This window comes from Sinimarinibacterium arenosum (assembly GCF_005047655.1).
Classification (GTDB): domain Bacteria; phylum Pseudomonadota; class Gammaproteobacteria; order Nevskiales; family Nevskiaceae; genus Solimonas.
This window is the reverse complement of sequence record NZ_SUKF01000002.1, coordinates 112,975-341,234: the sequence shown is the minus strand read 5'-3', so window position 1 is coordinate 341,234 and position 228,260 is coordinate 112,975. Positions and strand designations below refer to the sequence as shown.

Annotated in this window: 216 protein-coding genes and 2 tRNA genes (2 of these 218 only partly in view); 122 read left to right on the top strand and 96 right to left on the bottom strand. The window is 63.6% G+C overall.

All coding sequences use genetic code 11. The features are described 5' to 3' along the window. A protein-coding gene (locus tag E4T66_RS05095; protein ID WP_136847821.1) for a peptide MFS transporter crosses the window boundary here: on the top strand, nt 1-827 show its 3' portion. The gene continues 916 nt to the left of window position 1, outside the view; 827 of the gene's 1,743 nt are visible here — the last part of the coding sequence; its start codon lies beyond the left edge, outside the window; it ends in the stop codon at nt 825-827. Between the two features lie 18 nt (nt 828-845). On the opposite strand, the gene E4T66_RS05090 is transcribed toward E4T66_RS05095, so the two are convergent. The 3 genes from E4T66_RS05090 to ygfZ form a co-directional block, all read right to left on the bottom strand. Further along, nucleotides 846-2,327 carry a trypsin-like serine peptidase gene (locus E4T66_RS05090; protein WP_136847820.1) on the bottom strand — a complete coding sequence of 494 codons (1,482 nt, stop codon included), beginning with the start codon at nt 2,325-2,327 and terminating at the stop codon, nt 846-848. A gap of 46 nt (nt 2,328-2,373) precedes the next feature. After that, complete coding sequence (locus tag E4T66_RS05085) at nt 2,374-3,912, bottom strand: trypsin-like serine peptidase (RefSeq protein ID WP_136847819.1); 1,539 nt, start codon at nt 3,910-3,912, stop codon at nt 2,374-2,376. A gap of 147 nt (nt 3,913-4,059) precedes the next feature. Then, nucleotides 4,060-4,983, bottom strand: coding sequence for a CAF17-like 4Fe-4S cluster assembly/insertion protein YgfZ (gene ygfZ, locus E4T66_RS05080; RefSeq protein WP_136847818.1), 924 nt, complete (start codon nt 4,981-4,983; stop codon nt 4,060-4,062). A 117-nt stretch (nt 4,984-5,100) separates the two neighbouring features. On the opposite strand from ygfZ, the gene E4T66_RS21525 reads away from it, so the two are divergent. The 7 genes from E4T66_RS21525 to E4T66_RS05045 all read left to right on the top strand — a co-directional run bounded on the left by E4T66_RS21525 (nt 5,101) and on the right by E4T66_RS05045 (nt 9,451). Then, complete coding sequence (locus E4T66_RS21525) at nt 5,101-5,277, top strand: DUF1674 domain-containing protein (RefSeq protein WP_441347694.1); 177 nt, start codon at nt 5,101-5,103, stop codon at nt 5,275-5,277. 45 nt (nt 5,278-5,322) lie between these two features. After that, nucleotides 5,323-5,724: a succinate dehydrogenase, cytochrome b556 subunit gene (gene sdhC, locus E4T66_RS05070; RefSeq protein WP_136847817.1), complete on the top strand. Its 402-nt coding sequence runs from the start codon at nt 5,323-5,325 to the stop codon at nt 5,722-5,724. 12 nt (nt 5,725-5,736) lie between these two features. Then, the gene (gene sdhD / locus E4T66_RS05065; protein WP_136847816.1) at nt 5,737-6,126 is read left to right on the top strand and encodes a succinate dehydrogenase, hydrophobic membrane anchor protein; all 390 of its coding nucleotides are present in this window, start codon (nt 5,737-5,739) and stop codon (nt 6,124-6,126) included. A 14-nt stretch (nt 6,127-6,140) separates the two neighbouring features. Continuing rightward, entirely contained in the window at nt 6,141-7,934 is a 1,794-nt protein-coding gene (gene sdhA, locus E4T66_RS05060; RefSeq protein WP_136847815.1) for a succinate dehydrogenase flavoprotein subunit, read from the top strand. A gap of 19 nt (nt 7,935-7,953) precedes the next feature. Then, nucleotides 7,954-8,739, top strand: a complete 786-nt coding sequence (locus tag E4T66_RS05055) for a succinate dehydrogenase iron-sulfur subunit (protein ID WP_136847814.1) — start codon at nt 7,954-7,956, stop codon at nt 8,737-8,739. Between the two features lie 69 nt (nt 8,740-8,808). Next, entirely contained in the window at nt 8,809-9,045 is a 237-nt protein-coding gene (locus E4T66_RS05050; protein WP_136847813.1) for an FAD assembly factor SdhE, read from the top strand. Then, on the top strand, nt 9,008-9,451 hold the full coding sequence (locus tag E4T66_RS05045; protein ID WP_169577480.1) for a protein YgfX: 444 nt from the start codon (nt 9,008-9,010) through the stop codon (nt 9,449-9,451). Before E4T66_RS05050 ends, E4T66_RS05045 begins: the two co-directional genes overlap by 38 nt. An 86-nt stretch (nt 9,452-9,537) precedes the next feature. Here E4T66_RS05045 and E4T66_RS05040 read toward each other — a convergent pair whose 3' ends face one another. Beyond that, nucleotides 9,538-10,167: an OmpW/AlkL family protein gene (locus E4T66_RS05040; RefSeq protein WP_136847811.1), complete on the bottom strand. Its 630-nt coding sequence runs from the start codon at nt 10,165-10,167 to the stop codon at nt 9,538-9,540. Nucleotides 10,168-10,287: 120 nt separating this feature from the next. Beyond that, the gene (nadB, locus tag E4T66_RS05035) at nt 10,288-11,877 is read right to left on the bottom strand and encodes an L-aspartate oxidase (RefSeq protein ID WP_136847810.1); all 1,590 of its coding nucleotides are present in this window, start codon (nt 11,875-11,877) and stop codon (nt 10,288-10,290) included. Nucleotides 11,878-12,119: 242 nt separating this feature from the next. Here nadB and rpoE point away from each other — a divergent pair, with 242 nt between their 5' ends. From rpoE to acpS, 14 genes are all read left to right on the top strand, one after another. Then, nucleotides 12,120-12,692, top strand: coding sequence for an RNA polymerase sigma factor RpoE (gene rpoE / locus E4T66_RS05030; RefSeq protein WP_136847809.1), 573 nt, complete (start codon nt 12,120-12,122; stop codon nt 12,690-12,692). Nucleotides 12,693-12,788: 96 nt separating this feature from the next. After that, nucleotides 12,789-13,412, top strand: coding sequence for a sigma-E factor negative regulatory protein (locus tag E4T66_RS05025; RefSeq protein ID WP_136847808.1), 624 nt, complete (start codon nt 12,789-12,791; stop codon nt 13,410-13,412). Then, a complete protein-coding gene (locus tag E4T66_RS05020) occupies nt 13,409-14,494 on the top strand; it encodes a MucB/RseB C-terminal domain-containing protein (protein WP_136847807.1) in 1,086 nt (361 codons plus the stop codon). Before E4T66_RS05025 ends, E4T66_RS05020 begins: the two co-directional genes overlap by 4 nt. A gap of 22 nt (nt 14,495-14,516) precedes the next feature. After that, complete coding sequence (locus E4T66_RS05015) at nt 14,517-15,002, top strand: SoxR reducing system RseC family protein (protein WP_169577479.1); 486 nt, start codon at nt 14,517-14,519, stop codon at nt 15,000-15,002. Between the two features lie 143 nt (nt 15,003-15,145). Beyond that, complete coding sequence (locus tag E4T66_RS05010) at nt 15,146-16,651, top strand: Do family serine endopeptidase (protein ID WP_136847805.1); 1,506 nt, start codon at nt 15,146-15,148, stop codon at nt 16,649-16,651. 2 nt (nt 16,652-16,653) lie between these two features. Next, entirely contained in the window at nt 16,654-16,890 is a 237-nt protein-coding gene (locus E4T66_RS05005; RefSeq protein ID WP_136847804.1) for a glutaredoxin family protein, read from the top strand. An 85-nt stretch (nt 16,891-16,975) separates the two neighbouring features. Continuing rightward, complete coding sequence (gene lepA / locus E4T66_RS05000; RefSeq protein ID WP_136847803.1) at nt 16,976-18,778, top strand: translation elongation factor 4; 1,803 nt, start codon at nt 16,976-16,978, stop codon at nt 18,776-18,778. A 101-nt stretch (nt 18,779-18,879) separates the two neighbouring features. Continuing rightward, complete coding sequence (lepB, locus tag E4T66_RS04995) at nt 18,880-19,665, top strand: signal peptidase I (protein ID WP_136847802.1); 786 nt, start codon at nt 18,880-18,882, stop codon at nt 19,663-19,665. A gap of 39 nt (nt 19,666-19,704) precedes the next feature. Continuing rightward, a complete protein-coding gene (locus E4T66_RS04990) occupies nt 19,705-20,085 on the top strand; it encodes a DUF4845 domain-containing protein (protein ID WP_136847801.1) in 381 nt (126 codons plus the stop codon). Further along, a complete protein-coding gene (rnc, locus tag E4T66_RS04985) occupies nt 20,082-20,780 on the top strand; it encodes a ribonuclease III (protein ID WP_136847800.1) in 699 nt (232 codons plus the stop codon). The genes E4T66_RS04990 and rnc overlap by 4 nt, the downstream gene beginning before the upstream one ends. After that, nucleotides 20,773-21,660: a GTPase Era gene (gene era, locus E4T66_RS04980; protein WP_136847799.1), complete on the top strand. Its 888-nt coding sequence runs from the start codon at nt 20,773-20,775 to the stop codon at nt 21,658-21,660. Before rnc ends, era begins: the two co-directional genes overlap by 8 nt. A 13-nt stretch (nt 21,661-21,673) precedes the next feature. Further along, on the top strand, nt 21,674-22,402 hold the full coding sequence (gene recO, locus E4T66_RS04975) for a DNA repair protein RecO (RefSeq protein ID WP_136847798.1): 729 nt from the start codon (nt 21,674-21,676) through the stop codon (nt 22,400-22,402). A 54-nt stretch (nt 22,403-22,456) separates the two neighbouring features. Further along, entirely contained in the window at nt 22,457-23,188 is a 732-nt protein-coding gene (pdxJ, locus tag E4T66_RS04970; RefSeq protein WP_136847797.1) for a pyridoxine 5'-phosphate synthase, read from the top strand. Beyond that, nucleotides 23,185-23,631 carry a holo-ACP synthase gene (acpS, locus tag E4T66_RS04965; protein ID WP_136847796.1) on the top strand — a complete coding sequence of 149 codons (447 nt, stop codon included), beginning with the start codon at nt 23,185-23,187 and terminating at the stop codon, nt 23,629-23,631. Before pdxJ ends, acpS begins: the two co-directional genes overlap by 4 nt. Here the strand turns inward: acpS and E4T66_RS04960 are convergent. Continuing rightward, nucleotides 23,628-25,904, bottom strand: coding sequence for an ATP-binding protein (locus tag E4T66_RS04960; RefSeq protein ID WP_136847795.1), 2,277 nt, complete (start codon nt 25,902-25,904; stop codon nt 23,628-23,630). The two genes, acpS and E4T66_RS04960, sit on opposite strands and share 4 nt — an antisense overlap. Before the next feature lie 34 nt (nt 25,905-25,938). Here E4T66_RS04960 and cysM point away from each other — a divergent pair, with 34 nt between their 5' ends. The 8 genes from cysM to E4T66_RS04920 are packed head-to-tail and all read left to right on the top strand — an operon-like array spanning nt 25,939 to nt 32,265. Beyond that, on the top strand, nt 25,939-26,829 hold the full coding sequence (cysM, locus tag E4T66_RS04955) for a cysteine synthase CysM (protein WP_136847794.1): 891 nt from the start codon (nt 25,939-25,941) through the stop codon (nt 26,827-26,829). Nucleotides 26,830-26,834: 5 nt separating this feature from the next. Continuing rightward, a complete protein-coding gene (locus E4T66_RS04950; RefSeq protein ID WP_136847793.1) occupies nt 26,835-27,623 on the top strand; it encodes a 3'-5' exonuclease in 789 nt (262 codons plus the stop codon). Between the two features lie 2 nt (nt 27,624-27,625). Further along, a complete protein-coding gene (rlmD, locus tag E4T66_RS04945; RefSeq protein ID WP_136847792.1) occupies nt 27,626-28,957 on the top strand; it encodes a 23S rRNA (uracil(1939)-C(5))-methyltransferase RlmD in 1,332 nt (443 codons plus the stop codon). After that, complete coding sequence (locus E4T66_RS04940) at nt 28,957-29,442, top strand: CYTH domain-containing protein (RefSeq protein ID WP_136847791.1); 486 nt, start codon at nt 28,957-28,959, stop codon at nt 29,440-29,442. Before rlmD ends, E4T66_RS04940 begins: the two co-directional genes overlap by 1 nt. Next, nucleotides 29,430-29,927: a L,D-transpeptidase gene (locus E4T66_RS04935; protein ID WP_136847790.1), complete on the top strand. Its 498-nt coding sequence runs from the start codon at nt 29,430-29,432 to the stop codon at nt 29,925-29,927. The genes E4T66_RS04940 and E4T66_RS04935 overlap by 13 nt, the downstream gene beginning before the upstream one ends. After that, nucleotides 29,911-30,891 (top strand): beta-N-acetylhexosaminidase, encoded by a 981-nt coding sequence (gene nagZ, locus E4T66_RS04930; protein WP_248679441.1) that lies wholly within the window; start codon nt 29,911-29,913, stop codon nt 30,889-30,891. The genes E4T66_RS04935 and nagZ overlap by 17 nt, the downstream gene beginning before the upstream one ends. 28 nt (nt 30,892-30,919) lie before the next feature. Next, nucleotides 30,920-31,477 carry a hypoxanthine-guanine phosphoribosyltransferase gene (locus E4T66_RS04925; RefSeq protein WP_136847789.1) on the top strand — a complete coding sequence of 186 codons (558 nt, stop codon included), beginning with the start codon at nt 30,920-30,922 and terminating at the stop codon, nt 31,475-31,477. Next, nucleotides 31,474-32,265, top strand: a complete 792-nt coding sequence (locus tag E4T66_RS04920) for an S-methyl-5'-thioinosine phosphorylase (RefSeq protein ID WP_136847788.1) — start codon at nt 31,474-31,476, stop codon at nt 32,263-32,265. The genes E4T66_RS04925 and E4T66_RS04920 overlap by 4 nt, the downstream gene beginning before the upstream one ends. Before the next feature lie 60 nt (nt 32,266-32,325). Here the strand turns inward: E4T66_RS04920 and E4T66_RS04915 are convergent, their stop codons facing one another. The 9 genes from E4T66_RS04915 to clpB form a co-directional block, all read right to left on the bottom strand. Beyond that, complete coding sequence (locus tag E4T66_RS04915) at nt 32,326-33,897, bottom strand: choice-of-anchor I family protein (RefSeq protein ID WP_136847787.1); 1,572 nt, start codon at nt 33,895-33,897, stop codon at nt 32,326-32,328. Between the two features lie 112 nt (nt 33,898-34,009). After that, complete coding sequence (locus E4T66_RS04910; RefSeq protein ID WP_136847786.1) at nt 34,010-34,540, bottom strand: hypothetical protein; 531 nt, start codon at nt 34,538-34,540, stop codon at nt 34,010-34,012. A gap of 26 nt (nt 34,541-34,566) precedes the next feature. Next, the gene (locus E4T66_RS04905; RefSeq protein ID WP_136847785.1) at nt 34,567-35,196 is read right to left on the bottom strand and encodes a CsiV family protein; all 630 of its coding nucleotides are present in this window, start codon (nt 35,194-35,196) and stop codon (nt 34,567-34,569) included. 14 nt (nt 35,197-35,210) lie between these two features. Further along, entirely contained in the window at nt 35,211-38,621 is a 3,411-nt protein-coding gene (mfd, locus tag E4T66_RS04900) for a transcription-repair coupling factor (protein ID WP_248679439.1), read from the bottom strand. Between the two features lie 117 nt (nt 38,622-38,738). Then, nucleotides 38,739-38,981, bottom strand: a complete 243-nt coding sequence (locus E4T66_RS04895) for a DUF6587 family protein (RefSeq protein WP_136847784.1) — start codon at nt 38,979-38,981, stop codon at nt 38,739-38,741. Then, a complete protein-coding gene (gene feoB, locus E4T66_RS04890) occupies nt 38,978-40,846 on the bottom strand; it encodes a ferrous iron transporter B (RefSeq protein WP_136847783.1) in 1,869 nt (622 codons plus the stop codon). Before feoB ends, E4T66_RS04895 begins: the two co-directional genes overlap by 4 nt. A gap of 6 nt (nt 40,847-40,852) precedes the next feature. After that, nucleotides 40,853-41,095 (bottom strand): FeoA family protein, encoded by a 243-nt coding sequence (locus E4T66_RS04885; RefSeq protein ID WP_136847782.1) that lies wholly within the window; start codon nt 41,093-41,095, stop codon nt 40,853-40,855. Nucleotides 41,096-41,179: 84 nt separating this feature from the next. Next, the gene (locus tag E4T66_RS04880; RefSeq protein ID WP_136847781.1) at nt 41,180-41,437 is read right to left on the bottom strand and encodes a hypothetical protein; all 258 of its coding nucleotides are present in this window, start codon (nt 41,435-41,437) and stop codon (nt 41,180-41,182) included. A 269-nt stretch (nt 41,438-41,706) separates the two neighbouring features. After that, a complete protein-coding gene (clpB, locus tag E4T66_RS04875; protein ID WP_136847780.1) occupies nt 41,707-44,301 on the bottom strand; it encodes an ATP-dependent chaperone ClpB in 2,595 nt (864 codons plus the stop codon). 259 nt (nt 44,302-44,560) lie between these two features. Between clpB and E4T66_RS04870 the strand changes: the two genes are divergently transcribed. Then, nucleotides 44,561-45,157, top strand: coding sequence for an HNH endonuclease (locus tag E4T66_RS04870; protein WP_211242767.1), 597 nt, complete (start codon nt 44,561-44,563; stop codon nt 45,155-45,157). A 144-nt stretch (nt 45,158-45,301) separates the two neighbouring features. Beyond that, nucleotides 45,302-47,512 (top strand): DUF1631 family protein, encoded by a 2,211-nt coding sequence (locus tag E4T66_RS04865; RefSeq protein ID WP_136847779.1) that lies wholly within the window; start codon nt 45,302-45,304, stop codon nt 47,510-47,512. Between the two features lie 42 nt (nt 47,513-47,554). Here the strand turns inward: E4T66_RS04865 and E4T66_RS04860 are convergent, their stop codons facing one another. From E4T66_RS04860 to E4T66_RS04850, 3 genes are all read right to left on the bottom strand, one after another. Next, entirely contained in the window at nt 47,555-47,779 is a 225-nt protein-coding gene (locus E4T66_RS04860) for a hypothetical protein (RefSeq protein ID WP_136847778.1), read from the bottom strand. Between the two features lie 116 nt (nt 47,780-47,895). Then, a complete protein-coding gene (locus E4T66_RS04855; RefSeq protein WP_169577478.1) occupies nt 47,896-48,618 on the bottom strand; it encodes a TIGR04282 family arsenosugar biosynthesis glycosyltransferase in 723 nt (240 codons plus the stop codon). After that, nucleotides 48,615-50,810: a S8 family serine peptidase gene (locus tag E4T66_RS04850; protein ID WP_211242766.1), complete on the bottom strand. Its 2,196-nt coding sequence runs from the start codon at nt 50,808-50,810 to the stop codon at nt 48,615-48,617. The genes E4T66_RS04855 and E4T66_RS04850 overlap by 4 nt, the downstream gene beginning before the upstream one ends. 76 nt (nt 50,811-50,886) lie before the next feature. On the opposite strand from E4T66_RS04850, the gene E4T66_RS04845 reads away from it, so the two are divergent. Beyond that, nucleotides 50,887-50,962, top strand: a tRNA-Ala gene (locus E4T66_RS04845). Between the two features lie 180 nt (nt 50,963-51,142). Here the strand turns inward: E4T66_RS04845 and E4T66_RS04840 are convergent. Continuing rightward, entirely contained in the window at nt 51,143-53,026 is a 1,884-nt protein-coding gene (locus E4T66_RS04840) for an MFS transporter (RefSeq protein ID WP_136847775.1), read from the bottom strand. Nucleotides 53,027-53,132: 106 nt separating this feature from the next. Between E4T66_RS04840 and E4T66_RS04835 the strand changes: the two genes are divergently transcribed. Beyond that, nucleotides 53,133-54,419 (top strand): DUF2157 domain-containing protein, encoded by a 1,287-nt coding sequence (locus E4T66_RS04835; RefSeq protein ID WP_136847774.1) that lies wholly within the window; start codon nt 53,133-53,135, stop codon nt 54,417-54,419. Then, entirely contained in the window at nt 54,416-55,000 is a 585-nt protein-coding gene (locus E4T66_RS04830; RefSeq protein ID WP_136847773.1) for a GDYXXLXY domain-containing protein, read from the top strand. The genes E4T66_RS04835 and E4T66_RS04830 overlap by 4 nt, the downstream gene beginning before the upstream one ends. 7 nt (nt 55,001-55,007) lie before the next feature. Here the strand turns inward: E4T66_RS04830 and E4T66_RS04825 are convergent, their stop codons facing one another. Then, on the bottom strand, nt 55,008-56,771 hold the full coding sequence (locus E4T66_RS04825; protein WP_136847772.1) for a DUF885 domain-containing protein: 1,764 nt from the start codon (nt 56,769-56,771) through the stop codon (nt 55,008-55,010). Between the two features lie 53 nt (nt 56,772-56,824). After that, complete coding sequence (rsmI, locus tag E4T66_RS04820) at nt 56,825-57,730, bottom strand: 16S rRNA (cytidine(1402)-2'-O)-methyltransferase (protein WP_136847771.1); 906 nt, start codon at nt 57,728-57,730, stop codon at nt 56,825-56,827. Between the two features lie 63 nt (nt 57,731-57,793). On the opposite strand from rsmI, the gene E4T66_RS04815 reads away from it, so the two are divergent. The 3 genes from E4T66_RS04815 to E4T66_RS04805 all read left to right on the top strand — a co-directional run bounded on the left by E4T66_RS04815 (nt 57,794) and on the right by E4T66_RS04805 (nt 60,073). Continuing rightward, nucleotides 57,794-59,032 carry a penicillin-binding protein activator gene (locus E4T66_RS04815; RefSeq protein WP_169577476.1) on the top strand — a complete coding sequence of 413 codons (1,239 nt, stop codon included), beginning with the start codon at nt 57,794-57,796 and terminating at the stop codon, nt 59,030-59,032. 19 nt (nt 59,033-59,051) lie between these two features. Beyond that, the gene (locus tag E4T66_RS04810) at nt 59,052-59,393 is read left to right on the top strand and encodes a YraN family protein (protein ID WP_136848066.1); all 342 of its coding nucleotides are present in this window, start codon (nt 59,052-59,054) and stop codon (nt 59,391-59,393) included. A gap of 74 nt (nt 59,394-59,467) precedes the next feature. Continuing rightward, entirely contained in the window at nt 59,468-60,073 is a 606-nt protein-coding gene (locus E4T66_RS04805; protein WP_136847769.1) for a phosphoheptose isomerase, read from the top strand. An 83-nt stretch (nt 60,074-60,156) separates the two neighbouring features. On the opposite strand, the gene E4T66_RS04800 is transcribed toward E4T66_RS04805, so the two are convergent. The 11 genes from E4T66_RS04800 to E4T66_RS04750 all read right to left on the bottom strand — a co-directional run bounded on the left by E4T66_RS04800 (nt 60,157) and on the right by E4T66_RS04750 (nt 69,653). Then, entirely contained in the window at nt 60,157-60,576 is a 420-nt protein-coding gene (locus E4T66_RS04800; RefSeq protein WP_136847768.1) for a ClpXP protease specificity-enhancing factor, read from the bottom strand. A gap of 32 nt (nt 60,577-60,608) precedes the next feature. Next, nucleotides 60,609-61,214: a stringent starvation protein A gene (locus E4T66_RS04795; RefSeq protein ID WP_136847767.1), complete on the bottom strand. Its 606-nt coding sequence runs from the start codon at nt 61,212-61,214 to the stop codon at nt 60,609-60,611. A 186-nt stretch (nt 61,215-61,400) separates the two neighbouring features. Beyond that, nucleotides 61,401-62,150: a cytochrome c1 gene (locus E4T66_RS04790; protein ID WP_136847766.1), complete on the bottom strand. Its 750-nt coding sequence runs from the start codon at nt 62,148-62,150 to the stop codon at nt 61,401-61,403. Then, entirely contained in the window at nt 62,137-63,387 is a 1,251-nt protein-coding gene (locus E4T66_RS04785; protein WP_136847765.1) for a cytochrome b, read from the bottom strand. Before E4T66_RS04785 ends, E4T66_RS04790 begins: the two co-directional genes overlap by 14 nt. Continuing rightward, on the bottom strand, nt 63,387-63,983 hold the full coding sequence (petA, locus tag E4T66_RS04780) for a ubiquinol-cytochrome c reductase iron-sulfur subunit (protein ID WP_136847764.1): 597 nt from the start codon (nt 63,981-63,983) through the stop codon (nt 63,387-63,389). Before petA ends, E4T66_RS04785 begins: the two co-directional genes overlap by 1 nt. A 217-nt stretch (nt 63,984-64,200) precedes the next feature. Then, nucleotides 64,201-64,845, bottom strand: a complete 645-nt coding sequence (locus E4T66_RS04775; RefSeq protein WP_136847763.1) for a response regulator — start codon at nt 64,843-64,845, stop codon at nt 64,201-64,203. Nucleotides 64,846-64,855: 10 nt separating this feature from the next. Then, on the bottom strand, nt 64,856-65,698 hold the full coding sequence (locus tag E4T66_RS04770; RefSeq protein WP_248679435.1) for a sensor histidine kinase: 843 nt from the start codon (nt 65,696-65,698) through the stop codon (nt 64,856-64,858). Between the two features lie 26 nt (nt 65,699-65,724). Next, entirely contained in the window at nt 65,725-66,246 is a 522-nt protein-coding gene (locus E4T66_RS04765; RefSeq protein ID WP_136847762.1) for a GAF domain-containing protein, read from the bottom strand. A 224-nt stretch (nt 66,247-66,470) separates the two neighbouring features. Then, the gene (locus tag E4T66_RS04760) at nt 66,471-67,790 is read right to left on the bottom strand and encodes a sigma-54-dependent transcriptional regulator (protein WP_136847761.1); all 1,320 of its coding nucleotides are present in this window, start codon (nt 67,788-67,790) and stop codon (nt 66,471-66,473) included. 6 nt (nt 67,791-67,796) lie between these two features. Beyond that, on the bottom strand, nt 67,797-69,416 hold the full coding sequence (locus tag E4T66_RS04755; RefSeq protein WP_136847760.1) for a sensor histidine kinase: 1,620 nt from the start codon (nt 69,414-69,416) through the stop codon (nt 67,797-67,799). A 33-nt stretch (nt 69,417-69,449) separates the two neighbouring features. Further along, nucleotides 69,450-69,653 (bottom strand): PP0621 family protein, encoded by a 204-nt coding sequence (locus E4T66_RS04750; protein ID WP_136847759.1) that lies wholly within the window; start codon nt 69,651-69,653, stop codon nt 69,450-69,452. A 170-nt stretch (nt 69,654-69,823) separates the two neighbouring features. On the opposite strand from E4T66_RS04750, the gene sucC reads away from it, so the two are divergent. From sucC to E4T66_RS04735, 3 genes are all read left to right on the top strand, one after another. Then, nucleotides 69,824-70,990 carry an ADP-forming succinate--CoA ligase subunit beta gene (gene sucC, locus E4T66_RS04745; RefSeq protein ID WP_136847758.1) on the top strand — a complete coding sequence of 389 codons (1,167 nt, stop codon included), beginning with the start codon at nt 69,824-69,826 and terminating at the stop codon, nt 70,988-70,990. A gap of 30 nt (nt 70,991-71,020) precedes the next feature. Then, nucleotides 71,021-71,893, top strand: coding sequence for a succinate--CoA ligase subunit alpha (gene sucD, locus E4T66_RS04740; RefSeq protein ID WP_136847757.1), 873 nt, complete (start codon nt 71,021-71,023; stop codon nt 71,891-71,893). A 72-nt stretch (nt 71,894-71,965) separates the two neighbouring features. Continuing rightward, the gene (locus E4T66_RS04735; protein WP_136847756.1) at nt 71,966-73,591 is read left to right on the top strand and encodes an NAD+ synthase; all 1,626 of its coding nucleotides are present in this window, start codon (nt 71,966-71,968) and stop codon (nt 73,589-73,591) included. 55 nt (nt 73,592-73,646) lie between these two features. Here the strand turns inward: E4T66_RS04735 and E4T66_RS04730 are convergent, their stop codons facing one another. Continuing rightward, nucleotides 73,647-74,558: an outer membrane protein assembly factor BamD gene (locus E4T66_RS04730; protein ID WP_136847755.1), complete on the bottom strand. Its 912-nt coding sequence runs from the start codon at nt 74,556-74,558 to the stop codon at nt 73,647-73,649. Between the two features lie 51 nt (nt 74,559-74,609). Here E4T66_RS04730 and rluD point away from each other — a divergent pair, with 51 nt between their 5' ends. From rluD to E4T66_RS04710, 4 genes are all read left to right on the top strand, one after another. Then, complete coding sequence (gene rluD, locus E4T66_RS04725) at nt 74,610-75,593, top strand: 23S rRNA pseudouridine(1911/1915/1917) synthase RluD (RefSeq protein ID WP_136847754.1); 984 nt, start codon at nt 74,610-74,612, stop codon at nt 75,591-75,593. Continuing rightward, on the top strand, nt 75,593-76,324 hold the full coding sequence (pgeF, locus tag E4T66_RS04720) for a peptidoglycan editing factor PgeF (protein ID WP_136847753.1): 732 nt from the start codon (nt 75,593-75,595) through the stop codon (nt 76,322-76,324). The genes rluD and pgeF overlap by 1 nt, the downstream gene beginning before the upstream one ends. Before the next feature lie 92 nt (nt 76,325-76,416). Further along, nucleotides 76,417-77,802, top strand: coding sequence for an oxygen-independent coproporphyrinogen III oxidase (hemN, locus tag E4T66_RS04715; RefSeq protein WP_136847752.1), 1,386 nt, complete (start codon nt 76,417-76,419; stop codon nt 77,800-77,802). 183 nt (nt 77,803-77,985) lie between these two features. Further along, nucleotides 77,986-79,173, top strand: coding sequence for a low temperature requirement protein A (locus E4T66_RS04710; protein ID WP_136847751.1), 1,188 nt, complete (start codon nt 77,986-77,988; stop codon nt 79,171-79,173). A 12-nt stretch (nt 79,174-79,185) separates the two neighbouring features. On the opposite strand, the gene E4T66_RS04705 is transcribed toward E4T66_RS04710, so the two are convergent. The 4 genes from E4T66_RS04705 to E4T66_RS04690 are packed head-to-tail and all read right to left on the bottom strand — an operon-like array spanning nt 79,186 to nt 84,547. After that, nucleotides 79,186-80,391: an efflux RND transporter periplasmic adaptor subunit gene (locus E4T66_RS04705; RefSeq protein WP_136847750.1), complete on the bottom strand. Its 1,206-nt coding sequence runs from the start codon at nt 80,389-80,391 to the stop codon at nt 79,186-79,188. Continuing rightward, nucleotides 80,388-82,742: an ABC transporter permease gene (locus E4T66_RS04700; RefSeq protein ID WP_136847749.1), complete on the bottom strand. Its 2,355-nt coding sequence runs from the start codon at nt 82,740-82,742 to the stop codon at nt 80,388-80,390. The genes E4T66_RS04705 and E4T66_RS04700 overlap by 4 nt, the downstream gene beginning before the upstream one ends. 31 nt (nt 82,743-82,773) lie before the next feature. Further along, nucleotides 82,774-83,520 (bottom strand): ABC transporter ATP-binding protein, encoded by a 747-nt coding sequence (locus E4T66_RS04695; protein WP_136847748.1) that lies wholly within the window; start codon nt 83,518-83,520, stop codon nt 82,774-82,776. Between the two features lie 49 nt (nt 83,521-83,569). Continuing rightward, nucleotides 83,570-84,547, bottom strand: a complete 978-nt coding sequence (locus E4T66_RS04690; protein WP_136847747.1) for a universal stress protein — start codon at nt 84,545-84,547, stop codon at nt 83,570-83,572. A 149-nt stretch (nt 84,548-84,696) separates the two neighbouring features. On the opposite strand from E4T66_RS04690, the gene E4T66_RS04685 reads away from it, so the two are divergent. The 18 genes from E4T66_RS04685 (at nt 84,697) to E4T66_RS04610 (ending at nt 98,530) form a co-directional block, all read left to right on the top strand. Further along, nucleotides 84,697-85,515: a GGDEF domain-containing protein gene (locus E4T66_RS04685; RefSeq protein ID WP_136847746.1), complete on the top strand. Its 819-nt coding sequence runs from the start codon at nt 84,697-84,699 to the stop codon at nt 85,513-85,515. A 152-nt stretch (nt 85,516-85,667) separates the two neighbouring features. Then, complete coding sequence (locus E4T66_RS04680) at nt 85,668-87,179, top strand: thymidine phosphorylase family protein (protein WP_136847745.1); 1,512 nt, start codon at nt 85,668-85,670, stop codon at nt 87,177-87,179. After that, the gene (locus E4T66_RS04675) at nt 87,161-88,072 is read left to right on the top strand and encodes a ribose-phosphate diphosphokinase (RefSeq protein ID WP_211242765.1); all 912 of its coding nucleotides are present in this window, start codon (nt 87,161-87,163) and stop codon (nt 88,070-88,072) included. Before E4T66_RS04680 ends, E4T66_RS04675 begins: the two co-directional genes overlap by 19 nt. A gap of 103 nt (nt 88,073-88,175) precedes the next feature. After that, nucleotides 88,176-89,627, top strand: coding sequence for a cytochrome-c oxidase, cbb3-type subunit I (gene ccoN, locus E4T66_RS04670; RefSeq protein WP_136847744.1), 1,452 nt, complete (start codon nt 88,176-88,178; stop codon nt 89,625-89,627). Further along, the gene (gene ccoO, locus E4T66_RS04665; protein WP_136847743.1) at nt 89,624-90,265 is read left to right on the top strand and encodes a cytochrome-c oxidase, cbb3-type subunit II; all 642 of its coding nucleotides are present in this window, start codon (nt 89,624-89,626) and stop codon (nt 90,263-90,265) included. Before ccoN ends, ccoO begins: the two co-directional genes overlap by 4 nt. Further along, nucleotides 90,262-90,453, top strand: a complete 192-nt coding sequence (locus E4T66_RS04660; RefSeq protein WP_136847742.1) for a cbb3-type cytochrome oxidase subunit 3 — start codon at nt 90,262-90,264, stop codon at nt 90,451-90,453. The genes ccoO and E4T66_RS04660 overlap by 4 nt, the downstream gene beginning before the upstream one ends. Next, the gene (locus E4T66_RS21285) at nt 90,450-90,590 is read left to right on the top strand and encodes a hypothetical protein (protein WP_169577475.1); all 141 of its coding nucleotides are present in this window, start codon (nt 90,450-90,452) and stop codon (nt 90,588-90,590) included. Before E4T66_RS04660 ends, E4T66_RS21285 begins: the two co-directional genes overlap by 4 nt. Beyond that, nucleotides 90,587-91,465, top strand: coding sequence for a cytochrome-c oxidase, cbb3-type subunit III (ccoP, locus tag E4T66_RS04655; protein WP_136847741.1), 879 nt, complete (start codon nt 90,587-90,589; stop codon nt 91,463-91,465). Before E4T66_RS21285 ends, ccoP begins: the two co-directional genes overlap by 4 nt. A 10-nt stretch (nt 91,466-91,475) precedes the next feature. Beyond that, entirely contained in the window at nt 91,476-91,787 is a 312-nt protein-coding gene (locus E4T66_RS04650; protein ID WP_136847740.1) for a hypothetical protein, read from the top strand. 30 nt (nt 91,788-91,817) lie between these two features. Beyond that, complete coding sequence (gene ccoG, locus E4T66_RS04645) at nt 91,818-93,242, top strand: cytochrome c oxidase accessory protein CcoG (protein ID WP_136847739.1); 1,425 nt, start codon at nt 91,818-91,820, stop codon at nt 93,240-93,242. Continuing rightward, nucleotides 93,232-93,396: a hypothetical protein gene (locus E4T66_RS21280; protein WP_169577474.1), complete on the top strand. Its 165-nt coding sequence runs from the start codon at nt 93,232-93,234 to the stop codon at nt 93,394-93,396. Before ccoG ends, E4T66_RS21280 begins: the two co-directional genes overlap by 11 nt. A 25-nt stretch (nt 93,397-93,421) precedes the next feature. After that, the gene (locus tag E4T66_RS04640) at nt 93,422-95,656 is read left to right on the top strand and encodes a heavy metal translocating P-type ATPase (protein WP_136847738.1); all 2,235 of its coding nucleotides are present in this window, start codon (nt 93,422-93,424) and stop codon (nt 95,654-95,656) included. Beyond that, nucleotides 95,656-95,796 (top strand): cbb3-type cytochrome oxidase assembly protein CcoS, encoded by a 141-nt coding sequence (gene ccoS, locus E4T66_RS04635; RefSeq protein WP_136847737.1) that lies wholly within the window; start codon nt 95,656-95,658, stop codon nt 95,794-95,796. The genes E4T66_RS04640 and ccoS overlap by 1 nt, the downstream gene beginning before the upstream one ends. Nucleotides 95,797-95,914: 118 nt before the next feature. After that, a complete protein-coding gene (locus E4T66_RS04630) occupies nt 95,915-96,241 on the top strand; it encodes a TraR/DksA family transcriptional regulator (protein ID WP_136847736.1) in 327 nt (108 codons plus the stop codon). Nucleotides 96,242-96,251: 10 nt separating this feature from the next. Then, complete coding sequence (locus tag E4T66_RS04625; RefSeq protein ID WP_136847735.1) at nt 96,252-96,707, top strand: hypothetical protein; 456 nt, start codon at nt 96,252-96,254, stop codon at nt 96,705-96,707. Nucleotides 96,708-96,717: 10 nt separating this feature from the next. Continuing rightward, nucleotides 96,718-97,383: a sulfite exporter TauE/SafE family protein gene (locus E4T66_RS04620; RefSeq protein WP_136847734.1), complete on the top strand. Its 666-nt coding sequence runs from the start codon at nt 96,718-96,720 to the stop codon at nt 97,381-97,383. 38 nt (nt 97,384-97,421) lie between these two features. Then, nucleotides 97,422-97,898: a thioredoxin TrxC gene (trxC, locus tag E4T66_RS04615; RefSeq protein ID WP_136847733.1), complete on the top strand. Its 477-nt coding sequence runs from the start codon at nt 97,422-97,424 to the stop codon at nt 97,896-97,898. Nucleotides 97,899-98,068: 170 nt separating this feature from the next. After that, on the top strand, nt 98,069-98,530 hold the full coding sequence (locus E4T66_RS04610; protein WP_136847732.1) for an OsmC family protein: 462 nt from the start codon (nt 98,069-98,071) through the stop codon (nt 98,528-98,530). Here E4T66_RS04610 and E4T66_RS04605 read toward each other — a convergent pair. From E4T66_RS04605 to E4T66_RS04585, 5 genes are all read right to left on the bottom strand, one after another. Continuing rightward, a complete protein-coding gene (locus tag E4T66_RS04605) occupies nt 98,511-99,806 on the bottom strand; it encodes a hypothetical protein (protein WP_136847731.1) in 1,296 nt (431 codons plus the stop codon). The genes E4T66_RS04610 and E4T66_RS04605 overlap by 20 nt on opposite strands. Continuing rightward, on the bottom strand, nt 99,803-100,708 hold the full coding sequence (locus tag E4T66_RS04600) for a CE1 family esterase (RefSeq protein WP_136847730.1): 906 nt from the start codon (nt 100,706-100,708) through the stop codon (nt 99,803-99,805). Before E4T66_RS04600 ends, E4T66_RS04605 begins: the two co-directional genes overlap by 4 nt. 196 nt (nt 100,709-100,904) lie before the next feature. Next, entirely contained in the window at nt 100,905-102,161 is a 1,257-nt protein-coding gene (locus E4T66_RS04595; protein WP_169577473.1) for an MgtC/SapB family protein, read from the bottom strand. Beyond that, nucleotides 102,128-104,503 carry a bifunctional acetate--CoA ligase family protein/GNAT family N-acetyltransferase gene (locus tag E4T66_RS04590; RefSeq protein ID WP_136847728.1) on the bottom strand — a complete coding sequence of 792 codons (2,376 nt, stop codon included), beginning with the start codon at nt 104,501-104,503 and terminating at the stop codon, nt 102,128-102,130. Before E4T66_RS04590 ends, E4T66_RS04595 begins: the two co-directional genes overlap by 34 nt. A gap of 36 nt (nt 104,504-104,539) precedes the next feature. Next, the gene (locus tag E4T66_RS04585; RefSeq protein WP_136847727.1) at nt 104,540-105,490 is read right to left on the bottom strand and encodes a histone deacetylase family protein; all 951 of its coding nucleotides are present in this window, start codon (nt 105,488-105,490) and stop codon (nt 104,540-104,542) included. Between the two features lie 241 nt (nt 105,491-105,731). Between E4T66_RS04585 and E4T66_RS04580 the strand changes: the two genes are divergently transcribed. The 5 genes from E4T66_RS04580 (at nt 105,732) to E4T66_RS04560 (ending at nt 109,881) form a co-directional block, all read left to right on the top strand. Beyond that, entirely contained in the window at nt 105,732-106,169 is a 438-nt protein-coding gene (locus E4T66_RS04580; RefSeq protein ID WP_136847726.1) for an Hsp20/alpha crystallin family protein, read from the top strand. A gap of 37 nt (nt 106,170-106,206) precedes the next feature. Beyond that, nucleotides 106,207-107,724: a PAS domain-containing sensor histidine kinase gene (locus E4T66_RS04575; protein WP_169577472.1), complete on the top strand. Its 1,518-nt coding sequence runs from the start codon at nt 106,207-106,209 to the stop codon at nt 107,722-107,724. Beyond that, nucleotides 107,721-108,335 (top strand): response regulator transcription factor, encoded by a 615-nt coding sequence (locus E4T66_RS04570; protein WP_136847724.1) that lies wholly within the window; start codon nt 107,721-107,723, stop codon nt 108,333-108,335. The genes E4T66_RS04575 and E4T66_RS04570 overlap by 4 nt, the downstream gene beginning before the upstream one ends. Before the next feature lie 180 nt (nt 108,336-108,515). Next, entirely contained in the window at nt 108,516-109,265 is a 750-nt protein-coding gene (locus tag E4T66_RS04565; protein WP_136847723.1) for a cyclic nucleotide-binding domain-containing protein, read from the top strand. Between the two features lie 55 nt (nt 109,266-109,320). Continuing rightward, nucleotides 109,321-109,881 carry a hypothetical protein gene (locus E4T66_RS04560; RefSeq protein WP_136847722.1) on the top strand — a complete coding sequence of 187 codons (561 nt, stop codon included), beginning with the start codon at nt 109,321-109,323 and terminating at the stop codon, nt 109,879-109,881. On the opposite strand, the gene E4T66_RS04555 is transcribed toward E4T66_RS04560, so the two are convergent. The 3 genes from E4T66_RS04555 to E4T66_RS04545 all read right to left on the bottom strand — a co-directional run bounded on the left by E4T66_RS04555 (nt 109,878) and on the right by E4T66_RS04545 (nt 113,682). Further along, complete coding sequence (locus E4T66_RS04555; protein WP_136847721.1) at nt 109,878-111,260, bottom strand: MBL fold metallo-hydrolase RNA specificity domain-containing protein; 1,383 nt, start codon at nt 111,258-111,260, stop codon at nt 109,878-109,880. The two genes, E4T66_RS04560 and E4T66_RS04555, sit on opposite strands and share 4 nt — an antisense overlap. Further along, nucleotides 111,260-112,234, bottom strand: a complete 975-nt coding sequence (locus E4T66_RS04550; RefSeq protein WP_136847720.1) for a universal stress protein — start codon at nt 112,232-112,234, stop codon at nt 111,260-111,262. Before E4T66_RS04550 ends, E4T66_RS04555 begins: the two co-directional genes overlap by 1 nt. 86 nt (nt 112,235-112,320) lie before the next feature. Then, complete coding sequence (locus E4T66_RS04545; RefSeq protein WP_136847719.1) at nt 112,321-113,682, bottom strand: sensor domain-containing diguanylate cyclase; 1,362 nt, start codon at nt 113,680-113,682, stop codon at nt 112,321-112,323. Nucleotides 113,683-113,790: 108 nt separating this feature from the next. On the opposite strand from E4T66_RS04545, the gene E4T66_RS04540 reads away from it, so the two are divergent. Next, on the top strand, nt 113,791-114,990 hold the full coding sequence (locus E4T66_RS04540) for an MFS transporter (protein ID WP_136847718.1): 1,200 nt from the start codon (nt 113,791-113,793) through the stop codon (nt 114,988-114,990). Nucleotides 114,991-115,022: 32 nt separating this feature from the next. Here E4T66_RS04540 and E4T66_RS04535 read toward each other — a convergent pair whose 3' ends face one another. Beyond that, nucleotides 115,023-116,117, bottom strand: coding sequence for an MBL fold metallo-hydrolase (locus tag E4T66_RS04535; RefSeq protein WP_136847717.1), 1,095 nt, complete (start codon nt 116,115-116,117; stop codon nt 115,023-115,025). An 87-nt stretch (nt 116,118-116,204) separates the two neighbouring features. On the opposite strand from E4T66_RS04535, the gene E4T66_RS04530 reads away from it, so the two are divergent. Then, nucleotides 116,205-116,921, top strand: coding sequence for a TetR/AcrR family transcriptional regulator (locus tag E4T66_RS04530; protein ID WP_136847716.1), 717 nt, complete (start codon nt 116,205-116,207; stop codon nt 116,919-116,921). A 60-nt stretch (nt 116,922-116,981) separates the two neighbouring features. Here E4T66_RS04530 and E4T66_RS04525 read toward each other — a convergent pair whose 3' ends face one another. Continuing rightward, nucleotides 116,982-118,043, bottom strand: a complete 1,062-nt coding sequence (locus tag E4T66_RS04525) for a YeiH family protein (RefSeq protein ID WP_136847715.1) — start codon at nt 118,041-118,043, stop codon at nt 116,982-116,984. Nucleotides 118,044-118,171: 128 nt separating this feature from the next. Here E4T66_RS04525 and E4T66_RS04520 point away from each other — a divergent pair, with 128 nt between their 5' ends. Then, complete coding sequence (locus E4T66_RS04520; RefSeq protein WP_211242763.1) at nt 118,172-119,071, top strand: LysR substrate-binding domain-containing protein; 900 nt, start codon at nt 118,172-118,174, stop codon at nt 119,069-119,071. Between the two features lie 100 nt (nt 119,072-119,171). On the opposite strand, the gene fabR is transcribed toward E4T66_RS04520, so the two are convergent. Further along, nucleotides 119,172-119,861, bottom strand: a complete 690-nt coding sequence (gene fabR, locus E4T66_RS04515; RefSeq protein ID WP_136847714.1) for an HTH-type transcriptional repressor FabR — start codon at nt 119,859-119,861, stop codon at nt 119,172-119,174. A gap of 143 nt (nt 119,862-120,004) precedes the next feature. Here fabR and E4T66_RS04510 point away from each other — a divergent pair, with 143 nt between their 5' ends. From E4T66_RS04510 to E4T66_RS04500, 3 genes are all read left to right on the top strand, one after another. Then, nucleotides 120,005-121,150 (top strand): ferredoxin reductase, encoded by a 1,146-nt coding sequence (locus E4T66_RS04510; RefSeq protein WP_169577471.1) that lies wholly within the window; start codon nt 120,005-120,007, stop codon nt 121,148-121,150. Between the two features lie 62 nt (nt 121,151-121,212). Beyond that, nucleotides 121,213-122,301, top strand: a complete 1,089-nt coding sequence (locus E4T66_RS04505) for a fatty acid desaturase family protein (protein ID WP_136847712.1) — start codon at nt 121,213-121,215, stop codon at nt 122,299-122,301. 167 nt (nt 122,302-122,468) lie between these two features. Continuing rightward, a complete protein-coding gene (locus E4T66_RS04500; RefSeq protein ID WP_211242762.1) occupies nt 122,469-123,089 on the top strand; it encodes a trimeric intracellular cation channel family protein in 621 nt (206 codons plus the stop codon). A 7-nt stretch (nt 123,090-123,096) separates the two neighbouring features. On the opposite strand, the gene E4T66_RS04495 is transcribed toward E4T66_RS04500, so the two are convergent. Both E4T66_RS04495 and E4T66_RS04490 read right to left on the bottom strand, forming a co-directional pair. Then, entirely contained in the window at nt 123,097-123,570 is a 474-nt protein-coding gene (locus E4T66_RS04495; RefSeq protein WP_169577470.1) for a PaaI family thioesterase, read from the bottom strand. A gap of 89 nt (nt 123,571-123,659) precedes the next feature. Further along, nucleotides 123,660-124,280, bottom strand: coding sequence for a TetR/AcrR family transcriptional regulator (locus E4T66_RS04490; RefSeq protein ID WP_136847710.1), 621 nt, complete (start codon nt 124,278-124,280; stop codon nt 123,660-123,662). Nucleotides 124,281-124,412: 132 nt separating this feature from the next. Between E4T66_RS04490 and E4T66_RS04485 the strand changes: the two genes are divergently transcribed. The 4 genes from E4T66_RS04485 to E4T66_RS04470 are packed head-to-tail and all read left to right on the top strand — an operon-like array spanning nt 124,413 to nt 127,315. Next, complete coding sequence (locus E4T66_RS04485; RefSeq protein ID WP_136847709.1) at nt 124,413-125,594, top strand: lipid-transfer protein; 1,182 nt, start codon at nt 124,413-124,415, stop codon at nt 125,592-125,594. Between the two features lie 12 nt (nt 125,595-125,606). Next, the gene (locus E4T66_RS04480; protein WP_136847708.1) at nt 125,607-126,047 is read left to right on the top strand and encodes a MaoC family dehydratase N-terminal domain-containing protein; all 441 of its coding nucleotides are present in this window, start codon (nt 125,607-125,609) and stop codon (nt 126,045-126,047) included. An 11-nt stretch (nt 126,048-126,058) separates the two neighbouring features. After that, entirely contained in the window at nt 126,059-126,481 is a 423-nt protein-coding gene (locus tag E4T66_RS04475) for a MaoC family dehydratase (protein ID WP_136847707.1), read from the top strand. Between the two features lie 15 nt (nt 126,482-126,496). Next, entirely contained in the window at nt 126,497-127,315 is an 819-nt protein-coding gene (locus E4T66_RS04470; RefSeq protein WP_136847706.1) for an SDR family NAD(P)-dependent oxidoreductase, read from the top strand. A gap of 98 nt (nt 127,316-127,413) precedes the next feature. Here the strand turns inward: E4T66_RS04470 and E4T66_RS04465 are convergent, their stop codons facing one another. From E4T66_RS04465 to E4T66_RS04450, 4 genes are all read right to left on the bottom strand, one after another. Next, nucleotides 127,414-128,208, bottom strand: coding sequence for a glutathione S-transferase family protein (locus E4T66_RS04465; protein WP_136847705.1), 795 nt, complete (start codon nt 128,206-128,208; stop codon nt 127,414-127,416). A 229-nt stretch (nt 128,209-128,437) separates the two neighbouring features. Continuing rightward, nucleotides 128,438-128,899, bottom strand: coding sequence for a host attachment protein (locus E4T66_RS04460; protein ID WP_169577469.1), 462 nt, complete (start codon nt 128,897-128,899; stop codon nt 128,438-128,440). 95 nt (nt 128,900-128,994) lie between these two features. Beyond that, the gene (locus E4T66_RS04455; RefSeq protein ID WP_136847703.1) at nt 128,995-129,657 is read right to left on the bottom strand and encodes a DUF2238 domain-containing protein; all 663 of its coding nucleotides are present in this window, start codon (nt 129,655-129,657) and stop codon (nt 128,995-128,997) included. Between the two features lie 58 nt (nt 129,658-129,715). Then, nucleotides 129,716-129,910, bottom strand: a complete 195-nt coding sequence (locus tag E4T66_RS04450; protein ID WP_136847702.1) for a hypothetical protein — start codon at nt 129,908-129,910, stop codon at nt 129,716-129,718. A gap of 226 nt (nt 129,911-130,136) precedes the next feature. On the opposite strand from E4T66_RS04450, the gene E4T66_RS04445 reads away from it, so the two are divergent. Next, nucleotides 130,137-131,267, top strand: a complete 1,131-nt coding sequence (locus tag E4T66_RS04445) for a cytochrome-c peroxidase (RefSeq protein ID WP_211242761.1) — start codon at nt 130,137-130,139, stop codon at nt 131,265-131,267. A gap of 82 nt (nt 131,268-131,349) precedes the next feature. Here the strand turns inward: E4T66_RS04445 and E4T66_RS04440 are convergent, their stop codons facing one another. Continuing rightward, nucleotides 131,350-131,922 carry a nuclear transport factor 2 family protein gene (locus E4T66_RS04440; protein WP_136847701.1) on the bottom strand — a complete coding sequence of 191 codons (573 nt, stop codon included), beginning with the start codon at nt 131,920-131,922 and terminating at the stop codon, nt 131,350-131,352. 55 nt (nt 131,923-131,977) lie between these two features. Between E4T66_RS04440 and E4T66_RS04435 the strand changes: the two genes are divergently transcribed. Then, on the top strand, nt 131,978-132,325 hold the full coding sequence (locus tag E4T66_RS04435) for an ArsR/SmtB family transcription factor (protein WP_136847700.1): 348 nt from the start codon (nt 131,978-131,980) through the stop codon (nt 132,323-132,325). After that, entirely contained in the window at nt 132,322-132,777 is a 456-nt protein-coding gene (locus E4T66_RS04430; protein WP_136847699.1) for an SRPBCC domain-containing protein, read from the top strand. Before E4T66_RS04435 ends, E4T66_RS04430 begins: the two co-directional genes overlap by 4 nt. Nucleotides 132,778-132,882: 105 nt before the next feature. On the opposite strand, the gene E4T66_RS04425 is transcribed toward E4T66_RS04430, so the two are convergent. From E4T66_RS04425 to E4T66_RS04415, 5 genes are all read right to left on the bottom strand, one after another. Beyond that, the gene (locus E4T66_RS04425; RefSeq protein WP_211242760.1) at nt 132,883-133,434 is read right to left on the bottom strand and encodes a Cif family virulence factor; all 552 of its coding nucleotides are present in this window, start codon (nt 133,432-133,434) and stop codon (nt 132,883-132,885) included. A gap of 248 nt (nt 133,435-133,682) precedes the next feature. Next, on the bottom strand, nt 133,683-134,150 hold the full coding sequence (locus tag E4T66_RS21910) for a DUF6941 family protein (protein WP_441347693.1): 468 nt from the start codon (nt 134,148-134,150) through the stop codon (nt 133,683-133,685). Then, entirely contained in the window at nt 134,147-134,476 is a 330-nt protein-coding gene (locus E4T66_RS21835) for a helix-turn-helix domain-containing protein (protein WP_367396746.1), read from the bottom strand. The genes E4T66_RS21910 and E4T66_RS21835 overlap by 4 nt, the downstream gene beginning before the upstream one ends. A gap of 91 nt (nt 134,477-134,567) precedes the next feature. Continuing rightward, a complete protein-coding gene (locus E4T66_RS21275) occupies nt 134,568-134,993 on the bottom strand; it encodes a hypothetical protein (protein WP_211242759.1) in 426 nt (141 codons plus the stop codon). A 267-nt stretch (nt 134,994-135,260) separates the two neighbouring features. Further along, nucleotides 135,261-137,198 (bottom strand): alkaline phosphatase D family protein, encoded by a 1,938-nt coding sequence (locus E4T66_RS04415; RefSeq protein ID WP_248679430.1) that lies wholly within the window; start codon nt 137,196-137,198, stop codon nt 135,261-135,263. Nucleotides 137,199-137,388: 190 nt separating this feature from the next. On the opposite strand from E4T66_RS04415, the gene E4T66_RS04410 reads away from it, so the two are divergent. Beyond that, entirely contained in the window at nt 137,389-139,062 is a 1,674-nt protein-coding gene (locus E4T66_RS04410; protein ID WP_136847696.1) for an alpha/beta fold hydrolase, read from the top strand. Nucleotides 139,063-139,128: 66 nt separating this feature from the next. Here E4T66_RS04410 and E4T66_RS04405 read toward each other — a convergent pair whose 3' ends face one another. Both E4T66_RS04405 and E4T66_RS04400 read right to left on the bottom strand, forming a co-directional pair. Continuing rightward, a complete protein-coding gene (locus E4T66_RS04405) occupies nt 139,129-139,398 on the bottom strand; it encodes a hypothetical protein (protein WP_136847695.1) in 270 nt (89 codons plus the stop codon). 93 nt (nt 139,399-139,491) lie between these two features. After that, complete coding sequence (locus tag E4T66_RS04400) at nt 139,492-140,847, bottom strand: alkaline phosphatase family protein (protein ID WP_136848059.1); 1,356 nt, start codon at nt 140,845-140,847, stop codon at nt 139,492-139,494. A gap of 217 nt (nt 140,848-141,064) precedes the next feature. On the opposite strand from E4T66_RS04400, the gene E4T66_RS04395 reads away from it, so the two are divergent. Next, on the top strand, nt 141,065-144,112 hold the full coding sequence (locus E4T66_RS04395; protein ID WP_136847694.1) for a DUF748 domain-containing protein: 3,048 nt from the start codon (nt 141,065-141,067) through the stop codon (nt 144,110-144,112). A gap of 31 nt (nt 144,113-144,143) precedes the next feature. On the opposite strand, the gene E4T66_RS04390 is transcribed toward E4T66_RS04395, so the two are convergent. The 9 genes from E4T66_RS04390 to E4T66_RS04350 all read right to left on the bottom strand — a co-directional run bounded on the left by E4T66_RS04390 (nt 144,144) and on the right by E4T66_RS04350 (nt 151,421). Beyond that, nucleotides 144,144-145,154, bottom strand: coding sequence for a M14 family metallopeptidase (locus E4T66_RS04390; RefSeq protein ID WP_136847693.1), 1,011 nt, complete (start codon nt 145,152-145,154; stop codon nt 144,144-144,146). A gap of 96 nt (nt 145,155-145,250) precedes the next feature. Further along, the gene (locus E4T66_RS04385; protein ID WP_136847692.1) at nt 145,251-146,681 is read right to left on the bottom strand and encodes a glutamate-cysteine ligase family protein; all 1,431 of its coding nucleotides are present in this window, start codon (nt 146,679-146,681) and stop codon (nt 145,251-145,253) included. 138 nt (nt 146,682-146,819) lie between these two features. After that, nucleotides 146,820-147,092, bottom strand: coding sequence for a DUF2164 domain-containing protein (locus tag E4T66_RS04380; RefSeq protein ID WP_136847691.1), 273 nt, complete (start codon nt 147,090-147,092; stop codon nt 146,820-146,822). Between the two features lie 98 nt (nt 147,093-147,190). Beyond that, a complete protein-coding gene (locus E4T66_RS04375; RefSeq protein WP_136847690.1) occupies nt 147,191-147,550 on the bottom strand; it encodes a hypothetical protein in 360 nt (119 codons plus the stop codon). A 669-nt stretch (nt 147,551-148,219) separates the two neighbouring features. After that, on the bottom strand, nt 148,220-148,435 hold the full coding sequence (locus E4T66_RS04370) for a hypothetical protein (protein ID WP_136847689.1): 216 nt from the start codon (nt 148,433-148,435) through the stop codon (nt 148,220-148,222). Between the two features lie 118 nt (nt 148,436-148,553). Continuing rightward, the gene (locus E4T66_RS04365) at nt 148,554-148,958 is read right to left on the bottom strand and encodes an LIC_13387 family protein (protein WP_248679428.1); all 405 of its coding nucleotides are present in this window, start codon (nt 148,956-148,958) and stop codon (nt 148,554-148,556) included. A 321-nt stretch (nt 148,959-149,279) separates the two neighbouring features. Then, nucleotides 149,280-150,116, bottom strand: a complete 837-nt coding sequence (locus tag E4T66_RS04360; RefSeq protein WP_136847687.1) for an alpha/beta hydrolase family protein — start codon at nt 150,114-150,116, stop codon at nt 149,280-149,282. A gap of 578 nt (nt 150,117-150,694) precedes the next feature. Then, on the bottom strand, nt 150,695-151,012 hold the full coding sequence (locus E4T66_RS04355; RefSeq protein ID WP_169577466.1) for a YceK/YidQ family lipoprotein: 318 nt from the start codon (nt 151,010-151,012) through the stop codon (nt 150,695-150,697). Nucleotides 151,013-151,214: 202 nt separating this feature from the next. Continuing rightward, nucleotides 151,215-151,421, bottom strand: a complete 207-nt coding sequence (locus tag E4T66_RS04350) for a CopG family transcriptional regulator (RefSeq protein WP_136847685.1) — start codon at nt 151,419-151,421, stop codon at nt 151,215-151,217. 148 nt (nt 151,422-151,569) lie between these two features. Between E4T66_RS04350 and hyfB the strand changes: the two genes are divergently transcribed. From hyfB to motB, 9 genes are all read left to right on the top strand, one after another. Beyond that, nucleotides 151,570-153,561: a hydrogenase 4 subunit B gene (gene hyfB, locus E4T66_RS04345; RefSeq protein ID WP_136848058.1), complete on the top strand. Its 1,992-nt coding sequence runs from the start codon at nt 151,570-151,572 to the stop codon at nt 153,559-153,561. Continuing rightward, nucleotides 153,558-154,508: a respiratory chain complex I subunit 1 family protein gene (locus E4T66_RS04340; protein WP_136847684.1), complete on the top strand. Its 951-nt coding sequence runs from the start codon at nt 153,558-153,560 to the stop codon at nt 154,506-154,508. Before hyfB ends, E4T66_RS04340 begins: the two co-directional genes overlap by 4 nt. A 4-nt stretch (nt 154,509-154,512) precedes the next feature. Next, nucleotides 154,513-155,175, top strand: coding sequence for a formate hydrogenlyase (locus E4T66_RS04335; RefSeq protein ID WP_136847683.1), 663 nt, complete (start codon nt 154,513-154,515; stop codon nt 155,173-155,175). 1 nt (nt 155,176) lies between these two features. After that, nucleotides 155,177-156,631: a hydrogenase 4 subunit F gene (locus tag E4T66_RS04330; protein ID WP_136847682.1), complete on the top strand. Its 1,455-nt coding sequence runs from the start codon at nt 155,177-155,179 to the stop codon at nt 156,629-156,631. Nucleotide 156,632: 1 nt separating this feature from the next. Then, nucleotides 156,633-158,162, top strand: coding sequence for a hydrogenase large subunit (locus tag E4T66_RS04325; RefSeq protein WP_136847681.1), 1,530 nt, complete (start codon nt 156,633-156,635; stop codon nt 158,160-158,162). 7 nt (nt 158,163-158,169) lie between these two features. Beyond that, nucleotides 158,170-158,682 carry an NADH-quinone oxidoreductase subunit B family protein gene (locus tag E4T66_RS04320; RefSeq protein ID WP_136847680.1) on the top strand — a complete coding sequence of 171 codons (513 nt, stop codon included), beginning with the start codon at nt 158,170-158,172 and terminating at the stop codon, nt 158,680-158,682. Further along, nucleotides 158,679-159,554 carry a spermine/spermidine synthase domain-containing protein gene (locus E4T66_RS04315; protein WP_136847679.1) on the top strand — a complete coding sequence of 292 codons (876 nt, stop codon included), beginning with the start codon at nt 158,679-158,681 and terminating at the stop codon, nt 159,552-159,554. Before E4T66_RS04320 ends, E4T66_RS04315 begins: the two co-directional genes overlap by 4 nt. Nucleotides 159,555-159,751: 197 nt before the next feature. Then, complete coding sequence (gene motA / locus E4T66_RS04310) at nt 159,752-160,606, top strand: flagellar motor stator protein MotA (RefSeq protein ID WP_136847678.1); 855 nt, start codon at nt 159,752-159,754, stop codon at nt 160,604-160,606. A 6-nt stretch (nt 160,607-160,612) separates the two neighbouring features. Next, complete coding sequence (gene motB / locus E4T66_RS04305) at nt 160,613-161,572, top strand: flagellar motor protein MotB (protein WP_136847677.1); 960 nt, start codon at nt 160,613-160,615, stop codon at nt 161,570-161,572. Nucleotides 161,573-161,586: 14 nt separating this feature from the next. Here motB and E4T66_RS04300 read toward each other — a convergent pair whose 3' ends face one another. Beyond that, the gene (locus tag E4T66_RS04300) at nt 161,587-163,728 is read right to left on the bottom strand and encodes an FAD-dependent oxidoreductase (protein ID WP_136847676.1); all 2,142 of its coding nucleotides are present in this window, start codon (nt 163,726-163,728) and stop codon (nt 161,587-161,589) included. Between the two features lie 32 nt (nt 163,729-163,760). Continuing rightward, on the bottom strand, nt 163,761-164,603 hold the full coding sequence (locus E4T66_RS04295; protein WP_136847675.1) for a peroxiredoxin family protein: 843 nt from the start codon (nt 164,601-164,603) through the stop codon (nt 163,761-163,763). 311 nt (nt 164,604-164,914) lie between these two features. Between E4T66_RS04295 and E4T66_RS04290 the strand changes: the two genes are divergently transcribed. From E4T66_RS04290 to E4T66_RS04260, 7 genes are all read left to right on the top strand, one after another. After that, the gene (locus E4T66_RS04290) at nt 164,915-169,768 is read left to right on the top strand and encodes an NAD-glutamate dehydrogenase (protein WP_136847674.1); all 4,854 of its coding nucleotides are present in this window, start codon (nt 164,915-164,917) and stop codon (nt 169,766-169,768) included. Further along, on the top strand, nt 169,765-170,745 hold the full coding sequence (locus E4T66_RS04285) for an NAD-dependent epimerase/dehydratase family protein (protein ID WP_136847673.1): 981 nt from the start codon (nt 169,765-169,767) through the stop codon (nt 170,743-170,745). The genes E4T66_RS04290 and E4T66_RS04285 overlap by 4 nt, the downstream gene beginning before the upstream one ends. Before the next feature lie 227 nt (nt 170,746-170,972). Then, entirely contained in the window at nt 170,973-171,362 is a 390-nt protein-coding gene (locus E4T66_RS04280) for a MarR family winged helix-turn-helix transcriptional regulator (RefSeq protein ID WP_211242757.1), read from the top strand. Between the two features lie 117 nt (nt 171,363-171,479). Then, nucleotides 171,480-172,211 carry a DUF4386 domain-containing protein gene (locus E4T66_RS04275; protein WP_211242756.1) on the top strand — a complete coding sequence of 244 codons (732 nt, stop codon included), beginning with the start codon at nt 171,480-171,482 and terminating at the stop codon, nt 172,209-172,211. 18 nt (nt 172,212-172,229) lie between these two features. After that, nucleotides 172,230-172,673, top strand: coding sequence for an ester cyclase (locus E4T66_RS04270; protein ID WP_136847671.1), 444 nt, complete (start codon nt 172,230-172,232; stop codon nt 172,671-172,673). A 62-nt stretch (nt 172,674-172,735) separates the two neighbouring features. Beyond that, nucleotides 172,736-173,131: a GFA family protein gene (locus tag E4T66_RS04265; RefSeq protein WP_136847670.1), complete on the top strand. Its 396-nt coding sequence runs from the start codon at nt 172,736-172,738 to the stop codon at nt 173,129-173,131. Between the two features lie 142 nt (nt 173,132-173,273). Next, nucleotides 173,274-174,095, top strand: a complete 822-nt coding sequence (locus tag E4T66_RS04260) for an alpha/beta fold hydrolase (protein WP_136847669.1) — start codon at nt 173,274-173,276, stop codon at nt 174,093-174,095. A gap of 72 nt (nt 174,096-174,167) precedes the next feature. Here the strand turns inward: E4T66_RS04260 and zapE are convergent, their stop codons facing one another. The 3 genes from zapE to E4T66_RS04245 are packed head-to-tail and all read right to left on the bottom strand — an operon-like array spanning nt 174,168 to nt 177,406. After that, nucleotides 174,168-175,262: a cell division protein ZapE gene (zapE, locus tag E4T66_RS04255; protein ID WP_136847668.1), complete on the bottom strand. Its 1,095-nt coding sequence runs from the start codon at nt 175,260-175,262 to the stop codon at nt 174,168-174,170. Between the two features lie 11 nt (nt 175,263-175,273). Continuing rightward, nucleotides 175,274-176,593: a D-arabinono-1,4-lactone oxidase gene (locus E4T66_RS04250; RefSeq protein WP_136847667.1), complete on the bottom strand. Its 1,320-nt coding sequence runs from the start codon at nt 176,591-176,593 to the stop codon at nt 175,274-175,276. 57 nt (nt 176,594-176,650) lie between these two features. After that, the gene (locus E4T66_RS04245) at nt 176,651-177,406 is read right to left on the bottom strand and encodes a lysophospholipid acyltransferase family protein (RefSeq protein WP_136847666.1); all 756 of its coding nucleotides are present in this window, start codon (nt 177,404-177,406) and stop codon (nt 176,651-176,653) included. An 89-nt stretch (nt 177,407-177,495) separates the two neighbouring features. On the opposite strand from E4T66_RS04245, the gene xerD reads away from it, so the two are divergent. From xerD to E4T66_RS04225, 4 genes are all read left to right on the top strand, one after another. Continuing rightward, nucleotides 177,496-178,407, top strand: coding sequence for a site-specific tyrosine recombinase XerD (gene xerD / locus E4T66_RS04240; protein ID WP_136847665.1), 912 nt, complete (start codon nt 177,496-177,498; stop codon nt 178,405-178,407). Between the two features lie 42 nt (nt 178,408-178,449). Further along, entirely contained in the window at nt 178,450-179,322 is an 873-nt protein-coding gene (locus E4T66_RS04235; RefSeq protein WP_136847664.1) for a DsbC family protein, read from the top strand. Nucleotides 179,323-179,467: 145 nt separating this feature from the next. Continuing rightward, nucleotides 179,468-182,272 carry a PD-(D/E)XK nuclease family protein gene (locus E4T66_RS04230; RefSeq protein WP_136847663.1) on the top strand — a complete coding sequence of 935 codons (2,805 nt, stop codon included), beginning with the start codon at nt 179,468-179,470 and terminating at the stop codon, nt 182,270-182,272. Continuing rightward, a complete protein-coding gene (locus tag E4T66_RS04225) occupies nt 182,269-185,688 on the top strand; it encodes a UvrD-helicase domain-containing protein (protein ID WP_136847662.1) in 3,420 nt (1,139 codons plus the stop codon). The genes E4T66_RS04230 and E4T66_RS04225 overlap by 4 nt, the downstream gene beginning before the upstream one ends. Before the next feature lie 67 nt (nt 185,689-185,755). On the opposite strand, the gene fdxA is transcribed toward E4T66_RS04225, so the two are convergent. Continuing rightward, nucleotides 185,756-186,079, bottom strand: coding sequence for a ferredoxin FdxA (fdxA, locus tag E4T66_RS04220; RefSeq protein ID WP_136847661.1), 324 nt, complete (start codon nt 186,077-186,079; stop codon nt 185,756-185,758). Between the two features lie 127 nt (nt 186,080-186,206). Continuing rightward, nucleotides 186,207-186,692 carry an Lrp/AsnC family transcriptional regulator gene (locus tag E4T66_RS04215; protein ID WP_136847660.1) on the bottom strand — a complete coding sequence of 162 codons (486 nt, stop codon included), beginning with the start codon at nt 186,690-186,692 and terminating at the stop codon, nt 186,207-186,209. A gap of 146 nt (nt 186,693-186,838) precedes the next feature. Between E4T66_RS04215 and E4T66_RS04210 the strand changes: the two genes are divergently transcribed. The 8 genes from E4T66_RS04210 (at nt 186,839) to E4T66_RS04175 (ending at nt 196,300) form a co-directional block, all read left to right on the top strand. Further along, nucleotides 186,839-187,924: a Glu/Leu/Phe/Val family dehydrogenase gene (locus E4T66_RS04210; protein ID WP_136847659.1), complete on the top strand. Its 1,086-nt coding sequence runs from the start codon at nt 186,839-186,841 to the stop codon at nt 187,922-187,924. 93 nt (nt 187,925-188,017) lie between these two features. Beyond that, a complete protein-coding gene (locus E4T66_RS04205; RefSeq protein WP_136847658.1) occupies nt 188,018-189,247 on the top strand; it encodes a thiamine pyrophosphate-dependent enzyme in 1,230 nt (409 codons plus the stop codon). A gap of 12 nt (nt 189,248-189,259) precedes the next feature. Further along, complete coding sequence (locus E4T66_RS04200; protein ID WP_136847657.1) at nt 189,260-190,273, top strand: alpha-ketoacid dehydrogenase subunit beta; 1,014 nt, start codon at nt 189,260-189,262, stop codon at nt 190,271-190,273. 3 nt (nt 190,274-190,276) lie between these two features. After that, nucleotides 190,277-191,599: a dihydrolipoamide acetyltransferase family protein gene (locus tag E4T66_RS04195; protein ID WP_136847656.1), complete on the top strand. Its 1,323-nt coding sequence runs from the start codon at nt 190,277-190,279 to the stop codon at nt 191,597-191,599. A gap of 1 nt (nt 191,600) precedes the next feature. Then, the gene (lpdA, locus tag E4T66_RS04190) at nt 191,601-193,028 is read left to right on the top strand and encodes a dihydrolipoyl dehydrogenase (RefSeq protein WP_136847655.1); all 1,428 of its coding nucleotides are present in this window, start codon (nt 191,601-191,603) and stop codon (nt 193,026-193,028) included. Nucleotides 193,029-193,151: 123 nt separating this feature from the next. Continuing rightward, nucleotides 193,152-194,411 carry a YncE family protein gene (locus tag E4T66_RS04185; RefSeq protein WP_211242755.1) on the top strand — a complete coding sequence of 420 codons (1,260 nt, stop codon included), beginning with the start codon at nt 193,152-193,154 and terminating at the stop codon, nt 194,409-194,411. A 435-nt stretch (nt 194,412-194,846) separates the two neighbouring features. Beyond that, entirely contained in the window at nt 194,847-195,743 is an 897-nt protein-coding gene (locus tag E4T66_RS04180) for a fructose bisphosphate aldolase (protein WP_136847654.1), read from the top strand. A 119-nt stretch (nt 195,744-195,862) separates the two neighbouring features. Beyond that, complete coding sequence (locus tag E4T66_RS04175; protein WP_136847653.1) at nt 195,863-196,300, top strand: CoA-binding protein; 438 nt, start codon at nt 195,863-195,865, stop codon at nt 196,298-196,300. Between the two features lies 1 nt (nt 196,301). On the opposite strand, the gene E4T66_RS04170 is transcribed toward E4T66_RS04175, so the two are convergent. Further along, on the bottom strand, nt 196,302-196,961 hold the full coding sequence (locus tag E4T66_RS04170; protein WP_136847652.1) for a TetR/AcrR family transcriptional regulator: 660 nt from the start codon (nt 196,959-196,961) through the stop codon (nt 196,302-196,304). A gap of 149 nt (nt 196,962-197,110) precedes the next feature. Here E4T66_RS04170 and E4T66_RS04165 point away from each other — a divergent pair, with 149 nt between their 5' ends. The 3 genes from E4T66_RS04165 (at nt 197,111) to E4T66_RS04155 (ending at nt 201,897) form a co-directional block, all read left to right on the top strand. Then, on the top strand, nt 197,111-198,274 hold the full coding sequence (locus tag E4T66_RS04165; protein ID WP_136847651.1) for an isovaleryl-CoA dehydrogenase: 1,164 nt from the start codon (nt 197,111-197,113) through the stop codon (nt 198,272-198,274). 67 nt (nt 198,275-198,341) lie between these two features. Further along, nucleotides 198,342-199,886, top strand: coding sequence for a carboxyl transferase domain-containing protein (locus E4T66_RS04160; RefSeq protein ID WP_136848055.1), 1,545 nt, complete (start codon nt 198,342-198,344; stop codon nt 199,884-199,886). Nucleotides 199,887-199,920: 34 nt separating this feature from the next. After that, nucleotides 199,921-201,897, top strand: coding sequence for an acetyl-CoA carboxylase biotin carboxylase subunit (locus E4T66_RS04155; RefSeq protein WP_136848054.1), 1,977 nt, complete (start codon nt 199,921-199,923; stop codon nt 201,895-201,897). 1 nt (nt 201,898) lies between these two features. Here the strand turns inward: E4T66_RS04155 and E4T66_RS04150 are convergent, their stop codons facing one another. Beyond that, nucleotides 201,899-202,498 carry an NUDIX hydrolase gene (locus E4T66_RS04150; protein ID WP_136847650.1) on the bottom strand — a complete coding sequence of 200 codons (600 nt, stop codon included), beginning with the start codon at nt 202,496-202,498 and terminating at the stop codon, nt 201,899-201,901. 113 nt (nt 202,499-202,611) lie between these two features. On the opposite strand from E4T66_RS04150, the gene E4T66_RS04145 reads away from it, so the two are divergent. After that, complete coding sequence (locus E4T66_RS04145; RefSeq protein ID WP_136847649.1) at nt 202,612-203,652, top strand: hypothetical protein; 1,041 nt, start codon at nt 202,612-202,614, stop codon at nt 203,650-203,652. Nucleotides 203,653-203,829: 177 nt separating this feature from the next. Then, nucleotides 203,830-205,041, top strand: a complete 1,212-nt coding sequence (locus E4T66_RS04140; RefSeq protein ID WP_136847648.1) for an aspartate aminotransferase family protein — start codon at nt 203,830-203,832, stop codon at nt 205,039-205,041. A 155-nt stretch (nt 205,042-205,196) separates the two neighbouring features. On the opposite strand, the gene E4T66_RS04135 is transcribed toward E4T66_RS04140, so the two are convergent. From E4T66_RS04135 to E4T66_RS04105, 7 genes are all read right to left on the bottom strand, one after another. Continuing rightward, a complete protein-coding gene (locus E4T66_RS04135) occupies nt 205,197-206,108 on the bottom strand; it encodes a general secretion pathway protein GspB (protein WP_136847647.1) in 912 nt (303 codons plus the stop codon). Continuing rightward, nucleotides 206,105-207,859 (bottom strand): ExeA family protein, encoded by a 1,755-nt coding sequence (locus E4T66_RS04130; RefSeq protein WP_136847646.1) that lies wholly within the window; start codon nt 207,857-207,859, stop codon nt 206,105-206,107. The genes E4T66_RS04135 and E4T66_RS04130 overlap by 4 nt, the downstream gene beginning before the upstream one ends. A 62-nt stretch (nt 207,860-207,921) precedes the next feature. Continuing rightward, entirely contained in the window at nt 207,922-208,380 is a 459-nt protein-coding gene (locus E4T66_RS04125; protein ID WP_248679424.1) for a GNAT family N-acetyltransferase, read from the bottom strand. 5 nt (nt 208,381-208,385) lie between these two features. Beyond that, nucleotides 208,386-209,744 carry an N-succinylarginine dihydrolase gene (gene astB / locus E4T66_RS04120; protein WP_136847645.1) on the bottom strand — a complete coding sequence of 453 codons (1,359 nt, stop codon included), beginning with the start codon at nt 209,742-209,744 and terminating at the stop codon, nt 208,386-208,388. A gap of 12 nt (nt 209,745-209,756) precedes the next feature. Continuing rightward, complete coding sequence (astD, locus tag E4T66_RS04115) at nt 209,757-211,226, bottom strand: succinylglutamate-semialdehyde dehydrogenase (RefSeq protein ID WP_136847644.1); 1,470 nt, start codon at nt 211,224-211,226, stop codon at nt 209,757-209,759. A 36-nt stretch (nt 211,227-211,262) separates the two neighbouring features. Continuing rightward, nucleotides 211,263-212,285 carry an arginine N-succinyltransferase gene (astA, locus tag E4T66_RS04110; protein WP_136847643.1) on the bottom strand — a complete coding sequence of 341 codons (1,023 nt, stop codon included), beginning with the start codon at nt 212,283-212,285 and terminating at the stop codon, nt 211,263-211,265. Nucleotides 212,286-212,325: 40 nt separating this feature from the next. Further along, nucleotides 212,326-213,540: a hydrolase gene (locus E4T66_RS04105; RefSeq protein ID WP_136847642.1), complete on the bottom strand. Its 1,215-nt coding sequence runs from the start codon at nt 213,538-213,540 to the stop codon at nt 212,326-212,328. A 61-nt stretch (nt 213,541-213,601) separates the two neighbouring features. On the opposite strand from E4T66_RS04105, the gene E4T66_RS04100 reads away from it, so the two are divergent. The 5 genes from E4T66_RS04100 to E4T66_RS04080 all read left to right on the top strand — a co-directional run bounded on the left by E4T66_RS04100 (nt 213,602) and on the right by E4T66_RS04080 (nt 218,241). Continuing rightward, on the top strand, nt 213,602-214,417 hold the full coding sequence (locus tag E4T66_RS04100) for a transporter substrate-binding domain-containing protein (protein WP_136847641.1): 816 nt from the start codon (nt 213,602-213,604) through the stop codon (nt 214,415-214,417). 10 nt (nt 214,418-214,427) lie between these two features. Then, nucleotides 214,428-215,375: an amino acid ABC transporter permease gene (locus tag E4T66_RS04095; protein ID WP_136847640.1), complete on the top strand. Its 948-nt coding sequence runs from the start codon at nt 214,428-214,430 to the stop codon at nt 215,373-215,375. Continuing rightward, nucleotides 215,368-216,111, top strand: coding sequence for an amino acid ABC transporter ATP-binding protein (locus E4T66_RS04090; protein ID WP_211242753.1), 744 nt, complete (start codon nt 215,368-215,370; stop codon nt 216,109-216,111). The genes E4T66_RS04095 and E4T66_RS04090 overlap by 8 nt, the downstream gene beginning before the upstream one ends. Before the next feature lie 43 nt (nt 216,112-216,154). Continuing rightward, nucleotides 216,155-216,230 (top strand) — tRNA-Arg (locus tag E4T66_RS04085). Nucleotides 216,231-216,372: 142 nt separating this feature from the next. Next, nucleotides 216,373-218,241 carry a hypothetical protein gene (locus E4T66_RS04080; protein ID WP_136847639.1) on the top strand — a complete coding sequence of 623 codons (1,869 nt, stop codon included), beginning with the start codon at nt 216,373-216,375 and terminating at the stop codon, nt 218,239-218,241. Between the two features lie 94 nt (nt 218,242-218,335). On the opposite strand, the gene E4T66_RS04075 is transcribed toward E4T66_RS04080, so the two are convergent. Beyond that, entirely contained in the window at nt 218,336-218,689 is a 354-nt protein-coding gene (locus E4T66_RS04075; protein ID WP_211242752.1) for a hypothetical protein, read from the bottom strand. Nucleotides 218,690-218,831: 142 nt separating this feature from the next. On the opposite strand from E4T66_RS04075, the gene ald reads away from it, so the two are divergent. Further along, nucleotides 218,832-219,950, top strand: coding sequence for an alanine dehydrogenase (ald, locus tag E4T66_RS04070; protein ID WP_136847637.1), 1,119 nt, complete (start codon nt 218,832-218,834; stop codon nt 219,948-219,950). Nucleotides 219,951-219,957: 7 nt separating this feature from the next. Here ald and nth read toward each other — a convergent pair whose 3' ends face one another. The 8 genes from nth to metG form a co-directional block, all read right to left on the bottom strand. Then, entirely contained in the window at nt 219,958-220,611 is a 654-nt protein-coding gene (gene nth / locus E4T66_RS04065) for an endonuclease III (RefSeq protein WP_136847636.1), read from the bottom strand. Further along, on the bottom strand, nt 220,608-221,282 hold the full coding sequence (locus tag E4T66_RS04060; RefSeq protein WP_136847635.1) for an electron transport complex subunit E: 675 nt from the start codon (nt 221,280-221,282) through the stop codon (nt 220,608-220,610). The genes nth and E4T66_RS04060 overlap by 4 nt, the downstream gene beginning before the upstream one ends. Beyond that, nucleotides 221,279-221,911, bottom strand: coding sequence for an electron transport complex subunit RsxG (gene rsxG, locus E4T66_RS04055; RefSeq protein WP_211242751.1), 633 nt, complete (start codon nt 221,909-221,911; stop codon nt 221,279-221,281). The genes E4T66_RS04060 and rsxG overlap by 4 nt, the downstream gene beginning before the upstream one ends. A 4-nt stretch (nt 221,912-221,915) precedes the next feature. Then, nucleotides 221,916-222,893, bottom strand: a complete 978-nt coding sequence (locus E4T66_RS04050; protein WP_136847634.1) for an RnfABCDGE type electron transport complex subunit D — start codon at nt 222,891-222,893, stop codon at nt 221,916-221,918. Next, entirely contained in the window at nt 222,890-225,196 is a 2,307-nt protein-coding gene (gene rsxC / locus E4T66_RS04045) for an electron transport complex subunit RsxC (protein WP_136847633.1), read from the bottom strand. Before rsxC ends, E4T66_RS04050 begins: the two co-directional genes overlap by 4 nt. Then, on the bottom strand, nt 225,193-225,774 hold the full coding sequence (rsxB, locus tag E4T66_RS04040; RefSeq protein WP_136847632.1) for an electron transport complex subunit RsxB: 582 nt from the start codon (nt 225,772-225,774) through the stop codon (nt 225,193-225,195). The genes rsxC and rsxB overlap by 4 nt, the downstream gene beginning before the upstream one ends. A gap of 114 nt (nt 225,775-225,888) precedes the next feature. Then, nucleotides 225,889-226,464 (bottom strand): electron transport complex subunit RsxA, encoded by a 576-nt coding sequence (gene rsxA / locus E4T66_RS04035; protein ID WP_136847631.1) that lies wholly within the window; start codon nt 226,462-226,464, stop codon nt 225,889-225,891. Nucleotides 226,465-226,668: 204 nt separating this feature from the next. Then, nucleotides 226,669-228,260, bottom strand: the 3' portion of a protein-coding gene (metG, locus tag E4T66_RS04030; RefSeq protein WP_136847630.1) for a methionine--tRNA ligase. The gene runs 457 nt beyond the window's last position; 1,592 of the gene's 2,049 nt are visible here — the last part of the coding sequence; its start codon lies beyond the right edge, outside the window; its stop codon occupies nt 226,669-226,671.

The window sequence follows — 228,260 nt, the reverse complement described above, 5'->3', positions numbered from 1 at the left end:
TCCTCGCCGTGCTGGTGTTCTTCGCGCTGTACGAGCAGACCTATGGTTCGTGGATCACGTTCACCGACCGCCTGCTGACCAAGGACCTGTTTGGTCTGACGACCGAGGCGGTCGGTGCGCTGCCGTGGGCCACGTATTCGCTGGCGGTGAGTCCGGTGCTGATGGTCGCGGCATTGCTTGCGTCCGATCGCGGCAAAAAATCCGTCTCGATAGTGATGGTGATGCTGATGGGGGCGGGACTGGTGCTGGCGCTGGCGCACGACGTGGTGCTGGTGCCGCAGACGGCCGGTTCGCTGACCTTCCTTGGAGCCTTCTTCATCGTGGCGCTGGCGCCGGTGTTCGCCTGGCTGTGGCCCTGGCTGGCACGGCGCGGCCTGAATCCGAGCACGCCGCTGAAGATGGCGATCGGACTGGTGATCGCGGGCCTGTCGTTCCTGCCGCTGGTGGCGGCGTCAAACATTGCTGCAGGTGGCACGATGGCCAGCGTCTGGTGGCTGGTGCTGGCCTATCTGATTCTGGAGGTCGGCGAAGTCTGCCTGTCGCCGATCGGCTTGTCTGCGGTGACGCAGCTGTCCGTGGCGCGGGTGGTCGGCGTGATGATGGGCGCGTTCTGGCTGGCCACGGCCTATTCGGAAGTGCTTGCTGCGCAGTTGGGCAAGCTGTCGTCTATAGAGATCCCCGAAGGCGAAGCCATCAACATGCTTGAAGCCGCCAGCAAATACACCGACCTGTTCTGGCTGTCATGCTGGATCGGTCTGGGCGCCGGTGTCGTGATGCTGGTGCTGACCCCCGTGATCCGTCGCGGTATGGGCAGCGTTGCCGACTGAGCGGTGCCTGGGTCTTCCTCAGTGTTTGCCGAATTTCGGCGTACGGCGACGTCCCAGCGCTAGCAGGCCCAAGGTCAGCAATACCGCGGGACTGATGGCGCCACCCCCACCGCTGCCACCGCCGCCGCTTGCGCCGCCGCCGGAGCTGCCGCCCGAAGTGCTGCCGGCGCCCGCATTGCGTCCAGCGACCTGGTTTTGACCGCTGCTGTCCGGATCAAGCCATGCCTTGAGCTGACCGGAAGCCGCGTTGTTCGCCTTCCACTGGGTTGCGATGCGTGCGTAATAGTCATCAAGGCCATTGCCAGAACTGCCGTCGCAGCCGGAGCTGCCGCCGGACAAAGTACCCACCAGCCGGTGATTCTGGTTCCACAGGCCGGAGCCTGAGGAGCCGGGTTCGGTGACGCCCTGGGACCAGGACGGGACGCGCCAGGCCGGAATGTTGGGGCCCAGCAACTGCAGCTGCACGCTGCTGGCCTGCAGGGGCTGGGTGAAGACGCTGATCTTTTTGGCATCGCCGGAAGGATGATGCAGACCGACGCCGGAGTTGCCGCCGCTGCCGCTGGCGTCCCAGCCCGCGTAGTAGACGTTGTAGCTGGACGGCGGTTTGCTGCCCAGTTCGATCAGCGCGAAATCGGTGCCATTGTCATTGGCGCGCAAGGTCGATCCAGTGATGCTTTGCGCGTCGCTGGCATCGTCGACGCCCCCGCAACTGCTGTTGTCAAAATTGAAATAGCTCACGACGCCTGAAGCCGGGCTGCCCAGCGTGCCAATTCCGCAGTGGTTTGCCGTCAGCACATAGGGTGTGCCGTCGCCGCGCAGGGTGTTGACTAGGGTGCCGGAGCACAAGCCGACCGTCAGCGTGGCCGGGATCTGCAGCTTCACTTCCGATCTGATTTCGGCACGCCACTCATTGCCCTGGCTACAGGCGGTGTCGATGTTGCATGAGCCCGAAGCGCCCAGATCCCGCGCATTGCGAAAACCGTGGGCCAGCTTGCCGAGTTCCAATGCGACGGCGTCGCGGTCGGCGTCGGGCACGCGCAACTCGATGACGGCGGTATCGCCGGCGACCCAGGGGGTCCACAGAGTGCCCTCGTCGGTCTGATTGGCTTGGGTGAATGGGCCGCGCACGCTATGCCCGTCGGCGGCATAGATCCAAAGGTCGGCGCCGGCGGGCAGTTCGAATTGTTTGAATTCGAGAATCAACATCTGCGCGCCGGCCGAGTAGGCGCGTGCGCGCCAGCGCGCACGACCATCGTCGCTGCGATCCCACAGGCCCATATTCAGCGAGACGGGCAGATCGACATTGGCGGCGATCGGGTAGGGGCCGGCGCCCTTGACGGCTTCCGCCGCTGCGACGGCCTTGCTGCTGATGGCCTGGGGAACCGCGTGCATCGGGACGAGATCGAGATCGTCGACGCTGGGGCTCATCGCCATTGCATTGGCGGCCAGCATCAGGGCACTGCCAGAGGCGGCGGCGCGGATCGCGTGCAGGAGGTTCATCGGCAGGCTCCGTAGATCGGCCTGAGATGTTGCACCAAATAAGTGCTTACCGCGACTGCGGGCGTCGCCGCCTTGCCAACGCGGCCAGCATCAGCATCAGCATCAGCATGCCCGAGCCCATGCCGCCGCCGCTGGATCCTGACGGGGTCGGGGTCGGGGTCGGGGTCGGGGTCGGGGTTGGCGTTGCAGTCGGTGTCGGACTGGGCGTTGGCGTCGGTGTGGGCGATGCTGTCGGAGTCGGAGTCGGAGTCGGAGTCGGAGTGGCACCGGGATTCTTGCCGTCCAGTGTCAATGCCCCGCTACTGTCTGGGTCGAGCCAGGCCTTGAGCTGACCGTCCGGTGTCGCATTGGCCGTCCAGCCGCGTGCAAAACGGGCGAAGTAGTCGGGCTCTCCTGGGGTGCTGCAGGAGGCACCGCCGCCCGAGAGCACGCCAACAAGACGATGATTCTGATCCCACAAACCGCCACCCGACGAGCCGGTTTCGGTGGTGCCCTGATTCCAGGTGACTTCCCAGGTATCGACTGAGCGTGTGCAGGCGGGGAGGATGCCATCAATGCAGACGCTGTCGACTGCAGTTGCAGGCTGGGTGAATTCGCTGATGCTCTTTTCGTCGCCGCTGGGGTGATGAATCGCCACGCCAGACTGTGGTGCGGTGGTCCGTGCGGACCAACCGGCGTAGTAAACGTCGAACGTCGCGTTCGGCTTCTTGTTCAGACGGACCAGGGTGAAGTCTGAACTCACGTCATCGGCGAGGAAGGTCGAGCCGCTCTGATTCTGGCTGAGTGAGCCATTGCGGCTGCCGCCGCAGCTGCTGGCTTCGAAGTTCCAGTAAAACACCACCGATGACGCCGGGCCGCCATCCACATCGCCAATGCCGCAGTGGTCCGCGGTAATGAAGAGCGGGTCATCGTTCTGGCGAACATTGTTCAGCAGCTCGCCACTGCACAGGTAGGTGTTGCCGATGGAAATCCGAGCTGCGGAGCGGATGTCGTCACGCCAGTTGTCGCCGAGCGGACAGACTACGTCAATGTTGCAGCTGCCGGATTTGGCAATGTTGCTGGTCTGGTCGAAGCTGCGAAAGCCGTAGAACACCTGCGCGATCTGCAAATCCACAGCATTGCGCTGCTGTACTGGAACCTGCAGCTCGATCACCGCGGTTTCGGCTGGCACGATCGCGGTCCACAGGCCGCCTTCCGGGTTCTGATCGCTGGCGTCGTACGGGCCTTGCACCAGCGCTCCGGCGCCATCGTATATCCACAGTCGAGCGCCTGACGGCAGGCCGAAGCGCGCGAACTCAAAGCTGATCGACCGCGCACTTGCCGAGTAGACACGGGTGCGCCAGCGCGCAGTTTTCGCGTTGGTTTGATCCCACTGGCCGTCGGCGAGGGTCAGCGTGGCCGGCATCGCAACCGCGTAACGTCGCGGCTCGGCGCCCGCGAGTGCTGCCTTGGCGATGCCCTGCTGGCTGATGCTCGGGCTGACCACGTTCAGCGGCAGCTGGTCGAGATCGGACAGGTCTGGGCTGAATGCATGCGCCGCAAATACCGGGACGAGCAAGAGCAGGAGCAGTGATCGAATGCGCATGGAGCGGGGTTTCCAGGGGCGGGCAGGGCCAAGGGGCCAGATGGGCTTGAAGCGATTTGCTTCCGGATAGATAGCAGACCCGATCAGGCCACTGCAGTTCCGGAGGGGTAATCGGGTGACATCGACGGTTTGAGCGGCATTGCTGCTTCAGGTCGATCTACTTGAAATGCGCGGGCGCAGGCTTGCTCCGCTGCGCAGTCGCAGATCCTGCGCTGCGACATGTTCGAGCTGTAGCACGGCACTGGCGATGGCGCTGTGGCCATCGCCGACGGCATCGACGATTTCGCCGACGGTGCTGTCGCCGGACAGCACGTCGTCACCGGCCTGCGGCGCCGCGCCGTCGAGGTCGCAGACGAACAGGCGCCGCTTCAAATTGCCGAGGTAGTGCAGACGGGCGACGATCTCCTGGCCGGTGTAGCAGCCTTTGTCGAAGGCAATGCCGCCGAGCTGGTCCAGATTGGCCATCTGCGGTACAAAATGATCGCTGGTGGCCGTGACCACGACCGGCTCCCCGGCTTCGATCTGCGCCCGACGCCAGACCTCGAATGGTGCGTCCAAATTGAGGGTGCAGCTCCGGCTCAGTGTCTGTGCAGCCGCTTCGACGGCCGCGCCAGGGCCGACAACGCTGTAGCGCGGCGTGGCGCCGTGGCGCCGTAATGCGCACAGGCCATCACCATTGCGGCTGCAGGCCATCGCAGCGTCTGGCGTGCTCAGGCCCAGGGCGGCCAGCGCGGATGCGGCGTCTGGCCCGATCAGGCCAATACTGCGCAGTGCAGGGCCTGGTTCGTCCAGCGTCACACGGGAGCGCAACACGAACATGCGCAGTCGCCCGATGACCGCCGAGGCGATCGATGCATGCAGCTCGATCAGGACCGATTCCTCGTCCTGAATCAGGTGCAGGACTGCCAGCATGCGCCCCTTGGGGCTGTTGTAGCTGCTGATCTGTGCCGCCTGGGGACTCAGCTTGCGCAGATCGCTGCTGAGCTGGCCTTGCAGAAACTCGCGCGCGTCGGCGCCACTCGCGCGCAGCAGCGTCAGCTCGTCAAGAGGGAGTCCAATGGTCGTATTCATTGCCGGAAGCAGTCTAAATTTGTCACACTATTACGGCTAAGCCGCCTCGATTATCCAGTGTCCGACCATCAGGATCTCAAACCAAGCGCCGTTCCGCCTGCTCCGGCAGACGAACCGGTGCCGTTGTCTGCGCTGCTGAAGCAGATGCAGAAGCAGGATCCCGCATCAGAAGAACAGCTCCCGGCAACGGCGCCGAAACAGGAGCAGGTTAGGGAAATTGGCGGCCGCAGCGACGGATTGGAACCGACGCGCTATGGCGACTGGGAAAAAAACGGTCGGTGCATCGATTTCTGATACTTCTAGTTTCACGTCTTCACGTCCCTTCGTGGGGGAGCCGGAATGAGCAGCAAAACACCCGCGGACCCGCGTCCGCTATCGCCCTTCATGCTGGGGCAGTACTACCGTTTCCAATGGACTTCGCTGCTGTCGTTCGCTCACCGGATTACCGGAATCGGACTGACCGCAGGTGCGCTGTTGGTGGTTGGCTGGCTGACCGCGATGGCAGGAGGCCCCAAAATTTACGCGATGGTCGGTCCGCATATCACCGCGTGGTACGGCCAGATCCTGCTGTTCTGCTGGACCTGGGCGCTGATGTATCACCTCGGTAACGGCGTCCGTCACCTGTTCTGGGATGTCGGCATGGGCTTCGATCTGAAGACCGCCGAACGCTCCGGTTACGCGGTGGTGCTGGTTTCGCTGGTTCTCACCGTGGCGGCCTGGGCGGTCGCCCGCTTGGCATAAGGGAGACCCGCCATGAGCAATGATTTGCGTTCTCCGCTGTCGCGTGCGCGCGGCCTCGGTTCGGCCAAGGATGGTGTCCACCATTTCTGGGTGCAGCGCGTGTCCGCGCTGGCCCTGGTTCCGTTGTCGCTGTGGTTCGTGTTTTCGATCGCCAAGCTGGCAACTGGAAATACCAGCTATGCCGCGCTGGCGTACTGGATTTCAGCGCCATCGGTGGCTGTGACCCTGGTGCTATTCCTCGCAGCCACGCTGTATCACTCGATGCTGGGTGTGCAGGTTGTGATCGAGGACTACGTGGCGGCTCCGGCATCCAAACTGACGGTGCTGATGCTGAACAAATTCGTCCACGCCATCGCTGCGGCTGCCGGCATTTTTGCCGTGCTCAAGATCGCGCTCGCCTGAGGAAACACCTGAACATGGCTGCTTACGAGATCATTCATCACGAATACGACGCAGTGGTTGTCGGCGCCGGTGGTTCCGGATTGCGCGCGACCCTGGGTCTGGCCGAATCCGGCCTGAAGACGGCGAACATCACCAAGCTGTTCCCGACGCGTTCGCACACCGTCGCGGCACAGGGCGGCATCTCCGCGGCGCTGGCCAACATGGGCCGCGACGACTGGCGTTGGCACTTCTATGACACCGTCAAGGGTTCCGACTGGCTCGGCGACCAGGACGCGATCCAGTACATGACGCGCGAGGCGATCCCCGCAATCATCGAGCTGGAACACTACGGCGTGCCGTTCTCGCGCACCCCGGACGGCAAGATCTACCAGCGTCCGTTCGGCGGCATGACCACCGAATTCGGCAAGGGGCCACCGGCGCAGCGCACCTGCGCCGCCGCTGACCGCACCGGTCACGCAATGCTGCACACGCTGTATCAGCAGTCGCTGAAGTGCAAGGCGCAGTTTTTCATCGAGTATTTCGCGCTCGATCTGCTGATGGACGAGGACGGCAGCTGCTGCGGCGTGCTGGCCTGGGATCTGGCGACCGGACAGTTGCACCGCTTCCGTTCGCATCTGGTGATCCTGGCGACCGGTGGCTACGGCCGTGCGTTCTTCTCGGCGACCTCGGCGCACACCTGCACTGGTGACGGTGGCGGCATGGTGCTGCGTGCCGGCCTGCCGCTGCAGGATCTGGAGTTCGTGCAGTTCCACCCGACCGGCATCTATGGCTCGGGCTGTCTGATTACCGAAGGCGCGCGTGGTGAAGGCGGCTACCTGACCAACAAGGACGGCGAGCGCTTCATGGAGCGCTACGCGCCGAGCGTGAAGGACCTCGCCCCGCGTGACATGGTGTCGCGCGCGATGGCAACCGAAATCCGCGAAGGTCGCGGTGTCGGCGCCGAAGCCGACCATATTCATCTGCACCTGGAGCACCTGGGGCCGGAAGTGCTGCACGCACGCCTGCCGGGGATCTCCGAGTCGGCGAAGATCTTCGCCGGCGTCGACGTGACCAAGGAGCCGATCCCGGTGGTGCCGACCGTGCACTACAACATGGGCGGCATCCCGTCGCTGTACACCGGTGAAGTTGTGACCCTGAAGGATGGCAATCCGGACAGCGTGGTGCCGGGGTTGATGGCGGTCGGCGAAGCGGCCTGCGTGTCGGTGCACGGCGCCAACCGCCTGGGTTCGAACTCGTTGCTGGATCTGGTCGTGTTCGGCCGCGCTGCGGCGATCCGCGCCGCCGAGCTGGTCAAGCCGGGCACACCGCACAAGAAAATCTCCGGCGCTTCGGAAGAGAAGGCGCTGGCGCGTCTGGACGGCTTCCGCAACGCCAAGGGCGGCAGCTCGACCGCGCAGATCCGTCTGGACATGCAGAAGACCATGCAGAAGCACTGCGCGGTGTTCCGCGAGGGCGATCTGATGCGCGAGGGCATTGAAAAGCTCAAGGGCGTCATCGACAACTTCACGCAGGATCTGGGCGTGACCGATCGCGGCATGATCTGGAACTCCGATCTGGCCGAGACGCTGGAGCTCGACAACCTGATGGGCCAGGCGCTGCTGACGATCGTCGGCGCCGAGAATCGCGAAGAGTCTCGCGGCGCGCATGCACGCGACGACATCAAGGATCGCGACGACCAGAACTGGATGAAGCACACGATCGCGTGGCGGACCGACGACAAGGACGTGAAGATCGACTTCCGCCCGGTGCACATGCAGCCGCTGGATGCCGAGGTGGAACATATTCCGCCGGTGGCCCGCAAGTACTGATCAGCAGGACGATATCGACATGGCTCAGTTTTCGCTTCCGCAAAATTCGAAGATCGACAAGGCTGCCAGCAAGACCTTCAAGGCTCCAGCCGGCAGCAAGAACGTCAAGACGTTCAAGATCTACCGCTACGACCCCGAGACCGGCGCCAATCCGCGCGTCGACAACTACGAGGTCGACATGGACAGCTGCGGGCCGATGGTGCTCGACGCGCTGATCAAGATCAAAAACGAGACCGACGCGACGCTGACGTTCCGCCGCTCGTGCCGCGAAGGGATTTGCGGCTCATGCGCGATGAACATCGACGGCACCAACACGCTGGCGTGCATCAAGTCCTGCGACGAGATCAAGGGCGACGTCTCGATCTATCCGCTGCCGCACATGCCGGTGGTCAAGGATCTGGTGCCCGATCTGACGCATTTCTATGCGCAGCTGGCATCGATCGAGCCTTGGTTGAAAACCGACTCGGCGGCGCCGACGCGCGAGCGTCTGCAATCCGAGGCGGATCGTGCCAAACTCGACGGTCTGTACGAGTGCATTCTGTGTGCGTGCTGTTCCACCAGTTGCCCGAGCTACTGGTGGAACTCCGATCGCTACCTCGGCCCGGCAATCCTGTTGCAGGCCTACCGCTGGCTGGTCGACTCGCGCGATGAAGCGACCGGCGAGCGCCTGGATGCACTGGAAGATCCATTCAAGCTGTATCGCTGCCACACGATCATGAATTGCTCCAAGACCTGCCCGAAGGGACTCAATCCCGCCAAGGCGATCGCGGAGGTCAAGAAGATGGTCGTTGAGCGCAAGATCTGAGCGTGACGCTGGATTATTTTGGATCGAACGGGGCGGCTTGGCCGCCCTTTTCGTTCACAGGAGACAAGCATGAGTCATGACGGACGACTGCGCTGGCTGCTGCGGCGCGGCATGAAGGAACTCGATGTCATGATGGAGCGCTACTACGCCGCGCGCTTTGAGCAGGCGCCACCGGCGGAGAAAGCGGAGTTCCTGCGACTGGTCACTCTGGCCGAGGATCCCGACATCTGGGCCTGGACCATGGGCTATGAACCGGTGCCCGAAGACTATGCCGTCATCATCGAACAGCTTCGCATCTACCGTTGATCTGAGTCTGCGCCCGTCATTCCGGGCGCTGCGATGGCTGTTCGGCTTGCATGCACTGATGCTGGCGCTGTTGATGGCGAGCGGACTGCCAACCGCACCGATGCTGACCCTGCTGGCGGCGATCGCTGGTTCTTGGCTATGGTTGAGGCGTCACCCGTCGCTGGGCTTTGGTCCGCAGGCGGTGACTCGTCTGATCTGGCATGCCGATGGCAGTTGGACCGCGGTGCATGCCAATGGCGCGCAGTCCGAGGTAGAGCTTGCGGAAGACTCGATCGTGCATTCGTCGCTGTTGCTGTTGCGCCTACGGCACGCTGGTCGTCGGCGGAGCATCTCGCGCCTGATTCTCGGTGACGAACTGGACGGCGAGTCCTTGCGCCGTTTGCGAGCGCGTTTGTCGTCGGTGTGACCGGCAGCAGAAAAGGGGAACGACCAGAGGTCGCTCCCCAAATGACGGGCGCATAACGCGCCCGATCAGGCGCTCTGTACGCAGGTCTAGTAGCGGTATCCGACGTTGACGCCGTAGGCCAGCGGATCAATCTGGACAGTGCCGACATCGGCGCCGCCGACTTTGACGTCGGTGTCGATGTCGATGTAGCGCACATCCACTCCCAGCACCCACTTGCGGTCCGTGCTCAGCGCGAAGTCGACGCCGACCTGACCTGCAAGACCCCATGAATTGTCCAGTTCCAAGGCGGGCCCGTTGTTATCGAGCTTGTCTTCCCAGAACATCGTGTAGTTCACGCCGATGGCGACGTACGGATCAATCGCGGCAGTCGGCATGAAGTGATACTGCACAGACACGGTCGGCGGCAGGTGTTTGGTTGAGCCGGCCTTGGCGCCGTTGAGATTGATATCGTGCTTGAACGGCAGTGCACCGAGGACGTCGATCGCGAGATTCGGCGTCAGGTAATAATCGATGTTGATCGTCGGACCGACCTGACTGTCGACAGTAACGTCGTACGCGCCACCGGCAATCGTGCCGTTGTCGGATTTCGGGTCAACATTGTGCACGCCAACGCGGAACATCAGCGGACTTTCGGCCGCAGTTGCAGTTGCGCTTCCCAATGCCGCAACAGCGGCCAGCGCGGCGAGGGCGATCCCCATGGGTTTCATCGTTTTCATCGCTTCATCTCCGATCACGATATCTGTCGATATCTGGTGCGAGATGATGGTGCGATCTGAGCGAGCGCGAACTGATCCGTGTCAATGCGCCGTACGCACCGGAAAGGGGCGGACAGGCGTTCAGCCGCGGCCGGGCAGGACCGTAATGACCGACTCGGTGCGGGTGTCCGGATAGTCCAGCGTGTAGTGCAGACCGCGGCTCTCAGGTCGAGACAGTGCCGAGCGCACGATCAGATCCGCGACTGTGACCAGATTTCGGAGTTCGATCAGGTCCGCACTGATGCGATAGTTGCCGTAGTACTCTTGGATCTCTTGCTGCAGCAAGTCGATACGGTGCTGCGCGCGCTGCAGGCGCTTCGTGGTGCGCACGATGCCAACGTAGTCCCACATGAACGTGCGCAATTCCAGCCAGTTGTGTGAAACCACGACATCCTCGTCGGAATCGGTGACGCGGCTTTCGTCCCAGGGCGCCGCGTCCGGCTGCGGCGGGACCCCGGGCAGATTCGCGATCAGGTCTTCGGCCGCCGCCTGGGCGAAAACCAGGCATTCGAGCAAGGAGTTCGAGGCCAGACGATTGGCGCCGTGCAGGCCGGTGCAGGCAACCTCGCCGACGGCATACAGCCCGGCAACGTCGGTACGGGCTCGCAGATCGGTGAGAACCCCACCACAGGTGAAGTGGGCCGACGGCACCACCGGAATCGGCTCCTTCGTGATGTCGATGCCGAGTTCCAGACAGCGTGCATGAATGCTGGGGAAGTGGCTGCGGATGAAGTCGGCGGGCTTGTGCGTGATGTCCAGCAGCACATGCTTGAGGCCGAGTCGCTTCATTTCATGGTCGATCGCGCGTGCAACGATGTCGCGCGGCGCCAGCTCCGCGCGCTCGTCGAAGCGCGGCATGAAGCGTTCACCCGGGCTGCCATCGTCGTTCGGGAGGCGCAGAAGCGCACCCTCACCGCGCAAGGCTTCGCTGATCAGGAAATTACGCGCGTCCGGATGAAACATGCAGGTGGGATGAAACTGCATGAACTCCATGTTGGCGATCCGGCAACCGGCGCGCCATGCCATGGCAATGCCATCGCCGGAGGCGCCGTTGGGGTTGCTCGAGTACAGATAGACCTGATTGGCGCCACCAGTGGCCAGGACCACCGCGCGTGCAGTAACGGCGCGGACGCCCCCGGCTTCGACGTCGAGCAGATAGGCGCCAACGACGCGTTTCAGTCCGGCGTCGACGATCAGGTCGACCGCAAGCGTATTTTCCAATGCCTGAATGTTCGGGTGGGCGGCGGCGAGGCTGGACAACGTGGTTTCGACGGCGCGCCCGGTCGCATCGGCTGCGTGGACCACGCGGCGGTGACTGTGGCCGCCTTCGCGGGTCAGATGCAGTTCGCGCTGATCGTCCTCGTCACGGGTGAATTCGACGCCCTGGTTGATCAGCCAGCGCACGCTGCTGGCGCCGCGCTCCACGGTGAAGCGGACCGCCTGTTCGTCGCACAGTCCGGCACCTGCGACCAGCGTGTCATGGACGTGATGTTCGACTGAATCCTCGGCGTCCAGCACCGCGGAAATGCCGCCCTGCGCCCACAGCGTGCTGCCCCCGCTCAACGGTCCCTTGGATACCACGGTGACCGCGATACCGGCTTGCGCCAGGCGCAACGCGCAGGACAAGCCGCCGGCGCCGCTGCCGATGACCAATACGTCGGTTCGCTTCATGCGGAAGATCTGTTGTCGATGAACGGGCTGCAAGCGTTGCCGCGAGGTGCCGCAGCGCTTGAGGTTGGATACTGCCAGATTGGTACAATCAGCGGATTATGCGGTTGTCGCGCCGGTTTGGGGGCGATGCCTCGGCGCGGCACCAAGTTGGGTGACGCGATGTTCGGCGATCGCATAACGACACACGAACCGCTGACCACCTTACGCGGCCCACGAGCTGACGTTTACTAGACTACGCGCGCATGTCCGAAACGAGTATCGACGAACAACTGGTGACCCGGGCACAGTCCGGCGACCAGCGCGCGTTCGAACTGCTGGTGCGCAAGTACCAGTACAAGATCGTCCAGCTGGTGGGGCGACTGGTTGGCGACGCCGATGCGCCTGATGTGGCGCAGGAGACGTTCATTCGCGCCTGGCGCGCCCTCCCAGGGTTCCGCGGCCAGTCTGCGTTCTACACGTGGCTGTACCGGATCGGCATCAATACGGCCAAGAACTACATCGTCTCTCGCAATCGCCGGCCGGCCGATCAGGACATCGATATCGCTGACGCTGAACTTTACGGCCACACTGAGCATCTAAGCGACGTGGACACGCCTGAGGCGGAGTTGCTGACGGATGAGATCAGACAGCGCGTTACCGAGACGATTTCGGAACTGCCTGACGATTTGCGTACGGCGATCACGCTGCGCGAGCTGGAAGGTTTGTCCTACGAAGAGATTGCCAGCGCGATGGATTGTCCGATCGGCACTGTACGGTCCCGTATTTTCCGGGCACGCGAGGCGATCGACGTCGCATTGAAGCCTTTGCTGGAGTGAACATGCGACGGCAGGGTTGGCAGCAATTTCTGGAAATGGCGGAACTTTTCCGTGTTTCCGTGGTAATGCGTTTAGGTACTGGATCGAGGTGGCCCCATGGCTAAAGACACACTGTCCGCGATTTTCGATGGCGAGTGCAGTCCGGCAGAGCTGGACCGGTTTCTCGATGAGTTCGAGCAGTCGCCAGAGCTGAAGCAGGCCTGGAGCCGGCTGTGTCTGTCGCGCGACGCGGTGGAAGGCGTTCGCGTGGGGGCCGATCAGCGCTGCATCTGCAGCGACGTCATGAGAGGCATTGACGCCGCGCCGGCCTCGTTCGGAGCCAAGGTCGTGCCGATCGTGCGCCGCCGCCTCAGCAGCTACTGGAAGCCCGCTATCGGCTTGGCGGCCGCGGCGTCGTTTGGTGCGATTGCCGTTTCGCTGAATTTTTCCGGCCACGACAGCTTGGGTGGTGGGGCTTCGCCGGGCTTGATGCCGCAGGCCAGCAGTTCGCCGGTGTCGATGCCGATCCTCAGCCGTCCTTCGCGTAATCTGCTGGCGGTTTCCGTGACGCCGCAGGATCTGCAGCAGATGGAGCAGGAAGACGATTTGCGCGCTTACCTGATCGAGCACAGCAGCGCGATTGCCGATCGCGGCATGGGCGGCGCCTTGTCCTACGCGCGGTTTGCTGCTCACACGGGTGATCAGATGCTGCAGCCGGCGACCCTGGAGACCCAGCCTTGATCGAAGGCCTGGCTGACAGGGCGCGTGCCGTTCGCAGTCTCGCGATCGGCCTGCTGCTGAGTGCATCGGGCAGTGCGGTGGCTGCGACGGCCGATCCGGCCGAGCTGTTGGTGCAGATCAGCGATGCCTCGCGTAAGGCGAATTATCAGGGCGTCATCTTTTATCAGACGCGTGATCGTCAGGAGACGCTGCGGGTCACGCACGGCCACGGTGAGCAAGGCGCGATTGAGCGTGTGTCGACGCTCGATGGCGCGCCGATGGAAATCATCAAGAAAGACGGCAAGGTCATCTGCCTGCTGCCGAAGGATCGCAAGGTCACTTTGGATCAGCCGACCCCCCAGGCGTTGTTTCCATCGCTGACACCGGAACGTGTGGCGCAGATGGCGGCGGTCTACAAGTTCGAGTCGATGGCTCCGGATCGTGTGGCCGGGCGCAAGTGCCAGGGTTTGATGATTACGCCGCGCGACCAGTTCCGCTACGGGTATCAGATCTGGGCCGACGAGGAAACGCAGGTGCCGCTCAAGGTCAACCTGTTGGCGCCCAATGGCGTGGTCCTGGAACAGATGTTCTTTACGCAGGTCGAGTTTCCGGAGGTCATTCCGGAGAGCGCTTTCCATGTTGATGTCGATCCGGAGAAGTATCGTCAGATCACCCGCTTGGAACGACCGCCTGAACCGGCGCCGATGCCGGCAGAAGCCGATGTCCAAGCACGCCTGCACAACTTGCCGCCCGGATACCGCATCACGATGCGTGAGGTGCGTCCCACGGTCGATGGCAAGGGTTGGGTGGAGCATCTGGTTCTGAGTGATGGGTTGTCGGCGATTTCCGTGTTTCGTGCGCGCCGGCCGCATCCCTCGTTCGAGGGTCAATCGCAGATCGGCGCGGTGCATGTGTTTGGTCGCACGGTGGGTCGTGTGCACATTACCGTGGTGGGCGAGGCGCCCTCCGAAACCGTGCAGATGATTGGCCAGAATGTTGGTGACGGTGATAGTGACGACGATGACGACACTGTCCAGAAGCCATCGGCTGCTGCGGCTCCTGAAAAGGTTCCTTCGCCAGCCCGCGAAGGCGCAACGCCTTGAGCGAACACCGGACGATGCGTGCATGATTGAAGAGCGCGCAATCGTCTCGCGTATTGAACGCGATCAGGGCCAGGAACGGGTCTGGGTGCGCGCATTTGGCCCGGAATCCTGCCCGAAATGTGCAGAGGGCCGCGGGTGCGGCGGCGGGGTGTTGGCCAAGCTGGTGAGTCGGCGTCGGCCGGAAGTCCAGGTGGGTGGCACGCTGCCGCAACTTCAGGCCGGTGAAACGGTGATTGTCGGCATCGACGACGGGGCCATCATGCGGGCTTCGCTCTGGGTCTATCTTGTGCCATTGCTTGGCATGTTCGGATTCGGCGCGTTTGCGCAGCAGGTGCTGCATACGCATGACGTGCTGGTCGCGGGATTTGGTCTGACCGGACTGGTCGCTGGATTCCTGCTGACGTCGATCGCTTCACAGCGCGCCGGGGTGTCCGGAAACTATCGGCCTTCGCTGCTGCGACGCGAAATCGGGGCAGAGCGCGTCTGTGCACGCCTGCCTGAGTTCTGATCCGGTCGTTACGCGATTTCAGTCCGACGGAGTGCTTTTTCAGGCGGGGATTCTGATATCCGGCCCAGCCCCGGTTTGATATTCCTGCGCGAATACTTTGAAATTCGTGCATTCATTCCCTGTCCGTCCTGGTTCGAGCCCTCATGCCCCCTGTGTCCCGCATCGTGCGCAGCGTACTGTTGATCTGCGCGCTGGCGATCTGCGTGGGTTGCCGTCAGGCGCCGCCACCGGCCGTCGGTGGCTACCCCGATTTTGCCGATCTGGTTGAGCGTGTTTCGCCGGTGGTGGTCAACATCAGCACATTGCCGGCTGAGCCGGCGGTCGACGACGACGCGCAAGCGCCACCGGAAACCCTGGATCCGGAGGCATTGCAGGAAGCGCCGGAGTGGTTCCGGCGTTTCTTCGATCAGCAGCAACAGGATGGCGCAGACGATGGGGCTTACCCACCTGAGCAGCAGTCGCTGGGTTCTGGCTTCATCCTGTGGGATGACGGCTACATCCTGACCAACTTTCATGTGGTTCGCGGCGCCCGCGAAGTGGTCGTGCGCCTGCTCGATCGCCGCCAGTTCACCGCGCAGATCGTCGGCAGCGATGAAGCCAGCGATCTGGCCCTGTTGAAGATCGACGCGACAGATCTTCCGGTTGCAGCGCTTGGTAATTCCGAGCGCCTGCGTCCGGGACAATGGGTGCTGGCGATCGGGTCGCCGTTCGGTTTCGATTACTCGGTCACCGCTGGGATTGTTTCGGCGAAGGGGCGCGCGCTGGAGACCGAACAGTACGTGCCGTTTATCCAGACCGACGTTGCGATCAACCCGGGCAACTCGGGCGGACCGCTGTTCAACCTCGCCGGCGAAGTGGTTGGCGTCAATTCGCAGATTTACTCGCAGTCCGGGGGGTACCAGGGCGTATCGTTCTCGATCCCGATCGACGTCGCTGCCAAGGTCGCGCGGCAGCTGCGGGATACCGGCGTGGTCACGCGCGGATGGCTGGGCGTTGTGGTGCAGGAGGTCGACCGCGATCTGGCGATCCAGCTTGGGCTCGACAAGCCTGAAGGGGCGCTGGTGGCGCGGGTGTTACCGGACAGCCCGGCATCGCGAGCGGGCATTCAGGAGGGTGACGTTATCCTCGAGTACGACGGCGCGCCTTTGCCGAGTTCGTCGACGCTGCCGCATCGGGTGGGTATTACCGATCCGGGTCAGACGGCCGAGATCAAGATCATGCGCGGTGGCAAGACGTTGAAGCTGACGATTGAAGTGGGCACTTTGCGTCCGGAGGTGACCGCTGCGGAGCCGCAACCGGTGCCGACCGCAGCGCCTGCTGCAAGCTCCGGCAACATTCTCGGAATGAGCGTGCGGCCGTTGAGTGCCGATGAGCGCCGTGACGCCCAGGTACTGGCAGGCGGCATGCTGGTCACTGAAGTGGTCGACGGCGCGGCGGCACGGGCCGGTATCCGGGCGGGCGACATTCTGCTGCAACTGTCGGGGCAGGAGGTTGACAGCAGGGCGCGTTTTGACGAGGTGGTCGATCGCCTGATTCATGGTCAGACCATTCCGGTGCTGGTCCAGCGCGGCCGCGCGCCGCGGTTCATGACCCTGGACGTTCCCAATGCCGCTGCAACACCGGAAACCTCGCCGGATCGAGCGCCCTGAATATGCGGCTTCTGTTGTTGGGGCGCCCCGGATGCCATCTGTGCGAGGACTTTGCCGAGGATTTGCAGATTCATCTGGCTGGCAGGGCGTTTGAACTGGAACACGCCGATGTCGATTCCACCGGGGAATGGCGAATGCGCTACGGCCGGCGTATTCCGGTGCTGCTCGATGCTCAGGGGCGTGTCCTGTCCGAGGGCCAATTCGACGCGGAGCGGTTTGAGCGCAGTCTGGCCGCTTAGTCGCTATACTGCCGCGCTATTTTTCGGCCGTCTGGCGGGCCGTTGTAGCTGATCTCGCCGCCCTATGCCGGCTACGCGGAACTCCATGAAACAGGACAACATTCGCAATTTCTGCATCATCGCGCATATCGACCACGGCAAGTCCACCTTGGCCGATCGATTCATCCAGCTGACCGGCGGATTGCAGCAGCGCGAGATGACCCAGCAGGTGCTCGATAACAATCCAATCGAGCGCGAGCGTGGCATCACGATCAAGGCGCAGGCTGTGCAGTTGCACTATCGGGCGCGTGATGGTGAGTTGTATCAGTTCAATCTGATCGACACGCCAGGGCATGTCGATTTCTCGTATGAGGTGTCGCGCTCGCTGGCCGCCTGCGAGGGGGCATTGCTGGTCGTAGACGCGTCGCAGGGCGTTGAGGCGCAGTCGGTCGCAAACTGCTACACCGCGATCGAGCAGAATCTCGAAGTGGTTCCGGTGCTGAACAAGATCGACCTGCAGAACGCCGAGGTTGAACGCGTCTGCGACGAGATCGAGCAGATTATCGGGATTCCCGCGACGGACGCGTTGCGTATCTCGGCCAAGACCGGTCTGAATGTCGAGGAAGTACTCGAAGCGGTGGTTACGCGTCTGCCGCCGCCCAAGGGCAATCCGGACGAGCGCCTGCAGGCGCTGATTGTCGATTCCTGGTTCGACAACTATCTGGGCGTTGTCTCTCTGGTGCGTATCGTCAATGGTTCGCTGCAGAAGGGCCAGAAAGTTCGCGTGATGTCGACCGGGCGTGACCATGAGGTCACGATGATCGGTGTGAATGCGCCGAAGCTGACGCCCAAGGATCGACTCGAATGCGGTGAGGTTGGCATTGTCGTGGCCGGCATCAAGGAGATTTTCGGGGCGCCGGTCGGCGATACGCTGACCTTGTCGGTCAAGCCCTGTGAAACGCAGTTGCCGGGCTTCCGTCAGGTGCAGCCGCGGGTTTATGCCGGCATGTTCCCGGTCGATGCCGACGACTTTGAAGATTTCCGCGAATCGCTGCAGAAGCTGCGCTTGAACGATTCGGCACTGCAGTTTGAGCCGGAGAATTCAACAGCACTCGGATTTGGCTTTCGCATTGGCTTTCTGGGCATGCTGCACATGGACATTGTGCAGGAGCGCCTGGAGCGCGAATACAACCTGAATCTGATCACGACCGCGCCTTCGGTGATCTACGAGGTGCTGAAGACCGATGGCAGTGTGATCAAGGTTGATAATCCTGCTGAACTCCCGGAGCTGGGCTCGGTCAGTGAGATACGGGAGCCGATCATTGACGCACGTATCCTGATGCCGCCGGACTACGTCGGCTCGGTCATGCAGCTGTGCATGGAGAAGCGCGGTGTGCAGAAGAACCTGCGTTATCTGGGGTCACAGGTGCAGATGGAGGTCGAGATGCCGATGGCCGAGGTCGTGCTGGACTTCTTCGATCGCCTGAAGAGCGTCTCGCGTGGCTATGCCTCGTTCGAATATGAGTTTGTGCGCTTCCAGGCGGCGGATCTGGTGCGGCTCGATGTGCTGGTCAACGGCGACAAGGTCGATGCGCTGGCCAGCATCGTGCATCGCGATGTTTCATACCCGCGCGGCCGCGATCTGTGCGAGCGCATGAAGGAAGTGATTCATCGACAGATGTTCGATATCGCGATCCAGGCTGCGATCGGTTCCAAGGTCATTGCCCGCAGCACGGTCAAGGCGCTGCGCAAGGACGTCATTGCCAAGTGCTATGGTGGCGACGTCAGCCGCAAGCGCAAGCTGCTGGAAAAGCAGAAAGAGGGCAAGAAGCGCATGAAATCGGTGGGCAATGTCGAGATTCCGCAGGAAGCCTTCCTGGCGGTGCTCGGCGTGGACCGCAAGAAGTGAGTCCAGAAGCCGTGATTCCTGGAATGTCGACGGGACGGTCGCCGGATAGCGTGGCCATTGCCAGCTTGCGCAAGCAGGCCACAGCGTGAGAGCTTTTCCACATGGCTGATTTTCACTTTGATTTTGCTGTCATTTTGAGCCTGCTGACGGCGGTTACCGGCGTTTTCTGGGCGCTCGACAAGTGGGTGCTGGCGCCGCGGCGTGACACGGTTGGGGCTGGTGACAAGCCCAACGCCTTCGTCGACTTCTGTCGGTCGTTCTTCCCCGTGATCTTCGTTGTGCTGATCCTGCGCTCGTTTCTGGCCGAGCCGTTCCGCATTCCGTCCGGTTCGATGATCCCGACCTTGCTGGTCGGCGACTTCATCCTGGTCAACAAATTCACTTTCGGTCTGCGCGATCCGGTGTTTAATCACAAGTTCGTCGACTTCGGCGAGCCTGCGCGGGGTGATGTCGTCGTGTTCCGGTGGCCGGTCGATCCGAGCAAGGACTTCATCAAGCGTATTGTTGGCGTCCCTGGGGACAAGATCACGTATATCGACAAGCAGCTATACGTGAACGGGGAGCGCGCTTCGGTGCAGCCGGGCGGCGTCTATTCCAATCCGGGAACCTATCCTCCGGGGGTGGTCTATCGCATGAGCGAGGATCTGGCTGGGGTCGAGCACAACATTCTGATCAATCCAGGGCGCCCGGCTGAGGATTTTGAATTCATCGTGCCGCCTGGCGAGTACTTCGCCATGGGCGACAATCGGGATGGTTCCGATGACAGCCGCCGCTGGGGCACAGTGCCGGAACGCAACCTGGTCGGCAAAGCATTCCTGATCTGGATGTCTTGGGACGGCGCGCGGACGCGCATCGATTTCTCCCGGATCGGAACTCTGATCAAATAGCGCTGCGCGCCCGGCAACGGGTGATCGAAGGAGGCCAGTATGCGTATGCGGAATCGTCAACGGGGCTTGGGCTGGTTCGGCCTGCTGTTCGTGCTTGGCATCATCGCGTTCTTTGCGATCGTGGTGGTCAAGTGTCTGCCGATCTATCTGAACCAGATGAAGATCGCCAGCTCGATCAACAAAGTCGCTGCGGATCCGGAAAACGGCAAGGCTGAAGTCGTTGTGCTGCGCAAGGCTCTGGGACGATATTGGGATATCGAGAGTATCGATTATCTGACTCCTGCCGAGGTCAGAGTCCGCCGGACTGAAGGTGGGCGCTTTCTGAGCTACGAGTACGAAGCCCGCGAGCATCTGTTCTACAACATCTCGCTGGTGATCGAGTTCGCTGACGATGTTCCTCTGAGCAACGTCGGGTCTTGAGCGAGTTACTGAACAGACTGCAGCAGCGGCTGGACTATCAGTTTGCGGAGCCCGAATTGCTGCAACAGGCGCTGACCCATCGCAGCTATTCCGGGCATAACAACGAGCGACTTGAATTCCTGGGCGACGGATTGCTGAACTTCGTTATCGGTGACGCGCTGTACGCGCGCAAACCGCGGGACGAGGAGGGGGCACTGTCGCGGTTGCGTGCGAGTCTGGTTCGCGAAGAGACGCTGGCGAAGCTCGCCCGCGAGCTCGAGCTGGGTGAGTTTCTGAAGCTGGGCGAAAGCGAGTTGAAGTCGGGTGGCTTTCGTCGCGATTCGATTCTTGCTGATGCGTTTGAAGCCATCCTCGGAGCCATCTTTCTCGACGGCGGTTTTGAAAAAGCACGCGCAGCGGCCCTGCGCCTGTACACGGCGCTGCTTGATACGCTGCCGGATCCCGAGCGTCTGAAGGACGCCAAGACACGGCTGCAGGAGTGGCTGCAGGCGCGGGCGCGGCCGTTGCCGTTGTACACGGTGCTGTCTGAGGACGGGCCGCCGCATGCGCGGAGGTTTCATGTGCGCTGCGCCTTGACGGATGCCGAACTCGGGTCCGAGGCGCGCGGCGGTAGCCGGCGAATCGCCGAGCAACGTGCGGCGGAAATGCTGCTGAAGCAGTTGGAACAGATCGGATCAGGACCAGACCATGCATAGCGGGATCGTGACCATCGCCGGACGGCCAAATGTCGGCAAGTCGTCGCTGCTCAACGCGCTGGTCGGGCGCAAGGTCAGCATCGTTTCACACAAACCGCAGACGACACGGCACCGCATTCAGGGCGTGCTGCACCGCGCGCACGGTCAGGTCGTGTTTGTCGATACGCCGGGTTTACACAGCCTGCAGAAGCGGGCTTTGAATCGTGCAATGAATGAGTCGGCAGCGGGTGCGCTGCATGATGTCGATCTGGTGCTGTTCGTGGTCGAATGTGGTCACTTCACCGCAGAGGACGAAGCCGTCCTGCAACGCTTGCAGCGGTGCAATGCGCCGGTGGGACTGGTGGTCAACAAGGTCGATCGCATCTCTGAAAAGGAAAAGCTGCTGCCTGAACTGCAGCGCCTTGGTGCAATGCGCGATTTCGCCTTCGTGATTCCGGTGTCTGCCACCAAGTCCGACAATCTGCGCAGTCTGGAAGCCGAGATTTTCAAGCATATTCCGGAAGGGCCGCCGTTCTATCCGGAAGGGCAGGTCGTGGCGCATGACGATGCATTTACCGTCGCCGAAACCGTGCGTGAAAAACTGACGCGGAATCTGCATCAGGAGTTGCCGTACTCGTTGACGGTTGAAGTCGAACACTACGAGCGCGACGGCAATCTCGACAGCATCAGTGCGGTGATCTGGGTCGAGCGCGCCAGTCAGAAGAAGATTGTTATCGGCGAGAACGGCGAGACGCTGAAAAAGATCGGGACGGCAGCGCGCCGCGATCTCGAGCGGGAGTTCGGACGCAAGGTGTTTCTCAAGCTGTGGTGCAACGTGCGCGAGAACTGGAGCGACGATCTCAAGGCGCTGCGCCGCTTTGGCCTGAGCGGTCGCGACTGAGGTTGCGGCTGCGATGAGTGGCCGTGTGCTGCTGCAACCGGCATACCTGCTGTCCACGCGCCCTTACGGCGATACCAGTCTGCTGATTGAGGCATTTACCCCGGACCATGGCCGTGTTGGTCTGGTGGCCCGCGGCGCGCGTGCGCCCCGGGCCAAGCTGCGTGGCCAGCTGCAGGCGTTTACGCCGCTGCTGTTGTCCTGGCGATTGTCTGGCGAAGTCGGGACCATGACGGCTGCCGAGAGTTGTGCGCCGCCGGTGGCGCTACGCGGTGAGCGCGTGTTTTTCGGCTGGTATCTGAACGAGCTGATCTTGCGTCTGTTGCAGCGCCACGATGCGCATCCTTCTGTGTATGCCAGCTATGCGGAATTGCTGCCGCTGCTGGCGCTCAGCGACGCCCAGGCCCAGGCCGCACTGCGCGTGTTCGAAAAACGTCTGCTGGCGGATATCGGCTATGGCCTGATGCTGGGCGCCGAATTGCGCTCCGAACGTCGTTATCGCTACGACTGGGATTCCGGACCGATCGTCGTGGATGACGATGATGCGCCCGCCTATGCCGGGAGTCATTTGATCGCCCTGCGCGACGAATGTCTGGACCACGAGGCCGCGCGCCGGGATGCGCGGCATCTGTTGCAGGGGGCGTTGCGGCGCCAGCTTGGAGGCCGTGAGCTGCGTACGCCGCGTCTGCTGCGTGAGCTGCGTGCCGGCCGGCCGGCACCCCCTGGTGATGTGCCGGCCACGTGATTCGGCGCGTGGCTTGGGCTATTGTTCTGCGCCAGTCCAACCCGGTTCAATCAGATGTCGCGCCTCCGTCTCGGTATCAACGTCGATCATGTCGCCACCTTGCGACAGGCGCGCGGTACGGCTTATCCGGATCCGGTCGAGGCCGCATTGCTGTGTGCCGGCGCCGGCGCCGACAGCATTACGATCCACTTGCGCGAGGACCGGCGTCATATCCAGCCTGACGATGTCAGGCGGCTGCAGAAGCGCTCGCCGGTACCGGTTAATCTGGAAATGGCGGTGACGGACGAGATGGTCGCGTTTGCCTGCCGCGTAAAGCCGCGCTACGCCTGTCTGGTGCCGGAAAAGCGCGAGGAATTGACGACCGAGGGCGGGCTGGATGTTGCGTCGCTGCAGGCGTCAGTGGCGGTCGCGTGTCGTCGTCTGCAGAAGGCCGGGATCGAGGTGTCGCTGTTCATTGATCCGTCGCCCGCCCAGCTCAAGGCGGCGCTTGCGGTGGGGGTGCCGCATCTGGAGATCCACACCGGCCGTTATGCCGATACCCGCGGTCGTCAGCGGGATGCCGAGCTGAAACGAATTGTGGCGTTTGCGGCTGCGGCGGCGGACGCCGGTTTCGAGGTGCATGCCGGCCACGGTCTGACCTGTGACAACGTCGGGTCGATCGCCAGCATCCGGCAGATTGTCGAACTCAACATCGGGCATAGCATCATCGCGCGCGCAGTATTCGTCGGCTTGCCCGCTGCGGTGGCGGAGATGCGGCAGGCGATGACTGCTGCGCGCGGCGCGTGAAGCCCCGCGCGCCGGCGGTGCCCGCTGCCACGGATGGCGTTGCCGGCCAGCTGCACGGCGTCGGCGTCGATATCCTGCGTGTCGAACGGATGGAACGTCTGCTCGATCGCCATGGCCGGCGTGTGCTGGTCAAGTTGCTCTGTGCGGCCGAGCTGCGCGAGGTGCGCGCGCGAACCAATACCGCCCGTGCGCTCGCGATGTGCTTCGCGGCAAAGGAGGCTTTCGTCAAGGCGCTGGGGACCGGGTTTTCCGGGGTCGGCTACCGCGATGCAGGGGTCATTCGTGAGCACAGCGGGCGTCCCAAGCTGATTTTCAGCCGCAGCATGCAGGCCCGCTTGCGACGCGAAGGCATTGGCGCCGCACATCTTTCGCTCAGCGACGATGGCGGTATGGTTTGCGCCTATGTCGTGCTGGAGCGTGCGCGCCAGCCCGACCGCGGTTAGGGACGCTGGATCGCGGCCAAGGTGTCGTCGACGGCACGCCGCACGTTGTCTAGCTCGCGACGGCTTTGCATGCCCGGCTGCAGTCCGGTGGTGCGCAGCAGCCACTGTTCGAGCGCCGAGGTGGTTTGGCGCAGGCTCGCCAGATGATAGAACGCCGCGGTGCCGCGCAGCGTATGCGCCGCGTCTCGTGCGGCCTCCAGATTGCGTTCGCCGAAGGCGCGTTCCAGATCCAGGAACTGCTGCGGCAACTCTTCCCGCAGCAGCTGCAACAGCTCCGGGTCCGTGGTGAGCTGGGCCGCGACCGGTTTGGGTCCGGACAGCCCGGGTTCCAGACTGCGCAGCAGTTCGCGCTCGTCAAAAGGCTTGATCAGAATGCTGTCCGCGCCGGCCTGGGTAAAGGCGCTGCGTTCCTCAGGCTCCAGATGCGCACTGACGGCGAGGATACGGCAGCGCGGAGGGCCTGTTTCAGCCTTGCGGATGGCGCGGGCGCATTCGATGCCGCTCATCTTCGGCATGTGCGCATCCAGCAATACGATCGGTGGCCGCGTTTGCAGCCAGAGCTGCAACGCGGCATCGCCGTCGGCCGCCTCGACGACTTCGAGACCCAGACTGCGACAGAGTGTGCTCAGGTAGCGGCGGTTGATCGCATTGTTGTCGGCGACCAGCGCGCTGCGTCCTTGCAACGGCTTCACCTGCGGAGCGCCGCGGTCGAGGGTCAGGCGCAGGATCTCGTCATGCAGCCGTCGGCGTCCGACGGATTTCGGGTGACATGCCGCGGCGCCCGCGTCGCGCAGAGCGTCGTGCAGCGGTAGCGCCGACGACGCGACCAGCGCCAGTAGCGGGGGTTGATGTTCGGCGCAGGCGGCAAGAATTCTGCGCACGTTGGCATCCTTGTCGGCGTCGTCCGGCTTCAGTCCCAGGATGATCAGGTCAGGTCGTGACTCTGCGGAGACTTGCTGCAGCGAATCCGCCAGGCTCTTGGCGGCGCTGAAGCTGCGCACCTGCATGCCCCAGAATTCGAGCCAGTGCACCAGCGCCAGCCGCGCGGTTGCGTGGGGCTCGAACAACCAGACCAGTCGATCGCGCAGACGCGCGTCATGGGTTGCCGCCGATTCGGATTCGGCCACCAGCCGGAATGGCAGCAGCACGCTGAAGGTCGAGCCTTTGCCGGGCGTGCTTTCCAGCGCGGTTTCGCCGCCCATCAGCTCCGCAAGCTTGCGCGTGATCGACAGGCCGAGGCCGGTGCCGCCGCTGGATTTTCCAACCTGCCGATAGGGCTGAAACAACCGTGCCTGCTGGTCCGGCGAGATGCCGATGCCTGAGTCCGATACGGAGAACCGCAGCCACACACGGCCACCATCTTCGCGCTCGCGCATCACGCGCAGGACAACTTCTCCGGCGTCAGTGAACTTGATCGCGTTCGATAGCAGATTGGTCAGGATCTGGCGCAGCCGCTGTGGGTCGCCGCGTAGCTGACGCGGAACGTCGTGATAGACGATGCGCACCAGCTCCAGCGACTTGTCGTAGGCCAGCGGCGCAAGCAGTGCGCAGGTGTCTTCGGTTGAATCCAGAACGTCGAAGGTTTCGGCATTCAGGCGCAGGCGCCCGGCTTCGATCCGGCTCCAGTCGAGCAGATCGTTGATCATCGTCAGCAGCGCCTGGCCGGACTTTTCCAGCGTATCCAGCTGCTGCGACTGCTCGCCATTGAGACCTGATCGACGCAGCAGGTCGGCATAGCCGAGGATGCCGGTCAGCGGGGTGCGCAGCTCATGCGACAGGCTGGACAGCAGCTCGCTCTGTGCGCGCGCTTCGTCCTGGGCCTGAGCTGCCGCGCCGCGCAGCTTCTGATTCATGTCCGCCAGACGGTCCCGCTCCTGGCGCAGGTGCAAAGTCTGCTCTGTCACCTGGTCGTCGAGCCGGGTACGTAATTCGTTCAACTGCTGGGTGATGCGATTGGTCGCGCGGGCCAGTTCGGCGGCATTGCCGGGCAGGTCCTCCGGCAGGCGGCCGTCGGTGCGTTGTTGCGCGAGCGCGTGCAAGCCGCGCGAAATGGTTCCCAATGCACGTCGCGAACTGGTCGCAGCAGCGGCGATCAGCATCAGTGCCAGCAGCAGCAGGCTCAGCACCGCCAGCCGTTGCTGATCCGGATCGAGCGTGGTCAGCGGTACCCACAGCAGAACTCCAGCCGCGACCAATGCTGCAGCAGCCAGCAGCAGACGTCGCGAGCCCGGTGGCCAGCGGCTGGGATACCCCATGGTTTCGGTTCGTTTCACCCGTTTCAGGTCCGTGCCAGCTAAAATCCGTCCGATGAGCTATCCCACACTCGCCGACTTTATCGGCAATACGCCCCTGGCCCAACTGCGTCGGTTGCCGGGGATTGGCAACAACACGCTACTCGTCAAACTCGAGGGCAACAACCCCGCCGGCTCGGTCAAGGACCGGCCTGCGTATTCGATGATCCGTCGAGCCGAAGAGCGCGGGGAGATCAAGCCGGGTGACGTGCTGATCGAGGCGACCAGCGGCAATACTGGGATCGCGCTGGCGATGGCCGCAGCGGTCAAGGGCTACAAACTGACGCTGATCATGCCGGAACACATGTCAGCGGAACGGCGTGCGGTGATGAAGGCTTTCGGCGCGGAGATCCGGCTGGTCACGCAGAAGCAGGGCATGGAGGGTGCGCGCGATCTGGCGTTGCAGATGCAGGCCGACGGCAAGGGCCGGGTGCTCGACCAGTTCGGCAACCCGGACAATCCGCGGGCACATTACGAAGGCACTGCTCCCGAAATCTGGAAGGCCACCCAGGGCAAGATCACGCATTTTGTTTCGGCGATGGGAACGACCGGCACGATCATGGGCTGCGCGCGTTACTTCAAGGAGCAGAACCCGGAGGTGCAGATCGTCGGTGTGCAGCCGGACGGTGATTCGTCGATTCCGGGCATCCGGAAATGGCCGGAAGCCTATCTGCCGAAGATTTTCGAGGCCGAGCGCGTCGACCGCGTGATCGAGGTCAGCGCGGTCAATGCCGAGGATACGATGCGCGCCGCCGGCCAGCTCGAAGGCCTATTCTGCGGCCCCTCGTCCGGTGGCGCCCTGTGGGCTGCGCTGGAAGTCTGCAAGCAGGTGGAAAACGCGACCGTAGTGAGCATCGTCTGCGATCGTGGCGACCGCTATATTTCCACTGGCGTGTTTCCGTCCTGAGCGGTATGGCACATCCACTGCGCGAACCGGTTCTGGTGTTCGATATCGAGACGATTCCCGATCTCGATGGTGGGCGCCGCATTCATGATCTCGAGGCGATGGACGATGCCGAGGTCTGGGCGGCGATGAAGACCCTGCGCCAGGCGCACAAAGGCAATGACTTCATGCCCGCGCACCTGCAGCGCGTGGTGGCGATCTCGGTCGCATTGCGTCACGGCGACAGCTTCCGGGTCTGGTCGATCGGTGACGAAGACGCCGAGGAAGGTGAGTTGATCCAGCGTTTCTTCGACGGCGTTGAAAAGTATCGCCCGGTGCTGGTGTCGTGGAACGGCGGCGGCTTCGATCTTCCGGTGCTGCATTATCGCGGTCTGATCCATGGCTGCGTCGCCCCCAAGTACTGGGACAGCGGCCAGTTTGATCGCGAGACCAAGTGGGACAACTACATCAGCCGCTACCAGTTCCGCCATACCGATCTGATGGACGTATTGGCGATGTATAGCGGGCGCCAGAATGCGCCGCTGACCGAAATCGCCCAGTTGCTCGGGTTCCCGGGCAAGCTGGGCATGGATGGATCCAAAGTCTTCGATGCCTACCGCGAAGGTCGCCTGCGCGACATCCGCGACTATTGTGAAACCGACGTGCTGAACACCTATCTGGTCTACCTGCGTTTTGAGCTGATGCGCGGACATCTGAGTCACGAGGCACATACCCAGGAGGAAGCTCGTGTGCGCCAGCTGCTTGAAGCCAGCGATGCCCCGCACTGGGCCGAATTTCTCGAAGGCTGGGTTGCCTGACGATGCGCAGACGCAAGCCGATGCCGGCCGGGGACTTTCCGGCCGAGATCGTTGATCTCAATCATCTGGGCCGTGGCGTTGCCCGAGTGGACGGCAAGGCCACATTCATAGCCGACGCGCTGCCGGGCGAGCAGGTTCAGTTCCGCTATGTGCAGATGGGCAAGGACGCCGACGAGGGCCAATGCGTTGCCGTCGAGCGCGCCAGTCCGCATCGCGTCGAGCCACGCTGCGCACATTTCGGACTGTGCGGAGGCTGCTCGATGCAGCACCTGGATCCACCGCAGCAGGTCACGTTCAAGCAGAAGCAGATGCTTGATCAGCTGGCGCGCATCGGCAAGGTGCAGCCGGCCGAAGTTGCAGCGCCTGTCGTCGGGGTCGGTGCAGACGCGGTCTGGGGTTATCGCCGCCGCGCCCGCCTTGGCGTCAAGCTGGTGCCGAAGAAAGGCGGCGTGCTGGTGGGCTTTCGCGAACGTAGCAGTCATTTTCTGGCAGCGCTCGACAGCTGTGTGGTACTGGATCCGCGGGTCGGGCAGAAGCTGCGTGTGATCGGGGCAATGATTGAGACACTTTCAATCGCAAACCGGATTCCGCAGATCGAAATTGCCTGTGCCAATACCGTTGCGCTGGTGTTCCGTGTGCTGGACCCGCCGACCGAGGCGGACTGCGCACGCTTGCTGGCGTTCGGCGAGGCGCAGGGCTTTTCGATCTATCTGCAGACGGGCGGTCCGAACACGATCCGGCCACTGTCCGATGACGCGCCGGCGCTGTGCTATTCGCCGGATGGCTCCGAGCTGTCGCTGCAGTTCGAGCCGACCGATTTCATCCAGGTCAATGGCGCGATCAGCCAGCAGACCGTCAATCAGGCGCTGGACTGGCTGGATTTGCAGTCCGGCGATCGTGTGCTCGAACTGTTCTGCGGCCTGGGCAATTTCTCGCTGCCGCTGGCGCGGCGTGGCGCGCGCGTGATTGCAGTCGAGGGCGAAGACGGACTGGTACGCCGGGCCCGCGCCAATGCTGCGCGCAACCGCCTGGATGTGCGCTTTGAAAAAGCCGATCTGTTCACGACCGGCGCCGACGTTGACTGGCTGCGCGATGATTTCGACAAGGTGCTGCTGGATCCGCCACGCGCCGGGGCCCGCGAGATTCTTCCGATCGTCGCGGCGCGCAAGCCGTCGCACATCGTCTACGTTTCGTGCCATCCCGGCACACTAGCCCGCGATGCCGGCATGCTGGTGCATGAGCACGGCTATCGACTGGTTCGTGCAGGCGTGATGGACATGTTCCCGCATACCGGTCATGTCGAAAGCATGGCCTTGTTCGTCCGGGGCGTCTGATGGCGCTGGAGATCGAACGCAAGTTTCTGGTCCTCGGTGACAGCTGGCGCGCCGAAGTTTCACGCTCCAGCGAGTTGCGTCAGGGCTATCTGTCAGGCGCGGGCGGTCGCGCCTCGGTGCGTGTGCGTCTGCATGACCGTCATGCCAACCTCAACATCAAGGCGGCGGTCATCGGCAGCGCGCGTGCCGAGTACGAATATCCGATTCCCTATGATCAGGGCCGTGAGATTCTGCAGACCCTGTGTCTGGGGCGACTGGAAAAAATCCGGCACTACATCGAACGCGATGGCGTCACTTGGGAGATTGATGAGTTTCTCGGCGATAACGCCGGCCTGATCGTCGCCGAGGTCGAGTTGAGCGATCCGGACCAGGACTTTGTGCGCCCCGATTGGCTGGGGCGGGAAGTCACCGACGCCCGGCGCTACTACAACCACGATCTGGCGCTGCAGCCCTATTGCGGTTGGCCGGACGAATGGTGCCGTTGACCGTGGCGCGGCATGTCGAAGTGGATCTGCGCGCGCAGCGGCTGCGCGCCTGGAATGCAGAACATCTGGACGCCGAATATGTGATATCGACCGGGGTGACCGGCAACAGCGAAATCAATGGTTCTGGCGGAACGCCGCGCGGACGACACATTGTCCGTGCGAAAATTGGCGCTGGCTTGCCCTCGGGCGCCGTACTGCGGGCGCGTCGCTGGACCGGCGAGGTTTGGAGTCCGGAGCTGGATGCACAATTTCCGGGCCGCGACTGGATTCTGAGCCGGATCCTGTGGCTGTCGGGAACCGAGCGGGGACGTAACCGGCTCGGTTGTGTGGATACGTTCAGGCGTTACATTTATCTCCATGGCACCCCACATGAAGAGAGTCTAGGGGTGCCGGGGTCGAAGGGCTGTGTGCGGATGCGCAATCGCGACATCATCGAGCTGTATGAATGGATCAGTATCGGAACCGAAGTTGAACTCCACGAATAACAAAAGCAAAGGCCTGTTGGGTCCGCTGATGGTTGATGTCGGCGGTCTGGAATTGACCGAGGAGGACCGCGAAGTTCTGCGCCATCCTCTGGTGGGCGGCGTGATTCTGTTCACCCGCAACTACCGAGATCATCAACAGCTCAAGGCGTTGTGCGACGAGATCCTGTCGCTGCGCAGTCCGCGGTTGTTGTTGGCGGTGGATCACGAGGGCGGGCGCGTACAACGCTTTCGCGTCGGGTTCTCGCGCGTGCCTTCGATGCGTGGCTTTGGTCAGCGCTACTGCGAAGACGCGCAGCAGGCGTTGTTGGATGTGAAAGCGGCGGGGCTTGCGATCGGCACCGAGCTGTCGAGCTTCGGCATCGACCTCAGCTTTGCGCCGGTGCTCGATATCGATCACGGTGTCAGTACCGTGATTGGTGATCGCGCATTTTCGGATCGCTGCGAGATCGTGGTTGAGCTGGCGCGGGCGTTTCGTGCCGGGCTCAATGCCGCCGGGCATGCCGCCACCGGCAAGCACTTTCCGGGACACGGCGCGGTGACCGCCGATTCGCATGTCGAACTGCCGATCGATCGGCGCTCCGAGGCCGAGTTGCGGGCGACCGAGCTGATGCCGTTTGCAGCGCTGATCGCCGATGGCATTGAATCGCTGATGATGGCGCATGTGCGCTACCCCAGCGTCGACGAAACGCCTGCGTCGCTTTCGCGTAAGTGGATCCAGGACATCCTGCGGCGCGAGATGGACTTTGCCGGCACACTGTTCTGCGATGACCTGTCGATGGGCGGTGCGGCTGCGGTCGGCAGTATGGAGGAGCGTGCGCGCATGGCGCTGGCCGCGGGTTGCGACATGCTGCCGGTGTGCAACGATCGTCCCGCCGTGCTGGAACTGCTCGAAGCGCTGAAGGATGTGAAGCCGGGCAAGGTTGCTTCCGATCGCATCAAGCGCATGTACCGACGGCCGCAGTGATGTCGCGGTCTGTGAACACGGAGGCCACATGAGTGTCAGCATCGAACAGGCGCATGCGGTGTTGCGCGAGGCCGATTGTCTTCACGATGCCGCATCGGTGCAGCAGGCTTACGATCGCGTTGCCGCGGCGCTGACGGCGGACTATGCGCAGCGCAATCCGCTGCTGCTGTGCGTGATGATCGGTGGCGTGCAGGCCACGGCCGAGATCAGCGGACGGCTGCAGTTTCCGCTGGAAATCGATTACCTGCACGCGACGCGCTATCGCGGTGCCACTGAGGGTGGCGGCCTCGAGTGGAAGCGACGTCCGGCTCCTGAACGCATTCGCGGTCGCCACATTGTTGTGATCGACGACATCCTCGATGAAGGTCACACACTGGTCGCGATTCGGGCCGAGTTGCAGGCACTGGCGCCGGCGTCGCTGGCCGTTGCGGTGCTGGCGGAAAAACATCATCAGCGTCGTGCGACAGGGGCCCACGCCGAGTACATCGGGCTGTCAGTCGAAGATCGCTACGTCTTCGGTTGCGGCATGGACTACCACGAGTACTGGCGGCAGCTGCCGGCCATCTACGCGGTCAAGGGACTATGAACGAGCAAGGGGCCAACACGCAGCGCGCTGCGGCGCGGGTCGCTGTCATCGGCGGGACTGGCATGAATCAGTGGCCCGGGCTGCAGGTTATCGCACAGCACGCGGCGCAGACCCCGTATGGTGCCCCCAGCGCGCCATTGCTGGACGGCATGCTGGATGCGACGCCGGCGATCTTTCTGGCGCGACATGGCGAGGGTCACAAAATTCCCCCGCACGCGATCAACTACCGCGCCAACCTGCGGGCACTGGCCGATGCTGGTGTGCGCTCGGTGATCGCAATTGCTGCGGTCGGGGGCATCGCCGACTGGTTCGCGCCGGGCGAGATCGCCATTCCCTACGATCTGATCGACTACACCTGGGGTCGCGAGCACACCTATTCCGACGGCAGCGAAGGCGCGCCGCTGGATCACGTCGAATTCACCCAGCCGTATGCGCCGGCACTGCGCTCGGTGCTGCTCGATACGGCGCGGGCATCCGCCACGCGGATCGCCGGGCAGGGAGTGATGGCGGTGACGCAGGGGCCCCGGCTGGAGTCAGCGGCTGAAGTGCGCAGGATGCAACGCGATGGGGCTGACATGATCGGCATGACCGGCATGCCGGAAGCGGCGCTGGCGCGCGAACTGGGTCTGAACTACGCGTGCATTGCGGTATCCGTGAACTGGGCCGCGGGGGTGAAAGGTCTGGGCAATATCCACGCGGAGATCGAGCAGTCGATCGAAAACGGAATGAGCAAGGTGCGCGCGCTGTTGACGGCCGCATTGCCGGAAATTCACTCCGAATCGGTCTGATCTCTGCTCGAATTGCAGGCAGGCCGTAGACACCGATGTCGCCGGCCTGCCTGATCGCACTTACAGGTCGATGCCGCCGATATTGATCTGGTACACCGTGGTGGTGCCACTGATTTCGTTGCCTACGATCAGCAGCGGCTGGCCATTGGGACTGTCTTCGGCGTTGATGAAGTGCAGACCCTCAGGTCCCAGATCGCCGGCTTGTGCGAGATTCTCCTCGGGATCGACATCAAAATCGCGCGGATTGATGTACTGCACAAATTCCGGTGCAATCGGGTTGCTGATGTCGTAGACCATGATGCCGCCAACCCGTTCCAGGCCGATGAACGCGTAATCGCGACCGTCGATACGTCCCAGCGCAACGCCTTCCGGTTCCGGTCCTTTGTTGTCGCTGCGGTTGTCAGCCTTGTTGCCGTCGTTGTTGGCGTTGAAATGCTCGGTCAGCACCTCGGCCGTGATCTGTTCGAACGCGTCACCGGAGTCGTAGACCAGATCGCCGCTCTCGGTCCAGATCGAGAACGAGCGCGCGCCGAAAACATCGAGCCGATCGAAATCGCCATCGCCGTCGATGTCTCCGGACGCCGTGCTGACCGTCAGACGACCAATCGCATCGTTCTGCTGAAGAGCCTCGGCGTCGGGGAATGCTGTTGGATCGAGCAGCAGATCCTTGATCCGCGCCTCCTCGACATAATCGCCGTATTCACGGGCATCGCCTTCATTGGCGGTGACCAGATAGCGCTCGCTGCCCACGACATACATTGCAATTGAGTCGGGCATGTACATGCCTTGGACTGGCCAACTTGCGATGTTGATCGCGTCGTCCTTGTCGCTGGCATCCAGTCCGTTACCGGGCAACCGGTGATCCTTGCGGCCAAGTGCGTGTATGGCCTGTACGTTGCCGCGCCGAAGATCGATCACCGCAATGGCATTGTTCTCCTGCAGTGTGACATAGGCGTAGCGGCTGTCCGGACTGATTGCGATGTACTCGGGCTCCAGATCCTGGGCAACGCTGGCTCCAGGTCCGAAGATGCGGACGCCGGACGCTTCCAGAACCTGGCGTCGCTGGCCGCGATCGATATTGTCGAAGCGCACCTGCCGTGCCCGCATGCGCCGCCGCTTGATGTCAATGATGCTGACCGAGCCTTCAGGGTCAATACTGTAGTCGGCACTGGGTTCGCCTTCGTTGGCGACCACTGCGTAGCGGCCGTCCGGGCTGAACGTAACCATGTCGGGGAGCGCGCCGACGTCGAAAGTGCCTTTAAGTGCCAGCGTGGCGGTGTCGAAGAAGGCGACAACGCCTGGGTCGGTCCTGACCTCAGCCTCGATTGCGGCAGCGAGCAGCCCTTGACTGACCGCGACGCTGTTTGCCGCGGCGCCAAAAGGACTGACGTCGATAGCTGCGATCTTCAGTGGCTGGCCGGGATCGCTCAGATCCAGGACATCAATGGCGTGATCGGCAACGTTGACCACGAACGCGCGCTGCGTTTGCGGATCGAATGTTGGGATTTCAGCTGCGCCGGCGTCGAACAGGCCAGTCGAATGACGTCCGAGCACGCTGAGTTCTATTGAAGGCTGTGCGCCGGCGAGTGCCGGAAGCAACAGGAGTGCAGCAAAGCCACTAAGCTTTCGCATAAAGGGTTTCCGTGAATTCAGCCGGATACCCTAGGGTCACACTATGACAACGGCTTGACGCTAGCGCCGGATGTGGCTGCGCGGGTCAGCGTGGGCCCAGCCGCGTCAGCAACTAATGTGTCGCCAATGCCTCGATCAGGCGGCCGCGGAACTCGACGCGGCGGAAGCTTGGCGCCCAGACCTGGATATCGAGCGTGTCGCCCTTGATCGCGGAGGTCCACAGCTGCCCTCCCGTGGCTTCGCGATAAGGGCCATGGCGCTGGCGTCCATCAGCAGAGCAGACCCAGATCTGCGCGTCACGTGGAATCTCCACCTCGTTCAGATAGAGCGACAGCGTGGCGGCATGATCCGAATGCAGACGCAGCACCAGCGTTGACCATCCGTCTGCGTGATCGAACCAGCGCCCGGCGCTGATCAAGGAGCGCTCGATGCGCAGCGACTGTGGCGGTGGCAGTGCGGTGTCTGTTTCCGTTGCGTGGGTTGCCGCGAGCTTCAGCGTGGGCGCGTTGGCGGGAAATGCCACGCCGCAGGCTTCCGGAGGGAACGGTGTCGATGGCGGTGGGGTCGACGATGTCGACACCCCGGCGCAGGACGACAACAGGATTGCCGTCAGAATGGCGACGATGGCCGCGACTCGATGCATGGCGCGTCTCCGGGACTGCATCAGGGTTACTTGCTGACCCTGGCAAGGATGCCCAGCTTCGGACTGTCCATGTGGTGGATCTCATCCCGCCGCATGCGACGCTTTTCGTCAAGCCGGTAGCTGACCGGATTGCCGCTGCTGCCAACCGCGGTGTACTGCAGCTCGGCGTCGAGATGCAGGTAGCGGTTCATCAGCAACCGGACGATGCCGTCGACCGGATACAGCGCCCCGCCATCTGCACCGACGACGGCCAGCGGCTGACCGTAGCGCAGATGCAACGCCGGTCCCTGCGCGGATGGTGGATCGCGCTGAATCCAGGCGAGTCGGATCATGGGTTTGAAGCGGGAGGCGTTGCGCAGACGATTCCACTGCTCCTGCAACGCAAAGTCAGACTCCGGCAGAACCCGAATGCCGGCACTCGCCAGTGCGGCAGCGTCATCCAGCGAAATTCCGTTCAGGCCGACTGCGCGCGGCGCGGTACCGGCTTCGCCGGCATTGGCGCTGTCGAGAAAGACGATCAGGTCGACCCGATAATCCTCGGCGAGCGCAGGACCGCTGAGCAGCGCCAGCACCAATGCCACTGGCAGCAGGCCGCGATTGCGCGCTGCAGCGACGCGATTGGGGGCGGAGAACAGGCGTCTGAGCGATGTGATCATGGGATTCCGTAGAGTCAGCTCGGCTGCAGTTTAGCCAACAGCTCGGCGCTGCGTTCTGCGCGCAGCTCCGGTGTTTCGAACGTGCCGAGCAGATGCAGACGCTGCTGCCCCTCGAGCTTGTAGTTGCGGGGTTGTGCCTGGATCAGTTTGAACAGCTTGGCCGGATCGATATTCGGAGTCTTTCCAAACTCGATCGTGATCGAGGCACTGCCGGCGCGTAATTTCAGCAGGCCGAGCGCCTGCGCCTGCACGCGCAGTTCGGCGGCTTCAAACAGGCGCTCGGCCGGTGCGGGCAGCAGGCCGAAGCGATCGATCATCTCGACCCGCAGTTCGCGCAGCGCTGCGTCATCGCTGGCTTCGGCGATGCGCTTGTACAGGGTCAGTCGCGTGTGCACGTCGGGGATGTAGTCGTCCGGGATCAGTGCGGATGCCCCCAGATCGACTTCGCAGGCGGCGTGCCCGAATGGCTCGTCGTTCAGCTTGCCGCTCTTGATGGCGCGCACCGCGCGCGCCAGCAGGTCGGCGTACATCGTGAAGCCGACTTCTGAAATCTGCCCGGACTGCTCGTCGCCCAGCAGCTCGCCGGCGCCGCGGATTTCCAGATCGTGGGTTGCCAGCGCAAAACCGGAGCCGAGTTCTCCGAGCGTCTCGATCGCGTCCAGACGCTTCTCGGCGTCCGGGGTCAGTGCGCGCCGGCTCGGGACCAGCAGATAGGCGTAGCCGCGATGGTGACTGCGGCCGACGCGTCCGCGCAGCTGGTGCAGCTGGGCCAGTCCGAGTTGATCGGCGCGGTCGATCAGAATGGTATTGGCGGTCGGCACGTCGATGCCGGATTCGATAATCGTGGTGCAGACCAGAATGTTGAAGCGCTGGTGATAGAAATCCAGCATCACCTGTTCCAGCTCGCGCTCGCGCATCTGGCCGTGCGCATAGCGCACGCTGCCCTCGGGAATCAGTTCCTGCAGCTTGCGCGAGAAATTCTCGATATCGCGCACTTCGTTGTGCAGGAAGTAGATCTGGCCGCCGCGACGCAGTTCGCGCAGGCAGGCTTCGTACACCAGCGGATTGCTCCACTCCGAGACGAAGGTCTTGATCGCCAGCCGCGATGCCGGTGGCGTCGCGATGATCGACAGATCGCGCAGGCCGGCCAGGCTCATGTTCAGCGTGCGCGGAATCGGCGTCGCGGTCAGCGTCAGCATGTCGACTTCGGCGCGCAGGTTCTTCAGGCGTTCCTTGTGACGCACGCCGAAGCGATGCTCTTCGTCGACGATGACCAGGCCGAGATCCTTGAAGCGGACATCGGGCTGCAACAGCCGGTGCGTGCCGATGACGACGTCCAGGCGGCCGTCAGCCATTTCGGCCAGCATCGCGTTCTGTTCCTTGGTCGAGCGCATGCGCGACAGCGCGCCGACGCGCAGCGGCCAGCCGGCGAAGCGGTCGGTGAAATTCTTCGCGTGTTGTTCGACCAGCAGGGTCGTCGGTGCCAGTACGCAGACCTGGCGGCCGCCGCGTGCGGCAACAAAAGCGGCGCGCAGGGCGACTTCGGTCTTGCCGAAGCCGACGTCACCACAGATCACCCGGTCCATGGTCTTGTCGGAGCGCAGATCGGTCAGGACGGCGTCGATGGCGGTCTGCTGGTCCGCGGTCGGGGTGAACGGAAAGCCCTCGCAGAACAGCTGGTAGTCGGCCTCGTCGAACTCCAGTTTCATTCCCGGTTTGGCGATGCGCCGCGCCTGGATCTGCAGCAACTCGGCCGCGACGTCGTGTGCGCGTTCGCGCGCCTTGGCCTGCGCCTTCGCCCAGCGGTCGGAGCCGAGGCCATGCAGGGGTGCGCTGTCAGGTTCTCCGCCGGTGTAGCGGTGGATCAGGTTCAACGACGCCACCGGCACATAGAGCTTGCCGCCGCCGGCGTACTCGAGCACCAGATACTCGGCGCTGACGCCGCCGGCATCCAGCGTCTGCAAACCCAGATAGCGGCCGACGCCGTGCTCGACATGCACCACCGGCGCACCCGGCACCAGCGACGACAGGTCACGCAGCACCGTGTCCGGGTCGCGGATGCGGTTCTTGCGGCGCAGCTGCTGCGTCGGTGCGCGCAGGCCGAATATCTGCGCTTCGGAGACTACAGCGATGCCATCGCCGGGCAGGACGAAGCTGTTCTGCAGCGGCGCCAGCACGATGCCGTAGCGCTTGTCGTCCGCGACGAACTCGGCCCAGCTGGTGTAGCTGCGCGGCAGGATGCCCAGTGGCTTGAGCCAGTTCAGCACGGCTTCGCGGCGTCCCGCGGACTCGGCTACCAGCAGGGCGCGGTGGCTACCGCTGCGCAGCAGTTCACGCAGCGCTTCGGCGCCTTCAGGCGCCAGCTGAGCTGCGTCGGCGTCAGGCGCGGCAGCGCCGACGTCGATGCGTTTGAACGATGCGATGCGCTCCATTGCCGCGCCGGGTTGCAGGAACAGATCGTCCGGGCGTATCAGCGGCCGTTCGATATCACCGTGGTAGCGCTCGTGACGCTCTGTGATCTGGCGCCAGTCCTCGTCTAGTGCGGCGTGCAAATCATCCAGCGCGATCAGCAAACTGTCGGCCGGAAGGTAGTCGACCAGCGTGGCGGTGCCGAGCGCGCCTTCGGCAAAGAACAGCGGCAGCCAGGATTCGATACCACCTGGCATCAGACCTTTGCTGACTTCGCTGTAGATGCGCGAACGCGCCGGGTCGCCCGGGAAGTACTCGCGATAACGGCGACGGAACTGCTCGATGCCGGCCTTGTCGGTGGGAAACTCGCGTGCCGGCAGCAGACGGATTTCGTCGACTTTGTCCTGGCTGCGCTGGGTTTCCGGATCGAAGGTGCGGATAGTTTCGATCTCGTCATCGAACAGATCGATGCGAAAGGCCTGATCACTGCCCATCGGGAACAGGTCGATCAGCGCGCCGCGCACGGCGAATTCGCCCTGCGCCTGGACTTCTGACACCGACTGATAACCGGCGGCGACCAGGCGTTCGCGGAAGCGCATGGGATCGAGACGTTCACCGACCGCTAGCTGGAACGCGCGACTGTCGAGCCAGCTGCGTGGCGGCAGCCGCTGGATCAGCTGATCGGCGGTAGTCAGCAGCACGCCGCGGCTGAGCTGCGGCAGCCGGTGCAGTGCTGACAGTCGCTGCGACAGGATTTCCTGATGCGGCGAGAACTGGTCGTAGGGCAGGACTTCGGCGTCCGGCAGATGCAGCAGCGCCAGCTCCTGCGGCAGGAAGAAGCGCAGTTCTTCTTCGAGCCGGTAGGCGTGCTGTTCATTCGCAACCAGCACGACCGTCAGGCTGCGATGCTGGGCTGCCGCGCTGGCGACGGCGAGCGCGGCGGTCGCGCCGGGCAGCGACGGCCAGTGCGACAGGCTGTCGTCGTCCGCGGTTGGCTTGAGAGGAGAGAAGCTCACGAAAGTCTGGATGGCGGCGGAGTCAGCGGTGCTGCGGCCGCCTGGCGTCGAATGGGGCGGCGATTATCTCATGCCTCGACTCGAGTGCTGCGGCGAGATACCCCCGCAGCGGTGAATTCAGTGCTTCGGCTTGTCGAAACGGATCGGTTGTTCGACCGCTGCACGACTGACCCCGCAGCTGTTGCAGCTGCTGCAGCCTGAATCGCAGCCGGATGCCGCGGTGGGTGTTGCAGGGCGGTATCCCAGTGCCGCCAGCAGGCGCAAACGCAGTTTCGGTGCGAGCTTGCCGAATGCGGTCCACGCACTCAGGGCAACAATGGCACCAATGATGACCAGCTGCAGAAGATCGTAGGCGCTCATGTCAGCAGCCGTGCGATCTGGTAGGTCAGAAGTGAGGCCAGATAGGCCAGTCCGAACAGGTAGCCGGCAGTGATGCCGACCATCTTCCACGACTGTGTCTCGCGACGGATCACGGCCAGCGTCGAGATGCACTGTGGTGCAAACACGTACCAGGCCAACAGTGACAGCGCGGTGGCCAATGACCATTGCGAGGAGATGATCGGCAGCAACTGTGCGGAGGCGTCGTCACTGGTGGAAGCCAGCGCATACACCGTCGCCAGCGCGCTGACAGCGACTTCGCGTGCGGCCAGGCCGGGCACCAGGGCGATGCAGATCTGCCAGTTGAAGCCGACCGGAGCGAACACCCATTCCAGCGCATGACCGATGCGGCCGGCGAGGCTGTACTCGATTGCGGCGCCGGTGGCATCCGCTGGCGGTGCCGGAAAACTCGACAGCACCCACAGCAGCACCGTCAGTGACAGGATGATGGTGCCGACGCGCTTGAGGAAGATCGTCGCGCGCTCCCACAGGCCGATCGAGATATCGAATGGATGCGGAATGCGATAGCTCGGCAGCTCCAGTAGCAACGCATGCTCGGTGTCGTCCTTGCGCAGGGCTTTCATCAGCCAGGCGACACCCAGCGCCGCGACGATGCCGGCGATGTACAGTGCGAACAGCACCAGACCCTGCAGATTGAACCAGCCGCCGATCGTACGTTGTGGAATGAATGCGCCGATCAGCAGCGCGTAGACGGGCAGGCGTGCCGAGCAGGTCATCAGTGGCGCGACCAGGATCGTTGCGAGACGGTCACGCGGGTCCTGGATTGTGCGTGCGGCCATGATGCCGGGCACGGCACAGGCGAAGCTGGACAACAGCGGAATGAACGAGCGTCCGGTCAGACCGGCGCCGACCATCAGGCGATCAAGCAGAAATGCCGCACGCGGCAGATAGCCGGATTCCTCCAGCATCAGGATGAACAGGAACAGGATCAGGATCTGTGGCAGGAAGATGATGACGCTGCCGGCACCGGCAATGATGCCGTCGACCAGCAGGCTCTTCAGCGGTCCGTCCGGCAGCAGCGTTGAAACGGCGGTGCCGATCCAGCCGACGCCGGCGTCGATGCCGTCCATCAGCGGTGCCGCCCAGGAGAACACCGCCTGGAACATGAAGAACATCAGCACCGTCAGGATCGCCAGGCCCCAGCTTGGGTGCAGCAGCACACGGTCCAGCGCATCGTCGATCTGTGCAGTGCGGCGCGGAATGCTGACGCAGTCGCTCAGCAGGCGTCCAACTTGCACGTGCAGATCCGCATTTGCGTCCGGTGCCAGCGGCAGGTCCGGCAATGCTGCGTCGAGCTGGCGCACCAGCGCTTCGGTGCCGCGATGCTTGACCGCGATAGTTTCGACCACCGGCATGCCCAGACGCTGGCTCAGCTTGTCCGTATCGATCAGGATGCCGCGTCGTGCTGCCACATCGCACATGTTCAGCGCCAGCACCATCGGCAGGCCGATCTGCTTGAGCTCCAGCACGAAACGCAGGTGCAGCCGCAGGTTGGTGGCGTCGACTACGCAGACCAGCAGGTCGGGCCGCGCCTCGCCGTCAAAACGTCCCATGCAGACATCGCGGGTTACCGCTTCATCAGGGCTGGTGGCGTTGAGACTGTAGGTCCCGGGCAGATCGAGCACGCGGATGGTGCGGCCGGACGGTGCGGCGAAACGGCCTTCCTTGCGCTCGACGGTGACGCCGGCATAGTTCGCGACTTTCTGGCGGCTGCCCGTCAGGCGATTGAACAGTGCGGTCTTGCCTGAGTTCGGATTACCGACCAGGGCAACATGCAGCACACCGTGCAGTGCTGATGGCATCGAGTCGCTGACCGGTGCGTTCATCGCCGCTCAGGCCTGCGCCGGTTCGACATGCACGCGCTGCGCTTCGGCGCGGCGCAGGGCAAAACGGGTGAAGCCGATCTGGACCAGCAGCGGGTCGCGCCGGAACGGTCCGTGCGCCAGTACCCGCACCGGTTCGCCCTGCACGAAACCCAGATCGCGCAATCGATGCGCAATCGAGTCGATTTCGCCGGCGGATTCGACGTGCAGCACGGTAGCGGCTGCGTGGTGGGGGAGTTCGGATAGACGCATCAGGGACCGCAATTCAAAGGGTAGATAAGAATCATTTTCATAATACATCGGATGTTGCGGGCTGTCTCGTCGGCTCGGCGGCCATTAAAAGGTCAAGGCCAGATTTGCCGACAGCACCCGTCCCTGATCGCTGCGGATTGCCGCGAAATTACCGGGCGCCAGCGGCTGATCCAGCACCTGCTCCAGAATGACCTCGCCGGTCAGATTGCGCGCCGCCAGATTGACCAGCCATTTTCCGGTCTGTGCTGCCAAGGTGATCCGGCCGTTGATTTCAGTGGTTGCGGGCTGGTTCGTGCGCTGATCCAGATCAACATCGAGGTAACGGTCGCCCCGAGAGAACATGTCCAGTTCCACGGTGGCGGTGGCCAGGACAGCAGTGTGGTGTACGACGGCGCCAGACCCATGTCTAGTGAGGCGCGATGGATAGGCGTTCTCCGCGCGGATCCTGCGATGGCGTGACGGCGTCGATGCGCAGGTGATGAATCGCGAAGCCGGAAGCCCAGCTGACCCACACTGCGCTGAGACGGTTCCACCGGGTATCGGCGTATCAGAGTTGCGTCCGTGCAAGACCGCCAGTTTGGCAGCCCTGCACGGACGCGGGGTAGAGCGCTTCAGCCGCTGCGGGTGAACGTGAGTGCGTCGCCCTGGACGTCCGCCATGACCGTATCGCCGTGACCGAACTGGCCGTCGAGGATCATCCGCGCCAGCGGGTTTTCGATCATGGCCTGCACCGCGCGCTTCAGCGGACGTGCGCCATAGACCGGATCGAAGCCGGCTGCCGCGAGCCTATCCAGCGCCGCGTCGCTGATCGTGAGCGTGATGCCGCGTTCAGCCAGGCGTGCAACCACGTGCCGGGTCTGGATCGCGGCGATTGAACGGATATTGCCGGACCCCAGCGGATGGAACACCACCGATTCGTCGATGCGGTTGATGAACTCCGGGCGGAAGTGCTGCGAGACCACGGCCATCACGGCTTCCTTGATCGCGCTGTAGTCCTGATTGTTGCCCTGGCTCATCATCTCCTGGATCAGCGAGCTGCCCAGGTTCGAGGTCATGACGACCACGGTGTTGCGGAAGTCCACGGTGCGGCCCTGGCCGTCAGTCAGGCGGCCGTCATCCAGCACCTGCAGCAGCACGTTGAACACTTCCGGATGCGCTTTTTCGACCTCGTCGAGCAGGATCACCGAATACGGACGGCGGCGCACGGCTTCGGTCAGATAACCGCCCTGGTCGTAGCCGACGTATCCCGGCGGCGCGCCGATCAGACGGCTGACCGAATGCCGTTCCATGAACTCCGACATGTCGATGCGTACCATCGCGTCGTCGGAATCGAACATGAACGAGGCCAGTGCCTTGCACAGCTCGGTCTTGCCCACGCCGGTCGGGCCGAGGAACAGGAACGAGCCAATCGGCCGGTTCGGGTCCGACAGGCCGGCGCGCGAGCGGCGGATCGCGTTGGACACCGCAACAATGGCTTCGTCCTGGCCAATCACACGCTCGTGCAGTGCGTCTTCCATGCGCAGCAGCTTGTCGCGCTCGCCCTCGAGCAGTTTGGACACCGGAATCCCGGTCCAGCGGCCGACGATTTCAGCGATCTCGTCTTCGCCGACGCTGGTGCGCAGCAGCTCGAACTTCTGTGGCTCGGTCGCGCTGGTGGCGGCCTGTGCCACACGTTTTTCCAGCTCCGGAATCACGCCGTACAGAATCTCCGAGGCGCGGCCATGATCGCCAGCGCGCAGTGCGACCTCGTATTCCTGGCGCGCGCGCTCAAGCTCTTCCTTGGTCCCGGCGCTACCGGCGACCGAGGCTTTTTCGGCGGTCCACTTTTCTTCGAGGTCGGCGTATTCGCGTTCGAGTTTGGCGATCTCTTCTTCCATCGCTGCCAGCGACTTGCGCGCGCCTTCGTCGTCTTCCTTCTTCAGTGCCTCGCGTTCTATCTTCAGCTGGATCAGGCGGCGATGCAGCCGGTCCAGCGCCTCCGGCTTGGAGTCGATCTCGATGCTGATGCGGGACGCGGCTTCGTCGACGAGGTCGATCGCCTTGTCCGGCAGATTGCGGTCCGTGATGTAACGGTGCGACAGCTTGGCGGCGGCGATCAGCGCGCCGTCGGTAATGTCGACCTTGTGATGAACCTCATAGCGTTCCTTCAATCCACGCAGGATCGCAATGGTGTCCTCGACACTGGGCTCGCCGACCAGAACTTTCTGGAAGCGGCGCTCCAGCGCGGCATCCTTCTCGATGTACTTGCGGTATTCATCCAGCGTGGTGGCACCGACGCAATGCAGCTCGCCGCGCGCGAGTGCCGGCTTCAGCATGTTACCGGCGTCCATGGCGCCGTCGCCCTTGCCGGCGCCGACCAGCATGTGGATTTCGTCGATGAACAGGATGATGCTGCCTTCCTGCTTGGACAGGTCGGTCAAAACGGCCTTAAGGCGTTCCTCGAATTCGCCGCGGAACTTGGCGCCGGCAATCAGTGCGCCCAGGTCCAGCGACAGCAAGCGCTTGCCCTTGAGTGATTCGGGCACTTCACCATTGATGATGCGCTGGGCCAGGCCTTCGACAATGGCCGTCTTGCCGACGCCGGGTTCGCCGATCAGCGCGGGATTGTTCTTGGTCCGGCGCGACAGCACCTGGATGACGCGGCGGATTTCCTCGTCGCGCCCAATGACCGGATCAAGCTTGCCGTCCGCCGCGCGGGCGGTCAGGTCGATCGTGTATTTCTCCAGCGCCTGGCGCTGCTCTTCGGCGTTGGGCGAGTCCACGCGCTGACCGCCGCGAACCTGTTCGATCGCCTTCTCGATCAGCTCTTTGCGCGCGCCAGCAGCGCGCAACATGTCACCGATCGCACCCTTGTCTTCCGTTGCGGCGAGTACGAACAGTTCGGTCGAGATGTATTGGTCCTTGCGCTGCTGCGCCAGCTTGTCGGTCAGGTTCAACAGACGCGACAGCGCCTGGGAGACGTTGACGTCACCGGTGGCATGACCAATGCGTGGCAAGTCGTCGATCGCCTTGGCCAGCCTGGAGCGCAGCAGGTCGATATTGACGCCGGAATTCTGCAGCAGCGGCAACGTGGTGCCGCTGGTCTGCTGCAGCAAGGCGCTGAGCAGGTGCTCGGGCTCGATCGCCGAATGATCGCGTCCGACGGCGATTGACTGGGCGTCGGCTAGGGCCTGCTGGAACAGGCCTGTGAGTTTGTCCATGCGCATGGTGCGAGTTCCAAATGTCTGAGGTCTGCTCTCCAAATTGCGGACTGCGTTTGCGCTTTCAAGAGCGGGCCGTCTTCGCGCCGGCGAACGGTTGATTCGCCGTCAGGGGGTGCCCGCACCTGCCGCGCCCTTCCGGATTCGGCGTCCGTGCTGTTGTTGCCGCTGCTCTGCTGGACATATAGTGTCCAACGGATGTCATATCGATGCGCTGTAGTGCGGACAGGACGGTACCTGATGCGCGAGCGACACTGAGGCGGGCATGGACACAATCCCAGCCATCTTGAAGATCGATCGAGGCGGCCAGCCAGTGGCCTGGGTTCACTGGCAAACCGCGGTATGCCTGTACGCCCGCGATCGGGTGTGCTGGGAGGCCGGCGCGGAGCGGTTTGTCATCCACGGTGGCATCAATGCGCGCAGTGGTTTGCAGTCTCACATCGAGATCGGCTCGATCATTGCGGTGGCCGAGCACAGCCGGCGTCAGCGCCGCAGCATTCCGAACCTGACCAACCGCACGCTGTTCCAGCGGGATCAACACCTCTGCCTCTACTGCGGACTTCAATTCCCCACGCATCTGCTGACCCGCGATCATGTGATCCCGGCCTCCCGCGGAGGCAAGACCGTATGGGAAAACTGCGTCACGGCGTGCCGTCACTGCAATCAGCGCAAGGACGACCGTACGCCTGAAGAGGCTCAGATGCGATTGCTGGCGGTGCCGTATATCCCCAACCGGGCTGAGTACCTGATCCTGTCGAACCGGCGCATTCTGGCGGACCAGATGGAATTTCTGCTGGCGCATGCGCAGAAGGGTCAACGGCAGCGCGCTGAGCGCAACTTCGACTGCCGCCCGGCGGCATGATCCCGGCTTTGGGCGGTTGTAGATAAAACATCTGCTCAGCTGTGGTAAAAGTGACGCCTTGTTCACTAGAATCACCCACAGACCACGCCCGCCTTGGAACTGTCGCATCCGGGGCATGTTTGATTGGAATCCAAGCATCTACCGATGACTGCCAGCTCCACTGCCCAGGCAAAAAGCGACGCGCCGCATCGGGGGACCGACGGTGGCAGTAATCCGATTGTTTCCGCGCTCTATCAGATGGCGGTGTCGGTACTGGGTGAGCAGTTGCGCGAGATGTTCGAGAAAGCCGACGACATCCTGTTCGATTCGGCGGAGAAGGCCCGCGGCGGAGACGAACAGCGGCTCTATCTCGACACGATGCGCATTGTCCGGGTGCAGCGCGCCAAGATCATCGAGGCTTTCCAGGAATCACTGACGCACGCGCTGTCGAAAATCGAGACATCGACTGAAACTGCCGACGGTGTGGCAGACCTCAATGATGTGTCGCAGTGGTCGCTGCAGGATGGCGACGCTCTGGAAGAGCGCATCGCTGTGACCAATATGGAGACCAAGGCGTCGAGCCTGCACGCGCACGAGCTGGTCGAACTGCAGCGCCGGCTGAGCCGATTGGCCCAGCTCAGCGGCGGCGGACTGTCGCCCGATGCGATGTCGCCAGCGCGGATCATCCGCGCCTTCCAATCGTCGGTCCGCGATCTTCATGTCGATTTTCCGATCAAGCTGGTGATCTACAAACTGTTTGATCGGGTGGTCGTCGGACGTCTGTCGGAGGTCTTTGTCGGCGCCAATCAGCTGCTCGCAGTACATGGCATCGAGCCCAGTCTCGATCCGCCGAAGACCCGCAAGCCGACCGTGGCTGCGGGTCGCCCGGTCAACGACCCGGCGGCCGCCAGGACGTCCTGGGCTGAGGCGCTTGATCCGACCACGCTCGGTGCATTTGGCGCGCCAAGCATGTCTTCTGTGCCGGGTGCTGCGATGTATCCCGGTGGTAGTGGTGGCATGGCATGGCCGGAAGGGATGGCGATGACGGCCGGTATGGCGGCTGCGGCCCAAGCGGGTGGCTATCCCCAGTGGCAGCAAGCCTGGAGTCAGGGTGCGGCTGCAATGCAGTCCGGCGCGGCGGCCGGTACCTATTCTGATGCGCTGCTGTCGAACGACATTGCACACATTCTCGGCGCTTACGCTCATGGCGAACGTCCGCAGGCGCCAGCGTGGTTGCCTCCCGAGAATGTGGCACTGGTTGCACGCATGTTCGATGGCTACTACCGCGACCCACGCCTGTCGGACAATCTCAAACAGCTGCTTTCCCGCCTGCAGCTGCCGGTTCTGAAGACCGCGCTGGCGGATCAGCGCTTTTTCTCCGATCCGGAGCATCCGGCACGCCGCGCGTCCAATGACCTGTTTGACATGTTGCTGCAATTTGGAGGCAGCGACGCGGCGGCATCACCACAGATGGTCAGCGAGGTCCAGGGTCTGGTCGAGGCGCTCGTGCGCGCATTCAATCTTGATCCGAACCGGTTGCGCCAGGCGCCGTCGGAATCCGTGGATGAGCAGACTGCCGAGGGCTTCCTGCGCGATCAGGAGGCACAGCAGCAGCAACAAAAGAACCGCGGCAAGGTTGAACGCATCCGTCGTATCGTCGCGCACGAGCTGCGTCGCCGCATTGGTGAGCGTGAGCTGCCCTCCGGCGTCATGCGGTTGATGCTGTCTGGGTTCGGCCCCTTGCTGTGCCTCGACTACATCCGCAACGGTGTCGAGGGCTCGTCGTGGAACCGGACCATGCAATTGGTCGATCGCGTGATCGAGAGTCTGGAGCCGTCACGGGACAACTCTTCCGTTTCGGCGCGAGCTGAAGTTACGGCGGCGGTATCGCGGCGACTGGCAGATATCGGCTTCTCCGAGCAAAAGCTGGAGGAAGTGATCTCTGGACTGCTATCGGCCTATGAAATCGCGACAGTTGCGGCTCCAGCGGACGGATCAACCGCGCCGTCCCGCCGCCCCGCAGCGCTGGCGCCGGAAAAAGAATTGCAGGGGCTGCTGTCGATTCTGCTGGTGCAAGGCGGCTGGTTCACCTTGTGGGATCCAAAAACGCAGACCAAGCACTGGCTGCGGGTCAAGTCCTACTATCCCCAGCAGAACACGGTCGTGTTCAGCCATTACATGGAAGAACGCTTCCTGCGCATGCACGCGACAGCATTCGCCACGGATCTGGTTGAGGGGCGCGCTGCAGCGATAGACCCCGCTGCCGAGCTTCAGACCGCGATTGCCCGGATCAGTGATCTGCCGTTTGAGCGCGTCTCGGATCCGATTCAATGGACCCAAGGCGACGGCAAACCGGTCGCCGCAACGCTGCACTGAGCCGTCGCGGTGATCAGTCCGCCGGGAATGGCTGTCCGGCGCCTAGAGATCGTCCAGATCGAAATCGTCGTCGACCAGACGCTTGAGCGCGCGCTCTTCCTTGTATTTTTCGACGTCACGCCAGTCGCGTGACTTGTCGTCACTGATTTCCAGAGCATCGTCGACGGTCAGAACTTCGTCGTCGATCACATCGGAGTCGTCGACGAACTCGTCGTAGCTCTTGGTGGGCTCGGTTTGCGCTGGCTGCTTTTTCGGCTTTCGCGGCATGCTCGCAGATTCCTGATGGGCCGGTCCACGTGCTTCTGGGGACCTTTCGCGCCGGTTTTTAGCAGGCTTTGCGATGCTCGGGAAGACCCTTTTGTAAGGTCATCTGAATCAAGGATTTAGTCCGCTGTCTCCGGACTGTGACGAGCGCTTTGCGCGGCGATCTGGCGTTGCCCTGCGTAGCTTCGGTGTGACACGACGCCACGCTGTGCATGATTAAGCGGCGGCAATAGTTTTTGCTGCCGCGCCCGGCGCACATCCTGCGGGTGGTCGACGTCCCACAGGGTCTCCATCAGCGCGAGTTCCAGGCGGGCGCCGCGAATGCGCTGCACGCTTTGTTTGAACTCCTGTCCGCTGCTCCAGTCGACTCCGCGCAGCAGCTGCGGCGGCAAGGGCCGGTTCGTGCCGATCAACACGAAACCGCCGTCCGATGCCGGCTGCAGTACACAGTCTGCTCCGCGTGCCAGTTGCAGTGCGGCAACCTGCAGATGCGCAGGGTTCAGTGCCGGGCAGTCGGTCCCGATCAAGAGCCATGGGCCGGGTGTTCGGGATTGCGCATGGTTCAGGGCGTGAATCATGCGGGTGCCCAGATCGCCCTGTCGTTGCGGTCGCAAGGGAATGCGGTGTTGACGGTGTAGTGACCGAAAAAACGGATGCCGCGTGTCCGGCGCGCACCATAGTTCCACAGCGGTTTCCAGCTGCAGGGCCGTATGCAAGGCAATGCGCACCAGGTTGCGATGCCACTGCGCCGCGCCGGCAGCGCCGTAGACCGGCATCAGTCGTGTCTTGCACGCGCCGGGGACCGGTGCGCGCGCAAAGACCTGTACCCCGAACTGACTCAAGCCGCGAGCCGGAGGCGCCGACGGAATGTCGTGGCCGCGAAGCCGATCGACAGCAGGATCAGCATGACCGGACTCAGTGCGCCACCGCCGCCAGATCCACCGCCTGCGCCGCAGGCACTGGCGGAATCCGGTTCGATGGCGGCCGTCAGTCGATAGTCGAGGTTTTCTTCGAGGCTGTAGTTGACCACCGTGACGTAATAGGTGCCGGCCTCCGGGGTGCACAGGGTAATGATCTCATTGCCCGACTCGTCGCCCCCGATCTCGTCGGCATCGGTGAAGAACGTTGGATCGTCGGCGGCGTCTGCGCCGAGGTCAATATCGTATTGCGCCGGCGTGCCCTGCTTGATCAGCAGGTCGATGTCCCTGGATGCGAGCGAGCGGAATGTCAGATGCGTGCCGGCTTCCGGTATCTGTGCCAGATCGAAGTGATAGGTGTGGAATTCATCGTGAAGGCCAGTCGACAGCTGCGACTGCGCGCTGACACCGTCGCGCAGCGGGGCAATCTCCTTGAGAAAATGACGCTGCACCGAATAGGTCCCGGCATTGGCTTTGATCGTTGCGGTGAAGACGACCTCGCGATAGCTGTCGGCTTGCGGCAGCACCTGAACGGAGAAGCTGGCCTCTCCGTTCGCGCCAGATGCCAGCGGGCCGACCACAACCGTCGGCGTCAACACCTCGACAGCGTCACTGGGCGCTTCGAGTGTTACAGCGACATCGGCAGCGCCAAGCCAGATATTGTCCAGTGTGAGCTTGATCTGCAGGGTTTCGCCAGGATCGAGCCGGTGATTGCCGTCGTCGACCAGATCTACCGACCGAATCAGAATCGACGGTCGCGCACTCAGGTCGAGACTGGCCGCCGCGTCGACGCGGCCGCTCGCGGTCAGCTGTCCGGCGTCGGCACCGTCAACGCCGGCGCTGGCACCTTCGATCAGGCGCGCGCGGGTTTCGACCGCGCTGGCGTTCGGATACTCGCCGCGGATCAGTGCCGCGATGCCGGCGGTATAGGGGGCCGCGAAGGAGGTGCCCGAAACGCCACAGCTGCCGCCATCGCCACAGGCACTGGGCGTCGAATAGCCACCATCGACCGTGGTGGTGACGATCTGCAGTCCGGGTGCGCCGACGTCGGTGGAAATGGGTCCGAACTGGCTGAAGCTGGCGACGTTGTCCTGGCGATTGGTCGCGGCAACATTGAGGATGTTCGGCAAATCGTAGTTCGCGGGATAGGAGGCGACCGAGTCATCCAGGTTGGCGTTGTGATTGCCGGCCGAGGTCACGAAAAGCACATCGGCATCGGCCAGATCGTGCAGTGCATTGACCTCTGCCTGCGAATAGCTGGGGCCGCCGAAGCTTGCATTGATGATCTTCGCCCCGTGCAGGCGCGCGTAGTCGTAGGCCTGGATGATTGAGGCGGTGTCGAGTTCGACCGCACCATTGACGATCTGGCCCACCTTGAGTGGCATCATCTTTACATTCCAGATGGTTCCGGTAACGCCGATGCCGTTGTTGCCGACGGCGCCGAGGCTGCCGGCGACCAGCGTGCCGTGATCCTGCAGGCTGGCGTCGTCGGGACTCGGATTGTTGTCGCTGCGGCCGGTCAGATCGCGCCCGGCGATGAAATTGTCCTTGAGGTCGGGGTGATCGAGATTGAACGCATCGTCAATGATTGCTACCACTACGCTGCCGTCGCCGGTACGGTCCGCGACGCCATCGCCGTTGGCGTCCCAGGCCTCGATCATGTTCAGGTCCGCGCCAGGGATACTGTCGAACTCCGACGAGTCCGGTACGAAGTTGGCCTGACCGGTGCTGCGCAGTCCCCACAACAGATCGAACAGCGGGTCGTTCGGCACGACGCTGCGACGGGCGCGCAGATAGTTGGGTTCAGCGAACGCAATATCCGGGTCGGCGCGCAGCAGATCCAGCGTGGCCTTCACATCGGTCATCGCCGCGATCCGCATCAACGCGGTACGGTGCTGTCCGAACTCTTGAACCAGAGTCAGCCCCAGTGGACTAAGTCCGGCCTTGGCATGGTTCAGCGCCAGGTCGTTGCGATAGCCGACCAGAATCTCGTCTGCGCGATACAGCGGCGCCGATCCCTGAAGGGGCAATGCCGCGCTTGCAGGCCATGCCCAGACGCACGCGAGACTCAGCGAGCAGAGGCGGAGGAACCTCAGAATGCGAAGTGGGGCGTTCATCATCATGTCGGTTCAGGTTCCGGTGGGACAACACTGGCGTTTTGCGTGCCGATCAGTAGAATACGCCTCCTTGTGTGGGGCGGTAGCTCAGCTGGGAGAGCGTCGCGTTCGCAATGCGAAGGTCGAGGGTTCGATCCCCTTCCGCTCCACCATTTCTTCTTTACATCACGGCCGTGCAGACGCTTTGTACCGGCACGCCCGAGCCTGGCTCCCAGCGCTCCTGAAATTCCAGCGACCGAATCATTCGGACTCAGCCCGGTAGGGCTCGTCAGCTTGCGGATGGATTCAACATGCCGTATGCCGGGAGAACGCGTTGTTCCAAGGGCGGTGAATTACGCCATCTCTCCGCGTAGCGCGCGCACCCGTCGTTCCAGATCCGCGGCGCTGACCATTTCAGCTGCGATCGGCGCTTCAGCCACGATCTCGATCTTCGACCAGAACCGGCGCGGTAGCCGCGAGCGACCCAAATAGGTGTCGCGCCGCGAGAAAAGACTGCCCCAAAGCCCGCGCAGGGCCATCGGAATCACCGGCACCGGCCGTCGCGCGATGATGCGCTCGATGCCGGGGCGGAAGGTCTGGATCTCGCCGTCCAGGGTCAAACCGCCTTCCGGAAATATGCCGACGACGTCGCCGTTGGCCAATGCAGCATCAATCTCGTCGAAGGCCTTGTTCATCAGCGCCTCGTCTTCCCTGGCGCCGGCGATCGGGATCGCGCGGGCGGTGCGGAAGATGAAGTTCAGCACCGGGATGCGGAAGATCTTGTAGTACATGACGAAGCGCACCGGCCGACGGATGTTGCCGCCGAGGATCAGCGCGTCGACGAAGCTGACGTGATTGCAGACGACCACGCAGGGGCCCTCGTCCGGAATGTTGTCCAGACCGGTCTTGCGAATGCGGTACAGCGTGTTGATCAGCGCCCAGACCAGGAAGCGCATCAGGAACTCGGGCACCAGCGAGTAGATGAAGACGGCGACCGCGGCGTTCATCAGCGCGGTCGTCAGCAGCAATTGCGGGATGCTCAGCCCGGCCTGCAGCAACACGATGGCCATGATCGCGGCGGTGACCATGAACAGCGCATTGAGGATGTTGTTGCCGGCAATGATGCGTGAGCGGTGGCTGGCTTCCGACCGCGTCTGGATCAGCGCGTACAGCGGTACGATGTAGAGTCCGCCGAAGATGCCGGTCAGCAGCAGATCCCACAGGACGCGGTGATTTGCCGCGCTGCTCAGAAAGGCACCGGCCGAAAGGCCGACCGCGGTGCTGGCCGCGGGCTGGGCCAGATACAGATCGATCCCGAAAAAGGTCAGGCCCAGCGAACCCAGCGGAACCAGACCGATCTCGACCTTGTGTCCGGACAGGCGTTCGCACAGCAGCGATCCGATCCCGATGCCGAGCGAAAACACCGTCAGCAGAAGGGTCACAACGGTCTCGTCGCCGCCGAGGATGGTCTTGGTATAGGCCGGCAGCTGCGACAGGAACACAGCGCCGTAGAGCCAGAACCAGGAGATGCCGAGGACCGACAGGAATACCGTGCGATTGCCGCGCATGAAGCTGAAATTGCGCCAGGTTTCGGTCAACGGATTCCAGTTGATGCGCAGATCCGGTGCGGTCGCGGCCGCCTGAGGAATCCGGCGTGAGGTCAGATAACCCAGGACTGCAACGCCGACCACCGTCGCGCTAATCCATTGCGCGCCGCCATGTTGCGCCATCAGCCAGCCGCCCAGCATCGTGCCCAGCAGGATGGCGAGAAATGTGGCGGCTTCGACCAGAGCGTTGCCGCCGACCAGCTCGTCTTCGCGCAGGTGCTGCGGCAGGATCGAGTACTTGACCGGGCCGAACAGCGCCGACTGCGCACCCATCAGGAACAGCACGCCGAGCAGTACGTGGATGTTGGCGCTGATCAGGCCGAACACCGCGGTCAGCATGATGATGATCTCAAGCAGTTTGATCGCGCGGATCAGCGCGGCCTTCTCGTACTTCTCCGCAATCTGTCCGGCTGTCGCGGAGAACAGGAAGAACGGGAGAATGAACAGACCGCCGGCGAGGTTGACGTAGATGTTGATGTCCTCGGGCGACAGGCCGGCGATGCCGAACGTGACCAGGATGATCAGCGCGTTCTTGAACACATTGTCATTGAACGCGCCCAGCGTCTGCGTCGCGAAGAACGGGCCGAAGCGTTTGGCGCCTAGCAGGCGAAACTGGCTGTGTTCACTCATGAACGGTTCTGGCCCCCTGCCATATCGATAGCGCTTGATCGGTACAGCATACCGGTTCGGCCGGGGTGGACGAATCGGCTTGCGGCTCTGTTACGCTGCGCCGGTCATGGCAAGCAAAACGGACTGGCTGATCGGCGAGCTGCCGGCACTGGAGCGCGCCGGCGTGATCGACGCCCAAACCGCGCAGCGCCTGCGTGCGCACTACAGCGCAGTGGCGTCCGCATCCGGCTGGGCGCGCTGGTTGTTCCCGGTACTGGGTGCGCTGCTGATCGGGCTCGGTATCGTCTTGCTGGTTGCGCATAACTGGGACCAACTGTCGCGTCCCTTGCGCCTGCTGTTTGCCTTCGCCCCGATGACGCTGGGCCAACTGGCCTGTATCGCCGTACTGCGACGGCCGGCAGTGTCCAGTGGCACGCGTGATGCGGCGGCGCTGTTGACGGCGCTGGGGTTCGCCGCCGCCCTGGCCCTGGTTGGCCAGATCTTTCACTTTCCGGGGGATCTGGATGCCTACCTGCTGAGCTGTGCGCTGGCGGCGCTGCCGCTGGTCTATCTGATGCGATCGGCCGCAGTCGCCGTGCTCTACGCCGCGGCACTGCTGGGCTGGTCGGCGGCGGTCGCCAGCCTTCAGCGACATCCGCTGGCGGTGGTCGGAGGGTACGCGCTACTGCTGCCGTTTCTGCTGCTGATGCCCGCCGCCTGGCGTGGGCCCTGGCGCGGAGGACTGATGCTGTCGGCGCTGGTTCCGATGTTCTTCGCCGCCGTGATGCTGAGCTTTCCGTCTGTACCGCGACTGGGGGTGCTGTGGGCCACTGCGTTCGGTGTCGTGCTGGTGTGGCTGCAGCGGCGTGAGTCCGCGACCGCAGGCACTGGCGCTGGCTCCGGTTTTGGCATTGCCGTACCGGCCTGGGGCTACGCGGGCGTTGCGATCGCCAGCCTGATCGGAACGGTGCCGGAGATCTGGCATGGCTGGTTCTGGGACCTGGGGCCGGTGGATGCGGTCGAGGCGTGGATCGTGGTTGCGGCGATGCTGGCCGCTGTATTCGCCGCCGCCTGGTGGGCGCTGCGTCACCGCGACATCCTGCTGCTGACGATGTGTGTGCCGGCCTGGGTCATGGCCGTGGTGGCGCTGATGGACACCCGCGATATCGCCGTCGGTCTGGCGCTCGGCTTCAACGTGCTGACATTGGCCATCGGGTTGCTGACGGTGCGTGACGGCGTCGCGGCGCGGCGGCTGGATCGGGTCAATGCCGGCATGCTGCTGCTGCTGGCGCTGGTTGCGCTGCGCTTTTTCGACAACGACTGGTCGTTCACGGTTCGTGGCGTGGCCTTTGTGATGGTTGGCAGCGGGTTCCTGCTGGCCCACGCCTGGTTGCGTCGGCGGGTGCGCACATGACCGCGCGCTGGATGTGGGGCGCACTGGCGCTGGTCTTCGCGCTGCACTGGACAGTGCCGGCGGCCTTGATCCAGCGCGGAACCGCGACGTTGGAGCGCGGAACGCAGTATCGCTTTCGCACCGCGCCAGTCGATCCGGTCGACCCGTTCCGGGGGCGCTACGTTGCCCTGGATTTCGATGCCGCGCGCATCGCCGTGAATGCGCAAGCCGAATATGCCGAAGGTGAGACGCTGTACGCAGCGATTACTGTGGGGGATGACGGCTTTGCACATCTGCTGCCGCCGCAACACGGGTTGCCGAAGACGGGCGATGCGCTGAAGGTCACCGTGCTCTGGAACAACGAGGGCGAATTGGGTGTGGCGCTGCCGTTTGATCGCTATTACCTGGACGAAGCGCTCGCCCCCGAGGCCGAGCAGATCTATCGCGAGCGCAATCGCCGCGTGAATCCTGACGAAGCCGACGATGCAGATCCGCGACGCCCGGCCTATGTGACGGTGCGGGTACTCGACGGCTACGCAGTGCTGGAACAGTTGTACATCGACGGGATGCCGGTTCGGGCGCTGATCGATTCGCAGCCCTGATTGCTGCTCAGCTCTTCATGCTGCGTTGTGCTTGGATCCAGGCATCGACGTTGCGTTCGAGCAGATCCAGCGGAATTGCACCGCTGCCGAGCACGACATCGTGGAATTCGCGGACGTCGAACTTCTGGCCTAGCGCCTTTTCCGCGCGTGTGCGCAGCTCGCGGATTTTCAGCTGACCGATCTTGTAGGCGAGGGCCTGGCCCGGCCAGGCGATGTAGCGGTCGATTTCATTGACGATGTCGAGTTCCGCTTTCGGCGTGTTGGCCTTGAAATAGTCAATCGCCTGCTCGCGAGTCCAGTGCTTGTAGTGCATGCCGGTGTCGACCACCAGCCGTACCGCGCGCCACATCTCGTAGGTGAGCGCGCCGTATTTCGAATAGGGATCCTGATACAGGCCCAGCTCGTCCCCAAGCGATTCGGCGTATAGACCCCAGCCTTCGACAAATGCGGTCATGCCCCAGCCGTTCTTGCGGAACTCCGGCAGCGCGCCCAGTTCCTGCGCACGCGCGATCTGGAAGTGATGGCCGGGCACCGACTCGTGCAGGGTCAGCGCCTCCATCTCGTATTTCGGGCGCGACTCCGGCTTGTACAGATTGACGTAGTAGTACCCGGCACGCGTGCCGTCGGCGGCGCCCGGCAGGTAGTACGCCGTGGTCGTGTCCGGCGCGATATTGTCCGGAATCGGGCGTACGCCGTAGGGCAGGCGCGGAGTCGTCTTGAACAGACGCGGCAGTTCCGGATCGATGCGCTTGGCCAGTGCGCGATACGCTTCGAGGAGCGCGTCGCCATCGGTGTAGTAGAACTGCGGGTCGCTGCGCAGATGTGCATTGAATGCGGCGAAGTCTCCGTCGAAGCCGACCTGGCGGATGATGGCCTGCATCTGTGCGCGGATGCGCTTGACCTCGGACAGGCCGATGGCGTGAATTTGCTTGGGCGTCAGCTGCGTCGTTGTGAACTGGCGCGTGCGAAACGCATAGAGCTTGTCGCCGTCGGGCTGCACCCAGGCGCCGACCTGCTGCGGGCATGCTGGCAGGTAGTCGTTGACGAAGAAGGCGCGGAAGCGCTGATAGGCGGGTACAATCTCCTTGGCGATCAGGCGTTGCGCGCGCTCTCGATAGGCCTGCTGCTGCTCGGGAGCGATGTTCTCCGCAAATTCGATAAACGGCTTGAAGAACGGGCTGCTGCTCGGATCGTCAACGATCTGCTTGTCGATCTGTGCCGGCACCCGTTGCATGACGATCTGCGGCTGCATGCGTTTTTCGCGCAGACCCTCGCGCATCAGGGCCTCGGTCTGATCGATCAGCGTCGGCAGCGCTTCCAGGCGCGCCAGCCAGTCGTCGTAGTCCTTGGATTTCTCAAAGCGGAGCACTTCGAGGATCTCGTCCTGCGTCTGGATGCCACCGCGCTGGTTCAGCGGCATCAGGAAGGGATGAAACGCGTAGCCCTCGAGAGCTTCCGTGTACTGGCGCCGGAACAGGTCGTAGTTGATCTGTTCACCGGCGGGCAGAGCATCGCGATCGATCGCGTCGAGCGCCTTGAGGGCGGCTTGATCCGCCGCATGCGAGGCGGCAATGGCCGTCAGACTGCGGTCCGGCCAACGGTCGTTGTAGCGCGCATCGCCCAGATAGCTCGCGCCTTCGGGGTCCTCCTGCAGGCCGCGTTGCCATTCGCGGTCGAACAGTGCGTGCAGCTCGGCTGTGGCGTCTGCGCGTGCCGTGAGGCTGCAGAATGCGCAGATTGAGGCAAGGCCAGCAATGATCCAACGGCGCATGTCGTGTTTCCTCAGCGGTCAGGCGGTCAGGCGGTCAGGCGGTGGTCAGGCGGTCAGGTCGGCGGCGTGCCGTGGCCGGCGGTGGCCTGGCTCAGGGTCAGTGCCAGGTCATACAGGACTTTCTTGCGTTCGCCAGTGATCTGCGCGGCGACTCGCGCCGCCGACGAGGCCGGCATCTCCTGCAGCAGGATGCGCAGGACCCGTTCGGTTTCGGCGGCATTGCCGGCGGGCTCGCCCGGCTGACCGCCGATCACCAGCACGAATTCGCCGCGGCTGCGATTGGTGTCGGCGGCGAGCCACGTCGGCAGCGCAGCGGCGTCCATCACCACGCTCTGTTCATGCAGCTTGGTCAGCTCGCGCGCCAGACACACGCTGCGCCCGGGCAATAGCTCGGCGAGATCCTGTGCGGTGTCAGCGATGCGATGACTGGATTCGTAGACGATGAAAGTCTGCGGCAGGGCTGCGAGTGTCTGCAGGCGTTCGCGTCGCGCACCGCGCTTGGCCGGCAGAAATCCCTCGAACAGGAAGCGGTCGCTGGGCAGGCCGCTGAGCGACAGCGCCGTGATGGCGGCGCAGGGGCCAGGGATCGCGATGACCGGCACATCGGCGGCGCGGGCGGCGCGGACCAGCACGAATCCCGGGTCGGAAATCAGCGGAGTGCCGGCGTCGGAGACCAGGGCGAGAGTCGCACCACCCTGTAACTGTTCGATCAGCGCCTGGCTTGCCGCCGACTCGTTGTGCTCGTGCAGCGCGGTCAGCGGCTTGCGGATGCCGAAGTGCGACAGCAGATGCCCGGTCGTGCGGGTGTCTTCGGCACAAATACGGTCGACCGAACTCAGCACGGCCTGGGCCCGCGGCGACAGATCGCCGAGATTGCCGATCGGCGTCGCGACCACGTAAAGGTGGCCGGCCGCGACGTTGGCGCGCTCGTGACTCACGGCGTCAAACAAAGTGGGCATGTCATACTTGCAATTATGAGCGCGCGCCCTTCATCCGCCAAAACCGTTCGATCGACACGACGCATGACACTGGCATTTCTGCTGGTCGTCAGCCTGTTCGGATGTGCATCGAGTCCGCAATCCCGTCCCGCCAATCCCCAGTCGCAGGTCCTTCCGTCGCCTGCAACGGCAGTTGGCACTTCGCCTGATGCTGGAGTGGTTGCGCAATCGGATCAATCTGAATTCTGGACACCGCCGCCAGCGATGACGCGTGGTAGCCGGATTGCGCTGTTGCTGCCGATGACCGGACCCTACGCGACCACCGCCGAGGCCGCGCGCGACGGTTTCCTGGCCGAGTACTTCAATGCTGGCGCGCAGGGTGAGGTGCGGGTTTACGATGTCGGCGACAGTCCCGAGTGGCTGCTGCGTGCCTATCAGCAGGCGCTGAATGACGGCGTCGACATGATCGTCGGACCCCTGAAGAAGGAAAGCGTCGCGCAGCTGGCGGCGATGGCGCCGCCGGTGCCGGTGCTCGGTCTGAATTACATGGATGCCGGGTATCAGGCCCCGTTCAATTTCTATCAGTTCGGGCTCGCGCCCGAGGACGAAGCCCGTGCGGTGGCTGACGATGCCGGAAGCAAGCGCCTGCTCAATGCCGTGGCGCTGGTGCCGGAAGGAGACTGGGGCACCCGGGTGCTGGGCGCGCTGGACGAGCGTCTGCGGCAATGGGGTGGCCGCGTGATTTCATCGGGCCGCTACCGGCAAGGTGTCAGCGACCAGAAGGAAGTGATCTCCAGCATCATGGGTGTCAGCGCGAGCCAGGAGCGTCACAACGCACTCACCCGCGCTCTGGGCGAGCGTACCGAGTTCGAGGCTGGTCGTCGTGGCGATATCGACTTCATTTTCATTGCCACGCGTGCGCAGGATGCGCGCGTGCTGCTGCCCCAGTTCCGCTTCTATCGTTCCAGTGGCTTGCCGCAGTACGCCACCTCGATGATCTATAACGGCCGCCCCGATGCCGAGCTGGCGTCGCTGCGGTTCTGCGACATGCCATTCACGGTGGATTCTTCCGGTGTCTGGGCCGACGAGCGTAGCCAGGCATCCCGTCTGCCCGCTGTTGCGGCCTATCCACGTCTTTATGCGCTGGGCGCCGATGCCTATCGTGTGGCCACGGCGCTGCACAGCGGACGATTCCGTTCAGGTGAACTGCTGCCTGGCGCGTCAGGCTGGATGGAGTGGACCGCCAGAGGAACATTGACGCGCCGGCTTGAGTGCGTGGAGATGCGTGCTGACGGGCTGGTGCCGACAACGGCGCAGCGCTGAATCGCCGAGCATCGACATGATGCGTGGCGATCTGGCAGAAGACGCGGCGCTCAAACTGTTGAAGCGGCATGGATTGCGGCCGCTGATGCGCAACTTTCGCTGTCGCGGCGGCGAACTCGATCTGGTCATGCTCGACGGCGAAGTGCTCGTTGTGATCGAGGTGCGCGCCCGAACCCACGGTGCCTGGGGCGGTGCGACGGAGTCCATTGATGCGCGCAAGCAGCAGCGGATCGTGCATGCGACCCAGCTGTTTGTTGCCGCACGTCCCGAACACGCGCGCCGCGCGATCCGCTTCGACGTCGTGTTGTTTGAGGGTGACGCCGCGCCGCAATGGATTGCTGCTGCGTTCGATGGATTCTGAGCTGTGCTCATGGCATTGGCCTGACGCCGCGCGGGGTTCACAATCGCGCTTCTGTAGCCGAAACCGGAACAACGATGGATCTCGAAGCCCGACTGCGTACTCACTTTGAAGCCAGCATCGCCGCCAAGCAGGCGACTTTGGCGCAGTCGTTACCGGCGTTGACTGCGGCGGCGAAGTTGCTGGCGCAGCAGCTGCGTGAGGGCCACAAGGTACTGTCTTGCGGGAATGGCGGTTCGGCCGGTGACGCGCAGCACTTTGCCGCTGAACTGACCGGACGTTTTGAACGTGAGCGTCCCGGGTTGCCGGGCATCGCCTTGACCGTCGACAGCTCGGCGCTGACGGCAATCGCCAACGATTACAGCTACGAGCAGATCTTTTCCAAGCAGGTCCAGGCACTGGGCCGCGCAGGCGACGTGCTGCTCGCAATCTCCACATCCGGGAACTCGCCCAATGTTCTGCGCGCGATTGAGGCGGCGCATGCGCAGCAGATGGACGTGATCGCATTGACCGGTCGTGACGGTGGTCGCATTGCCGCAGCGTTGACCCCCGGTGACGTCGAATTACGCAGCGTGTCGGATGTCACTGCGCGGATTCAGGAAGTGCACATCCTGTTTCTGCACTGCCTGTGCGATGCCATCGATGAGCAGCTGTTCCCGCAGGCAGGTGAATCTGGTTCGTAGCGTCAGCCGTGCTTGATGGATGACTGCGACGTGACTTCCTGACTACAGTCTGCGTGACAGCAACAACAGCGTCGTATCGGCGCCTACTTGACTACGCGCAAGGTCGGCCGGCCTGTCCGCGGTGGACGCGGCGGTTCCGGGTCGGTGCCCGGCGTTGGGCTCGATGCGGAGCCTGCTGATTCTGCTGGGGGTTCCACCTCACCGAACATCACGCCTTCACCGTTTTCGCGAGCGAACGCGGCGAGGACAGCGCCAGGCGGAAATTGCACGTCAAACGGGCGGCCGTTGAAGCGTGCCGAAAACCAGATCGGGTCGCCGGTGAGATCCAGATTCTGGATCGCGACAGGGCTTACATTCAGCGTGATCCGGCCTTCGTGGACGAACTCCCGTGGAACAATGACTCCAGGATAATCGGCGGCGACCAGGATGTGCGGTGTATGCCCGTTGTCACAGCACCAGTCATAGATGGCGCGGATCAGGTAAGGGCGGCGGGATGCGGACATGATCAGTAAAAAGTCTGTGATGCTGCGCCGGATCAGCGCATCACCGATTGTACGCTGCGACGCCCCAGCAGCTGCTGTGCGTAGCGCAGAAGATCGGGGTCTTTCGGCATCGGAACCTGCAGCGCGGGGAGTTGCGTCAACAGCGCTGCCCAGGCGCAGTCCGCCAGATTGAAATCCAGGCCGAGACACCAGCCGCGCCGCGGGAAAACCTGCGCGCTCGCAATCAGGTATTCGCCGAGGCGCTTGCGTGCCGCCTTGGCGTCAGCTGACTTGGGCGCCTGCTGAATCGTCTGTGCCAATGGAAACAACTCGGTTTCCAGGCGCAGCAGCATCATGCGGATGCGGGCGCGCGACGCCGGATCGGGGGGCAGCAGTCTCGGGTGCGGATAGCGATCGTCGAGGTACTCGGCCACGATTGCGGCTGGAAAGATCACGCAGTCTCGATCTGACAGCGTCGGCAGGCTCAGGCTCGGATTGAGCACCATCAGGTCAGGATGCGGTCTGCTGCCGGTAATGGTTTCGATCCGGACATTGTCGACGTCTTTCTCCGCCAGAACGATGCGTGTCCACAGGCTCGGCAATTCATTGGGCGCGAGAAACAGCGTTGCGCCGGCGCGGGCGCCTGGCCGCACATCCATTACGTATTTGCTTTTAGCCGGAATTGCCACCGCATGCCTCGAACGTCAACGCCGGGCCATGTGGCCCGGACACCCAAGCATGGCACGCATGGCCGGCTTTTGCAGCCCAATCCAGGGTCAATGGGCACAAAAAACGGCGCCGCTCGGGTGGAGCGGCGCCGTTGTTCGACTCAATTGGCGGGTCGATCAGTGCACGTCTTTCCAGTATTCGCGCTTGAGCAAATACAAGAACGCGGTCAGAACGAGCAGATACAGCAGCACCTTGCCGCCCATGGATGTGCGCGCGGCACGGCCAGGCTCGGCGGCGTAGGCCATGAAGTTGACGGTGTCCGCGACGAACTTCTCGAACTCCGGCTCAGACAATGCCCCTTCCTGGACGACCTTGAACGTCGGGCCGCCATGACCTTCGGCCGCTGCAGCCCCGCCTTCTGCCGCGTGCGCAGCTTCCATCACCTGAACCCCCTGCAGCGAGCCCAGCACGTTGGGCATTGCTGCGCCCGGCAGCATCAGGTTGTTGGTGCCGTTCTGCCGCGTCGCGTCGGTGTAGAAGGTCATCAGGTAGTTGTAGACCCAATCCGGCCCGCGCATGCGGGTTTCAACGGTGAGGTCCGGCGGCTGTACGCCGAACCATGTCACTGCCGTTGCCGGCATGGCCGAGACGATGTGGTCCCCCGGTTTTTCCGAGGTGAACATCAGATTGGCCTTGAGCTGATCTTCGGGAATGCCGAGATCCTGTCCCATGCGGGCATAGCGAAGATGCTTCATCGAATGACAGCCGGAGCAGTAATTCATGAAGTTGCGCGCGCCACGCTGGACCGACGCTTCATTGCCGAGGTCCGGGGTGAAGGCGTGCGGCATGGCCAATTCGCTTGCCGATGCGGTTCCGGCGGCGGCCAGCAGCGCAGCAGCCAATACTACGAACTTAATGCGCTTCATAGGTCACCCGCTCCGGTACTGGCGTGGTTTTGTCGAGCTTCGAGTAAATCGGCATGAACAGGAAGAAGCCGAAGTAGATGAAACTGCCGATGCGTGAAATCAGCGTGCCTTCCGGTGTGGGCGGCTGCATGCCGAAGTAGCACAGCAGGATGAAAGCGATCGTGAAAAGCGCCAGTGCGGTCTTGTACATCCAGCCTTTGTGGCGGATCGACTTGACCGGCGAGCGGTCCAGCCACGGCAACGTGAACAGCACCAGCACCGCCGCGAACATGCCGATAACGCCCATCAGCTTGTTCGGAATCGCGCGCAGAATCGCGTAGAACGCACCGAAGTACCACGCCGGGGTGATGTGATTCGGCGTGACCAGCGGATTGGCCTCCTGGAAGTTCGGCTTTTCGAGGAGATAGCCGCCACCGTCCGGGGCCAGGAACACGACGCCGAGGAAGATGATCAGGAACACGCCAACACCGAGCATATCCTTGACCGTGTAGTACGGATGCGACGGGATGCCGTCGAGCGGGTAGCCCGTCTCGGGATTGGTGAGTTTCTTGATTTCGACGCCGTCCGGACTGCCGGATCCCACTTCGTGCAATGCGATCAGATGCGCGACGACCAACCCGACCAGTACGAACGGCACGGCGATCACATGCAGCGAGAACAGGCGGTTCAGCGTCGCGTCGGACGGGATGTAATCGCCCTGGATCCAGATCACCAGATCACCGCCGATGACCGGAATGGCGCCGAACAGCGAAATGATCACCTGCGCGCCCCAGTACGACATCTGGCCCCACGGAAGTACGTATCCGCAGAAGGCTTCGGCCATCAGGCACAGGAAGATCAGGCATCCGAAGACCCAGATCAGTTCCCGCGGCTTGCGGTAGGAACCGTAAAGCAGGCCGCGATACATGTGCAGGTAAACGACGATGAAGAACGCGGAGGCCCCCGTCGAATGCAGATAGCGGATGATGTTGCCCCAGGGCACATCACGCATGATGTATTCGACGCTATCCCATGCCTTGGCGGCGTCGGGCTTGTAATGCATCGTCAGGAAGATGCCGGTCAGCAACTGATTGACCAGCACCACCAGCGACAGGATGCCGAAGATGTACCACCAGTTGAAGTTCTTCGGCGCGTAGTAATCGCCCCACTGGTCCTTCCACAGCTTGGTCAGCGGGAAGCGGTCATCAATCCAGCCGAGAATCCCGGTGGTCTTGTACGGATTTTGGACTGTCGCCATCACGCAGCTCCCACGGGATCAACGCCAACGACAATGGTGTTGTCGCCTTCGAAATGGTGCGGTGGCACCAGCAGGTTCAATGGAGCAGGTACGCCCTTGTAGACGCGGCCAGCCATATCGAACTTGGAGCCGTGGCAGGGGCAATAGAAGCCACCTTGCCAGTTGGGGTCGACCTCGGGTGCCGGATGATCCGGACGGAACGTCGGCGAGCAGCCGAGATGGGTGCAGGAGCCCACCATGACCAAGACATCCGGTCTGATTGAGCGAGCTTCGTTCTTTGCGTAGTCGGGCTGCTGCGCCTCATCCGAGTTCGGATCGCGCAGTTCTGCATCGACCTTCGGCAGTGACTCGAGCATCTCCGGCGTGCGACGCACGACCCATACTGGTTTGCCGCGCCACGCGACGGTTACGCGCTGACCAGGTTCAACCTTGCTGATATCGATCGAAACCGGTGCGCCGAGCGCCTTTGCACGCTCGCTGGGCCGCAGCGACGCGAGAAATGGCCAGGCCGCTGCGACCGCTCCCGCACCGCCGACCACTGTGGTCGTCAGCGTCAGGAAGCGGCGTCGACCGGGATCCACGCCTTGATTGCTCATTGAACAAAGCCCCTTGAGGAGTTGGTTATCAAATGGTGCAAGGGCGAGCGCTTTACATCGGCACGGTCAGTCGCCTGGCAGTGCGGGGCTCGGCCTAACCGCGGCATTATAGCGGCAGGCTCCGTACACGGGTAAGACTTTGGTCAGTGGAATGCGCTGATGAAAGGAGCAAAATCGCCGGCTCGATTGCAGCGGCGATCGGGTATCGAAGCCAGGCTCAGGAGAGCAGGCCGCGCAGGGCGGCGAAGCGCACGACTTCGGCAGTGTTGCGCAGACCCAGTTTTTCCATCATGCGGGCACGGTGGTTCTCGGCGGTCTTGACGCCGATATCGAGAATCTGCGCGATTTCCTTGGTGGTCTTGCCCTGGATCACCAGATGAAATGTCTCGCGCTCGCGCGCGGTCAGCGTGTCGTAGGGGTCGGTGCTGATTGAGCGGCCACGGCTCTGGCGATCCGCCAGTGCCTTGGCTGCACGCGGTCCAAAGTACGACTGGCCGACATGGATAGTCTTGATCGCCGTCATCAGTTCGGCTACCGAGGTGTCCTTATTAAGGAAGCCGTTGGCCCCGGCACGCAGGATCGGCAGGATGTACTCATCCTCTTCGTGAACCGTCAGAACCAGTGTGCGGGTTCCGGGCAATTCAGCGCGTACCCGTTTGACGACCTCAAGTCCGGACATGCGGGGCATCGAAATGTCGGTGACGACGACGTCGGGCCGTGTTTTCAGTGCCATTTCCATTGCATGAAAGCCGTCGGCGGCCTGTGCAACGACTTGACATTCGCCGGTCTCCTCGAGCATCGAGACCAGTCCTTCACGAACTATGGTGTGGTCGTCAGCGACCAACAGCCGAATCGGGTTCATCGTCAAAGCATCATCCGTTGATTGGCGGGCTGGCGTCAGAGGCGTCCAGCACCAAAGTGAGCTGGACGACCGTACCGCGACCTGGTGCTGAACGCAGCTCGATACTGCCGCCGAACAACTCGGCGCGGTCCCGCATGCCACGAACTCCGCTGCTGGTGCCGCTGCGCTCGGCCGCGGTCAACAGTGCGGTATCAAAACCGGAACCATCGTCCTCGATCCGCAGGACCAGGGCCGACGTCTTCAAGGCAAGCACGATTCGCGCCGATTGTGCGCAGGCATGACGTATGACGTTAGTCAGCGCTTCCTGCGTGATGCGGAACACCAGCGTCTCCACGTCCGGATGCAGGCGTCGCTCGTCCAGTGCTGACTGCAGTTCAATGTCCAGTCCGGTGCGTTCGGAAAGTGTTCGCGCCAACCAGTTCAGAGCGGCGTCTAGCCCCAGGTCGTCCAGCAGCGTCGGCCGCAGCAGCCGCGACAGCTCGCGAGTGTCGTGCAGCGCGCTGCGGGTCAGGTCGAGCGCGTCGCCGAGGCGGTGTTCCAGCCCCAGATTGCCGGCGCCTCGGGCGTCGTCGAGGATGCGCTGGACCTGATTGGCCAGTGCCGTCAGGGTCTGGCCAATGCCGTCATGGAGCTCGCGCGCCAAGCGGCGGCGTTCTTCCTCCTGAACATGCCAGACCGATTTGGCCAGAGTGCGGAAGCGGCGTTCGCTGCGCACCACGGATTGCAGAAGGCGCTGGTTGTCTGCGGTCAGCGCCTCGACTTGCTGCAGGACCGCGCGGCGGAAGTCGTCAGCTTCTGTTTCGCGCGTACCCCCCGAAATCGGCGGCGGCGAGGGTTCGGGGACAGGCGTCACGCGCAGGCCTCAATGGCGATGGAAACTCAGGCGGGCTGGGGCGTGAAGGCTCTCAGGCTTGCCGCGAGGCGATTCAGTGCCGAATGCTGGTTGGCTGCGCGCATGGCCAATGAAGCCTGCTCTGATAGTGCGCCGAGAATTTCCAGATCGAGCGTCGACAAAGTTCGCGGAGGCTCTCCACTGAACAGGCACAACGCGCCTCGATGGAGGGGGTCGATTTCGATCGGCATGGCGATGATCGAGGGACTTGGGCGTTCACCGTCGGCGCATGGCTTCAGTAGCGCGCCGTCAACGCCGGCTAGGCCGGGGGTGTGATCGGTGAGAGCATGGTGCAGGGCGCGCGAGGCCTTGCCGAGGACGAGATCCAGCAGCAGAGTGGGATGAAGATTCTGCGCGCAGGCGACTTCCAGCGTGCTGTCGTTGCTCAGCAGCAGAACGAAGCCCTGCTGAGCGCCGATGACCGCGCACGCCGAATGCAGTGTGTTCTGCAAAACGGACTGTGCGGGCTCGTCGCCGCAGGCGTCGTTCCAGGCAATCGAATCGTGCAAGGCTCTATGAGCCACGGGTCGCCGACGGCTCGCGTCAGCAGCATACATCTGCAACATCCCCGAAATCGGTGAAAATTGCGGGCGGTGGGTCGACAAGGTCCTGTCCTCCAGGCTAAGGCGCGTCTACCGCAAACTCCATGCCATGGGCCGCAACTACTTGGTTTTAGCGGTCTCCGGGATCGAGTGTACCAAAAGCGGGCGCTCTGGCGACCTATGTTGGGGCGTTATTCCTCATCCAGGCCCAGTTTCTTGATGCGATAGCGCAAAGATCGAAAGGACATGCCCAGCAACTCGGCTGCGCGGGTCTTGTTGTATCGGGTCTTGACCAGCGCATCGCGGATGGCCTGACGTTCGATGTCCTCGATTTGTTGACCGAGGCCATGACCAGCGATCGCGGTTGACGGGCTGCGCAATTGCAGGTCCGATCGATGGATGTGGCCGTTGTCACACAAGGTCATCGCGCGCTCGAGGATGTTTTCCAGTTCCCGCACGTTGCCGGGGAACGGGTAGTTCTGCAGCGCGTCGATCGCGTCGTCTTCCAGTCGGGGTATTTCCGGTAAATCCAGCGTCTGCGCCAGATGAACCAGAATGTGACGCGCCAGTTGTGGGATATCGCCGGGCCTTTCGCGCAGCGCAGGCGTGCGCACTTCAATCACGTTGAGTCGGTAGTACAAATCCTGACGGAAGCGCCCCTGCTCGACCAGGGCGTTGAGGTCACTGTGCGTCGCGGAGATGATCCGGACGTTGACCGCCAGTTCGGTTTCGGCACCGACCGGCCGCACCGTGCGTTCCTGCAGTGCTCTCAGCAGTTTGACCTGCATGTGCAGGGGCAGTTCTGCTACCTCGTCGAGAAACAAGGTGCCGCCCTCGGCCGCCTGGAACAGGCCGGCCTTGTCGCGATGGGCGCCGGTGAAGCTGCCTTTGAGGTGGCCGAAAAACTCACTCTCCATCAATTCCGATGGAATTGCTCCACAGTTCACCGGCACGAAAGGGCCGGAGGCGCGGGGGCCGCGTAGATGGATCAGGCGCGCAACCAGCTCCTTGCCGGTTCCGGATTCCCCTGAGATATGCACGGGGGCCTGGCTGCGACTGAGACGATCGATCAGGGCGCGCAACTGGCGCACGCTCTGATGTTCGCCGAGCAGTTGCGGTGCCGTATCGGTGGGCTGCTCGGCGCCGCGCAGCTTCAGCGCTGTATCTACCAGTTTGCGCAGCATGCCGACGTCGACAGGCTTGGATACAAAATCGAACGCGCCGGCCTTCAGGCTTTCCACAGCGGCTTCTGCGCTGCCATACGCAGTGATGACAGCGACCGGTGTTTGTGGTGAGTGTTCCTGGATGTATGCGACCAGACTGATGCCGTTGCCATCGGGCAGGCGCATATCGGTGATGCAGACATCGTAGCGTTGCTGCGTGAGTTTCGCGCGCGCTTCCGACAGCGTGGCCGCGGCGTCGGTGCGCAGTCCCATGCGTGTCAGCGTGATCTCGATCAGCTCACGGATATCGGCTTCGTCATCGACGATCAGGACGCTGGGAGTGGTCATGTCCGGTCAGGCAGAAATGGCGCCAGCGCGGTTGGCGCCGAAGCGGATGCAGAAACAGGCGCCGCCGGTGCTGCGGTGTACGTAGCTCAGACGTGCTCCATTGTATTCGCACAGTTCGCGGCACAGGTACAGCCCGAGTCCCGTTCCGGACGCGGCCGTCGTGAAAAACGGTTCGAACACGCGGTCGTTGAGCGATTGTGGAATACCGACTCCGTCGTCGGCGACGCACAACTGGACCGCATCGTCCTCGACTGACGCCTGCAAGCTGACGTGGACGGGGCGGGCACCGCCGCCGCCGTGAGCGAAGCTGTTATCCCAAAGATTGAATAGGACTTGCTGCAGATGATCCGGGTCGAACATGACTTGCAGCTCGTCCATGTCATCACTCATCTGAATCGGGCGCACCTGGTGCGGATGACTTTCGCGATACAGCTGGATGATGCGCTGTAGCGTCTTTCCGAGCGGCAGCGCCGTGCGGCCGCCGGGATCGCGGCGGCTCAGGTCGAGCACGTCGCGAACGATGCGGTCAATGCGTCCGGCGTGTCGCAGGATCATGGCGAGCAGATGTCGATCCTGGGCTTCGAGCGTGCTGGATTCGGTCAGCAGCTGGCTGGCTTGGGTAATCGCAGACAGCGGATTGCGGATTTCGTGCGCGATGCCGGCGGACAGGCGGCCCAGTGACGCGAGCTTCATCTGTTGTGCTTGCTGCCGCAGCAGTGCCGCATCCTCGATGAGGATCAGCACCTGTGCCTGTTGGCCCCAGCCGAGCTGGGTGAAGCGCGGCAGGATTTCGTGATCATGCATGCCGACCAGGGCCGGGCTGGCCTGATCGTCCAGACCCCGGCGCCACAGCTGCAGCGCTTCGGCCAGTCGCGGCAGTTGTGCTTCAAGCGATTGTCCGGCGCTGAGGGGCAGGCCAGTCAGGCGTTGCGCGGCGAGATTGGAGACTCTAATCAAACCGTCTGAATCGATCACCAGCACGCCGGTCTGCATCGTCTCGATGATGTTTTCACTGAGCCGCGACAAGTTCACAAACTGACTGCCGACCCGTTCGACCATGGCCTCGCTGCGCCGGGCGCGCTGCGCCACGGTGTTGGCGACCAGGCCGGAGACGAAAAACATCAAGCCGAGCAGTCCGGCCTGCGACATGTCGCTGGAATCCCAAGTCGGCGCGTAGAACTGATGAATCGTTTCGGCTGCAAACACAGCGAGCGTGGCAATCGACGCATGCACCGCGGCCATGCGTGGACTCAGCACCAAGCTGCAGCCGACCACAGGCGGCACCAGCAGGATCCCCATGCCGCCACCGACGCCGCCAGTCCCTGTCAGCAGTGCGCCAATCGTGATGCAGTCAGTCGCCAGCTGGAGGTGCGCCTGGATGCGCAGTCCCGGCGTTCGATAGACCCCAAGCAGCAGCAAGACCAGCGCTGCCAGGGCATAGCCCAGGCAGCCGTAGTAGAACCATTGCGCGGGCAGCGGACGGAAGAAGTCCGGCGCATATCCGCTCGAATACAGACTCAGCAAGGCAGCAACGATGCTGAGGCGATACAGGCCCAGCACTGCGAGAATGCGCCAGTCTTCCAACCGGTCCGGCGCAGTCGCTGTCGGTGCGGTGAGCGTGGTCATCGACGAATCAATGGCCGCCCGAGCGGTACGGGGTCATTCGCTGCAACGCCCGCATTGACCCTGGGAGTTCAACGAATTCGCCGGTAGATAGGTGCCGCAGCGGGCGCAGCGTGCCATTTTCTGGAACGCTTCAGGCTCCTGGGGCGGGCGCTGACCCAGTTGTGCACGGACCTGATGGATCAGGCGCCAGATCAGCCAGCCGGCGGCGGCAATCAGTAACAAACGCAGGAGATTCATGGGCGCATTTCTCGGATATCGCTCCATTCTAGGGGAGCCGGAGTGCGGTGTCTGGCCTGAAAGCTGCTACGACCAAAGGCGAATCTACTGCAATTGTGCTTTGCGTCGAGCCGTACGGTAAGCGAGAATGCCGCGCGTTCAAATCGACCCGGCCGAGAGGATGATGTGGCATGAACCTGCACGAGTATCAGGCAAAGGAAATTTTCACGCGCTACGGCATTACCGTACCGCAGGGGCAGTTGGCGTCGAGTCCTGAGGGCGCGCGTGCCGCGGCCAAGCAGCTGGGCGGTGACAGGTTTGTCGTCAAGGCGCAGGTCCATGCCGGTGGTCGCGGCAAGGCGGGTGGCGTCAAGCTGGTCGAAGGCTTCGATGCGGTCGAGGAAGCGGCCAAGCAGATGCTCGGACACCATCTGGTGACCAAGCAGACTGGCGCAGAAGGCCTGCCGATCAACACTGTGTGGGTGGAAAAGCCGTCCGCGATCGCGCGTGAGCTGTACGTCTCGGCGCTGGTGGATCGTTCGCGCGAACGGATCGTGTTCATGGCCTCCGCTGCCGGCGGCATGGATATCGAAGAAGTCGCCGCAACCACGCCGGAAAAGATCAAGCATATTTATGTGGAGCCGTCCGCCGGACTGCAGCCGTATCAGGCGCGCCAGTTGGGCTTCTTCATGGACCTGAACAAGGCACAGGTCGATCAGTTCACCAAGATTCTGATGGGGCTGTACCGGATCTTCACGGATCTCGACGCGGCGCTGGTCGAAATCAATCCGCTGATCGTCACGGCCGAAGGTGACGTCATGGCGCTGGACGCCAAGCTCAACTTCGACAGCAATGCGTTGTACCGGCAGAAGGCCATCGCCGAGATGCGTGACTTCTCGCAGGAAGACGCGCGTGAACGCGAAGCCTCGAAGTTCGATCTGAACTACGTCACGCTCGACGGCGACATCGGCTGCATGGTCAACGGCGCCGGCCTGGCAATGGCGACGATGGATATCGTCAAGCTGCACGGCGGTCAGCCCGCGAACTTCCTCGACGTCGGTGGCGGTACCACAGCCGAACGTGTCACCGAGGCGTTCAAGCTGATCACCAAGAGCGAGGACGTCAAGGCGATCTTCATCAATATCTTTGGCGGTATCGTGCGTTGCGACCTGATTGCCGAGGGCATCATTCAGGCCGTCACGCAGGTGGGTCTGAAGCTGCCGGTGGTCGCGCGCTTGCAGGGCACCAACATGGAAAAGGGCCGCGAGATGCTCGCGAACTCCGGTCTGAAGATCACGCCGGTGGCGGATCTGACCGAGGCGGCGCAAACCGTCGTTGCACTTGCCAAGGGCGCCTGAGCGCGCGGCTGACACCAGGGATTTTTAAAGATGAGCATTCTGATCAACAAAGACACCAAGGTGATCTGCCAGGGCTTCACCGGCAAGCAGGGCACTTTCCATTCCGAACAGGGCATCGCTTACGGCACCCAGCTGGTCGGTGGCGTGACGCCCGGTCGCGGCGGCAGTCAGCATCTGGATCGCCCGGTTTTCAACACCTGCCATGACGCGGTCGACGCCACTGGCGCTGATGCGACGATGATTTACGTGCCGGCCCCGTTTGCCGCCGACGCCATTCTCGAAGCGGCCGATGCCGGAATCCGGGTGATCGTCTGCATCACCGAAGGCATTCCGGTGAATGACATGGTCAAGGTCAAGGCGACCCTGCGCAGCCAGTATCCGAATGCGGTGTTGATTGGGCCGAACTGCCCGGGTGTGATCACGCCGGGCGAATGCAAGATCGGCATCATGCCGGGGCATATTCACAAGCCGGGCAAGATCGGCATCGTGTCGCGCTCCGGTACGCTGACCTATGAGACGGTCTACCAGACCACGCAGAATGGCCTGGGCCAGTCGACCTGTGTCGGCATAGGTGGCGATCCGGTGCGGGGCATGGGTTTCATCGAAGTGATCGAGCTGTTCGAGAAGGATCCAGCGACGGCCGGCATCATCATGGTCGGTGAAATTGGCGGTTCTTCCGAAGAAGAGGCCGCGGAATACATCAAGGCCGAGGTCAAGAAGCCGGTCGTGGCCTACATCGCCGGCGTCACCGCACCGCCCGGAAAACGCATGGGACATGCGGGCGCGATCATTTCCGGTGGCAAGGGCACTGCTGACGAAAAGTTCGCGGCGCTCGAAGCGGCGGGCGTCAAGACCGTACGTTCGCCAGCCGATCTCGGCGCGGCGATGCTGTCACTGCTGTAACGCAGCCCAGCGCATGCGGCGGGTCCAGGTCATCCAGGCCCGGGCCTGCCGAAGCGCGATACCGCTCAAGCGATGAGTCAGCCGTTGAAACTGGCCCTGGCCCAGATCAATCTCTGGGTTGGAGACATCGAAGGTAATGTCCAGAAGATCGTTGACGCCGCCGCTTACGCGCGCGACGTGCTCGGTGCCCGTCTGCTGGCCTGTCCCGAACTGTCCCTGATCGGCTATCCGCCGGACGACCTGCTGCTGCGCTCGGCGATGCCGCGGGTGATTGCGGATGGCGTCAAGCGGTTGCTGGCGGAAGTTCAGGGGATCACCTTGGTTGTCGGCCTGCCGGAATACAGCTCCGACGATACTGGCGATGCGATCTACAACGCCGCTTACGTGATTCGTGACGGCAAGGTGATTGCGCGGGCGCGCAAGCAGCTGCTGCCGAATTACGGCGTATTCGACGAGCGCAGGCATTTTCGTCCGGGCAAAGGCACTCTGGTGTTCGATCAGGACGGCGTGCGTATTGGCCTGTGCATCTGTGAGGACATCTGGGGTGCGGAGCCGGCGCGTGCGGCGCGGAAGGCCGGTGCCGAGCTGCTGCTGAATATCAATGCGTCGCCTTACGACCTTCACAAGACGCGTGATCGGCGTCGCGTGTTCGATCTGCGCGTGGCCGAAACCGGTCTGCCGATTGTCTACGTCAACTGCGTGGGTGGTCAGGACGACGTCGTGTTCGATGGTGACTCCACCGCGATCGATGGCGACGGACGCATTGCATTCACTGCGCCCTTGTTTGAGGAAGGCATCTTCCCGTTGGAGTTTGCCGACGGCCGACTGAGCGGTGCGCTGCGCGAGGATGATTCATCCGAGGCGGTTGTGTACCAGGCGTTGGTGCGCTCGGTGCGTGACTACGTCAATCGCAACGGCTTTCCCGGTGCGCTGATCGGCATGTCCGGCGGTATCGATTCGGCGGTGGTTGCCGCGATTGCCACCGATGCGCTGGGCGCCGATCGGGTTTGGGGCGTATCGCTGCCGTCGCGCTATACCGCAGACATGTCCAATGATGACGCGCGTCTGCAGGCCGAGGCCATGGGAATCCGCTATTCGATGCTGCCGATCGAGCCGGCGTTCGAAGCCTTTGGCGAGATTCTCGCGGACAGTTTTACCGGCAAGGTGGTTGATCTGACCGAAGAGAACATTCAGTCGCGCAGCCGCGGCGTCTTGCTGATGGCGTTGTCGAACAAATTCGGTCACGTCGTACTGACCACCGGCAACAAGAGCGAGATGGCGGTGGGCTACGCGACGCTGTACGGCGACATGTGTGGTGGCTTCGCCCCGCTGAAGGATGTCTACAAGACGCTGGTGTACCGCCTTGCACGTTATCGCAACACGCTGGGCCAGGTCATTCCGGAACGCGTGATTGTAAGACCGCCGAGCGCAGAGCTGCGCCCGGATCAGAAGGACTCGGATTCACTGCCGCCGTATGAAGTGCTGGATCCGCTGCTCGAAGCCTATGTCGAGGATCAGCTGTCGATCCCTGAAATCGTCGCGCGTGGCTTTGATGAAGTGACGGTCAAGCGGGTGGCTGCCCTGGTGCGGCGCTCGGAATACAAGCGACGGCAGGCGCCGCCAGGACCGAAAATCACTCGCTGTGCGTTCGGGCGCGAGCGGCGTTACCCGCTGACGGCTGTCTACGGCGATATCTAAACGCTTATCCCGGCGCCACAAGCGGACGCCGGGATGGTGCGTCAGCGCGTTCGGCTCAGGTGCCGCTGGATTCCGGCTCGATCGCGGGCGGTGCCGCGGGCTCGGCGGAGGGTTCGTCAGAGTCCTTGCTGCCGCCAAACAGCCGGCCAAAGAAGCTGCCCGTGCTTCCGGTATCAGCGGTCTCCAGCAGATCCTGATTCTCAGCGATATAGGCCTTGCGCAGGCGTGCCGCATCCTTGGCCTGATCTTTCAAACCCAGTTCGCGGTAGCTTTCGCGCAGCAGATCCAGCGCCTCAAGCGTGGCCGGTGCGCCCGGATACTGGGCGATCAATTGCTCGGCGCGCTTGGCCGCCGCGACGTAAGCGCCGCGCCGCATGTAGTAATTCACGACGGTCAGTTCATGCGTGGCAATGCGATTGCGCAGGAAAATCATGCGTTCGCGGGCATCGGCGACGTAAATGCTTTCCGGATAGCGCTGGATCAGCAATGAAAAGTCGTCAAATGACCGCCGCAGGTTGCTGGTATCGCGTCGTGTGGTGTCGAAGCCCAATGAATCGCTGATGCCGCGGTCACGGTCAAAATTGACCAGGCCTTTGACGTACTGCACATAATCGGCGTGCGGATGGCGCGGGTAGTCGCGCAGGAAGCGCTCCGCCTGCGCCAGCGCGTCTTCCGGCTGATACGAGCGATAGACCGCATAAATGCGATCGATCTGACCCTGCACCGCGTAGTCCGTGAACGGGAACCGCAGGATCAGCGTGCTATAGCGCTGTTCCGCAGTCGAAAAGTCACTGGAATCCAGCGACGCGCGCGCGACCCGGTACAATTCGCCCGCCTGCAGGCGCTGTTCGCGCGCTGTGGTTTGCTCCGGTTTAAACGGATTGTCCGGGGGCAAGCGGTTGGGATCGGAACTGCATGCGCTGACGGCCAAGGCCGTGAGTGCCAACACGACGATACGAAAGTTCATCGAGACAAAGTGCTCCTGCCGGTGCTCCTGCGGGGGCCGCGAGTATAGCCCATGACCGCGACGGTCCCTGAAGACGAGAATGACCTGCAATTGAGCGCCGAAGTTCCGGAGGAACTGGCGGGCAAGCGCCTGGACGCCGTTTGCGCGCAGCTTTTTGACGCCTATTCGCGCTCGAGGCTGCAAACCTGGATCGAGGGCGGGCGCCTGCGTCTCGACGGCGAGGTGATTACCCGAACCCGCCATCCGGTCGAGGCGGGCGCCTGGATTGAGCTGGATGCAGAGCCCGAAGTCGAAACGGGCATCGAAGCGCAGGATTTGCCGCTGAACGTGGTCTTTTCAGATCGTGACATTGCGATCATCGACAAGCCGGCGGGTCTGACCGTGCACCCTGGCGCCGGCCAGCGCGCCGGTACCCTGCAGAATGCGCTGTTGCATCACTTTCCGCAGACTGCAACGGTCCCGCGTGCTGGCATCGTGCACCGGCTGGACAAAGACACTTCGGGTCTGCTGGTTGTCGCGCTGAGCCTGACGGCGCACACGCAGCTGGTGAACGAACTGCAGGCGCGTGAATTCGGGCGTCAGTACGATGCGCTGGTGCAGGGCGAGCTGATTGCCGGCGGCACCGTTGATGCGCCAATCGGCCGCCATCCGCGCGATCGCCTGCGGATGGCCGTGGTCGATCACGGCGGCCGTGATGCCGTTACCCACTACCGCATTGGCGAGCGCTTCTCACAGTTCACGCGCCTGCGTGTACAGCTCGAAACCGGACGCACCCACCAGATCCGCGTACACATGGCCCATATCCGCCATCCGATTGTGGGCGATCAGGCCTATGGAGGCTCGCTGAGAGGTTCCGGTCTGGACCCGGTGCTGCGTGAGGCGCTACGCAGCTTCCCGCGTCAGGCCCTGCACGCGCGCGAGCTGGCGCTGACGCATCCGCGCAGTGGCAAGCGCCTGCAGTGGACCTCCGAGCCGCCCGAGGACATGCAGACCCTGTTTGCGTTGCTGCGGCAGTATTCGCCGCATCAGCTCTGATGAGCGCGATTCTGCCAGCGCAGTGGCCGGCGCCGCCGCAGGTGCGGGCGCTGCAGACCACGCGCCTGGGTGGAGTCAGTCGCGGGGTCTATGCGGAGTTCAACCTCGGTACCCGTAGCGGCGACGATCTGCGCGATGTCGAATCGAATCGACGCCGGTTGCACGACGTGTATGGTGTGCCGGATGCCGTGGGTTGGCTGCATCAGGTGCACGGGACCCGCGTGCTGCAGGTTCCACGCAGCGTCGACTCGGATTGTGCCGACGCGTCATGGACCGCGCAGCCGGGCGCTGTCTGTGCGGTGCTGACTGCGGACTGTCTGCCGGTGCTGCTGTGCGATGCCGACGGTCGCTGTGTGGCGGCGGCGCACGCCGGCTGGCGCGGCCTGTGCGGCGGCGTGCTGGAGCAGACCGTTGCCGCGTTGCCGGCGCCGCCATCTGCGCTGATGGCCTGGATGGGCGCAGCGATCGGGCCGCAGGCGTTCGAAGTTGGTCCGGAGGTGCGCGAGCGCTTCATCAAGCAGGATGCCCAGGCCGTGACAGCGTTCACTGCCGGCCGCGGCGACCGCTGGTTGTGCGATCTGTACGCACTGGCGCGGCAGCGCCTGCAGCGCGCGGGCGTTTCCCAGATTTATGGAGGTGGGCTGTGCACTTACAGCGACGCCCGAAACTGGTACTCGTATCGCCGCGACGGCGATTGCGGGCGCATGGCGACCTTGATCTGGATCAACTAATTTGCGTGGGAAGTGGCTTGTTGACCCCGGTCAATGCGCCCAAGGGGGGTCCTGCCCGAGTCTGCACGGTAGTTACTTCCAAGAGAACGCCCGTGTCCAAAGTGGTTGAATTTCCGACCGAATTGATCCGCCGCTACAGCGGCCCGGCGCCGCGCTACACGTCCTATCCGACCGCGCTGCAGTTCGACGATCATTTCAGCGAAGACGACCTGCGCCGCGCGGTCGAGCGCAGTGACAGCAGCCCGCTGTCGGTGTATGTGCACGTGCCGTTCTGCTCCAGTCCCTGCTACTACTGTGGCTGCACCCGCACGATCACGCGTCAGCCGGGCACGATCGAGCACTACGTCAAGCGCCTGGTGCACGAGATCGCGATGCAGGGGCAGCTGTTCGGGCGTCGGCGTCAGGTGCGGCAGCTGCATTTCGGTGGGGGCACGCCGACCATCCTCGATCCGGTGCAGTTCGGACGCATCATCGGCGCCCTCGACTATCACTTCGGCTTGTGCGAGCAGGACGATCGTGAATATTCAATCGAGATCGATCCGCGCACCCTGGGTGAGGAGACGCTGACTGGTCTGGCGGCGCTGGGCTTCAACCGCGTCAGCTTCGGCGTGCAGGATCTCGATGCGGAGGTGCAGCAGGCGATCAACCGCATCCAGCCGGCGCAGATGAGCTGGGATGCGATCGCGCAGGCGCGCGAGGCCGGGTTCAAGTCGGTGTCGCTGGATCTGATCTATGGCCTGCCGAAGCAGACACTGGAATCGTTCACGCACACCCTGGACGAGGTGGCGGCTGCGCGGCCGGATCGCATCGCGGTCTACGCCTATGCGCACATGCCGCATCTGTTCAAGGCGCAGCGGCAGATTCATCTGCGCGATCTGCCGACACCGGATCAGCGCCTGGAGCTGCTGCAGCGGTCGATCGAACACCTGACCGCGCACGGTTATGTCTATATCGGCATGGATCATTTCGCGCTGCCGAACGACGATCTGTCCAAGGCGCTGGAACACGGAGACCTGCAGCGCAACTTCCAGGGCTATTCGACCCAAGGCGGCGCCGATCTGCTCGGTCTCGGCATGAGCGCGATCAGCCGTATCGGCGACTGCTACAGCCAGAACACCAAGGACCTCAAGCGTTACGGGGCCATGGTCGATGACGGCCACCTGCCGGTGGTGCGCGGGCTGTGGCTGACCGAGGAGGATCAGCTGCGCCGCCGCGTGATCGAGGATCTGATGTGTCGTGGGCAGGTCGACGCCCGCGCGATCGAACGCGATTACGGCGTGCGCTTCGAACAGCACTTCGCGATCGAGCTGCAGCGCCTGATGTCCCTGCAACAGGACGGGTTGGTCGACTGGGACCATCGCGCGATCCGGGTCACCCAGGCCGGACGCCTGCTCGCGCGCAACGTCGCACAGGTCTTCGATGCTTACACACCGCCGCCGTCGGCGGCCGGCATGCGGCGCCACGCACAGGCGATCTGATCGCGGTGCGCCGGCGGGGTTGACCGCCGGAGTTCAGACTAGACCGCCAGGCTGGCCGCGGTGCGGTACCGGTCTGCCTGTCTGGGGCGATGCGGGGCGATATCATGCCGCGCATTGTCTGCCGCAGGGGGCACGGGTGCTTGGGGTGCCCGGTGACCCCCGGCGCCCGATCTCCGGATACCCATGAGCCACTCCGAGTCCGTTGCGCAGCGCCGCGTCCGCATGGGACCACGCGATCCCGATGAGTCCCATCGCGTGGCGACTCCGCTGGAACTCTTGTTCGATCTGGTCACCGTGATTGCCGTCGCCGCCGCCGCCGCGGGGCTGCACCACGCCATCGCCGCAGCGCATTTCGCTGAGGGACTGCTGCATTTCTGCGCCGCATTCTTCGGCATCTGGTGGGCGTGGATGAACTACACCTGGTTCGCCTCGGCCTACGACAACGACGACACGCCGTTCCGCCTGCTGACGATGGTGATCATGGGCGGCGCGCTGACGATGGCGGCCGGCATCAGCGTGTTCTTCGACACCACCGATCTGCGCTTGATCGTTGTCGGCTACATCGTCATGCGCGTCGGCATGGTCATGCTGTGGCTGCGTGCGGCGCGGCATGATCCGGCGCGGCGGCTGACCGGCCGCCGCTACGCCGCGGGTATCGCGCTGGTGCAGCTGTACTGGATTGCCCTGATGCTGTTGCAGACGCGCCTGGGGGCGATGTTCTACCCGGCCTTCGCGCTCGGCGCAGTGCTCGAGCTGGCGGTGCCGGCGATCGCCGAACGTCGCGGTGCCACGCCGTGGCACCGGCATCACATCATGGAGCGCTACGGCCTGCTGACGATCATCATGCTGGGTGAAACCCTGCTGGCCGGATCGATGGCCCTGAATCAGGTCGCCAGCGAGCACTTCAACATCGATCTGGTCATGGTGGCGCTGTCGGCGCTGGTGATCCTGTTCTCGATGTGGTGGCTGTACTTTGCGCGGGAGGAACACCTGCGTGATCGCACGTTGTCGGTGGCGCTGATCTGGGGCTACGGACACATCCTGATCTTCATGTCCGCGGCCGCAGTCGGTGCCGGATTTGCCGTGCTGGTCGATATCGTGACCGGGCATACGCAGATCGGCGTGCGCGTCGGCGATTACGCGGTGGCGATTCCGGTGTCGGCCTACCTGCTGGGTCTGTGGCTGGTGCGCGATCGCTGCGTTCTGCCGTCACCGGCGCGCTGGGTACTGTTGTTGTTCGCCGGCGCGGTGCTGCTGGCGCCGCCGTTGCTGGGTCTGGAGGGTATCGCCGCCCTGACCGCAGTGTGCGTGTGGACGCGCAACCGCCTGGCCGCACCGGCGAACCCGCCGGTCTCCGTGCCGGGCGGATGAGGCGATGGCGCGTCAGTCCGCACTCAAATGCGGACTGACGCGGGTGCCGTCGGCAATGCGATCGTCCGGATAGGCGATCACGCGGTCGCCGGCGGCGAGTCCTTCGAGGATTTCCGTGTACTGCAGGCCGCGTGCGCCGGGCTTGACTGCCCGGAGGTGCGCACGCCCCTGATCGACGACGAACACCGACCATTGGCCGTTGTCACGGAACAGCGCGCTGTGCGGGATGCGCAGCACATCGGCTTGGTCGTGCAGGATGAAGCGGGCCTCGACCCGATAGGCGTCGCCCAGGCGCTGCCACTGTTCCACCGGTGCGGTGATGTCAGCAATCACGCGAACGCGTTGCTCCTCGACCCCCAGCGCGGACACCTTGGTGAACGCAGTCGGTTCGACCTCGCGCACGCGCGCTTCCAGCGGCGCGTCGCCGCCCCAGCGCTCCAGCCAGACCGGCATGCCGGGTAGCAGGCGCACGGCATCCGCTGACAGCACGTCGACCACGATTTCCAACGAATGTGGATCGCCGATCGTCAGCATTGGGGTGCCGGCCTGAACTACACCCTCGTCTTCGCGCTGGATCGCCAGCACCGATCCGGATACCGGGGAAGTCACCACAATCTGCTGGCCACTCTGGCGCGCGCCGCCGGCAAAGTTCAGTGCGGTCTCCGCGGAAACGCGCTCGTAGCGTGCAACTTCAATCGCTGATCGCGCCGAAGCAAGATTGGCAGCGGTGCGATTGGCTTCGGAAGATGCCTGTTCGTACTGATTGCGCGAGATTGCGCCGGTCTGCATCAACGGCTTCAATCGATTGACTTCGCTGCGCGCGAAGTCGGCGCTGGCCTGTGCCGCCTGGGCCGCAGTTTCGGCAGCGCGTTGCGCTGCTTCGGCGCGCGCCACTGCAGCGGTCGCCTCGGCGCGCGTGCGTGCGTCCAGCGAGGCTGACGGCAAGGGTTCAAGGGAGAACAAGGTCTGACCGACCTTGACCGGATCACCGACGTGGAAGTCCAGTCGCGCCACGTAGCCAGTCACCGGGGGCGTCACGGTATAGCGTTCGCGAACGCGGGTCACGCCGTCTTCTTCGATCACGACCTGTACCGGTCCGCGCGCGGCATCAACGGTGGCCATATCGATGGCCGGTGTGCGATAGGCCAGAGCAATGGCAACGACAATCGCCGCCGCAATGAATCCAGGCAGAAGCCAGCGTCGGGATGTTCGGCTCATTGCGGCACCTTCAGGGCGGACACCAGGTCCAGGCGTTTGATGGAACGCGTCATCAGTAGCGATGAGAGCAGTGTAGTGACCAGAATCACCAACGCGGCATACGCGTACGTCTGCGGCGCCAGCACTAGTGGAATGCGATACAGATCGGACGCAAGCTCGGCCACCATCAGGCTGCACAAGAGCCACCCGATGGCCCAGCCCAGCGGGATCGCAATCAAGGTCAGCGTGACGATTTCGCCGAGCAGTACGACGCCGGTTTCGGTCCGTGTATATCCGAGCACGCGCAGGCTGGCGAGTTCGCGCGCACGTTCGGAAAAGGTTACGCGCATGCTGTTGTAGACCACGCCAACCGCGATCGTCGATGCCAGTACCAACATCACCGCGGCAAAAATCAGGATGTTGCCGGCCATGGTTTCGGTAAAGCTGCGGATGGCGACCTCGCGATTCATCAGTCCGACAATATGCGGTGTGCGCTTGATCTGTGTGAACAGCGCCGGAAGCTGGCTGTGTTCGACGCCAAGAAACGCACCGGTGACGACGTCGCCCTCGTTCAGTAGTCGATTCAAGGCGCTGCGATCCATATAGCCACCGCTGCCGATCAGCTCATGGGTGACGCCGACCACAGGCACATACCGGATCTGGCGTTCGCCTGTCAGCACTTCGACCTCGACCGTGTCGCCAGCCGCGACGCCGAGTTTCTGCGCCAGGATAGCGGTCAACAGCAGGCCGTCACGCGGAATCGGTACCGGGTTCCCGTCGCTGTCGAGCAGGCGATAAAGCCGGGCGTCGGGTTCAAAGCCCTGGATCGCGCTGCGCTCGCTGCGATGGCCTGAACGCAGCCGCACCGGAACCGCCCGTGTGACCTCGACCCGGTGCACGCCGGGCATCGCAGCCAGCAGGTGACGTACGCGCTCGTGTTTGACGTCATCGAAACTCAGGGTCAAATCGGCGCGCATTGCCTGACGGAACTGCACATCGAGCAGTACGTCGATGGAATCTTTCATCAAGCCGCCAACGACCAGGATCGCCGCAGAAAACGCAATGCCGAGCACAGTCAGACTCGCTTTGATTGGCTGGCGCAGCAGATTGCGCACAACCATGCGTGCGCCCGGCGAGAGCCAACGGCGTATCCGGCTGGTTTCAAATACGGTGATCCGATAGCGCGGAGGGGCCTCCGGGCGCATGCCCTGTGCCGGCGGCAGGCGCGCAGCCCGCAGCACGGCGAGTGCGGCGCCCAGCAGCGCCGCCAGCGCGCTGACAAGTACGCCGGACACCGCAACGTCCAGATCCAGCACGTAGTGCAGGTAGGGATAACGGAAGAATTCCTGATACACGCGCGACATGCCAGCGCCGAGCCAGCCGCCGACGCCGACGCCGAACACCGAACCCAGCAGTACGATCACACCGGCCAGCATCAGATAGTGCATGGCGATTTCCGATGCGCTGTAGCCGAAGGCCTTGAGCACGGCGACCTGTGAGCGCTCCTGCTTCAGCAGTCGCATCATCACCACGTTGAGCAGGAACGCGGCAACGCCCAGGAAGATTCCGGGCAGTACCGTGGCCTGAACCTCCCACTGGTGGATTTCGTCGCTCAGATAGCGATGTGACAGCTGGTCGCTGCGGTCGATTGCGCCGGCGCTGCCATAGGGCGCCAGCAGACGGTCGAGAGCATTGATCACTGCGGGTACATCGGCGCCGGGCTGCAGGCGTAGCAGTACGTCATTGAAGGCGCCGTCGAGCCCCTCGGCCGCTTCCAGCGGTTTGCGCGCCATCCACAGCACGCCATAGCGTTTGTAGTCGGGAAAGATGTCGCCGGGGCGGATCAGATAGACGAACTCGGCCGACAGCGCGATGCCTGTGACGGTGACGCGGCGCTGCACGCCGCGCAGGGTCAGATCGAAACGGTCGCCTGGGCGCAGCTGGTGCGCCTCCGCGAAAGCCTCGTTGACCGCGACTTCACGATCGGACTCGGGCAGGCGACCCGCGCGCAGGTACAGGCGGTTCAGGCCGCCATGTGGATTCGGCAACGACAGGATCTGTGCCGCGACGGGCTCGTCGAAGCCGGCAAGGTCGATCAGGGCACTTCCGCTCGCGCGCGTCTCGACGATGTCGACACCGTCAATCTGCGCCATCTGCATTTCGAGCGCGCGTGGTGCACGGGTCAGCGACGCAAATGCATCGGCGAAGCGGCTGTCCCGATAGAACTCGCGCTGGGTCAGGGACAGCGAGCGCATCGTGCTGTGGGCGATGACGAACGTGGTGACGCCGCTGGCGACGACCAGTGCGATCGCCAGTGCCTGACCGCGCAGGCGCCACAGATCACGTACCAGCTTGTGTGTCAGAACGCTCATCGCTGTGACGCGCTCATGGTGAAAATCTGCCTCACCACTGCAGATCGCGCGGTGCGCGGCGCGTCGGGTTGCGATGTTCGCCAACGATACGACCGTCCGACAGATGCAGCACGCGGTCGGCAATGTCCGCGATGACGGCGTTGTGCGTGATCACCACGGTCAGCGTCTTCAGATCGCGATTGACGCGCTCGAGGGCTTCGAGCACCAGGATGCCGGTCTTTGAGTCGAGCGCGCCGGTCGGCTCGTCGCACAGCAGCAGATCCGGCTGCTTGGCGATGGCGCGGGCAATGGCCACACGTTGCTGCTCGCCGCCCGAGAGTTGCGCCGGAAAATGATCCAGCCGATGGTCCAGGCCGACCGCACGCAGTGCGTCGTCCGGTGACAGGGGGCGTTCGGCAATTTCGGTCACAACCTCGACGTTCTCGCGCGCGGTCAAGCTCGCGATCAGGTTGTAGAACTGGAACACGAAGCCAACGTGGTCGCGCCGATAGCGTGTCAACGCGCGATCGTCGGCGTGGGTCAGGTCATGGTCGCGATAGCGCACAACGCCGCTGCTGGCAGTTTCCAGTCCGCCGAGGATGTTCAGCAGTGTGGACTTGCCACTGCCGGAGGCGCCGAGCAGGACCACGAACTCGCCGGCGCGAAGATCAAGATCGACGCCGCGCAGCGCCTGCACCGGCACGTCACCGTCGTAAATCTTGGACAGTCCACGCGCGCTGAGTAGAACCTCCGCGCTCGGTGCCTCGGGCAATGGGGGGTAGGGCTCGCTCACTGGCATCTGTGTGATCGTCCCACGTCGTGGCGGGCTCTGTCAGCCCGCACGGCGCTCAACCCGGGATAGACGGCAGCAGTTCCTCGGGGATGTCCAGATGTTCGGCCAGCAGGTGGATGAACTCGGGCGGCTTGATCACCAGCACGTCGCAGTGCAAGCGCTCAAGGATGCGTTCGGCGCTGCTGCCCAGGATGAGGCGTTCCAGCCCTTCGCGGAACACGGTCCCTACCGCGACAACATCCGCTTCCGCCGTGTTGGCAAGGTCGGCAATCGCATCGGCCGTCGGGCCTTCCAGAAAATGCTTGCGCTCGGCCGGCACGCCATGCTTTTCGGCAAACGCGTCGAAGCGCTGTGTGTGCATGGCCTGTAGGGCCTCGTAAGCCTCGCTGATCAGCAGCCCATCGCCCTGGGGATCAACCATTGCGGCGGTGCTGAGGCCATCAAAGGCGTGTGCCAGATGCAGCGACGCATCGCATTGCAGCGCCAGCTGCAATGCCGCATGGACGACGGTGTCGTTGAGGGATTCGGCTTCTTTGCCCTCGGCGCCGGTGTCAACCGCGGCGATAACCCGGCGTGGCAGCGGATGCGCATGCGCATTCACCAGCAGAAGCGGCGCCGGGCACAGGCGCATCAGTTTCCAGTCCAGCGGTGTGTACATCAGGCGTTTTAGTGCCGGTTCGGCGTGCACATCCTTGAGCACCAGATCTGGACGGAACTCCACCACTGCGCCAATGATTTTCTCGTGGATCGGTGAGCCCCAGATGACTTCTGTTTCCACCTGGATGCCGTCAGCGCGCAGCAGCGCCGCTTCGTCATTCAGCCATTCCTCGCGCTCGCGCAGGAATCCAGCCTTGGCCAGCGCCATGACTTCCTCGGACACTACGCCGACAGCGGCGATTCCGGCATGAAAGTCGAACAGGCACAGGCGCAGTGCTGCGCCGGTTGCTTTGGCCAGGCGCAAGGCGCGTTCCACCGCAGGCGTGCGCCGCAGGCCGGGGTCGACGATAACGAGTATGCGCTGGTACTGGCTCATGCTGGGCTCCTCAAATTTTCGGTCAGATTTTCATCGACCCGCGGCGTAGTTGCGTTGACCCCTGTCAATCGTCGACCGTTCGACGGAAGCACCTCGTCTTTCGGCTGCTGTGGCTATCGCTGCGATCCGCTGCCTGCCATGCTTCAAGCATGACACGGTATCGCCAGATCTTGCAGCATGGCGCGCGCAGTCGCGCGTTCGGAGGTTTGCGCGAGGGTGGTTTGGTGCTGGGTCTTGCCGTTGTCCTCGGAGTGCCGGCGGGCTGGTGGCTGATTGCCGTGGTCGGTGGTGCGCCTGCTGCGACCGAGCTGGTTAGCAACGTCGGGTTGTATCTGTACATGGCGTTGGTGACCGCGCTGTCGTTGCTGCTGGTGCAGCGGATGCGCGCGAGCCGGCGCAGTGGCGGACTGTTCGATCCCCTGACTGGCGTTCACGAAGCGGGCTACTTTCACGAGCGCCTGCATGACGAGCTGGCGACCGCCCGACGCAAGGGCCGGCCGTTGACCGTGTTGATGATCGATATCGACGACTTTTCGCGTCTGCTCGGGCAATACGGCTGTGCGCGCGCTGATCGAGTGTTGCAGACGGTGGCGGTAGGACTGGTCGCGCAGGTGCGCGAGGATGATTGCGTTGCGCGACTGAGCTCGGACCGCTTCGCGGCGATTCTGCGCGAGACCACCCTGGATCACGCGATGATGATTGCCGGTCGCATGCGTGATCGGATTCAGTCGGAAACCTATGCGGGCGGGCAGGGCCGAGCTTTTGCGGTGACCGCGTCGATCGGCGTGGTCAGCTACTGGCGCAGCGGTGTGCTGACACCAGAAACCCTGCTGGAGATCGCCGAGGACGCGGTCATCCGTGCAGGAGGGAATGCGGTTGTCGCGGCGGGTGAGACGCATCAGGACGAGTTGCCGCATACCGAATTGCCCTTGCACCACGATTCCGGGCCGTACGATCCTCTGCGCTGACGGCTGCGCCGTCGAGCGGACGCGATCATCACGTCGGATCGGCTATCGTATGCCCCCGCCATCGGGCGTTGCCGGCACGCGGCGTCCGTCTGGCGGCACGGCCAGCGTCTGGCCGCGTCCACTACCGAACCTTCATTCGCTGCGCTATCCGCATGCCCAAACGAGCGTCCGCACTGGTCCGTCTGCGCCGCGCCGGGATCGATACCTATCAATCCCCGGTGATTTTCATGCGTGTCGACAGCGCCGTATGCCACTCGGAGGGTTTTGAGGCGCAGTCGCGTATCGAGATCCGGCGCAATCACCATCGCGTCATCGCGACCTTGAATGTCGTGTCGGCCGACTGGCTCGCAGCCGATGAGGCAGCGCTGTCAGAGGTTGCATGGCGCCTGCTGAATGCCGGAGAGGGCGATACCGCCGAGCTGCGCCACCCCGAGCCACTGGATTCGCTGTCGTTTCTGCGGGCCAAGGTCTATGGCCGACGGCTCGACGACGATCAGGTCCGTGCGATCGTGAAGGATGTTGCCGCAGGACGCTATTCAGAGCTGGAGCTGGCCGCCTTCGTGACCGCCTGCTCGGGATCGCGTCTTGACGTCGGAGAGACGCTGGCGCTGACCCGGGCCATGGTCGAGGTGGGCGAGCGCTTGAGCTGGGGGCGCAGCCCGATCGTCGACAAGCACTGCATCGGCGGCTTGCCCGGCAATCGAACAACCTTGATCGTGGTGCCGATCGTGGCCGCTGCCGGACTGACGATTCCCAAGACTTCATCGCGTGCGATCACCTCGCCGGCGGGAACCGCCGACACCATGGAAACCCTGGCGCCGGTCGATCTGAGTCTGGCGCAGATGCGCCGCGTGATCGAACGCGAAAACGGCTGCATCGTCTGGGGCGGCGCGGTGCGTCTGTCGCCCGCGGACGACGTTCTGATCCGTGTCGAGCGGCCGCTGGATTTCGACAGCGAAGGGCAGCTGGTCGCGAGTGTGCTGTCCAAGAAGCTCGCGGCGGGATCGACGCATATCGTGGTCGATCTGCCGTTCGGCCCGACTGCCAAGGTCAGGGATCGGGCTGCAGCCGAGGCCCTGGCGCAGCGCCTGGTGACCGTGGGTGAGCAGCTTGGATTGCACCTGCGCACAGTGCTCAGTGACGGAACTCAGCCGGTCGGCCATGGCATTGGTCCTGCGCTGGAGGCGCGCGATGTGCTGGCCGTATTGCAAAATGCAGCGAGCGCGCCCGCAGACCTGCGTGAACGATCCCTGACGCTGGCTGCAGAGATCCTCGATTTTGTCCCCGATGCCAGCGGTGCCAGTGGCCTGGAGCGTGCGACACAGCTTCTCGACAGCGGTGCTGCCTGGGAAAAATTCCAGGCGATCGCTGCCGCCCAGGGTGGGCTGCGCGAGCCGCCGGCGTCGCGCTTTCATCGGCCGGTTGCCGCGTCGCGCGGTGGCCTCGTCAGTGGAATCGACAGCCGCAAGCTGTCACGTGTGGCGAAGTTTGCCGGCGCGCCGCGGACCCCTGCGGCAGGTGTTGATCTGCATGTCAGGTTGGGCGACCGCATTGAAGTCGGCCAGTCGATGTTCACCCTGCATGCCGACAGTGCCGGCGAAATCGCATTTGCGCTGGACTATCTTGAAGAACATCCGGAGATCGTGTGTCTGAAGAACGACTGAATCCTGTGCTGCTGACATTCGACGGCCGTGCGCCGTTTGCCGAGGCATTGGCGCAGCAGATGGATATGGAACTCGTGCCCGTTGAATTGCACCGGTTTCCGGACGGCGAATCGCTGGTCCGCATGTGCACGCGGCTCGCGGGCCGCGATTGCGTTGTCTTCTGCACCCTGAAGAATCCCGACAGCATCATTTTTCCGCTGCTGTCCGCCGCATTCACCGCCCGTGAGCTGGGTGCGCGCTCGATCGGGCTGCTGGCACCGTATCTGGCCTACATGCGCCAAGACAAGCGTTTCCATACCGGCGAGGCGGTTTCGGCGCGCCCGTTCGCGCACCTGGTATCAACCCATTTCGACTATCTGGTGACGGTTGACCCGCATCTGCACCGTTATCACCGGCTTGATGCGCTGTATCGCGTGCCGTGCACTGTGGTCAGCGCGGTGCCATTAATGGCGGAGTGGATCCGTCGCAACGTTGAAAAGCCGCTGCTGGTCGGGCCTGATGAGGAAAGCATGCAGTGGGTTGGGGCCGTGGCCGAGATGGCCGGGGCGCCGTTTGTGGTGCTGCGCAAGATTCGGCGAGGCGACGTCGACGTCGATATCGAGGTTCCGGAGCTTGAAGCGGTCCAAGGGCTCACCCCGGTCCTGGTCGACGACATCCTGTCGACCGGACATACGCTGTCAAAAACGGTTGTCGCGCTGCTCGAACGGGGTTTCGGTGCGCCGGTGTGCCTGGCAGTACACGCGGTGTTCGCCGGAGAGGCGGAGCGCTTGTTGGCGGAAGCGGGCGCCCAACGGCTGGTAACCGCAAATACCATCGAGCACGCCAGCAACGCCGTGGACATCGCCGCGCCGATCGCTCACGCGCTGCGTAACTATCTGAAATCCATCGTATAACAGATTGATGCCAATGCGTTGACGCAAGTCAATGTGACGTCAACGCCTGTCCCCCGACAATCGCACCGCTCCGAAATGGGGCTTGTTCGACTCGGGAGTGCCAATGGCCACGGACACTGTTGCACACAAAACCGTCGCGGCGCCGGTCTATCACGATACCGTGATACGCCAGTTCTCCGTAATGACGGTCGTTTGGGGGATCGTCGGAATGCTGGTCGGCGTGATTATCGCGTCGCAGTTGATGTTTCCAGCATTGAATTTTGATGTTCCGTTTCTGACCTACAGCCGCTTGCGGCCACTGCATACCAATGCGGTGATCTTTGCGTTCGGTGGATGCGCGCTGTTTGCGACCTCTTACTGGGTTGTGCAGAGAACATCCCACACCGGACTGTTCCTGCCGAAGCTTGCGAGCTTCACCTTCTGGGGTTGGCAGGCCGTTATCGTCGCTGCAGCGATCACCTTGCCGCTGGGAATCACACAGAGCAAGGAATACGCCGAGCTGGAATGGCCGATCGATATCCTGATCGCAGTGGTGTGGGTGTCCTACGCCATCGTGTTCTTCGGCACGATTGCCAAGCGCAAGGTCAGCCATATCTATGTAGCCAACTGGTTCTATGGCGCCTACATCATCGCCATTGCGGTGCTGCACATCGTTAACAGTCTGGCGATACCAGTCAGCCTGACCAAGTCATATCCGATCTATTCTGGTGCAGTCGACGCGATGGTTCAGTGGTGGTACGGCCACAACGCGGTTGGCTTCTTCCTGACTGCAGGCTTCCTCGGCATGATGTACTACTTCGTGCCGAAGCAGGCCGGACGCCCGATCTACAGCTATCGGCTGTCGGTGGTGCATTTCTGGGCACTGATTTCGATCTACATGTGGGCCGGCCCGCACCATCTGCACTACACCGCGCTGCCGGACTGGGTGCAGTCCATCGGCATGGCGTTCTCGCTGATCCTGCTGGCACCGTCCTGGGGCGGCATGATCAACGGCATCATGACCTTGTCGGGTGCGTGGCATAAGCTGCGCGACGATCCCATCCTGAAGTTCATGATTGTGTCGTTGTCCTTCTACGGCATGTCGACCTTCGAAGGTCCGATGATGTCGATCAAGACGGTCAATGCGCTGTCGCACTACACCGATTGGACCATTGGTCATGTGCATTCCGGTGCTCTGGGCTGGGTCGCAATGATCTCGATTGGCTCGATCTACGTGCTGGTTCCACGCCTGTGGAACCGACCGAAGATGTACAGCATTCCCGCGATCAACCTGCACTTCTGGCTGTCGACCATCGGCACGGTGCTGTACATCACCGCGATGTGGATCGCCGGTGTCATGCAGGGTCTGATGTGGCGCGCGGTGGAGGACGACGGCACCTTGACCTACACCTTCATCGAAAGCCTCAAGGCGACCTATCCGTACTACGGCGTGCGTCTGCTCGGCGGTCTGACCTTCCTGTCCGGCATGCTGATAATGGCTTGGAACGTCTACAAGACGATCAGCACACCTGGCGCTGAACCGGTGCGCGCAAGCAGCAAGGGAGCCTTGGCATGAATCACGAATTTATCGAGAAGAACGTTGTCTGGCTCGGAGTCCTGATTGTCGTTGCCATCTCCTTTGGAGGCCTGGTCGAAATCGTTCCGCTGATGTTCCAGAGTTCCGTGACCCAGCCGGCCCCGGGACTGCCGATGCGAACTGCACTGCAGGTCGCGGGGCGTGACGTCTACGTCCACGAGGGCTGCTACAACTGCCACTCGCAGATGGTGCGCGGGTTGCATGAGGAAGTCCTGCGCTATGGTCCGCGATCGACCGCCGGTGAGTCGGTGTGGGATCACCCGTTCCAGTGGGGCTCCAAGCGTACCGGTCCGGATCTGGCGCGAGTCGGTGGGCGTTACAGCGACGACTGGCATATCACCCATCTGATGAACCCGCGCGACGTGGTTCCTGAGTCGAACATGCCGAGCTATCCGTGGCTGGCCGAGCAGATGCTTGATGGCGACGAAGTCAGGGCCGAAATGGTCGCGCTCAAGCGGGTCGGCGTGCCATTCCCCGACGACGAGATCGAAGGGGCTGCTGCTGCTGTTGCCGGCAAGACCAAGATGGATGCATTGATTGCCTTCCTGCAGTCGCTGAAGGCGCCGGCGGCCGCCCAGGCTGACGCCACAGCACCGGCCGCAGGAGGTGCGTCATGATCAGCGGAATACTGATCATCGTCCTGATGACGGGCTTTCTCTGCATCACTTGGTGGGCATACTCGTCGCGTAACAAGGAGCGGTTCGCGGATGCCGCGCAGCTGCCGCTGGAAGAGGACGCCAAGCGCAGCAACTGCACGGATGGCGGTGAGTGCTGCGGTGGCTGCAACTCGGAGAATCAGCGATGAACGTTCTGGAAATGTACTGGCATTGGTTCATTGCCTCGGCGGTGGTGTTCACGCTGCTGGGCTACTGGTGGCTGGTGGACGATACACAGCCTGAGAAAGGTTCCCGTCATGCCGGACCGAAGGAGAATGGTCGATGAGTACCTTCTGGAGTCTGTTCATTATTGTCATCTCGGTCGGTTCGATGCTTGGCTCGCTATGGCTGCTGTTTTCCAATGCCAGGGGCAAGATGAGCACCGAGGATACCGGCCACGTCTGGGACGATGATCTGCGTGAAAACAACAATCCCCTGCCGCGCTGGTGGCTGAATCTGTTTGTGCTCACCGTGATTTTCGCCGCGATCTATCTGGCGTTCTATCCGGGACTGGGAAATTTCGCAGGCACACTGGGCTGGACCTCCAACAAGCAGCTCGCCGAGCGGCTTCAGGTTGTCGAAGCCAAGCGCGAGGCACTGTTTTCGCAGTTCCGTGATCAGGATCCGGGCGCCTTGTCGAAGAACGCAGCGGCCTTGTCGCTGGGCCGCGACGTGTTCCTCAACAATTGTGCCGGATGCCATGGTGCAGATGCCAAGGGCGCGGTGGGCTTTCCAAACCTGACTGACCATGACTGGTTGTATGGCGGCACGCCGGAAACGATCGTCGCAACCATCACCAACGGCCGCAACGGCATGATGCCGGCACTGGGGCCGTCGATGGACAAGGCGACGCTTGATGCAGTGGTGCAGACGGTTGCGCACTGGAACGATCCCAAGCTGGATCCGGCGATCCGCGAAAAGGGTATGGCGCAATTCAACATCACCTGCATGGCCTGTCACGGCCCGACCGGGACCGGCAATCCGATTCTCGGCGCGCCGAATCTGACCGACAACATCTGGCTCTATGGCGGTAGCACGGATCGCATCCGCGAAACGCTGATGAAGGGACGCCAGGGCAAGATGCCGCCGCATCAGCCGCTGTTGTCCGCAGATGAAATCAAAGTGGTTGCTGCATACGTCTACAGCCTGTCGCAGAACTAGGCCGGACGACATGAAGGAGATAAATGACCCGCAGTTCGATGCGGCTGACGCGATTCTTCGCGCCGCCCGCGAGCGGGCACTGGGCGCGCGACCAGGGCTGCGCATGCTGGCAATCACCGGTTGGTCGTCGTTTCTCGGCGCCGTGGTGTTGCTGGCTGCGTGGCTGCTGGCAATACCTCACGACGACGAGACGATCGAATTCGGTCGTCTCGCCAGCGTGTTCATCGTGTTGTGGGCGCTGGCCGCTGTGCCAGCGCTCTCAGCCGCGATGCTGGCTCAACCGTCGCCCGGTGCTTTTGATCCTCCACGCCGTCGTCACTGACGGCACTTATACAAGGCATTCGGCAGGCGCATGAACAAGCCCGTTTCGACTCCCGAGCAGACCGTCACTTTCTATCAGTCGGCTGCCAAGATTTACGCGCGTGAGGTCCGTGGACGCTACGCGCGACTGCGCAACATCGCGATGTTCGCGTTGCTGGGCTTTTACTACGTCACGCCCTGGCTGAGCTGGAACGGTACCCCGTTCGTGCTGTTCGACCTGCCGCACCGACGCTTTCACGTTTTCGGCTTGACCTTGGTGCCGCAGGACTTCTACCTGCTCACCGCGATGCTGGCGATGGCGGCGTTCACGCTGTTCTTCTTTACAACGGTGGGAGGCCGCCTGTGGTGCGGGTATGCGTGCCCGCAGACCGTGTGGACAGAAGCGTTCATGTGGATCGAGCGTTACACCGAAGGCGACCGCTACGCGCGCATCAAGCTCGACCGCGCACCCTGGAGTGCACAGAAGATCCTGCGCAAGAGTGCCAAGCATCTGCTGTGGGGTATGTTCGCACTGTATACCGGTCTGACCTTTGTCGCGTATTTCGTGCCCGCTCCACAATTGTTCGCAGATGCGCTGCATTTCAATCTTGCCGGATGGGCGCTGTTCTGGAGCGTGTTCTATGGCTTCGCGACCTGGGGCAATGCCGGCTTTCTCAGGGAGCAGGTGTGCAAGTACATGTGCCCTTACGCGCGCTTCCAGTCGGCAATGTTCGACAAGGACACGCTGATCATCGCCTACGATGAAAAGCGCGGCGAGCCGCGCAAGAGCGCTGCGAAGAAAGAGGGCAAGGCTGCCGGTGACTGCATTGACTGCTCGATCTGCGTGCAGGTCTGCCCCGTTGGCATCGATATCCGAAATGGCCTGCAGTACGAGTGCATCGCCTGTGCGGCCTGCGTCGATGCGTGCAATGACGTCATGGATTCGGTCAACAAGCCGCGTGGATTGATTCGCTATACCAGCGATCATCACGACGAAACCGGGCACTTCCATATCTTCCGCCCGCGCGCCATCGGCTATGGCGTGATCTGGCTGCTGGTCTGTGCCGGATTCGGTGTACTGGTGCTTTTCCGCAGTCCGATCAGCTTTGACGTCGTACGTGACCGCAAGCAGCTGTATCGCGAAATGGTTGATGGTGGCGTGGAAAACGTCTACCAGATCAAGCTGTCCAACAAGAGCGACCAGCCGCATCGCTACCGATTGAGTGCCGTCTTCGTCAACCAGCACGGCGAAGACGACGATCTGGATGTGTCACTCGACCCCTCGGAATTCGACGCGGCTGCCGGCGCGCATGAATCGGTCACCATTACCGCACGCGCAGACGATCCGCATCCGGGTGTGTCGAAGCTGAAGTTCACGGTGCAGGCTGTAGATGCCGACGCTCATCACGATGATCACGTTGCAACCTTCCTTGCGCCCAGTGAGCGTCACGACTCGGAGCATGACAATGAGCACTGATAAATCCGTTCTGAAATCGAAACCGGTCGTTGAGCTGTTGCTGTTGATCGGTTTGCCGCTGGCCGTACTGATTGCCGGTGCCGTGACCACGGTGCTGGCGGTGCAACAGGGCTTCACCCCGGTGCCGGGTGCCGAGCACATCATCGGGCGTTGAAGCCCATGCGTCATCCGATCTGCCCATGACTGCCTCTGCCTATGCCGTCTATGACGGTGACGAGCTGCGTGACACCGTCAGTGCGCCAGTCGCTGGTGGGCGCCGAGAGGTCTTGATCGGTGTCGACGGCATGCACTGCGCGGCTTGTGTCGGGCGTATTCGCAAGCTGCTGGCCGAAGACTGCGCCGATCCGCGCATCAGTCTGACCAGCCGAACGCTGGAGTTCCGTTTCGATCCGGATCAGACGCAACTGTCATCGGTGCTCGAGCGGCTGGATCGGGCCGGATTCAAGCCGCAGGTGCTGGCGCAGGACCGAGGCCTCAACGCCATGGTCGGCGAGCGTCGCGATGCACTTGCGCGCATCGGTGTTGCCGTATTGTGTGCAATGCAGGTGATGATGCTGGCATGGCCCAGCTACACCGATGGCGGCGTGATTGACCCGCGCATTGATCAATTGCTGCGCTGGTCGCAATGGGTCGTCGCAACGCCGGCGGTTTTCTATGCGGGAAGGCCTTTCCTGCGTGGTGCCTGGCATGCGATTTCGGCGCGCAGTCTGAATATGGATGTGCCGGTGGCGTTGTCGATCTTGATCGCTTACGGCGCGTCGGTCTGGCGCACGCTTGCGGGTAGCGGTGAAACCTATTTCGATACCGCGACGATGTTCGTGATGTTCTTGCTGATCGGTCGCTTTCTTGAAAGCCGCACGCGAGCGCTGGCAGGCGAACGCCTTCGGCGTCTGGCTGGCAGTCGGCAGCTGACAGCCCAGCGCGAGACCGCCGCGGGCATTGAGACCGTGCCGATCAGTGTGCTGCAGGCGGGTGAGCGCATCGTGGTGGGGCCGGGAGAATCGGTACCGGTTGACGGCGTGCTGTTGGACACTGCGGCCGAGCTCGATGAGGCGTTGCTGACCGGAGAATCGCGGGCGGTCGTGCATCATGCAGGGGAGCGGTTGCTTGCTGGCAGCCTGAATCTGGGCCAGAGCCCGCTGCGTTTGACGGCCGAAGGTGTCGGTGCGGCAACGTGGCTGGCGCAGATCACTCATCTGTTGCAGCGTGCGCAGACTGAACGGCCGCGGTTCCAGATTCTGGCCGACCGTCTTGCCGGTGTATTCATTCTGGCCGTGCTGGTGCTGGCGTCGGCCGGTGCTGCGCTGTGGTGGCATGCCGGGATCGATCACGCGCTGTCCGTGGCATTGGCGGTACTGGTCGCCAGTTGTCCGTGTGCACTCTCATTGGCGGTCCCGGCGGCAATTGCCGCAGCAGGATCGCGCCTGGCGGCGATCGGAGTCCTGGCGGCACGACCGCAAGTACTGGCGCGATTGCCTGCAGTCGACACCGTGCTGTTCGACAAGACCGGCACATTGACGATGGGCGAGCTGTCGATCTCCGAAGTCACGGTACAGGCGGATGTCGAGCGTGACACCTGCCTTGCGCTGGCGGCAGCCTTGGAACGCGGATTGACGCATCCGATCGCGCGTGCATTTTCTGCCGTTCCCAGCCGGCTGTTCGCGCTGGAGCAGATCCAGGAAGTGGGTCGTGGCGTGAAGGGGCGCATCGACGGGCAGGACTATCGGCTGGGCGCGTTGGCTGCGTCGGCGCCGGAGGCTCAGGACGGCAGTACGCTGGTTGCGTTGCATCGCGGTGAACAGTGTCTTGCGACGTTCAGACTGTCGTCGACGATCCGCCCCGATGCGGAGGCGACGCTGGACGCGTTGCGTGCGCAGGGGATTGCGATCGAATTGCTGACCGGTGACGCCGACGCGCCGGCGCAGGACCTGGCGCGGCAGCTCGGCATCGAGCGCGTGCGCGCGCGGCAGACGCCGGAGCAGAAGCTGGCACGGTTGCGTGAACTGCAGTCGCAAGGTCATGTCGTCCTCGCGGTCGGAGATGGCATCAATGACGCGCCGTTCCTGGCTGCTGCAGATGTCTCCTGCGCGATGCCGCGTGGCGCGGCACTGACGCAGTCCCGAGCCGACCTGTTGCTGGTGGGCGATTCGCTGGCGGCACTGGCGCCGGCCCGACGCATCGCCACTTTGGCTGATCGTCGCGTTCGTCAGAACATTGCATGGGCGGTGATCTACAACCTGGCGGTGCTGCCGCTGGCCCTGGGTGGCGTGCTGTTGCCCTGGATGGCGGCGCTTGGCATGTCGCTGTCGTCGCTGCTGGTCGTGGGCAATGCGCTGCGTCTGGGGGCGGCTGACCGTGTACTTGGCAGTGTGTCGCATTCCGGCGAAAGCCCCCTCACCGAGGTGTGTGCCTGATGGAAATCCTGTTTGTGTTGATCCCCCTGGGCGTCACCCTGGTCGCTATTGCAGCAGGCGTGCTGATCTGGGCGGTCAAGTCGGGGCAGTACGACGATCTTGAATCGATCGGCCGGCGCATGCCGGACGATGAGCCTTGAGTGCGTCAAGGCACGAGCAAGGCTTGTGGCGTCACTGATTTGACGTGGATCAATGGCTGATTCCAGCCGTCCCCTCACACTGATGTCCACATAAAGACATCCCAGAGGGCGCGACTAGATGGACACTGATACGCTGGATTTACTGCATGCTCGCCGAGCTGAACTTGCTGAGCGACTCGACCGCATCCACCGTGACCGTACGCAGGCTGACGGCCCGGTGTCTCCGGATTTTGCCGATCAAGCGCAGCAGCGTGAAAACGATGAAGTGCTGGATCGACTGGAGCCGTCCACGGCTGAGCAGTTGCGGCAGTTCGAGCACGCGATTCAACGTGCTGAAAGCGGGGCCTATGGCATCTGCGAGGTCTGCGGTGAGCCGATCGACATGCGGAGGTTGGCGCTGCTCCCGCAGGCGACGGCCTGCACCGCTTGCGCCGAGGCGGCCTGAGCTTGCTGCCGTGAGTATTCGCAACGTCGGTGAAATTCTGGAGTTCATCCGCACGTTCCACCAGCGTGCTTCAAAGCAGTTTGAGGCGATGGCGGGCGAGGCGGACGAGACCAAGGTGGAGTGGCTGCTGCAATGGCTTGCCGAGCACGAGCGGCGTATCGCCGAGTCCGTTCGGGCCTTCGAGCGGGCGCCCGAAAACTCGAAGCTGATGCAGGAGTGGCTGCAGTATCTGCCCCAGCTGGAGGCGATCCCATTGCGGCTGCCGCAGCTAAAGGACGCGCTGACACTGGATGATGCGCTGGTGCTGTCCGAAGCTTTTGACGATTACCTGGTGCAGTTACTCGAAGCCGTCACGGCCACGTGTCAGTCGGACCAGGTGTGCGAGCTGTTTCGCAGCTTGCTCGATCAGGAACGCGGCGATGAGCGGTTGAAGGCGCGCAACGTCGCGCAGTTGCAGGACGTCTGATGCGGATCCGATGATCGAACTCAGCATTCCCGCACTGTTCGCCGCCGGCCTCGCTGCCAGTCCGCATTGCGGCTTGATGTGTGGTGCGTTCCAGGTATCGCAGTTGCAGACCCGCGGACGGGTACCGCTGGCGCGTGCAGCAGCCTTGCTGCATTGCGGTCGGGTGGTGGGCTATGCCGGATTCGGCGCGGTTGCCGGGGCATTGGGGCAGTTGCTGTTGAGCGATCTGCCGCAGGCTGACTGGGGTCGCTGGATTCAGCTGGCCGCTGCGGTGCTGCTGGTCGGCGTCGGCGTGCATCAATACCGGCGCCCACAGCGTCGCCGTGGTGGTTGCCATCCTCCGGTGACTCCAGGGCGATGGCAGTCGTTGCCGGCCAGCCTGCGTCTTTTCATGCAGGGCGTGGCGTGGGCGGCCATGCCCTGTGGCGTGTTGTATTCGGTCCTGGGGCTGGCAGCCTTGTCCGGCAGCGCCGTATTTGGCGCCGCCTTGCTGGCGGCATTTGGACTGGGTTCATTGCCGGTCCTCGGTGGCAGTGGCGCTTTGGTGGCCTACGCCGGTGGTCTGCAGGCCATGCGCCGCACCGGCGCAGTCGTCCTGGTGGCGATGGGCGTGACGAGTGCGTGGTTGGCGTTGTGGCATCCGGCGGCCTTTTCCGCCTGGTGCCATTTGTACTGAGAATTTGGAGGAACGCCGTGGCATTGGGCGAAACGAAAATGAATAAATCGACGGACGCCGGGATTCATGTGGTCTGTCCGCAGTGTGATTCGATCAATCGAGTGCCGCGCCTGCGCCTCGACCAGAAGCCGGCCTGTGGGCGCTGTCACCAGGCTTTGTTCTCCGGGCATCCGATCACCCTGCATGGCGGAAATTTCGACACTCAGGTCTTGCGCAGCGATTTGCCCGTTGTGGTCGACTTCTGGGCATCGTGGTGCGGTCCGTGTACCGCGATGGCACCGGTGTTTGAACGGGCGGCCGCGGCGATGGAGCCCCGGGTGCGCTTCGGCAAACTGGAAACCGATGCCAACACTGCGATTGCGGCCAACTACGCCATCCGCAGCATTCCGACGCTGGTGCTGTTCCATCGGGGACAGGAACTGGCCCGCATCAGCGGAGCCATGAGTCTGAATGGACTGATCGACTGGGTGCAGCGCCAGACTGCCGGTCTGGGCGCTCGGCCCACGGGGCGCTGAACCTGGCGCCCGCCGGCGGCGCTCGGCGGGCCAAATCCTGGCGAGTCCGGCAGGGGCTGACTGTGCGATCCTGCACGCAGGACGATCGAAACGTGTGGCGGCGCTGCAAGCCTGACGCCCGCACGCTACGCTTTGCCGCTTTGCAACCGAACCAACGCCTTGGAGCCTGCATGCCGCTAACCGAAATCCCGCCACCACTGCCGCACGAGCAGGTCCAGGTGATTGAAGCTCCGGTTGGCAAATATCGCCAGCACGTGCGCATGGGGCAGCATCTGAGTCAGGCGGATGAGCCAGTCGATCTCGGGGGCGAAAACAGCGGGCCGAACCCCTATGAATTTCTGCTGGCGGCGCTGGGAGCCTGTACCAGCATGACCTTGCGCATGTATGCCGATCGCAAACAGATGCCGCTAACGCGCGTTGCCGTCGATTTGCGTCACAGAAAGATTCACGCGCAGGACTGCGCCGAATGTCACGCGCGTGAAGGTCAGCTCGATCAGATCGAGCGGGTGATCACGCTTGAAGGAGATCTGAGCGACGAACAGCGCGAACAGTTGCTGGCGATCGCCAACAAGTGTCCGGTCCATCGCACCCTGACTTCGGAAATCCGCATTCTCAGCCGCCTTGCGGAATAAGGGCGCATCCTCCTCCGCTGCATGTCTGGCGGCGGGCCATGATGTCACGCTGACCGTCGCCGAGACGGGTCAAACTTTGCCACACTGCGAGCACGCTGTTACCTGATGCGCGGAGCCGTGGACGCAGTTCGGTGTAGTCGCTCGCACTGCCGTCAATGCGGATCACCGTGGACATTGATCGGCCATCGGCCGAGCAGAAACGCAGGCTGATTCCCCGGCCTTGGGCGGCGACGGCAAATCCGCCATCCACCGTCCCAGCGACGCTGGCGTCGCGTTGCATCGACTGGTCGTCGACCAGGACCGCGTCGGAGTAGGGGCGGCCGCTGGCGTCGTATGCACGAGCAACCACGCCGGCGTGGCGCAGGTCGTCGCCGTGCCGTTGATGCCAGGCGATGACGAAGCCGCCGTTAGCCAGTTCATCAGCGTCCGGAGTATCTGGCAGCAGCTCGCCGCCGCCTGAATCGATCCGCAACGGCAGCAGATCGAGCTTGCGGAAATCTGCCGCGTAGCGCCGCGCATAGATTCCACGGCCGATGGCGACGTCGCCAAAGATCAGGCCGGATGGCGTGTCGTTGTGCACGACCAGAACGAAACTGCCGTCCCGCGAGACGACCAGCGATGGCCGGCGGATGTTCTTCAAAAGCGACTGACCCAGCGTTCTTTGCCGGCCTTCGGCACGGCCGTCGCCCAGATAGCGCTGAGCGATGATGGATGAGATCTTGCCGCTGCCGACGATGATCGGAATTGTCTCGGTCCAGACGGCAAGCAGGCGATTGTCGCCATCGATCCCGAGCGCCATCCGCGGGGCAAGGTCGCGGCCGTCGGTGTTGAGCAGGAACTCACCGCCGTCTGGGCTGCCATTGGCTGTATATCGCTGCGCATACAGCCCGATCCCCGGACCGTTCTGCGCATTGCTGGCCCAGCCGATCACGAAGCTGCCGTCGGCGGCGATCGCCACTTCGGCGGCGAACTGATGATTCTTCGTGTGACTGTTGACCTGGAATTCATCGCCGAGCGGACTGCCGTCGCTCGAGTAACGCTGCGCGTAGATGCCGCTCAGGCTACCGTCCTGGCCGAAGCTTTCCCACGCCACGATGCAGGTGCCCGACGTGTTGCAGGCCAGCGCCGGATTCTGTTGTGCACTGGTCGTTTCGGTGTTGACCAGCACTTCGGCTGCGGGTGCCGCCGGAATCGGTACAGCAGCAGCGGCGCTGGCGACGGCGATCAGGGCCCACACGAACACAGCAATGCGTGGCAGCGTGGCAAAAACGTTCATGGCTGGCGCGAGAAACGCTGGAAGAATGCCCACATCAGGGAGGTCGCATTGATGTCATGCGAGGTCACGCCAAGACTCGGGCTGAAATCCACCGCGCCTGGCCAAGTGTGCCCACCCCCGCTGACGGTATACAGCTCGACAGCCTGGCCTTGCGTGCAGTTGGGGTAAGCGCGCAAATGAACCCGAGTGCCATCGTCGATGATGTCCGGCAGTTCGGTGCCGCTGAATCCGCCACAGCCGTTGGATCGGGCCCAGAATGCGGCGGTGTCCTGCACCGACTGCAGCAGCAGATTGCCGCCGTATGCTGTCAGCGGATCGTCGGTGCCGTTGATCATCAGCATCGGCGTGCCCAGGGTCGGATCGCACAAGTCGGCGTCCAGGTGATACAAGGAACCGCCGACCATCAGGCCGGCGGCAATCAGTTGCGGCCGGCGGCAGGCGTACAGCGCAGTCATGAACGCGCCGCCGGAGTAGCCACCCATGTAGATGCGGCGGGCGTCGACGCCCCGTGCCTTGGCGTGCGCGATGACTTCATCCAGGTAACGCACGTCGTTGACGTACTTGACGTAAGTGGAGCTCGCGTTCCACTTGCCACTGAGCGCCTGCGGCAGCACGACCCAGACGCCGTAGTCGCGCACCAGTCGGGCGACGCCGGTGAGGTCGGCCATCGGTGCCGGCGTGCCGTTGAGATAGTGCAGCAGCACGATCGCCGGCGGCGGCTTGCTGCCGGATGCTACGGTGGGGTAGAGATACAGAACCTCGCGCTGGCGTCCGTCAACGCTGAATTCCTCACGCAGGGAGGAGACGTTCTCGACTGCCGCGACGTCGTATGCCCACGCCAGCGTCAGGTGCGCGCAGCTGATCACTGCGCAAACCATCCATACGATCCGGCGAAGCGTCATCGGGCGTTTCCGACACAAGCTTAGGGATGACGATACGCGAGCGACGCATGTCGCACGTTGATGACCTCGTCGCAGAATGACGACAAGGAATGTCGGAAAACTCTGTACTGGCAGCGAGCAAAACGAGTAACAGTCGATGCCTGGCTTGGTTGCATGCGGCTTGCTTGGGGCCGAGTTGCCGCGCCGACGTGCCGCTTCAGGTCCAGATCACCAGACCAAGCCCGTAGCCGATCACCAGGCCGGCGAGTACACCTCCGAAGCCTTTGGCCACGATCAGGGCCATCTGACGGCCGCCAATACTGGCAACGACCCCGAATTTGAACGCCAGATTCGAGGCATACGCGATCGCGATGGTGGCGGCAACGACGCTGCCCTCGATGCGCTCGCCACGGAACATCTGCAGGGCTGAAAGGCTGATGGCGTCGACGTAGGTCAGACCGGACACCAGCGCAACGGCGTACAGGCCGGCGTCGCCAACCGCTTCGTTGAGCCAGGCAACCAGCACCATCACGCCGGTGAACATCAGGGCAAAGGTCAGTGCGGTACGCAGCTCCGCCGGATTGCGTACATCCAGTGTGACGGTGATCTGGGTGCCCTTGAGACGGCGGTGCGCCAGCAGTGGGAGCACTGAACCCGCCGCGAGTGCGCACAGCAGCGTCGGGATCAGCGAGGACAGCACCGCCGGAGCGATGGCCGCAGCAATCAGGCCCAGCCGTACCAGGACCGTAAGATTGGCCAGCAGGACCACCAGCGCAGCGCTCTGTGCAGTGACCGTGCCGGCCCGTACGTGGCGTGAGAACGCCAGGGTCGTGGCCGTGCTCGATACGCTGCCGCCGAGCAGGCCGACCAATGCCAGTGCACGCTGACCGCCGAACCATTTCAGTACCGCGTAACCGGCAAGACTCAGGCCTGAAATCAGCGCCACCATCAGGCCCATGCGAAACGGATTGATGACCTGCCACGGGCCGTAACCCTGGTCCGGCAGCAACGGCAGCAGCATGAAGGCCACGGCGGCGAACTGCAGGATCGACAGCATGTCGGCACGGGATACGTGATCCGAAAATTCGTGGAGCTCGGGCTTGAAGTACAGCACCAGCGTCGTGGCAATCGCCAGAGCCACGACCATCTCGGTCTGTCCGTACCACACCAGCACACCCAGCAGGTGGCACAGCAGCAGCGCGATCACCGAGGTGTAGCCGGGATCGGTCGCGCGTTGCGGGTCGCGCAGGTAGCTGACGATCGCAATCGCAATCACTGAAATCAAGCTGGCGGGAATCAGCCACGGGGTTGTGGCGTACTGCGTGATCGCAGCCGCGGTGGTGCCGAGCAGCGCGACCAGGGCATACGTGCGCACGCCCGCGGCCTGCGCATGCGAGCGTTCGCGTTCCAGCCCGATCAGTAAGCCAATGCCGAGGCTGATCAGGTAAATGCGGAGAGCAGCGAGCGGATCCATAGCGGAGTCGAGCCAGGTAGACGCGGGTGGATGACGACACGCACACATCCGGGATCGTCCGGGTGGCGCTGACGTGTAAAGCCGAGACGCTGGGCGAGGCCGAGCATGGCGCTGTTTTCCAGCAGCACGTCGCCATAGACCTGAGGCACCTTGCGCGCGGCGGCGTAAGTCAGGATGTCCTCCATCAGCTGGCGACCAAGGCGTTGACCGACGTAATCGTGATGCACCAGCACGGCGTACTCGGCTTCCTGCAGATCCGGGTCCATCACCACGGTCGACAGGCCGATGACGGTGTCGTCGTCGTCCTGCGGCACGGCAACCAGCGTCATTTCGCGGTCGTAGTCGATCTGCGTCATGCGCGCGGCCATGGTGTGCGTGAACTGGCGGATGTAGCGGAAGAATCGCAGCCGGATCTCTTCGGGGTCTGCCAGCGACAGCATGCGGATCAGAGCCGGCTCGTCGGTCGGGTGAATCGCACGGATGCGATAGGGGCGGCCGTCGCGCAACAGCGCGCTGTGTTCAAGTTCCGCCGGATAGGGCGCCAAAGCCAGACGGTCGCGTTCCGGTGGCGCTTCGCAGTCGACCAGGATGCGCGCGGAACCGATTTCGGCAATCTCGTCGCCCGGCACCAGACGGATGTCGGCCTCATGCAGCAAGGGCTGTTCGACCGCGAACTGCGCCAGCCGCGCGAATGCGGTGGCGTAGTCGCGCACGCGCAGTCCAGGCGGCGCTTCATTGCGCGAGCCGAGACCCGCTTCACGGAGCTTGATGTCGGCCAGCACATCATCCAGCGGCGGCAGGGCATAGACGGTTGGCGCGGACATCGACGCTGGATCGAGCCGCAGCTCCAGATGCATGCCCAGTTGCGGATGACGCCGCAGGCGCACCCGCAGGCCGCGCCCTTCGCCGCCCATCCACGCGGCGGCTTGCAGGCCGTAGGCCGCCATCAACGCCTGCGCTTCTTCCGCGGTCAGGGTTCGTGGACTGGCCCGGCGCGGTGCCGCTACCAGTTTCGGCGGGGCGCCGTTCTTGTGCACCACCGGGTCCAGGGTGGGCGTCTGCATCAGGATTTCCTGCGTGCGTCGGTGCTCGCGGCGGTACCGCAGCGCGCGGGCGGCCGCCTCCACGGAGGCGAACGCAGCGATGCGCGACTCGGCGCAGATCCGGACGGCGGGCGCTGTGCGGGCCTGGCCCATGAACGCCACGATCAAGCGTTCGCGCAGCCCGGAATCGACCAGCGCCTGTGCCAGCAATGCATCGTCACGTCCCGGGGTCGGGCTGCGTACAAACAGCACGGTGTCGAATTCGGGGGTCGACAGCGCAGTGCGCAGTACCGCCACGGTCTGCGCGTCGTCGGCCAGGCCGATGTCGATCGAGGCTGCGGAAACCTGCGCGCCCGGCGCCTGCTCGACGATGCGTTCGGCAATGCCGTCGCCCGGGGCGCCCGGAGTCAGCCCTTCGCGCATCAGCGCAGCGCGGGCCAGCTGGCAGATGCCGGAGCCGGTGCCGATGACCGCGATGCGTCCGGTGGTGGCTTCGCCGACACGCTCCAGTGCGGCCAGGGCGGAAAATAGCGCGGTGACGCGGTCGACTTCGACCAGGCCGGCACGGCGGAATGCTGCCGACATCACCGGATCGAGCAATTGCCCATCCGCCCCTTGCGATGGGGTCTGCAGCACGATGACCGGCTTGGAGCGCGCGCAGGCGCGCGCGGCTGACATGAATTTTCGCGAACTGGCGATGCGTGACAGCTGCAGCACGACCGCATGGGTGCGGGGGTCCAGCGCGGCGTAGTCGAGCAGATCGCCAACGTCGACGTCGGCTTCGCCGCCGGTCACCGCGAGCCATGAAAAGCCGAGCGCGTGGCCCGCCGCCCAATCCAGCGCGGCACCGGCAATCGAGCGCGACTGCGCAATCAGCGCGGTGGTGCCCGGTGCGGGGAGCTGCCACGCTGACGCGCCGATGCCGTAGGCGTGCGCGGCGCCGGAGCTGTAGGGGCCGAGCACGCGCAAGGTGACTTCGCGACCGGCCCGCAGCACCGGCGCCGGCACCGGTGTGTCGCTGACCCAGATCATGCCGCGGCAGCCGCGGGCGGCGAGTTTGCGGACCACTGCAGGGTTGATGGCAGTGGGATCCAGTACCACTGCGAGTTCGCCGTCGACGACGTCCGAGGGGCGTCGTGCTGTGGTCCAGCCGTCGCGACTGGCGCCGAGCATGCTGCGTCGTTCGACCGGCAGCGGGTCCAGGCTGCGTAGCAGCTCGACCGAGGGGGCGTCCTGTGGCTCGCCGATGACAATGACGCCGCGCGGGCGGAACAGGCTGTCGAGGTGGCGGATGCTCATGTGTGGCTTGGGGGGCTGAGTGTCAGTGGATCGGGATCAGAGTGGCATCATTTCGCCGCCAAGGAACGGCGTCAGGAATGCTTCAACGCTGCGTGCCAGCGCGGTCAGGTCGTATCCCCCCTCCAGCGTCGCGACAATGCGGTTCTGCGCGCTCGACTCGCCCAGATCCTTGATCAGCGAGCCAAGCCAGCGGTAATCCTCGTATTGCAGGCGCAAATCCCCCATCGGATCAGCCGCGTGCGCGTCGAAGCCGGCTGAAACCAGAATCAGCTCGGGGCGGGTGCGCTCCAGTGCCGGCATCCATTCATTCAGTACGGCGGCTCGAAAAGCTTCGCCGTGGGTGTATGGACTGAGCGGGACGTCAATCAGATTGATTGCGTCGGGGACGCCAGTCCAGTACGGATACAGGGGATGCTGATAGGTCGAAAGCAGCAAGACCCGCGGATCGTTTTTGAATATGTCAGCCGTGCCATTGCCGTAGTGCAGGTCAAAATCGATGATGGCAACGTGTTCGAGTCCGTAGCTGAGTGCATGCGCGGCGGCAACGGCGACATTGTTGAAAAAGCAGAATCCCATCGTGCGTGCGCGTTCGGCATGGTGGCCGGGCGGGCGTACCGCGCAGAATGCCAGGCCGGCTTCGCCGCGCATCACCAGATCGACCCCGAGAACACCGGCGCCGGCGGCTCGTAGTGCCGCATCCACGGTGTAGCGATTGAATGCGGTGTCGTTGTCGACCACGACGCGAACGTCGCCAATGCGGCGGTGGCGCAGAACGTGGTCGATGTAACTCGATTCGTGCACGCGTTCCAGTTGGTCGCGGGTCGCGTCCGGTGCCTCATGCCGGCAAACGAAGTCGCCGAGGCCGCTGGTCAGTAAACGATCCTCGATCGCGGCCAGTCGCTGTGGCGATTCCGGATGATCTTCGTCGATCTGGTGGCGGCTGCAGACCGGATGGCTGATCCAGGCCACGGGCAGGTTGGCGCGCATGGGGGCTCCTCTAGATATTGATATCCGCGTGCGGTGGTGTCTGGGCTGCAGGGTTCGGGGTACATCTCATCATCGTCTGATCGACGCGCCTCGCCAAGCGGCACAGTGTCGGTTCCTGGATGTGCGGATGCGTTGATCCGCGTCAGCGGGCGCGGGTCCGATTGATCAGAATCAATGAACAGGCTTCGGCGCCGGGGAAATACTCTTCTGCCCGATCCGGGGGGTCACCAGGAGACCTGTCATGCAACCAGTGGTCTGGAATCCTTTGCGGGAGATGGATGACCTGTTCCATTCGCTGCGTCGTGGCTTCGGGCGCGGGATGCCGGCAGAAATGGGCAAGGATATGGCCAATTGGGCGCCGGCCGTAGACATTAGCGAGAAGGAGACCGAGTACCTGATCAAGGGTGAATTGCCCGGCGTCAAGCGCGAGGATGTCGACATTTCAGTCGACAACGGGATTCTGACGCTGTCCGGTGAGCGCCGCTTCGAGAAAGAGGACAAGGACGAGAAGCACCATCGCGTGGAGCGCAGTTACGGCGGTTTTTCGCGCAGTTTCGCGCTGCCGGAGAATGTCGCTATCGAGCAAATCTCCGCGGACTATCAGGACGGTGTTGTCACCGTGCACCTGCCCAAGGTCGCCAAGACCAAGGCTGAGACCAAAAAAATCACGGTAACCTGAGTGCCGGCGGCTCTCCGTCGCCGTTAGAATGATGGCGATGGAGACTTTGAATTCCTCTGCGCATGCTGCCTCGAGCGACCAGCTGTCTGCACTGCTGGATGCGGCAGCTGATGCGATGGTGCTGATTGACGAGTGCGGGAATATCACGCGCTTCAACGCGGCAGCAGAACGCGTTTTCGGTTACCGACCTGCCGAAATTGTTGGGCGCAACGTTAACGTGTTGATGCCGCAACCTTTTCGCGACGAGCATGACGGCTACCTCAATCGATATCACGCCACCGGCGTACCCCGAATCATCGGCATCGGGCGCGAAGTTATCGCGCAGCGGGCTGATGGCAGCACCTTTCCGATAGATCTGTCGGTTGGCGAGTTTGCTGACGGCGATGAACATGGCTACGTCGGCATCCTGCGCGACATCACGCAGCGCAAGCGGCAGGAGGAGGAGCTCCGACGCAGTACGGAGGAATTGCGGCTGGTGTTCGAACATGCGCCGACAGCAATCACCATTACCAGCCTCGATGGCTATCTGCTCAAGGTCAACCGTGCGGCGTCGGAGCTGCTGAGCTATGCGCCCGACGAGTTGTTGAGTGCGCGCCACGACGATCTGATCTATCCCGATGATCGAGCGATTGCACGGCAGCACTTCCAGCGCATGAGCCTGGAGGGTGGTTCCTGCACCTGTGAGCTACGCTACCTGCGTAAGGATGGCAGCGTAATCCATGCCACGCACTACGCGGCGGTCATTGACGATGAGCGGGGACTGCCGCAGATGCTGATTGGCGAAATCGTCGATCGTACTGCGCTGTTCGAGGCCAACCGCGAAGCCGACGAGCTGCGTGATCGTCTGGCGCATGTTGGTCGTATCGGCACGCTCGGTGAGATGGTCAGTGGCATTGCGCATGAGGTGAATCAGCCTCTAACGGCCATTGCCAGCTATGCCAGTGCATGCCGGCGCATGATGCTGGGCAACCAGGCCAGTGCGGGCGAGATGCTCAGCATTCTCGAAAAGATCGCGACCCAGGCCGAACGGGCCGGGCAGGTCATCCGCGGGCTGCGTGCGTTGGCCAAGCGTGCCGATGCCGAGCGTAAGTTGCTCGACAGCAACCAGTTGGTGCGCGATGTCGCGCGCCTGGTCGAGTTTGAGTTGCGCGGCGACGGTTTCGATCTCCATTTGCGGCTGGAGTCGGATTTGCCCCCGATCTCTGGCGACGGCATCCAGATCCAGCAGATCGTGCTCAATCTGGTTCGCAATGCAATGGAAGCGATGAACGACGCGGGCATTGTTGGCGCCATTACACTGGAAACGCTGACGCCTGAGCTGCACTGGATCGAGATCCGCGTATCAGACTGTGGTCCGGGGCTGTCGCCAACGGTCGTGCAGCGTCTGTTCGAGCCTTTTTTCACCACCAAGCCGCAGGGTATGGGGCTGGGTTTGTCCATCTGTAAATCGATCGCCGCCGCCCATGGTGGCGAGCTGAGCTACTTCTTGAATGAACACGGCGGCACGACATTTGCGCTGCGGCTGCCGGCAGCAGATGAGGGAGAGCTGTCGTGAACGACCGCGAAGTCACTGTCTTCATTGTCGATGACGAGGAGCCAATCTGCGACAGCGTCAGCTTGCTGTTGCGCAGTGTGGGGCTGCGTACGCGCACCTTCAACGACCCGCAGCAGTTCCTGCGGGAGTACACGCCCGATCACCCCGGCTGCCTGGTGATCGATGTGCGCATGCCAGGCATGAGTGGTCTGGACGTTCAGCGCGTTCTGAGTGAGCGGCGTTGCTCGCTGCCAGTGATCTTCATTACCGGGCATGGTGATGTGCCGATGGCAGTGGAAGCCATGCGGGCCGGAGCGTTCGACTTCCTGCAGAAGCCGTTCAATGACGAGGATCTGATCCGCCGCGTGCAGAAGGCGCTGGAACAGGATGCGCGTGAGCGTGCGGAACTCCAGCGCACCGATGAGATTCAGGCGCGGTGGTCTTCACTGACCACGCGCGAACGTGAAGTGGCGCAGATGCTGGTCGATGGCGGTGCCAACAAGGCGATCGCGCTGGATCTGGATATCAGCGAACGCACCGTTGAGCTGCATCGGGCACGGGTGATGCAGAAAATGGAGGTGCGGTCGTTGGCACAGCTGGTCAAGCTGGTTATGACGCTGCGCCAGGCTTGACGGGTGATGCTGGAAATATTTGCTTCAAGCCTTTGAAAATAAAACAAATAGAGCAAAACGGGCGGCAGTGTGACGTTGCCGTGAATACGTAGTTCCCCCAGTGGGGTCTGCGGAAGGTCCGAATGTTTCCGGACGTGCAAAAAGATCAATCTGCGTCTCACGTTCACCGGGAGATGCACCATGGCCTTCGATTCAGCCCCCAGCTCGCGCTGCAAGCCCAATTGCTCGATCTGCCCCGCAGGCAGCCGCTGTTTCACTGGTGGGGTCTCGATGGAGGCGCTGAATCAGTGGAACGACGCGGTGCAAACCCACATGCCGGTGTTCCCGGGTAATGGCGCGCTGTTCTCGGCAGGTGACGTCGCCGAAAATCTGTATCTGGTTCGTGCCGGCTGCATCAAGACCTACACCGTCGATCAGGATGGCAATGAGCGCATTCGCGGGTTCCATCTCCCGGGCGATCTAGTGGGTTTGGACGCGCTGGCGCGCGATCGCCATCCCTGCGGCGCGGCAGCGGTCGAACCCTCGCAGGTCTGCGTCATTCCGCGCGCTCGGGTTGCGGCGCTGGCGACAAAGTCCCCGATTCTGTTGCAGCGCCTGCTGCAGCGCACCAGTCATGAGCTGTCGGCTGCTCTGTCTCTGTCCGGCGACTACACCGCAGAACAACGCGTCGCCGCGTTTGTGCTGTCGATGGCCAGCCGTCTGGGCGGCGCATCGGATCGCGTCCGTCTGCCGATGACGCGTCGTGACATTGGCAATTACCTGCGCTTGGCGACCGAAACGGTGTGCCGCGTCATCACGCGACTGGAGCATCAGGGTGTGCTCGAATCCCGCGACAAGACCTTGACTGTGCGCGATCACGCACGATTGACCGAGCTGGCTGAGCCGGTTGGCTTGAGCAGCATCAGCAGCGATTGGGCGATCGCAGCCTGATCCGAGTCTGGGGCCGGTCGCGGTGACCGGAACGAGCGCCGAGGGGCGCGGGCGAATGCAGATTCAGCTGCGCAATATCCAGCAGCTGTTTAATTCGCTCGACCCCTCGCCATTTTCAGAGCGCGATCTGGAACCCGGCGCGGAAACCTATTTGGTCGATTGGGCGAGGGAGCTTCCGCATGACGCTCCATTGACGCTGGCGCTCTATCTTCAGGAGTGGCCCGATCTGATCGATCCGCAGCAGCGTGTCAGCGATGCAATCCACCACTACTTTTCCGACCGCGCGCTCGGTCGCGATGCCGAGACCCGCGAGCAGTTACGCCGGGGGCGTTTCAATCTGCTGATCGGCATAGGCTTTCTGGCCTTGTGTCTGCTCGTGGCGGAACTGCTGGGCAATGCCAGCGAGCGAGGTCTCCTCGGCAATTTTCTGTACGACGGACTGACCATCGTCGGCTGGGTCGTGATGTGGCGTCCGCTGGAGACGTTTCTGTTCGACTACTGGCATTGGCGACGGCAGTCGCGGATCTACCGGAGGATGGCGGCGATGCCGGTTGAGCTGCATCGACTTGCCGATATCCAGGCGGATGAAGGCCCGTCGATGGATCAGCGACGCTAGAGCGTGATCCGCTCGCCCAGTTTCGGGATCAGTGTCGTCGCGCCGCAGCGACTTTCCAGCGTTCCTGCCAGAGCCTCCTGTGCCTGCGGCTCGCCGTGCACCAATGCCACACGTGGACGGTTCGGGCACTGACGATACCAGTGCAACAGGTTGTTGGCATCGGCATGCGCCGACAATCCGTGAATCGTGTGGATCTTGGCCGCGACCTTGATCGTCTCGCCCCACAATGACACCGATTGCGCGCCATCCTGCAGGCGCCGGCCCAGCGTGCCATAGGCCTGATAGCCAACCAGCAGCACGTGGGTGTTTGGCTTCCACAGGTGATGCTTCAGGTGGTGGCGGATGCGACCGCCGCTGCACATGCCGGCGCCGGCAATGATCAGCGTTCCACCCTTGGCATTGTTGAGCTGCTGCGATTGGCCTGGTGTGCGCGTGAACTGCATGTTCGGCAAACGGAACTGCTGGTCCGCGAATTCAACGGCATCGGCGCCGAGCAATCTGGCGTGATGGGCATAGATCGATGTCGCCTGTACGCCGAGCGGGCCATCCAGATGCACGCGCCAGCGATCGAGATTCCAGTCCTCGTAGTGCTGGTGCAGGAGCAGCAGGATCTCCTGGGTGCGTCCCACTGCAAAGGACGGAATCAGCACGATGCCGCCGTCGGCATGGGCTTGATCCAGCACTTCGTGCAGATGTTCAACGGTGCGGTTCCACGCCGGATGGATCCGGTCGCCATAGGTGCTTTCGAGCAGCATCAGATCGGTGGCCTGTGGCCGCTCGGGTGCGCGCATCAACGGCGACGTGCCGTTGCCCAGGTCGCCGCTAAAGGTGATGCGTCGCGTGTTGTCGCCGTCGCCGATGCTGAGTTCGACAAACGCGGCGCCCAGAATGTGGCCGGCGTCGCGGAAGTGCGCGACCACCCCTGGCGCCACCTTGATGGCCTCTTCATATCGCGCGCCGCGGAAAAGCTTCAGGGCGTCAGTGGCATCCTGCTGTGTATATAGCGGGGCAACTGGGGCGTCACCGCGCCGGACGCGCTTGCGCGATTCGAGGCGTGCATCCATCTCGTTGAGGTAGGCGGCATCGCGCAACATGATCCGGCACAGATCGCGGCTGGCGCGATGGGTGAAGATCGGGCCGCGGTAGCCCGCCTTGTACAGCAATGGCAGGCGACCTGAGTGATCCAGATGGGCATGCGTCAGGATCACCGCGTCCAGTTGATCAACGTCGAACGCAAATGGAGCCGCGTTCAGCGCATCCTCGGCATCGCTGCCTTGAATCAAGCCGCAGTCGATCAGCACGCAGGCCCGTTCGGTCCTGAGCAGATAACACGAACCGGTTACGCGTTCGCAGGCACCTAGAAACTGCAGTTCAGGCATCAGATCTCCACGGGAACAAGCGAGCGCTGCAGAAGGCTCTGGCGACGGTGCAATCCCTCCAGGTCGAACACTTCGGCGAGCTTTGTAGTATGGCGCGGAGCGCGCAGCAGCAGGATATCGCAGGTCGTGCAGCTGATCATCGCCTCGGCGGTGGTGCCCAGAAAGAGGCGGTCCGCGGAGTTGCGGTGCAGGGAGCCGAGGACCAGCAGATCGGTGCGCAGCAGTGCCGTGAGCGCAGCAATCGACTGGGCTGGATCGCCGTCTGGCAGAAATTGCTGATCGGCCGCAATGGAGTGGCGCGATGCAAATTCGAGAAAGGTGTCGTGGTCGTTGCGGCGCAGGTCTTCGTGAAGATCGCGCAAGCCGGGTGGAACGTCGTCATCGACCGGACGCAGCGTGAAGACGTGGGCGAGATCAATCGTCGCGTTGGCATACAGTCCCAGCTGCTGGGCCATGGCGACAATGGAATCATTGAGCTGGGAGCTGCGCTGCGTCGTGTCGACCGCCGCCAGAATCCGCCGCGGCAACAGTGTCGATGGGGAACGTACCAGCATCAGGGGCGCTGGGCAGAAGCGCAGTAACTTCCAGTCTGCCGGCGACAGCGCAGGGGTCGAGTCCTTGCCGACATCCTTGATCACGAGATCGGGGCGCAGATCGAGGGCGCGATCAATCAGTGCCTCATGCAGGGTGGGGGCCCAGCGGCTGTCGATGTGGACGTTGAGTCCCTGCGCGATGAGTCGCCGTGCAGTCTGTTCCAGCCAGCCGCGGCGGCGCTCGATGAAGTGTGCCTTGAGCTGCTGCGCTTGCTGAGGGGGAATCAGGTCGGCGCTGGCATCGATCAGCGCATCGTGATCGCACAGACACAGATGCAGTCGCGCGTTCGCGCTGCGCGCAAGCTCAATGCCGCGCTGCAGCGCCGGCGTCTCGTGCATGGCACGATCGACGACGACAAGGATCCTCTCGACAGGTTTCACGCGGACTCCGACATCGGTCCAGAGTGGACGTGCGGCTTGCGGTTGACACTGACGAGGATCAATGGCCCGTCAGTACATCGAGGGGCTCACCGATGCGCGCGGCCCATCGGTCGCGTCGCCAGATGATGGTCGGCGTGGTGTATCAGGGAGTGATAGTCGCTGCCGTTCTCGGGGAACCGGGCAATCGCAATGCGGGGTTGTGGCGTCAGGTCGGCGGTCAGATCCGGCATGGGGGCACTCAACTTTGCCAGCAGTTCATCCCGTACGCGTTCGCTGCGTGTGCCGTCATGGTCGACAAGCTGAACGGCGTATTCGCCGGCAGCAATGACGCCTGCGCAGTCGTCGGAGTCCAGCGCCGAGCGGATTCTCTTCCCGATCTCCGCGACGACTGCTTCGGCAATGTCCAGACTGATGGCACTGACGCCACTGTAGAATTCGGCAAGCGAGATCAGCAGCACACTCCACGGCTGTTCGTCGGGCGTCGCGCAATCCTCCGACAGCTTGAGCTCGAAAGCAGCACGGGTCATCAGCCCCGAAACCGGATCGCTGCCACTACGCAGTTCCTGACGCTGGCGCTGAGCGATTTCTTCACTGACGTCATCGTGCAGTGCGAGGTAGTAGCTCCAGGCGTCGCCGTCCGTGATCGGCGAGATGGTCTGGCGCACTGTATACGCCACTCCGTCGCGATCACGGTCCACTGTTTCTCCGGACCAGACTTTGCCTGAGCGGATCGTGCTCCACAGATCGCGGTAGTAGCGCACGCCCTGGCGACCGGATTTCAGGAAGCGCGGGTTCTCGCCAATCGCTTCCTCACGGGTGTGTCCGTACAGGCGGGTGAACGCCTGGTTGCACCAGACGATGGTGCCTTCGCGATCGGTGATGAAGGCAGCGTTGCCGGCGCTGTCGAGCGCGGCGGACAGCAGCCGCTGCTGTCCGAGGTAGGCCACATCGTTCAGGTACTGCGCGATATGTTCCCGCAGCTCGGCGAGCTTTGCCGTCATCGAATCGCCGGCGAATTCATTGGCGTTGCTGCTGAAGGCCTGCAGCAGATAGCGACCATCGGTGGTCTCGATCGACACGGCCCACCCACAGGCCAGACGATCCTTGCGCGCAGACTCGTACCAGCAGACGAAGCGTTCGTCGTCAAGGCTGAGTGTGACCGGTTGTCGCGATTCCAGCGCCATCGCTGCGAGGCCGCGACCGACGACAGAACCGTCCCAACGTTCCGGAACCCGCTGCAGGTCCATCCAGAGATGGTTGTCACTGGAGGTGGCGACAATGCTGATGGTGCCCTGCTTGTCGTAGTGTCCTAGCATCAGCAGCGGCAGGCCCAGCAGTCCGGCACCACCGCGGGCGATGCGTTCCAGCGCACCCTCAGCAGGCGGCTCGCGCACGGCGCTGACGTAGAGCGGATAAAACAGTGCGTCGAGTGATGCAGGCTTGGTCATTCATATTGTCCGACTGACGAACACCAGACTGGATGATGTCTACTGCTGCAGCATTGATCGAAGTCAGTCCGGGTGGAGACCTTTGCCGCTACGGTGCACGATGGGCGCATGCATTCAGGACAATTTCGCTTGAGCGAACCTACCGCCAGGACCGGCCTGCCGAACGCGGTGTGGGCTTTGGGTCTTGTCAGTCTGTTCATGGACGTCTCTTCGGAGATGATTCATTCGCTATTGCCGGTATTCATGGTCAGCGTGCTCGGTGCCAGCGCCGTGACCATCGGTGCGATTGAAGGGATCGCCGAAGCGACCGCGTCGATGGCTAAGGTCTTCTCGGGAGCCTTGAGTGATCGTATGGGCAAGCGCAAGCCGCTGGCGCTGCTCGGTTATGGCATGGCCGCGCTGACCAAGCCGATGTTTCCATTGGCGGGGTCGGCCTCGGCGATTTTGCTGGCCCGTTTTGTCGACCGCATCGGCAAGGGCATCCGTGGCGCGCCGCGGGATGCATTGATCGCCGATCTGACGCCGGCAGCCGTTCGTGGCGCAGCGTTTGGCCTGCGTCAGACGCTGGACACGGTGGGTGCATTCGTTGGCCCAGGACTGGCCCTGTTGTTGATGGTGTTGTTTGCCGGCGATTTTCGGGCGGTGTTCTGGGTCGCGGTGGTGCCGGCACTGTTGGCGGTTGCGTTGCTCGCGCTGTTCGTGCGCGAGCCACCGCGCGCGGGTGCCGCTTCACCGCCCCTGGCACTGGGGCTGCGCGGCGCATGGGCATTGGGTCGCGACTATCAGCGTGTGTTGTGGGTTGGGGGGCTGTTCACCCTGGCGCGATTTTCCGAAGCGTTTCTGGTTTTGCGCGGGCAGTCGCTGGGGCTGGCTGACGCTTACGCTCCGCTGATTCTGGTGGCTTTGAATCTGGCGTTCAGCCTGACGGCCTATCCGGCGGGGCGACTGTCGGATCGCGTTGCACGGGTTCGGATCCTGCGGGTGGCATTGGTGGTCCTGGTGCTGGCCGACGCCGTGCTGGCCTGGGCACCGAACCTGCCGACCCTGTTTGCCGGCATTGCCTTGTGGGGGCTGCATCTGGGTCTGTCGCAGGGACTGTTGTCGGCCATGATTGCCGACGTCGCGCCGGCCGAACATCGCGGTGCTGCCTTCGGCTGGTTTCACTTGCTCACCGGCGTGTTGCTGCTGGTCGCCAGCACGCTGGCCGGCGTGCTGTGGTCCCAGGCCGGGCCCGCGGCGACATTCATCGCTGGGGCGGTATTCGCGGCTGCCGCGACCTTGTCGTTGCATCGTCCCGGCGTGCGCTGAGGTTCAACGCTGGCGTGCGCCGTACTGCCCGGTCAGGCGGCGCGTTGTCTGCGTGGTGTGCTGTCGGTTGTCGCAGCGGGTCGATGCAAGCTGCCGTACTTCAGGTTGCCAACCTGGAAGCTCGGGCGCGTCTGCGGAAACAGCCAGAAACCCGCGGACTCCGAGGACGGTGCGATATTCGGATAGCGCTCGTCACGCGGATTCGGGCCGGCGATGCACTTTTCCTGAATCATCGACAGGTACTGATCGATGCCGTATTCCAGCGTATTGCCGTTGAGGACGACCTCGGATCCGGTGACGCGCGCGTAGTGGGCGACGCCTGGAATGCTCGAACGCTCTGGGACGTAGGCATCGAGACTGACCCCGTTCTCGCTGGTGACCTTGATGCCTTCCGGGGTGTTGGCAACGATGGAGTGATTGCCTTCGGTATGCCCCTTGGTGCGCACCAGTGCGACCGAGCCGTCGCCGAGTGCGACGTCATGGTCGAGCAGGATCACGCGTTCCTCGGCGATGCCGTCGATGCCTCCGGGGCAATACCACTGCGCCTGCCACGGAATCAGTGACTGCGTGCTTTCCCATTCCTCGCGCATCACCAGCAGTTTGGCATTCGGGAAAACTGGCTGAGGGCCCCCGAGCCAGCGCGTCAGATTCTGGGTATGCAGATGGTCGTAGGTGAGGTAGTCAATGTCCTCGGGTTTGAGTCCCAGCCGTGCAAGACAGTCGAGCACGGTCGCGGTCTTGCGAAACACCATGGCTTCGCCGATGCCGGCGGCCGGACCCATGCTGTCGGTCAGCCGTTTGAAGAATGGCGTGTCGCGCTGATGCTCCCAATCCGAGGGCGACGCCAGCAGCGTCTTGATGCCGTCGGCGCTGTCGAACTGGATCACGAACAGGCGATTGACCAGATGCAGATACGGTGACAGCGCACTGAACGCGTTCAGATAGCCGTATCGAGTGGGATAGGGCACTCGGACCAGTTCCATCGATTCGTAGTAGCGCACGTGTGGGCCGGCCAGCATTGCGCGTCGAAAGTCCTTGGCCGCTTCACGGATATTGTCGATCCGCGCCAGCGGCCGGCTGGCATCGCGGGTGCCGTCGAACGGGGTCAGTCGATGGATGATGCTCACGGAGTGACTCCTGGACGACAGCGGTCGCCGTCATGGTGAACCGGTGCCGGTGTGGCACGGAAAGATCAGGGAAGTTATCTTCCCGCCATGGCTGTCGCAAGTCCTCCCGGAACGCCGCGCAAACCGTCGACCAAATCGGCAGCCGCAGCTACGCCCCGTCCACGGCGCGGCTATGCCGGGCGCAGTGCCGACCAACTGGCTGCGGAGCGCCATGAACGTCTGCTTGAGGCCGCGATCGAGCTGTTCGCCACGCGTGGCTACCACCACACGCCGATCGAAGCATTGTGCGCGCAGGCGCGTGTGACCACGCGACACTTCTATGAAGCATTCGGCAGTCGTGAAGCCTTGCTGATGGCGGCCTTCGATCTGGTGATTGCGCATACCCAACAGGTGGTCCTGCAGACCTTGGACGATCACCGCGAGGCGCCACCGGAAGTGGCGATCGAAGCAGCGATCCGTGCTTTTGTCCGTGCGTATACCGATGATCCGCGCTACGCACGCATCGCCTGCCTGGAAGTCGTGGGTGTCAGCGAGGCCGTAGCAGTCCGGCGCAGTGCAGTGATTCACGAGTTCGTGCGCCTGGTCGAGCTCTATGCTGAAGATCTGGCCGCGCGCGGACTGCTGCTGCGGCGTGATTTTCATCTTGCCGGTGTTGCGGTTGCCGGCGCATCCAATGAGCTGTTGAGCGAATGGCTGCGTGCGCCACAGCCGCCCGATCTGGACGTGGTGACTGACGAGATCCTGTTGCTGTTCCGCGCCGCGATCATGGGGGTTGGTCCGGGCGTCGCAAGCAGTGCCGAATAACGGCGGTGCGCTGAGCGACAGCCAGCGGAACCTCCGTTTTCGCGCAACCGTGCGGCGAGCTCATATCGCGTGCAGCTGAAACAGCGCGAAGCTCAGTGCCCATCCGCCGATGAGCAGGGTCACGAACAAGGTGGCAGCCAGCAGCAACGGACGGACTCCAGCCTGACGAATGGCACCGACATGCGTGCGCAGGCCCAGCGCCGCCATCGCCATGCATAGCAGCGCGGTATCGAGCCGAGTGATGGCGAGCGTCCACGCAGGCGGCAGGATCTGCATCGAGTTCAAACCGCTGACGGCGATAAATCCAAGTGCGAACCAGGGCACGGTGATGCGGTGTTGCGCGCCCGTTGCGGTGAGTGCGCCGCGTTTGCGTTGCGCTACTGACAGCGTGAGCAGGAAGGGCGCGAGCAACATGACGCGCAGCATTTTCTCGATGACTGCTGCAGCGGCTGCGCCATCGCCCACGGCCTTGCCGGCGACCACCACTTGCGCCACCTCGTGAATCGTGGCGCCGGCATAGATGCCATAGGCGTGTTCGCTCAGGCCGAGATACGGATACAGCGTCGGGTAGAGGAACATGCCGAGGGAGCCGAATACCACGACCGTCGCCACCGCGACGGACACCTTGTGTGCCTGTCCGCGGATTACGGGCTCTGCCGCCATGACCGCCGCGGCGCCGCAGATTGCGGCACCGGCGCCGATCAGCATCGACGTTTCCCGGTCGAGCCGGAACACCCGGGTGCCCAGCAGCCGCGACAGGCTGAAGATGCCGGCGACGACCAGCGCCGCCATGGCGAGCCCGGTCAGCCCGACATGGGCCAGGTCCTGAAAACTCACGCGAAAGCCGTACAGCATGACGCCCAGCCGCAGCAGCGAGCCACGGGAAAAATCGACACCGTGTGCTGTCTGTGCGGCGATGCGTGAGAACACCGTGTTTCCGACCACCACGCCAAGCATGATCGCCAGCGTCAGGCTGCTCAGCGCATGTTGCTGGGCAAACGAGTTCGTGGCAGCGGTCATGCTGATCACGGCCAACACGGCAGTCAGTCCGATTCCGGGCCACAGTGTCGCGGGCGTGATGGCGACGGGATGGCGGATCTGCTTCGTGGATGCGTGATTCATGTGCGTCTCGGAACACTGAGGCGATGCAATCTAGGCACCGAGAGCGCATGAGACAAATACATATTTTTCACATAAGCATGAGTTAGAGTTATGGCAAGAAGTTGATTTGATCCGGGAGCGGCAAGCGCGTGCGACTCAATCTCCATCTGCTGCGGATGTTCCGCGTGGTTGTCGAGCAGCAAAGCTTTTCGAGGGCCGCTGCGGTCTTGTGCGTCAGCCAACCGGCGGTATCCAAGGGCATACGCGAGCTGGAGTCGCAGCTGGACCTGCCCCTGATCGATCGCGGCAGCGGTGTCGCTGGGGGCGCGCGCGGCATTGTTCTCACCGATAGCGGGCGCGCACTGTACGAGCATGCTCGCGGCATCTTCGCTATGGAGCGCGTGGCGCTCGAAGACATTCGCGATCGTGTTGAACTCCGTCGCGGACGCCTGCGCGTAGGCGCCAGCACCACTGTTGCGGCGTACTGCCTGTCCGATGCCGTAAGCCGCTTCACGCGGCGGCACCCGCAGATCGAATTTGAACTGAAAGTGGGGAATACCGACGGCATCAGCCGGCTGATCCAGGACGGACAGATCGACGTTGCTTTCGTCGAGGGCCAGGTCGACATCGCCGGTGTCGTCGCCACGCCGTGGCGCCAGGACCCGTTGCAGATCGTTGCCGCCGCCGACGCGCCGCTGGCACGGGCACCACGTGCCGCGGCGCTGAGTGCGGAACCGTGGCTGGTGCGCGAGCCCGGTTCCGGCACGCGTCAGGCCGCTGAGGCCCTGCTGTCGGCGCTCGGGGTCAGTCCTGCGTTGCGTATCGAAATCGGCAGCAACGAAGCGATTGCGCAGGCGGTCGCCTGTGGTGCCGGAATCGCGGTGCTGCCCGCCGTTGTGGTCGCAGATCTGGTCGCGATCGGGCGGGTGCGCGTATTGAAAGTGCCGGGTCCGGCGCAGAGTGTGCGGCCGCTGTACCGCCTGGAGCTGAACAATCGCCCACGTACTCCGGCCTTGACGGCATTCCTGCAGCAGATCGCATCGGTTTGAGCCTCAAGGGGCTGTCTGCGCTGATGCTTTCGGCAGTGCGCTGACATCCTCAGGGATTCCACGCGCATCGTGGGGACTCAACGAGTCGGCGCGCGGCAGCTTAGTCCGGCGTGCTGCTGCGGCTGCTGTCCCACAGGCTGGCGCCGAGCATCAGCAGGCGCATCTGCTTCTCGGCGTTCTTGTAGATGCGCTGAATCGCGTCGGCATCGGTCTGCTCGACATCCAGCAGCAGCTCGGTTGCCGCCACCACGATGTTGACCATCATGCCCGCGAGCATCTGCAGATCGTCGCTGCTGAAGCGCTGTAGCAGCGGGAAGCGCGACAGATCCACCGCGACCTCGCCAATCCAGAGGCGAATCTCCTTGCGGATCGCGATCCGCAGAACCGAGGAGCCCGAATAGCGCTCCTTGGCGATAAAGCGGAAATGCGAACGATGCGCCTGCACGTGATCCAGAAACGTCGTTACCGACGCGCGAATCATGTGAGCGGGCGGCAGGCCGGCTTTGCGTGCGTCACGCATCATCTGATGCAGCGATTCGAACGAATCCTCGATCAGCGCGTGACCCAGCTCCTCCATGCCGGCGAAGTGACGGTAGAACCCAGCCGGGGTGATGCCGCCGACACGGGTGACCTCGCGCAGGCTCAGGCTGCTGAAACTGCGCTCGCCTTCAAGCAATTCCAGCGCGGCATCCAGCAGGCCGCGGCGGGTGCGGCGCTTGCGGTCGTCGCGTCGCCCGGAATCCGGATCATCGGCTCCGCGTGTGCGCCGCCGTCTGCCTGCTGTCGTCATAGTGAACGAAGCTTAGCATATCAAGCGTCGTTTTATAACATTAATTTCAAGTAAAACAATAACAAACGAAAAATCGGTAAACGACTGTTGACTCACATGTTGCACCGCACTAAAGTGAACACATGTTTACTGGAGTGTACGACATGTCCTTTCACAATGCCGCCTCGACCCGCCGTTCCACGTCCGCAGAGCGCGCCGCTGCATCCCCGTGGATGCGTGCCGTTTCCGCATTGACCTACCCGCTGTCGCCCGGCGATTTCATCGATTCGCTGCTGCCGCACACCCCGCGCGCCGCGCGCGGCCGCGTTGAGCACATCGAGCGCAACGGCCTGGACGCCGCGACCATCACCCTGCGCTGCCCGCGTGGCTGGCACGGCCATCAGGCCGGTCAGTTCATCAATGTGGGGGTCGATATCGATGGCGTGCGGCATACGCGCTGCTACTCGATCTCGTCGGCGCCGGAGCGTGACGACGGCTGTTTCACGATCACCGTCAAGGCGATCGACAACGGCCGCGTGTCGAATCATCTGGTCGACAACCTGATGCAGGGCGACGTCGTGCTGCTGGGCGAGCCGACCGGCGAGTTCGTGCTGCCGACGGAACTGCCGCAGAAGCTGTTGCTGATCGCAGCCGGCAGCGGCATCACGCCGGTCATCAGCATGCTGGAAAGCCTGCAGGCAAAGGATCGCATCGGCGATATCGTCGTCATTCACAGCGCGCCGTCGCCGGAGGCGATGATCTTCGGCAGTGAGCTTGAACAGATGGCACAGCGCCACGCGGGTCTGACCCTGCATCGCTTCTATACGCAGCACACCGGCGAATCGCGGCATGCCGGCGAGCACCGCGGCCGCTTTGCGCCGGCCAAGCTCAGTCGCCTGTGCCCCGACTGGCAGGATCGCCAGGTCTGGGCCTGCGGACCGGACGCGCTGCTGCAGTCGCTCGAACAGCAGTTCGACACCGCCGGCATTGCCGACCATCTGCACGTCGAGCGGTTCCGCCCAGCGCTGCGTGCCGCGGTGCCGGGTGAGGTCAAGGAAGCGCAGGTGCAGTTCAGCCGCAGCGCCGTCTCCGCTACCGGAAACGGAGCGCAGTCCCTACTGGAACTGGCCGAAGCGTCCGGCCTAAGTCCGGAACACGGCTGCCGCATGGGCATCTGCCACGGCTGCACCACCACGCTCAAAGCCGGCTGCGTGCGCGACATGCGCAACGGCGAAGTGTTCAACGAAGAAGGCGACCTGGTGCAGATCTGCGTCTGTGCGCCGGTCGGCGACGTCGACCTCGAACTCTGAAATCCCCAAAGAATTCACGTCTGGATTCCCTTCACAGCAATCCCATGAAACCGAGAACCCCGATGACACATCCGACCTATCTGACCGATGCCCAGGCTGAAGCCTTCGGTAAAGAACTCGACGCCATCCGCGACGAAGTCAAAGCCAGCCTCGGTGCCAAGGACGCGGCCTACATCCATCGCATGATCCGCATTCAGCGCGGACTCGAAGTGGCCGGACGCGCGAGCCTGTTCGCCGGTGTGCTGCCGCCATTCTGGTTGGCCGGCACCGCGATGCTCAGCGTCGCCAAGATTCTCGAAAACATGGAAGTGGGCCACAACATCATGCATGGCCAGTGGGACTGGATGAAGGACCCCAAGATCCATTCCACCAGCTGGGAGTGGGACACCGCATGCCCGGCGGACCAGTGGAAGCACTCGCACAACTACATGCATCACACCTACACCAATGTCGTCGGCATGGACCGCGACGTCGGCTACGGCATCCTGCGCATGAGCGCACATCAGGACTGGAGGGTTTGGAACCTCGGCCAGCCGGTCTACAACGCGCTGCTGGCAGGACTGTTCCAGTACGGCGTCGCACTGCACGATGTCGAATTCGATCGGGTGCTCGAGGGCAAGAAGAGCTGGCGCGACGCCTGGACGCGACTCAAAGCGGTTGGCCGCAAGACCAGCCGCCAGGCTCTGAAGGACTACGTGCTGTTCCCGTTGCTGGCGGGTCCGTTCTTCCTGTATGTCTTCAGCGGCAACGTGGTCGCCAACTTCGTGCGCAACCTGTGGGCGTACATGATCATCTTCTGCGGCCACTTCCCGGACGGCGCGCATACCTTCAAGGCCGAGGAGATCGAAAACGAAATCCGTGGTCGCTGGTACCTGCGCCAGCTGCTTGGCTCCTGCAACATCGAGGGCGGCAAGATCTTCCACATCATGTCCGGCAACCTCAGCCACCAGATCGAGCATCACATCTTCCCGGACCTGCCGAGCAACCGCTATGCGGAAGTCGCACCGCGCGTGCGCGAGATCTGCGAGCGCTACGGCCTGCCGTACAACTCCGGCTCGCTGGCACGCCAGTTCGGCACCACCACCTGGCGCGTGCTGCGACTGAGCCTGCCGGGTGGCAGCAGCCTCGAGCCGCAGGCTGTGTTGGCGTAGCCGAACGCAGTTTGGCAACGTCGCCGCTTCGTCTCGAAGCGGCGACTTTTTGCGTCTGGTGATCGGAACATCCGCGGACGAGCGAAGGCGCCCGATTCGTTGAGTTTCAGCCAGTGGCAGGGCGATCACGGATAATTCGCGCAACATATCGCCCCGAGTCGTTTGCCGTGACGCCTTCCATGAGCCTGCTGATGTACCTGCTGAGCCAGATCGCGGTCGCCAGCTGTGCGGCTGCCGCGGTGCTGGAAGCCGGCAAGAAGCGCTATGACCCTTTCGGCATGATCGTGGTGGCGACCAGCGCGGCGCTCGGCGGTGGCTCGATCCGCGACATGCTGCTGGGGCGGCCGGTGTTCTGGGTGCATGACGCGACTTATCTCGGCACCACCATCGTCGCGGCGCTGGCGACGTTCGGGCTGGCGCGGCTGGCCAAGTTGCCAGCGAAGCTGTTCCTGCTGCCGGACGCGATGGGTCTGGCGCTGTTTACCGTGACCGGCACCCGCGCCGCGCTGGTGATGGATGCGCCGTGGATTGTGGCGTCGTTCATGGGCGTGGTGACGGGCGTCATGGGCGGGGTCCTCAGAGACATGCTGTGCAATGAGGAGCCGGTCGTGTTCCAGAGCACGTTGTACGCCACCGCTTCATGGGGCGGGGCGTTGGTGTTCATCGGCCTGATGCAGCTCGAAATGGCGCCGGGGAATGCCGCGTTGATCGCGGGCTCGGCCATCTTCTGCGTCCGCCTTGCGGCGATCCGCTGGAATATCGGGCTGCCGCAGTTCTACAGCAAGTGACGCGGCTTCACGCGGTTGCTGACTGACGCCACGGCCGCAGGACATAGCGGGCCTGTGCGATCGCGACGGGTTCGCCGGTGGCATCGCGCACCGTGGATTCGAGACTGAATTCGGAGTTCCGGCCCTCATCCAGTGCGGCCCGGATCGCGACAGACTCCGCGGGATCAAACCGCGTTTCCGCCACGATCGATGTTCGTGCCGGCCGGAGAAATTCGATGTTCACCGAGCGCACGGCGGCAAAGGTCTGCGTGCGCCGTTCCAGCGGCACGATCGACATCACGACCAGTCCGCCGAGGACTTCAGCAGATGCCCACTGGATCGCGGCATGCACGGTATCGAAGTGATTGCTGTTTTCCGGGGTCAGCGGAACGGTGCAGCGGAACACCCCGTCCGAGGCAGACTCGACCACCAGCCCGATATGGTCGAACAACGGGCAGGTTGTCCGGAACCAGCTCTGCAGCTCTTTCTCGCGTTCATTCATTGCGCAATCTTCATGGGTGCGGGCGGGGAGGCGTGGGGCCCGCATGAGTCGGTTTTTCAGTTCAAGGGGGATGTCGTCGACCCGCCTTGTCATTTGGGACGTGCTGCGATCCCCTCGATGAAGTAATCGATGATTTCTTCGATGACGGCCTCGTGACTCAACGCGCCGCCCGGCCTGTGCCAGCGGACTACGGCGTTCATGGCGTTAAGGAGGGCCAGTACGACGATCTTCGGCTGGCAGCGGCGCAGACTCTTGTCGCGAATGCCTTCTTCGATGACCTCTGCGAGACCGTCGAGCAGGATGCGGTGCGTGCGGGTGTGGAGCTCCAGCGTGGCCTTGCTGAAGGTGCTGGGTTGAATGGTGGCCAGACAGCGACCGAACTCCGTATTCAGCGCCTTGCCGTACGCACGGGCTGCCATCAGGAAACGTTCGCGGCCCGTGCCGGGGAGCTGTCTGACCTCAGCCACTATCCTGCGGTTGTCCTCAGAGGCCTTGTGCAGAATCTGGGCGATGATGTCGTCCTTGCTGCGGGCGTAGTGGTACAGCGCCGGTTTCGAAATGCTGAAGCGATCGGCCAGATCGCTCAGCGCGGTTTCATGGACGCCGCGCTCGACAAAGAGACGCGCGGCTTCGCGCAAGATGAGATCGCGTTTTTCGTCGAAGCATCCCTGTCGCGGATAGCTTGAGAAACGTTCGACCAAGCTGGGCATCGGGAATTCCTGACGGTGGCTCGACTGAGCTTGACAATCTACCAAACGGTAAGTAGTTTGTCATCCCATTAACGATCGGTAAGTAGTTGCCGGATTTCGATTCTCCCACTCATCACGGACCAGGAGCCTCCCATGTCCCATGCAGTTCTCGTCGCCGGTGTCGGAATGATTCCGTTCACCAAGCCCGGCCAAAGTGAAGCGTATGACGTGATGGGGGCAAAGGCTGCCATCGCCGCACTCGCCGACGCCGGATTGCAGTACCCGCAAGTGCAGCAAGCCTTTGTCGGCTATGTCTACGGCGACTCCACCTGCGGACAGAAAGCCCTCTATCACGTGGGCATGACCGGCATTCCGGTCATCAACCTCAACAACAACTGCTCCACCGGTTCCAGCGCACTGTTTCTGGCGCGCCAGGCGATCGAAAACGGCAGCGCGGACTGTGTCATTGCATTGGGCTTCGAACAGATGCGCCCCGGAGCGCTCGGCAGCATTTTTGATGATCGCCCGAGTCCGCTGGATGATTTCAATGCGGCCTGTGACGAGTTGACCAATGCGCGTGAAGTCCCCATGGCGCTGCGCCTGTTCGGCGCCGCAGGGAAGGTCCACATGGACAAGTACGGCAGCACCCTGGAAGACCTGGCCAAGATCCGCGCAAAGTCCAGCCGGCATGCATCGAACAATCCGCTGGCGTTGTTCCGCGATGTCATTACCGCGGAGCAGGTGCTGCAGTCGCCTCCGGTGTGGCCGGGGGTGATGACGCGTCTGATGGCCTGCCCACCGACCTGCGGCGGCGCTGCGGCGATCCTCGTATCCGACACCTTTGCCCGCAAGCACGGCCTGAAGAACACGGTGCGGCTCACCGCACAGGCCATGACCACCGACTTCCCCAGCACCTTCGACAGCCGCGACATGATGAAAGTGGTTGGGTACGACATGTCGCGCGAAGCGAGCCGAAAGGTCTACGAGGCTGCAGGAATCGGACCGGACGATGTCGACGTCGTGGAACTCCATGACTGCTTTGCCCACAACGAACTCATCACCTACGAGGCGCTGGGTCTGTGTCCGGAAGGTGGCGCCCAGAAATTCATCGCCGACGGTGACAACACCTATGGCGGCAAGGTCGTGACCAACCCTTCAGGCGGACTGCTCTCGAAAGGACATCCGCTGGGCGCGACCGGACTGGCGCAATGCTACGAACTCACGCAGCAGCTTCGCGGGCGCGCAGAGGCACGCCAGGTGGAGGGGGCGAAAACCGCCTTGCAGCACAACCTTGGCCTTGGCGGCGCGTGCGTGGTCACCCTGTATCAGGCTTGAGGGGCGGTCGAGATGATTGATCGAAAATTCATTGGACATCGATTCGCGCCATCGAGCGTGGAGGTGGAGAAAGGGCAACTGAAGTTCTTTGCCCTGGCCACCGGCACCACCGATCCGGTCTACTTCGACGAAGCGGCGGCGCGTCAGGCCGGACATCCGGCACTGCCGGCGCCGCCGACGTTCGCGTTCAGTCTCGGTCTGGCCAAGCCGGACCCGTTCGATTGGATCAAAGAACTCGACATTGATCTCGGGCGCGTGCTGCACGGCGAGCAGAAGTTTGAGTATTTCGGCCAGATCTATGCCGGCGACGTCATCACGCTGCAGGCAGAAGTGGTCGATATCTATGACAAGAAGAACGGGGCCCTGGAGTTTCTGGTTCAGCGCACCACGGTGACCAACCAGCGGCAGGAACTGGTCGGAGTCATGACCTCCAGCACGGTGGTCCGGAACTGAAGGAGCTGATCATGAATCTTCCCAACTTCGACTCTGTACAAGTAGGCGACATGCTGCCGCCGCTGCAGAAGCCGCCGATCACCCGGCATACCTTGGCCCTGTTCTGCGGCGCTTCAAACGATCACAACCCCATTCACGTCGACATCGATTTTGCCAGGGCCGCGGGAATGCCGGACGTCTTCGCGCACGGCATGTTGTCCATGGCGTACCTCGGTCAGTTGCTGACGCACTGGGTGCCGCAAAGTGCGCTGCGGTCGTTCGCCGTGCGGTTCTCTTCCATTACGCAGCTCAAAGACAGCATTACCTGTCAGGGCCGGATCACGGAGAAGTTCGTCGACAACGGCGAGCATCGTGCCAGGATCGAACTCAAGGCAGTCAATCAGGACAACGACGTCAAGCTCATCGGTGAAGCGGTCGTCGCGCTCGGTCATTAATTCGGGATATCACTCATGCAGAAACTCAAGGGAAAAGTCGCTCTGGTTACCGGTTCGGGTCGGGGCATTGGGCAACAGATTGCGCTTCAGCTCGCGGCGTATGGTGCAAAGGTCGTTATCAACGATCTTGACGAGGCTCCCGCACAGGAAACCGCGGAGATGATCCGGGCTGCCGGAGGCGAGGCACTGGTCTGCGCCGGGAGTGTCACGGCGGCCGGTTTTGCAGAACGCTTCGTCGATTCCGCGATTGACGCCTTTGGCGATGTCCACATCATCGTCAACAACGCCGGCTACACCTGGGACGCGATGATCCAGAAGATGAGCGAAGAGCAGTTCGACGCGATGATCGACGTGCATCTGAAAGCGCCGTGGAAGATTCTGAAGGCGGCGTCGGAAGTGATCCGGATCAAGGCCAAGGAAGAGGCGAATCAAGGGCGGGAGGTGATTCGCAAGGTGGTGAACATTTCTTCGGTCGCCGGGACGCGCGGCAACGCGGGACAGACCAATTATTCGTCTGCCAAGGCGGGCATCGCGGGGCTCACGCGCACGCTGTCGAAGGAGTGGGGGCGCTACAAGGTCAACGTCAACGCGATCGCCTTCGGCTACATCAATACGCGCCTGACCGAGGCGACCGACGCGAAATCGGAGATCGAGGTCGAAGGCCGCAAGATCGGCGTTGGCATTCCCAAGGACAACGTCGCAGCGATCACGACGATGATCCCGATGGGGCGCGCTGGAACACCCGCCGAGGCGGCCGGCGCCGTCGTCATGCTGTGCCTGCCGGAGTCCGATTATGTTTCCGGTCAGGTGATCGAAGTCACCGGCGGCTGGTAATACACGCGGCACACAGGACACCACGGTGGCGCTTGCCGTTCGGCAGGCTCACGCTCGAAGCAAGCGTTGCCGTGGCGGCCATGCTGTAAGGCGGATGATCAACCGGCGGATGCGCTTCCGGCCGTGTCCGCGTGGGTTGAACCGGTGACGCGGCGCAGGCGCTGTTCGCGGAACAGGCGCAAGCCGAACTGCCCGGCGGGATGCGCGCAGAATCGCTCGACATCCGCGCGCGCGGCCAAAGGGGTCTGCTCCAGCGTCGGCAGGCGAATCCCATATTGGCGCGGGAGCAATACTGGTGCGGCCATGCATGCAAAGCTCAGATCGGCCGCTGTGAACTGATCGCCGCACAGGAATGGGCGCCCGTCGCTGAGGCGCTCGGCCACGCGGTCAAAGCTCTCCGTCACGACCTGAAGCCCCTGAGCAACGGCGTCGCTCGAAACCTGCAGATGTCTGCGCAGGAAAATGCGCAGCATCGGGAACAGCAGCGGTGCGACACGCTGCTGCCAGCGCGGCGTTCCCTGCGTTGCGATGTCCAGCACCTCACGCGCCGGCTGCGTGATCCAGTGATAGTAGACCCAGCGACGCGTCTCGACGCCGAGGTTTTCGTCAAAGTCGTCTTCCAGTGACTCGATCTCCGCGCGCAGCGCGGCAGGGTAGAGCTTGCGCCGCTCGCTCAGGCGCGCATCCAGAAACTTCAGGATCGCGGTGGAATCGGCGACCACGTTCGCGCCATCGACCAGCACCGGCACAAAGTCACCCGCTTTGATGGCGCGCCTCGCGCGGTAGTGGAACACCTGCAGATGCGCGTCTTCGACATAGTCCACGTCGGCATGATCCAGCGCCCAGCGCGCTTTCTCGCAGTAGTGGCTCATCGGGATCGTGATCAGGCGCATGCGGGAGTCGGTCGGTTCTGCGCTGGAGCGCGGAAGCGCCGACAGTACCTGATTCAGCGGCGTGGCTGCATGCGGTCAGGTTCAGCGTAGCGAAGAAGGCCCATGCGATGGCCACGGGGCGTGATCCAAGGCCTGATCAGGACGCCGCGCGCACACGACGCCTCGCCGCGAGAGCGCGGCCTTGATCCGGTGGTCGTTGTCGGATCGCGAGATCAGTCTGAGCTGCCTCTCACAGGTGCTGCGGCAGCTCCGCACGCAAGGCCGCGGGATCGAGATCGGTCAGCCGATGCGGCACGTCACCGGCGATCAGCTTCTGCGTCGGGACGTCCAGCGCCGCGCGCAACAGTCCGAGGAAATGCGGTTCGGCCACCAGATACAACCGATGCACCTGGTTGGAGGTCCGTAGCGCGCCCAGGCGTTCGGCGATCTGTTGCGCAAACTGCTGCGCTTCGCGCTCATGCGGAGAATATGCCTGCGTGGCCGAGCCCTGAGGGCGTGCCATGCCCACGCTCAGTCCGGGGCTGTCGCTGACCAGCTCCTGATCCTTCAGCCGGCTTTCGGGATGCGCCAGCGATTCGACTTCGATCAGCACGGCGTTGTGGCTGGCGCCGCGGTACAGCGTCGCACGCGTGCGGTCGGCGACCAGAACCGAAACCTCAACATCGGAAACAGGGGGATTTGAGTAAGTCATAGACGCCTCCACGAGCACGATTGGTGACATACACGGATATCGCCGCAGTCGGCATCATCGGCCCGCAGAGTCGGCGCCGGCGTTGATCTGAGTCATCAGCCTGGGTCTCGATCGGGACGCCTGCGAAGGTGGCGGCGCCAGCTTGTCGAGAGGCCTGCGGCAATCACGGCGCCAAGCAGTGCCAGGCCCGAGTCCTTCTGCGCATCCCAGACATCGCCCTGGGTGCCGAGATAGGCCTGACCAAGATCCGAGGCGAACACCTCGGCGGCGGACCATTCGATCGTCTCGTAAATCAGCGAAATCGTGGCGACCACGGTGACGGGCGCGACGATGCGTACTGCGCTCGATGCGCCCATCAGCTGCGGGCGTAGCACTTCGGCCAATGGCCGGTAGCACAGCAGTCCGAAGGAGAAGTGCACCAGCCGGTCGTAGTGGTTGCGCGTCACGCCGAGTAGTTCACTGATCGAGATGCCGAACAGCGATTGCGCCAGTGCGTCATACGGCACTTCGGCATAGGTGAAGTGCGAGCCGATCTCGTGCGCAATGCCGAATGTCAGCAGCAGCGCATAGGCGGTGTTGCTCAGCGGTGCACGGCGATGGCGGCGCAGCAGCCACCAGGCCGTCAGCAGCGAGAGCACATTCTCCAGCGCCCAGTCCTCGGGAAACCATGGCTTCCACGCGCAGATCAGCCACACCACGGCGAAGATCGCGGCGGCAATCGCTGGCCAGCGATTGGACATCGCAGCGTGCGGATTCATGTGCAAAGGGTGCAGCTGGCCTGCCGACGCTGCGGCCGGCGACCGGACGCGGTGTCACTCAGCGCCAATGCTGGTAGTCGTCGAGCGAAAGCGCATACGTTCCTTCGGCACTGACCACCCAGATTCTTGCCGCAGGCTCGGATTCGCTGTCGTTGTCCCAGGACTCTGGCTGCTGATTCGGCGCAAAGATGCGCGCCATATCCGCATGCAGGCGGTCCCAGCTTGGCGCGGACCGCAGTTTCTCAGTCTCCATTTCGCGCACCTTGGTTTTGATGTCTGAACTGCCGGCAATGACGCCCGGCGGCGCTTTTTTGTTTGAGTGCCAAAGCGTATTTGAGCGGGCAGGAATGATGCATTGATTTGCGTCAGGCTGACCTTTCCGGGGCGGGCGGCCTGCTGTCCGCAGTGAAAAACCCGGAAGGCATGGTGTTTGCTCGCCAAACCGTGGGGGGCGGTGCGAAGGCGATGGAGAGGTTCGTGTGATCGAGGTTTTGATGCGCCAAGGTGTGCGCGTGCCCGCGATGATGGCTGCCCTGCTGTGTTGTGGTGCATGGGCCGGGGCACCGCCTCTGGGCCTGCCGCCGTTGCCGATCCCGGCAGACAATCCGCAGACGCCGGCCAAGATCGCGCTCGGCGATGCCCTGTTTCACGACGCACGCTTCAGCAGCACTGGCGAGATCGCCTGCAAGAACTGCCATCTGGATGCCATTGCCTTCCACGACGGCCGACCCGTCGCCAAAGGCGTGCGCATGCAGCGGGGCACACGCAACGCGCCGACCGTCGTCAACGCGGCGTATTACGACTATCAGTTCTGGGACGGTCGCGCGCAGACGCTGGAGCAGCAGGCGCTGCAACCCCTGCTGAATCCGATCGAACACGGGCTGCGTTCCGAAGACGAGATTCTGAATATCGTGCGGCGCGACGCCAACTACGTCGCGCGCTTCGCCGAAGCATTCGGCGCCTCTGCGCAATCCATTACGATCACTCATCTCACGCAGGCCATCGCTGCCTACGAACGCACGCTGATCTCCGGGGACTCTGCGTTCGACCGCTGGTACTACGGCGGCGACCTGACCGCGATGAGTGATTCGGCCAAGCGCGGATTTGAAGTGTTTACAGGCCCTGGTCACTGCGCCCAATGCCACACCGTGACGCGGCAGTACGCGCTGTTCACCGATCAGGCCTTCCACAATGCCAACGCCAGCTTTGCCTTGCTCGGCGCTGATCCGGAACGGCGTGCCGCGGAATTCATGCAGGCCCGGACAGCCAATATTGATCAACGCGTATTGAGCGACCGCGAGGCGTCGGAGCTGGGGCGCTTCGCCGTGACCGGGCGGCGCGAAGACCTGGGCGCATTCAAGACGCCGAGCCTGCGCAACATCGCACGCACGCCGCCGTATCTGCACGACGGCAGTCTGAATACGCTGGAAAAGGTGGTCGAGTACTTCAACAACGGCGGCAAGCTCAATCCGCGCGATCCGGGGCCGAACCCGTTCCAGTCACCACTGATCCGTCCGCTCAATCTGAGCGCGGAGCAGAAGCGTGATCTGGTGGCGTTTCTGAAAAGCCTGACCAGTCCGGAGTACGCCGAACCGGCCTATCGGGGGTGACTGCGTTGGCGAATGCCGCCCTTTGCTGAAGCTCCGGGATCGCTACACCCGCGCTCCGTTCCGAGATGCGGGTGACGGAAAATCAGTGCCCGTAGCTGATGATGCGCGTCAGCTTCCAGATGCCGTCATCGTTGTGCCAGACCTGCACGAACTTGAAGACGCCGCAGTCGTTCACGCCGTTCTCGACATGACAGAAGCGATGGGCGCCGATCTGAATGGCGCCGTAATCCTTGATCGGATAGATCTCCGTACTGTCTGCAATCAGCGTGCGCACGGGCGGGTTCTCCTGCATGAATATCCGTGCGAAGGCATCGAGGGTCTGCTGATAGTCCGAGAGCCCCCCGGTGTCGTGATAGAACTCCAGGTCCTCATCGAAGAGGGCCTTCATGTCGTCCAGCCTTTGGTGGTTGTACGCATCGAACAATCGGGCGTCCATCTTGAGAATCGTGTCCTTCAGGTTCTCCTCTGCGCTTGCGTACGCACCGCTGAACAGCGTGGCGGTTGCAAGTAATACGAGGACGATCATTTTTCTCACGGTGTTCTCACTGATGGGGTCTGAGCGGTTCGGTGCGCGGGGGACGACTGCGGCTTTGGTGTGACGCGCCAGACCATCAGATGCCGGGTGCAGGAAAAACGTTTGAATTGCAGCACGCAACAGCTTGCGCGCCGCGGTAATTGACAGCTCGCTTTCGCCTGATTAATTTAACCATATGGTTAAATACGAAGCACAACTGGATGCGGTCTTTACAGCGCTGGCGCACCCGGCGCGGCGCGCGATGCTCGCGCGGCTGGGGCGGGGCGACGCTACGGTCAGTGAGCTGGCGGAGCCGCTGGACATGTCCATGCCCGCCGTGACCAAGCATCTGAAGGTGCTGGAGCGCGCCCGGCTGATCAGCCGCGGCCGCAACGCGCAGTGGCGGCCGTGCCGGCTGGAAACAACGCCGTTGAACGAGGCCTCCGGATGGATCGAAGAACAACGCAAGGTGTGGGAAGCGCGGCTGGATCGCCTTGAAACCTACCTGCATTCCCTGGACAAACAACCGAGGAAGAAACGATGACGAACGAACAGGATCGCGAAGTGGTACTGCAGTGGGAGATGCCGTTCCCGCCGGAACTGATCTGGACCGCGATCACCGATCCGCAGCACATGCCGCACTGGTGGGGGCCGGACGGCTTCACCGTCGAGAACCTGTCGATCGATCTGCGCGTCGGTGGCGTCTGGGCCTTCGACATGATCGGACCGGACGGCACGCGCTTCCCCAATCACGCCGTATTCACCGAGGTCACGCCGCCGTCAAAGCTGGCCTTCGATCAGGGCGACGGCCAGCGCATCTGGTTCGCATCGACCATCGTGCTGCAGGACACCGGCCACGGCACGCTGATCACCCTGCGCCATCTGTTCCCGAGCAAGGCGGAGCGTGACGAGGTGGTCGAGAAGTACGGTGCGATCGAAGGCGGCAAGCAGCACTTGGCGAAGCTGGAGGCTTACGTCAGAGCGAATCTGGTCTGAGCGCAGGAGGCACGCTATTCAAATTGGAGGGCGAATGCTGGTCATGCCGCATTCAGCGGATTGCTAGGAGATTCGCTGAATGCGGCATCGAAAGTTCGGCGACGCTTATCGCACTGACGGTTGCTGTTCCTTCGGCAACGGGTCCCGTGCGGAGAAAATCACGGAGATGATCTTCCAGCCCTGGTCAGTGCGAACGAGATGCCACATCTCGCGGCCCCAGTTCTTCTCCTCACCTCCGACCAGGACGATGTAGTCAAAGTTGACCGAGCCGACTTCGCCATCGGTGTCGATCTTGACGTTGAAGAACTTCTCTTCGGTAGGTAGCGGATCAGCGGCAATGCCCTGGATGGCCGTCAGATAGTTATTCCCGGGAAGCCGGCGGGTCTTGCGGGCCTTGGGTTTGAACTTCTGTATCCGGGCCAGCCGGGTGTCTTCGACCACGAATTGCCAGATGACCTCGTCCGGATTGGCCGAGTAGAACAAGTCTGGAAACGAATCGACATCCTTGTTCCGGAATGCGGCGCCGAAGCGTTCGACGATTTGTTGGATTGCCGCGACGTCCTTGGGGTCGTTGGGTGTGGCCTGAGCAGGTGGGCCGTAAAGCGTAACGACGATCACTGCGACGCAAATATGCCTTGCTAGGGCGGGAGTCGCCATGTGATCTATTCCAAGCTGTTCTGAACAGTAATTGGGGTCTGTCCCCTATTGTTATGAAAAGCCTGACCAGTCCGGAATATGCGGAGCCGACCTATGGTCGCGTCACGGCGTCGGCGAGCCTCACGCCGCACTGACTCTGGCGTCCCGAGCTGATCGCCGAGAAGTGAAAAATGCAGTTTCCATCGACGGCGGGCGCGGTAGCGCCGTAACAATCGTGGTCTGTCACCTATTGCGCTATTGCGCCATGTTTATTGGCCTGTATTCGCCTGAGCAGGATTTATGCACCGAATGTTCAGCGAGGGTGACGGCATTGTTTCTCCGTCTGTGTCGACCTGTAGTCGTAGCCGACACGGTCGTTCAATCGAAAAGTGCTCAAGGACAAATTGAAACTGGTAGCTCACAGCATTTCTTGCAACGCTATCAGCTCCAGGGTCTGTCGCAATATCTTCGCTGGCTTGCGTTAGTTCGTCGCGAATAACGCCGGTATCAACTAAAACAGACGAGTCTCTCAGTAACAATATTCGAAGCGTGTTCGGTAATTCATCTGCCGGCGTGACGACGGTCACCGCAACACATAGCTTAGGCAGCGTTTTGGGCATTGACTGAACGACAAGATCGCTTGAATACACTCCCATGTATGAGAGCTTATTGCCCATCTCCGTGCGTATGTCATCGCAAAAGATCGCCGTGACATGCTTTGGAACTGAAAGAGTCATTTGCCTCTCGAATTCCTAATCGCGTGAGAAATTTCCGCCAACGGAACCCCTAGGGCCTCAGAGAGCTTATCTGCCGTCGACAACATTGGCTCGCTACGCCCTTGCTCGACATTGCTCAGGTGAGGTTGGGATGTGCCAATCATCTCTGCCAAACGTGTTTGCGATATGCCTTTCGCGAGGCGTAAGTGACTTAGAGTGCGTTTGCTCTTATCTGGCTGTGCGGCTGCCGCTAGCCTCTGTCTTGCCCGGGCCAACGCATTCGCGCGGGCAGGGAGCAATTCCTGTTCACGAACGTAGTCATTGATATCGGTATAGCCTGTACGCATAGGCGCCGCGGTAACTACATATTGGAACAGCTTGATCGCAGTTCCGCTCTCGGACGTGCCGGACACGCCGAAACGCTTCATCCGCGGCCCGTCAAACGAGGTCGTCGTAAGCGGACTGGATTCGTTTCGTAATTGGGTTGTTGAGCTCATAGTCGTATTTGTCCCGCCGGACAATGGCGAGTACGTAGTACCGGTGCTCGCCACTGTGAAAGGCATACAAAATGCGATATTTCTTCAGTGATTCGAGTTCCAAAAACTTCAAGCGCCAGATGTTGTATCTGGGATACCGCAGCGCCACAAAATGTTGCGCCGAGTAAGGCTGATATGGCGCCTTGCCGTATCTGATGAATCGACTCCGAGTGAGGTCGTCGAGAATCTGCTGATTGGTCTTCGCCTCTTCTAGAAAGGTGACAATGTCTGCAGCAGCTTCCGGGTCCGAGTTCCACAACTCCTCCAGATCCAACTTACAGTCGTCGTGAAGGCAAAGGGTATAGTGTGGCGCGGCGGAGTATTCCATATCGCGGACGATATATTCAATAGTGCCGACGAACGGCTGGGCTGCTTCTATGCCCCCTGCGTTGGTGGAAATCTCCTTGCCGCATGCCCCCCCCTTTTTTCGGTAAATCTACTACGCGTGGGCGAGTTTGCCCACTTGATCTTCCGCCCCTCGGCGTTGCCACAAGCCCTGGGCCCGGGAGCCACTATCCAGTGCCATCTTTGCGGATTCTCGATACGCCCCCGTGTTACGGGGCTACTCAATACGAACGGGGCGGGGCGCGACTGGCTAACGCGGGTTGAGCAGTGCGGTATCCAGCGGCGCCGGCTCGGCGCTGCGGTTGCCCTGCGTCGCGCTGACGGTCATGCCGTGCGCGATGACGCTGTCGATCTGATCCGGGAAGCGGGCGGGCAGGGCACTGGTGTTTTCTTCGGCCCAGCTCACCATCTGATTGCCGAGCACGTCCGGGGATTCCGGCGTGAGTTTGTCCTGCCACCAGTATTCGAAGATCGCGCGTTCGTCGGTGAGGCTGACGATGCCGTAGCCGTGATCCACCCACTCGACGAACTGCACGTTCTTGTTGGCGGTGATCAGCGCGAGTTCGATGGCACGGGCGCCGACGACGCCGAGAGGATTGCCGGGTTCGAGACTGAGCGCGTTGGTCACCAGTTCATCCGCGCCGCCGCGGCCCATGGAGCTGGGCGCGAATTCGACGCCAACGGAATCGGCGCGCGTGCTGATGGGGCCGAGCGCGGCGGTGGTGGCGCGCAGGTAGCCGGCGGGCACGTTGATCGTTGTCGAGCCCTGGCGCGGGTTCGGCACCGGCAGTCCTGAGACGTAGCTGCTCAGCAGGGCGGTGTCTTCGATGAGATCCGAGCCGAGGTTGCCGTGGGCGTCGCCGGAGACGAAGACGTTGTTGCGCACGCGCAGGCTCTGCGCGTTGTCGCCGCGCAGGGTCTGGCACAGCAGGGTTCTTTCTTGGGCGTAGTCGGTCCAGCGGGAGATGCCGAGTTTGGGCGTGGGGATGCCGTCGACCACATCCGGAATGTCCACTGGCGCGAGCCAGGTCTGGTTGTTGACCACACGCCAGCGCACGCCGTTCTGCTGCGAGGCGACCATATGGCCGGTGAACCATTCGAACTGCTGGCGCCCGAACAGGCTGGGCGCGCCATCGGCGAGGTGACTGGCGTCGACCGGCAGGCCGTAGCCGGGCAGATTGCTCTGCGTGTCGATGCCGAAGAAGTCGACCATCGGGCCGTAGGGCAGCTTGCGGTAGATGAGCTTGGCGTCCGGCGGTGCGGGGTAGCTGCCGTCGTTGACCAGAATGAACTCACCGGAGCCGTCGGCTTTGACCGGGCGCGTCGGCGTCCACTCGTAGAACGCGCGGGTGGTGTCGTCCAGGGTGCAGGTGCTGGTGGCCGGATCGATGTCGCTGGCCAGCTCGTTGCCATAGCCGGTGCTGAGATCGTGGTTGTCCCAGACGATCATCCACGGATGCTGCTGGTGTGCGCGCAGAAGGTTCGGGTCCGAGCGGAACAGCGCGTAGCGGCGGCGCACTTCGTCCAGGTTCAGCCAGTCACGGTAGTCGACGTAGGCGGTGTCCTTGATGTCCTTGCGGGCGCGGACTTCTTCGTCTTCGTCGACGAAGTCGTAGATGTAGTCGCCGCAATGCAGCACCAGATCCAGATCGTTGCGGTCGGCCAGATGGCCCAGGCCGCTCCAGTAGCTGGACCAGTAGCTGGAGCAGGCGAGCACGGCGAAGCGCACTTCCTCGACCATCGTTGCCGGCGCGGTGCGGGTGCGGCCGACGATGGACGTCTGGCCGAACGCGTGGAAGCGGTAGTAGTAGGTCGTGGCCGGCGACAGGCTGGTGACGTCGACCTTCACGGTCCAGTCGCGCGAGGCTTCGGTGAGCTGGGTGCCAGACTTGAGCACGCTGACGAAATCCGGCGTCGCCGAGACTTCCCAGTCGACCGGGATCTGTGACGCCGATGGGGTGGATTCGGTGATGCGCGTCCACAGGATCACGCGGTCGGCCAGCGGATCGCCCGAGGCGACGCCGTGCGCGAACGGCAGCGGCAGCACCAGCGGAAAGTCCATGCCGGTGTCGTCCAGATTGCCGCCTGATGATCCCGAGCGGCCGGGGCCGCTGCTGTCGCCGCAGCCGGGCAGCAGCGGTGCGGTCAGCAGCAGTGCGCCGGATTTGAGGAATTGGCGACGTTTCATCATGGTCTGGTGTGTCCGTTCGATCGTCCGCGTGATGCGGCACAGCCCGCCGCAGTGTGCCACCGCCGCATGTCAGCTGTGTGGAAGCTGACCGGCCGGACCGTCGGGGTTGGCAGCGTCGTCATTGGGGCTGTGGCATCGCTGCTCGTACACTGGTGCCATAACGAGATTGATGCGAGGAGAGTCCCCCATGCGCCCGATGCCGACACTGTGGTTGCGGCCCCTGCTACTGGCCGCGCTGCTGCTGCCGCAGCTGGCGCTGGCGATTCCGGAAGGTCCGGACTATCCGTCACCGGAGTGGACTGCGCGCGAGGCGGAGAATTTCGCGCGCATGGGCGCGGGCGTCAGCGAGCCGGTGAGCAACCCGGCGCTGGGTGTGCGCTGGACTGAGCAGAGCCTGCTGAACTTCCAGTCCTATCTGCAGCGCAGCATCGACGATCCGAGCTGGTCGCTCTCCGGCGCGGTGAATCTGCCAGTGGCGCCGTTATGCGCCACCTGGTCATTGCCATGCACCGGTGATCCGTTCATCTATCCCGGCATCGATGCGGTCTACGACGAAATCGACGTTGCGCCGGTGGTGTTCTACGACCGTGAGTGCGCGCGTCTGTCTGGCCGGGTGTGGTCGCCGAAGCAGGGCACGAATCTGCCGGGCATCGTCATCATCAACGGCTCGGTACAGGCGCCGGAGACTTTGTATTGGTGGGCGGCCAAGCTGCTGGTGCAGGCGGGTTATCAGGTGATGACCTTCGACCCGCGCGGGCAGGGCCGCTCCGACAACACCGCGCCCAGCGGCGAGCCAGGCACCAATTTGAATCCGTCGGTGTTCTGGGAGGGATTGGTCGACGCCATCGATTTCTTCCACTCCAGCAGCGTGCAGCCATACCCGCACAACCTGAGCTGTGCCGGCACGTACCCGACTGAGGTCACCGCGTTCAATCCGCTGGGCGAGCGTCTGGATCACACGCGGCTGGGCATTGCCGGGCATTCGATGGGGGCCGGTGCGGTCACGATCGTGCAGAGCTACGGTGCTGAGGGCGCGGAGCCGTGGCCGGGCTTGATCGACGCGAGCAATCCGGTCGACGCGGTCGTGGCCTGGGATGCGCTGGGCGATCCGGCGCATCCGCTCAACGCCAATGCGCTGGGTGCGCTGCCGGTGGACGAAAGCGGCGGCGCTGTCGACGGCAGTCTGCTGGTCGGCACCCCGCTGGAGGACTTCGTGCTCAGTACGCCGGGGATCAATGCCTTGCTCGGCGGGCTGGTGGCGACGCCGGTGCCGGCGATCGTGCCGCGCGTGCCGAGTCTGGGCTTCACCTCCGAATATGGTTTTGCGATCGGGCCGTATACCGCGCCGCCCGATCCGGACCGGTTCACCGGGCGTGCGGTGGCGGCGTGGCGCGCGGTGAATGTGCCAGTGGCGGAGATCGTCATTGCTGGCAGCACGCATCTGGATTTTTCATTGCTGCCGACATTCCCGGCGACGTCGTGGTGTCCGGAGGTGGTCGACAACACCTGTGTCGGAGGCTGGGGACGGCCGATGATCGAGCACTACACGCTGGCGTGGTTCGACCGCTGGCTCAAGCGCGGCGGCGAGACCGGTTTTGCCGATGCGGATGCGCGATTATTGGCCGATGCCGATTGGCAGGAACGCTACAGCTTCTACTACCGCTCCGCGAGGGTGTTCCCTGACCGTGGCGGACAGGCCCATGTCTGCGACGACATTCGGGCCGGTTGCAGCGATCTCGGTGCTGGCCTGGGCGCGGATTTCAGGGAGAGCAGCGGTGGGGCCGCAGGGCTGACGACGCTGCTGGGCTTGAGTGCGTTGGCGGCATTGCGCCGCCGCCGAGCTCCAGCCGGAATTTTCTAAAGAAGAGCGGGCGTCACGCCAAGCATGACGCCCGCAGGGGCAGAGAGACAGGAGCGGTTGAAGCGTTTAGTGCTTCAACGCGGATTTGACGTTGGCGTAGCCGGTCTTCAGCGCGTCGACCATCATGCCGACGGCGGTTTCGGCGTCCTTGGTGGATTCGCCTGCTGCGGCTTCGGCGTGCTTGACCTTGGCTTCAAGTTCACTCCACTGCGCTTCCAGAGCCTGCCAGCGGTCCTTGGCTTCGGCGGCGAGCAGGTGCGACTGCAGCTTGATTTCGTCGCGCAGCAGCTTGAGCAGTTTGAGGTCGTTCTGAAGAGCGGTATCGAGTCGGGACATGGCATCACTTCCATGAGGGTTAGGTTGTGCATCAAGTCTCCATGGTCGCAGCCGGCGGTGCCTTGATCTGGGTCAGCGGGCTGTGCGCGGCGCCTAACAGGCAAATCCCTGGCTGCGTGCCAGCGCCTGCAGGCTTTCGATCTCGCGGGCATGCGCGGCCATTGAGTCGGTCATGCCGGCGGCTTTGCTGGTGAACGCGCAGATCTGCGACTGACCGGCATTGCTCGGGACGTCGAAGGCCGGAGCATCGCTGCGCGGGGCGCTGTCGAAGTCCAGCGCATAGGCCAGATTGTTCGTGGTCGCCGCACGCACGCCCAGCGGCGGCAGGCCCCAGCGCCATTCCATGAACTTGAGAATGGAGTTGGGTTCCAGCAGCGCCTTCTCGACGTAGCCCTTGCGCACGCGCGGGCCGATCAGCACGCACGGCGTGCGGATGCCGAGGCGGCCGTCGTTGCCAATCGCGGCTTCTTCCTCGGACACCGGCATCAACGGCGGTTCGACATGATCGAAGAAGCCGCCCCATTCGTCGTAGTTGATGACGAGCAGTGTCCTGTCCCAGGTCGGAGCGTTGCGCAGGGCGTTGTAGATATCGTTGAGAAACGCCTGGCCATTGCGCACGTCGGCGTGCGGGTGATCGTCGTTGCACAGATGATCGAGTCCGTCCTGGTAGAAGAACGGGTCGATATAGGTGATGTTGGGCAACAGGCCGGCGGCGGCTTCCAGCGCGAAGCTGGCATACGGCCGCGAGATGCCGAGGTACTTTGTGCCCCAGATCGCCGTGTACGGCAGGTTGTTGTAGTAGTAGCCGGTGCGCACGCCGGCGGCGCGGGCATCGTCCCAGATCGTCGGCAGGGTCGAGATCTTGGGGATCGGGTCGAGTGCGCCGCTGCTGTTGTTGGTGCGGTCGGACTGGCCGCTGTGCATGTACATGCGGTTGGACTGGGTCGAGGCCAGCATCGCGCTGTGATAGCGGTCGCAGATGGTCCAGTGTTCGGCGCAGCCCTTGTAGAACGGCAGATCGTCGGCGGTGTAGTAGCCGATGGGAAACAGATCGCCGACCGGGGTGTCGCGCAGGAACTGATCCATCTTGCCGCCATTGAGAATGGCGTGGCCGTGATCGTAGCCGTGCGGCGGATCTTCGAGGCCGCAGCCCTGATAGTCCGGCGTCAGGTGGTGCGTGGACTGCATCACGCCGTTGGTGTCCGGGTACTGCAATCCGGCCTGACGTCCGTTGGCGCCCGGCACCCAGCCGAGCATGTGGTCGAAGGAGCGGTTCTCCATCGTCACCACGACAATGTGATCGATGCCGGAATCCTCCGGCGCCGGCAGGCTGCGCGGCTGCGCAACGGCGGATGCCGCATCATCGCTGCCGCCGCAGGCGGCAAGCAGGCCGGAGGCCATGCCGGCGCCAATCATGCCGGTCTGGCGCAGAAAGTCCCTTCGATCCATCGGTGGTGCCACGGTTCGCCCCTGTAAGTGTCCCTGCGGAATCTCATCACGGTTTGATGACAGCGACGCATGGAAGCTGCGTGCGTGGTGCGGATTTACCACCGGCGAGCGGCGGTATACTTCGTCATCCGCTTGCGTCCTCAGCCCGTATATTCCGATTGACGCAGCTCGATGCGGCGTCGGTCGGTGCAGCTCTCAATAACCTCAAACAAATTCCGTGATCGGCAAGCAAACATTCGATTGGCGCGCAGCCCTTCAGCAGCTGGCAGATCCCCGCGCCTGGGTCAGTCCGCGACACAAGCGCTTCTGGCTGCTCGTCGCCGTGTTGGCATACACCCTGGCTGGGTTCTTCCTGGTGCCATGGATTGCGCAGCGACAGATCGTTGCGGCGATCGAAAAAAATCTGGGACGGCCGGCGCAGGTCGAGCAGGTTCGTTTCAATCCCTATGCACTGAGCGCCGAGGTGCGTGGCTTGCGCGTCAGCGAGCCGGATGGAGCGCCGCTGTTCGGGTTCGATCGCTTCTATGTCGATTTCCAGCTCAGCAGTCTGTTCCATTGGGCCTGGACCTTCCGCGAGATCCGGCTCGAAGGCGCCAGCAGCGACCTGATCCGCTACGCCGATGGAGACACCAATATCGGTCGCATGATCGCGGCGATTCCGGCCGCCCCCGCGACCGATGAGCCGGCGCCCGAACCTGAACCGGAGGCCGATGGCCGCAGGGTGCGGCTGGTGATCCAGTCGCTGGCGATGGTCGATTTCAATGCGGATATCCGTGATGACTCGCGCACGCCGGCTTTCGCCACGCACGTCGGTCCGGTCAGTCTCGAAGCGCACAATCTGAGCACGCTGCCCGAGCAGACCGGCACGCATCAGATCGTGATCGACACCGAGGACGGTGGGCGTCTGGCCTGGGGCGGCAGTCTGCAGCTGAGTCCGCTGCAATCGAGCGGACACATTGCCGCCAGCGGCGCCTATGTCACGGTGCTGAGCCGCTACCTGCAGGATGCAGTGAATTTCACAGCGGGTGAATCGAAGACGACGCTGAACCTGGACTATCAGGTCGGATCACACGCCGATGGCGGTATTGCCGTCAGTGTCGATCAGCTGGAGCTGGTGCTGCAGGATCTGGCCCTGCGTGCGAATGGCGACGACACGCCGTTTCTGCAGCTGCCGCAGTTGCGACTCGCCGGTGGGCACTTCGAGTGGCCGGGCAAGGTGGTCCGCGCCGAGAGCCTGACGCTGTCGGGACTGGATCTGCGTGCCTCACGCAACGCCCAGGGCACCCTGAGTCTGGCGCAGCTGGTGAAGGCGAAGGCGCCCGCTGAATCGAAGCAGGACACTGCGGCTGTGGCTGCCGTGTCGAGCGTGACTGAGTCGGAGCCTGCTGCGCCGATGGCGGACTGGACGCTGCAGCTGGGCAGTGCGTCGCTGCAAGAGGGTCGCCTGCGGTTTGTCGACAAGGTGCCGAAGACGCCGGCCAGCGTGACGGTTTCGAAGATCGCGCTGACGGCGAAATCCCTGAGCAACGCCGCGGGTGCGAAGTTTCCGCTGAGCCTCGGCCTGACGCTGGATTCCGGGGGCAGTGTGAAGGCGGACGGGACATTCTCCGTGCTGCCGCAGCCGACTCTGGACGCAAGCATCAAGGGGAGTGACCTCGCCGTGGCGGTGATTCAGCCCTATGCGAGCGAGTTCGCGCGTGTGCGGATCGACGGCGGTGCGCTGGGCTTCGAGACGCAGGTGGCGATGCCGTCGATTGATGCGCTGGCAGTCGAAGGCAATCTGAGCTTCGCGGGTCTTGATGTACGCGATGCGGCGGATGGCAAGCGCCTGTTGGCCTGGCGGCAGCTGGCGGTCGACCACTACGCCTACCGCATGGCGGACAACGCGTTCGACGTTTCGGAGGTGGCGCTCAGCGCGCCGTATGCGCGAGTGCAGGTCAATGCCGACCAGACCACCAATGTGCAGCAGTTGCTGGTGAAGCGTGCGGAACCTGCTGCCGCGAACAAGTCGGGAGACAAGGACAGCGGCGCGTCAACGGCGGTCACGATTGGCAAGATCAGCCTGTCGAAGGGATCGGCCGATTTCGCCGATCGTTCATTGCCGCTGCCGTTTGCCACCCACATCACCCAGCTGGAAGGCGAGGTGTCGACGCTGTCGACGACCAGCCGCAATCCGGCCAAGCTGCGTCTGAATGGACAGGTCAATGACTACGGCGTCGCGCGCATCCAGGGCAAGCTGACCCCCTTCGATCCCACGGTCGACACCGACATCCGTGTGCTGTTCCGCAATATCGAATTCCCGGATCTGTCGCCGTACACGGTCAAGTTTGCCGGGCGCCGCATCGATAGCGGTCGGCTCGAAGTCAGCCTGCAGTACCGCATCGAGGGCGGCGCCTTGAAGGGCGACAACAGCGTGGTCATCAGCGATCTTCAGCTTGGTGAAAAGCTGGATCAGCCGGACGCGATGAACCTGCCACTGGGGCTGGCGATTGCACTGCTGAAGGACTCGGACGGCAAGATCCAGGTCGATCTGCCGGTGCGCGGCAACATCGACGATCCGCAGTTCGAACTTGGCGGCGTCATCCGCAATGCCATCGTGCAACTGATCACTGGTGTGGTGACGTCGCCGTTCCGCTTTCTCGGCAGTCTGGTCGGCATGGACTCCGAACAGTTCGATCAGATCGCATTCGAACCGGGATTGTCCGAGGTGCCGCCGCCGGCACTGGAACAGCTGTCCAAGCTGACCGAGGCGTTGCAGAAGCGGCCGAATCTGGCGCTGGAGGTGCCGGGCGCATTTGTGGCCGCACCCGATCGCGCAGCGTTGCAGGCGCAGCGTGTGACTGCGCAGATCGAGTCCGCGATCGAAGCGTTGCGCGCAGGCAAGTCACGTGAACAGAGCCGCACGGTATTGCAGCGCAAGGTGGTCGAGGAGCTGTTCCATGCACGCTTTCCGGATGATTCGCTGAAGGATTTGCAGGCCGGCTTCCGGCGTCCGCCGCCGGATGATCCGCAGGGTAAACCGCAGCTCGACGAGTCGGCGTACGTGTCGGAGCTGCAGGGCCGGCTGGAGCAGGCCGAAGCGATCAGCGATGCGGACCTTGAGGCGCTTGCTACCGCGCGTGCGCAGGCGGTGGTTGCGGCGCTGACGCAAAGCGGTGCGATTGCTGCAGGGCGTGTTCAGATCAAGGCCGTGGAGACGGCGGAACTGGATCAGCGCGGATGGGTGGTCGTGAAGCTCGGCGTCATCAAGGCGCCCGCACCCTGAATCGTCCTGGGCTCTGACGCAGGGCCGCGTTCTACTGCACGATCTCCGGATACGGCAGCGGCTGCATCAAGTAACACAGGCAATCCTGGCGGATCACCTCGAGGTCGGGCGTGATCATGGCCGGGGTTGCCGCGCGCGTAAGCTGGATCGTCGCGTCATGCCGGCTGAAAAACTGGTCCGTGAGGTCGACGTCGTTTTCGTCGTACACCCGCAGCGGCGAGCGGGAGCACAGTGAATGCCCCCAGATTGCACCGGCGGGCATTTCCGAAAAATTCATCCGGCCCAGTTCGGTGCTGAGCGCGAGATCGGTGCCATTGTCACCGAACGAAAAACTGCGGCCCTCGTCAACGACCACGCGGCCCACCGTTTCGTACAGCGTCAGATCACTGGGAGCGGGCATGCGCTCGGGCAGGTGATCCATGTGCAGGACCGCGTCCACAAGGTTGATGGCCTGTGTTACCCCCGCGGCATCGTCCGGGCGGCCGCACTCGATGGTCACCGCGGGACAGAACGCCGTGAACGCAAGCGACTGCGTTGTCAGCGGATTGCGGTAGTACACGCCAATGCGTGAGAACAGCGCGGCCAGATGCAGCGCAGCGGGGCGCATGCTGTTGACGCATCCGTAGTGCGGATTGGTGCCGGTATTGTTGTGGATGTCGATGCTGGCGAAGGGGCGCGCGTCGCGTGCGGTCTGCAGCACCGTCTGCGCCAGTTCGAACAATGGGCCATCACCGCCAGCCCAGATACGGTTGAAGTCATGCTGTCCGGGCAGGCGCCGGACGCCGGCTTCCGCAGCGTCAACGTTGCCGACGAAGATCATCAGGCTGCGCGGTGGCGGCGTGTGCGCGTAGCGGCGCGCGAGATCCTGCAGGACGTAGAAGCTCGTGGTTTCGTTGCCGTGAAGCACGGTTGCCAGAAACAGTGGCTCGCGATGGCGGCCTTCGACAGTGATCAGCGTCGGGTGCGGAAATACGCGCCGGATTTCGCGCGGGGCGATATCGAGCAGTTGTGCCGGCAGATGGTTCAGGCGGTCAAGCCTCATGCGATGTTTCCGAAAACCGGGTGCAGTGAGTGCCGGTATTGTTGGTACTGGAAAGGGAACAGGGATGCGATCCAATCGACGGGATAACGTGTCCGGCTATACCGGCCATGTGTGTCCCGGAGCGCCGAGTTCTTGCAGCGTTGCATAGCGTTCGGTCAGCGCCTGGAAATCGCAGCCATGAGTCTGAATATAGCGACGCTGCCATGTGCTGCCGTTGATCCCGGTCAGTACGCGCGGATGCAGGACTTCGTCGAAGTAGTAATCCAGATCCTTGCGGTCGAGGCCGGCGTCCGCGAGCGCGGTCTTGGCGGCGGGTATCAGGCGATCCAGCAGCAGCGATTGCACGGAGCCTTGCGTGCCTGACCAGCGAACCTGGGCTTCGAGTCCGTCGCGGGCGCAGGTATAGAAGTTCGAGCGCGCGTCCTCGAACGGTGTCCATAGCTCGGGTGCGATGTCGGCGTGGCCGAGGACCAGGCTGAGGCCGAGGCACAACGCCATGTTGGCGACCATGTCGACCATTGTCGGTCCGGCGGGCATTACCCGGTGTTCGATCCGCAGGTGCGGCGTGCCGTCGGCTTCAAAGCCGACGATCGGGCGACACCAGCGCCAGATCGTGCCGTTGTGCGGGCGCAGCGTCGACAGGGGTGTCGAGGCGCTGCCCAGTTCGGGCAGCAGCGTCGGGTAGCTCAGGTTTTCCAGAAAAAGTTCGAGCAACGAATGCCGCAGATAGCCGGTGCCCAGGGTGACGCGTCCGACCTCGCGTCCTTCCGCATCCTTGAATCCGTGCGCTGCCGTGACCTGTTCAAACGCGGGCACCCGGGTTTCCGCCCACAGCGACTTGCCGTAGAGAAAGGGCGAGTTGGCGGTCGCGGCGATCAGCGGGGCTGCGGCCATGACTGCGGCGTTGTAGAAGCGCGGCGCCAGATCCTGCGGAAGCTTCAAATGCACCTGCAGCGAGGTGCAGGCGGCCTCCAGCATCAAATGCGAACAGTGATAGTTCAGCGTGTCCTTGCCGGCGATGTCGATGTGCAGCGGTGTCATCTGGCGCAGGCGCAGCAATTCCTGATTCAGCGCCTGATAGCGGTGCGACGCGGACATGTGCTCGGGTTGCAGCATCTCGTCACGCACGGTTGGCAGAATGCCGATCGCCAGAGGCTGCAGCTGCAATTGCTCTGCGGCAACTTTGCAGCGCTGCCAGGTGTCGCTCAGACCGGCGAGGGTCCGGCTCAGGAAATCGCCCTCCAATGCCAGCGGGTCGGAGTTCAGTTCGAAGTTGAACTGCGACAGCTCCGGCACGACATATGGATGATCCACCGCAGCAAGAAATTCGGCGTTGCGTGCTGCGGGCAGGTAGTTCTGGTCCAGCAGCCAGGCTTCGACTTCGAGGCCGCTGGTGGCTTGCGCCGCACCATCAAAAGCGCGCTGATCGAACCAGTGCTTCAGCGTCTTGGTTTCTTCACGCAAGCGGGCGTGAAAGGCCGCGTGCTCTTCCGCGCTGAATTGCGAGTGTGAAATTTCCTGGCCCATGGCCCCGATCCGCTGTGGACAATGCTGTCAGCTTAGCGTGTAAGCGCGGGCAGGGCTGATGGGTAGGCGGCGCAGGATGCGCGGGCAGTGCGCGTTGACGGCACAGGCACAACCCGCGTTTGCCTTCGGGTGCATCGTTCAGCGTGATTTGCGACCTCGGTCTGCTTTGATCCAGTACTGCATGGGCTCTTCGTGCAGTTCGATATCCAGTTCGGCTGCGCGTTGTTGCATCCGTGTCTGCGCGTCACTGATCGCCTGGTTGTAGACCAAGGGACCAATCTCCTGCAGGAAGTAGTCGAGCAGCCCATCCGCAGCGATGTTGCCGATGGGTTCCTCCATGTTCTCTGCAAAGTAACGCTGGATTGACGACACCGCGGTCGCGCGCAGGGGTTTCGGAATTTCGATCGGCATGCGGTCAGTGCCCGTCAGGCAATTGAACTGGTGAATGATCCGGAGTGCACGATTGGGTGCACCCCGGTGATACACGGAGTCTCAGCGCAGGGGCGCGGTTACTCCTGCGTTTGGTTGACCAGATCGTAGGTGACGTCCGGATTGAAGCCCATCGGCCAGTAAATTGCGCCGAGCGGGGGCCAGAAAATCGAAACCACACGGAACTGGGCGCGCAGACGACCCTGCTGCGTGGTTTGCCCGTCTTGTTCCAGCCGATAGGGTATGCCGCTGTTCGGAGGGATGCCGGCAGCGGTCCAGAAGAACGGTGTCGTCGTCACGCTGCCGTCCGCCTGAACCTGTACCGGTTCGGGTCGCTCGTAGATATACAACTTGGAATTGGCCGGAACCTTGAAGTGACCGGTGGTTGAGCATCCTGCTGCAGCGATGCAGAACAGGAGCGTGATCATTCGTCTGAACATGGAACCTCCCTAGGCATTTGGATGTTTGACGCGTGGGCTGTGCGAGCGCAACGGGTCCATTCTTTCACGACATGCCCGCGCGGCCGTGTAGGGATTCCAACGATGTGCCTGCACGTCATCAACGCATGCGCAGTTTGAACTTGAGCGTCAGCGCGATCGCTGTGCGGCGCGCTGCGGAAAGGCGAGGATGCACATGGGTGTCGGGCCGAACAACGTGGCGGTGGCGGCAAGACGGCTCAATGCCAGGTCGCCCATCGTCGATGGGTTTGTCCAGAAAGTCGCCGACGCCAAGTTGGCCGGCGTGGTTCCCACAGACGTGATGGCGATGATGGTTGCCCGGTCCAGCCTCGGGACCGAACTGAGTTGCTGTGGTCTGTGCGCAGACGATGCCGCAGTTCACGTCCGTGCACGCACAAGACCTTACGAGCGCCGTCATATGCGAGTGGTTCTTGATGTCTGTAGATCTGGCGCGCTAGAGCGTCAGAGGGGAACAGAGTCGAGACTCTGCGCAATGATCACCGATGCGAGGAACCACACTCTCGAGACTCGGGTGCGATTCAGGACCCAGCCTGTTTGCGGGGAGTAGTCATACCAGTAGCTGCGCTCACGCCATACCTGTGCGATTGACGCTTCCGCTTTTTCATCCATGGCGGCTGCCTGCCGATTTCATCAGTCCTGTCTCCCTCCGTCGGACCATATATTGGCCATAAACCAGCCTGGTGCAGTCGACATTTGCAGCGCGAACACAAGCTTGCTGCTTGTCATGCACGCATCAGGTGGGGGTGCATACTTTTCTGCTTCTTGGAGAAAAGCAAGCGCGGTGCCAACTTCGATGTGGATGTTGTGAGCAAGGCTGCGGCGAAAAATTCCCTGCATATCGCGCATCTAAGCTGTCGAATGGGGCAATGGGTGTGATCGCTGGGCAACGTTCAGGCCGCGTGCACCACAATCGTTTCAGGAGTCGGTGCGTGTGGGGCATGGTGATCGATGATTTGGCAGGGCTTCAGCGCAGTGACAGTGCAACGCTGGCGATATAGCAGACCAGGGCCACTGTGATGCCAGTGAACGGAACACGGAACCAGTAGAGCTTTCCCAGCGCCAGATACCCTCCGAGCATGGCCAATCCGGCCGAGAGCAGAAACGCCGATTGAAACAGCAGTGATCCGTGCTGGATCGCGAGGAAACCGTAAATCAAGCCAAAAAGAATGGCTCCCATGCTGTGGCTGGCGTTGAAGCCCAGCCAGGCATTCCACATTGTTGTTTGTGAGGTAATGACAGGTGAGACCTGCTGCATGCTTGTTTGCAGTGCCGGATCGCGCGGTGTCAGCTTCGGTCCATGGAATGTAAACAGCAGATGGGCTGCGCCCAGAGCAAGCATGATGCCTGAGCTGATAATCATCAGAATCATTGGGACCACGCGTATCGCTCCTCAGTCGGTTCGGCCTGAGGTTACGCGACGGAAACCTATCGTGGACGGCTTACTGGTCTGCGGTGCGCTTTTTCAATGAAGTGGACTGCATGCGGCACAGGAACCGTTTCGACCAACGCATTACGCAGCCTGCATCTCGCTGTCGACGACAATGGGGGTGAACCTGCGCCTTCCATGCGCAACTGCCGATGGGCTGACCGGTGTGCCGATTGGTGAGGGCGCTTCTTTCTTCTACCCAATGAAAGAGGCCGCAGATTTCTCTGCGGCCTCTTTCGTATCTCTGTCGTACTGGCGAGCTGATCAGCCGCCGAGATACTTGATCAGATCGTAGCCCTGCAGGGTGGTATCGAATCCGTCTGCGGTCGGGCCATAGAGGTTGACCGGTAGATCCAGCGGGCCGCTGTAGCCCGGCCAGTTGTGGCCGCCGTTCTGCACGGAGATCAGTGAACTGCCCTTGCCGGTGGTGCAGCCGTCCTTGGCCCAGGCGACATCGATCTCGGAGATCAGCGGATTGCTGTCGGTGGCCATCTGCGTGGTCTGGACGTTGTCGGCGGTGCAGCCGTTGTTCTCGTACAGGCGCTGGAAGATTTCCTCGGCGCCCGCCGACAGGACGGGAACGGCCATGTATGGCGCAACCAAGTCGGCAGTGCCATGCACCTGGATGCTGGCGAACGGCCCGGCCGGCTGGCAGGTGTCCAAGTCGCCGGCGCGGATTTCCGCGGCAACAATGATCGCGCCGGTAACGGCGGGAGCGCGAGCGCAGGCGTACTGGAAAGCCAGGATGCCGCCGCCGGAGACGCCGCCGACGATCAGCGGGCCGTTGGCCTTGGAGATGCCGTCAGCCGCCGCCAGAACCGCGTCGACCATTGCGATGCGCTGATCAACGCTATTGAGCGGAATCACGACCGAGTTGCCCCAGCTGCGGACGGGGCCCGGTGCGGTCGGTACCACGACGCGCAGATTGCGTGCCTTGGCCAGCTCGCCCAGCCGCATGCGGTCGACCATTGTCGGCGCGTTGGCTTCGGCCCAGTGCAGGGCTAGGTAAGTGCCTGCGTAGGTGTTGGTTCCCGCCGGGGTCAGCACCAGGAAGTCGGAGGTCAGGCCATCGACTTCAGCACTGCCCTCTGAGATGTTCACGCCGTCGCAAGGCGTCGCTTCGGTGCTGTTGAGTACAGAGCTAGAGATGTCCGGACAATAGACGCCGTACTGCGGGGTGCAATCATCGCCGGCCTGTGCAAGCTCGGGGCTGTATGACTGCTGGCAGGACTTCGCGGTGCCGCTGCCGCCGCCCGCCGAGTCATTGTTGCTGTCGTTGCTGCACCCACTGACAAGAGCGAGAAGGGAGATCGATAAAACGGTAATCCAACTGCTTCTCCACACGTTCGTTCGGCTCTTCTGATCCATCTGTCTCACTCCACGCAATGCATTAGGTGCTTGTAAATTTCGCAATTTACTGATCGTGCGTGATTTTCTCATAAACACACCTGCATGAATGTAAGAAAAAACCTACACAAGACGTTGAATCCCTACAGAGATCTATCCGTCCAAGCCGGTGAACAGCCTCCTTGGGGCACGTTTTGCTGCTGCTTCGATCAAGTCAGTTGGAGTGCCCTGGTTTGGTCGAATGCCTGCGTGAACCTGCGGTTAGTGAGGGGCACTTCCGCTGCGTGGTTCGGCGGCGGCTGCGCCTCTCAGCCGAATGCGGCTGATGACTGTCACGGTCCGGCGAAGCAACTGAAATCCTGGCCAAATGGCTCGATGGCGCAACCGGCGATGTAAGGCAGGAGAACGATGTCGAATGCGCCGCTCAGTGGCAGGTCAACGATGGGGTACTTTGCAGGCTTCATTCCGTAGCGCCCGAAGTGGGACAACGTTTCGTAGTCCTCACCGATTGCCGCGATGTTCAGGCGTGTTCCCGTGAAGAATTTGGGGCTGGTCTGCGACATGTAGGGCGCGGAACTCATGGTTGAGCATGCGCACATCAGCAGGCTGGTGATGCCAAGCGGCAACAGATGGAAAACCGACTTTTGCATTTGCATGCCCTCCCGTGGGCTCTGTGTTTCAGCGGCTGCGTCTGTCGGCAACCTGCTGAAGGGCTCAGCTGACGGTGTTTATAGCGCTGGCCGGCGCTGTCGGCAAATGGCCCGGAGCGGGTGCGGGCGTGCCTGCCTCGCGGCAGATCAATTGGATCGGCGTGATGCTGCTATTGAGGCCGGCGGCGAAGTTCCGCGCAGCTTATTCGGATATCGGTCGTTTGATGTCGTCGACGGAGGTGTCCGGCGTCCAGGGGCGCCCGAGCTTCTGCTCGATGTATTCCCGCATCAGGCGCCGTACGACTTGCGACGGGGTCTGGTCTTCCAGCGCGCACAGGCGTTCAAAGACGGCTTTCTTGCCGGGATCGATCAGCACTGTCAGTCGCGCGGTGCGCTGTTCTAGGGGCATTGCGTGTACATCATATTTAAACTGATAATGTGTAGCATGATAATCCTATTATCATCTGTCAATTGAGCGCCGTAGCCTCCCTGCGTCTGTGGGTTGTCGCATGCGCATGCTCCGGTATGCCTGAAGGAGCAGGGATGTGACTGCGCTGATGGCTGGGATCGGCGGGCCGTTGGCGGTGGTGGTGGCTTGGTTGCTGATTGGTCTGGCGGGCCTGCTGCGGCCGCAGAGCACACGGATCGTCGCGCGAGTCTTGTTCCCGCTGGGTGCAGCGGGGGGCGTGGCGCTGATGGCCTGCGCGTTTCCGGCGCTGTCAGCGGACCCGATCAGTGTGACCCTGCCGCTGGGTTTGCCGGACCTGCCGTTTCATTTGCGCCTGGATGCCTTGAGCGCGTTCTTCCTGGTCCTGCTGGGGGTGGCGTCGGCCGGCATCTCGATTTTCTCTGCCGGCTACTTCCGCGACGGTGAGGGCACGGCGCCGGGACTGCTGTGTCTTCAATACCACGTGTTCCTGGCCAGCATGGCGCTGGTGCTGATGGCAAACGACGCCTATGGCTTCATGGTGGCGTGGGAGACGATGGCGCTGTCGTCGTATTTCCTGGTGACGACGCAGCATCGTATCGCCGAGATCCGCAGCGCAGGCTTCCTGTATCTGTTGTTGGCGCACGTTGGTGCAATCAGCATCCTGCTGTCCTTCGGCGTGCTGCAGGGCGGACAGTGGCAGTTTGCTTTCGACGCGATGCGACAGGCGCAGCTGTCACCGACCTGGGCCAGCGCTGCGTTCTTCCTGGCGTTGTTCGGCTTCGGCGCCAAGGCGGGTCTGGTGCCGTTGCACGTCTGGCTGCCGGAGGCCCATCCCGCAGCGCCTTCGCCGGTGTCGGCGCTGATGAGCGGCGTGATGCTGAAGACCGCTTTGTACGGCGTGCTACGCGTCAGCTTTGATCTGTTGCATGCGCAGCTGTGGTGGTGGGGTGCGGTGGCGTTGGCCGCGGGCCTGTTCACCGCCCTGTTCGGCGTGGTGTTCGCCGCCGTGCAGACCGACATGAAGCGCCTGCTGGCGTATTCCTCGATCGAGAACATCGGGATCGCGTTCGCTGCATTCGGTCTTGCGATCCTGTTCCATTGCTCCGGCATGCCTGCGCTGGCTGCGCTGGCATTGGCAGCGATGCTGTATCACAGCCTCAATCACGCGCTGTTCAAGAGTCTGTTGTTTCTGGCGACCGGCTCTGTGCTGCATGCCACGCACGAGCGCAGCCTGGGCAAGCTCGGTGGATTGATCCGGCGTATGCCGTGGGTGGCGTGGACCGCTCTGATCGGTACTTTTGCGATCGCTGGCTTGCCGCCGTTGAACGGCTTCGTATCGGAATGGCTGTTGCTGCAGAGCTTCCTGTTCACACCGCAGCTGCCGCAGCCGTTCGCGAACATGATGATTCCGTTGGGCGCGGCGGCGCTGGCACTGACGGCGGCGCTCGCAGCCTACGTGATGGTGAAGTTCTACGGCGTGGTGTTTCTGGGGCAGCATCGCGAGCCGCAGCTGGCCGAGGCGCGTGACTGCAGCGTGCTGGAGCGCGTGGGCCTGGTGTGGTTGTCGGTCGGTTGTGTGCTGCTGGGTCTGGTGCCGGCCTGGGTGTTGTTGCAGATCGACCGGGTCAATGTGCTGCTGCTGGGCAGCGGATTGGAATTGCAGGGTCGTAGCGTGTGGGCTTTGGTGCCGATGTCCTCCGAGCGCGCCGCCTACAGCCCGATCGTGTTCCTGCTGGGCGCGGTCCTGGTGGTGGGTCTGACGGTGTTCGGTGTGCGTCGGCTGTATCACGGCCGCGTGCGGCGGGCGCCGGCCTGGGATTGCGGGTATCCGTTGCAGACCTCACGGATGCAGGACACGGCTGAAGGTTTCGGCCAGCCGATCCGCCATATCTTCGAACCTTTTTTCAGCATGCGGCGTGAGCTGCCGACTCCATTCGATAAAGCACCGCGCTATCGGGTGGAAGTGCTGGACCGATTCTGGGCGGCGCTGTACTTGCCGATTGCACGCGCGGTGTTGCGTGTTGCTGCTCTGGTCGGCCGGCTGCAGCACGGTCGTATCGGCATCTATCTGCTGTATAGCTTCGTGACCCTGATTGCCCTTCTGGTGATCGTGCTATGAACGCCATCACGGTGCTGACACAGTTGCTCAGCGTGCTGATCGGCGTGGCGCTGGCGCCGCTGTTTCTGGGCTGGGTCAATCAGTGCCGCGCGTGGTTATCGAACCGGACTGCGCCGTCGCTGCTGCAGCCATACCGCACGATCCGCAAGCTGTTGCACAAGGACGCCGTGATCGCCGAAGGCGCATCGCCGTTGTTCCGCGCGGTGCCGTACCTGCTGTTCGGTGCGATGGCAACCGCTGCAGCGATCGTGCCTTCGCTGTCGACGGCATTGCCGTTCGGTAAAAGTGCCGACGCCATAGCCCTGGTCGGGTTGTTTGCCACCGCGCGTGTATTCATCGCGCTGGCCGCAATGGACATTGGCACTGCGTTTGGCACGCTGGGTGCGCGGCGCGAAATGATGATCGGCTTTCTGGCCGAGCCGGCACTGTTGATGGTGGTGTTCACCGCTTCGCTGATCGTCGGCAGTACCGAGTTGCCGGTGATGGCTGAAACCCTGGCCGGCCGTGCGGTGGCGATCTATCCGAGTCTGGCCTTCGCCGCTGTCGCCTTCGTGATGGTGCTGCTGGCGGAGAATGCGCGCATTCCGATCGACAACCCGACCACGCATCTCGAGCTGACGATGATCCACGAGGCGATGGTGCTCGAGTATTCGGCACGTCACCTCGCGCTGATCGAATGGGCGAGTGCACTGAAGCTGTTCAACTACGCCTGCATTGGATTTGCGCTGTTCCTGCCCTGGGGGCTGGCGCCAGCCTCGGCTGGAGCGGAGGGCTTGCTGCTGGCGTTCGGTCTGTTGCTGCTCAAGCTTGTGGTTGCCGGTGCCGGACTGGCGTTGATGGAAACGCTCAGTGCCAAGCTGCGCATCTTCCGCGCGCCAGAATTTCTGGCGATGGCGTTCCTGCTCGCGGTCCTGGGGCTGCTCGTGCGACTGCTACTCAGGAGCTAGAGACATGACACTGCCATGGTCCGCACAGTTGATTCATCTCTCTGCAGCGCTGCTGCTGTTGCTGTCATTCGCGATGCTGGCGCAACGCCGCGTGCGTTCGCTGGTCAATCTGTTCGCGGCGCAGGGTGCGACCTTGGTGGTGTCCACGGTGATCGTGGCCTGGAGCAGCGGTCAGCATCATCTGTACTACTCGGCGGCGATGACACTGGTCCTGAAAGTTTTCCTGCTGCCGGCGATCCTGCATCGGCTGATCCGGCGCCTTGAAGTGCAGTGGGACACCGAGACCCTGGTCAACATCCCGACCGTGCTGCTGATCGGCCTGCTGGTGGTGATCTTCTCGTTTGGACTGGCGCAGCCAATTTCGCAATTTGCAGATACGGTGACGCGGAGCACGCTCGGCATTGCCATTGCGGTGGTGCTGCTGGCGTTCCTGATGATGATCACGCGACGCAAGGCGGTGTCGCAGGTGGTTGGCTTCCTGGCGATGGAGAACGGCCTGTTCTTCGCCGCGACCAGTGCGACCTACGGCATGCCGATGGTGGTCGAGCTGGGCATCGCGCTCGACGTGCTGGTCGGCGTATTCATCCTCGGCATTTTCTTCTTCCAGATTCGCGAGCAGTTCGAGAGCCTCGACCTGCACCATCTGGAAACCCTGAAGGAGGATTGAGTTGGAACTGCTGATCCTGCTCGGTCTTCCGCTGTTTGGCGCGCTGCTGCTGGCGGTGTTCGGCGCGCGCACCTGGGCGCCAGAGCTGAATGTTCTGGTGAGTCTGGCCACCTTTATTGCGGGCTGCATACTGACGGTCAAGGTGATTGCCGACGGGCCCATGGTGGTGCTGCAGGATCAGTTCTTTGTTGATCCGTTCAATGTGTTCATTGTCGCGCTGACCGCGTTCGTGAGTTTCACCACGTCGTTGTTCTCGCGCCCGTATATGCGGATCGAGACCGAGCATGGCCGTCTCAATCCGATGCGCCTGCGGCTGTATCACAGCATGTTCCAGCTGTTCATGTTCACGATGCTGCTGGCGTTGCTGACCAACAACATGGGCATCCTGTGGGTGGCGATGGAAGCGGCGACGCTGTCGACCGTGTTGCTGGTATCGCTGTACCGCACGGCGGCAAGTCTCGAGGCGGCGTGGAAGTACTTCATCCTCTGCGGCGTCGGTATTGCGCAGGCTTTGTTCGGCACCATCCTGCTGTATTTCGCCGCCGAGAAAGTGCTGGGTGGCGAGGGCATGAACGCACTGCTGTGGACGCATCTGGATGGAGTGAAGCATCAACTCGAACCCACCGTGCTGGCGATCTCGTTCGTGTTCCTGCTGGTGGGTTACGGCACCAAGGTCGGCCTTGCGCCGCTGCACAACTGGCTGCCGGATGCGCATGCCGAAGGCCCAACGCCAGTATCTGCGGTGCTGTCCGGTCTGCTGCTGAATGTCGCGCTGTATGCGGTGATCCGCTGCAAGGTTCTGGTCGAAGGCTCGGTGCGGTCGGAGCTGCCGGGGCAGATGCTGATGCTGTTTGGCCTGCTGTCGGTGGTGATCGCGGTGTTCATGCTGTGGCGTCAGAAGGACATCAAGCGTCTGTTTGCGTACTCGTCGATCGAGCACATGGGCATCATCACGTTCGCCTTCGGCATGGGCGGACCGGTCGCGAACTTTGCCGCACTGCTGCACATGACGGTGCACTCACTGACCAAGAGTGCGATCTTCTTCGCGGTCGGCCACGCCACGCAAAAAGCGGGTACGCAGATGATGGATCAGATCAGCGGCTTGCTGACCGTGTCGCCACGGATCGGCTGGGGTCTGATGCTGGGGTCGCTGGCGATTCTTGGCCTGCCGCCATTTGGTGTATTTGCCAGTGAGTTCCTGATTCTGACGACGGCAATGCGTGATCAGCCGTGGGCTGCGCCGATCCTGTTGCTGGCGCTCGGCATCGCGTTTGCCGCGATCTTCAGTCGCGTGCAGCCGATGGTGTTCGGTGATCCAAGTGTGAAGCCGCTGACCCATCGGCCGGCACTGCTGCCGGTGTTCGCGCATCTGGCGCTGGTGCTGATGCTCGGCGTTTACATCCCCCCGTTCCTGGCGCAGTGGTACCGACTCGCCGCGGCGCTGATCGGAGGATGAAATGAATGCAGCGAACTCAGGTTCCGACATGCCGGCCTGGCTCGTGATCGAGCGGGTGGTGCGCAGCCACTGGAGCCTGAGCGCGCGCGGCGAGCGCGATGCCGGTGCCGTCCTGCTGGCGCTGTGGGCGGATGACCGCCGCGATCTGGGCGAGGGCTTTCTGCTGCGTGCGGCTTACCTGGGCGCCAGCCGGCTGCGCGTGATCGAACTTGCTCTGGATGAGGCGGCGCCGGCGTTCCCGAGTCTGGTCGAAATCTACCCCGGTGCCGTGCGGATGGAGTGTGCGGTTCGGGATGTGCTGGGCGTGCAGGCCGATTCTGCCGACAGCCGCGCGTGGCTGCGGCACGCCGGCTGGCCAGTGGATTACCTGCCGCTGCGGCATGACGCCGATCGGTCTGCGCGCTTTGCGGCGCAGGCTGAGGACTATGCCTTCGTTCGCGTCGAAGGCGACGGTGTGCATGAGATTGCAGTCGGGCCGGTGCATGCCGGCACCATCGAGCCCGGACACTTTCGCTTTTCGGTGGTGGGCGAAAAGGTGCTGCGGCTGGAACAGCGGCTGGGGTATGTGCACAAGGGTATCGAGCAGCGTTTCAGCCAGATGGATCTGCAGCAGGGGCAGCGGCTGGCAGCGCGGGTGTCGGGCGATACCGCCGTTGCTTACAGCTGGGCCTACTGCATGGCACTGGAGCAGTTGTGCGGCACACGTGTGCCGGCGCGGGCGCAACAGCTGCGCGCGGTGCTGCTGGAGCGCGAGCGCATCGCCAATCACCTGGGCGATCTTGGCGCGCTCGGCAACGACGCCGGCTTCGGTTTCGGCCTGACCCAGTTCTCTCTGCTGAAGGAACGGCTGCTGCGTGCCAACGCGGAGGTTTACGGCGCGCGTTATCCGATGGATGGGATTGTGCCGGGCGGTGTCGCTACAAATCTAAGCAGTCAGCAGATCGAGCGACTGCGCGAGCAGGGCATGGTGCTGGAAGCTGCGGTCGTCGAGCTGCGGGCGATCTATGACGAGCACGCCGGTGTGCAGGACCGTTTTGTGACGACCGGGCGGATGAGCCCGGAGCTGGCACAGCGCCTGGGCGTCGTCGGGCTGGCGGCACGCGCCAGCGGCAGTCCGCGCGACCTGCGCAGCGATCTGGCGCTGGCGCCGTATGCCGGGCTTGGCGTGCAGGCCGCCGGTTCGGCACAGGGTGACGTCGCCGCGCGCGTCGCGGTGCGCTTTGACGAGGTGATCGAATCGCTGCGGCTGTGCGATCTGCTGCTGCAGGATCTGGCGGGTGGGGCGATCCACGCCGAACTGGGCGCGGCCGCCGCGCAGCAGCTCGGCATCGGTCTGGTCGAAGGCTGGCGCGGTCCGGTGATGATCGCACTGGAAGCGACCGTTGACGGACGCATCCGCCGCTGCCACCCGCATGATCCGTCGTGGCAGAACTGGCCGGCTCTGGAGCATGCGATCATCGGCAACATCGTTCCGGATTTTCCGTTGATCAACAAATCGTTCAACCTGTCCTACAGCGGCCAGGATCTGTAGCGCCATCATGCTCGACATTCTCAAACGCATCGCCAGGACCGGCATCGTCAGTGAGCCGCAGCTGAAGCTGGCGGATCTGCTTTCCGAGCGTGACACGCTGCATGCCGAGATTGCCGGCATCCTCGGCCGCGCGTTGGCGATCCGTCAGGTCGACGCCGGGTCCTGCAACGGCTGTGAGCTGGAAATCAACGCGCTGAACAATCCAATCTATAACATCGAGGGCGCCGGCATCCGCTTTGTGGCCAGTCCGCGACACGCCGATCTGCTGCTGGTCACCGGGCCGGTCGCCAAGAACATGGAAATTGCCTTGAAGCGGACTTATGACGCCACGCCCGAGCCGAAGTATGTGGTTGCGGTCGGAGACTGCGGCTGCACCGGGGGCATTTTCGGCGAGAGCTATGCGAGCTGCGGGCGCGTGTCCAACGTGATTCCGGTGGATGCCGAAGTGTCCGGCTGTCCGCCTGCGCCTACCGCGATTCTGCGCGGAATTCTGTCGGCGCTGGCGAGCCCACGACGATGACCGCGTCGCGGAGCACGCGCCGGCAGTGGATGCAGCTGCCGGCCAGGATCGTGTCGGAGCCCGGCACCCTGTGTCTGCCCGAGCAACCCGGCGTCAATATTGACGCGGTGCTCGATCAGTTACGTAACGGAACGTACACGCGGCCGTTCGTGATCGACGACGGCCGCAGCCGGCGGCTGCACTTTGGTCTGGATTTCGTGCAGAGCGAGATGTGCATCGATGATCCGGATGCGCTGAATTTCGCCTACACGCGAATGATGATGGCATTCCTGTTGTTCGCGCCACGGCCGCAGCACATTGTTCTGGTCGGGCTCGGTGGAGGTTCTCTGACGCGCTACTGCTATCGCCAGCTGCCGCGGACTCGCATCACGACGATCGAGATCGACGGCGACGTCATTGATCTGTCCGAGTGGTTCGAATTGCCGGAGGACGACGAACGCCTGCAGCTGATTCATGCCGATGCTGCCGACTATTTCGCGACCACGCGTGAAGAGCCGGACGTGGTCCTGATCGACGCCTGCGACGGCAAGGGCGTGGCGCCGGCGATGCGCGATCCCTCGTTCTATCGCAATCTGCATCGGCACATGCGCGACGACGGCGTGCTGGTGATGAACCTGATCGGCAAGGCGCGTGATGTCCAGGAACATCTGGAGCTGATGGCGTCGGTGTTCGATGGCGGCATCATCACCCACAACCTCCGGCGTGACGGCAACCGTCTGGCGTTTGCGTTCAGGGACCCGAACTACAAACCGGACTGGACTACGCTGCAGCGTCGTTCGACGGCCATGCAGGAGCAGTTCGGCCTGGATTTCCCGGATTTCGTGCGCAAGCTGCGGCGCAGCCGGATCGTACCGTCGCTCAGCGAGCTTTAGCGTTTCGCGCTGCGGCGACGCAAAAGAAAGCGCTCCGTCGTCCGGCGCCGATGATTCAGGCGATTTGGATGGCTGCGCGCCGATGAACGTATGCCGACCGCGCCTCAGCGGTCTTCAAGATCGGACCGACGGCGACGATAAGACAGCATGAGGTCGACGATTGGTCGGCTTCGCCAGAACAAGAAACTGGATACGCCATGCTGCCTATCGTCGGGTCCCTCATCGTTGTGATCAGTGTCATCGGTGGATTCATTGCATCGCACGGTCACCTCGGCGCCTTATGGCAGCCGTTCGAGCTGGTGATCATCGGCGGTGCCGCATTCGGCGCGTTCGTGACGTCGAACTCGGCGCACGTAGTCAAGGAAACGCTGAAAAGCTGCGTTTCGATCCTGAAGGGACCCAAGTACAAGCGCCAGCATTATCTGGCGATCCTGTCGCTGCTCTATGCCCTGTTGAACAAGATGCGCAAGGACGGCCTGATGTCGATGGAGGACCACGTCGAGAATCCGGAGAAGAGCGACATCTTCAGTCAGTATCCGGAGGTGCTGGCAGATCACCATCTGATCGAGTTCATATCCGACTGCCTGCGTCTGATGATCGGCGGCAACATGAATCCGCACGAGCTGGAACCGCTGCTGGAACTGGAGCTGGAGACGCATCACGAGGATGCGCTGGCACCGGCCCATGCCCTGACCAAGGCGTCGGATGCGCTGCCCGGTTTCGGCATCGTGGCGGCGGTGCTCGGCATCGTCATCACCATGGGCGCGCTGGACGGACCGGTCAACGAGATCGGCGAGCACGTTGCGGCGGCGCTGGTCGGCACCTTCCTGGGTATTCTGCTGGCCTACGGCTTCGTCGGCCCGCTGGCGGCGGCACTGGAAGCCCGGGTTCGTGAGGACAGCCATGCGCTGGAATGCGTCAAGGCCGGATTGCTGGCCAGTCTGCGCGGCTACAACCCGATGGTCGCGGTCGAGTTCGCGCGCAAGTCGCTGAACTACAAGATGCGGCCGGCGTTCGTCGAACTGGAAACCCACCTCAAGGGCAAGCGGTAAGCGGCCATGGCCGAGTCGTCGCAAAGCGTTGTCATTCGGCGCGTCAAGAAGGTCAATCACGGTGGTCACCACGGCGGTGCCTGGAAGGTGGCCTATGCCGATTTCGTGACCGCGATGATGGCGTTCTTCATGGTCATGTGGATCGTCGGTATCAGCGACAAGGAAAAGCGCGCGGCGATTTCGGACTATTTCAACAACCCCAGCATGAGCGAGGGGCAGTCACAGACGCCGGCTGCCGGTGCCAACGGGCCCGGAGGCGCCAGTACCTCGATGATCCAGCTGGGCGGTGCGATGGATCTTTCGCGCGGAGAGTCCGACGGCAAGCTCCACGGGTCCGGGAGTGAGACCGCGGATGCGATCGAGGAGGCGGCCCGGGAACTGGACCGCAAACGTCTCGAAGCCCTGCGTGAAGAGTTGCTGGAGGCGATTGCCAAGAGCCAGGCGCTGGAGCCGTTCAAGGATCAGCTGCTGCTCGACATCACCAGCGAAGGTCTGCGGATACAGATCGTCGACAAGCGCAACCGGCCGATGTTCGACCTGGGCGGCGCCAAACTGCGCGGCTACACCTCGGAGATCCTGCAGGAGCTGGCCCGCTTCATCGAACCATTGCCGAATCACATCAGCATTTCCGGTCACACCGACGTCACCCATTACGGCAGCGTTGCGGGCTACTCGAACTGGGAGCTGTCGAGCGATCGCGCCAATGCGGCACGGCGTGCGCTGATCGCTGGCGGCATGTCGGATACCAAGATTGCGCGCGTCGTCGGGTTGTCGTCGACCGTGCTGTTCGACAAGGAGCGTCCGGACAGCCCGATCAATCGTCGTATCAGCATCGTGGTGATGAACCGCGAAACCGAAAGCGAGATCCAGCGCAGCGAGGAAGCGCAGACGCTGGCTGCCGCGGAGGCAGCAGCGGATCCCGGGTCATTGGCGGGCGCTGCCGCCGCGCCGGTGCTCCATCCCTGAACCGAGACGGGGGCCTAGCCGCGGCGCCAGGCGTGGAACTTCTCGACCCAGCGCAGCAGCGCTTCCGGTTTGTGCGCCTGCTTCCACTGGCCGGCGACGTATTTGTTGGCTTCGGCCAGCGTTGGATAGATGTGGATGGTGCCGAGGATCTTGTTCAGGCCGATGCCGTGACGCATTGCCAGCACGTATTCGGCGATCAGATCACCCGCGTGTTCGCCCATGATGGTGACGCCCAGAATCCTGTCCTTGCCCGGCACGGTCAGCACCTTGACCAGCCCATGTGCCTCGCCGTCAGCGATCGCGCGGTCCAGCTCGTCGATGTTGTAGCTTGAAACCTCGTAGGCAATGCCGCGGGCCTTGGCGTCGGTTTCGTTCAGGCCGACGCGCGCGACTTCCGGCTCGGTGAACGTTGCCCACGGAATGACGGAATAGTCGACCTTGAACTTGCCGCCGCGCAGTGCCAGCAGCGGCTCGAACAGCGCGTTGACTGCGGCATACCACGCCATGTGCGCGGCGGTGTGGGTGAACTGGTAGGGCCCGGCGACGTCCCCGCAGGCATAGATGTTCGGGAAGTTGGTCTGCAGGAAATCGTTGACCTCGACCGTGCGCGCGGTCTTGACGCCGAGTTCCTCCAGGCCGAAACCCTTGAGCCGTGCCGAGCGACCGACTGCGACCAGGATCTGATCGAAAGCGACACGCTGTTCGCCGTCGGCCGTTTCGCAAAGCAGAAACTTCCGGCCGTTTTCAACCACGACCGCCTTGGCTTTGGTGTTGACGCGCACGTCGATGCCCTCGGCGTCGAAACGTGCCCTGACCGCGGCAGCGATCTCCGGGTCCTCGCGGCCCATGAGCTGCGGCAGCATCTCGACCTGGGTGACCCGGCTACCGAGACGGGCGAAGGACTGTGCCAGCTCGCAGCCGATCGGACCGCCGCCGAGCACGACCAGCCGCGGCGGCAGCTCGCGCAGCGACCACAGGTTGTCCGAGGTCAGATAGCCGGCTTCCTTGAGCCCGGGGATCGGCGGCACGAAGGGTTCGGCGCCGGTGGCGAGCACGATGGAGCGTGCGGTGAGTCGCTCGCCATTGACCTCGACGGTCCATGGATCGATCAGCCGTGCCTCGCCCTGGATGCATTCGACGCCCAGGCTGGTATAGCGCTCAACTGAGTCATGCGGCTCGATGGCCCGGATCACCGTCTGTACCCGTTCCATGACCTTGGCGAAGTCGGGCCTGCCGGTGACGGCGTCGAAGCCGAACTCCGAGGCGCGATCCAGATGGCTGGCGAACTTGGCGGAGCGGATCAACGCCTTGGACGGTACGCAGCCGTAGTTCAGGCAGTCGCCGCCCATCTTGTGCTTTTCGATCAGCGTCACCTTGGCTTTGACCGCTGCGGCGATATAGGCGCTGACCAGCCCGGCCGAGCCGCCGCCGATCACGATCAGGTTGCGGTCGTAGCGTGCGGGGCGGGCGTAGGGGGCATAGACGCGCCGTGCCTTGATCCAGTCGACCAGCTTCTTTGCGATCAGCGGAAAGATGCCCAGCAGGATGAAAGCGCCGAGCAGTCCGGGCGACAGAATGCCGCGCAGCGAGGTGATTTGCGCCAGCTGCGTGCCGGCATTCACGTAGACAATGGTGCCGGCGAACATGCCGACCTGGCTGACCCAGAAGAAGGTGCGCGCCCGCATCGACGTCAGGCCCAGCAGCAGGTTGATCACGAAGAACGGGAACAGCGGCACCAGGCGCAGTGTGAACAGGTAGAACGCGCCATCGCGTTCGATGCCGGCGTTGATGGCCTTGAGCTTGTCGGCGTAACGGGACTGGATCGAATCGCGCAGCAGGTAACGCGCGACCAGAAACGCGCCGGTGGCGCCCAGCGTGGAGGCGAACGAGACGATCACCGTCCCCCACAGCACGCCGAAGACCGCGCCGCCGGCCAGCGTCAGCACCGCGGCGCCCGGCAGCGACAGTGCCGTCGTCAGCACGTACACCGCGAAATACACGCCGGTTGTCAGCAGCGGATGCGCGTCGCGGTACGCGACCAGACTGACGCGCTGCGACTGCAGATACTCCAGCGAGAAGTAGTGCCCGAGATCGAAAACGAAGAACGCGACAATGGCCGCGGCGATGAGTCCCAGCAGCAGCAGTCTGTTTTTCATATTGGCTTGCGAAGGGCGGGTCGTTGGCGGGTTCAGATGCCGAGGCGGTCGAGCACGGCGATAAACTCTGCGGGTTCCGGACGCACGCGATAGTTGTCAGTCAGGTCCGCGTAGACGATGCGGCCTTCGGCATCGGTTATCAGCACGGTTGGCATCGGCACGTCGCCGTCGTAGCCCAGGACCTGCAGCCCGGTGGGCAGGCCGTTTTCGGCGAGAATGCCGAGCTGACGCGCGGCCGCATTGTCGCGGTCGACCATGAACGTCATCGGTGCGTCAAAACGCTGTGCCAGATTCTGCGTATGTGTGGCTGGCTGCGGACTGATCAGGACAACCTCGGCGCCGCGCTGTGCCAGTTCGCGGTACTGACCCGCGACTTCGCGGATCTGCGCCATGCACAGCGGGCACCAGTTGCCGCGGTAGAACACCCACAATACCGGCTTGCCCAGAAAGGAGGCCGCCGCACGGGGAGTGCCATCGACCGCTTCAAGGGCAAAGGCCGGCAGCACGCGGCCGAGCGCCAGACGTTCGGAATCGCGTGCGGCAAACCGCGAATACCAGAATACGTACAGCACGGTGCCGACCACGCCCAGTCCAAAACTCAGCCAGGTTGCGACATGCGCGGGGCCGACTTCGATCAGAGAGATGGCCGTTCCTGCTACGCCCGCAACGATCAGGGACCACAGATTGGCACTGGTGCGCGCCACCGGGCGCAGCAACAGCAACGCGAAGAATGTGGCGATGGGCACGCAGGCGATCAGGACGCCGGCCCATGCCGCAGGTTCATTTCCGAGCAGCAGCTGCCAGACCGCGACACCGCAGGCGACGAATGCCGCGGTCATGAAAGTCGATACGTACAGCGATTTCAGCAGGTTCAAGGCAGGCACTCCGAGGCCGGCGGCGAGTTTTCGCGAGACCGGTATCGTAGGGGCCGCAGACCGCGGCCGCACGGTGCGCGCGTCCTTGATCTATGTCCGAGCGTCCAGAATGAGGTTGCTGCGAACATGTGTCGTGCTCCGGGTGCCTACGGTGTGGGCCAGCGTGCAGTTCGACGCCGGCTGTGGTCATCCTGTGGCCGTACGATTTTGACGGAACAGTGTTCGGCGCGCCCGGTCGTATACTGCGATGGCGCGCGAGATCGCGCGGATCGGTCTCAGAAAGCACGGCCTACGGGCCGGAGGAGAAAACGATGCAGTCCGATTCTGTGCAGGAACAGGCGCTGCTGCTGGCGCAGCTGGAGGCGCTCGCCGATGCCCGAGTGCCGGACGCCGAGCAACGGCTTTTTCGCAACTTCCTGCGGCACTACTACGAGATGGCCTCGCAGGACGCCTTGCGACTGCGCAGGCCGGACGAGTTGTTCGAGGTCTGCTATCGCCACTGGCAACTGGCACAGACGCGCAAGCCGGGTCAGCTGCTGCTGGAGCTGCGCCAACCTGTAGAGGGCGACACGCGGCAACTCGCACAGCTCGACAGCGTGGTCGAAGACATGTCGTTTCTGGTCGATTCGGTGTCGATGGCGGTACGTGCGGTCGGCAGCTCGATTGACTGGCTTGCGCATCCGGTCCTGAGCATCCGTCGCGATGCTTCCGGCAAACCGATTCATGTCGGTCCGCTGCAATCGGGTGAGCGCAATGCCGAATCGCTGATCCACCTGGAGTTCGAACCGCTGCACAGCGCCGAGCGCGATGCGTCGCTGCAGGCCGATCTGCAGCAGGTGGTCAAGGACCTGCGCACGATCGTCATCGACTTTCCGGCCATGCGCGCGCGACTGCGGGAAATGGCGGATGCGATGCAGCTGCCGCCGCCGGGGGGCAACCTCGAGGAATTCGCCGAAGCGCGCGAGTTTCTGCAGTGGCTGGACGACGGGCACTTCACTTTTCTGGGCGTTGCCGAGACCGAGGCGGTGAGCGAAGGCGATCAGGCGCGCTTTGCGATGCGTCCGGAGGCGTCGCTGGGGCTGGCGCGTAACGGCGCACGCTTTGCAGATCCTGACCAGTTGATCGCACCACCGGCCGAGCTCGACAAGTACACCGAGTCGACCCGGGTCGTCGTGGTGACCAAGGCCAATCATCGTTCGACGGTGCATCATCCCGAGTACATCGACGTGGTGTCGGTGCGGCGTTTCCGGCCTGATGGCGGCGTCCTCGGAATCTGCCGCTTCATCGGACTGTTCTCTTCCGACGCCTATATCGAGCGGCCCAAGAACATTCCCCTGATTCGGCGCAAGGCGGAGTACGTGATGCATCGCTCGCGGTTGCGCGAGGACTCGCACTCCGGCAAGAACCTGCGTGACATCCTGCATCAGCTGCCGCGCGACGAGCTGTTTCAATCCTCCGAGCAGGAACTGTTTGACGTCTGCATGGGGATCCGCGCCCTGCGCGACCGTCAGCAGCTGCGTCTGTTCATGCGGCGCGACCGCTACGGTCGCTTCTACTCCTGCATGATCTATCTGCCGCGCGATCGCTATTCGCGCGAGTTGCGTGATCGGATCGCTGCCGAATTGATGACGATCTGCAACGGGATCGGTGTCGACCGCACCATCGAGTTCCTGCGCCAGAGTCTGGCGCGGATCCACTACATCGTGCGCACGCCGCCTGGCACTACGATTCCGTTGACCACCACGCAGGTCGAGGAGCGCCTGATCGCCGCCACGCGCTCGTGGCGCGACCAGCTGCGCGAAGTGCTGCGACGCGGCGGGCCCGGTGAACTGGTCGCAGCGGCCGGCTTCATCGACGGATTCGCGCTGTCGTACCAGGAAATGGTGACGCCGCTGGAAGCGGCGGCCGATCTGCAATATCTGGTTCAGCTCAACGCCGAACATCCGGTGCTGCCGCGCCTGTTGGTCGACACCGCTGCGGCCGGCGACGTCTGTCCGATACGGCTGAAGCTGTATTGCTGGAAGCAGCCACTGCCGCTGTCGGACGTGCTGCCGACGCTGGAGAATTTCGGGCTGCGCGTGATCTGGCAGGATCCGACTGAAGTGAGTCAGCGGACCGGTGATTCGATGTGGATCCAGGATTTCCAGATCCAGGTCAGCGGTGGTTGTGCACTGTCGCCGGAGCAGCAGCGTACGTATTTCGAACAGGCGTTCCTGGCGACATGGACCGGTGCATGCGAGAACGACGGGCTGAATCGCCTGGTGCTCGGCGCAGGGCTGGATGCGCGCCAGGTCGTCGCGCTGCGGACCTTGACCAAATATCTGATCCAGACCGGCTTGCCCTACAGCCAGGACTATATGGAGCGGTTGCTGGCGGCACACGCGCCGATCGCGCAGCTGCTGGCACGGTTATTTGCCACACGCTTCGATCCGCAGATGGCTGAGGACATGCGGCATGCGACAGAAAATTCGCTGTCGCAAGCGCTCGACGAACGACTGGATGCGGTGATCACCCTGGATGGCGATCGGGTCTTACGCGCATACGCTGCAGTGGTGCGCGCGGTTCTGCGCACCAATTATTTCCAGCCGGCGGCCGATGGCAGCGACAAGCCGTACGTCAGCATCAAACTGGACCCGCGCAAAGTGCCGGAGCTCCCGGCGCCGTTGCCGATGTTTGAAGTATTCGTCTACTCGCCGGATGTCGAAGGCATTCATCTGCGCGGGGGTCGGGTCGCCCGCGGTGGCTTGCGCTGGTCGGATCGTGCACAGGACTTCCGCACCGAAGTCCTCGGCCTGATGAAGGCGCAGATGGTCAAGAACGCGATCATCGTGCCAGTCGGCGCCAAGGGTGGATTTGTCGTCAAACGCGGCGATCCCACTCAGCGCGACAGCTGGCTCAAGCGCGGCATCGAGTGCTATCAGACCTTTCTGCGCGGGCTGCTGGATATCACCGACAACCGCGTCGGCGACGACATCGTGCCGCCGGCATCGGTGCGACGCTATGACGATGACGATCCGTATCTGGTCGTCGCCGCCGACAAGGGCACTGCGAGTTTTTCAGACATCGCCAACGCGGTTGCCGAGGAATATGGCTTCTGGCTCGGTGATGCGTTTGCTTCCGGCGGCTCGGCCGGCTACGACCACAAGAAGATGGGCATCACCGCCCGCGGTGCCTGGGAAGGGGTCAAGCGACATTTCCGCGAACTGCCGAGAGCTGATGGCGCCAGCGGTGGCATCGACATTCAATCCGAGTCGATCACCGTGGTCGGCATTGGTGACATGAGCGGCGACGTGTTCGGTAACGGCATGCTGCTGTCGCGCAAGCTCAAGCTGGTCGCTGCGTTTGATCATCGGCACATCTTTATCGACCCCGATCCTGATCCCGAGATCAGCTATCAGGAACGCGAACGATTGTTCGCGCTGCCGCGTTCGTCCTGGGCGGACTATGACAGCGGAAAGTTGTCTGCCGGCGGAATGATCGTGCCGCGCAGCGACAAGCTGATCACACTCGCGCCGGAAGCACGCCGGGCGCTGGGCATCACGCTGGAGAAACTGACGCCGCTGGAACTGTTGCGCGAGATTCTGAAGGCGCCGGTCGATCTGCTGTGGAACGGAGGCATCGGCACCTACGTCAAGAGTCATCACGAGTCGCACCAGGACTGCGGTGATCGTGCCAATGATGCAATCCGCGTCAATGGCCGTGACCTGCGTTGTCGCGTGGTTGGCGAGGGCGGAAACCTCGGATGTACCCAGTTGGGTCGTATCGAGTATGCGCTGCAGGGCGGCGGTGGCAGCGGTGGCTGCATCAATACCGACTTCATTGACAACGCAGGCGGCGTTCACAGCTCCGATCGCGAGGTCAACATCAAGATCGCGCTGAACCGGCTGATGGCCGAGGGCGAGCTGACACGCGAGGTGCGGGATCCATTCCTGGCGTCGATGACCGGTGACGTCGCAAAGGCGGTGCTGGTCGATAACTACGTGCAGTGTCTGGCCATCAGTCTGCTGGAGCGGGATGCCGCAGAGCGACTGGATGAGCACACCAACCTGATGCGCACGCTGGAGCGTGACGGGCTGCTGTCGCGCGCGGTCGAATTCCTGCCGGATGACGAAGGGCTGAAGGAGCGGCGCAGCGCCGGAATGGGTCTGAGCCGGCCCGAGTTGTCGGTGCTGGTGTCGTACAGCAAGATTTCACTGTTCAATGCGGTAGTGCATTCCGATGTCCCGGACGACCCGTTCTTCGAGCGCGATCTTCTGAGCTACTTCCCGCCGGCGATGGTCGAGCAACATCGGGAGTCCTTGGTCCGGCATCGCCTGCGCCGCGAGATCATCGGCACCATCCTGTCCAACGCCGTGGTCAATCGCATGGGGTTTGCCTTCGCGCATCGTTTTGCCGATGACTATGGCGTCGAGCGTGCGACGGTGGTCAAGGCCTATGCCATCGCGCACGAGATTTTCGAAGGTGATCGCTACTGGTTGCCGATCCAGGCGCTGGACGGTCAGGTCCCCGCCGCGCTGCAGCTGCGTCTGTTCAGCCGCGCCATCGGACTGATGAAGCACGCCACCAGCTGGCTGATCAGCGATCACTGGGACCAGCGGCCGGTTGCGGAGGCAGTGACCCATTTCCGCAGCGGCATCGCCGAACTTGCAGAAACGCTGCCGCAGATTCTGTCACCCAGCTACCGTAGCGACTGGGACAAGGCGGTCGCGGGCATGCGTGAAGATGGCGTACCCGAGGCGCTGGCGCAGCAGTTGGCCAACACCATGGTGCTCGGTTGTGCGCCGGACATCATCCAGCTCGCCACCGGTGCCGGCGTTTCGGTACGGCAGGCGGCCGGCGTCTATTTCGAAGTCGGCGATCGTCTGCACATTTTGTGGCTGCTATCGGCGGTGTTGGGACTGCGCCTCACCAGCAAGTGGCAGGCGCTGGCGCGTGCGAACCTGCGTGAGGACACCTATCGGCTGCACCGCAACGTGGCCGAACTGGCGTTGCAGCATCCCGGCGCGACACCGCAGGAACAGGTCGAAAACTGGGTGCAGTCCAATCCTGCGCGGATCAACTTCGGGATGCGCCGGCTGCAGGAGCTGCAGATGCTCAACGCGCATGACTTCATGACGCTGGCTGTCGGTGTTCGCGAGCTGCGCAAATTGAGGGCGCTGGCATGAGTCAACGCGTTTTCGTGACGGGGGGCTCCGGTTACGTCGGCCGCAATCTGATCCGGCACCTGTGCGCGCGTGGCGACACCGTTCGTGCGCTGGTGCGCACTGATTCATCGGCCGCGGTCGTCGAAGCATTGGGCGCTGAGTCGGTGCGCGGCGGGCTCGACGACATCTCTGCGATGCGGGTCGGCATGGCGGGCTGCAATGTGATCTTTCACGCCGCGGCGCGGGTGGATGAATGGGGCCCGAAGCAGGATTTCGAGCGCGACAACGTTGACGGGACCCACAACGTCATCACTGCGGCACGTGCTGCCGGCGTGCCGTGTCTGGTTCACGTCAGTACCGAAGCGGTGCTGGCGGACGGTCGTCCGATTCGTGATGCCGATGAATCCCGTCCGCGTCCGCAGCATCCGTTGCCGCGCTATCCGGCGACGAAAGCCGCATCGGAAGCGCTTGTGGTCGCCGCCAACGAACCGGCGCTGCGTACGGTGGTGATCCGTCCCCGTCTGATCTGGGGTAACGACGACACGTCGGTGGCAGCGCAGCTTGAAACTGCGATCTTGGCCGGACGTTTCATGTGGATCGGCGGCGGCCGGTATCCGACGTCCACCTGTCACGTCGATAACCTGTGTGAGGGGCTGTTGCTTGCGGCCGAGAAGGGCCGGGGCGGTGAAATCTACTTCGTCACCGACGGCGAGCCGGTCGAGCTGCGCAGCTTCATTACCGCGCTGCTGCGCGCGCGTGGTGTCCGGGTGCCGGACAAGTCGGTGCCGCACGCCGTGGCGCTGGCACTGGCGATGGTGACGGAAGCGTTGTGGGAACGTCTGCATCTGAAGGGCCATCCACCCGCAACCCGCACCGCGGTACGCCTGTTCGGTGAGTCGGTGACTGTTCGCGATGACAAGGCACGCAGAGAGCTCGGGTACGTTGGACATGTATCGCGCGATGAGGGGCTGCGTCGTCTGTCGGTGACGCCGGCGTAGGCGAAAGATACGCGCTGCATCCGCAGAGACCCGATGCGCGAGGCGCTTCGTGTGCCCATGCATCACATGGCGGCGTCGCTCCTCGCTGGATCCGAGGAACTCGAGGAGCTGGGCCAGAATATGCGTGCGGGATGTTTGACTGCGCAAGCATTCGAGCTAATACTTGCGCAATCAAATAACAATCAATCATCAATGCCATGGTCAACAGCCCTGAAACCGAGCTTCTCGTGACGCTCGCAAACGTGCAGAACAGGATCGAGAAGCGTCTCAGCGGACCGCTGTCCGCGCACGGCATCAGCCTGACCGACTATCTGGTTTTGCGTCAGCTCTACCAGGCACCGCAGCAGAAGTTGCGTCGGATCGATCTGGCACAGCGCGTGGGCCTGAGCGCATCTGGCGTGACGCGCCTGCTGAATCCGATGCAGAAGATCGGACTGGTCGACAAGGAGGATTCGGCGCGGGATGCGCGGGTCAGCCTAGTGTCCTTGAGTCAGGCCGGAGCGCGCATCTACAGCGAGGCGCAAGCATCGTTTGATCAGGCGGCTCAGGACCTTCTGTCACCGCTCGGTGAAAGGGATCGGGCCGCGTTGATGCGGATGGTGCTTGCATTGTCGTGACTGCAGCATCCGACGCGGACCCGCCCGGACTTGCCGGCGGGGCAGCATGCAGGACGTTAGCGTGTGCCGGACTGCAGGGCGCTCCGGCCAGGATCGATCAATGGGAAAGGAGTTGAAGTGACGACTCAGACTCAGGAAATTTCGCCGATGGTCTGTGCGCGAAGCGCAGGCGTGCTTTATCTGATCATCATCGCGTGCGGCATCGCTGGAGAAGTGTTCGTGCGCGGCGGACTGGTCGTTGAGGGAGACGCTGCGGCAACCGCAGCGAGAATCCTTGGGGCGCAGGGGCAGTTCCGCATCGGCTTCGTCCTGGATGCACTGATGTTGCTCAGCGATGTCGCGATCGCGGTGCTGTTTTACGTATTGCTCAAGCCGGTCAGCGCAACGCTGGCGTTGATGGCTGCCGCGTTCCGGCTGACGCAGGCCGCGATACTCGGCATGAATCTGTTGAACTACTACGCCGCGCTGCTGGTGCTGGGGGGAACCGTTGAGGCGGCGGCTCTTGGGTCGGACCAGCAGCAGGCACTGGCCAGCCTGTTTCTCGATCTGCATCGGCATGGCTATGACCTGGGCCTGCTGTTCTTCGGGTGCTCCAGCATGATTCTGGGTTCGCTGGTCGTCCGTTCGCCACGTTTTCCCGCGCTCCTCGGCTACGGACTGATCGCCGCAGGCGTGGTGTATCTGGCTGGCAGCTTTATCCGCTTTGCATGGCCTGAATTTGCGACGAGCTTTGAGCCGGTTTACGGCGTGTCGCTGGTCGCGGAGCTGTCGTTCTGTCTGTGGTTGCTGTTTCGCGGAGTCAGAAACGTGCCATCAGGCGAGCCGTCCGCTCGCGCCGTCCGCGCGTGATGCAAGTACGGAATTCTGATGACTGAGCAAGTGAACAAGCAGCTGTTGATTGATTTTGTCGAGTCGGTCTGGAACACCGGCGATGTTGAGGCCGCGGATCGCTACATCGCGCCCGTCTACACAATCCATCATGATCCTGGCGATCCTTGGGACCAGCAGGAGCTTGACCGTGCGGGCGACAAGGAGCGGGTCAGACGCTCGCGGGCCCCATTTCCGGATCAATGCTTCCGAATTCACGGTCTCGTTGCTGATGCCGATCGAGTGGTCATGACCTGGCATTGGAGCGCGACGCATCAGGGCGATCTGCCGGGATTTCCTGCCACCGGCAATGCGATCCGCATGTCCGGCGCCACCGTCTACTATGTTGAAAACGGGCGATTCACCGGCCATTGGCAGATCACCGATCGTCTTGGCGTCTACGCACAGCTCCGTCAGGGGCAGATGACCTCATCAATGTCCTGATTTCGGTTCGCATGTGGCCTTGGTCGGGGCGGCTTGTGGTATCAATTCATCCGGGGAACTACATGTCGTTACGTGTCGCTGCTTGTAGTTGTGGGCAGCTTCAAGCCCAAGTCGAGGGAGAACCTTTCCGGATCTCCATTTGTCATTGCCTGGCGTGCCAGCGTCGAACGGGTAGCGTCTTTGGCGCACAGGCGCGATTTGCCAGGGAACAAGTGCGCACTACCGGGTGCTCGAACGAGTATGTGCGTACCGGAGATGAGGGCACCAGGATCACGTTTCACTTCTGCCCAACCTGTGGTGCGACCGTCTTCTACGAATCCGAGGGCATGGAGGCATCCATTGCCATCCCGGTGGGGGTGTTCGCCGATCCGGGCTTTCCGTCACCTCGCTTCTCGGTCTACGAGGCGTGCATGCATGCCTGGGTGATTCGGCCCGAAGGCGCGGAGCGCATGCTTTAGGTCTGCTTTGATTCGGTTGCTGTGGAACCCTGCGTCTGGTTTGATCGCGGTCTGGTTTACGCGGCGCCGTTGCAAGCGGTGTCAGCGCACGAGTTGTAATTTGCAATATCCCATTGAGGCGTCAGACGCCGAAGAGAATTAGATGACGGACTGCAATATCGAGGAGCGTTATATCGAGGTTCCCGGCGGCCAAATTTTTGTCCGGATTTGGACGCCGCAGCGGGTCACGACACCGACTCCAATGGTGCTTCTGCACGATTCGCTGGGCTGCGTTGATCTGTGGCGCGACTTCCCGGCGGCTTTGGCGATGGCGCTGTCGCGCCCGGTCATTGCGTATGACCGTCTGGGTTTCGGAAAATCGAGTCTTCGTGATGCGCCGCCATCCAGCCGTTTCATCAATGAGGAAGCGGACGTGTATTTCCCGGCGATCCGTCGGGCTCTGGGTGTCCACAGGTGCTCACTGATGGGGCATAGCGTCGGCGGTGCGATGGCTGTTGTGATCGCTGGTTCCGGCGACTTTGAATGCGAAGCGGTGATTACCGAATCCGCGCAGGCATTTGTCGCTGATCTGACCTTGCAGGGCATCCGCGCGGCCAAGGCCGATTTCCATCTTCCGGGGAAGATTGAACGGCTTGAAAAATGGCATGGAGACAAGGCGCGATGGGTGCTGGATGCCTGGACAGAGGTCTGGCTCTCAAACGAATTTTCAGGCTGGTCTCTCGATGCGCATCTGGGCGCTGTCCAATGTCCCGTGCTCGCAATTCACGGTGATCTGGACGAGTTCGGTCCTGAGGATTTTCCGCGAACGATCGTCGAAGGTGTTTCGGGTCCGGCGGAAATGACGATTCTGAGCGGCTGCGGTCATGTGCCGCACCGCGAGCAGTCTTCAGTGGTACTGGAGCGGATCTCCGGGTTCCTGGCGACGCACGACGTGCAGGCTGCTCGGGATGAGTGTGTCGCTTAGAGCGCTCAGTAGGTCTTTGCTGCCTACGACGTACTGCGGGTTCAGGTGGCAACGAGCAGTTGTCAGGCGACGCTATGCCAGATGGGGCAAGGCCAGAAATTCCTGTGACTGCATTTCGGTGAGGCGCGACTGCGTACGTTGAAACTCGAAGCGCAGTTTCTCACCGACGTAAAGCTTCTCCTGCGGCACTTCCGCCGCGATGATCAGCTTGACGCCGCGGTCGTAGAACTCGTCGACCAGATTGATGAAGCGACGTGCTGCATCCTCATGGAACGGGGTGAGCTGCGGTACGCGCGACAGCAGTACCGTGTGGAAGGTGCGTGCAATCTCGATGTAGTCGGCGGCGCTGCGCGGACCTTCGCAGAGATTGGCGAAGTCGAACCAGACCACGCCTTCGGACATGCGGCGGCTACGGATTTCGCGACCGTGGATCTTCAGAGCTTCGTTGGCCTGGCCGGGCTCCGGTGAAATTTCGGAGAACCAGCGTGCCATGTTGTTCTCCGCAATGGCGTCGCAGGGATGGTGATAGATCTCGGCGTGCGTCAGCGCACGCAGCCTGTAGTCGGTGCCGCCGTCAACATTGAGTACGCGCACGTACTGCTTGAGCACGTCGATGAACGGCAGGAAGTTGGCGCGCTGCAGTCCGTTCTCGTAGAGCCGGTCCGGCGGAATGTTGCTGGTGGCGACCAAGGTAACGCCCGCCGCGAACAGGCTTTCGAAAAGACGGCCAAGAATCATCGCGTCGGCGATGTCGGACACGTAGAACTCGTCGAAGCACAGCACGCGCACGTCAGCGGCGTACTCGGCGGCGACCAGCTTCAGCGGATCACGTTCATCCGGATATTTGCGACGGCGCTCATGCACGTCGAGCATGAAGCGATGAAAGTGCGTGCGCAGTTTTCCGGCTGCGGGAAGCGCCTCGTAAAACGCATCCATCAGGTAAGTCTTGCCGCGACCGACGCCGCCCCACATGTACAGGCCGGGCACCGCGGTCCAGCGCGGCTTGCCGAAGCCAAAGCGCTTTCTGGGCGGGCTGCCTACGATGGACTCGTAGACCCGCTGCAATGCGTCGACCGCGGCGGCCTGTGCGGCGTCATGTACGAAGTCCTCGCGCGCGAGATCACGCTGATAGCGTTCACGTGGGGAAAGCGGGGTGCTTGCAGGCATGCGGTGTCGCGTCAGCGCAGCGATTCGCCAAATACGGCGGCGAGGTGCGGGTTCAGAAACAGGCCACGCGGATCAAGTTCGCGCCGTAACGCGCAGAAATCGTCGAAGCGCGGATACATGGTGCGCAGCTCGTCATGGGTGTGCGGATGCACCATGCCCCAGTGCGGACGACCGCCGTGACGTTCCAGCACTTCGGCGACGACCGAGAAGTAGCCTTCGAACGGCGTATCGGGATACGCGGGGACCGCCACGCAGGCGCTTTCGCGACCGGTATGCGGTGACAGCCACAGTGCGTCGGATTTGACGAAGCGCACTTCGATCGGGAAGTGCACGCGGAAGTCGAGCGCGCGGATGATCTTGTCCAGCGCTTCGATCGCGGCCGGCAGACGTTCAACCGGCAGGGCGTATTCGAGGGCCTGGAAGCGCGCGAAGCGGCGGAATGCGTAGGCGTCACGCGCGTCGACGACGTTGCTGCGGGTGGCATTGCGGCGCGTCAGCATGCGGCCGAAGCGTTCCGCCGTCCGCGGCGCGCGCCGTGCCGCGATCGCGATCGAGCTGTAGATGCGGCGTTCGAGACTGTGCGTCAGCGTGTGTCGGACCGGACTCAGCCACGACTTCGGATCGCGGGTGACGTCGAGTGCGCGCACGATCACCGAGTTGGCGTAAGGGAACCAGAACAGCTCGGCGTTGCGATGATCGCGGCGCAGCTCGTTGAGCCGTTCCATCGCCACACCCAGCGTGGTGCTGGCCGTGCTGGATACCAGCTTGTAGTCGTCAACGCACTGCAGCTCCACATGCGTGATGACGCCGAGCGCGCCAAGCGAAACCGCGGTGGCGCTGAACAGCTCGGCATCGGTGTCGGGCCGGACTTCGCGCACGGTGCCATCGGCGCAAACCATGCGCAGGCCGGTGACCAGGGTCGACAGATTGCCGAAGGCGGCGCCGCTGCCGTGACTGGCGGTGCTGATCGCGCCGGACAGGGTCAGTCGGTCGTTGTCGGGTGCGTTTTCCAGCGCCAGCCCACGGTTGGCCAATGAATGTGTCAGGCGCCGCAAGGTGGTGCCGGAGCGCACCCAGACGCGCTGGTTTTGCACGTCGGTCGATTCGATCCCGGTGAACTTGGCCAGCGACAGATGATTCTCGTCGCTCCAGCACAACGGCGAAAAGGACCGTCCAGCTCCCACCGGGCGCAGGCGTTCGCCTTCTTCTGCGGCACGCAGCACTTCAGCCTGGATCTGTTCGATCGTGACCGGCTGGGCGTGGTTCGTGACTTCGCAGTGCACGGTGCCGGCCCAGTTGGTCCAGGTGTCGGGATGGCGTCGGCTAGGCATGTTCGGGGGGAGTGTCTTGCGGCCGGGTTTCGGCGCGACCGCGCGAAGGATACCGGATCAAGCCGCGAGTTCCGACTGCGGCGACGGTTCGAGTGGGGCGCGATCGCTTTCTCCGCACAGCGCGAGAACTTCGCGTCGAACTTCCTCGCGCAGGCGCAGCGCGGCATCGCGGTCGGTTCCGTCGGGATAGCGGGCGGGCCGGAAGCGCACTTCGATCGGGCTCCAGCGCGGCAGCTTGCGCCCCCCGCCGTAGACCCGACGGGTGCCGGTGATCGCCGCCGGCACCACCGGGACGTTCTCGCGTGCGGCCATCAGAAACGCGCCGGCCTTGAACGGCAGCAGCCCGGGCTCCGCTTTGAAGGTGCCTTCGGCAAAGATCGCCAGCGGCTCGCCGGCGTGCAGGCGACGCATCAGTTGTCGCGTCAGCCGTGCGCTTTCGCGCGCGGCGGCGCGATTGACGAAAACCACACCCATGCGACGCAGGGTCAGCCCGACCAGTGGCCAGCTGGCGGCGCCGTCCTGAACGACGAAGGTGTATTGGCGGGGCAATGCCGCAGTCAGCACCAGACCGTCCAGATAGCTGGCGTGATTGGAAACGACGATGCAGTGGCGGCGCAGCACATGCTTGGTGTCGTAAACGCGGAGCCGTACGCCCATGCAGCCGAGCATCAGTCGCACACCGATGCGGCCAAGTTCTCGCCGGATGGCCAGGGTCGGGCCGATGATGACCATCAGGCACACGAAAAAGGCGGCGATGACGAGCATCGGCGCGGCAAGCGCTGGGTAAATGCGTTCCCGTAACAGTCCGGTCATGGCGCGGTATTAGACATGAAACCGGCCCGCCGCGGGCGGCCGGCACGCGATGCGGTGGACGGGTAAGCTGCGCCGCCATGGGAAGACGCATGACATTGCCGGTTGCTCCAGTGGCTGACGACGAGGACCGTGCCGCGGTCGATCGTTTTGTCGACCGGCTGTGGATGGAGCGTGGCGTGATGCCGAATACACAGGCCAGCTATCGCTCGGATTTGTTGTTGCTGGCACGCTGGCTGCGGCCACGCGGCATCGCGCTGGTTGCGGCGGGCGAGGCGGACCTGCGCGAGTACCTGGTTGCGCGTGCGCTGAGTCCGCGCAGCCAGGCGCGGTTGCTGTCGTCTCTCCGACAGTTCTATCGCTACCTGCTGGCCGACAGTCAGCGCCGCGACGATCCCAGTGCGCGGCTGGATTCGCCGAAGATGGGCCTGCGCTTGCCCAAGACGCTGAGCGAGGCGGATGTCGAGCGCCTGCTGGCGGCGCCGGATGCCGAAACCCCACTGGGCCTGCGTGACCGCGCAATGCTGGAGCTGATGTACGCCAGTGGTCTGCGCGTGAGCGAGCTGGTCGACCTGCAGCGCACCGGCGTCGATCTGCGTTCGGGCGTGGTGCAGCTGGTCGGCAAGGGCGGCAAGGAACGCCTGGTGCCGATGGGAGAGCTGGCGATGGACTGGCTGCGCCGCTACGTCACCGAGGCGCGGCCGGAACTGGCCGGCGCGCGCAATCCCGATGGCCTGTTCCTGACCGCACGCGGCGAAACCATGACGCGGCACAACTTCTGGCGCCTGATCAAGCTGTACGCGGTGCGTGCGGGCATCCGCGCCTCGCTGTCGCCGCATACGCTGCGGCATGCGTTTGCGACGCATCTGCTCGAGCACGGTGCGGACCTGCGTGTAGTGCAGTCCCTGCTCGGGCATTCGGATCTGTCGACCACCCAGATCTATACCCATGTGGCCCAGCAACGCCTGCGTGAGCTGCACGCGCAGCACCATCCGCGCGGATGACTCTGCGCGGCTGCGGAATCTTGTGCCGGACGTGCTGTCATAATGAACACCCTGAATTCGACTGAACCACCGTTCCCGATGATGACCCTGACCCGTCGCGGCACTGCCGCTGCCGCTGCCCTGATCGGCCTGCTGACCGCGGCCTGCGCCCCAGAATATTCGTCCGACACCGCCGCCAAGGCGCAGGACGAGACCGCTGCAATGGCTGATCCGGTCATGCCACAGGGCGTGCCGGGCGAGCCGGTTCCGCTGGATCAGATTCGCAAGATGCTCGCCCATGCGATTCCGGAACTGGGCGCCAATGCGGTGCGACCGGCGCCCGCGCCCGGAATGTATGAAGTGCAGAGCGGCAGCCTGTACGGCTATATCACCCAGGATGGCCGTTATCTGATCGAGGGCGATCTGATCGATTTGCAGACCGGTCAGAGTCTGACCGAAAACGCACGCAAGACCGACCGCCTGGCCAAGCTCGCCGCGCTGGGCGAGGACAAGATGATCGTGTTCACGCCCGAGGGCGGTGCGGCCGCCAATCGCAAGGTCACGGTGTTCACCGACGTCGACTGCGGCTACTGCCGCAAGCTGCATCGTGAAATGGATCAGTACCTGGCCAAGGGCATCGAGATCCGCTACGCGTTCTATCCGCGCTCGGGTCCGGATACCGATTCGTTCCGCAAGGCCGAGGCGGTGTGGTGCTCGGCCGATCGCAAGGAGGCGATGACCGTGGCCAAGCAGACCGGCAAGGCCGACGGCCCGGTCGACTGCGAAAATCCGGTGCGTGAGGAATGGGAGCTGGGGGCTGAACTGGGTCTGCGCGGCACGCCGATGATGATTCTGCCCAACGGTGAAGTGGTCAACGGCTACGTCCCGGCCGGTCCGTTGGCCGATCGTCTGGCTGCGCTGGATCAGGCCGGCTGAGCCTTGAGCAGTCTGTGAACGCAAAGCCCGCCATCCGGCGGGCTTTGTCGTTGGGGCGGAGGCGCAAATCGCAGGTTTTGAGACTCGAAGCTGGCACACTGGTCCGCATCCCTTCCATTGACGATCTGTCTCCCGCACTGTCGCCGTGAGTCCAACCGAATCCTTCGCCGAGGTGCCCTACGACACGCTGCCGCCGATCGCGCGCACGGCGCTGTTCGAGCAACTGTCCGCCGACGCGGAATCGACCTGGGTGCTGTGTAGCGGCAGCCGTCTGGCGCAGCACTTGCAGGACGCGTACGGGCGCTGGCAGATCGCACGCGGCTGCGAAGCCTGGCCGACGCCGACGATGCTGGCGCCCGAGACCCTGCTGCGCGAGTCCGCGGCGCGTAGCCTGCGGCGCCGCTGGCGGGATGGCGAGCATGCTCGGGCGGTGCTCAGTGACGCTGAGTCCGACCTGTTGTGGCGTCTGGTGGTGGCCGAGTCCCCCGGTGAGCAGGTCTTGCTGCGGCCGTCCGAGGCGGCGCAGCTCGCGGCGCAGGCCTGGCGGATGTGTCAGGACTTCCATCTCTCCTTGCCGCTGCCGGCGGCGACCGCGGACGTTGAACGCTTCAATACCTGGGCCGAGGCCTACCGTCTTCGTTGCGAACGCATCGGTCGTGTCGATGGCGGCGCCGCCCGGGCGCAGCAGATCGCCGCGCTGGCCGCTGATGCCGGGTTGCCGGCACAGCTGGTGCTGGCTGGGTTCGACGCGCCGCCGCCGTGGCAACGCCAGGTGTGGTCGGCGCTGCAGGCGCGCGGGTGTCGTCTGCAGCGACTGGCCGAGCCGCAGCCCCGTGCCACGCCGCGCGCTGCGGTGGCGGCGGATGCCGCGCAGGAGCTGCGCGCCTGTGCGCAGTGGGTGCGCGAGACCGCGCTGCGCGAGCCGGATGCGCGCATCGGCGTGGTGGTGCCGGATCTGGGCGCGCGCCGCGCCGATCTGCAGCGCGTGTTCGACCAGACGCTGTGCCCGAGCCTGGACAGCCTGAATCCGGGGCGTGCGCAGCGGCCCTACAACTTCAGTCTCGGCGAGGCGCTGCCGCAACTGGGACTGGTGCAATGCGCGCTGCAGCTGCTGCGCCTGTGCGTAGAGGGGCTGGATCTGGCGGCGGCCGGCAGTCTGCTGTGCTCGTCGTACTGGGGTCAGCGCGGGACCATCGAGGCGGATGAAACTGCGGACAGCGAGCGCCTGCAGCGCGCCGAGCTGGATCGCCGGCTGCGTGAGGACGGCCATCTGCGCGTGGACCTGAATACGCTGCTGCGGGTGCTGCCCGAGTCGGCCGGATCGGGCGCGCTGGCGCAGCGTCTGCGCAAGCTGCAGGCCGCACGCGCGCAGGCCGGTCGGGCTGACCCGGCCGACTGGTCGGAGCGCTTTAGTGCCTGGCTGGATCTGGCCGGCTGGCCCGGGCCGCGCGCGCTCGACAGCATCGACTATCAGGCGGTGCAGGCCTGGCGCGAGCTGCTCGGCGCTCTGGGCGCGCTCGGCGGCGTGCTTGGGGCGGTGCCGGCGTCCGGCGCGCTGCACCAGCTGCAGGTGCTGGCGCAGGGCCGGGTGTTCCAGCCGCAGACGCCGCCGGTGCGGATCCAGGTGCTCGGTGCGCTGGAGGCGCAGGGCCAGACCTTCGATGCGCTGTGGGTGCTGGGCCTGGATGACGAGCGCTGGCCGCCGGGCGGGCGGCCGAATCCCTTCATTCCGTTTGCGCTGCAGCGCCAGCACGGCATGCCGCACGCGTCGACCGCGCACGAGCTGGCCTGGGCCGAGCGCATGACCACGCGATGGCGTGCGGCGGCGTCCGAGGTCGTCTTCAGCTGGGCGGCGATGGACGGCGAGCGGCCGCTGTCGCCGAGTCCGCTGATCCGGGACGAGGCGGCGCAGGCCGAGCCGCTGGATGCGAGCGGGCTGCCGCCCGCGTGGATCGCGCAGCGCGCCGTGGTGGAGATCGAGACCCGCGCCGATGCCTATGCGCCGGCGCCGCGCCCGGACGCCGCGGTGCCCGGGGGCGCCCGGCTGCTCGGCGATCAGGCGCGCTGCCCGTTTCGCGCCTTTGCCACGCATCGGCTCGGCGCGCGTGCGCTCGAACAGCCGGGGCATGGCCTGTCGCCGATCGATCGCGGCGAGCTGGTGCATCGAAGCCTGGAGACGATCTGGCGCCAGCTGCGCACACAGGCCGGGCTGCTGGCGCTGAGTGACGACGCGCAGGCGCAGCAGGTGGGTACCGCGGTCGATGCCGAGCTGGAGCGGCTGCAGCGGATCGCCCCGCAGCGGCTCGGCAATGGCCTGCGCCGGCTCGAGGCCGAGCGTCTGCGGAACTTGCTGCACGACTGGCTGCAGCTGGAGCGCGAACGCCCGCCGTTCATCGTCGAACTGATCGAGGGCAGCACGGTGGACGCGCCGGAGGCCGCGCAGGGGGATGCCCAGCTGGTGCGCTTCGGCGAGCTGCTGTTGCGGCTGCGTCCGGATCGCGTCGACCGCCTCGAAGACGGCGCGCAGCTGGTGATCGACTACAAGACCGGCGCCAGGCGGCCGTTGCCGTGGCACGACGGTCGTCCGGAGGAGCCGCAGTTGCTGATCTATGCGCTGACGCGGGCGGACACGCGCGCGGTGGCCTACGGGCGGCTGGTGCAGGGACAGCTCGGCCTGGACGGCATTGCCGACGATGCCGAGCGCGTGCCCGGCATCAAGGGCTATGCGCAGATCAACGAGACCAAGGACGCCAGCAGCTGGGACGGTCTGATGGGGCGCTGGCGCGGCGAGCTGGAGACCGTGGCCGACGAGGTGCGCCGGGGCTTGGCTAGCGTCACGCCCAAGCACACGCGGCAGTCGTGCCGCGACTGCACTTTGCATGCGCTGTGCCGCATCCATGAGGCGCAGCCCGGCGCCGCCTTCGACGACGATGCGGAGGTGCTGGCATGAGCGCCGATCCGCAGCGGGATGCGATTGCCGACGCCGCCGAGCGCGAGGCCGCGCTCGATCCGTCGCGCAGCTTCATCGTCCAGGCGCCGGCCGGCTCGGGCAAGACCGAGCTTCTGACACAGCGTCTGCTCGCGCTGCTAGCGACGGTCGACGAGCCCGAGGAAGTCGTGGCGATGACGTTCACGCGCAAGGCCGCGGCGGAGATGCGGCATCGCGTGTTCGGCGCGATCAGCCGTGCGATGGATGCCGAGCCGCCGGCGTCGGCGCATGCGCGCAAGACCTGGACGCTGGCGCGTGCGGTGCTGCAGCGCTCGCAGGCGCGCCAGTGGCGCCTGCAGGACACGCCGCAGCGGCTGCGCATCGTCACCATCGATTCGCTGTGCGCGCAGATCACGCAGCAATCCCCATTGACCTCCGGATTCGGGGGGCGTGTCGCGGTGACAGAATTTGCCGAGCCGCTGTACCGCGAGGCGGCGCGTGCGGTGCTGGATCTGCTGGATGCCGACAGCCCGATGGCGCAGCCGGTCGCGCGCGTGCTGCGGCATTTCGACAATCGCAGCGGCACCCTCGAACAGCAGCTGGTCAATCTGCTGCCGCGGCGTGATCAGTGGCTGCGGCTGGTCACGCGCGAGCAGCGCGCGCAGCGGCCGCGCGAGGCGCTGGAGGCGGCGCTGGACTGGGTGGTCACCGACGCCGTGCAGCGCGCGGCCCAGGCCGTGCCCGAGTCGCTGCGTCTGGCCTGGTGCGAGTCCGCGGCGTACGCGGCGCAGACGCTGGCGCCGGAGGATGCACGGCATCCGCTGCGCCGGCTCGGCGCCGACGGCTGGCCGGAGGTGGGCGCGGCCGCCTTGCCGCAATGGCATGCCCTGGTCGATCTGGTGCTGACCGGCACCGGAACCTGGCGCAAGACCGTCAACGTCAAGAACGGTTTTCCGGCCGGCAAGGGCGAGCCGCAGCAGCGCAAACAGGATCATCTGGCGCTGATCGAGGCGCTGGCGCAGGTCGACGGGCTCGACGCGCTGCTGGACGCGCTGCGCGGCCTGCCGCAGCCGCAGTATTCCGATGCGCAGTGGGCGGTGCTGGAGGCGCTGCTGGATACGCTGCTGCTGACGGCGGCGCAGTTGCGGCTGGTGTTCGCTGCGCGGGGCGAGGTCGACTTTGCCGAGATCGCCGGGCAGGCGGTGGCGGCGCTGGGCGACGCCGAGGCGCCGAGTGAACTGGCGCTGCGCATGGACTATCGCGTGCAGCATCTGCTGGTCGACGAGTTCCAGGACACCTCGGAGGGGCAGTGGCAGTTGCTGCTGCGGCTGACCGCCGGCTGGAGCGAGGGCGACGGCCGCACGCTGTTCGTCGTCGGCGATCCGATGCAGAGCATTTACCGGTTTCGGGAAGCCGACGTCGGCCTGTATCTGCGTGCCTGGCGCGATGGCATCGGCAACCTGCGGCTGCATCCGCTGCGGTTGCGCTGCAACTTCCGCTCCTGCGCGGCGGTGGTGGCGTGGGTCAATGACGCGTTCGCGCGGGTGCTGCCGGCGCAGGCCGATCTGAATCGCAGTGCGGTGCCGTACAGCGCGGCGATCGCGACCCAGCCCGATCCCGAGGGCGACTGCGGCGTGACCGTGCACCCGCTGATCGACGCGGGTCCGGCGCAGGAAGCTGAATGGGTGGTGGAGCGGGTGCGCGCGGCGCGCGCCGCCGCCCCGGACGGTTCGATTGCGATCCTCGTGCGGGGACGCGGACATCTGCTGGAGATCGCGCCGCGCCTGCGCGCCGCCGGCATCAACTATCGCGCGGTCGACATCGAGAGTCTGGCCGAACGGCCGGTGATCGAGGATCTGCGCGCACTGACCTGGGCGCTGCTGCATCCGATGGATCGCAGCGCGTGGCTGGCGCTGCTGCGCGCGCCATGGTGCGGACTGGTGCTGGCCGATCTGTATGCGCTGGCCGGCGAACTGCCGGCGTCGCAGAGCCTGCTCGCGGCGCTGCGCGATCCCGAGCGCCTGGCGCGGCTCAGCGTCGATGGCGCCGAGCGCCTGCAACGGACCCTGGCGGTGATCGACGCCGCGCTGGCCGAACAGGGGCGGCGTCCGCTGCGGCGCTGGATCGAGGCAACCTGGGTCGCGCTCGGCGGGCCGGGCTGTGCCGGCGATGCCGGCGCACTGGCCGACGCTGCGGTGTTCTTCGACTGCCTGCAGCAGCTCGCGCCTGGCGCGGTGCTGGACGATTTCGATCAGCTGGATCTGGCGCTGGCGCAGCTCAAGGCCAGCCCCGATCCGGCGTCCGATGGCGGCGTCAGCCTGATGACCATCCACAAATCCAAGGGGCTGGAATTCGACACGGTGATCGTGCCCGGCCTCGCGCGCGGCACGCGCAGTGATGACCAGCCGCTGCTGGCCTGGGCACACCTGACCGATGTGCTCGGTGAAAGCCGCCTGCTGCTGGCGCCGGTGCATGCGCGCGGCGACGAGCGCGATCCCGCGTTCGACTTCGTGCGTGGCATCGAGTCCGGCAAGCAGCAGTTCGAGGATGCGCGCCTGCTGTATGTGGCGGCGACGCGTGCACGCCGCCAGCTGCACCTGTTCGGCGAGGTCCGGCGTCAGGTCGGCAAGGATGACGGGGCCGTCAGCGTGCGCGCGCCGACCGCGCGCAGCCTGCTGGCGCGGCTGTGGCCGGCGGTGGCGGCCCAGTTCGAGCGTGCGGCCGCGCAGGCCGGCGACGTCGCGTCGTCCGTTGCGGGGGGCACGGATCGTCCGGTACCGCCGCTGCGCCGGCGCAGCGGCTTCGAGTTGCCCCTCCCGGCGGCAGGGCTGCCGCTGGTCGAGGCCGTCACCAGCGGCGGCGGCGAAGCACTGCGCTTCGACTGGGCCGGCGAGCTGGCGCGCAGCGTCGGCGTGGTGTTTCACCGCTGGGCGCAGCTGATCGCCGAGGACGATATCGATACCTGGACACCTGAGCGCTGCGCCGGCGTGTTGCCGCTGCTGTCGGATGATCTGCAGCACGAGGGGGTGCCGGCGGCGCGCTGCGATTCCGCGGCGCAACGCGTGCAGGCGGCGCTGGCGAATCTGCTGGCCGATCCGCGCGGTCGGCGCCTGCTGGACCGCCGTCTGGAAGGCGCGCGCAGCGAGTACGCGGTGACGGCAGTACTGGACGCGGTGCCGCGGCGGCTGGTGATCGACCGCAGTTTCGTCGATGACGGCGTGCACTGGATCGTCGACTTCAAGACCAGTACGCACGAGGGGGGTGATGTTGCCGGCTTCGTGCGCCAGGAGCTGGAGCGTTACAGCGGGCAGCTGCGCGCGTATTGCACGGCGCTGCGCCGGCTGGAGGCCGGGGCGGGCGGGCGACCGGTGCGGGCGGCGCTGTATCTGCCGCTGATCGAGGATCCGGCACTGCGCTGGATCGAGCTGCCGGACTGACGCCGGCCGCCGGACATGAAAAAGGCGCGCTGCCGTGGGCAGCGCGCCTGGGTTCAGGCGTTGGCGATCAGCGTTCCAGCAGTGCCAGCTTGTCCGGCTTGCCGTCCCACTCCTTGGCGTCCGCCAGCGGTTCCTTGCGCTCGGTAATGACCGGCCATTCCTTGGTCAGGGTGGCGTTGATTTCGGTGAAATGCGCCTGATCTTCGGGCACGTCGTCCTCGGCGAAGATTGCCTCGGCCGGGCACTCGGGCTCGCACAGGGTGCAGTCGATGCACTCCTCCGGATCGATCACGAGGAAATTCGGACCTTCATGGAAGCAGTCGACCGGGCAGACTTCCACGCAGTCGGTGTACTTGCACTTGATGCAGTTTTCGGTAACGACAAACGTCATGACGCACTCTGAAATCGGGGCCAGTTAGGGCGCGTAGTCTAAACCATCGTGACGACGCGATGACGAATAAGGATCACGGCGACGGCATCCAGGGCCGGTGCCGAGCATAGACCGAGAGATGCCCAGCTCACTCGTCCGTTGCGGTGACGCGGATTGGCAGACTCGTGGTGTTGATGCTCTGGCTCATCGAGATCGAGGAGCTGATCTCCTGCACACCCTCGATCTGCGACAGCTTCTGCCAGACGAAGTGCTCGTAGTCCTCGACGCTGGGCACGACGATCTTCAGCAGGAAGTCGACATCGCCCATCAGGGTGTGGCACTCGATGACCGGCGCCAGCCTGGCGACGGCATCCAGAAAGGTCGGCAGCGCGTCGCGATTGTGACGCGACATCTTCACGTGCGCGAACACCATGATGCGCAGGCCGACCTTGTGATGGTCGAGGATGGCCACGCGCTCGCGGATCACGCCGGCGTCGACCAGCTTCTGGATGCGACGCCAGACGACGGTCTTGGATGAGGCCACGCGCTCGGCGATGTCGGCAACGGCCAGCATTGTGTCGCGCTGGATCAGGTTGAGGATGCGCACGTCCAGCGCGTCGAGACGGATCTTCATTTGTTTCGAATTAATGCATGAATCCGGAACATTATTCCGTTTATGTGACCTAATTCAAATACAAAAGAACGAAATTCCCTGATTTCATTTCTAGACTAATCGGACTGTTTCGCATCCTTGCTGCGCCCGGTCGGAGTCCGATGTCCATGAGCGTGTTCGATTCACCCGCATTCGATGCCCACGAGGGCGTGCATTGCTTCCACGACGCAGAGAGTGGGCTGCGCGCGATCATCGCTGTGCATTCGACCGCGCTCGGCCCTGCGGCCGGCGGCTGCCGCCTGTGGAGCTACGCCAGCGCCGATGCGGCGATGACCGACGCGCTGCGCCTGTCGCGCGGCATGAGCTACAAGAATGCCGTGGCAGGGCTGCCGCTGGGCGGCGGCAAGGCGGTGATCCTGCGTGACCCGCAGCGTGTGCCAACGCCGGCGCTGTTCGAAGCCTTCGGGCGCGTGGTCGATCAGCTCGGCGGGCGGTATGTGACGGCCGAGGACGTCGGCGTCAGCGTGGCCGATATGGAAGCGGTGGCGCGGCGCACACGTCATGTCTGTGGTCTGTCGCAGCGCGACGACGGCAGCGCCGGTGGCGACCCCTCGCCGAAAACGGCGTATGGCGTGTTCTGCGGGATCCGCGCCGCGGTGCGTGCGCAGCTGGGCCGCGATGACGTGGCCGGTTTGCGCATCGCGGTGCAGGGCCTGGGGCACGTCGGCTGGCATCTGTGTGAGCTGCTGCATGCTGCCGGCGCCCGGCTGGTCGTTGCCGATCTGAATGCGCAGACCGTCGAGCGGGCGCGGGCGCAGTTTGGCGCCGAGACGCTGGGGGTCGACCGCATTCTGTTCGCGCCGGTGGACGTGCTGGCGCCCTGCGCACTCGGAGCGATCCTGAATGCCGAGAGCATTCCACAACTGCAGACCCGGATTGTTGCCGGCGCGGCCAACAACCAGCTCGCCACCGATGCCGACGGCGAGCGCCTGCGCGAGCGCGGCATCCTGTACGCCCCGGACTACGTGATCAATGCCGGCGGCATCATCAACGCCGGCGCCGAGTACCTGCAGTCGATGGACGAGGCGGCGGTCATGGCCAAGGTCGCAGGTATCGAGCAGTCGCTGCTGGACATCTTCGATCGTGCGAACGAGCTTGGCGTGCCGACGCATCGCATTGCCGATGAGCTGGCACGCCGTCGCATCGAGGAAGCGGCGCGGATGCATCGCAGCACGATGCGCGCCGCCGCCTGACGACAGAAACCTTTCATCCGCGGCGCTACTGCGGTATCGCCCACGGGTGTTTAATACAAGCAGTCTGCGGTGCCTCAAGAGGAGAGCAGGGCAATGAGTATCGGTCGTCGCTTGTCGCTACACATTCCCGAGCCGCCGGCGCGGCCTGGAGACGAGCCGGATTTCTCCGGCCTGAAAATCCCCTTGGCGGGAACGCAGGCGCGCCCGGCTGTCGACGCGCCCGCGCGCGATCTGCGTGACTACGCCGACGGTCTGATCCGCGTGCTCGACGACCATGACCGGGCCGTCGGCGACTGGACGCCGGACCTCGACGCTGAGGCGCTGCGCAGCGGTCTACGCGCGATGATGCTGACCCGCGTGTTCGACGATCGTATGCTGCGCGTGCAACGGCAGGGCAAGACCTCGTTCTACATGAAGTCCACCGGCGAAGAGGCGGTGGCGGTGGCGCAGGCCTACGCACTGGACGACAACGACATGCTGTTTCCCAGCTACCGCCAGCAGGGTCTGCTGGTGGCGCGCGGGCATTCGCTGGTCGACATGATGTGCCAGATCTTCAACAACACCCGCGATCGCCTGAAAGGCCGGCAACTGCCGATCATGTATTCGGTGCGCGAGAAAGGTTTTTTCTCGATCTCCGGCAACCTCGGTACGCAGTATCCGCAGGCGGTGGGTTGGGCGATGGCCTCGGCGATGAAGGGCGACACGCGCATTGCCGCAAGCTGGGTCGGCGAGGGCACGACGGCGGAGCCGGACTTTCATCACGCGCTGACCTTCGCCAGCGTGTATCAGGCGCCGGTGATCCTGAACGTCGTCAACAACCAGTACGCGATTTCCGCGTTCCAGGGCATCGCCGGCGGTGAGCGTGCAACGTTCGCGGACCGTGCGATTGGCTACGGAGTTCCAGGCCTGCGCGTAGACGGCAATGACTTTCTCGCCGTTTACGCCGTTACGCGCTGGGCGGCCGAGCGCGCGCGCAGCAACCACGGCCCAACCCTGATCGAGCTGTTCACTTATCGCGCCGATGCGCATTCGACCAGCGACGATCCTTCCGCGTATCGACCTCAGAGCGAAAGCGCACGCTGGCCGCTGGGTGATCCGATCGAACGACTGAAGCGCCATCTGATCGGCATCGGTGAATGGAGCGTGGATCAGCACACGCAGCTGGCTGCCGAGCTGGATGCGCAGGTCAGGGCGGACCTGAAGGAGGCCGAGAGCTACGGCACCCTGTCGACACCGCCGGACAGTCCGCGCTCGATGTTCGATGACGTGTTCAAGGAGATGCCGCCGCATCTGATCAAGCAGCGCCAGGAAATGGGTTACTGAAGGACGATCGCCATGGCAACGATGAACATGATTCAGGCGATCAACTCGGCGCTCGACGTGATGCTCGGTCGCGACGACGACGTGGTGATCTTCGGCGAGGACGTTGGCTACTTCGGCGGTGTGTTCCGCTGCACCGCGGGCCTGCAGAAGAAGTACGGCAAGACCCGCGTGTTCGACACGCCGATCGCCGAGGGCGGCATTCTCGGCACCGCGATCGGCATGGGCGTCTACGGCCTGCGGCCGGTCGCCGAAATCCAGTTTGCCGATTACATCTACCCGGCCTTCGATCAGTTGGTGTCCGAAGCGGCGCGCCTGCGCTATCGCTCCGGCGGCGAGTTCTGGGCGCCGATCACCGTACGTGCGCCCTGCGGCGGCGGCATCTTCGGCGGGCAGACCCACAGCCAGTCGCCCGAGGGCGTGTTCACGCATGTTTGCGGGCTGAAGACGGTGATGCCGTCAAATCCCTATGACGCCAAGGGGCTGCTGATCGCGGCGATCGAGGACGACGATCCGGTCATGTTCTTCGAGCCCAAGCGTATCTACAACGGTCCGTTCGACGGCCATCATGACAAGCCGCTGGTGCCGTGGTCCAAGCATCCGCAGGGCGAGGTGCCGGAAGGCTATTACCGCATCGACCTGGGCAAGGCTGCGATTGCGCGTCCAGGCAACGATGTGACTTTGCTGGCTTACGGCACGATGGTGCATGTGTGTCTGGCCGCGGTCGAGGAGGCGGGTGTCGACGGCGAGGTGATCGATCTGCGCTCGCTGCTGCCGATCGATATCGACACCATCGTCGAATCGGTGAAGAAGACCGGCCGCTGCGTGATCGTGCACGAGGCCACGCGCACCAGCGGCTTCGGCGCGGAACTGTCGGCGCTGGTGCAGGAGCACTGCTTCTACCACCTGGAGGCGCCGATCCAGCGCGTCACCGGCTGGGACACGCCGTATCCGCATGTGTTCGAGTGGGAATACTTTCCCGGGCCGCAGCGCGTCACGCGTGCGATCACCGCCGTGATGGAGGGCTGAGCGATGGGTCGTCATATCGTCAAATTGCCCGACATCGGTGAAGGCATCGCCGAGTCCGAGATCGCGACCTGGCGCGTCGCCGTCGGCGACGTGGTCAGCGAGGACCAGCCGCTGGTCGACATGCTGACCGACAAGGCCGCGGTCGAACTGCCGTCGCCGGTGACCGGCACGGTGGTGGAATTACATGGGCAGGCGGGGGACATGATCGCCGTCGGCTCGGCTCTGGTGACGCTGGAGGTTGACGGGCAAGGCAACGTTTCCGCGGGCAAGACAGGTGCAGCCAGCAAAGTCGCCGCACCGCTGCCTGAGGCAGCGAAACCCGCGGCCGCAGCACCGTCCAGTGCGCCACCAACTAAAGTTTCGGCGGGGCCTGAAGCGACTCCGGCGCCATCGAAGCGGAGGGCATCGGCGGTGACGGCGGCACCGGTACTACGCAAACCCGGCGACAAGCCGCTGGCATCTCCGGCGGTACGTCAGCGTGCGCGCGAGCTGGGGGTCGAGTTGCCGTACGTTTCCGGCAGCGGCGCGGCCGGACGCATCACGCATGCGGATCTGGATGCCTATCTGGAAACCCGCGAAGCCGCGCGACCCGGTGCTGGTCGCGCGCCGCTGGCGCCGCGGACCGCCGTCGAGGAGATCAAGGTCATCGGTCTGCGCCGCAAGATCGCCGAGGCGATGCAGCGGGCCAAGCAGCGCATTCCGCATTTCGCCTACGTCGAGGAGATCGACGTCACCGAGCTGGAGGCGCTGCGCACGCACCTGAATGCGATGCGTCGCGACGATCAGCCGAAGCTGAGCCTGCTGCCGTTCCTGCTGCGGGCGCTGGTGCAGGTGTTGCCGCGCTATCCGCAGATCAACGCGACCTATGACGACGAAGCCGGCACCGTGCGGCGCTATGCGGCAGTGCACTGTGGCGTGGCCACGCAGACCCCGAACGGCCTGGTGGTGCCGGTGCTGCGTCACGCCGAAACGCTGGACGTCTGGCAGATGGCAGCGGAAATCCGTCGGCTCGCCGATGCCGCGCGCAGCGGCAAGGCGGCGCGCGAGGAACTGAGCGGTTCGAGCATCACCATCACCAGTCTCGGCGCGCTCGGCGGCATCGTCTCGACGCCGGTGATCAATGCGCCGGAGGTTGCGATCATCGGCGTCAACAAGATGGTCGAACGCCCGATGTATCAACGTGGCCAGCTGGTGCCGCGGCTGATGATGAATCTGTCCTCGTCCTTCGATCACCGCATTGTCGACGGCTATGACGCCGCCGAGTTCATCCAGACGGTGAAGTCCGCGCTGGAGCATCCTGCGACCCTGTTCATGGAGGGCGTCTGAGATGGGCGCGTCGATCCGAACGCAGGTTCTCGTCGTCGGCGGCGGTCCCGGCGGCTACGTCGCCGCGATCCGCGCCGGCCAGCTCGGGCTGGAGACCACGCTGGTCGAGGCCGACCGGCTGGGTGGCACCTGTCTGATCCGCGGCTGTATTCCGTCCAAGGCACTGATCCATGTCGCCACGAAGTACGCCGACCTGCAGCGGCACGCAGCGGCCCCGCATCTGGGCATCCGCCTGTCCGCGCCGCCGCAGTTCGATCTGACCGAAGCGGTGCAGTGGAAGGACGGCATTGTCGACCGCCTCAGTGGCGGCGTTGCCGGCCTGTTGAAGAAAGCCAAGGTCCGTGTGGTGCACGGCTGGGTGCAGTTCTCCGACGCCAAGACCTGCGTCGTGAAAGGGGAGGATGGCGAAACCCCGGATGCTCAGACCCTGATTCACGCCGAGCATGTGATCCTGGCGACCGGCTCGGTCAGCGCCGCGTTGCCGCAGCTGCCGCTCGGCGGCGATGTGATCTCCTCGACCGAGGCCCTGTCGCTGGCCGAGCTGCCGCAGCGTTTGGTCGTCGTTGGCGCCGGCTACATCGGGCTGGAGATGGGCATCGCCTTCGCCAAGCTCGGGGTGGAGGTCCGCTTCGTCGAGGCGATGGACCGCATTCTGCCGACCTATGACGCGGCGCTGGTGCGTCCGGTCGAGCAGTGGTTGAAGCAGCACGGCGTGGCCGTGCACCTGAGCACGAAGGCCCTGGGCGTCGAGCAGGGGGACGCTGGTGTCTCCCTGACGGTGCAGAGCGGCGATGCGGCGCCGCAGACACTGGATTGCGACAAGCTGCTGGTCGCGATAGGCCGGCGGCCGAACACGCAGGGCTGGGGCCTGGAGCAGATGGCCGTCGACATGAACGGGCCGTTCGTCAGGGTCGATGCGCAATGCCGCACGTCGATGCACAACGTCTGGGCGATTGGTGATCTGGTGGGGGAGCCGATGCTCGCGCACAAGGCGTCGGCACAGGGCGAGATGGTTGCCGAGATCATCGCCGGCCGTCGTCGCGCCTTCGAGCCCAATGCCATTGCCGCGGTGTGCTTCACCGAGCCCGAGATCGTCGCGGTCGGGCTGTCGCCGGATCAGGCCCGCGCTCAGCACCTCGAGATCGTCACCGGCCAGTTTCCGTTTGCCGCCAACGGCCGCTCGCTGACGATGCAAGCCGGCGCCGATGGCGGCTTCGTGCGCGTGGTTGCGCGCGCGGACACGCATCAGGTCATTGGCATTCAGGCGGTCGGCGCGCACGCCTCGGAGCTGTCAGGCGAATTCGCGCTGGCCATCGAGATGGGTGCGGTGCTTGAAGACATTGTCGGCACGATCCATGCGCATCCGACAATGAGCGAGACGTTCCCCGAGGCAGCGATGGCTGCGCTGGGACACGCGATCCACATCTGAGCCCTTGCCGTCGATGGGCCGAAATTACCCCGTGCGATAGGGGTGAAATTACCATCGGCGCGGCTTGATGCTGCCAGCGCCAGCCGCCAGCATGCGCGTCCACTTTGGAAAGCCGAGAAGGGGATGTCCGTGTTGCGCGCCAGAATCGCTGCAGGTCTTGTCGTTGTGTCTGTGCTCGGGCTGCTGAACGGTTGCGGCGAAGGCAGCAGTGTCGACGCGGTGGGTACCGCAGGCAGCACGGCGGGTGGCAAGGTTGAAGTGCTGCTGGTCGGCAACAACTGGGATGGCACCGCCGACATCATCAGCGTGCCCGGCTATCAGAACCTCAAGCGCATCAACATCGTGCCGGACCTGGAAGAGCGCAAGGCCGAGATCTACCTCAATCCGGTGCGCCTGGGCTATTACCTGGCGATCCGCCAGCTGATCGGCGAAGGCCATGATCAGCTGGTCGACGATCTGTTTGCGTCCAAGGATGGCCGCACCTTGTTCGTGTCGCGGCCGAGCCTGGCGGACGTTGTCGCGATCGATATCGATAGCGGCGAGATCCTCTGGCGCACGCCGGTGGCGGGTCAGCGCTCGGATCACATGGCGATCTCGCCGGACGGCACGCGGCTGGCAGTTTCGGCATCGACCGCCAATGTCGTGCACATGATCGACACCGCGACTGGAAAGATCGTTGGTGAATTCGAATCCGGCGACTCGCCGCATGAGAACAACTATTCGCACGACGGCAAGCGGATCTTCCACGCCAGCATCGGCACCGTCTATACGCCGCTGGATTCACCGCTGATGAGCACGACCAAGGGTGATCGCTACTTCCAGATCGTCGATGCCGAAACCTTGCAGGTTCTGCGCCGGATCGACATGGGGCAGAAGCTCGCGGAGGCGGGCTATCCGGACATGAGTTCGGCGGTGCGACCGATGGCGATCTCGCCCGACGAGCGCTTTGTCTACGTGCAGGTGTCATTCTTCCACGGCTTCGTGGAATACGACCTCGAGACCGACAAGGTCACGCGTGTGGCCGAGTTGCCGCTGAGCGAGAAGGCCGCGGGTCTGCGTCGCGACGAGTACCTGCTGGATTCGGCGCACCATGGCCTGGCGATGAACGGCGCCGGCACCAAGCTGTGTGTGGCCGGCACCATGTCCGACTATGCCGCCATCGTTTCTCGTGACACTTTTGAGTACACACTGCATCCGCTGGGCGCCACGACGTATTGGGCGACCAGCAGCCAGGATGGCAAGTACTGCTATGTCTCGGTCGCTGGCGACGACACCATTTCGGTCATCTCCTACGACTCGGAGAAGGAAGTCGCGCGCTTCCCGGTCGGCGACCATCCGCAGCGTGCGCGCACGGCGCAGCTGGATCGCACGCTATTCGATTGATGCCGGGGTGATGCGCGGGCGACGAGTGCACCGTCGTCGCCCGTGATCACTGTGCAGACTGCCGCAGGGTTCGCAGGGTCGCTCAATTCGGTGCCGGGCTCGTTTGCGACCTGCGCGTGCGGTGTTGATCCGGTGCGAGTCCGGGCCGCGGCCAATGTGCGGCCATCCGCTTGCGCAACTCCCCGTTCCTTGCAGTCCCGGTAGGGCGATTGTCGATGTTGGCTCAAGAGCCTGTCCGGAAGAGGTTTTTCGACGATTTTTTCCACCGCCAAAGTGGGCTGAACCGCCCGCGCGCGTTACGATATATGGCTCTTCGAGCGACGTGCGCAATGGCGAAGCGGCTTCCGGCAATGGAAGCCGAGATCGGGCGCAGGTTGTTCGGGTTTCATGCAATAGCCGGGAATACCGCCCCAAGCCCTGACAGAGGTGGATGACATGCAGTACCAGGACATGATGAACAAGATCGCCAGCGGAGCTGGTTTCATCGCAGCGCTCGACCAGAGCGGCGGCTCGACGCCGAAGGCCTTGAAGGGCTATGGCGTCGACGAGGGGGCTTGGTCGAGCGAGGAAGAGATGTTCGGCCTGATTCACCAGATGCGCACGCGCATCATTACCTCGCCGGCATTCAGCGGTGACAAGGTGCTGGGCGCGATCCTGTTCGAACGCACGATGGACGGCACCGCCGACGGCAAGTCGGTTCCGGCTGCGCTGATCGAGCGCGGCGTCGTTCCGTTCATCAAGATCGACAAAGGTCTTGAGGACGAAAAGGACGGCGTGCAGGTGCTCAAGCCGATGCCGGAGCTGGACGTGCTGTTGAAGCGCTCGAAGGCGCTGGGCGTTTTTGGCACCAAGGAGCGTTCGGTCATCAATCTCGCCAACCGCGCAGGCATCGCCTCTGTGGTCAAGCAGCAGTTCGAGGTCGGGCAGCAGGTGCTGGCCGCCGGTCTGGTGCCGATCATCGAGCCGGAAGTGAACATCAAGAGTCCGGAACGGGCTGCAGCCGACCAGATTCTGCTGGAGGAACTGCTCAAGGCGCTGGACGCGATGCCGGGTACAAATCGGGTGATGCTGAAGCTGTCGCTGCCGGTTCAGTCGGGCCTGTTCGATCCTTTGGTCAAGCACCCGCGTGTGCTGCGCGTGGTCGCGCTGTCCGGCGGTTACAAGCGCCCGGAAGCCTGCGTCGAACTGGCCAAGAACAAGGGCATCATTGCCAGCTTCAGCCGCGCGTTGCTGGAAGATCTGCGCTACCAGATGAGTGACGACGAGTTCAATGCCGCGCTGGCGTCTGCCATTGACGAGATTTTTGTCGCATCGACGGTGAAAACCGCCTGAGGACGCCGTTGCCGCACGGCACTGCGTCATCGGGGACGGCTCCAACGCCGTCCCCGATTCATTTGGGCTGCCTATCCCTGCACAGTGCGGGGATGGCGCCCTGAGTGGAGGAAAATGGCATGGGTGGGATCATCGAGAGCGATTCCGGTCTCAATGCCCTGCTGGGGCGGGTCCGGCGGGTCGCTGTACTGGGCGTCAAGACCGAGGCCCAGGCGAACCAGCCAGCGTTCTATGTGGCAGAGGACCTGGCCGAAGCCGGGCTGGAGATCGTGCCGGTGCCGGTGTACTACCCGGACGTGACGCACATTCTGGGTCAGCCGGTGTTCCGCAGGCTCGTCGACATTCCGGGTGAGGTCGATCTGGTCGATGTCTTTCGCCGCGCCGAAGACATTCCCCAGCATCTGGATGACATCCTCGCCAAGCGCCCGGGTGCCGTCTGGTTCCAGCAGGGCATCCGTAATGATGCCGCGGCCGAGGTGCTGGCCAGGGCTGGCATCGCGGTGGTGCAGGACCGCTGCCTGATGGTGGACTACCGTCGCTACCGCGCGACGCGCTGATTCAGCCTTTTGCCGCTGATTTGCGCGTTCGCGCTGTAGGCGTGATGGGCGCGGAAACACCGACTGCGCGTACACAGAAATCCCGTACCGATTCGATCAGTCGATCCTGGCTGCGCGTGCTGCGTGTTGCCGGGGCGATCGGCCCCACCAGCGCTTCAGTGTAGGCGCCGACAATGCACGCCGCGCTGGCGTCGACGTTCTGTGCCGGAAACTCGCCGGCGGCGATGCCTTCCTTCAACAGTCGCTTGAACACGTCGCCAAACATCATGCGGCAGCGGATGCGTGCGGCATCGACTTCGGCTTCGGCCGGTTCGGCGATGAACGCGTAGGCGAGGTTGGGACCGCGCAGCGCGCGGCGCACGAAGGATTCGACCGCCAGGGTCAGGCGTTGAGTCGCGGTGCCGGGGCCGGCCGCGATGGCGTCGAGGATTTCGATCTCCTGCCGCACGGCTTCGGTCAACACGTCGACGAACAGTTCGGCCTTGGACGGAAAGTAGCGGTAGATCGCGCCGCTGGAGAGCCCGGCCTCAGCCGCCACCGCGCCGATTTGTGCCTCGCGCAGCCCGCCGCGCGCAACCAGCGTGCGTGCGGCGTCGAGAATGCGCTGGCGGTTGGCTGCCAGCCGCTCCTCCATCAGCGGGGATCGTTTGTAGTTGCGCATTTCGGTGATTCTACTTTCAAAAAGTGAATTGTGCTTCACAAATATGAGGCGGCCGACTAGACTGCCGCTTCCGAATGAGGCGCACGCGGCCGGATGGCCGCTGCCGCAAACCCAATACGCCGCAACGTCACCCCCTGAAGGAGCCTCCGATGCATCTGCCATCCCTGAATTTCGATCTGGGCGAAAACATCGATCTGCTGCGCGAGGCAGTGCGCCAGTTCGCCGAGCGCGAGATCGCGCCGATCGCAGCAGAGGTCGACAGCAGCAACGCGTTCCCGTTGGCGATGTGGCGAAAGCTTGGCGATCTGGGTGTGCTGGGGCTGACGGTCGAGGAGGAATATGGCGGCACCAACCTCGGCTATCTCGCGCACGTGGTGGCGATGGAAGAAATCTCGCGCGCATCGGGCTCGATCGGTCTGTCCTATGGTGCGCACTCGAACCTGTGCGTGAACCAGCTGCGCAAGAACGGCAGCGAGGCGCAGAAGCAGAAATATCTGCCCAAGCTGATCAGCGGCGAGCACATCGGTGCGCTGGCGATGTCGGAGCCCGGCGCTGGGTCCGACGTGGTGTCGATGAAGCTGCGTGCGGACAAGCAGGGCGGCCGCTACGTGCTCAACGGCAACAAGATGTGGATCACCAACGGTCCGGACGCGGACACGCTGATTGTTTATGCCAAGACCGACGTCTCTGCCGGTTCGCGCGGCATCACGGCGTTCATCATCGAAAAGGGATTTGCGGGCTTCTCGACCGCGCAGAAGCTCGACAAGCTCGGCATGCGCGGCTCCAACACCTGTGAGCTGGTGTTCGAGAACTGCGAGGTGCCGGAAGAGAACGTGCTCGGCAGTGTCGGTCGCGGCGTCAACGTGCTGATGTCGGGCCTGGACTTCGAGCGGGTGGTGCTGTCCGGCGGTCCGCTCGGCCTGATGGCCGCCTGTCTGGACGTCGTCGTGCCGTACGTGCACGACCGCAAGCAGTTCGGTCAGAGCATCGGCGAGTTCCAGTTGATGCAGGGCAAGCTCGCCGACATGTACGTCGGCTTCAATGCCTGCCGCGCCTATGTGTATGCGGTGGCCAAGGCTTGCGACCGTGGCGAGACCACGCGCAAGGATGCCGCCGGCGCGATCCTGTATTCGGCCGAGAAGGCGACGTGGATGGCCGGACAGGCGATCCAGGCGCTGGGCGGCAACGGCTATATCAACGAGTTCTCGACCGGCCGCCTGTGGCGCGACGCCAAGCTCTACGAGATCGGCGCCGGCACCTCGGAGATCCGCCGCATGCTGATCGGCCGCGAACTGTTCGGCGAGACGGTGTAAGCCCGTGACCGTACTGAAGTCGAAGCTGGATCCGCGCAGCGAAGAGGTCATCCGCAACGCGGCGGCCATGCAGGCGGTGGTGGACGATCTGCGCGCGCAGGCAGCACGCATCGCCCAGGGCGGTTCCGAATCGGCACGCGCCAAGCACACCGCGCGCGGCAAGCTGTTGGCGCGTGAGCGTATCGACGCGCTGCTCGATGCGGGCTCGCCGTTCCTGGAGATCGCGCCGCTGGCAGCGCTGAACATGTACGACGACGGCGTGCCTTGCGCCGGCGTCGTCGCCGGCATTGGCAGGGTCGAGGGCGTCGAGGTGCTGATCGTGGCCAACGACGCCACGGTCAAGGGCGGCTCCTATTACCCGATAACGGTGAAGAAGCATCTGCGAGCACAGGAGATTGCGCAGCAGAATCGTCTGCCGTGCATTTATCTGGTGGATTCCGGTGGCGCCTTCCTGCCGATGCAGGATGAGGTGTTTCCGGACCGCGATCACTTCGGGCGCATCTTCTACAACCAGGCCAATCTGTCGGCGCAGGGCATGCCGCAGATCGCCTGCGTGATGGGCTCGTGCACCGCCGGCGGTGCCTATGTGCCGGCGATGTCGGACCAGACCATCATCGTGCGCGAGCAGGGCACGATCTTCCTGGGCGGACCGCCGCTGGTGAAGGCGGCGACCGGCGAGGTGGTGACTGCCGAGGACCTGGGTGGCGGCGACGTCCACACGCGCATCTCCGGCGTGGCCGATTATCTGGCTGAGAACGATCACCATGCGCTGGCGCAGGTGCGGCGCATCGTCGCCAATCTGAACTGGAGCAAGCAGGGCAAGCTGACCGTGCGCGCGCCGATTGATCCGCTGTATCCGGCCGAAGAGTTGTACGGCGTGATTCCGGTCGACACGCGCAAGCCCTTCGACGTGCGCGAAGTGATCGCGCGTCTGGTCGACGGCTCGGAGTTCGACGAGTTCAAGGCGCGCTTCGGGACGACGCTGGTCTGTGGCTTCGCGCATCTGCACGGCTATCCGATCGGCATCGTCGCCAACAACGGCATCCTGTTCTCGGAGTCGGCACAGAAGGGCGCCCACTTCATCGAGCTGTGCGCCAAGCGCGGTATTCCGCTGCTGTTCCTGCAGAACATCACCGGCTTCATGGTCGGTCGCCAGTACGAGAACGAAGGCATCGCGCGCCACGGCGCCAAGATGGTCACGGCCGTGGCCTGCGCCAAGGTGCCGAAGTTCACCGTCGTCATCGGCGGCTCCTTCGGTGCCGGCAACTACGGCATGTGCGGGCGTGCGTACTCGCCGCGCTTCCTGTGGATGTGGCCGAACGCGCGCATCTCGGTGATGGGCGGGGAGCAGGCCGCGAGCGTGCTGTCGCGGATCAAGCGCGACGGCTACGAAGCCAAGGGCCAGGACTGGCCTGTCGAAGAGGAGGAGGCGTTCAAGGCGCCGATCCGTGAGCAGTACGAGCATCAGGGTCACCCGTACTACGCCTCGGCGCGGTTGTGGGACGACGGCGTGATCGACCCGGCGCAGACGCGTCGCGTGCTGGCGCTGGCACTGTCCGCTTCGCTCAACGCACCCATCGAGCCGACCGAGTTCGGCATCTTCCGGATGTGATCGCATGAGCCCGACTCCAAACAATTCCCGACCGATGTTCGACAAGATCCTGATCGCCAATCGCGGCGAGATCGCCTGCCGCGTGATCAAGACCTGCCGGCGCCTGGGCATCCGCACGGTTGCGGTGTTTTCCGAAGCCGATCGCCACGCGCGGCATGTGCGGCTGGCCGACGAGGCGATCTGCGTGGGCCCCGCGGCCGCGCGCGAGAGCTATCTGGTGGCCGAGCGCATCATCGAGGTGGCGCGTGCGACCGGTGCACAGGCGATCCATCCGGGCTACGGCTTTCTGTCCGAGAACGAAGCCTTCGCCGAAGCCTGCGCGGCCGCGGACATCGTCTTCATCGGTCCGCCGGTGGCAGCCATTCATGCGATGGGCTCGAAGTCCGCGGCCAAGGCGTTGATGGCCCAGGCCGGCGTGCCGCTGGTGCCGGGCTATCACGGCGACGACCAGACGCCGGCATTGCTGCAGCAGCAGGCCGATGCGATCGGCTATCCGGTGCTGATCAAGGCCAGTGCCGGCGGTGGCGGCAAGGGCATGCGCGTGGTCGAGCGCAGTGAGGATTTCGCCGCGGCGCTGGCCTCATGCCAGCGTGAGGCGGCGTCGAGCTTCGGCGACGATCGCGTGCTGATCGAGAAGTATCTGCTCGAGCCGCGTCACGTCGAGATCCAGGTCTTCGGCGACACGCAGGGGACCGTCGTGCACCTGTTCGAGCGCGACTGTTCGCTGCAGCGTCGCCATCAGAAGGTGGTCGAGGAAGCGCCGGCGCCGGGCATGAGTGCCGAGCGCCGTGCGGCGATGGGCAAGGCTGCGGTCGACGCCGCGCGCGCGGTCGGCTACGTCGGTGCCGGCACGGTGGAGTTCATCGTCGACCGCTCCGGCGCGTTCTTCTTCATGGAAATGAACACGCGCCTGCAGGTTGAGCATCCGGTGACCGAGATGATCACCGGCCAGGATTTGGTCGAGTGGCAGCTGCGCGTCGCAGCGGGGCAACCGCTGCCGCTGACGCAGGACGAGCTGGCGATCCACGGGCACGCCATCGAGGTGCGCGTCTACGCCGAGGACGCCGACGCCGGCTTTCTGCCGTCGATCGGTCGGCTGCAGCATCTGGGCATGCCGCGCGAGAGCGCGCATGTGCGCATCGACACCGGTGTCGAGCAGGGCGACGAGATCACGCCGTACTACGATCCGATGATCGCCAAGCTGATCGTCTGGGACGAGTCGCGTCCACGCGCATTGCAGCGCATGGCGCAGGCGCTGATGCAATGCCGCATCGTCGGCGTCACGGCGAACATCGGCTTTCTCGAACGCCTGGTGACGCATCCGGCTTTCGTCGAGGGCCAGTTCGACACCGGCCTGATCGGGCGCCAGCTCGCGCAGCTGTGCCCGCCGACGCAGGCGGCTGCGGAAACCGCATGGCAGCTGGCCGCCCTGGCGCAGCTGCTGGACGAGCAGGCGCGCAGCGACGTGGCGTCCCCCTGGCATGCCGACGGTTGGCGCATGAACGGCGCGCAGACCCGGACGCTGACGCTGCTCAATGGTGGCGAAGAGCGCTCGATCCAGGTCGACTACGCGGCGCAGGGCTACGTGCTGACTCTGGACGGGCGCCGCTGCGCGGTGCGCGGTGAGCGCCGCGATGACGGCCAGCTGCTGGCCGAGCTTGACGGACAACCGCAGTTCGCGACGGTGGTGCGGGACGGTGAGCGCCTGCATGTGTTCACGGACGCGATCCACGGTGCGGTATTCACCGTAATCGATCCGCTGGCGCATGCCGGCGAGGACAGCGACGCGCACGGCGGACTGGTGTCGCCGATGCCCGGCAAGATCGTCGCGCTGCTGGCCGAAGTCGGTGTGCCGGTCGACAAGGGTGCGCCGCTGCTGGTGCTGGAGGCGATGAAGATGGAGCACACCATCACCGCGCCGTCAGCCGGTGTCGTGCGCTCGTTCCGCTATCCGGTTGGCGAGCAGGTCGCCGGCGGTGCCGAGTTGCTGGAGTTCGAGGCGTCCGCCTGACTCAGGCGGACGGATCGTCGCCCGGAACTTCCGGCAACTGCGGTGCGCGTGGCTTGTAGGTCAGGTCCAGCGTGTGCGTGACGAACTGGCGGTTGTTGGCGCGATCGGCAAAGAAGTGCTTGAGGCTGTGCCAGATCGTCGGGAAGGCGATTTCGTCCCAAGGGATCTCGTCTTCGCGCATCAACACGACTTCCGAGCTTTCAGGCGTCGGGCCGTGGTGATCAGTCAGCATGCGGCCGCAGTGAATCATGTAGACCTGGCTGACATAGGGCACGTTGATGACCATCAGCAAGGTGTCGACGTCGACTTCGGCCAGGGACTCCTCACGCGCTTCGCGTGCGGCGCCGGCTGCGCTGGTCTCATTCATTTCCATGAATCCGGCCGGAAAGGTCCAAAGACCGAATCGGGGCTCGATATTGCGACGACACATCAGAATCCGGCCGTCCTGCCATTCGGGAATGACGCCGACAATGACCTTGGGATTGTGATACTGCACATGCCCGCAGCTCGGGCAAATATGGCGCGGCAGATGGTCGTCCGCGGGAATGCGGAACTCAACTGCGTGTCCGCAGGCGTTGCAGTAGCGAGTCTCTGGATTCATAGGCAATGTCTGTCATCTTCACTATAGCGCGACAGTGGATTCGCGCGCGGAAATCGGCGAACATTTTGCTCTGACTACAAACATAACCGCGCGCTTCGCGTATGGGGGACAGGATGAAAACGATCGGGGTGTGGGTATTGGGTCTGGCGCTGGCGGCGCCGGCATTTGCGCAAGATGCGGCCGGCGACAGCGCGGATTACCAGCAGGACAACAGCTATTCCGACGCGCAGGAAGGCAATAGCTTTTCGGATGAGTCGGTGACCGCGGAAGAAGCGCCGGCGTCGGATGCGATGGATGAGACGACCGATGCGGCAGCCAGCTCGGATGCGGCGACGGACGCGAGTGAAGCGGTGGCTGATGACGCCAGCGCGCCGTCCGATGCTGCGGACGCGAACAGTTTCAGCTCGGACGGATCCGACGCCAACAGCTTCAGCAACGATTCGGCTTCAACCGACGGCAGTGATGCCAACAGTTTCAGCAGCGACTCCGGTTCTGCTGACGGCAGCGATGCCAACAGCTTCAGCAGCGATACGGGAGACGGCAACAGCTTCTCGTCCGACGACAGCGGTAGCGGTACGGATGGCGGCTACGACGCTACAGAATCTGCGTCCGACGAGGGCAGTTACGGATCGGACGACAGTGGCACAGGCGAAGAAGAGGCCGCCGAGCCGATTCCGCTGTATCTGGGTGCGGACTATGCCTGGACAACGGCGTCGTTCTCCAACGATACGCTGAAGGCAAAGTTCGGTAGCGACCAGCTTGATTCAAACATGATCCGCGTGCGTGGCGGCGTGCGCATGTTCAAGAAGATCGGGCTGGAAGTGCAGTACGGCTTCGATGGGCAGGGCGCCGACGAAACCTCCAACGAGTACTCGACCGCCAACTTTTACGGTGTGTACCTCGTTCCGACCGGGGTATTGCTTGACTTCCTCGAGGTCGGCGCATCGATCGGCTACGCCAGCACCAAGCTCGAGCGTGGCAATGAATCCGAAACCTTGAGCGGGGCCAGCTTCGGCGTGAACTTTGAGCTGCCGGTGTTGACCACAGAGTCCTTTGATATCCGCATCGGCGGCGGTGGCACGGTCTACCGCGCGCAGCCGTCGGCACGAATCTATGGCTATCACGCCGGTGTGCGTATCGATTTCCGTATCTGATTGGATTTTGTTTGCAGGAAAAGGCGGCCTGCGGGCCGCCTTTTTTATGGGTTTGCAGGGTTGAGCGCGCGTTGTCGCAGTGTGCGTTTGGCCCTAGACTATGCGGCATTGAAGCGCAAGCCCGCCGCCGGCGGGCTTGTTTCGTTTGAGCAGCAGGAAGGAGTAGGAGAAGTCGCGATGTCCACGGTGTCCCGCAGTACCTTCGATCAGGTGATGGTCCCCAATTACGCGCCGGCAGCAGTCATCCCGGTGCGTGGACGCGGTTCGCGTCTGTGGGATCAGAACGATCGCGAGTACGTGGATCTGGCCGGCGGCATCGCGGTGACGTCGCTGGGGCATGCGCATCCCAAGCTGGTGGCAGCGCTGACCGAGCAGGCCGGAAAGCTGTGGCATCTGTCGAACGTGATGACCAACGAGCCGGCGCTGCAATTGGCTCAACGCCTGACGTCGCTGACCTTCGCCGAGCGCGTGTATCTGTGCAACTCCGGTGCGGAGGCCAATGAGGCGGCGTTCAAGCTCGTGCGGCGCTGGGGCAGTACTCTGTTTGGCGCGCACAAGCACACGATTGTTGCATTCGATAACGCGTTCCATGGACGCACCCTGTTTACGGTCAGTGTCGGGGGGCAGGCCAAGTACACCCAGGGCTTCGAGCCGCTGCCGGGCGGTATCGTGCATGTGCCGTTCAACGATCTGGCAGCGCTGGAAGCGGTGATGAACGACGGTGTCTGCGCCGTCGTGATGGAGCCGATCCAGGGTGAAGGCGGTGTGACGCCGGCAACGCAGGAATTTGCACGCGGCGTGCGCGCGTTGTGCGACAAGCATCAGGCGCTGCTGGTCTATGACGAAGTGCAGACCGGCAACGGTCGCACCGGCAAGTTGTTTGCCTACGAGCACTACGGCGTGACGCCGGATGTGCTGACGACGGCCAAGGGTATGGGCGGCGGCTTCCCGGTCGGGGCGATGCTGACAACGGCGAAGATTGCTGAAGCGCTGGCTTTCGGCACGCATGGATCTACTTACGGCGGCAACCCGCTGGCAGGTGCGGTCGCCGATGCCGTACTTGAGGAAATCTCGAAGCCGGAACTGCTGGCGAATGTCGAGGCGCGATCGCAGCAGCTGCGCGCGGGACTCGAGGTCCTGGCGCAACGCCACGGCCTGTTCGGGGCCCCGCGTGGTATGGGGCTGCTGCTCGGCGCGCCGTTGGTCGAGTCCTGGAACGGACGGGCCAAGGACATCGTCAATGCCGGACTGGCCGAAGGCCTGTGGATGCTGGTGGCAGGCCCGAACGTGCTGCGCTTTGCACCGGCATTGAACATCACCGAGGCCGACGTGGTGGAAGGGCTGGCGCGGCTGGATCGGGCGTGCGCTGCGCTGGCCCGGCAAGGGTAGTGCACTGAAGCTGGTTGAATTGGAGCCGCGCAATCGTTGCGCGGCTCTTTTCATTTGGGCTAGTCGAGCAGATTGCTAAGTGGACGGGTCCACGTTGCTGCACTCGGAGGACTACGTGAGTCCGGCGCTTCCGCGGCCCCTTTGATGTGACGTGATCAGCGCTGCAGCGGCCACCAGATGCTTTCGCCGCGGAAGGACAGCACGATGCCATCGGTTTCGATCGACACCAGTTCAGGCCCGGCCTCCAGCGTGCTGCCTTCGCTATAGCGGCGACCGTCAACCAGCACCCAGCGGCGTTGCGGGTCGTCGTCGTAAACGTGTACCTGAATCGTCAGCGACGGAAACTGTGCCCGGTAGGCCGCCGGCATGTCGCGCAGCTGAGGCTCGGAATGGATAAGCGAATCGTCTTGAGTGCCGGCGGCGGGCTGCTGCGCCAGCGCGGAGGCGAACGCCGCCGGATCCAGTGTCGGTGTCTGGCGACGTTGTGCTGCGCGCGAGGGCGTGGTGCCCGGCTCGGCTTCGGGTTGCCAGTCCGACGAGGCGTCATAGGGGCTGGCATACAGCGGCGCGATGTCGTCCAGGCTGGCGTAGGCATCCGGATCGACGCTGCTGTCCGGTTCCGTTGCGGGTTCAGGGGCGGGTTCAGGAATGCCAGACGTGGTGGAGCCGTTCGGTGAAGTCCTGTCGACGGGCATCTCAACCGATGCCGGTGCGACGGCCGCGGCGGCCGTTTGCGGTGGCGGGCTCTGTATCTGCGCAGGCGGAGGCGATGCCGGCTTCGTCACCGGGCGGCGTTGTGCAGCGGGCTTTGCCAGTGCCGGAACGGGGGTGGCCGCCGCCGCGGTCGCGGTGGGGGCGGGCGCTGTCAGCCCCAGCACTGAGCGCAACAACCACATGGCGAGGGCAGCACCGGCCAGGAATACGGTCAGGTTGATCAGCACCAACGTCGTCATCGGCAGCGGTCGGCGCATCCGCGTGTCGCGGTTGTGCGCGTCGCCGCGGCCTGCGACGGGTGTCGTGCTGCGCTCGGAATCGGCGCGACGCAAGGCTTCGAGGATCAGGCTCATTCCAGCCCCGAGGTCAGTCGTGGAGTGTCGGGCTGTTCATCGCCCAGCTCGATCAGGGTGCGAGTGCCGACCACGCCGTCCGCGGTCAGACCACGCTCCTGTTGAAAGCGTCGGACTGCGGCGTCCAGCGCCGCGCTGTAGCGACCCGGCGCGTCTGCGCCGGGGTCAAGAAACCCGAGTTCGTTCAGGCGCTGCTGCAGCCATTCGACATCCGGACCCGAATCACTGGAATACAGCGTGGTCTTGTGCGTCTCGCGACGCCAGAGCACCAGATACTCGCCGGTCCACAGCGGCGTCAGCTCGCTGATCGGCACGCGCTTGGCACCCTCGGCGGTCTCGAGAATTGCGTAAGTCTTGCCCAGTGACTGCAGCAGAAAGTAGCGGATTTCGCCGCCGGGCAACTTCAGCGTGATCACGGCGGGACGATCAACCTGATACAGCGCATCCCAGTCGCCGCGTGTGCGGAAGCACTCCAGCCCCTGGGTGTGCAGTGCATCGCACAAATCGGTGCCGAGATCGCGAATCGACGCCGCGCTCCACAGGTGGGTCAGGCGGGACATCACGACGGCCAGTGGTTGCGCAGCGCGTGCCAGCTCATCAACGGAAGTGACCGGGAGTCCGCGCTGCTGTTGTACCGGCAGCGTGGCTTCGGGCACGGGTTCAACGGTGGCCGGCAGCAGTTCAACCTTGTCGGGCTCAGCCTCCGGTTGGTTCGGAGTGTCTGCTGCCGGATCGTGTTCGGGAACGGGAGCGGTTTCGATGGGCAGCGCGGCGGTCGTGGCCGCCGCAGGGACAGCGGCTTCGCTGCTTGCGGCCGGCTGAGTTTCTGCCCGGGGCCAGAAGGTGGTGGCAAACAGCATCGTGCAGACCACCAGAGCCAGTAGCCAGCCGGTTTCGATGATGCGCCAGCGGATATGCGCCTTGGGATCGAATACATGGGGCAGCTCGCCCATCACCTCGCGCGCGGCGGTGCGAATCATTTCCGGCGTGACGACAAAGCTCTGCGCTGCATAAGCGCCCAGCAGCGCGCGGTCGCAGATGATGTTGATCAGCCGCGGAATGCCTTGCGAGTAGCGGTGAACCAGCGCCAGCGCCTTGGGCATGAAGATCTGCGTGCGCGCGCCGGCAATCTGCAGGCGATGTTCGATGTACTCGCGGGTTTCCGCCGGACTCAGCGGCATCAGGTGGTAGCGCGCGGTGATGCGGCTGGACAGCTGGCGCAGATCGGGCCGTGCCAGCAATGCCGAAAGCTCCGGCTGGCCGACCAGGATGATGCGCAGCAGCTTTTCCTTCGGCGTCTCCAGATTCGTCAGCAGGCGCACCTGCTCGAGGACCGACGGCTGCAGGTTCTGCGCTTCGTCGATGATCAGGACGGTGCGCCGCCCGGCGGCATGAACTTTCAGCAGATGCGCGTTGAGCGCATCGACCAGACCCTTGAGTGTCGCGTTCTGGTCCGAGTAGGGCACGTGCAGTTCGTCGCAGATCGTATGCACGAACTCCAGCTCGCCCTGGCGCGGATTGTGGATCAGCGCGACCTCGACGTCCGGCAGATGCTGCGCGAGCAGTGCCCGCACGATCGTGGTCTTGCCGGTGCCGACCTCGCCAGTGAGCTGGACGAAACCGCCGTACTGGCCGGTGCCGAACAGCAGATGTCCCAACGCCTCCTGATGGCGCGGGGACATGTAGAGATACGCCGGATCCGGGGTGATCGAAAACGGCATCTCGCGAAGGCGGAAATGCTCTGCGTACACGGTGGGTGTCGAGCCTTGTGGTCGCGTGGCGAATGGACTGCGGGCGAGTATACCGGCTCGCCTCAGCGCGTCAGCAGCATGTCGACATGGGGAATGTCGTCTTCCAGGTAGGGGTCCGAGATCGGCGCGAAGCCCAGCGAGGCATAGAACGCCTGCAGGTGCTGCTGGCCCGACAGGAATACCGACTGGCCCGGGTAGCGGAGTGCGCAGTGGCGCAGGCCCTCCAGCATCAGGCGCCGGCCCAGGCCGGTGCCGCGCTGTGGCGCCGCGACGACCAGCCGGCCCAGTGCCGGCGTAGCCGACTTGAGGCCCGGCGGCAGCAGGCGCAGATAGCCGTCCACGCGACCGTCGGTGGTGCGCGCGCTGAGGTGCTCGCACTGCGGGTCGAGCCCGTCCATGTCCGAATAGGGGCACTGCTGTTCGACCACGAAGATGTCGGAACGCAGTTTCAGGCAGGCATACAGCAGGTCCGGGCTGAACTGCGCCCACGGGGTCCATTGAAGCTCGATGGTTTCGGTCACGCGGATCAGTTGCGTTGAAAGTCGTAGATGCTGCCGAGATTGAGAATGCGCGTCAGCGCGTCCAGCGCGGTCCGGCTTTCCTCCAGCAGCTGCGGATCGGCCAGGTCGTCCAGGGTCAGGTGCTCGCGGTAGTGCTTCTCGGCCCAGGCCAGCAGATCGGTATAGCGCTTGCTGGTCAGCCAGCTGCCGGGGCTGACCGCGGCACGCGCGTCTTCGCTGAGCACCACGCGCAGGCGCAGGCAGGCCGGCCCGCCACCGTTGTTCATCGACTGGCGCAGATCGAGGACGTCAACGCCGGCGATCGGGTTGGCCGCATCGTCAATGATCTTCTGCACCGTCGCCCAGGCGCGGGGATGGTCGCGGCATTCGCGCGCGACGATCATCCGCATTGAATCGTCGGCGGTGCATATCAGTTGAGAGTTGAACAGATAGGCGTCGACGGCATCGCGCACGCTCAGCTCGGCTTCGGGCACCTCGATAAAGACCGGACGACGGCGGCCGCGAAAATGGGTGCTGATCCAGCTGCGCATCTGTTTCGAGTCGACGAAGGCCTGTTCGTGGAACAGCAGCACTTCGCGATTGCCGACAGCGATGACGTCATTGTGAAACACGCCCTGGTCGATCGCGTCCGGGTGCTGCTGCACCAGCAGTGCACGGTTGCGTGGCAGTTCGTGCATGCGGATCAGCGCTTCGCTGGCGGTGCGCGTCTGCCGCGCCGGATAGCGCTGCGGTCCGGGCTGGTCGTCGGCGTCGCGGCCGTACACGAACAGCTCCAGGCCGGGTTCGTCGTAGTCCGCGCACAGGCGCGTGTGGTTGGCCGCCCCCTCGTCGCCGAGCATGGGCGTGGACGGCAGGGCCGGGTGATGCACGAAATGGCTCGGGTCCGGGAAGACCGCCTTGAGTATCCGCGCGGTGGTTTCGGTCTCGATCGCCCGGTGCAGGTGCGTGCACAGGTTCGCCGGCGTGAAGTGCACGCGGCCGTCGCCGGTGTCGGCGGCGGGCGACACGGTCGCCGCGTTGGCGGTCCACATCGCGGACGCCGAGCTGGCGCTGGCCAGTAGCGCGGGTGACTGTTGACGCACCTTGTCGAGGATCTGCGCATCGGTGCCGGAAAAGCCCAGTCGCCGCAGCAGCGGCAGATAGGGGCGTTCCTGAGGGGGCAGCACGCCCTGGTGCAGGCCCAGATCGCGCATCTTGCGCATCTTCTTCAGGCCCTGGATGACGGCCTCGCGCGGATTCGACGGGCGCTCGGCGCTGCGCGCCGACGCGACATTGCCAAACGACAGGCCGGCGTAGTTATGCGTCGGTCCGACCAGACCGTCGAAGTTCGCCTCCTGCGTGCCGCTGAGTTTGACTGCCCCCATGCCGTCCCCTCATTACATGCGTATGCCGGGCGGCAAGGTCGCAGGCCGGCTGGAGTGCGGCGCGAGCGCACTGGCGACAGGATAAGCGCAATAGTCGGCCGCGTAGAAGGCACTGGCGCGGTGATTGCCGCTGCCCTTGATGCCGCCGAAGGGAAAACTCCCCGAGGCGCCGGTGGTCGGACGGTTCCAGTTGACGATGCCGGCGCGTGAACGGCGCCAGAAGCGCCGGTAGTCGTCCTCGTCGTCCGACAGCAGGCCGGCCGACAGGCCGTAGCGGGTGTTGTTGGCCTCGCGCATCGCGCTGTCGAAGTCCGCATAGCGGCGTAGCTGCAGCAGCGGGCCGAAGACTTCCTCGTCCGGAATCCCGGTGATGTCGGTGACGTCGACGATGCCCGGGCTGACGAATGCGGGGCCGGCGGCCATGCGCTGCGCCGGCAGGATCGCCTGCGCACCCTTTTGCAGCCATTGTGTCTGTGCGGCCAGCACCAGCTCCGCTGCGCGGGGGCCGATCAGAGGGCCCATGTAGGGTGCCGGATCGGCATTCCAGGCACCGACGGCCAGTGTGCCGCTGACCTCGGCCAGACGCTGGACCAGCTGATCGCCCCAGGCGCCGTCCGGCACCAGCAGGCGCCGCGCGCAGGTGCAGCGTTGGCCGCTGGTGATGAACGCGGACTGGATGATGTCGAGGACCGCCGCGTCGAGATCGGCGACTTCGCGCACGATCAGCGGATTGTTGCCGCCCATTTCCAGCGCGAGGATGCGGGCGGTATCGCCGGAAAACTGCTGGTGCAGCAGCGCGCCGGTGCGCGAGCTGCCGGTGAAGTAGAGGCCGTCGAGTTCCGCGTGCGCGGCGATCGCCTCGCCGGTGGCGCGCTCGCCATGGACCAGATTCAACACGCCCGGCGGCAGACCGGCGCGTTGCCAGAGCTGAACGGTCAGTTCCGCCACTGCCGGCGTCTGCTCGCTGGGTTTGAACAGCACGGTATTGCCGGCCAGCAGGGCGGGGACGATGTGGCCATTGGGCAGATGGCCCGGAAAGTTGTACGGCCCGAAGACCGCGACCACGCCGTGGGGCTTGTGGCGTAGCTCGTGACGGCCGAAGTCGGTGGTGTGAACCGTGTCACCGGTGCGCTGTTGCCAGGCGCGGATCGAGATCTCGACCTTGCCGATCATCGCGGCGACTTCGGTGCGCGCCTCCCACAGCGGTTTGCCGACTTCCTCTGCGATCAGTGCCGACAGCGCCTCACGCTCACTTTCAAGCTGCTGCGCAAAGGCACGCGCCAGCGCTGCGCGCGCCTCGAAGTCCAGATCAGCCCAGGCCTCGAAGGCTGAGCGTGCAGCCTTGAAGGCGTCGTCGACATCCCCAGCGTCGGCTGCCGCGCCCGACCACAGCGAATGCTGGTCATGCGGTGCGCGGCTGTCGAAGCGGGCGCCACGACCGTCGCGCCAGTGTCCGGCGATGAACAGCTGTCCGCTCGGCATGTGAGCCTCCTTGAATAGATGCGACGTGAATTCGGCTTATTGCAGTGCTGCGACCCGCACGATGTCATCGTTGTCGACGCCGAGCGCGGCTGCCAGTTCACGACTGATGTGTGCATGGTCCCGGCGTGAAGACAGCGGCGCGAGCGCGCAGCGGAAGTCATTCAGCTTGGCGTTGCTGATCAAGGTCGGGCTTGCCGGGCTATCGGGAGGATGGGCATCGGTGCGCACCCGCAGTAGTCGCGATCGGCGAATCGAACGGATTTCGCCGATTGGCGCCTCGACCGCCGGGCCGCCGTCGAAGATGTCGATGTAGTTCTGATAGCGGAAGCCTTCCTGTTCCAGCAGCTTCAGCGCTGGTGCGGTCTGCGAATGCACGCGTCCCAGCACGCTCTGCGCTTCTTCCGGCAGCAGCACCGTGTAGATCGGATGCTTGGGCATCAGCTCGGCGATGCAGGCCTTGTTGCCCTGACCGACGATGTGTTCGGCGGCTTCGTACTCGATGTTGAAGAAATGTCGTCCCAGACCTTCCCAGAACGGCGAGCGTCCGTGTTCATCGGAGACGCCGCGCATCTCGGCGATGACCTTGTGCGAGAAGCGCGACATGAAGCTCGCCATGAACAGGAAGCGCGACTTCGACAGCAGATGGCCGACGCCCGCGGCGCGGAAATGCGGGCACAGGTACAGCGAGCACAGCACGCTGGTGCCGGTGAGATCGTTGGACAGATACAGCGTCGGAACACGCGCATAGACACCGAGCTCGTTGCTGGCATGCACGGTCAAGCCGACGTGGTAGTTGTAGAACGGTTCGTCCAGGCCGCACGCCGCTTCGATCGCACAGCAGCCACCGATCTCGCCGCTGTCGGTTTCTTCCAGCACGAACATGTAACGCTGATGTCCGGGTTGCTGCACATCGCCGTCAAAGGACAGCAGCGAGCGCTCGATCTTGTTCAGCAGGTTGTTGCGCTGTGGCGGCAGCGAGGTGAAGCCGGCGCCGGCGTTACGCGCCATCTGCAGCAGGGCGTCCAGGTCATCCAGCGCAATCGGGCGGATCACTTTCATTGTCCCTGCATCCTTGGAGGTATCAGTGACGCGTGGAGGTTCAGGACCATGACAGATCTCCGCTCGCGTAGCGCAACAGCAACAGCGCCGAGACCTGGGCTCGTTCACTCAGGCTGGAAATTCGCATGCGCTCGCCGTCCGAATGGATGTCGCTGCCGACTACGCCGAGATTGTCCAGATTCGGCAGGCCGTGCGCGGCCAGGTTGTTGCCGTCGCAGCAGCCGCCGGTTGGCGAAAATTGCACGTGGATGCCGAGTTGCCGGCCACAATCGCCGATCTGATCCATCAGTCTCTGCATGCCTGCGTCGACGACCTTGGGCGGTCGCGTGAAGCCGCCACGAACGTCAATGCGGATGCCGTCGGTGCTGATGTCCTGCACGATCTGCTGCAATTGTGACGTGACCCAGGCCGCGTCTTCGGGTTCCCGGGTGCGGACATTGAATTTGAAGACGCATAAATCCGGCACGACGTTCGGCGCACCGCCGCCGCGGACGAAGCCTGGGTTGAAGGTGACGCCCTGGCGCTGGCCGTTGAGCCTGTCGACCGCGCGGATCGCCTCGGCGGCAGCGCGCAGGGCGTTGCGACCGAGCTCCGGATTGCGGCCGGCATGGGCAGCGCGGCCATGGACCACGAGATCGAAATTGCCGCTGCCCTTGCGCGCCGATGCCAGACCGCCGTCAGGGAACGAGGGTTCGTAGATCAGTCCGAACTGATTGCGCCTGGCGGCCTGCTGCAGCAATGGATCTGAGCCGGCGGAGCCGATTTCCTCGTCCGGGTTCAGCAGCACCTCCCAGCCGATGCGCTCGCGCCAGGGGCTGCGTTCCAGCGCGGCCAGCGCGGCCCACATCACCATCAGGCCGCCTTTGAGATCGGCGACGCCCGGTCCGTGCAAAGTGTCGTCATTCTCGATCCGTGCGTGCTGGAACGGATGCTCCGGGCCGAACACGGTATCCAGGTGGCCGCCAAGAAAGACCTGCAGCGGTGCGTGCGGCCGCTGGCGCAACCGCAGTGCGGGACCGACAGCGCGCTCACGCAGGCTGCCGTCTTCGGCGGTCAGCTTGGCAGCGGGCAGCTCTATCCATTCGTGCCTGCAGCCGAGCGGTACAAAGCGCTGCAGCATCTGCTCGCCAACCGCGCGCACACCGGCGGCGTTATAGCTGCCGGAGTTCTGTTGCGACAGCTGCAGCACGGCGTCGCGCATTGCGGGAAGCTGCGCGTCGATCGCCTGCAGATAGGGGCGAAACTCCTCTCGCATCGTTTTCAGCTTGCCTGTAATGTTCTGAGTCTAATCCTGACTTGTGAACGATTTCCCGCGCATGAGGAAAATCCTGGGGGCGCTGTTGGCGCTCGCGATGGCTGCGCCGTCTTGGGTCATGGCGTCCGATCAGGCGCTGTGGGAAAAATCGACGCTGCACGAAATCCTGCAGCGCGGCGAGCTGCGGGTCGGTCTCGAAGCGGGCTACATGCCGTTCGAGATGCGCGACAAGAAGGGCAACATCATCGGCTTCGACGTCGACCTGGCACGGTTGATGGCCAAGACCATGGGGGTCGAGCTGAAGCTGGTCAATACCCAGTGGGACGGCATCATTCCGGCGTTGCTGACCGAGAAATTCGACATCCTGCTGGGCGGCATGACGATCACGCCGGAACGCAATCTGCAGATCAACTTCAGTGATCCCTACATCGTCATCGGCCAGACCGTACTGCTGAACCGCAAGCTTGCCGGGACGGTGACGAACTACGCCCAGCTGAATGATCCGAAGTACACGATTGCGACAAAGCTCGGCACCACCGGCGACATCGCTGCTAGGCGCTACCTTCCCAATGCGCGCATTCACAATTACGAAAGCGAAGTCGACGCCATGATCGAAGTGCGCAATGGTCGGGCGGATGCCTTTGTCTACGATCAACCGTATAACCTCGTCTACTCGGCGCAGTTTCCCGATCAGGTCGTGCATCTGTCGGAGCCATTTACGCGCGAGTCGCTGGGTTGGGGGGTGCGCAAGGGTGATCCGGATTTCCTCAACTGGCTGAACAATTTCCTTCGGCAGATCCGGGACGATGGCGTCTACGATGCGCTGTACAAGAAGTGGTTCGAAAACACCGTCTGGCTGAAGAACGTCACCGGTTGAGGCGCGGCGCATGACTCCGAAGGTGTCGCGACTGAGCTGGATCGCCCTGTATGTGCTGCTGCTCGCAGCCTTCGGCGCGGGGATTTATATCGCGGGCAAGCGCGTCGACTACAGCTGGCATTGGGAGCGGATTCCACAATACATCGTCAGTTTCGATGGCGAGGAAATTCAGGCGCCATTTGACGGATTCGTGAGTCTGGCCGACGACGGCAAGAGTATTCACCTGCAGGCATTGCGGACCGCGGAGTCGGCCAAGTTCGCGGAGTTCGACCGGATCAATGTTGGCGATGGCGATCTGGTCTTTGAAGGGGATGTGCTGGCGATCAAGGCCGGCATCAGTGCCGGTCCTTTGACCTGGGGACTGTGGCTGACCCTGAAACTGTCAGCCGTGTCCCTGCTGTTCGCTTTGGTCATTGGTGTCGTTACCGGCCTTGGCCGGGTGGCGCAGAATCCCGCGGCGCGGGCCGCTGCGGCGACGTATGTGGAGGTCATTCGCGGTACGCCGCTGCTGGTGCAGATCTTCATCTTCTATTTCTTCGTCGGCACCGTGATGAACCTGTCCGCGTTCACCGCCGGTGTCGCGGCATTGGCCGTGTTCACAGGCGCCTATGTGGCGGAAATCGTGCGTGCCGGCATCGAGGCAGTGCCGCGGGGTCAGATGGAGGCGGCGCGCAGCTTGGGGCTGAACTACGTGCAGGCCATGCGCCACATCATTCTGCCGCAGGCGCTGAAGAAATCACTGCCGTCACTGGCCGGGCAGTTCATCAATCTGATCAAGGACTCGTCTCTGGTCTCGGTGATGGCGCTGACCGATCTGACCAAGGCCGGACGCGAGGTCGTCAGTTCGACCTTCAGCCCGTTCGAAGTGTGGTTCACCGTGGCCGCGATGTACCTGCTGCTGACTGGAGCGCTGTCGCTGTGGGTGCGGCGACTGGAGCGGAGCATGGCGCATGACTGAACCCTTGATCGACGTGCGCGGGGTCAGCAAGGTCTATCCCAACGGCTTGCAGGCGCTGAAGAATGTCTCGCTCAGCGTCGAGCGCGGTGAGGTCATCTGTATCGTCGGGCCCAGTGGCTCCGGCAAATCGACGCTGCTGCGGACCCTGAACGCACTGGAGCCGATCAGCGCGGGCGAGGTCTTCGTGCTGGGTCATTCGGTGCATGCGCCGCGGACGGATCTGAACCGTCTGCGTGCCCAGGTCGGCATGGTGTTCCAGTCGTTCAATCTGTTTCCGCACAAGACTGTGCTGGAAAACCTGATGCTGGCGCCGCGGGCGGTATCGAAAGCGCAGCGTGAGGAATTGCACTCCCGCGCGCTGGCCCTACTGGACAAGGTCGGGTTGCGCGACAAGTGCGATTGTCATCCGGCGCAGCTGTCCGGCGGCCAGCAACAGCGCGTGGCGATCGCTCGCGCATTGGCGATGAATCCGGCGGTGATGCTGTTCGACGAGCCGACCAGCGCGCTGGATCCGGAAAAGGTCAATGAAGTGCTCGACGTCATGAAAGATCTGGCGGCTGAAGGCATGACCATGTGCGTGGTCACGCATGAAATGGGCTTTGCGCGCGCCGTTGCCGATCGCGTGATTTTCATGGAGGGTGGGGAAATCGGCTATGCCGATACACCGGATGGCTTCTTCGGCGATACCGCTCATCCGCGTCTGCGTGCATTTCTCGGGCAGGTGCTGAAAAGTTGATGGCAGCATCGACTACCATAGGCGCCCGAATGCGACGGTTCGGGCCCTTGTAGCTCAGTGGATAGAGCATCCGCCTCCTAAGCGGAGGGTCGCAGGTTCGATTCCTGCCAAGGGCACCATTCATTGCAAATGGATGGGACTGAACCTCCGAAGACGCTTGCAATGTCGCTGGGATTTGCTTGATTTTTATTGGATTTCAGGTTTAGCATCCGGCAAGACCTTTACCAGCGCCGCGGTCGTGCGCGCGGCAGGCGGGAGACCATGGGCAACAGGCATTCCATTTCACGTTTGATCGGCCGTGCTGCGGCGTTGTGTCTGCTGACGGGGCTGGTGGCCTGTGGCGGCGAGGCGACCTTCGGAACGAACTCTGGTGTCCGCGTCGGATACATCAAGACCGGCGGCGGCTTCAGCAACGGCAAGGTCAAGATATCGGTTGCGAATCTGTCTGCGGGTGGTTCGACCACGCTGCAGGTCGATGTCGTCGGCAACGATGGCAAGCTGGCTTTCGGAACGACAGCGAATATCGCCTTCAGCTCGGTCTGTATCGCCGGCGGCAAGGCGACGCTGGACCCGGCCGACCCGATCTCGACGACCGAAGGGACCGCGATCGTCACGTACACCGCGAAAGGATGTTCCGGTGCGGACAAGATCACGGCTTACGTGATCGTCGGCGACGAAACCCTGCAGGCCACCGGGACCGTGACGGTCGAGGAGGCGCAGGCGGGTGGTCTTCAGTTCGTTTCGGCCGAGCCCCAGATCATTGGCATGACCGGCAGCCCGCTGCCGCAACAGTCGCGTGTGGTCTTCAAGCTGACCGATCTGGTGGGCGATCCGCTGCCGAACCGCACGGTGGCCTTTGCGCTGAACTCCACGGTCGGCGGTACCCGGCTTTCGACGAGCAGCGCGGTGACTGACGTTAACGGACAGGCCAGCACCTCGGTGATTGCCGGCAGCGCGCACACTTCCGTGCGGGTTACCGCGTCAACGGTCGATCCGGTCAGCGGAATGACGGTGACGTCGCAATCCGACCAGCTGGTGATTACCACAGGAATCCCGGATCAGGACAGTTTTTCGATATCGGCCGATGTGCTGAATCCGCGTGCCCTGACCTGCGATGGCGAGCCGGTCACGATCAACATTCGCCTGTCCGACCGCTACAACAATCCTGCGCCCGAAGGCACCGCGACGGCATTCACGGCCGAGGGTGGCGCGATCAATGGTCAGTGCACCACGGGTGATCCCGCGGGCGATGCGCAAACCGAAGCAGGGGTGTGTTCCGTGATCTGGACCAGCCGAGCCCCGCGTCCGTCCAACGGTCGCGTCACGATTCTGGCGACGGCAATCGGCGAGGAGAGCTTCACCGACAGTAACGGTAACGGCACCTATGATCCGGGAGAGAGTTTCACGGATATGGGCGAAGCCTTCCGTGATGACGATGAAAGCGGCACTCGCAACAATGGCGAAGTGATCGTCGACTACAACAACAATGGTGTCTTCGATGGGCCCAACGGCAGCTTTGACGGTTACGTCTGCGATTCTCCGGGAACGAACTGCCGTTCACACACAGTGAATCTGCGGCAGGACCTCGTGATCTCGATGTCTGATGGTCCGGTACTGGAGAACAGCGACGTGAGTGTCTTTGTCGACGCGCCGAGCGACTACGACGCCGCATCCCGCACATTGACGCTGCGGACGCCAAAGGCTGTGGCGACCTTCGCGGTCGTCGTACGTGACATCAATGACAATCCTCTGCCGTTTGACTCGTCGGTGAGCATGAGCAGCGAAGTCGGTGAAGTCCCGGATAAAGCCGTTGACGTGCCGAACACAACCGATAACTCCACGGTTGGCAATACCTACGTATTTCGGGTTCGCGCTCCTGACGGAGCGGAGTCTGAGTCAGGTCTCGTCTCGCTACAGGTGGTCCTGCCTGCCAACAAGTGCTCGGGAGAGGACACGATTACGTTCAGTGATCTGGCGACGATCGTGTATTACCCCGATGGCGACCGCGACGGCGTGCTGGATGCGAACGACAATTGTCCGACTGTTCCCAACGCTGATCAGACCGACGCCGATGGTGATGGTTTCGGTGCCGCGTGTGATGCGAACGATGCCGACCCCGCGGTCCACTGATCTGCGAGGGGTTCGACCCTCCTGAGCGCGGCGAAACCTCGTCGCACAAAAACTGCCGGCCTAGCGCCGGCAGTTTCGTTTCGATAACGGATTTTCAGCGTTGCGTCATGCGACTGAACACCATGTGTCCGAGGCCCACCACAAGTGCGATCAGGCCGATGCCAAAGCGGCTCTCCACCGTTTCGCGTTCGCGGTTGATCTCGGCTTCGACTTCCGCGCGCACCTGACTGCGCATGCGTTCCAGGCCTTCGGCATCCGGCTGGAGATTGGGTCCTCGCCGTTGCAGGTCGATCTGCAGATTCAGTTCGGTTGAAGCCGCCAAGTCGGTTTCGTTGTAGACCGGCAGTTGATACCAGGCAAGGCCGTAATAGCCGCAAAGACCGACTCCGACTGCAAGCAGGACCGAAGGGAAGGAATTGATCAACGGACGCCGGGGCGGCATGGACACGGGTTTGTACCGGAGTGAATGGATGACGCCATTGTAGGTGAGGCTCATCGAAGGATCTGCGCACAAATGAGGGAAATCCACGAGGTGAAGCGCGGCGGCGCTGTGAAATAATCCTCGTCTACACCGAACGAGGAGCCGTGCGATGCGTATCGGCACACCGCGGGAAATCAAGAATCACGAGTATCGCGTCGGCCTGACACCTGCGGGCGTGCGCGAGTTGACGGCGCATGGTCATGAGGTGCTGATCGAGACCGGCGCAGGGCTGGGCATTGGCATCAGCAATGACGATTACGTCGCAGCGGGCGCGCGCATCGTTGAAACGGCCGCAGAAGTTTTTGATCAGGCCGATATGGTGGTCAAGGTCAAGGAGCCACAACCGGTCGAGTGCGCGATGCTGCGTGAAGGGCAGGTGCTGTTTACCTACCTGCACCTGGCGCCGGATCCGAAACAGGCGCAGGCCCTGCTCGATTCCGGCTGCATCGCCATCGCCTATGAGACGGTGACTGATCGCAGCGGTGGCTTGCCGCTATTGGCGCCGATGAGCGAGGTCGCTGGCCGCATGTCGATACAGGCTGGCGCGCATGCAATGGAAAAGGCTGCAGGCGGCAATGGCGTGTTGCTCGGAGGCGTGCCGGGTGTGCCAGCCGCCGATGTCGTGATCCTTGGCGGAGGCGTGGTCGGCTACAACGCCGCGCGCATTGCCGTCGGCATGGGTGCGCGCGTGACGATTCTCGATCGTTCGCTGGCGCGTCTGAACTGGCTGGATATCGTGTTCGATGGTCGGCTGGCCACCCTGTATTCGACCCGCGACGCGGTCGAGCGCTGCGTCAATTCGGCGGACCTGGTGATTGGTGCGGTACTGGTGCCCGGCGCGGCCGCACCCAAGCTGGTGACGCGCGACATGCTGCCGAAGATGAAGACCGGGTCGGTGATTGTTGACGTCGCGATCGATCAGGGCGGCTGCTTTGAAACCTCGCGGCCGACCACCCATCAGGACCCGACCTACGTCGTCGAGGGCATCGTGCACTACTGCGTGGCGAACATGCCGGGCGGTGTTGCGCATACGTCGACGTTTGCGCTGACCAACGCGACCCTTCCGTTCGTGCTGGCGCTGGCAGGCAAGGGCTATCGTCAGGCGCTGGTGGACGATCCGCATTTGTGCGCAGGACTCAATGTGCATCGTGGCCAGGTGACGTACGACGCGGTGGCCACTGCACTGGGCTATGCCTACGTGCCCGCCGCCACGGTGCTGGCGATCTGAATCGAGACTAGATCAGCGGAGCCGGTGGCGGGGCGGTCTTGCTGCGAAACTCGCACAGATCAAAAATCGCGCAACGTCCGCATTCGGGCTTGCGTGCCTTGCACACATAGCGGCCGTGCAGGATCAGCCAGTGATGCGCGTCGCGCGCATATTCCCTGGGTGTGAACTTGACCAGCTTGTCTTCGACCTGGCGCACGGTCTTGCCGGGGGCGATACCGGTGCGGTTGGCGACGCGGAAGATGTGCGTGTCGACTGCAATGGTCGGCTCGCCGAATGCGGTATTCAGGACAACGTTTGCGGTCTTGCGGCCGACGCCGGGCAGCGCTTCCAGTGCGTCGCGCGCACGCGGAACCTCACCCCCATGGACTTCGATCAGCATGCGACACAGGCCGATGACATTCTTGGCCTTGGTCTGATACAGACCGATGGTCTTGATGTACTCACGCAGGCCGGACTCACCCAGCGCCAGGATCGCGGCCGGCGTGTTGGCAACCGGGAACAACTTCGCGGTGGCCTTGTTGACGCCGACATCGGTGGCCTGCGCGCTCAGCACCACAGCGACCAGCAGTTCGAATGGCGAGTTGTAGTTCAGCTCGGTGGTCGGCGCCGGGTTGGCGGCCTGCAGTCGCGCAAAGATCTGAGCGCGTTTCGCCGCGTTCATGCGGCAGCAGGCGCTGCGCCGACCACCGCGACACGCGCCTTGTAGCGCGTATCGATCCAGTTCTTGCCGGCGACCAACAGGCCCAGGCCGATGAACGCCCCGGGCGGCAGTGCTGCCAGCAGCAGGCCCTGGTAATGCGGGATCACGGTCAGATGCACGCCCCTGAACGATTCGCCCAGCAGCAGATGCAAGCCATCGCCGAGCGTGCCTTGCGCAAGGATTTCACGAATCGCACCCAGGGCGACCAATGCCAGTGCGAAGCCGGTGCCCATCATCAGTCCGTCGAAAGCGGCCAGACGAATCGTATTCTTCGAGGCGAAGGCTTCGGCGCGGCCGATGATGATGCAGTTGGTGGTGATGATCGGCAGGAAAATGCCGAGGATGTTGTACAGCGCGTTGAAGTACGCATTCATCACCAGCTCGACGATCGTCACCAGCGCAGCGATGACCATGACATAAATCGGGATGCGGATTTCCTGACGCACGACTGGCCGGATCAGCGACACGATGGTGTTGGACAGGATCAGCACCAGCGCCGTAGCCATGCCCAGCGCAAAGCCATTGACTAGGTTGTTGCTCGTGGCCAGTAGCGGGCACAAACCGAGTAACTGCACCAGCCCCGGATTGTTGGTCCAGAGGCCGTCCTTGACGATTTTCGCGTAGCTGCTCATTTCGGCGCCTGCGTGATTTCGAACACCATCTCGCGGTGCTCGCTGTAATACACCAGCGTATTGTGGATCAGTTTCACCACCGCACGAGGCGTGATCGTCGCGCCGGCAAACTGGTCAAAGAGGCCGCCGTCCTTCTTGACCTTCCAGTCGCGCGGCCCCGGATTACTGAGCGAGCGGCCAGTGAAGGCGAGTATCCAGTCCGTGCGATCCGCGTCGATCTTGTCGCCGAGTCCGGGTGTTTCCTTGTGCGCGACCACACGCACGCCTGTCAGCGTGCCTTCGAGATCGATGCCGATCAGCAGCGTGATGGGGCCGCTGTAGCCGTCGGGTGTCATCACCTGAAAAATCGCAGCGGCGGGCTGGCCCTGCCGACGCGCGCGGTACACCCTGACCGCAGCTGCGGGATTCAGCAGGGGTTCTTCAATTTCAGCAGTATCGGAAGCAATGTCGTTGTCGTAGCGGTCGGCTGGCAGTACCGCATGCAGTTGCGTCAGCAGGCGCTGCTGCTGTGCTGCGACGATGCGGTCCTTGGTCAACGCGTGAGTGCCGGCCAGCACGCCCGCGGCGACCACTGCAAAGCCACCCAGAACGGCTCCCGCGCGCAGCATCTGTTCGACCGTCAGCTTCATCGGATCAGGCCTGCGGTTTGTCGCGGCGCTGACCGTAGATCCGCGGTTGCAGATAACGATCCAGCGTCGGTGCACAGATGTTGAACAGCAGCACCGCGAATGCGATGCCGTCCGGATAGCCACCCCAGGTGCGGATCACATAGGTCAGCATGCCGATGCCGAAGCCGAACACGAAGCGGCCGCGCGGCGTCGTTGCGGCAGAGACAGGATCGGTGGCGATGAAGAACGCCCCGAGCATCGTCGCGCCGGAAAACCAGTGGAACAGCGGCGAGGCGTAGCGATCGCCGTCATAGGCCCAGAATGCGCCCGCGATGACGGTCATGCCCAGCAGCAGGCCGACCGGAATCTGCCAGCGGATCGTGCGTCGCCACAGCATGTAGCCGCCGCCGAGCAGGTAGGCCAGCGCGATCCACTCCCAGCCGCGTCCGGCGAACAGGCCCAGCGGGGTGTCGCCGCGAATCTCGCTCAGTGTGCGCTCGAGGCTGAGTTGGGTCTTGACGTGGTCCAGCGCGGTGGCGCCGCTGACGGCGTCGGTCGTGTCCCATAGCGGATGCATCGATGGCCACGCGGTCATCTGCACCGGGAACGAGATCAGCAGCACGACGAAGCCGACCATTGCCGGATTGAAGGGGTTGTAGCCGAGACCGCCGTAGACATGCTTGCCGAGCAGCATCGCAAAGCCGCAGCCGACGACGATGATCCACCACGGCGCCGTCGGCGGCACCGCGAGCGCCAGCAGCACGCCGGTGACGAGGGCGCTGCTGTCGAGCAGGAATGGCTTCAGCGCTCTGCCGCGGAGTTTCAGCACCGCCGCTTCGATCAGCTCGCAGGTGAGCACCGCAAGAACGATATTGATCAGGACGCCGGGGCCGAACAGCAGTGCGTAAACCACAACGCCGGGCGCCAATGCGATCAGCACATCACGCATGACCTGGCCGACGCTGGCGGTCACCGGCAGGAAGGGCGAGCTGAGCGTCTTCATTCGGTTGGGGTTTCTCCAGCCGCACGTGCGGCTTTGCGCGCCTTGGCGGCGGCGATGGCGCGGGCGACCGGGTCATCGGTCTGGGCGCTCGTTTCGCTCGCTGCAGCGGGCACGGGTTCGGGCGCAACCGCTGCCGCGGCTTTGGCGGCTTTCTTCGCTTTGGCTGCGGCAACCGCGCGCGCAACCGGGTCTTCGTCCGCGGTGTTGTTAGTCGCTGGCGTTGGCGCCGACGGGGATTCGGAAGCTACTGCAGCCGCCTTGGCTGCTTTACGCGCCTGCGCAGCGGCGATGGCACGCGCGACCGGGTCGTCAGCATCACCGGTAGTGGCGCTGGAGCTTTGCGGCGCGGCGGGCACTGAGGCATCTGCACTTTGTGCGGCTTTGCGCGCCTGTGCGGCCGCAATGGCCCTGGCAACCGGATCATCTGCCTCGGTGGTGGCCTGAGGTTGCGCTGCGGCCGCAGCCTTGGCCGCCTTGCGTGCTTGAGCCGCGGCGACGGCAGCGGCGATGCGCTCGTCATCGGCTGCGGAAGGTTTGGCACGCTTGGTGTTGGTCGCTGCGGCGTCAGCGTTCGCGGCAGCCTTTTTCGCCTTGGCTGCCGCAATCGCTCGGGCCACCGGGTCGTCCGTCTCCGCAGTGCCGGATGTCGCGGCGGCCTTCTTGGCCTTGGCAGCTGCAATGGCGCGTGCGACTGGATCGTCGGACGTGCTGTCCGCTGCGGGAGCGGCCGCTTTCTTGGCTTTGGCCGCGGCAATGGCGCGGGCCACCGGGTCATCGTTGCCGACGGCGGAGGCAGAGGCCTCTACGGGGGAAGGGGCTGTTGCCGCAGCCGGTTTTGCTGCGGCCTGACTCGCCGCCAACAGGGCTTTCTTGCGTGCCCGCGCCTCTTCCTTGGCGCGCTCCTCACGTTCGATCCGTGCCAGCCGTGCTTCATGGCGTTCGCGCGCGGCGTCGGCCTTGCGCTTTTCCTGCTGCTCGGACCAGATCTCGGTCTTGGCGTGACGGTAGTACTGCACCAGCGGGATGTGGCTGGGACAGACCTGCGCACAGCAGCCGCACTCGATGCAGTCGAACAGGTTCAGCGACTGTGCCTTGTCATATTCCTTGCCGCGTGCGTGCCAGTACATCTGCTGCGGCAGCAGATTGATCGGGCAGGCGTCCTGGCAGGCACCGCAGCGGATGCACGGCATCGCATCCTCATCCGGGCGCAGCTCTCCGGGCGCCGTCGCCAGGATGCAGTTGGTGCTCTTGACGATCGGCAGCGTGTCCGTCGGCAGCGCGAAACCCATCATCGGGCCGCCCATCAGCAGGCGATCCGGTGGCGTGGTGTAGCCGCCGGCGAGATCGATCAGGAAGCGCATCGGCGTGCCGATGCGGGCGTCGAAATTCTGCGGATGCGAAACCGCGCTGCCGGTCACCGTCACCACGCGCGAGGTCAACGGTTCGGCATGGCGGATCGCGCGCCACACCGCACGCGCGGTGCCGGGGTTCTGTACCACTAGACCCAGATCCAGCGGCAGTCCGCGGCTGGGCACTTCGAGTCCGGTCAGGGTCTGGATCAGCTGCTTCTCGCCCCCTTGCGGGTAGCGGGTCGGCACGACCACAACCTCGATGCGCTGATCCGCCGCAGCTGCAGCCTTCAGTGCTGCGATGGCCCAGCTTTTGTTGTCCTCGATGCCAATCAGGCAGCGGCCGGCGCGGATCGTATGCAGGATGACCTGGATGCCGCCGATGATCTCGTCCGCGCGCTCGGCCATCAGCAGCTGGTCGCAGCTGATATAGGGCTCGCATTCGGCGCCGTTGATGATCAGGGTTTCGACCGGATGCCCGGGCGCCAGCTTGATGAAGCTGGGAAAGCCGGCGCCGCCGAGGCCGCTGACGCCGGCGCGGCGTACGCGATCGCGAATGGTTTGTGCGTCCAGCGCATTGATGTCCTCGGCCGGCTCCCATTCCGGAGTGGCCAGGGCCTCATCCTTGCCGTCCGCGTCGATGACGATGCACGGTGCGGACAGGCCGGAGGCGTGCGGGATCGGGCGCGGTTCGATCGCACTGACAATGCCGGAGGTGCCGGCGTGCACGGGCAGAGACACAAAGCCGTCGGCGTCGGCAATGGTCTGCCCGCGCAGCACGCGATCGCCGACCTTGACGCGAGGCTTGGCCGGATTGCCTGCGTGCTGCGACAGCGGCAGGATCAGCTGCGGCGGAACCGGCGCAATCTGGATCGGTGTGCCGGTCGACATCTCCTTGCGGTAGTCCAGATGCAGACCTCCGCGGAAACCGAACAGCCGAGTCATCAGACTCATGCCGCGCTGCTCGCTTCGGCCGCACGCGGGGATGGCGCCGGCGCCGCATCCGGCAGCGGCCAGACCCAGGTGCGCGGTGTCTGTGCAACCGGCTGCATCGAGATGCAGTCGACCGGGCAGGGTTCCAGACACAGCTCGCAGCCGGTGCATTCGCTGACGATGACGGTATGCATCTGCTGCGCAGCGCCGAGGATGGCGTCGACCGGGCAGGCCTGGATGCATTTGGTGCAGCCGATGCAGATGTTCTCGTCGATCAGTGCGACGGTTGGCACGGCCTTGGCGACGCCGTTGTCCGGATTCAGCGGCTTGGCTTCAACGCCCAGCAATTCGGCGAGTTTCTGGATGCCATCCTCGCCGCCGGGCGGGCACTGATTGATGTCGGCTTCGCCGCCCGCGATCGCAGTGGCGTAGGGACGGCAGCCGGGAAAGCCGCACTGTCCGCACTGGGTCTGCGGCAGCACTTTGTCGATCTGATCGACCAGCGGATCGCCCTCAACCTTGAAGCGCACGGACGCATAGCCGAGGCCGAGTCCGAACGCGACCGACAATGCGGTCAGAGCCAGTATCGCGACGAGCATGGATCAGTCGAGTCCCGGAAAACCCATGAAGGCCAGTGACATACCGGCGCGAGCATACGACCAGGGGCCACGCGGCAGCGGGGATGGGAGCAGTGCGAGTCGACGGATCATGTCCTAGTCCAGGCCTGAAAAGCCCATGAAGGCGAGAGACATGATCCCCGCTGTGACCAGTGCGATGGGTGCGCCTTTGAATGCTTCCGGCATATCGGCAACTGCCAGGCGTTCGCGAATGCCGGCGAACAGCAGCAGCACCAGCGAGAAGCCGAGGCCGGCGCCGAGACCCGTCAGCATCGATTCCATGAAGCTCTGCGCCTGCCGCACGTTGAGCAGCGCGACGCCGAGCACGATGCAGTTGGTAGTGATCAGCGGCAGATAGATGCCCAGCACCTGATACAGCAGCGGGCTGGTTTTGTGCACGACCATTTCAACCGTCTGCACCGCGACCGCGATCACCAGAATGAAAGTGATCGTTTGCAGGTAGGCCAGACCCAGCGGCACCAGGATGTACGTATTGACCAGATAGGTCGCCACAGCGGTCAGGGTCAGCACGAAAGTGGTGGCCAGCGCCAGTCCGGACGAGGTTGCGACTTTCTTCGAGGTGCCCATGAAAGGGCACAGGCCGAGAAACTGGACCAACACGAAGTTGTGGACCAGCACTGCGCCGACAAGGATGAGCAGATAGTCGATCATAAGAACCGCGGAATGATGCGTTGCGACATGGTGTGCTGCAACAAAGCGCCGTACAACAATCTTTTGTCATTCCGGAACGCTATAAGGTGCGTCCCTTAAACAGGATTGTGGGCCGCGCCGGTTCAGGCGACACCATGCGAACGGCGTAGAAACTGGCAGACGCCGACCGTGGCGTCGCTGACACACATCATTTCCGCGCGATGGCTATTTGACGCGCATGCCCGGCGCCGCGCCGGCGTCCGGCGCCAGCAGGAACGGACCGCCGGCGTCACCGCTGGCGGCCAGGACCATGCCCTCGGAGAGGCCGAACTTCATCTTGCGTGGCGCCAGATTGGCGACCATCACCGTCAGTCGATCGACCAGCGTCGCCGGGTCATAGGCCGACTTGATGCCTGCGAACACCTGACGCTGGCCGAGCTCGCCAACGTCCAGCGTCAGGCGCAGCAGCTTGTCGGCCCCTTCGACATGCTCGGCCGCGGCAATGCGGGCAATGCGCAGGTCAACCTTGGTGAAGTCGTCGATGCTGATCGTGCCAGCGTCCGCGGCCTGCGTGTCTGCCTTGTCCATCTTCTTCTCGGTCTTGGGTGCGGGGGTTTTGGCTGCAGCGGCCGGAGCCGTGGCGGCTTCCTCGGCCAGCATCGCATCAATTGCGGCTTTTTCGACCCGTGTCGCCAGCGCGGCATAGGGCCTGATGCGGTGATCAACCAGCGCGGTGCCGGCGTCGGCCCAGCGCAGCGGCTCGATGCCGAGGAAGTGTTCGGCCTGCGCAGCGATTTCCGGCAGGATCGGCTTCAGGAACAGGGTCAGCTGCCGGAACAGGTTCAGGAAGGTCGTGCAGACCGCATGGAGCGTCTCGGTCTGTTCCGGCTCCTTGGCCATCTTCCACGGCGCCGTCTGCTGGATCTGCGCGTTGGCGTCGTCGGCCATCAGCATGATTTCGCGCACGGCTGCGGCATAGTCGCCGGCGTCGTACAGCCTGGCCAGATTGTCGGCCTCGGCGGCGAAATCATTGAACAGGCTGCGATCATGCAGATCGGCGGCCAGCTTGCCGTCGAAACGCTTTTCGATGAAGCCGGCGCAGCGGCTGGCGATGTTGACGTACTTGCCGACGACGTCGCTGTTGATGCGGTTGGCAAAGTCTTCGAGGTTCAGGTCGAGATCGTCGGCCGCGGCGCCGAGCTTGGCGGCGAAGTAGTAGCGCAGGTATTCCGGCGGCAGATGATTCAGGTAGCTGCGTGCACGGATGAACGTACCGCGCGACTTCGACATCTTTGCGCCGTTGACGGTCAGATAGCCATTGACGTGCAGCTGCGTCGGCGCGCGATGGCCCGAGCCGTGCAGCATCGCCGGCCAGAACAGTCCGTGGAAGTTGATGATGTCCTTGCCGATGAAATGGTGCAGTTCGGCGCTGGAGCCGGCGCCCCAGAAGGCGTCGAAGTCCGTGCCGGTCTTCGCGCACCAGGCCTTGAACGAGGCCATGTAACCGATCGGTGCGTCGAGCCAGACGTAGAAGAACTTGCCCGGTGCGTCCGGGATCGGGAATCCGAAGTAGGGCGCGTCGCGCGAGATGTCCCAGTCTTTCAATCCGGCATCAAACCATTCGCGCAGCTTGGCCTTGACCGCCGGATGCGCAACCTCGCCTTCGAGCCACTGCTGCAGGAAGCTCTGGAACTTGCCGACCTCGAAGAAGTAGTGCTCGGACTGACGCATCTCCGGCGTCGCGCCGGACACCACCGAATGCGGATTCTTCAGGTCGGTCGGGGCGTAGGCCGCGCCGCAGACCTCGCAATTGTCGC

Bases quoted from the DNA above. Each gene is read 5' to 3' on its own strand.
- E4T66_RS05090 (WP_136847820.1), bottom strand. From the start codon at position 2,327: ATGAACCTCCTGCACGCGATCCGCGCCGCCGCCTCTGGCAGTGCCCTG.
- E4T66_RS05085 (WP_136847819.1), bottom strand. From the start codon at position 3,912: ATGCGCATTCGATCACTGCTCCTGCTCTTGCTCGTCCCGGTATTTGCG.
- ygfZ (WP_136847818.1), bottom strand. From the start codon at position 4,983: ATGAATACGACCATTGGACTCCCTCTTGACGAGCTGACGCTGCTGCGC.
- sdhC (WP_136847817.1), top strand. From the start codon at position 5,323: ATGAGCAGCAAAACACCCGCGGACCCGCGTCCGCTATCGCCCTTCATG.
- sdhD (WP_136847816.1), top strand. From the start codon at position 5,737: ATGAGCAATGATTTGCGTTCTCCGCTGTCGCGTGCGCGCGGCCTCGGT.
- sdhA (WP_136847815.1), top strand. From the start codon at position 6,141: ATGGCTGCTTACGAGATCATTCATCACGAATACGACGCAGTGGTTGTC.
- E4T66_RS05055 (WP_136847814.1), top strand. From the start codon at position 7,954: ATGGCTCAGTTTTCGCTTCCGCAAAATTCGAAGATCGACAAGGCTGCC.
- E4T66_RS05050 (WP_136847813.1), top strand. From the start codon at position 8,809: ATGAGTCATGACGGACGACTGCGCTGGCTGCTGCGGCGCGGCATGAAG.
- E4T66_RS05045 (WP_169577480.1), top strand. From the start codon at position 9,008: ATGCCGTCATCATCGAACAGCTTCGCATCTACCGTTGATCTGAGTCTG.
- E4T66_RS05040 (WP_136847811.1), bottom strand. From the start codon at position 10,167: ATGAAAACGATGAAACCCATGGGGATCGCCCTCGCCGCGCTGGCCGCT.
- nadB (WP_136847810.1), bottom strand. From the start codon at position 11,877: ATGAAGCGAACCGACGTATTGGTCATCGGCAGCGGCGCCGGCGGCTTG.
- rpoE (WP_136847809.1), top strand. From the start codon at position 12,120: ATGTCCGAAACGAGTATCGACGAACAACTGGTGACCCGGGCACAGTCC.
- E4T66_RS05025 (WP_136847808.1), top strand. From the start codon at position 12,789: ATGGCTAAAGACACACTGTCCGCGATTTTCGATGGCGAGTGCAGTCCG.
- E4T66_RS05015 (WP_169577479.1), top strand. From the start codon at position 14,517: ATGATTGAAGAGCGCGCAATCGTCTCGCGTATTGAACGCGATCAGGGC.
- E4T66_RS05010 (WP_136847805.1), top strand. From the start codon at position 15,146: ATGCCCCCTGTGTCCCGCATCGTGCGCAGCGTACTGTTGATCTGCGCG.
- E4T66_RS05005 (WP_136847804.1), top strand. From the start codon at position 16,654: ATGCGGCTTCTGTTGTTGGGGCGCCCCGGATGCCATCTGTGCGAGGAC.
- lepA (WP_136847803.1), top strand. From the start codon at position 16,976: ATGAAACAGGACAACATTCGCAATTTCTGCATCATCGCGCATATCGAC.
- lepB (WP_136847802.1), top strand. From the start codon at position 18,880: ATGGCTGATTTTCACTTTGATTTTGCTGTCATTTTGAGCCTGCTGACG.
- E4T66_RS04990 (WP_136847801.1), top strand. From the start codon at position 19,705: ATGCGTATGCGGAATCGTCAACGGGGCTTGGGCTGGTTCGGCCTGCTG.
- era (WP_136847799.1), top strand. From the start codon at position 20,773: ATGCATAGCGGGATCGTGACCATCGCCGGACGGCCAAATGTCGGCAAG.
- recO (WP_136847798.1), top strand. From the start codon at position 21,674: ATGAGTGGCCGTGTGCTGCTGCAACCGGCATACCTGCTGTCCACGCGC.
- pdxJ (WP_136847797.1), top strand. From the start codon at position 22,457: ATGTCGCGCCTCCGTCTCGGTATCAACGTCGATCATGTCGCCACCTTG.
- cysM (WP_136847794.1), top strand. From the start codon at position 25,939: ATGAGCTATCCCACACTCGCCGACTTTATCGGCAATACGCCCCTGGCC.
- E4T66_RS04950 (WP_136847793.1), top strand. From the start codon at position 26,835: ATGGCACATCCACTGCGCGAACCGGTTCTGGTGTTCGATATCGAGACG.
- rlmD (WP_136847792.1), top strand. From the start codon at position 27,626: ATGCGCAGACGCAAGCCGATGCCGGCCGGGGACTTTCCGGCCGAGATC.
- E4T66_RS04940 (WP_136847791.1), top strand. From the start codon at position 28,957: ATGGCGCTGGAGATCGAACGCAAGTTTCTGGTCCTCGGTGACAGCTGG.
- E4T66_RS04935 (WP_136847790.1), top strand. From the start codon at position 29,430: ATGGTGCCGTTGACCGTGGCGCGGCATGTCGAAGTGGATCTGCGCGCG.
- E4T66_RS04925 (WP_136847789.1), top strand. From the start codon at position 30,920: ATGAGTGTCAGCATCGAACAGGCGCATGCGGTGTTGCGCGAGGCCGAT.
- E4T66_RS04920 (WP_136847788.1), top strand. From the start codon at position 31,474: ATGAACGAGCAAGGGGCCAACACGCAGCGCGCTGCGGCGCGGGTCGCT.
- E4T66_RS04915 (WP_136847787.1), bottom strand. From the start codon at position 33,897: ATGCGAAAGCTTAGTGGCTTTGCTGCACTCCTGTTGCTTCCGGCACTC.
- E4T66_RS04910 (WP_136847786.1), bottom strand. From the start codon at position 34,540: ATGCATCGAGTCGCGGCCATCGTCGCCATTCTGACGGCAATCCTGTTG.
- E4T66_RS04905 (WP_136847785.1), bottom strand. From the start codon at position 35,196: ATGATCACATCGCTCAGACGCCTGTTCTCCGCCCCCAATCGCGTCGCT.
- E4T66_RS04895 (WP_136847784.1), bottom strand. From the start codon at position 38,981: ATGAGCGCCTACGATCTTCTGCAGCTGGTCATCATTGGTGCCATTGTT.
- feoB (WP_136847783.1), bottom strand. From the start codon at position 40,846: ATGAACGCACCGGTCAGCGACTCGATGCCATCAGCACTGCACGGTGTG.
- E4T66_RS04885 (WP_136847782.1), bottom strand. From the start codon at position 41,095: ATGCGTCTATCCGAACTCCCCCACCACGCAGCCGCTACCGTGCTGCAC.
- E4T66_RS04880 (WP_136847781.1), bottom strand. From the start codon at position 41,437: ATGTTCTCTCGGGGCGACCGTTACCTCGATGTTGATCTGGATCAGCGC.
- clpB (WP_136847780.1), bottom strand. From the start codon at position 44,301: ATGCGCATGGACAAACTCACAGGCCTGTTCCAGCAGGCCCTAGCCGAC.
- E4T66_RS04870 (WP_211242767.1), top strand. From the start codon at position 44,561: ATGGACACAATCCCAGCCATCTTGAAGATCGATCGAGGCGGCCAGCCA.
- E4T66_RS04865 (WP_136847779.1), top strand. From the start codon at position 45,302: ATGACTGCCAGCTCCACTGCCCAGGCAAAAAGCGACGCGCCGCATCGG.
- E4T66_RS04860 (WP_136847778.1), bottom strand. From the start codon at position 47,779: ATGCCGCGAAAGCCGAAAAAGCAGCCAGCGCAAACCGAGCCCACCAAG.
- E4T66_RS04850 (WP_211242766.1), bottom strand. From the start codon at position 50,810: ATGAACGCCCCACTTCGCATTCTGAGGTTCCTCCGCCTCTGCTCGCTG.
- E4T66_RS04840 (WP_136847775.1), bottom strand. From the start codon at position 53,026: ATGAGTGAACACAGCCAGTTTCGCCTGCTAGGCGCCAAACGCTTCGGC.
- E4T66_RS04835 (WP_136847774.1), top strand. From the start codon at position 53,133: ATGGCAAGCAAAACGGACTGGCTGATCGGCGAGCTGCCGGCACTGGAG.
- E4T66_RS04830 (WP_136847773.1), top strand. From the start codon at position 54,416: ATGACCGCGCGCTGGATGTGGGGCGCACTGGCGCTGGTCTTCGCGCTG.
- E4T66_RS04825 (WP_136847772.1), bottom strand. From the start codon at position 56,771: ATGCGCCGTTGGATCATTGCTGGCCTTGCCTCAATCTGCGCATTCTGC.
- rsmI (WP_136847771.1), bottom strand. From the start codon at position 57,730: ATGCCCACTTTGTTTGACGCCGTGAGTCACGAGCGCGCCAACGTCGCG.
- E4T66_RS04815 (WP_169577476.1), top strand. From the start codon at position 57,794: ATGACACTGGCATTTCTGCTGGTCGTCAGCCTGTTCGGATGTGCATCG.
- E4T66_RS04810 (WP_136848066.1), top strand. From the start codon at position 59,052: ATGCGTGGCGATCTGGCAGAAGACGCGGCGCTCAAACTGTTGAAGCGG.
- E4T66_RS04805 (WP_136847769.1), top strand. From the start codon at position 59,468: ATGGATCTCGAAGCCCGACTGCGTACTCACTTTGAAGCCAGCATCGCC.
- E4T66_RS04800 (WP_136847768.1), bottom strand. From the start codon at position 60,576: ATGTCCGCATCCCGCCGCCCTTACCTGATCCGCGCCATCTATGACTGG.
- E4T66_RS04795 (WP_136847767.1), bottom strand. From the start codon at position 61,214: ATGGATGTGCGGCCAGGCGCCCGCGCCGGCGCAACGCTGTTTCTCGCG.
- E4T66_RS04790 (WP_136847766.1), bottom strand. From the start codon at position 62,150: ATGAAGCGCATTAAGTTCGTAGTATTGGCTGCTGCGCTGCTGGCCGCC.
- E4T66_RS04785 (WP_136847765.1), bottom strand. From the start codon at position 63,387: ATGGCGACAGTCCAAAATCCGTACAAGACCACCGGGATTCTCGGCTGG.
- petA (WP_136847764.1), bottom strand. From the start codon at position 63,983: ATGAGCAATCAAGGCGTGGATCCCGGTCGACGCCGCTTCCTGACGCTG.
- E4T66_RS04775 (WP_136847763.1), bottom strand. From the start codon at position 64,845: ATGAACCCGATTCGGCTGTTGGTCGCTGACGACCACACCATAGTTCGT.
- E4T66_RS04760 (WP_136847761.1), bottom strand. From the start codon at position 67,790: ATGACCACTCCCAGCGTCCTGATCGTCGATGACGAAGCCGATATCCGT.
- E4T66_RS04755 (WP_136847760.1), bottom strand. From the start codon at position 69,416: ATGACCACGCTCACCGCACCGACAGCGACTGCGCCGGACCGGTTGGAA.
- E4T66_RS04750 (WP_136847759.1), bottom strand. From the start codon at position 69,653: ATGAATCTCCTGCGTTTGTTACTGATTGCCGCCGCCGGCTGGCTGATC.
- sucC (WP_136847758.1), top strand. From the start codon at position 69,824: ATGAACCTGCACGAGTATCAGGCAAAGGAAATTTTCACGCGCTACGGC.
- sucD (WP_136847757.1), top strand. From the start codon at position 71,021: ATGAGCATTCTGATCAACAAAGACACCAAGGTGATCTGCCAGGGCTTC.
- E4T66_RS04735 (WP_136847756.1), top strand. From the start codon at position 71,966: ATGAGTCAGCCGTTGAAACTGGCCCTGGCCCAGATCAATCTCTGGGTT.
- E4T66_RS04730 (WP_136847755.1), bottom strand. From the start codon at position 74,558: ATGAACTTTCGTATCGTCGTGTTGGCACTCACGGCCTTGGCCGTCAGC.
- rluD (WP_136847754.1), top strand. From the start codon at position 74,610: ATGACCGCGACGGTCCCTGAAGACGAGAATGACCTGCAATTGAGCGCC.
- pgeF (WP_136847753.1), top strand. From the start codon at position 75,593: ATGAGCGCGATTCTGCCAGCGCAGTGGCCGGCGCCGCCGCAGGTGCGG.
- E4T66_RS04710 (WP_136847751.1), top strand. From the start codon at position 77,986: ATGAGCCACTCCGAGTCCGTTGCGCAGCGCCGCGTCCGCATGGGACCA.
- E4T66_RS04705 (WP_136847750.1), bottom strand. From the start codon at position 80,391: ATGAGCCGAACATCCCGACGCTGGCTTCTGCCTGGATTCATTGCGGCG.
- E4T66_RS04700 (WP_136847749.1), bottom strand. From the start codon at position 82,742: ATGAGCGTTCTGACACACAAGCTGGTACGTGATCTGTGGCGCCTGCGC.
- E4T66_RS04695 (WP_136847748.1), bottom strand. From the start codon at position 83,520: ATGCCAGTGAGCGAGCCCTACCCCCCATTGCCCGAGGCACCGAGCGCG.
- E4T66_RS04690 (WP_136847747.1), bottom strand. From the start codon at position 84,547: ATGAGCCAGTACCAGCGCATACTCGTTATCGTCGACCCCGGCCTGCGG.
- E4T66_RS04685 (WP_136847746.1), top strand. From the start codon at position 84,697: ATGACACGGTATCGCCAGATCTTGCAGCATGGCGCGCGCAGTCGCGCG.
- E4T66_RS04680 (WP_136847745.1), top strand. From the start codon at position 85,668: ATGCCCAAACGAGCGTCCGCACTGGTCCGTCTGCGCCGCGCCGGGATC.
- ccoN (WP_136847744.1), top strand. From the start codon at position 88,176: ATGGCCACGGACACTGTTGCACACAAAACCGTCGCGGCGCCGGTCTAT.
- ccoO (WP_136847743.1), top strand. From the start codon at position 89,624: ATGAATCACGAATTTATCGAGAAGAACGTTGTCTGGCTCGGAGTCCTG.
- E4T66_RS04660 (WP_136847742.1), top strand. From the start codon at position 90,262: ATGATCAGCGGAATACTGATCATCGTCCTGATGACGGGCTTTCTCTGC.
- E4T66_RS21285 (WP_169577475.1), top strand. From the start codon at position 90,450: ATGAACGTTCTGGAAATGTACTGGCATTGGTTCATTGCCTCGGCGGTG.
- ccoP (WP_136847741.1), top strand. From the start codon at position 90,587: ATGAGTACCTTCTGGAGTCTGTTCATTATTGTCATCTCGGTCGGTTCG.
- E4T66_RS04650 (WP_136847740.1), top strand. From the start codon at position 91,476: ATGAAGGAGATAAATGACCCGCAGTTCGATGCGGCTGACGCGATTCTT.
- ccoG (WP_136847739.1), top strand. From the start codon at position 91,818: ATGAACAAGCCCGTTTCGACTCCCGAGCAGACCGTCACTTTCTATCAG.
- E4T66_RS21280 (WP_169577474.1), top strand. From the start codon at position 93,232: ATGAGCACTGATAAATCCGTTCTGAAATCGAAACCGGTCGTTGAGCTG.
- E4T66_RS04640 (WP_136847738.1), top strand. From the start codon at position 93,422: ATGACTGCCTCTGCCTATGCCGTCTATGACGGTGACGAGCTGCGTGAC.
- ccoS (WP_136847737.1), top strand. From the start codon at position 95,656: ATGGAAATCCTGTTTGTGTTGATCCCCCTGGGCGTCACCCTGGTCGCT.
- E4T66_RS04630 (WP_136847736.1), top strand. From the start codon at position 95,915: ATGGACACTGATACGCTGGATTTACTGCATGCTCGCCGAGCTGAACTT.
- E4T66_RS04620 (WP_136847734.1), top strand. From the start codon at position 96,718: ATGATCGAACTCAGCATTCCCGCACTGTTCGCCGCCGGCCTCGCTGCC.
- trxC (WP_136847733.1), top strand. From the start codon at position 97,422: ATGAATAAATCGACGGACGCCGGGATTCATGTGGTCTGTCCGCAGTGT.
- E4T66_RS04610 (WP_136847732.1), top strand. From the start codon at position 98,069: ATGCCGCTAACCGAAATCCCGCCACCACTGCCGCACGAGCAGGTCCAG.
- E4T66_RS04605 (WP_136847731.1), bottom strand. From the start codon at position 99,806: ATGAACGTTTTTGCCACGCTGCCACGCATTGCTGTGTTCGTGTGGGCC.
- E4T66_RS04600 (WP_136847730.1), bottom strand. From the start codon at position 100,708: ATGACGCTTCGCCGGATCGTATGGATGGTTTGCGCAGTGATCAGCTGC.
- E4T66_RS04595 (WP_169577473.1), bottom strand. From the start codon at position 102,161: ATGGATCCGCTCGCTGCTCTCCGCATTTACCTGATCAGCCTCGGCATT.
- E4T66_RS04590 (WP_136847728.1), bottom strand. From the start codon at position 104,503: ATGAGCATCCGCCACCTCGACAGCCTGTTCCGCCCGCGCGGCGTCATT.
- E4T66_RS04585 (WP_136847727.1), bottom strand. From the start codon at position 105,490: ATGCGCGCCAACCTGCCCGTGGCCTGGATCAGCCATCCGGTCTGCAGC.
- E4T66_RS04580 (WP_136847726.1), top strand. From the start codon at position 105,732: ATGCAACCAGTGGTCTGGAATCCTTTGCGGGAGATGGATGACCTGTTC.
- E4T66_RS04575 (WP_169577472.1), top strand. From the start codon at position 106,207: ATGGAGACTTTGAATTCCTCTGCGCATGCTGCCTCGAGCGACCAGCTG.
- E4T66_RS04565 (WP_136847723.1), top strand. From the start codon at position 108,516: ATGGCCTTCGATTCAGCCCCCAGCTCGCGCTGCAAGCCCAATTGCTCG.
- E4T66_RS04560 (WP_136847722.1), top strand. From the start codon at position 109,321: ATGCAGATTCAGCTGCGCAATATCCAGCAGCTGTTTAATTCGCTCGAC.
- E4T66_RS04555 (WP_136847721.1), bottom strand. From the start codon at position 111,260: ATGCCTGAACTGCAGTTTCTAGGTGCCTGCGAACGCGTAACCGGTTCG.
- E4T66_RS04545 (WP_136847719.1), bottom strand. From the start codon at position 113,682: ATGACCAAGCCTGCATCACTCGACGCACTGTTTTATCCGCTCTACGTC.
- E4T66_RS04540 (WP_136847718.1), top strand. From the start codon at position 113,791: ATGCATTCAGGACAATTTCGCTTGAGCGAACCTACCGCCAGGACCGGC.
- E4T66_RS04530 (WP_136847716.1), top strand. From the start codon at position 116,205: ATGGCTGTCGCAAGTCCTCCCGGAACGCCGCGCAAACCGTCGACCAAA.
- E4T66_RS04525 (WP_136847715.1), bottom strand. From the start codon at position 118,043: ATGAATCACGCATCCACGAAGCAGATCCGCCATCCCGTCGCCATCACG.
- fabR (WP_136847714.1), bottom strand. From the start codon at position 119,861: ATGACGACAGCAGGCAGACGGCGGCGCACACGCGGAGCCGATGATCCG.
- E4T66_RS04510 (WP_169577471.1), top strand. From the start codon at position 120,005: ATGTCCTTTCACAATGCCGCCTCGACCCGCCGTTCCACGTCCGCAGAG.
- E4T66_RS04505 (WP_136847712.1), top strand. From the start codon at position 121,213: ATGACACATCCGACCTATCTGACCGATGCCCAGGCTGAAGCCTTCGGT.
- E4T66_RS04495 (WP_169577470.1), bottom strand. From the start codon at position 123,570: ATGAATGAACGCGAGAAAGAGCTGCAGAGCTGGTTCCGGACAACCTGC.
- E4T66_RS04490 (WP_136847710.1), bottom strand. From the start codon at position 124,280: ATGCCCAGCTTGGTCGAACGTTTCTCAAGCTATCCGCGACAGGGATGC.
- E4T66_RS04485 (WP_136847709.1), top strand. From the start codon at position 124,413: ATGTCCCATGCAGTTCTCGTCGCCGGTGTCGGAATGATTCCGTTCACC.
- E4T66_RS04480 (WP_136847708.1), top strand. From the start codon at position 125,607: ATGATTGATCGAAAATTCATTGGACATCGATTCGCGCCATCGAGCGTG.
- E4T66_RS04475 (WP_136847707.1), top strand. From the start codon at position 126,059: ATGAATCTTCCCAACTTCGACTCTGTACAAGTAGGCGACATGCTGCCG.
- E4T66_RS04470 (WP_136847706.1), top strand. From the start codon at position 126,497: ATGCAGAAACTCAAGGGAAAAGTCGCTCTGGTTACCGGTTCGGGTCGG.
- E4T66_RS04465 (WP_136847705.1), bottom strand. From the start codon at position 128,208: ATGCGCCTGATCACGATCCCGATGAGCCACTACTGCGAGAAAGCGCGC.
- E4T66_RS04460 (WP_169577469.1), bottom strand. From the start codon at position 128,899: ATGACTTACTCAAATCCCCCTGTTTCCGATGTTGAGGTTTCGGTTCTG.
- E4T66_RS04455 (WP_136847703.1), bottom strand. From the start codon at position 129,657: ATGAATCCGCACGCTGCGATGTCCAATCGCTGGCCAGCGATTGCCGCC.
- E4T66_RS04450 (WP_136847702.1), bottom strand. From the start codon at position 129,910: ATGGAGACTGAGAAACTGCGGTCCGCGCCAAGCTGGGACCGCCTGCAT.
- E4T66_RS04435 (WP_136847700.1), top strand. From the start codon at position 131,978: ATGGTTAAATACGAAGCACAACTGGATGCGGTCTTTACAGCGCTGGCG.
- E4T66_RS04430 (WP_136847699.1), top strand. From the start codon at position 132,322: ATGACGAACGAACAGGATCGCGAAGTGGTACTGCAGTGGGAGATGCCG.
- E4T66_RS04425 (WP_211242760.1), bottom strand. From the start codon at position 133,434: ATGGCGACTCCCGCCCTAGCAAGGCATATTTGCGTCGCAGTGATCGTC.
- E4T66_RS21910 (WP_441347693.1), bottom strand. From the start codon at position 134,150: ATGACTCTTTCAGTTCCAAAGCATGTCACGGCGATCTTTTGCGATGAC.
- E4T66_RS21835 (WP_367396746.1), bottom strand. From the start codon at position 134,476: ATGCGTACAGGCTATACCGATATCAATGACTACGTTCGTGAACAGGAA.
- E4T66_RS21275 (WP_211242759.1), bottom strand. From the start codon at position 134,993: ATGGAATACTCCGCCGCGCCACACTATACCCTTTGCCTTCACGACGAC.
- E4T66_RS04415 (WP_248679430.1), bottom strand. From the start codon at position 137,198: ATGAAACGTCGCCAATTCCTCAAATCCGGCGCACTGCTGCTGACCGCA.
- E4T66_RS04410 (WP_136847696.1), top strand. From the start codon at position 137,389: ATGCGCCCGATGCCGACACTGTGGTTGCGGCCCCTGCTACTGGCCGCG.
- E4T66_RS04405 (WP_136847695.1), bottom strand. From the start codon at position 139,398: ATGTCCCGACTCGATACCGCTCTTCAGAACGACCTCAAACTGCTCAAG.
- E4T66_RS04400 (WP_136848059.1), bottom strand. From the start codon at position 140,847: ATGGATCGAAGGGACTTTCTGCGCCAGACCGGCATGATTGGCGCCGGC.
- E4T66_RS04390 (WP_136847693.1), bottom strand. From the start codon at position 145,154: ATGAGGCTTGACCGCCTGAACCATCTGCCGGCACAACTGCTCGATATC.
- E4T66_RS04385 (WP_136847692.1), bottom strand. From the start codon at position 146,681: ATGGGCCAGGAAATTTCACACTCGCAATTCAGCGCGGAAGAGCACGCG.
- E4T66_RS04380 (WP_136847691.1), bottom strand. From the start codon at position 147,092: ATGCCGATCGAAATTCCGAAACCCCTGCGCGCGACCGCGGTGTCGTCA.
- E4T66_RS04375 (WP_136847690.1), bottom strand. From the start codon at position 147,550: ATGTTCAGACGAATGATCACGCTCCTGTTCTGCATCGCTGCAGCAGGA.
- E4T66_RS04370 (WP_136847689.1), bottom strand. From the start codon at position 148,435: ATGCGCGATATGCAGGGAATTTTTCGCCGCAGCCTTGCTCACAACATC.
- E4T66_RS04365 (WP_248679428.1), bottom strand. From the start codon at position 148,958: ATGATTCTGATGATTATCAGCTCAGGCATCATGCTTGCTCTGGGCGCA.
- E4T66_RS04355 (WP_169577466.1), bottom strand. From the start codon at position 151,012: ATGCAAAAGTCGGTTTTCCATCTGTTGCCGCTTGGCATCACCAGCCTG.
- E4T66_RS04350 (WP_136847685.1), bottom strand. From the start codon at position 151,421: ATGCCCCTAGAACAGCGCACCGCGCGACTGACAGTGCTGATCGATCCC.
- hyfB (WP_136848058.1), top strand. From the start codon at position 151,570: ATGGCTGGGATCGGCGGGCCGTTGGCGGTGGTGGTGGCTTGGTTGCTG.
- E4T66_RS04340 (WP_136847684.1), top strand. From the start codon at position 153,558: ATGAACGCCATCACGGTGCTGACACAGTTGCTCAGCGTGCTGATCGGC.
- E4T66_RS04335 (WP_136847683.1), top strand. From the start codon at position 154,513: ATGACACTGCCATGGTCCGCACAGTTGATTCATCTCTCTGCAGCGCTG.
- E4T66_RS04325 (WP_136847681.1), top strand. From the start codon at position 156,633: ATGAATGCAGCGAACTCAGGTTCCGACATGCCGGCCTGGCTCGTGATC.
- E4T66_RS04320 (WP_136847680.1), top strand. From the start codon at position 158,170: ATGCTCGACATTCTCAAACGCATCGCCAGGACCGGCATCGTCAGTGAG.
- E4T66_RS04315 (WP_136847679.1), top strand. From the start codon at position 158,679: ATGACCGCGTCGCGGAGCACGCGCCGGCAGTGGATGCAGCTGCCGGCC.
- motA (WP_136847678.1), top strand. From the start codon at position 159,752: ATGCTGCCTATCGTCGGGTCCCTCATCGTTGTGATCAGTGTCATCGGT.
- motB (WP_136847677.1), top strand. From the start codon at position 160,613: ATGGCCGAGTCGTCGCAAAGCGTTGTCATTCGGCGCGTCAAGAAGGTC.
- E4T66_RS04300 (WP_136847676.1), bottom strand. From the start codon at position 163,728: ATGAAAAACAGACTGCTGCTGCTGGGACTCATCGCCGCGGCCATTGTC.
- E4T66_RS04290 (WP_136847674.1), top strand. From the start codon at position 164,915: ATGCAGTCCGATTCTGTGCAGGAACAGGCGCTGCTGCTGGCGCAGCTG.
- E4T66_RS04285 (WP_136847673.1), top strand. From the start codon at position 169,765: ATGAGTCAACGCGTTTTCGTGACGGGGGGCTCCGGTTACGTCGGCCGC.
- E4T66_RS04270 (WP_136847671.1), top strand. From the start codon at position 172,230: ATGACTGAGCAAGTGAACAAGCAGCTGTTGATTGATTTTGTCGAGTCG.
- E4T66_RS04265 (WP_136847670.1), top strand. From the start codon at position 172,736: ATGTCGTTACGTGTCGCTGCTTGTAGTTGTGGGCAGCTTCAAGCCCAA.
- E4T66_RS04260 (WP_136847669.1), top strand. From the start codon at position 173,274: ATGACGGACTGCAATATCGAGGAGCGTTATATCGAGGTTCCCGGCGGC.
- zapE (WP_136847668.1), bottom strand. From the start codon at position 175,262: ATGCCTGCAAGCACCCCGCTTTCCCCACGTGAACGCTATCAGCGTGAT.
- E4T66_RS04250 (WP_136847667.1), bottom strand. From the start codon at position 176,593: ATGCCTAGCCGACGCCATCCCGACACCTGGACCAACTGGGCCGGCACC.
- E4T66_RS04245 (WP_136847666.1), bottom strand. From the start codon at position 177,406: ATGACCGGACTGTTACGGGAACGCATTTACCCAGCGCTTGCCGCGCCG.
- xerD (WP_136847665.1), top strand. From the start codon at position 177,496: ATGACATTGCCGGTTGCTCCAGTGGCTGACGACGAGGACCGTGCCGCG.
- E4T66_RS04235 (WP_136847664.1), top strand. From the start codon at position 178,450: ATGAACACCCTGAATTCGACTGAACCACCGTTCCCGATGATGACCCTG.
- E4T66_RS04225 (WP_136847662.1), top strand. From the start codon at position 182,269: ATGAGCGCCGATCCGCAGCGGGATGCGATTGCCGACGCCGCCGAGCGC.
- fdxA (WP_136847661.1), bottom strand. From the start codon at position 186,079: ATGACGTTTGTCGTTACCGAAAACTGCATCAAGTGCAAGTACACCGAC.
- E4T66_RS04215 (WP_136847660.1), bottom strand. From the start codon at position 186,692: ATGAAGATCCGTCTCGACGCGCTGGACGTGCGCATCCTCAACCTGATC.
- E4T66_RS04210 (WP_136847659.1), top strand. From the start codon at position 186,839: ATGAGCGTGTTCGATTCACCCGCATTCGATGCCCACGAGGGCGTGCAT.
- E4T66_RS04205 (WP_136847658.1), top strand. From the start codon at position 188,018: ATGAGTATCGGTCGTCGCTTGTCGCTACACATTCCCGAGCCGCCGGCG.
- E4T66_RS04200 (WP_136847657.1), top strand. From the start codon at position 189,260: ATGGCAACGATGAACATGATTCAGGCGATCAACTCGGCGCTCGACGTG.
- E4T66_RS04195 (WP_136847656.1), top strand. From the start codon at position 190,277: ATGGGTCGTCATATCGTCAAATTGCCCGACATCGGTGAAGGCATCGCC.
- lpdA (WP_136847655.1), top strand. From the start codon at position 191,601: ATGGGCGCGTCGATCCGAACGCAGGTTCTCGTCGTCGGCGGCGGTCCC.
- E4T66_RS04185 (WP_211242755.1), top strand. From the start codon at position 193,152: ATGTCCGTGTTGCGCGCCAGAATCGCTGCAGGTCTTGTCGTTGTGTCT.
- E4T66_RS04180 (WP_136847654.1), top strand. From the start codon at position 194,847: ATGCAGTACCAGGACATGATGAACAAGATCGCCAGCGGAGCTGGTTTC.
- E4T66_RS04175 (WP_136847653.1), top strand. From the start codon at position 195,863: ATGGGTGGGATCATCGAGAGCGATTCCGGTCTCAATGCCCTGCTGGGG.
- E4T66_RS04170 (WP_136847652.1), bottom strand. From the start codon at position 196,961: ATGCGCAACTACAAACGATCCCCGCTGATGGAGGAGCGGCTGGCAGCC.
- E4T66_RS04165 (WP_136847651.1), top strand. From the start codon at position 197,111: ATGCATCTGCCATCCCTGAATTTCGATCTGGGCGAAAACATCGATCTG.
- E4T66_RS04160 (WP_136848055.1), top strand. From the start codon at position 198,342: ATGCAGGCGGTGGTGGACGATCTGCGCGCGCAGGCAGCACGCATCGCC.
- E4T66_RS04155 (WP_136848054.1), top strand. From the start codon at position 199,921: ATGTTCGACAAGATCCTGATCGCCAATCGCGGCGAGATCGCCTGCCGC.
- E4T66_RS04150 (WP_136847650.1), bottom strand. From the start codon at position 202,498: ATGAATCCAGAGACTCGCTACTGCAACGCCTGCGGACACGCAGTTGAG.
- E4T66_RS04145 (WP_136847649.1), top strand. From the start codon at position 202,612: ATGAAAACGATCGGGGTGTGGGTATTGGGTCTGGCGCTGGCGGCGCCG.
- E4T66_RS04140 (WP_136847648.1), top strand. From the start codon at position 203,830: ATGTCCACGGTGTCCCGCAGTACCTTCGATCAGGTGATGGTCCCCAAT.
- E4T66_RS04135 (WP_136847647.1), bottom strand. From the start codon at position 206,108: ATGAGCCTGATCCTCGAAGCCTTGCGTCGCGCCGATTCCGAGCGCAGC.
- astB (WP_136847645.1), bottom strand. From the start codon at position 209,744: ATGGGGGCAGTCAAACTCAGCGGCACGCAGGAGGCGAACTTCGACGGT.
- astD (WP_136847644.1), bottom strand. From the start codon at position 211,226: ATGCCGAGCGGACAGCTGTTCATCGCCGGACACTGGCGCGACGGTCGT.
- astA (WP_136847643.1), bottom strand. From the start codon at position 212,285: ATGAAAGTGATCCGCCCGATTGCGCTGGATGACCTGGACGCCCTGCTG.
- E4T66_RS04105 (WP_136847642.1), bottom strand. From the start codon at position 213,540: ATGCGAGAGGAGTTTCGCCCCTATCTGCAGGCGATCGACGCGCAGCTT.
- E4T66_RS04100 (WP_136847641.1), top strand. From the start codon at position 213,602: ATGAGGAAAATCCTGGGGGCGCTGTTGGCGCTCGCGATGGCTGCGCCG.
- E4T66_RS04095 (WP_136847640.1), top strand. From the start codon at position 214,428: ATGACTCCGAAGGTGTCGCGACTGAGCTGGATCGCCCTGTATGTGCTG.
- E4T66_RS04090 (WP_211242753.1), top strand. From the start codon at position 215,368: ATGACTGAACCCTTGATCGACGTGCGCGGGGTCAGCAAGGTCTATCCC.
- E4T66_RS04080 (WP_136847639.1), top strand. From the start codon at position 216,373: ATGGGCAACAGGCATTCCATTTCACGTTTGATCGGCCGTGCTGCGGCG.
- ald (WP_136847637.1), top strand. From the start codon at position 218,832: ATGCGTATCGGCACACCGCGGGAAATCAAGAATCACGAGTATCGCGTC.
- nth (WP_136847636.1), bottom strand. From the start codon at position 220,611: ATGAACGCGGCGAAACGCGCTCAGATCTTTGCGCGACTGCAGGCCGCC.
- E4T66_RS04060 (WP_136847635.1), bottom strand. From the start codon at position 221,282: ATGAGCAGCTACGCGAAAATCGTCAAGGACGGCCTCTGGACCAACAAT.
- rsxG (WP_211242751.1), bottom strand. From the start codon at position 221,911: ATGAAGCTGACGGTCGAACAGATGCTGCGCGCGGGAGCCGTTCTGGGT.
- E4T66_RS04050 (WP_136847634.1), bottom strand. From the start codon at position 222,893: ATGAAGACGCTCAGCTCGCCCTTCCTGCCGGTGACCGCCAGCGTCGGC.
- rsxC (WP_136847633.1), bottom strand. From the start codon at position 225,196: ATGAGTCTGATGACTCGGCTGTTCGGTTTCCGCGGAGGTCTGCATCTG.
- rsxB (WP_136847632.1), bottom strand. From the start codon at position 225,774: ATGCTCGTCGCGATACTGGCTCTGACCGCATTGTCGGTCGCGTTCGGA.
- rsxA (WP_136847631.1), bottom strand. From the start codon at position 226,464: ATGATCGACTATCTGCTCATCCTTGTCGGCGCAGTGCTGGTCCACAAC.